The 226603-nt window shown below is 71.4% G+C and carries 216 protein-coding genes, 3 tRNA genes, 1 other RNA gene and 2 pseudogenes (2 of these 222 cut by a window edge); 87 read left to right on the plus strand and 135 right to left on the minus strand.

Translation table 11 applies throughout. The features are described 5' to 3' along the window. The 4 genes from BLT36_RS15935 to BLT36_RS15950 all read right to left on the minus strand — a co-directional run. Window positions 1–307, minus strand: partial view of a flagellar motor switch protein FliM gene (locus BLT36_RS15935; protein WP_092096664.1) — the 5' portion only. Its footprint begins 572 nt before the window's first position; only the first 307 of its 879 coding nucleotides appear in the window; the start codon lies at window positions 305–307; its stop codon lies off the left edge, out of view. Window positions 308–375: 68 nt separating this feature from the next. Continuing rightward, a complete protein-coding gene (locus BLT36_RS15940; protein ID WP_092096666.1) occupies window positions 376–1305 on the minus strand; it encodes an OmpA/MotB family protein in 930 nt (309 codons plus the stop codon). 2 nt (window positions 1306–1307) lie between these two features. After that, a complete protein-coding gene (locus BLT36_RS15945) occupies window positions 1308–2150 on the minus strand; it encodes a motility protein A (RefSeq protein ID WP_092096667.1) in 843 nt (280 codons plus the stop codon). A 1-nt stretch (window position 2151) separates the two neighbouring features. Next, the gene (locus BLT36_RS15950; RefSeq protein ID WP_092096669.1) at window positions 2152–2454 is read right to left on the minus strand and encodes a flagellar FlbD family protein; all 303 of its coding nucleotides are present in this window, start codon (window positions 2452–2454) and stop codon (window positions 2152–2154) included. Between the two features lie 253 nt (window positions 2455–2707). On the opposite strand from BLT36_RS15950, the gene BLT36_RS15955 reads away from it, so the two are divergent. The 7 genes from BLT36_RS15955 to BLT36_RS15985 all read left to right on the plus strand — a co-directional run bounded on the left by BLT36_RS15955 (window position 2708) and on the right by BLT36_RS15985 (window position 10178). Beyond that, the gene (locus BLT36_RS15955) at window positions 2708–3565 is read left to right on the plus strand and encodes a DUF4397 domain-containing protein (protein WP_092096671.1); all 858 of its coding nucleotides are present in this window, start codon (window positions 2708–2710) and stop codon (window positions 3563–3565) included. Between the two features lie 14 nt (window positions 3566–3579). After that, a complete protein-coding gene (locus tag BLT36_RS15960) occupies window positions 3580–4218 on the plus strand; it encodes a class F sortase (protein ID WP_254787704.1) in 639 nt (212 codons plus the stop codon). A gap of 88 nt (window positions 4219–4306) precedes the next feature. Continuing rightward, window positions 4307–4852, plus strand: coding sequence for an RNA polymerase sigma factor (locus BLT36_RS15965; protein ID WP_254787705.1), 546 nt, complete (start codon window positions 4307–4309; stop codon window positions 4850–4852). Beyond that, the gene (locus BLT36_RS15970) at window positions 4849–5658 is read left to right on the plus strand and encodes an anti-sigma factor (RefSeq protein WP_092096674.1); all 810 of its coding nucleotides are present in this window, start codon (window positions 4849–4851) and stop codon (window positions 5656–5658) included. The genes BLT36_RS15965 and BLT36_RS15970 overlap by 4 nt, the downstream gene beginning before the upstream one ends. 103 nt (window positions 5659–5761) lie before the next feature. After that, window positions 5762–7330 carry a helix-turn-helix domain-containing protein gene (locus BLT36_RS15975; RefSeq protein ID WP_175529688.1) on the plus strand — a complete coding sequence of 523 codons (1569 nt, stop codon included), beginning with the start codon at window positions 5762–5764 and terminating at the stop codon, window positions 7328–7330. Between the two features lie 383 nt (window positions 7331–7713). After that, window positions 7714–9294 carry a Na+/H+ antiporter gene (locus tag BLT36_RS15980; protein ID WP_092097270.1) on the plus strand — a complete coding sequence of 527 codons (1581 nt, stop codon included), beginning with the start codon at window positions 7714–7716 and terminating at the stop codon, window positions 9292–9294. A gap of 134 nt (window positions 9295–9428) precedes the next feature. Then, a complete protein-coding gene (locus BLT36_RS15985) occupies window positions 9429–10178 on the plus strand; it encodes an ABC transporter permease (protein WP_092096676.1) in 750 nt (249 codons plus the stop codon). 66 nt (window positions 10179–10244) lie between these two features. Here BLT36_RS15985 and BLT36_RS15990 read toward each other — a convergent pair whose 3' ends face one another. The 4 genes from BLT36_RS15990 to BLT36_RS19135 all read right to left on the minus strand — a co-directional run bounded on the left by BLT36_RS15990 (window position 10245) and on the right by BLT36_RS19135 (window position 13654). After that, complete coding sequence (locus BLT36_RS15990) at window positions 10245–10442, minus strand: hypothetical protein (RefSeq protein WP_092096677.1); 198 nt, start codon at window positions 10440–10442, stop codon at window positions 10245–10247. A gap of 463 nt (window positions 10443–10905) precedes the next feature. Next, window positions 10906–12081 (minus strand): flagellar hook protein FlgE, encoded by a 1176-nt coding sequence (locus BLT36_RS16000; RefSeq protein WP_092096681.1) that lies wholly within the window; start codon window positions 12079–12081, stop codon window positions 10906–10908. Between the two features lie 73 nt (window positions 12082–12154). Beyond that, window positions 12155–12589, minus strand: coding sequence for a flagellar hook assembly protein FlgD (locus BLT36_RS16005; RefSeq protein WP_092096682.1), 435 nt, complete (start codon window positions 12587–12589; stop codon window positions 12155–12157). A gap of 42 nt (window positions 12590–12631) precedes the next feature. Further along, complete coding sequence (locus BLT36_RS19135) at window positions 12632–13654, minus strand: flagellar hook-length control protein FliK (protein WP_139166492.1); 1023 nt, start codon at window positions 13652–13654, stop codon at window positions 12632–12634. A 10-nt stretch (window positions 13655–13664) separates the two neighbouring features. Between BLT36_RS19135 and BLT36_RS19140 the strand changes: the two genes are divergently transcribed. Beyond that, window positions 13665–14018 (plus strand): hypothetical protein, encoded by a 354-nt coding sequence (locus tag BLT36_RS19140; RefSeq protein WP_139166493.1) that lies wholly within the window; start codon window positions 13665–13667, stop codon window positions 14016–14018. A 226-nt stretch (window positions 14019–14244) separates the two neighbouring features. Here BLT36_RS19140 and BLT36_RS16015 read toward each other — a convergent pair whose 3' ends face one another. The 14 genes from BLT36_RS16015 to BLT36_RS16080 form a co-directional block, all read right to left on the minus strand. Next, on the minus strand, window positions 14245–14979 hold the full coding sequence (locus tag BLT36_RS16015; RefSeq protein ID WP_092096685.1) for a C40 family peptidase: 735 nt from the start codon (window positions 14977–14979) through the stop codon (window positions 14245–14247). Further along, on the minus strand, window positions 14976–15407 hold the full coding sequence (locus tag BLT36_RS16020; protein ID WP_092096687.1) for a flagellar FliJ family protein: 432 nt from the start codon (window positions 15405–15407) through the stop codon (window positions 14976–14978). The genes BLT36_RS16015 and BLT36_RS16020 overlap by 4 nt, the downstream gene beginning before the upstream one ends. Next, window positions 15407–16738 carry a FliI/YscN family ATPase gene (locus BLT36_RS16025; protein WP_092096688.1) on the minus strand — a complete coding sequence of 444 codons (1332 nt, stop codon included), beginning with the start codon at window positions 16736–16738 and terminating at the stop codon, window positions 15407–15409. Before BLT36_RS16025 ends, BLT36_RS16020 begins: the two co-directional genes overlap by 1 nt. After that, window positions 16735–17379: a FliH/SctL family protein gene (locus BLT36_RS16030; protein ID WP_092096690.1), complete on the minus strand. Its 645-nt coding sequence runs from the start codon at window positions 17377–17379 to the stop codon at window positions 16735–16737. The genes BLT36_RS16025 and BLT36_RS16030 overlap by 4 nt, the downstream gene beginning before the upstream one ends. Continuing rightward, complete coding sequence (fliG, locus tag BLT36_RS16035; protein ID WP_302847124.1) at window positions 17372–18427, minus strand: flagellar motor switch protein FliG; 1056 nt, start codon at window positions 18425–18427, stop codon at window positions 17372–17374. Before fliG ends, BLT36_RS16030 begins: the two co-directional genes overlap by 8 nt. Before the next feature lie 5 nt (window positions 18428–18432). Continuing rightward, window positions 18433–20115 (minus strand): flagellar basal-body MS-ring/collar protein FliF, encoded by a 1683-nt coding sequence (fliF, locus tag BLT36_RS16040; RefSeq protein ID WP_092096693.1) that lies wholly within the window; start codon window positions 20113–20115, stop codon window positions 18433–18435. Then, a complete protein-coding gene (gene fliE, locus BLT36_RS16045; protein ID WP_092096694.1) occupies window positions 20115–20453 on the minus strand; it encodes a flagellar hook-basal body complex protein FliE in 339 nt (112 codons plus the stop codon). Before fliE ends, fliF begins: the two co-directional genes overlap by 1 nt. Continuing rightward, the gene (locus tag BLT36_RS16050; RefSeq protein ID WP_092096696.1) at window positions 20453–20848 is read right to left on the minus strand and encodes a flagellar basal body rod protein FlgC; all 396 of its coding nucleotides are present in this window, start codon (window positions 20846–20848) and stop codon (window positions 20453–20455) included. Before BLT36_RS16050 ends, fliE begins: the two co-directional genes overlap by 1 nt. Next, on the minus strand, window positions 20845–21189 hold the full coding sequence (locus BLT36_RS16055) for a flagellar basal body rod protein FlgB (protein WP_092096697.1): 345 nt from the start codon (window positions 21187–21189) through the stop codon (window positions 20845–20847). Before BLT36_RS16055 ends, BLT36_RS16050 begins: the two co-directional genes overlap by 4 nt. Before the next feature lie 452 nt (window positions 21190–21641). Next, complete coding sequence (locus tag BLT36_RS16060; RefSeq protein ID WP_139166494.1) at window positions 21642–21962, minus strand: hypothetical protein; 321 nt, start codon at window positions 21960–21962, stop codon at window positions 21642–21644. Beyond that, complete coding sequence (gene fliS, locus BLT36_RS16065) at window positions 21952–22428, minus strand: flagellar export chaperone FliS (protein ID WP_092096700.1); 477 nt, start codon at window positions 22426–22428, stop codon at window positions 21952–21954. Before fliS ends, BLT36_RS16060 begins: the two co-directional genes overlap by 11 nt. An 11-nt stretch (window positions 22429–22439) precedes the next feature. Continuing rightward, complete coding sequence (gene fliD, locus BLT36_RS16070; RefSeq protein WP_092096702.1) at window positions 22440–23837, minus strand: flagellar filament capping protein FliD; 1398 nt, start codon at window positions 23835–23837, stop codon at window positions 22440–22442. Between the two features lie 98 nt (window positions 23838–23935). After that, window positions 23936–24781 (minus strand): flagellin N-terminal helical domain-containing protein, encoded by an 846-nt coding sequence (locus tag BLT36_RS16075; protein ID WP_217638325.1) that lies wholly within the window; start codon window positions 24779–24781, stop codon window positions 23936–23938. A gap of 118 nt (window positions 24782–24899) precedes the next feature. Further along, a complete protein-coding gene (locus BLT36_RS16080) occupies window positions 24900–25715 on the minus strand; it encodes a sigma-70 family RNA polymerase sigma factor (RefSeq protein WP_092097272.1) in 816 nt (271 codons plus the stop codon). Window positions 25716–26146: 431 nt separating this feature from the next. Here BLT36_RS16080 and BLT36_RS16085 point away from each other — a divergent pair, with 431 nt between their 5' ends. The 6 genes from BLT36_RS16085 (at window position 26147) to BLT36_RS16110 (ending at window position 31567) form a co-directional block, all read left to right on the plus strand. Next, window positions 26147–26632, plus strand: coding sequence for a flagellar protein FlgN (locus BLT36_RS16085; RefSeq protein ID WP_092096705.1), 486 nt, complete (start codon window positions 26147–26149; stop codon window positions 26630–26632). A 4-nt stretch (window positions 26633–26636) separates the two neighbouring features. After that, a complete protein-coding gene (gene flgK, locus BLT36_RS16090) occupies window positions 26637–28058 on the plus strand; it encodes a flagellar hook-associated protein FlgK (protein ID WP_092096707.1) in 1422 nt (473 codons plus the stop codon). A gap of 2 nt (window positions 28059–28060) precedes the next feature. Beyond that, the gene (gene flgL / locus BLT36_RS16095) at window positions 28061–28942 is read left to right on the plus strand and encodes a flagellar hook-associated protein FlgL (RefSeq protein WP_092096708.1); all 882 of its coding nucleotides are present in this window, start codon (window positions 28061–28063) and stop codon (window positions 28940–28942) included. After that, window positions 28939–29307 carry a flagellar assembly protein FliW gene (gene fliW, locus BLT36_RS16100; RefSeq protein WP_092096709.1) on the plus strand — a complete coding sequence of 123 codons (369 nt, stop codon included), beginning with the start codon at window positions 28939–28941 and terminating at the stop codon, window positions 29305–29307. The genes flgL and fliW overlap by 4 nt, the downstream gene beginning before the upstream one ends. A 637-nt stretch (window positions 29308–29944) precedes the next feature. Then, the gene (locus BLT36_RS16105; RefSeq protein ID WP_139166495.1) at window positions 29945–30556 is read left to right on the plus strand and encodes a hypothetical protein; all 612 of its coding nucleotides are present in this window, start codon (window positions 29945–29947) and stop codon (window positions 30554–30556) included. 69 nt (window positions 30557–30625) lie between these two features. Beyond that, window positions 30626–31567 (plus strand): hypothetical protein, encoded by a 942-nt coding sequence (locus BLT36_RS16110; RefSeq protein ID WP_175529690.1) that lies wholly within the window; start codon window positions 30626–30628, stop codon window positions 31565–31567. Between the two features lie 70 nt (window positions 31568–31637). Here the strand turns inward: BLT36_RS16110 and BLT36_RS16115 are convergent, their stop codons facing one another. After that, window positions 31638–32606, minus strand: a complete 969-nt coding sequence (locus BLT36_RS16115) for a beta-ketoacyl-ACP synthase 3 (RefSeq protein ID WP_092096712.1) — start codon at window positions 32604–32606, stop codon at window positions 31638–31640. Between the two features lie 135 nt (window positions 32607–32741). Next, a complete protein-coding gene (locus BLT36_RS16120; RefSeq protein WP_092096714.1) occupies window positions 32742–33134 on the minus strand; it encodes a ChaB family protein in 393 nt (130 codons plus the stop codon). Window positions 33135–33279: 145 nt separating this feature from the next. Between BLT36_RS16120 and BLT36_RS16125 the strand changes: the two genes are divergently transcribed. After that, window positions 33280–34251 (plus strand): aldo/keto reductase, encoded by a 972-nt coding sequence (locus BLT36_RS16125; protein WP_092096716.1) that lies wholly within the window; start codon window positions 33280–33282, stop codon window positions 34249–34251. A 120-nt stretch (window positions 34252–34371) separates the two neighbouring features. Here BLT36_RS16125 and BLT36_RS16130 read toward each other — a convergent pair whose 3' ends face one another. Then, the gene (locus BLT36_RS16130) at window positions 34372–35028 is read right to left on the minus strand and encodes a tyrosine-protein phosphatase (RefSeq protein ID WP_175529691.1); all 657 of its coding nucleotides are present in this window, start codon (window positions 35026–35028) and stop codon (window positions 34372–34374) included. Between the two features lie 319 nt (window positions 35029–35347). Here BLT36_RS16130 and BLT36_RS18475 point away from each other — a divergent pair, with 319 nt between their 5' ends. Then, a complete protein-coding gene (locus tag BLT36_RS18475; RefSeq protein ID WP_139166496.1) occupies window positions 35348–35548 on the plus strand; it encodes a hypothetical protein in 201 nt (66 codons plus the stop codon). Between the two features lie 3 nt (window positions 35549–35551). Here BLT36_RS18475 and BLT36_RS16135 read toward each other — a convergent pair whose 3' ends face one another. The 7 genes from BLT36_RS16135 to zapE form a co-directional block, all read right to left on the minus strand. Further along, window positions 35552–36346: a hypothetical protein gene (locus BLT36_RS16135; protein WP_139166497.1), complete on the minus strand. Its 795-nt coding sequence runs from the start codon at window positions 36344–36346 to the stop codon at window positions 35552–35554. Window positions 36347–36390: 44 nt separating this feature from the next. Beyond that, a complete protein-coding gene (locus BLT36_RS16140) occupies window positions 36391–38526 on the minus strand; it encodes a DNA/RNA non-specific endonuclease (RefSeq protein WP_092096720.1) in 2136 nt (711 codons plus the stop codon). Beyond that, window positions 38523–38882: a DUF6507 family protein gene (locus BLT36_RS16145; protein WP_092096722.1), complete on the minus strand. Its 360-nt coding sequence runs from the start codon at window positions 38880–38882 to the stop codon at window positions 38523–38525. The genes BLT36_RS16140 and BLT36_RS16145 overlap by 4 nt, the downstream gene beginning before the upstream one ends. A gap of 30 nt (window positions 38883–38912) precedes the next feature. Next, a complete protein-coding gene (locus tag BLT36_RS16150; protein WP_092096724.1) occupies window positions 38913–39287 on the minus strand; it encodes a hypothetical protein in 375 nt (124 codons plus the stop codon). Beyond that, window positions 39284–40318: a DUF6177 family protein gene (locus BLT36_RS16155; protein WP_092096725.1), complete on the minus strand. Its 1035-nt coding sequence runs from the start codon at window positions 40316–40318 to the stop codon at window positions 39284–39286. The genes BLT36_RS16150 and BLT36_RS16155 overlap by 4 nt, the downstream gene beginning before the upstream one ends. A gap of 170 nt (window positions 40319–40488) precedes the next feature. After that, window positions 40489–41763 (minus strand): ammonium transporter, encoded by a 1275-nt coding sequence (locus BLT36_RS16160; RefSeq protein ID WP_092097275.1) that lies wholly within the window; start codon window positions 41761–41763, stop codon window positions 40489–40491. Between the two features lie 346 nt (window positions 41764–42109). Next, complete coding sequence (zapE, locus tag BLT36_RS16165; protein ID WP_092097276.1) at window positions 42110–43060, minus strand: cell division protein ZapE; 951 nt, start codon at window positions 43058–43060, stop codon at window positions 42110–42112. Between the two features lie 202 nt (window positions 43061–43262). Between zapE and BLT36_RS16170 the strand changes: the two genes are divergently transcribed. Together BLT36_RS16170 and BLT36_RS16175 are read left to right on the plus strand one after the other, a co-directional pair. Beyond that, window positions 43263–44168, plus strand: coding sequence for a sulfurtransferase (locus BLT36_RS16170; RefSeq protein WP_092096727.1), 906 nt, complete (start codon window positions 43263–43265; stop codon window positions 44166–44168). Next, entirely contained in the window at window positions 44165–44635 is a 471-nt protein-coding gene (locus BLT36_RS16175) for a SufE family protein (protein WP_092096728.1), read from the plus strand. Before BLT36_RS16170 ends, BLT36_RS16175 begins: the two co-directional genes overlap by 4 nt. Before the next feature lie 71 nt (window positions 44636–44706). Here the strand turns inward: BLT36_RS16175 and BLT36_RS16180 are convergent, their stop codons facing one another. After that, window positions 44707–45930, minus strand: a complete 1224-nt coding sequence (locus tag BLT36_RS16180) for an alpha/beta fold hydrolase (protein ID WP_175529692.1) — start codon at window positions 45928–45930, stop codon at window positions 44707–44709. 23 nt (window positions 45931–45953) lie between these two features. Here BLT36_RS16180 and BLT36_RS16185 point away from each other — a divergent pair, with 23 nt between their 5' ends. The 4 genes from BLT36_RS16185 to BLT36_RS16200 all read left to right on the plus strand — a co-directional run bounded on the left by BLT36_RS16185 (window position 45954) and on the right by BLT36_RS16200 (window position 51291). Beyond that, on the plus strand, window positions 45954–46538 hold the full coding sequence (locus BLT36_RS16185) for a DUF3000 domain-containing protein (protein WP_092096732.1): 585 nt from the start codon (window positions 45954–45956) through the stop codon (window positions 46536–46538). Between the two features lie 82 nt (window positions 46539–46620). Next, complete coding sequence (locus tag BLT36_RS16190) at window positions 46621–47811, plus strand: HRDC domain-containing protein (protein WP_254787737.1); 1191 nt, start codon at window positions 46621–46623, stop codon at window positions 47809–47811. Between the two features lie 106 nt (window positions 47812–47917). After that, window positions 47918–49150, plus strand: coding sequence for a thiolase family protein (locus BLT36_RS16195; RefSeq protein ID WP_175529693.1), 1233 nt, complete (start codon window positions 47918–47920; stop codon window positions 49148–49150). 2 nt (window positions 49151–49152) lie between these two features. Then, window positions 49153–51291, plus strand: a complete 2139-nt coding sequence (locus tag BLT36_RS16200) for a 3-hydroxyacyl-CoA dehydrogenase NAD-binding domain-containing protein (protein WP_092096736.1) — start codon at window positions 49153–49155, stop codon at window positions 51289–51291. A 188-nt stretch (window positions 51292–51479) separates the two neighbouring features. On the opposite strand, the gene dxs is transcribed toward BLT36_RS16200, so the two are convergent. The 5 genes from dxs to dut form a co-directional block, all read right to left on the minus strand. Beyond that, window positions 51480–53423 carry a 1-deoxy-D-xylulose-5-phosphate synthase gene (gene dxs, locus BLT36_RS16205; protein ID WP_092096738.1) on the minus strand — a complete coding sequence of 648 codons (1944 nt, stop codon included), beginning with the start codon at window positions 53421–53423 and terminating at the stop codon, window positions 51480–51482. A gap of 132 nt (window positions 53424–53555) precedes the next feature. Beyond that, window positions 53556–56372 carry an aconitate hydratase AcnA gene (acnA, locus tag BLT36_RS16210; protein ID WP_092096739.1) on the minus strand — a complete coding sequence of 939 codons (2817 nt, stop codon included), beginning with the start codon at window positions 56370–56372 and terminating at the stop codon, window positions 53556–53558. Window positions 56373–56500: 128 nt separating this feature from the next. Further along, window positions 56501–57256 carry a DUF3159 domain-containing protein gene (locus tag BLT36_RS16215; RefSeq protein ID WP_092096741.1) on the minus strand — a complete coding sequence of 252 codons (756 nt, stop codon included), beginning with the start codon at window positions 57254–57256 and terminating at the stop codon, window positions 56501–56503. A gap of 13 nt (window positions 57257–57269) precedes the next feature. After that, on the minus strand, window positions 57270–57992 hold the full coding sequence (locus BLT36_RS16220) for a DUF3710 domain-containing protein (protein ID WP_254787709.1): 723 nt from the start codon (window positions 57990–57992) through the stop codon (window positions 57270–57272). Continuing rightward, window positions 57989–58480 (minus strand): dUTP diphosphatase, encoded by a 492-nt coding sequence (dut, locus tag BLT36_RS16225; RefSeq protein ID WP_092096743.1) that lies wholly within the window; start codon window positions 58478–58480, stop codon window positions 57989–57991. Before dut ends, BLT36_RS16220 begins: the two co-directional genes overlap by 4 nt. Window positions 58481–58545: 65 nt before the next feature. Here dut and BLT36_RS16230 point away from each other — a divergent pair, with 65 nt between their 5' ends. Continuing rightward, a complete protein-coding gene (locus BLT36_RS16230; RefSeq protein ID WP_092096744.1) occupies window positions 58546–58977 on the plus strand; it encodes a DUF3093 domain-containing protein in 432 nt (143 codons plus the stop codon). A 170-nt stretch (window positions 58978–59147) separates the two neighbouring features. On the opposite strand, the gene BLT36_RS16235 is transcribed toward BLT36_RS16230, so the two are convergent. After that, a complete protein-coding gene (locus BLT36_RS16235) occupies window positions 59148–59447 on the minus strand; it encodes a DUF4193 domain-containing protein (RefSeq protein WP_031263038.1) in 300 nt (99 codons plus the stop codon). 273 nt (window positions 59448–59720) lie between these two features. Here BLT36_RS16235 and sepH point away from each other — a divergent pair, with 273 nt between their 5' ends. Further along, a complete protein-coding gene (gene sepH, locus BLT36_RS16240) occupies window positions 59721–60740 on the plus strand; it encodes a septation protein SepH (RefSeq protein WP_175529694.1) in 1020 nt (339 codons plus the stop codon). A gap of 61 nt (window positions 60741–60801) precedes the next feature. On the opposite strand, the gene BLT36_RS16245 is transcribed toward sepH, so the two are convergent. Further along, window positions 60802–61968 carry an alkaline phosphatase family protein gene (locus BLT36_RS16245; RefSeq protein ID WP_092096747.1) on the minus strand — a complete coding sequence of 389 codons (1167 nt, stop codon included), beginning with the start codon at window positions 61966–61968 and terminating at the stop codon, window positions 60802–60804. Window positions 61969–61994: 26 nt separating this feature from the next. Here BLT36_RS16245 and BLT36_RS16250 point away from each other — a divergent pair, with 26 nt between their 5' ends. Further along, a complete protein-coding gene (locus BLT36_RS16250) occupies window positions 61995–64481 on the plus strand; it encodes a DNA gyrase/topoisomerase IV subunit A (protein ID WP_092096749.1) in 2487 nt (828 codons plus the stop codon). A gap of 550 nt (window positions 64482–65031) precedes the next feature. Here the strand turns inward: BLT36_RS16250 and BLT36_RS16255 are convergent. Further along, on the minus strand, window positions 65032–67158 hold the full coding sequence (locus tag BLT36_RS16255) for a DNA gyrase/topoisomerase IV subunit B (protein WP_092096750.1): 2127 nt from the start codon (window positions 67156–67158) through the stop codon (window positions 65032–65034). Window positions 67159–67327: 169 nt separating this feature from the next. Between BLT36_RS16255 and BLT36_RS16260 the strand changes: the two genes are divergently transcribed. Beyond that, complete coding sequence (locus tag BLT36_RS16260; protein WP_092096752.1) at window positions 67328–67552, plus strand: DUF7455 domain-containing protein; 225 nt, start codon at window positions 67328–67330, stop codon at window positions 67550–67552. Between the two features lie 100 nt (window positions 67553–67652). On the opposite strand, the gene BLT36_RS16265 is transcribed toward BLT36_RS16260, so the two are convergent. From BLT36_RS16265 to BLT36_RS16285, 5 genes are all read right to left on the minus strand, one after another. Then, window positions 67653–68426 (minus strand): type 1 glutamine amidotransferase, encoded by a 774-nt coding sequence (locus BLT36_RS16265; RefSeq protein ID WP_092096754.1) that lies wholly within the window; start codon window positions 68424–68426, stop codon window positions 67653–67655. After that, window positions 68423–69682 carry a MurT ligase domain-containing protein gene (locus tag BLT36_RS16270; protein ID WP_092096755.1) on the minus strand — a complete coding sequence of 420 codons (1260 nt, stop codon included), beginning with the start codon at window positions 69680–69682 and terminating at the stop codon, window positions 68423–68425. Before BLT36_RS16270 ends, BLT36_RS16265 begins: the two co-directional genes overlap by 4 nt. 6 nt (window positions 69683–69688) lie before the next feature. Beyond that, window positions 69689–70957: an RNA polymerase sigma factor gene (locus BLT36_RS16275; protein WP_092096757.1), complete on the minus strand. Its 1269-nt coding sequence runs from the start codon at window positions 70955–70957 to the stop codon at window positions 69689–69691. A 192-nt stretch (window positions 70958–71149) separates the two neighbouring features. Then, window positions 71150–72475: an MFS transporter gene (locus tag BLT36_RS16280; RefSeq protein ID WP_092096758.1), complete on the minus strand. Its 1326-nt coding sequence runs from the start codon at window positions 72473–72475 to the stop codon at window positions 71150–71152. A 141-nt stretch (window positions 72476–72616) separates the two neighbouring features. After that, window positions 72617–73549, minus strand: coding sequence for a proteasome assembly chaperone family protein (locus BLT36_RS16285; protein ID WP_092096760.1), 933 nt, complete (start codon window positions 73547–73549; stop codon window positions 72617–72619). A 75-nt stretch (window positions 73550–73624) separates the two neighbouring features. Between BLT36_RS16285 and BLT36_RS16290 the strand changes: the two genes are divergently transcribed. The 3 genes from BLT36_RS16290 (at window position 73625) to sucB (ending at window position 78201) form a co-directional block, all read left to right on the plus strand. Then, on the plus strand, window positions 73625–75106 hold the full coding sequence (locus tag BLT36_RS16290; RefSeq protein WP_092096761.1) for a leucyl aminopeptidase: 1482 nt from the start codon (window positions 73625–73627) through the stop codon (window positions 75104–75106). A 154-nt stretch (window positions 75107–75260) separates the two neighbouring features. Further along, window positions 75261–76634 carry a dihydrolipoyl dehydrogenase gene (lpdA, locus tag BLT36_RS16295; protein ID WP_092096763.1) on the plus strand — a complete coding sequence of 458 codons (1374 nt, stop codon included), beginning with the start codon at window positions 75261–75263 and terminating at the stop codon, window positions 76632–76634. A gap of 49 nt (window positions 76635–76683) precedes the next feature. Then, window positions 76684–78201: a 2-oxoglutarate dehydrogenase, E2 component, dihydrolipoamide succinyltransferase gene (gene sucB / locus BLT36_RS16300; RefSeq protein WP_092096764.1), complete on the plus strand. Its 1518-nt coding sequence runs from the start codon at window positions 76684–76686 to the stop codon at window positions 78199–78201. A 159-nt stretch (window positions 78202–78360) separates the two neighbouring features. Here sucB and BLT36_RS16305 read toward each other — a convergent pair whose 3' ends face one another. Next, window positions 78361–79221, minus strand: a complete 861-nt coding sequence (locus BLT36_RS16305) for a hypothetical protein (protein WP_139166498.1) — start codon at window positions 79219–79221, stop codon at window positions 78361–78363. 127 nt (window positions 79222–79348) lie between these two features. Between BLT36_RS16305 and BLT36_RS16310 the strand changes: the two genes are divergently transcribed. Beyond that, complete coding sequence (locus BLT36_RS16310; protein ID WP_092096768.1) at window positions 79349–80077, plus strand: DUF4191 family protein; 729 nt, start codon at window positions 79349–79351, stop codon at window positions 80075–80077. A gap of 511 nt (window positions 80078–80588) precedes the next feature. On the opposite strand, the gene BLT36_RS16315 is transcribed toward BLT36_RS16310, so the two are convergent. Then, a complete protein-coding gene (locus tag BLT36_RS16315) occupies window positions 80589–81044 on the minus strand; it encodes an RDD family protein (protein WP_092096769.1) in 456 nt (151 codons plus the stop codon). A 178-nt stretch (window positions 81045–81222) separates the two neighbouring features. Here BLT36_RS16315 and glnA (BLT36_RS16320) point away from each other — a divergent pair, with 178 nt between their 5' ends. After that, window positions 81223–82647: a type I glutamate--ammonia ligase gene (gene glnA, locus BLT36_RS16320; RefSeq protein WP_071291904.1), complete on the plus strand. Its 1425-nt coding sequence runs from the start codon at window positions 81223–81225 to the stop codon at window positions 82645–82647. Window positions 82648–83030: 383 nt separating this feature from the next. Here the strand turns inward: glnA (BLT36_RS16320) and BLT36_RS16325 are convergent, their stop codons facing one another. The 6 genes from BLT36_RS16325 to BLT36_RS16355 form a co-directional block, all read right to left on the minus strand. After that, window positions 83031–84461, minus strand: a complete 1431-nt coding sequence (locus BLT36_RS16325) for a UDP-glucose dehydrogenase family protein (protein WP_092096771.1) — start codon at window positions 84459–84461, stop codon at window positions 83031–83033. Next, complete coding sequence (locus BLT36_RS18845; protein ID WP_175529695.1) at window positions 84458–86035, minus strand: glycoside hydrolase family 26 protein; 1578 nt, start codon at window positions 86033–86035, stop codon at window positions 84458–84460. The genes BLT36_RS16325 and BLT36_RS18845 overlap by 4 nt, the downstream gene beginning before the upstream one ends. Continuing rightward, a complete protein-coding gene (locus BLT36_RS16340) occupies window positions 86028–87656 on the minus strand; it encodes a glycosyltransferase family 2 protein (RefSeq protein ID WP_092096775.1) in 1629 nt (542 codons plus the stop codon). Before BLT36_RS16340 ends, BLT36_RS18845 begins: the two co-directional genes overlap by 8 nt. 504 nt (window positions 87657–88160) lie before the next feature. Further along, window positions 88161–91154, minus strand: a complete 2994-nt coding sequence (locus BLT36_RS16345; protein ID WP_092096776.1) for a bifunctional [glutamine synthetase] adenylyltransferase/[glutamine synthetase]-adenylyl-L-tyrosine phosphorylase — start codon at window positions 91152–91154, stop codon at window positions 88161–88163. A 27-nt stretch (window positions 91155–91181) separates the two neighbouring features. After that, window positions 91182–92519, minus strand: coding sequence for a type I glutamate--ammonia ligase (gene glnA / locus BLT36_RS16350; RefSeq protein WP_092096778.1), 1338 nt, complete (start codon window positions 92517–92519; stop codon window positions 91182–91184). 49 nt (window positions 92520–92568) lie between these two features. Further along, entirely contained in the window at window positions 92569–92748 is a 180-nt protein-coding gene (locus tag BLT36_RS16355) for an SPOR domain-containing protein (protein ID WP_092096779.1), read from the minus strand. Window positions 92749–93091: 343 nt separating this feature from the next. Between BLT36_RS16355 and map the strand changes: the two genes are divergently transcribed. From map to rnpB, 3 genes are all read left to right on the plus strand, one after another. Further along, complete coding sequence (gene map, locus BLT36_RS16360; RefSeq protein WP_092096781.1) at window positions 93092–93955, plus strand: type I methionyl aminopeptidase; 864 nt, start codon at window positions 93092–93094, stop codon at window positions 93953–93955. Window positions 93956–94014: 59 nt separating this feature from the next. Beyond that, window positions 94015–94764, plus strand: a complete 750-nt coding sequence (gene ppgK / locus BLT36_RS16365) for a polyphosphate--glucose phosphotransferase (protein ID WP_092096782.1) — start codon at window positions 94015–94017, stop codon at window positions 94762–94764. A gap of 123 nt (window positions 94765–94887) precedes the next feature. Further along, an RNA gene (gene rnpB, locus BLT36_RS16370) (RNase P RNA component class A) lies at window positions 94888–95248 on the plus strand. Window positions 95249–95570: 322 nt separating this feature from the next. Here rnpB and BLT36_RS16375 read toward each other — a convergent pair. From BLT36_RS16375 to BLT36_RS16415, 9 genes are all read right to left on the minus strand, one after another. Continuing rightward, window positions 95571–96305, minus strand: coding sequence for a zinc ribbon domain-containing protein (locus BLT36_RS16375; protein WP_092096784.1), 735 nt, complete (start codon window positions 96303–96305; stop codon window positions 95571–95573). 2 nt (window positions 96306–96307) lie between these two features. Continuing rightward, window positions 96308–97153: a Nif3-like dinuclear metal center hexameric protein gene (locus BLT36_RS16380; RefSeq protein ID WP_092096785.1), complete on the minus strand. Its 846-nt coding sequence runs from the start codon at window positions 97151–97153 to the stop codon at window positions 96308–96310. A 75-nt stretch (window positions 97154–97228) separates the two neighbouring features. Next, window positions 97229–98335: a hypothetical protein gene (locus BLT36_RS16385; RefSeq protein ID WP_092096787.1), complete on the minus strand. Its 1107-nt coding sequence runs from the start codon at window positions 98333–98335 to the stop codon at window positions 97229–97231. Window positions 98336–98450: 115 nt separating this feature from the next. After that, window positions 98451–99023, minus strand: a complete 573-nt coding sequence (locus BLT36_RS16390) for an RBBP9/YdeN family alpha/beta hydrolase (RefSeq protein ID WP_217638326.1) — start codon at window positions 99021–99023, stop codon at window positions 98451–98453. 97 nt (window positions 99024–99120) lie between these two features. Beyond that, window positions 99121–100080, minus strand: a complete 960-nt coding sequence (locus BLT36_RS16395; RefSeq protein ID WP_139166499.1) for a helix-turn-helix transcriptional regulator — start codon at window positions 100078–100080, stop codon at window positions 99121–99123. A gap of 133 nt (window positions 100081–100213) precedes the next feature. Further along, complete coding sequence (locus BLT36_RS16400; protein ID WP_092096790.1) at window positions 100214–100627, minus strand: ATP-binding protein; 414 nt, start codon at window positions 100625–100627, stop codon at window positions 100214–100216. Continuing rightward, entirely contained in the window at window positions 100624–100962 is a 339-nt protein-coding gene (locus tag BLT36_RS16405; RefSeq protein ID WP_092096792.1) for an STAS domain-containing protein, read from the minus strand. The genes BLT36_RS16400 and BLT36_RS16405 overlap by 4 nt, the downstream gene beginning before the upstream one ends. Window positions 100963–101011: 49 nt before the next feature. Next, on the minus strand, window positions 101012–102229 hold the full coding sequence (locus BLT36_RS16410; RefSeq protein WP_254787710.1) for a multidrug effflux MFS transporter: 1218 nt from the start codon (window positions 102227–102229) through the stop codon (window positions 101012–101014). Window positions 102230–102416: 187 nt separating this feature from the next. Then, complete coding sequence (locus BLT36_RS16415) at window positions 102417–105071, minus strand: phosphoenolpyruvate carboxylase (RefSeq protein WP_092096795.1); 2655 nt, start codon at window positions 105069–105071, stop codon at window positions 102417–102419. A gap of 382 nt (window positions 105072–105453) precedes the next feature. Between BLT36_RS16415 and BLT36_RS16420 the strand changes: the two are divergent. Beyond that, a pseudogene (locus BLT36_RS16420) lies at window positions 105454–107070 on the plus strand (BCCT family transporter). 187 nt (window positions 107071–107257) lie between these two features. On the opposite strand, the gene BLT36_RS16425 reads toward BLT36_RS16420, so the two are convergent. Next, on the minus strand, window positions 107258–107935 hold the full coding sequence (locus BLT36_RS16425) for a biliverdin-producing heme oxygenase (protein ID WP_092096796.1): 678 nt from the start codon (window positions 107933–107935) through the stop codon (window positions 107258–107260). A gap of 58 nt (window positions 107936–107993) precedes the next feature. Between BLT36_RS16425 and BLT36_RS16430 the strand changes: the two genes are divergently transcribed. Continuing rightward, on the plus strand, window positions 107994–108839 hold the full coding sequence (locus tag BLT36_RS16430) for a siderophore-interacting protein (protein ID WP_092096798.1): 846 nt from the start codon (window positions 107994–107996) through the stop codon (window positions 108837–108839). Window positions 108840–108911: 72 nt separating this feature from the next. Further along, on the plus strand, window positions 108912–109481 hold the full coding sequence (locus BLT36_RS16435; protein ID WP_092096799.1) for a GIY-YIG nuclease family protein: 570 nt from the start codon (window positions 108912–108914) through the stop codon (window positions 109479–109481). 338 nt (window positions 109482–109819) lie between these two features. On the opposite strand, the gene BLT36_RS16440 is transcribed toward BLT36_RS16435, so the two are convergent. The 4 genes from BLT36_RS16440 to BLT36_RS16455 form a co-directional block, all read right to left on the minus strand. Continuing rightward, complete coding sequence (locus BLT36_RS16440; RefSeq protein WP_092096801.1) at window positions 109820–110788, minus strand: hypothetical protein; 969 nt, start codon at window positions 110786–110788, stop codon at window positions 109820–109822. A gap of 112 nt (window positions 110789–110900) precedes the next feature. Next, a complete protein-coding gene (locus tag BLT36_RS16445; protein ID WP_092097280.1) occupies window positions 110901–111569 on the minus strand; it encodes an RES family NAD+ phosphorylase in 669 nt (222 codons plus the stop codon). Next, on the minus strand, window positions 111566–112132 hold the full coding sequence (locus tag BLT36_RS16450) for a hypothetical protein (RefSeq protein ID WP_092096802.1): 567 nt from the start codon (window positions 112130–112132) through the stop codon (window positions 111566–111568). Before BLT36_RS16450 ends, BLT36_RS16445 begins: the two co-directional genes overlap by 4 nt. Window positions 112133–112221: 89 nt before the next feature. Continuing rightward, window positions 112222–112473, minus strand: coding sequence for a DUF4287 domain-containing protein (locus BLT36_RS16455; RefSeq protein ID WP_092096804.1), 252 nt, complete (start codon window positions 112471–112473; stop codon window positions 112222–112224). A gap of 212 nt (window positions 112474–112685) precedes the next feature. On the opposite strand from BLT36_RS16455, the gene BLT36_RS16460 reads away from it, so the two are divergent. Genes BLT36_RS16460 through BLT36_RS16470 form a run of 3 tightly spaced genes read left to right on the plus strand, consistent with a single transcriptional unit; the run spans window position 112686 to window position 115649 of the window. After that, entirely contained in the window at window positions 112686–113822 is a 1137-nt protein-coding gene (locus BLT36_RS16460; RefSeq protein WP_092096806.1) for an amino acid ABC transporter permease, read from the plus strand. Further along, window positions 113819–114592, plus strand: a complete 774-nt coding sequence (locus tag BLT36_RS16465; RefSeq protein ID WP_092096808.1) for an amino acid ABC transporter ATP-binding protein — start codon at window positions 113819–113821, stop codon at window positions 114590–114592. The genes BLT36_RS16460 and BLT36_RS16465 overlap by 4 nt, the downstream gene beginning before the upstream one ends. 37 nt (window positions 114593–114629) lie before the next feature. Next, window positions 114630–115649 carry a transporter substrate-binding domain-containing protein gene (locus tag BLT36_RS16470; protein ID WP_092096809.1) on the plus strand — a complete coding sequence of 340 codons (1020 nt, stop codon included), beginning with the start codon at window positions 114630–114632 and terminating at the stop codon, window positions 115647–115649. 590 nt (window positions 115650–116239) lie between these two features. Here the strand turns inward: BLT36_RS16470 and BLT36_RS16475 are convergent. The 12 genes from BLT36_RS16475 to BLT36_RS16530 form a co-directional block, all read right to left on the minus strand. Beyond that, complete coding sequence (locus BLT36_RS16475; RefSeq protein WP_092096811.1) at window positions 116240–117463, minus strand: LLM class flavin-dependent oxidoreductase; 1224 nt, start codon at window positions 117461–117463, stop codon at window positions 116240–116242. After that, the gene (locus BLT36_RS16480) at window positions 117460–119082 is read right to left on the minus strand and encodes an ABC transporter substrate-binding protein (RefSeq protein WP_092096812.1); all 1623 of its coding nucleotides are present in this window, start codon (window positions 119080–119082) and stop codon (window positions 117460–117462) included. The genes BLT36_RS16475 and BLT36_RS16480 overlap by 4 nt, the downstream gene beginning before the upstream one ends. After that, entirely contained in the window at window positions 119079–120716 is a 1638-nt protein-coding gene (locus BLT36_RS16485; protein ID WP_092096814.1) for a dipeptide ABC transporter ATP-binding protein, read from the minus strand. Before BLT36_RS16485 ends, BLT36_RS16480 begins: the two co-directional genes overlap by 4 nt. Then, on the minus strand, window positions 120713–121603 hold the full coding sequence (locus BLT36_RS16490; protein WP_092096815.1) for an ABC transporter permease: 891 nt from the start codon (window positions 121601–121603) through the stop codon (window positions 120713–120715). Before BLT36_RS16490 ends, BLT36_RS16485 begins: the two co-directional genes overlap by 4 nt. Then, complete coding sequence (locus BLT36_RS16495) at window positions 121600–122664, minus strand: ABC transporter permease (RefSeq protein WP_092096817.1); 1065 nt, start codon at window positions 122662–122664, stop codon at window positions 121600–121602. Before BLT36_RS16495 ends, BLT36_RS16490 begins: the two co-directional genes overlap by 4 nt. Then, complete coding sequence (locus BLT36_RS16500) at window positions 122661–123689, minus strand: LLM class flavin-dependent oxidoreductase (protein WP_092096818.1); 1029 nt, start codon at window positions 123687–123689, stop codon at window positions 122661–122663. The genes BLT36_RS16495 and BLT36_RS16500 overlap by 4 nt, the downstream gene beginning before the upstream one ends. Next, window positions 123686–125056 (minus strand): NtaA/DmoA family FMN-dependent monooxygenase, encoded by a 1371-nt coding sequence (locus tag BLT36_RS16505; protein WP_092096820.1) that lies wholly within the window; start codon window positions 125054–125056, stop codon window positions 123686–123688. The genes BLT36_RS16500 and BLT36_RS16505 overlap by 4 nt, the downstream gene beginning before the upstream one ends. Then, complete coding sequence (locus tag BLT36_RS16510; protein ID WP_092096821.1) at window positions 125053–126282, minus strand: LLM class flavin-dependent oxidoreductase; 1230 nt, start codon at window positions 126280–126282, stop codon at window positions 125053–125055. The genes BLT36_RS16505 and BLT36_RS16510 overlap by 4 nt, the downstream gene beginning before the upstream one ends. A 12-nt stretch (window positions 126283–126294) precedes the next feature. Beyond that, on the minus strand, window positions 126295–126732 hold the full coding sequence (locus BLT36_RS16515; RefSeq protein WP_092096823.1) for a carboxymuconolactone decarboxylase family protein: 438 nt from the start codon (window positions 126730–126732) through the stop codon (window positions 126295–126297). A gap of 210 nt (window positions 126733–126942) precedes the next feature. Next, window positions 126943–128226 carry an LLM class flavin-dependent oxidoreductase gene (locus BLT36_RS16520; protein ID WP_217638327.1) on the minus strand — a complete coding sequence of 428 codons (1284 nt, stop codon included), beginning with the start codon at window positions 128224–128226 and terminating at the stop codon, window positions 126943–126945. After that, complete coding sequence (locus BLT36_RS16525; RefSeq protein WP_092096824.1) at window positions 128223–129074, minus strand: LLM class oxidoreductase; 852 nt, start codon at window positions 129072–129074, stop codon at window positions 128223–128225. Before BLT36_RS16525 ends, BLT36_RS16520 begins: the two co-directional genes overlap by 4 nt. Before the next feature lie 141 nt (window positions 129075–129215). Continuing rightward, on the minus strand, window positions 129216–130469 hold the full coding sequence (locus BLT36_RS16530) for an acyl-CoA dehydrogenase family protein (RefSeq protein ID WP_092096826.1): 1254 nt from the start codon (window positions 130467–130469) through the stop codon (window positions 129216–129218). Between the two features lie 134 nt (window positions 130470–130603). On the opposite strand from BLT36_RS16530, the gene BLT36_RS16535 reads away from it, so the two are divergent. Further along, on the plus strand, window positions 130604–131170 hold the full coding sequence (locus BLT36_RS16535; protein ID WP_092096827.1) for a histidine phosphatase family protein: 567 nt from the start codon (window positions 130604–130606) through the stop codon (window positions 131168–131170). A gap of 106 nt (window positions 131171–131276) precedes the next feature. Here the strand turns inward: BLT36_RS16535 and BLT36_RS16540 are convergent, their stop codons facing one another. Then, window positions 131277–132086, minus strand: a complete 810-nt coding sequence (locus BLT36_RS16540; protein WP_092096829.1) for a DUF1684 domain-containing protein — start codon at window positions 132084–132086, stop codon at window positions 131277–131279. A gap of 77 nt (window positions 132087–132163) precedes the next feature. Continuing rightward, window positions 132164–133396, minus strand: a complete 1233-nt coding sequence (locus BLT36_RS16545; protein ID WP_175529696.1) for an ROK family transcriptional regulator — start codon at window positions 133394–133396, stop codon at window positions 132164–132166. A gap of 156 nt (window positions 133397–133552) precedes the next feature. On the opposite strand from BLT36_RS16545, the gene BLT36_RS16550 reads away from it, so the two are divergent. The 5 genes from BLT36_RS16550 to BLT36_RS16570 all read left to right on the plus strand — a co-directional run bounded on the left by BLT36_RS16550 (window position 133553) and on the right by BLT36_RS16570 (window position 139075). Continuing rightward, entirely contained in the window at window positions 133553–134557 is a 1005-nt protein-coding gene (locus BLT36_RS16550; RefSeq protein WP_254787711.1) for a carbohydrate ABC transporter permease, read from the plus strand. A 4-nt stretch (window positions 134558–134561) separates the two neighbouring features. After that, window positions 134562–135500 (plus strand): carbohydrate ABC transporter permease, encoded by a 939-nt coding sequence (locus tag BLT36_RS16555; RefSeq protein ID WP_092096832.1) that lies wholly within the window; start codon window positions 134562–134564, stop codon window positions 135498–135500. Further along, window positions 135497–136888, plus strand: a complete 1392-nt coding sequence (locus BLT36_RS16560; RefSeq protein WP_092096833.1) for an ABC transporter substrate-binding protein — start codon at window positions 135497–135499, stop codon at window positions 136886–136888. The genes BLT36_RS16555 and BLT36_RS16560 overlap by 4 nt, the downstream gene beginning before the upstream one ends. Window positions 136889–136949: 61 nt before the next feature. Continuing rightward, a complete protein-coding gene (locus BLT36_RS16565) occupies window positions 136950–137990 on the plus strand; it encodes a Gfo/Idh/MocA family protein (protein ID WP_092096835.1) in 1041 nt (346 codons plus the stop codon). Window positions 137991–138052: 62 nt separating this feature from the next. Then, window positions 138053–139075, plus strand: coding sequence for a Gfo/Idh/MocA family protein (locus BLT36_RS16570; RefSeq protein ID WP_092096836.1), 1023 nt, complete (start codon window positions 138053–138055; stop codon window positions 139073–139075). Between the two features lie 89 nt (window positions 139076–139164). Here BLT36_RS16570 and BLT36_RS16575 read toward each other — a convergent pair whose 3' ends face one another. Both BLT36_RS16575 and BLT36_RS16580 read right to left on the minus strand, forming a co-directional pair. Beyond that, window positions 139165–140193, minus strand: a complete 1029-nt coding sequence (locus tag BLT36_RS16575) for an SLAC1 family transporter (protein ID WP_092096838.1) — start codon at window positions 140191–140193, stop codon at window positions 139165–139167. Between the two features lie 128 nt (window positions 140194–140321). Beyond that, window positions 140322–141281 (minus strand): SDR family NAD(P)-dependent oxidoreductase, encoded by a 960-nt coding sequence (locus BLT36_RS16580; RefSeq protein ID WP_175529697.1) that lies wholly within the window; start codon window positions 141279–141281, stop codon window positions 140322–140324. 85 nt (window positions 141282–141366) lie between these two features. Here BLT36_RS16580 and BLT36_RS18480 point away from each other — a divergent pair, with 85 nt between their 5' ends. From BLT36_RS18480 to BLT36_RS16595, 4 genes are all read left to right on the plus strand, one after another. After that, window positions 141367–142437, plus strand: a complete 1071-nt coding sequence (locus tag BLT36_RS18480) for an HD domain-containing protein (protein WP_175529698.1) — start codon at window positions 141367–141369, stop codon at window positions 142435–142437. A 90-nt stretch (window positions 142438–142527) separates the two neighbouring features. Then, window positions 142528–142788, plus strand: a complete 261-nt coding sequence (locus BLT36_RS16585; protein ID WP_092096841.1) for a hypothetical protein — start codon at window positions 142528–142530, stop codon at window positions 142786–142788. Window positions 142789–142848: 60 nt separating this feature from the next. Continuing rightward, on the plus strand, window positions 142849–144159 hold the full coding sequence (locus BLT36_RS16590; RefSeq protein WP_092096842.1) for a PP2C family protein-serine/threonine phosphatase: 1311 nt from the start codon (window positions 142849–142851) through the stop codon (window positions 144157–144159). 93 nt (window positions 144160–144252) lie between these two features. Then, window positions 144253–145116: a glycoside hydrolase family 16 protein gene (locus BLT36_RS16595; RefSeq protein WP_092096844.1), complete on the plus strand. Its 864-nt coding sequence runs from the start codon at window positions 144253–144255 to the stop codon at window positions 145114–145116. 3 nt (window positions 145117–145119) lie between these two features. Here BLT36_RS16595 and BLT36_RS16600 read toward each other — a convergent pair whose 3' ends face one another. Beyond that, the gene (locus BLT36_RS16600; RefSeq protein WP_139166503.1) at window positions 145120–145338 is read right to left on the minus strand and encodes a hypothetical protein; all 219 of its coding nucleotides are present in this window, start codon (window positions 145336–145338) and stop codon (window positions 145120–145122) included. Window positions 145339–145367: 29 nt separating this feature from the next. After that, window positions 145368–145703, minus strand: a complete 336-nt coding sequence (locus BLT36_RS16605; RefSeq protein WP_092096847.1) for a DUF3140 domain-containing protein — start codon at window positions 145701–145703, stop codon at window positions 145368–145370. 141 nt (window positions 145704–145844) lie between these two features. Here BLT36_RS16605 and BLT36_RS18850 point away from each other — a divergent pair, with 141 nt between their 5' ends. Then, the gene (locus tag BLT36_RS18850; protein WP_175529699.1) at window positions 145845–145982 is read left to right on the plus strand and encodes a hypothetical protein; all 138 of its coding nucleotides are present in this window, start codon (window positions 145845–145847) and stop codon (window positions 145980–145982) included. A gap of 181 nt (window positions 145983–146163) precedes the next feature. Then, entirely contained in the window at window positions 146164–147111 is a 948-nt protein-coding gene (locus tag BLT36_RS16615) for a methyltransferase family protein (RefSeq protein ID WP_092096850.1), read from the plus strand. Here the strand turns inward: BLT36_RS16615 and BLT36_RS16620 are convergent. Further along, complete coding sequence (locus BLT36_RS16620; protein WP_368086385.1) at window positions 147092–147604, minus strand: VOC family protein; 513 nt, start codon at window positions 147602–147604, stop codon at window positions 147092–147094. The genes BLT36_RS16615 and BLT36_RS16620 overlap by 20 nt on opposite strands. A 364-nt stretch (window positions 147605–147968) precedes the next feature. Between BLT36_RS16620 and BLT36_RS16625 the strand changes: the two genes are divergently transcribed. The 5 genes from BLT36_RS16625 to BLT36_RS16645 all read left to right on the plus strand — a co-directional run bounded on the left by BLT36_RS16625 (window position 147969) and on the right by BLT36_RS16645 (window position 154210). After that, window positions 147969–149222 carry an ice-binding family protein gene (locus BLT36_RS16625; protein WP_092096851.1) on the plus strand — a complete coding sequence of 418 codons (1254 nt, stop codon included), beginning with the start codon at window positions 147969–147971 and terminating at the stop codon, window positions 149220–149222. Window positions 149223–149329: 107 nt separating this feature from the next. Continuing rightward, complete coding sequence (locus BLT36_RS16630; RefSeq protein ID WP_092096853.1) at window positions 149330–149986, plus strand: isochorismatase family protein; 657 nt, start codon at window positions 149330–149332, stop codon at window positions 149984–149986. Window positions 149987–150079: 93 nt separating this feature from the next. After that, entirely contained in the window at window positions 150080–152542 is a 2463-nt protein-coding gene (locus BLT36_RS16635; protein ID WP_092096854.1) for an excinuclease ABC subunit UvrA, read from the plus strand. A gap of 24 nt (window positions 152543–152566) precedes the next feature. Continuing rightward, window positions 152567–153214 carry a DedA family protein gene (locus BLT36_RS16640; protein ID WP_092096856.1) on the plus strand — a complete coding sequence of 216 codons (648 nt, stop codon included), beginning with the start codon at window positions 152567–152569 and terminating at the stop codon, window positions 153212–153214. Between the two features lie 183 nt (window positions 153215–153397). Further along, complete coding sequence (locus tag BLT36_RS16645; protein WP_092096857.1) at window positions 153398–154210, plus strand: COG4705 family protein; 813 nt, start codon at window positions 153398–153400, stop codon at window positions 154208–154210. A 22-nt stretch (window positions 154211–154232) separates the two neighbouring features. Here the strand turns inward: BLT36_RS16645 and BLT36_RS16650 are convergent, their stop codons facing one another. Beyond that, window positions 154233–155282, minus strand: a complete 1050-nt coding sequence (locus BLT36_RS16650; protein WP_092096859.1) for a sensor histidine kinase — start codon at window positions 155280–155282, stop codon at window positions 154233–154235. Then, the gene (locus BLT36_RS16655) at window positions 155279–155941 is read right to left on the minus strand and encodes a response regulator transcription factor (RefSeq protein WP_092096860.1); all 663 of its coding nucleotides are present in this window, start codon (window positions 155939–155941) and stop codon (window positions 155279–155281) included. Before BLT36_RS16655 ends, BLT36_RS16650 begins: the two co-directional genes overlap by 4 nt. 96 nt (window positions 155942–156037) lie before the next feature. On the opposite strand from BLT36_RS16655, the gene BLT36_RS16660 reads away from it, so the two are divergent. Then, a complete protein-coding gene (locus BLT36_RS16660) occupies window positions 156038–156799 on the plus strand; it encodes a COG4705 family protein (RefSeq protein ID WP_175529700.1) in 762 nt (253 codons plus the stop codon). Window positions 156800–156862: 63 nt separating this feature from the next. On the opposite strand, the gene BLT36_RS16665 is transcribed toward BLT36_RS16660, so the two are convergent. The 6 genes from BLT36_RS16665 to BLT36_RS16690 all read right to left on the minus strand — a co-directional run bounded on the left by BLT36_RS16665 (window position 156863) and on the right by BLT36_RS16690 (window position 162528). Further along, complete coding sequence (locus BLT36_RS16665) at window positions 156863–157621, minus strand: FAD:protein FMN transferase (protein ID WP_254787712.1); 759 nt, start codon at window positions 157619–157621, stop codon at window positions 156863–156865. Next, window positions 157618–158142 carry an FMN-binding protein gene (locus BLT36_RS16670; protein ID WP_092096863.1) on the minus strand — a complete coding sequence of 175 codons (525 nt, stop codon included), beginning with the start codon at window positions 158140–158142 and terminating at the stop codon, window positions 157618–157620. The genes BLT36_RS16665 and BLT36_RS16670 overlap by 4 nt, the downstream gene beginning before the upstream one ends. Then, window positions 158139–159593 carry a ferredoxin reductase family protein gene (locus BLT36_RS16675; RefSeq protein ID WP_092097289.1) on the minus strand — a complete coding sequence of 485 codons (1455 nt, stop codon included), beginning with the start codon at window positions 159591–159593 and terminating at the stop codon, window positions 158139–158141. Before BLT36_RS16675 ends, BLT36_RS16670 begins: the two co-directional genes overlap by 4 nt. Window positions 159594–159718: 125 nt before the next feature. Beyond that, window positions 159719–161083 carry a sensor histidine kinase gene (locus BLT36_RS16680; protein WP_092096865.1) on the minus strand — a complete coding sequence of 455 codons (1365 nt, stop codon included), beginning with the start codon at window positions 161081–161083 and terminating at the stop codon, window positions 159719–159721. Next, window positions 161080–161763 (minus strand): response regulator transcription factor, encoded by a 684-nt coding sequence (locus tag BLT36_RS16685; protein WP_092096866.1) that lies wholly within the window; start codon window positions 161761–161763, stop codon window positions 161080–161082. Before BLT36_RS16685 ends, BLT36_RS16680 begins: the two co-directional genes overlap by 4 nt. Before the next feature lie 33 nt (window positions 161764–161796). Then, window positions 161797–162528 (minus strand): VIT1/CCC1 transporter family protein, encoded by a 732-nt coding sequence (locus BLT36_RS16690; protein WP_092096868.1) that lies wholly within the window; start codon window positions 162526–162528, stop codon window positions 161797–161799. 96 nt (window positions 162529–162624) lie between these two features. On the opposite strand from BLT36_RS16690, the gene BLT36_RS16695 reads away from it, so the two are divergent. Continuing rightward, on the plus strand, window positions 162625–163071 hold the full coding sequence (locus tag BLT36_RS16695) for a hypothetical protein (protein WP_139166504.1): 447 nt from the start codon (window positions 162625–162627) through the stop codon (window positions 163069–163071). 109 nt (window positions 163072–163180) lie between these two features. On the opposite strand, the gene BLT36_RS16700 is transcribed toward BLT36_RS16695, so the two are convergent. After that, window positions 163181–163765 carry a TetR/AcrR family transcriptional regulator gene (locus tag BLT36_RS16700; protein WP_092096872.1) on the minus strand — a complete coding sequence of 195 codons (585 nt, stop codon included), beginning with the start codon at window positions 163763–163765 and terminating at the stop codon, window positions 163181–163183. Window positions 163766–163816: 51 nt separating this feature from the next. Here BLT36_RS16700 and BLT36_RS16705 point away from each other — a divergent pair, with 51 nt between their 5' ends. Together BLT36_RS16705 and BLT36_RS16710 are read left to right on the plus strand one after the other, a co-directional pair. After that, window positions 163817–164728 (plus strand): alpha/beta fold hydrolase, encoded by a 912-nt coding sequence (locus BLT36_RS16705; protein WP_217638328.1) that lies wholly within the window; start codon window positions 163817–163819, stop codon window positions 164726–164728. A 98-nt stretch (window positions 164729–164826) separates the two neighbouring features. After that, a complete protein-coding gene (locus BLT36_RS16710; protein ID WP_092096875.1) occupies window positions 164827–165588 on the plus strand; it encodes an SDR family NAD(P)-dependent oxidoreductase in 762 nt (253 codons plus the stop codon). 90 nt (window positions 165589–165678) lie between these two features. On the opposite strand, the gene BLT36_RS16715 is transcribed toward BLT36_RS16710, so the two are convergent. Genes BLT36_RS16715 through BLT36_RS16725 form a run of 3 tightly spaced genes read right to left on the minus strand, consistent with a single transcriptional unit; the run spans window position 165679 to window position 168137 of the window. After that, on the minus strand, window positions 165679–166026 hold the full coding sequence (locus BLT36_RS16715) for a cupin domain-containing protein (RefSeq protein WP_092096876.1): 348 nt from the start codon (window positions 166024–166026) through the stop codon (window positions 165679–165681). Next, window positions 166023–166898, minus strand: coding sequence for a class II glutamine amidotransferase (locus tag BLT36_RS16720; protein ID WP_092096878.1), 876 nt, complete (start codon window positions 166896–166898; stop codon window positions 166023–166025). The genes BLT36_RS16715 and BLT36_RS16720 overlap by 4 nt, the downstream gene beginning before the upstream one ends. 36 nt (window positions 166899–166934) lie before the next feature. Further along, window positions 166935–168137: an epoxide hydrolase family protein gene (locus BLT36_RS16725; protein ID WP_092096879.1), complete on the minus strand. Its 1203-nt coding sequence runs from the start codon at window positions 168135–168137 to the stop codon at window positions 166935–166937. Window positions 168138–168241: 104 nt separating this feature from the next. Between BLT36_RS16725 and BLT36_RS16730 the strand changes: the two genes are divergently transcribed. Beyond that, window positions 168242–168841 carry a TetR/AcrR family transcriptional regulator gene (locus BLT36_RS16730; protein ID WP_092097290.1) on the plus strand — a complete coding sequence of 200 codons (600 nt, stop codon included), beginning with the start codon at window positions 168242–168244 and terminating at the stop codon, window positions 168839–168841. Window positions 168842–168925: 84 nt separating this feature from the next. Here the strand turns inward: BLT36_RS16730 and BLT36_RS16735 are convergent, their stop codons facing one another. Then, a complete protein-coding gene (locus BLT36_RS16735) occupies window positions 168926–169210 on the minus strand; it encodes a hypothetical protein (protein ID WP_092096881.1) in 285 nt (94 codons plus the stop codon). Window positions 169211–169407: 197 nt separating this feature from the next. On the opposite strand from BLT36_RS16735, the gene BLT36_RS16740 reads away from it, so the two are divergent. The 3 genes from BLT36_RS16740 to BLT36_RS16750 all read left to right on the plus strand — a co-directional run bounded on the left by BLT36_RS16740 (window position 169408) and on the right by BLT36_RS16750 (window position 171412). Beyond that, window positions 169408–170394, plus strand: coding sequence for a TerC family protein (locus BLT36_RS16740; RefSeq protein ID WP_092096883.1), 987 nt, complete (start codon window positions 169408–169410; stop codon window positions 170392–170394). 36 nt (window positions 170395–170430) lie between these two features. Continuing rightward, window positions 170431–170503, plus strand: a tRNA-Val gene (locus BLT36_RS16745). A gap of 249 nt (window positions 170504–170752) precedes the next feature. Next, a complete protein-coding gene (locus BLT36_RS16750; RefSeq protein ID WP_092096884.1) occupies window positions 170753–171412 on the plus strand; it encodes a hypothetical protein in 660 nt (219 codons plus the stop codon). A 261-nt stretch (window positions 171413–171673) separates the two neighbouring features. On the opposite strand, the gene BLT36_RS16755 is transcribed toward BLT36_RS16750, so the two are convergent. Continuing rightward, window positions 171674–172657, minus strand: coding sequence for an aldo/keto reductase (locus BLT36_RS16755; protein ID WP_092096886.1), 984 nt, complete (start codon window positions 172655–172657; stop codon window positions 171674–171676). Between the two features lie 89 nt (window positions 172658–172746). Here BLT36_RS16755 and BLT36_RS16760 point away from each other — a divergent pair, with 89 nt between their 5' ends. Next, window positions 172747–173151, plus strand: coding sequence for a MerR family transcriptional regulator (locus BLT36_RS16760; protein ID WP_092096887.1), 405 nt, complete (start codon window positions 172747–172749; stop codon window positions 173149–173151). Window positions 173152–173652: 501 nt separating this feature from the next. On the opposite strand, the gene BLT36_RS16765 is transcribed toward BLT36_RS16760, so the two are convergent. After that, window positions 173653–174138, minus strand: coding sequence for a GNAT family N-acetyltransferase (locus BLT36_RS16765; RefSeq protein ID WP_092096889.1), 486 nt, complete (start codon window positions 174136–174138; stop codon window positions 173653–173655). Between the two features lie 165 nt (window positions 174139–174303). Between BLT36_RS16765 and BLT36_RS16770 the strand changes: the two genes are divergently transcribed. Continuing rightward, window positions 174304–174558, plus strand: a complete 255-nt coding sequence (locus BLT36_RS16770; RefSeq protein WP_092096890.1) for a hypothetical protein — start codon at window positions 174304–174306, stop codon at window positions 174556–174558. 370 nt (window positions 174559–174928) lie between these two features. On the opposite strand, the gene BLT36_RS16775 is transcribed toward BLT36_RS16770, so the two are convergent. Further along, a complete protein-coding gene (locus tag BLT36_RS16775; protein WP_139166505.1) occupies window positions 174929–175564 on the minus strand; it encodes a hypothetical protein in 636 nt (211 codons plus the stop codon). Window positions 175565–175752: 188 nt separating this feature from the next. On the opposite strand from BLT36_RS16775, the gene BLT36_RS16780 reads away from it, so the two are divergent. Next, window positions 175753–176280, plus strand: coding sequence for a hypothetical protein (locus tag BLT36_RS16780; RefSeq protein WP_139166506.1), 528 nt, complete (start codon window positions 175753–175755; stop codon window positions 176278–176280). Window positions 176281–176429: 149 nt separating this feature from the next. Here the strand turns inward: BLT36_RS16780 and BLT36_RS16785 are convergent, their stop codons facing one another. Further along, window positions 176430–176966, minus strand: a complete 537-nt coding sequence (locus BLT36_RS16785; protein WP_092096895.1) for a glyoxalase superfamily protein — start codon at window positions 176964–176966, stop codon at window positions 176430–176432. A gap of 99 nt (window positions 176967–177065) precedes the next feature. On the opposite strand from BLT36_RS16785, the gene BLT36_RS16790 reads away from it, so the two are divergent. After that, a complete protein-coding gene (locus BLT36_RS16790) occupies window positions 177066–177278 on the plus strand; it encodes a hypothetical protein (protein WP_092096896.1) in 213 nt (70 codons plus the stop codon). 61 nt (window positions 177279–177339) lie between these two features. After that, the gene (locus BLT36_RS16795; RefSeq protein ID WP_092096897.1) at window positions 177340–177564 is read left to right on the plus strand and encodes a cold-shock protein; all 225 of its coding nucleotides are present in this window, start codon (window positions 177340–177342) and stop codon (window positions 177562–177564) included. Between the two features lie 102 nt (window positions 177565–177666). Here BLT36_RS16795 and BLT36_RS16800 read toward each other — a convergent pair whose 3' ends face one another. The 5 genes and pseudogenes from BLT36_RS16800 to BLT36_RS18920 form a co-directional block, all read right to left on the minus strand. Continuing rightward, window positions 177667–178143, minus strand: a complete 477-nt coding sequence (locus tag BLT36_RS16800) for a GNAT family N-acetyltransferase (protein WP_092096899.1) — start codon at window positions 178141–178143, stop codon at window positions 177667–177669. Window positions 178144–178328: 185 nt separating this feature from the next. Next, the gene (locus BLT36_RS16805; protein WP_092096900.1) at window positions 178329–178796 is read right to left on the minus strand and encodes a bleomycin resistance protein; all 468 of its coding nucleotides are present in this window, start codon (window positions 178794–178796) and stop codon (window positions 178329–178331) included. A gap of 115 nt (window positions 178797–178911) precedes the next feature. Beyond that, on the minus strand, window positions 178912–179883 hold the full coding sequence (locus tag BLT36_RS16810; RefSeq protein WP_254787713.1) for a diacylglycerol/lipid kinase family protein: 972 nt from the start codon (window positions 179881–179883) through the stop codon (window positions 178912–178914). Between the two features lie 79 nt (window positions 179884–179962). Next, a pseudogene (locus BLT36_RS16815) lies at window positions 179963–180981 on the minus strand (fatty acid desaturase). 452 nt (window positions 180982–181433) lie between these two features. Further along, a complete protein-coding gene (locus BLT36_RS18920; RefSeq protein ID WP_092096902.1) occupies window positions 181434–181667 on the minus strand; it encodes a PLDc N-terminal domain-containing protein in 234 nt (77 codons plus the stop codon). A 296-nt stretch (window positions 181668–181963) separates the two neighbouring features. On the opposite strand from BLT36_RS18920, the gene BLT36_RS16825 reads away from it, so the two are divergent. From BLT36_RS16825 to BLT36_RS16860, 8 genes are all read left to right on the plus strand, one after another. Beyond that, window positions 181964–182491 carry a hypothetical protein gene (locus BLT36_RS16825; protein WP_139166507.1) on the plus strand — a complete coding sequence of 176 codons (528 nt, stop codon included), beginning with the start codon at window positions 181964–181966 and terminating at the stop codon, window positions 182489–182491. A gap of 36 nt (window positions 182492–182527) precedes the next feature. Further along, a complete protein-coding gene (locus tag BLT36_RS16830; RefSeq protein WP_092096905.1) occupies window positions 182528–183508 on the plus strand; it encodes an aldo/keto reductase in 981 nt (326 codons plus the stop codon). Then, a complete protein-coding gene (locus BLT36_RS16835; RefSeq protein ID WP_092096906.1) occupies window positions 183502–184065 on the plus strand; it encodes a hypothetical protein in 564 nt (187 codons plus the stop codon). Before BLT36_RS16830 ends, BLT36_RS16835 begins: the two co-directional genes overlap by 7 nt. 96 nt (window positions 184066–184161) lie before the next feature. Next, a complete protein-coding gene (locus tag BLT36_RS16840) occupies window positions 184162–184539 on the plus strand; it encodes a holo-ACP synthase (protein ID WP_092096908.1) in 378 nt (125 codons plus the stop codon). A gap of 119 nt (window positions 184540–184658) precedes the next feature. Further along, window positions 184659–184946, plus strand: coding sequence for an acyl carrier protein (locus BLT36_RS16845; protein ID WP_092096909.1), 288 nt, complete (start codon window positions 184659–184661; stop codon window positions 184944–184946). An 8-nt stretch (window positions 184947–184954) separates the two neighbouring features. Continuing rightward, window positions 184955–186199 carry an acyl-CoA dehydrogenase family protein gene (locus tag BLT36_RS16850; protein WP_092097293.1) on the plus strand — a complete coding sequence of 415 codons (1245 nt, stop codon included), beginning with the start codon at window positions 184955–184957 and terminating at the stop codon, window positions 186197–186199. Next, on the plus strand, window positions 186196–187203 hold the full coding sequence (locus BLT36_RS16855) for an amino acid--[acyl-carrier-protein] ligase (RefSeq protein WP_217638329.1): 1008 nt from the start codon (window positions 186196–186198) through the stop codon (window positions 187201–187203). Before BLT36_RS16850 ends, BLT36_RS16855 begins: the two co-directional genes overlap by 4 nt. After that, window positions 187200–188786 (plus strand): alpha/beta hydrolase, encoded by a 1587-nt coding sequence (locus tag BLT36_RS16860; protein ID WP_175529702.1) that lies wholly within the window; start codon window positions 187200–187202, stop codon window positions 188784–188786. Before BLT36_RS16855 ends, BLT36_RS16860 begins: the two co-directional genes overlap by 4 nt. A gap of 25 nt (window positions 188787–188811) precedes the next feature. On the opposite strand, the gene BLT36_RS16865 is transcribed toward BLT36_RS16860, so the two are convergent. Further along, on the minus strand, window positions 188812–189738 hold the full coding sequence (locus BLT36_RS16865; protein ID WP_175529703.1) for an alpha/beta fold hydrolase: 927 nt from the start codon (window positions 189736–189738) through the stop codon (window positions 188812–188814). Between the two features lie 62 nt (window positions 189739–189800). Further along, window positions 189801–190289 carry a peroxiredoxin gene (locus BLT36_RS16870; protein ID WP_092096914.1) on the minus strand — a complete coding sequence of 163 codons (489 nt, stop codon included), beginning with the start codon at window positions 190287–190289 and terminating at the stop codon, window positions 189801–189803. 247 nt (window positions 190290–190536) lie between these two features. On the opposite strand from BLT36_RS16870, the gene aceE reads away from it, so the two are divergent. The 6 genes from aceE to BLT36_RS16900 all read left to right on the plus strand — a co-directional run bounded on the left by aceE (window position 190537) and on the right by BLT36_RS16900 (window position 198304). After that, window positions 190537–193281 (plus strand): pyruvate dehydrogenase (acetyl-transferring), homodimeric type, encoded by a 2745-nt coding sequence (gene aceE / locus BLT36_RS16875; RefSeq protein WP_092096915.1) that lies wholly within the window; start codon window positions 190537–190539, stop codon window positions 193279–193281. A gap of 4 nt (window positions 193282–193285) precedes the next feature. Beyond that, window positions 193286–194512 carry a PucR family transcriptional regulator gene (locus tag BLT36_RS16880; protein ID WP_092096917.1) on the plus strand — a complete coding sequence of 409 codons (1227 nt, stop codon included), beginning with the start codon at window positions 193286–193288 and terminating at the stop codon, window positions 194510–194512. 157 nt (window positions 194513–194669) lie between these two features. Next, window positions 194670–195611 carry an ACP S-malonyltransferase gene (locus tag BLT36_RS16885; RefSeq protein WP_092096918.1) on the plus strand — a complete coding sequence of 314 codons (942 nt, stop codon included), beginning with the start codon at window positions 194670–194672 and terminating at the stop codon, window positions 195609–195611. Next, on the plus strand, window positions 195608–196612 hold the full coding sequence (locus tag BLT36_RS16890) for a beta-ketoacyl-ACP synthase III (protein WP_092096920.1): 1005 nt from the start codon (window positions 195608–195610) through the stop codon (window positions 196610–196612). Before BLT36_RS16885 ends, BLT36_RS16890 begins: the two co-directional genes overlap by 4 nt. A gap of 112 nt (window positions 196613–196724) precedes the next feature. Then, window positions 196725–196973 (plus strand): acyl carrier protein, encoded by a 249-nt coding sequence (locus BLT36_RS16895; RefSeq protein WP_058741348.1) that lies wholly within the window; start codon window positions 196725–196727, stop codon window positions 196971–196973. 86 nt (window positions 196974–197059) lie between these two features. Next, complete coding sequence (locus BLT36_RS16900; protein WP_092096921.1) at window positions 197060–198304, plus strand: beta-ketoacyl-[acyl-carrier-protein] synthase family protein; 1245 nt, start codon at window positions 197060–197062, stop codon at window positions 198302–198304. Between the two features lie 281 nt (window positions 198305–198585). Here BLT36_RS16900 and BLT36_RS16905 read toward each other — a convergent pair whose 3' ends face one another. The 6 genes from BLT36_RS16905 to BLT36_RS16930 all read right to left on the minus strand — a co-directional run bounded on the left by BLT36_RS16905 (window position 198586) and on the right by BLT36_RS16930 (window position 203619). After that, the gene (locus BLT36_RS16905; RefSeq protein WP_092097296.1) at window positions 198586–199065 is read right to left on the minus strand and encodes a DUF3145 domain-containing protein; all 480 of its coding nucleotides are present in this window, start codon (window positions 199063–199065) and stop codon (window positions 198586–198588) included. A gap of 179 nt (window positions 199066–199244) precedes the next feature. Beyond that, complete coding sequence (locus BLT36_RS16910) at window positions 199245–200060, minus strand: DUF1684 domain-containing protein (protein ID WP_092096923.1); 816 nt, start codon at window positions 200058–200060, stop codon at window positions 199245–199247. Continuing rightward, window positions 200057–201190 carry an AI-2E family transporter gene (locus tag BLT36_RS16915; protein ID WP_254787714.1) on the minus strand — a complete coding sequence of 378 codons (1134 nt, stop codon included), beginning with the start codon at window positions 201188–201190 and terminating at the stop codon, window positions 200057–200059. Before BLT36_RS16915 ends, BLT36_RS16910 begins: the two co-directional genes overlap by 4 nt. Before the next feature lies 1 nt (window position 201191). Then, a tRNA-Ile gene (locus BLT36_RS16920) sits at window positions 201192–201266 on the minus strand. Window positions 201267–201279: 13 nt separating this feature from the next. Then, window positions 201280–202491 carry a glycosyltransferase gene (locus BLT36_RS16925; RefSeq protein WP_092096924.1) on the minus strand — a complete coding sequence of 404 codons (1212 nt, stop codon included), beginning with the start codon at window positions 202489–202491 and terminating at the stop codon, window positions 201280–201282. A gap of 213 nt (window positions 202492–202704) precedes the next feature. Continuing rightward, window positions 202705–203619 carry a DMT family transporter gene (locus BLT36_RS16930; protein ID WP_175529704.1) on the minus strand — a complete coding sequence of 305 codons (915 nt, stop codon included), beginning with the start codon at window positions 203617–203619 and terminating at the stop codon, window positions 202705–202707. Between the two features lie 39 nt (window positions 203620–203658). On the opposite strand from BLT36_RS16930, the gene def reads away from it, so the two are divergent. Continuing rightward, a complete protein-coding gene (gene def / locus BLT36_RS16935) occupies window positions 203659–204234 on the plus strand; it encodes a peptide deformylase (RefSeq protein WP_092096926.1) in 576 nt (191 codons plus the stop codon). Between the two features lie 50 nt (window positions 204235–204284). Here the strand turns inward: def and BLT36_RS16940 are convergent, their stop codons facing one another. The 11 genes from BLT36_RS16940 to dusB form a co-directional block, all read right to left on the minus strand. Beyond that, window positions 204285–204773 (minus strand): hypothetical protein, encoded by a 489-nt coding sequence (locus BLT36_RS16940; protein WP_092096927.1) that lies wholly within the window; start codon window positions 204771–204773, stop codon window positions 204285–204287. 204 nt (window positions 204774–204977) lie between these two features. Further along, window positions 204978–205050, minus strand: a tRNA-Asn gene (locus tag BLT36_RS16945). A 100-nt stretch (window positions 205051–205150) separates the two neighbouring features. Then, window positions 205151–206092, minus strand: coding sequence for a D-isomer specific 2-hydroxyacid dehydrogenase family protein (locus BLT36_RS16950; RefSeq protein WP_254787738.1), 942 nt, complete (start codon window positions 206090–206092; stop codon window positions 205151–205153). 173 nt (window positions 206093–206265) lie between these two features. After that, window positions 206266–207198: an ATP-binding cassette domain-containing protein gene (locus BLT36_RS16960; RefSeq protein ID WP_092096929.1), complete on the minus strand. Its 933-nt coding sequence runs from the start codon at window positions 207196–207198 to the stop codon at window positions 206266–206268. A 145-nt stretch (window positions 207199–207343) separates the two neighbouring features. Beyond that, window positions 207344–209062 carry an ABC transporter ATP-binding protein gene (locus BLT36_RS16965; RefSeq protein WP_254787715.1) on the minus strand — a complete coding sequence of 573 codons (1719 nt, stop codon included), beginning with the start codon at window positions 209060–209062 and terminating at the stop codon, window positions 207344–207346. Beyond that, on the minus strand, window positions 209059–210075 hold the full coding sequence (locus tag BLT36_RS16970; protein WP_092096930.1) for an ABC transporter permease: 1017 nt from the start codon (window positions 210073–210075) through the stop codon (window positions 209059–209061). The genes BLT36_RS16965 and BLT36_RS16970 overlap by 4 nt, the downstream gene beginning before the upstream one ends. Window positions 210076–210077: 2 nt before the next feature. After that, a complete protein-coding gene (locus BLT36_RS16975) occupies window positions 210078–211151 on the minus strand; it encodes an ABC transporter permease (RefSeq protein WP_092097304.1) in 1074 nt (357 codons plus the stop codon). Window positions 211152–211268: 117 nt separating this feature from the next. Further along, on the minus strand, window positions 211269–212885 hold the full coding sequence (locus tag BLT36_RS16980) for an ABC transporter substrate-binding protein (RefSeq protein ID WP_092096932.1): 1617 nt from the start codon (window positions 212883–212885) through the stop codon (window positions 211269–211271). 632 nt (window positions 212886–213517) lie between these two features. After that, the gene (dnaG, locus tag BLT36_RS16985) at window positions 213518–215449 is read right to left on the minus strand and encodes a DNA primase (RefSeq protein ID WP_092096933.1); all 1932 of its coding nucleotides are present in this window, start codon (window positions 215447–215449) and stop codon (window positions 213518–213520) included. Window positions 215450–215511: 62 nt separating this feature from the next. Continuing rightward, on the minus strand, window positions 215512–216807 hold the full coding sequence (locus BLT36_RS16990) for a deoxyguanosinetriphosphate triphosphohydrolase (protein WP_092096935.1): 1296 nt from the start codon (window positions 216805–216807) through the stop codon (window positions 215512–215514). Further along, a complete protein-coding gene (gene dusB / locus BLT36_RS16995) occupies window positions 216804–217958 on the minus strand; it encodes a tRNA dihydrouridine synthase DusB (RefSeq protein WP_092096936.1) in 1155 nt (384 codons plus the stop codon). Before dusB ends, BLT36_RS16990 begins: the two co-directional genes overlap by 4 nt. A 47-nt stretch (window positions 217959–218005) precedes the next feature. Here dusB and BLT36_RS17000 point away from each other — a divergent pair, with 47 nt between their 5' ends. Next, the gene (locus BLT36_RS17000; RefSeq protein ID WP_092096938.1) at window positions 218006–218488 is read left to right on the plus strand and encodes an aminoacyl-tRNA deacylase; all 483 of its coding nucleotides are present in this window, start codon (window positions 218006–218008) and stop codon (window positions 218486–218488) included. Window positions 218489–218523: 35 nt separating this feature from the next. On the opposite strand, the gene BLT36_RS17005 is transcribed toward BLT36_RS17000, so the two are convergent. From BLT36_RS17005 to BLT36_RS17020, 4 genes are all read right to left on the minus strand, one after another. Further along, on the minus strand, window positions 218524–218778 hold the full coding sequence (locus BLT36_RS17005; protein ID WP_092096939.1) for a hypothetical protein: 255 nt from the start codon (window positions 218776–218778) through the stop codon (window positions 218524–218526). Beyond that, on the minus strand, window positions 218775–219509 hold the full coding sequence (locus BLT36_RS17010) for a DsbA family oxidoreductase (protein WP_092096941.1): 735 nt from the start codon (window positions 219507–219509) through the stop codon (window positions 218775–218777). The genes BLT36_RS17005 and BLT36_RS17010 overlap by 4 nt, the downstream gene beginning before the upstream one ends. 144 nt (window positions 219510–219653) lie before the next feature. Then, the gene (locus tag BLT36_RS17015; RefSeq protein WP_092096943.1) at window positions 219654–221039 is read right to left on the minus strand and encodes a glycine--tRNA ligase; all 1386 of its coding nucleotides are present in this window, start codon (window positions 221037–221039) and stop codon (window positions 219654–219656) included. A 96-nt stretch (window positions 221040–221135) separates the two neighbouring features. Next, window positions 221136–222230: an aminotransferase class V-fold PLP-dependent enzyme gene (locus BLT36_RS17020; RefSeq protein ID WP_092096944.1), complete on the minus strand. Its 1095-nt coding sequence runs from the start codon at window positions 222228–222230 to the stop codon at window positions 221136–221138. 71 nt (window positions 222231–222301) lie between these two features. On the opposite strand from BLT36_RS17020, the gene BLT36_RS17025 reads away from it, so the two are divergent. Then, on the plus strand, window positions 222302–223234 hold the full coding sequence (locus BLT36_RS17025) for a LysR family transcriptional regulator (RefSeq protein WP_092096946.1): 933 nt from the start codon (window positions 222302–222304) through the stop codon (window positions 223232–223234). A gap of 44 nt (window positions 223235–223278) precedes the next feature. Here the strand turns inward: BLT36_RS17025 and BLT36_RS17030 are convergent, their stop codons facing one another. The 3 genes from BLT36_RS17030 to leuA form a co-directional block, all read right to left on the minus strand. After that, window positions 223279–224076 (minus strand): isoprenyl transferase, encoded by a 798-nt coding sequence (locus BLT36_RS17030; protein WP_092096947.1) that lies wholly within the window; start codon window positions 224074–224076, stop codon window positions 223279–223281. After that, window positions 224073–224918 carry a DNA repair protein RecO gene (recO, locus tag BLT36_RS17035; RefSeq protein WP_092096949.1) on the minus strand — a complete coding sequence of 282 codons (846 nt, stop codon included), beginning with the start codon at window positions 224916–224918 and terminating at the stop codon, window positions 224073–224075. Before recO ends, BLT36_RS17030 begins: the two co-directional genes overlap by 4 nt. Before the next feature lie 216 nt (window positions 224919–225134). Beyond that, on the minus strand, window positions 225135–226603 hold the 3' portion of the coding sequence (leuA, locus tag BLT36_RS17040; RefSeq protein ID WP_092096950.1) for a 2-isopropylmalate synthase. 307 nt of this gene lie beyond the right edge of the window; 1469 of the gene's 1776 nt are visible here — the last part of the coding sequence; the start codon falls outside the window, past its right edge; it ends in the stop codon at window positions 225135–225137.

Raw genomic sequence — 226603 nt, forward strand, 5'->3', positions numbered from 1 at the left:
CGTGCGAGACCCAGGTGAGCGCGGCGTCGAGCGGGACCTGCAGCACGCCCTTCGGGAGGACGTCGACGATGGGCAGCAGGACCATGCCGGTGAGCGCGGGCAGCGAGGCGGCGTACTCGTCGTACGTCGTCATCTGGACCTGCTCGCACGTGACCTGGCTCACGGCGCGGACCTTGGCCGTCAGCTGCGTCCCCCACTGGCGGGCGAAGGTCTCGAAGGCGAGCTCGAGGACCCGGGCGTGCTCGCGGGCGAGCGTCGACGGGCGCGCGAAGTCGTACACCTCGGGCGCTGGAAGGGTCTCGGTCACGGGTGCGTCTATCGGTCCGCCGTGGAGCACCCGTCAGTGCTGTGCCCCGTTCTGGGGCGGTGGCGCGCTCAGCCGGCTCGTGCCCCGTCCTGTGCCTTCGCGAGGGCCGGCATCAGCGCGCTGACGTCCTGGTCCTGGTTCGACAGCACCACGATGTCGACGCGGCGGTTCAGGGTGAGGTCGGCGTCCGTGCCGCCCTTCGCGAGGGGACGGCTGGAACCGAACCCGACGCTCTGGATGTGGTCCGCCGGCATCCCGCCCCGCTCGACGAGGTCTCGCAGCACCCCGGTCGCCCGTGCCGAGCTGAGCTCCCAGTTCGTCGCGTACGGCGCCGTCGAGTTCCGCTGGTCCGCGTGGCCCTCGACGCTGACCTCGTGGTCCGCCGTCTTCAGGACCGGGGCGATGGCGTCCATGATCCGCTTCGCCTGGTCGGACAGGTCGGCGCTGTTGGTCGTGAAGTACGTCTCGCTGCCGACGAGCCGGACGGTCAGGCCGCGGGCGTCGACGGTGAACTGGACGTTCGACGTCTGCCCGGCCTTGTCGAGGTTGCCCTTGATGGCCGCCTCGATCGCCTTGAGGTCGTCGAGCTCCTTCTGGGCCGCCGCCACGTCGGCCTTCGTCGCGGTGACCGGCACCACGGTCGACGCCGGGTCGACGTTCGTGTCCTTCACGCCGGACGAGGCGGTGGAGTGGTCCGCCTGCGACTTGTCCGTCGAGTAGCCCGAGCCGTCCTTCACCTGGTCCTTCGTCACGACCGTGCCGGACGCGGTGTCGACCTTCTGCGACTTCACCTCGCCGAACCCGGTGGCGAGTGAGTTCTTCAGCTGGATGTACTTCTGCTGGTCCACCGTCGACATCGCGAAGAGCACCAGGAACATGCACATCAGCACGGTGATCATGTCCATGTAGGACGCCATCCAGCGCTCGTCGGGGTGCTCGGCCTCGTCGTGGCCGCCCTTCTTCCGGCCGCGACCGCGTCCGCGGGGGTTGCCGCTCATCGTCAGGCCGCCAGCTGCTGGTCGTCGGCGCCGGCGTCGGAGCCCTTGCCGCTCTTGCCGCTCTTGCCCTTGCCCTTGCCCGTGGCGCCGTCGACGCGGGCCGCGGGCGGCACCATCGCCTTGAGGCGCTCGCCGAGGAGGCGCGGCTGGCTGCCGGCCTGCACCGCCAGGAGGCCCTCCATGAGGAGCGTCTGCCGGTCCGACTCGAGCTGCGCGAGCTTCCGGAGCTTGCCACCGATGGGCAGCCAGAGGAAGTTCGCGGTGAGGAGGCCCCACAGCGTCGCGACGAACGCGCTCGCGATGAGCGGGCCGAGCTCGTCCGGCTTGCCGAGGTTCGCCAGCACGTGGGTCAGCGAGACCACGGTGCCGATGATGCCGACGGTCGGGGCGAAGCCGCCGAGGCCCATGAAGAACGAGCTCGCGCTCCGCACCGGGGCCGCGTTCGACTCGATCTCGTCCTCGAGCAGGATCCGGAGCTCGTCACCGTCGGTGCCGTCCGCGATGTTCTGCAGCGCCTTCTTCATGAACGGGTCGTCGTGCTTGTCGGCCTCCTGCTCGAGCGCCAGCAGCCCGTTCGAACGGGCGGTCTCGGCGAGGCCGACGACGTCGTCGATGACCGACTGCGGCGGGGTGACCTTGCCGGTGAACGCCTTCGGCACCGCCTTGAAGCTGGCGATGGCGTCCTTCAGCGTGGTGCTCGCGATGCCGCAGCCGATGGTGGCGCCGAAGACGAGCAGCATCGGCGCGGGCAGGAACAGCCCCGCGAGCTCGACGTGCTCCATCTCGACCATGCCGAACAGGGCACCGAAGGCGAGAAGGATCCCGATGATCGTCGCGATGTCCATCTCAGCGACCCCCGTCCTGCGCACGCGGCGGGTGGATCGGGGCGACGGCCGCGAGGGTCGGCTGCGGGCCGGTCGCGCTCCGTCCGGAGGAGTCGGTGCCGTAGGCCTCGGTGCCGTACGCCATGCCCACGATGCGGGCGCGGTACGCGGCGATCAGGTCGATGACCTCGGCCATGGACTCGCGCACGATGTACTTCGCGCCGTCGACCATGATGAGGGTCGTGTCCGGCGTCTCCTGGATGCGCTCCACGAGGTCCGGGTTCACAGCGAATCCGCTGCCGTTCAGTCGTGTGACGACGATCATGGCCCGTCCTGGTTCTCGATCGTCCCGCCGCCGTCCGTGGGGCGGGATGCGGCCCGTCCGTGGGCCTGCACGAGGGTCTATCGGCGCATCGCGCACCGCCGTTAGGAGCCGGCGCGACCGGGGCCACGCCGGTGCTCGTGGAACTTCTTCACGGTCGGTGCATCCGATCGGGGTGTCCGGCCGGTAGTGGGGGTACGACGTCGATGCTGACGCCGTCCCGCACCGGCCCGCTCGGGCCAGAAGGAGACCCACCATGCGCAAGACACTCGCCACCGGCCTGAGCGCCGGTGTCCTGCTCGCCGCAGCCGCGGCCGTGATGCCCGCCGCTGCGGCGACGGCTGCCACGGGCGACGCGACGCTCTCGGTCCTGCACGCCGTGCCGGCCGTCACCGTCGACGTGTACCTGGACGGCAAGCGGGCCCTCGACGACTTCAAGCCGGGCACCCTCGCCGGACCGATGATGGTCCCGGCCGGCGCGCACCAGCTCGCGATCACGGCCTCCGACGCGACGGACGCGTCGAAGCCGATCATCGGCCCGGTGGACGTCACCCTCGACGCCGGCGCGAACTACACCGCCGTCGCCCACGACAAGACGGACGGTTCCCCGACCGCCACGCTCTTCACCAACGACACGTCCGCGACCCCCGCGGGTCAGGGCCGCCTCATCGTCCGCCACGTCGCCGCCGCACCCGCCGTCGACGTCCTCGCGGGCGGCAAGGCCGTCGTCTCGAACCTGTCCAACCCGAACGAGAAGGCCCTCGTCCTGCCGGCGGGCACCGTCTCCGCAGCGGTCGCGGCGACCGGCACGACCACCCCGGTCATCGGCCCGGCCGACGTCCCGGTGAAGGCCGGCACCGACACGATCGTCTACGCCTGGGGCAGCCTGAACGACAAGACGCTGGCGCTCGCGACGCAGTCCATCGCGAACCTCGGCGGGAGCCCGAACGGCGTGCCCGCCGGCAACGCGGGCCTCGTCGCGACGAACCGTCCGGACACCGCACCGCTCATCGGCGGTGCCGCGGCCATCGCAGCAGCCGTGGCGATCGGGGCCGTGACGCTCCGTCGCCGCCACCTGGCAGTCGCCGCGAGCAAGCAGGACTCGGGCCGCTGAACACGGCCCGAACGGTGCGGTCCGTCGCGGCGACCCTGGTCGTCGCCGCGGCGGCCGCCGCCGTCCTGACCGGGTGCTCGCCGGCCGGGCCCCCCACCCCCGGCGGGCACCCCTCCCTCGCCCCCAGCAGCACCCCCACACCGGTCCCGTCGGCGTTCTCGACGGCGGTACCGCAGAGCGCCGCCACCGTACAACCTGCCCCCGCGGTGGCGGCGCCCACCCGGATCGCGGTCGACTGGGCCGGGGTCACGGCGACCGTCCGGCCCGAGGGCGTCGACGACCAGGGCGCCATGGCCCTGCCGCCGGACCCCCGGGTCGCGGGCTGGTACCGGTTCGGTGCCGCACCGTCCTCGACGGAGGGCACGGTCGTCATCGCCGCCCACGTGGACGCGGTCGGCTACGGGGTCGGTCCGTTCGCCCACCTGCAGGACGTCCCCACCGGCACCGCCGTCACCATCACCGACGCGGACGGCGCCGAGACCCGGTGGCGGATCGACTCCGTGACACTGCTCGAGAAGCGGGGCCTGCCCTGGGCCTCCGTGTTCCGGACCGACGGCGACCGGCGGCTCGTGCTCGTCACCTGCGGCGGCGCCTTCGACAGCAGCACCCACCACTACGAGAGCAACCTCGTCATCACCGCTGCTCCCGCGTGAGGAGACCGGGAGGACCATGCACGGAACGGCGAGCGGGCCCGTACGATCGGACCGTGGTCGACGAGGACCGCACCAGCGACAGGACGACGTGACGACCACCCTCCCGGACGACAGCGAGCTCTCCGACGCGTTCAGCGCCGGAGGCGAGCGGGTGCTGCGTCTCGTGTACGACCGGTGGTCCTCGCTGGTCTACTCCCTCGCACTCCGGGCCCTGTCCGACCCGGCCGCCGCCGAGGACGTCACCCAGCAGGTCTTCGTGAAGGCCTGGCAACGGAGCGCCAGCTACGACCCCGCCCGCGCACCCCTCGGCGCCTGGCTCGTCGGCATCACCCGCAACTGCATCGCCGACGCCCTCGCCGACCGCCGCCGGCACGCGAGCGCGGCCGACCCGGACGTCGTCGAGGAGACCACCCCGGCACCGGAGCCGTCGTTCGACCTGGCCGAACGAGCGCTCGTCGCCGGGGAACTCGACCGGCTGGAAGAGGTCCCCCGGCGCGTCATGCGACTGGCGTTCTACGACGACCTCAGCCATCGTGAGATCGCGGAACGGCTCGACCTGCCCCTCGGCACCGTCAAGAGCCACATCCATCGAAGTCTGGCTCGGCTCCGAACACGTCTGGAGGTGATCGAATGAAGCACGTCGACGACGAGACGCTGGCGATGCTCGCGGTCTCCGACGAGGTGGCGGAGGACGACGTCGCCGAACACCTCGCATCCTGTGCGGCCTGCCGCGCCGAGGTCGCGGCGATCCAGCGCGTCGCCGCGGTCACCCGGTCGTCCTCGGGCGTCGAGCTGACGAGCCCGCCCGAGCGGGTCTGGGACCGGATCGCCGCCACGATCGCGGCGGCACCCGACCCCGTCGTCGCGCCGTCGGCTGTCGACGACTCCGCTGCCGTCGACGAGCCCGCTGCTGTCGACGAGCCCGCTGCCGTCGACCCCGCCGCGGGCCGCGCGCACGCCGTCTCCCGTCGGCGACCGCGTCGTCGTCGCGTCGTGGCCATCGTGCTGTCCGGGGTCGGCGTGCTCGCCGTCCTGCTCGGCATCGGCGTCGTCTCGGGCGTCGTCCCCGGTCTCCCGAGCGGCGGTTCCGAGACGGTCCTCGCCTCCACCGCCCTCGACGCGCTGCCCGCCTGGAAGGGGTCGAGCGGCACCGCTGAGCTCGAGCGCGACCGCGACGGCCGGCTCACCCTCGTCGTCGACCTGCGGAGCGGCGACGACCAGCCCGGGGCCGGTGGCCTGCGCGAGGTCTGGATGATGCGCTCCGACCTCAAGGGCCTGGTGAGCGTCGGGTTCCTCGACGGCGACCGCGGGCGCTTCACGGTCCCGTCCGGCATGGACACCGCGCGGTTCCCGGTCGTCGACGTGTCGGCCGAGGCCGATGACGGCAACCCGGCACACTCGGGCGACTCGATCGTGCGCGGCCGCCTCTCGCCGAGCTGATCCGTCCCCCGAATTCTTAGATACGACGTATTCAGGCTGGAAAGAGGGTGAATCGGGGCCGAAGCGCCCTCGCTTTATCTCACGACCGTGTTAGCGTGACGCCATGTCCGACACCACCACCGTCGTCTCGCCCGCCGTCACCGCCACGTCGGCACCCCTCCGCGAGGTCGGCGCCCTGATCCGGGGCGCACGCAAGGGCCGCAGCATGACCCAGGCCCAGCTCGCCGAACGCGTCGGCACCAGCCAGAGCGCGATCAACCGCATCGAGCAGGGCGGCCAGAACCTCTCCCTCGAGATGCTCACGCGCATCAGCGACGCCCTCGACCAGCAGATCGTCTCCATCGGCGGCGCCCCGCAGCGTGCCCACCTCCGCGTGCAGGGCGGCCGGAAGCTGAGCGGCTCCATCGCCGTGAACTCGAGCAAGAACGCCGCCGTCGCACTGCTCTGCGCGTCGCTCCTCAACCGCGGCGTCACCCGCCTGCACAAGGTCGCCCGGATCGTCGAGGTCGACCGCATCATCGACGTGCTCCGCAGCCTCGGCGCGCGGGTCACCTGGTCAGAGGACGGCGAGACCCTCGAGATCGTCGCCCCCGACGACCTGCGTCTCGACGCGATCGACGCCGACGCCGCCCGTCGCACCCGCAGCGTCCTGATGTTCCTCGGCCCGCTCAGCGGCCGGTACGAGTCCTTCCGCCTCCCCTACGCCGGCGGCTGCGACCTCGGTACCCGCACCGTCGAACCGCACCTCATCGCGCTGCGCCCGTTCGGCGTCGACGTCGAGGCGACCTCCGGCTGGTACGAGGTCGACGTGGCGAACACCGCCGTGCCGACGAAGTCGGTCGTGCTCACCGAGCGCGGCGACACCGTGACCGAGAACGCGATCCTCGCCGCCGCCGCCCGCGACGGCGAGACGGTCATCCGGAACGCCAGCCCCAACTACATGGTGCAGGACCTCTGCTTCTTCCTCGAGCTGCTCGGGGTCCGCATCGAGGGGATCGGCACCACCACGCTCCGCATCACCGGCAAGAGCCGCATCGACGAGGTCGTGGACTACTGGCCGAGCGAGGACCCGGTCGAGGCGATGAGCCTCCTCACCGCCGGCATCGTCACCGCGTCCACGCTGACCGTCACCCGCGCGCCGATCGAGTTCCTCGAGATCGAGCTCGCGACCCTCGCCGAGATGGGCCTGCGCTTCGACGTCTCCGAGGAGTACGCCGCCGCCAATGGTCGGACCCGCCTCGTCGACATCACCGTGCACCCGTCCGAGCTGCACGCTCCGATCGACAAGATCCACGCGATGCCGTTCCCCGGGCTCAACATCGACAACCTGCCGTTCTTCGTCGTCATCGCCGCCATGGCCGAGGGCACCACGCTCGTCCACGACTGGGTGTACGAGGGCCGGGCGATCCACCTGCTCGACCTCACCCGGCTCGGCGCCAGCGTCACGCTCCGCGACCCGCACCGCCTCGACGTCACCGGGCCGACGCACTTCTCCGGCGCCGAGGTGAGCTGCCCGCCGGCGCTCCGTCCCGCGGTCGTCATCCTGCTGGCGATGCTCGCGGCGAAGGGCGAGAGCGTCCTCCGCAACGTCGGCATCATCGCCCGCGGGTACGAGCAGCTGCAGGAGCGCCTGAACTCGCTCGGCGCGTCCATCGAGACGTTCCACGACTGAGCGTCGCCCCGGCAGCCGCCACCGGTCCCGGGTGGGCGCCGAGCGGGCAGTGTTCGTCACGCTCGGCGCCCCCGGGCGGCGCGTCCCGCCCGCTCGATGGAACACATGCGGCGCGTCGTGCGCTCTGGACGCGCCCCCTGGCGGCCCTGAAGGCGCGGTGCGAGCCCGCGCCGCGCCTCCAGTCCGACATGATCTCGCTCCGACCCGCCGTCCCGAGCGAGCAAAATACGTCACGTTCGATGCCCACGGGCGGCGCGTTCCGCCCGTAGGGAGACACGCGCGCGGCGCGTCCCGCCCGTTCGTGAACCCCGCGGGATGCGACCCCGCACGCGCCCCCAGCCCCCAGCGGGTTGACTGGGACGTCGGTCGAACGAGGAGTGCGTGTGCTGGGACCTGAACTGGTGGTCGTGCTCGGCCTCGCCATCGCCCTGACCGCGGGCATCGCCGACCGGATCCGCGTCGCACCACCCGTGCTGCTCCTCGTCTTCGGCGCCGCGCTGGCCTTCGTTCCCCAGTTCGCCCACGTGCAGCTCCCTGCCGACGCCGTGCTCCTGCTGTTCCTCCCGGCGCTCCTCTACTGGGAGAGCCTCACCACGTCGCTCCGCGAGATCCGGAAGAACCTCCGCGGCATCGTCCTGATGGGCACGCTGCTCGTCGTCGTCACGGCCGGAGCGGTCGCGGTCCTCCTGCACCTGCTCGGGATGCCCTGGGGTCCCGCCTGGGTGCTCGGGGCCGCGGTCGCGCCGACGGACGCCACGGCCGTCGGGGTGCTCACGAAGATGCTCCCGCGGCGGAACGTCACGGTGCTCCGCGCCGAGAGCCTGGTCAACGACGGCACCACCCTCGTGGTCTACGGCATCGCGGTCGCCGTCACCGTCGGCACGCAGGAGCTCACGTTCTGGAACGTCTCCGGGATGCTCGTCCTGTCGTACCTCGGCGGTGTCGCCGCAGGGCTCGCCGCCGCCTGGATCGGCACCCTCGTGCTCCGCCGCGTGGACACGGTCGTCCTCGAGAACATGGTCACGCTCCTCGTCCCGTTCGCCGCGTTCCTCGCGGCCGAGGCGATCGGCGCGTCCGGGGTCCTCGCCGTCGTCGCCGCGGGCATCGTCGTGAGCCAGGTCGCCCCGAAGCTGGACCGTGCCGAGACCCGCCAGCAGGTGCGCTCGTTCTGGTCCTTCCTGACCTTCCTGCTCAACGGATCGCTCTTCGTCCTCGTCGGCATCGAGGCGATGGTCGCCGCCCGCGCCCTCGACGCGTCCGAGCTCCTCCGCGCAGCCGGGATCATCGCCGCCGTGGCCATCGCGCTCGTCATCGTGCGCTTCGCGTTCCTCAACGCTGCCGGCGGCACGGTCTGGCTCGTGACCCGGAGGACCGGTGGCGAGCCGCGCGAGGGTCACCGGGACCGCCTCGTCAGCGGCTTCGCCGGGTTCCGCGGCGCCGTCTCGCTCGCGATGGCCGTCGCCGTGCCGCGGACGCTGGAGTCCGGCGCAGCGTTCCCGGACCGCGACCTCATCGTCTTCGTCACCGCAGGCGTCGTCATCGTCACCATCGTCGGGCAGGCCCTCGTGCTGCCGGCCGTCCTCCGTCGGGCGGCGCTCCCCGAGGACGAGTCCGTCGGTGAGGAGCGCCGCTTCGCCGAGCGCACCGCGATCGAGGAGGCGCTCGACGCGCTCCCCCGGCTGGCCCGCCAGGCCGGCGCCGACAAGGCCACCGTCGCCCGCCTCCGCAAGGACTACGAGGCGCACCTCGACGTCATCCAGGCGCGCGAGGAGGAGGACGAGGACCACCCGGCACTGCAGCGGCACGACACCGCCGTCGCGCTCGAGCTCGCACTCGTCCGCCACAAGGCGGCGACGCTCCTGCGCCTCCGCGACGCCGACGAGATCGACGACCTCGTGCTGCGGCAGATCCGCAGCGGCTACGACGCCGAGGAAGCGCGCCTGAACGGGTCCGCACCCGTCTGACGGCGGCTCCCGTCCGACGGTGGTGACCGATCGACGGCCTGGAGGCGCGGGGCGGCGCCGCCACGCGCCTCCCGGCCGTCACGCCCACCCGCACCACGTGCACCCGACCTGCCCGCGCATGGCAGGCTCGACTCGTGATCGATGCGAGCACCGTCCTGTGGACCCTCGTCGGTGTGGTGGCGCTCGTCGCCCTCGCGACGGCGGCCCTCCTCGTCACCCGCGCACCGTCCCCATGGGCGCCCGCGCTGGCCGTCCTGCGCGGGACCGTGCAGCTCGCCGTCATCAGCCTCGTCCTGAGCGGCATCATCCGCGACCCGCTCTGGATCGCCGTCGCCCTCGTCGTCATGTTCACCGTCGCCACCGTCACCGCGGCACGCCGGCTCGGCACGCTCCGGTCACGGTTCCTGCCGGTCGCCCTCGCGATGGCCATCGGGGTCGTCGGCGCGCTCGGGGTCGTCTTCCTCACCGGTGCGATCGCGTTCACGCCCCGCTACGTCCTGGCGATCGGCGGCATCGTCGTCGGCAACGCGATGACGAGCGCCACCCTCGCCGGCCGCCGGTTCGTCGAACTCGTCGACGACCGGTGGGACGACGTCGAGGGGTGGCTCGCGCTCGGGGCGACACCGCGGCAGTCGACGGCGGACATCGTCCGGCGGGCCGTGCACGCGGCCATGGTGCCGAGCACGGACCAGACGCGGACCACCGGGCTCGTCACGCTGCCGGGGGCGTTCGTCGGCGCGGTGTTCGGCGGGATCTCACCGCTCGAGGCCGGGCGGTTCCAGATCGTGGTCCTCGCGGCGATCATCGCGGCCGGGGCGCTCGTCGCGACGTCGCTGACGCGGATGCTCGCGCCGGTGCGGACGCGGCCGGTGCCGGCGGCGTGAGGGCGGCGGTGGCCGCGGGACGACCCTCGAGCTGTCGTCCCGTACGCCACCCCGCTCGGAAGGCGGTCAGATCGTGTCGGCGTCAGCCTCAGCGTCAGCGTCGTCGAGCGGCACCGGCCGGTCGTCGTCCGGCAGGAGCTCGTCGTCGGCGTCGTCCACCACGGGGAGGTCGTCCGGGTCGTGCACCACGGGCTCCGGTTCGTAGTCGGTGTCCTGCGCCTCGCGGAAGTCGTCCGGGGTCAGGTCGTCCTTCGGATCGCTCATGGCCGCGAGGGTACCCCTGACCCGGTGAGACGGAACCGGACGTCCCGGACAGCACGTGCGACCTCCGCGTGCGCATCCGTCGGCTGGTTGTGCCCGCTCGGGACGAGTCGGTGATCCAGGAGCCTCGTGCAGTGCTCCTCGTGCTGCCGCCGCGTCCGGGGGTACAGCGCCGGGTCCTCGGTCGGATCGAGCACGATCGTCGGCACGTCCACCGACGGGAGCTGTGCGAGGAACCGCTCGTCCGCCTCGTACTCGGGCGCGCCCGGCGCGAGTCCGAAGCGGTGCCGGTACGAGTGGAGCACGACCTCGACGAAGTCCGGGTTGTCGGAGGTGCCACGGGCCAGACGGGGCCCGAGGCCCGCTGCCCGCGAGCCGCGGTCCGGAACGCACGACCGGCGACCGGGACGCGACAGGGGCGCCCCCGCATCGCGGGAACGCCCCTGATCAGGAACCGGAGACCGTCCTACCGCTTCAGGTTCGTCAGCTCCTGCAGGACCTCGTCCGAGGTGGTGATGATGCGGGCGTTCGCCTGGAAGCCGCGCTGCGCCACGATGAGGTTCGTGAACTCCTGCGACAGGTCGACGTTCGACATCTCGAGCGTGCCGGAGGCGAGCTGTCCGACGCCGGGCGAGCCGGGGGCGCCGACGGTGGCGTTGCCCGAGTTCGCGGTGGCGCGGTAGCCGGACGCGCCGGTCTTCTCGAGGCCGGCCGGGTTGGCGAACGTCGCGAGGGCGACGCGGCCGATCGCGAGCGAGGCACCGTTCGAGAAGGTGCCGACGACGGTGCCGTCCTTCGAGATCGAGTACCCCTGCAGGGATCCGGCCTCGTGGCCGTTCTGCGACGCGATCGACGCGGAGTTCAGCGACGCGAACCCGGTGAGCTCGGACATGTCGACGGTGATCCCGCCGACGGCGACGGTTCCGCCGGCGGTGAGCTTGCCGTTCGCCCCGAAGGTGAGCGACGACGTCGCCGAGGTCCCCTGGCCGTCCGTCGCCGCGACGTCCCAACCCGCTGCGGTGCGGGTGTAGGCGAGCGACATCGTGTGCTTCGCGCCGGACGCGTCGTACACGGTGGCGTCGCGGGTGAGGGTGGTGCCGACGGCGGTCTCGGACGGCAGGTTCCCGGTGACGCCGGCGGTGGTGGTGCGGACCGCGGGGGCGGCGGCGTCGAGCGGCAGGACGATGTCCGACAGGGCACCGTTCTCGTTGACGACGCCGTTCGTGGCCGGGTAGCCCTGCACGATCTTGCCGTCGGACGAGACGAGGCGACCGTCGGCGTCGAAGTCGAATGCGCCGGCGCGGGTGTACACGGTGTCGTTGCCGAGGCGGGTGACGAAGAACCCGTCGCCGGAGATCATCAGGTCGGTCGCCTTGCCGGTGGCCTGGGCGGAGCCCTGCGCGAAGTTGGTGGAGACGCCGGCGACCTGCACGCCGAGGCCGATCTGCGCCGGGTTGGTGCCGCCGATGCCGGTCTGCGGTCCGCCGGCACCCTGGGTCATCTGCGACAGGGTGTCCTGGAAGACCGTCGACGAGGCCTTGAAGCCGACCGTGTTGACGTTGGCGATGTTGTTGCCGGTGACGTCGAGCATCTGCTGGTGGGAGCGGAGGCCGGAGATGCCGGAGTAGAGCGAGCGGAGCATGGTGCGTCCTTTCGGAGAGGCAGGAAGAGCGAGGAAGAAGGAGAGGGGAAGAGCGAGGAAGGAGCCGAGCGCGTCAGGGGACGGTCGTGATGCCGGAGATCACGTCGAGGTCGACCTCCTTGCCGTTCACCGTCACGGTCGGCACGCTGTGCGCGTACGACACGGCCGAGGCGGTGCCCGTGACGGCGGTGCCGGTCGCGGCGTCGGTGTAGCTGACCTGCTTCCCGACGAGGTTGGCGGCGGCGATCCGCATCTGCAGCGAGAAGTTCTCGTTCGCCGTCGTGGTCTGGTTGGTGATCTGCTCCATCATCGCGAGCTGCGTCTGCTGGCTGATCATCTGGTTGGTGTCCATCGGCGAGGACGGGTCCTGGTTCTGCAGCTGCGTGACGAGCAGCTTCATGAAGACCTGCGAGTCCATCGTCTGCGACCCGGACTTCGGTGCGTTCGCGGCGATGGCCGCTGCCTGCGCAGCCTGGTCCACGCTGCCGGTGATGCCGTCGATCGGCATGGTCGTTCCCTTCGGTGATCGCCTGGGGCGAGCTGTCGTCGCTCAGGCGAGGACGTCGAGTCCGGCGGTGCGGACGGTGGGCGTGTGGGCGGTGCCGGGTGCACGCGGGGTGAGCCGCGCCTCCAGGCCGGGGTCGACGCGTGGAGCCGCCGGGGCGGGCCGGTCGTCGTGGCCGGAGCGGGTGTCCGGCTGGTTCTGGGAGGACAGGTCGAGCGTCGTCGACAGGCCGGTGCCGGCCGCGTCGCGGCGGAGGTCGGGCAGCACCTGCCGCACTGCGTCGCGCCCCGCGTCGGAGGCGGCGAACAGCTCGACGTGCATGCCGTGCGCGGTGACGTGGGCCCGGACCGTGACGGGTCCGAGCGCGTCCGGCGTGAGCTGGACGGTCACGACGTGCTCGCCGGGACCCGCCTGCGCGAGCGTGAACACGGGTCGGCTGAGCTGCTGGGTGAGCGGTGCCGGTGCGTTCGCGGTGGCCGCTCCGGAGGGGGTCGCCGGCGCGACCGTGGACGTCGTGGGGAGCACGAACGGCGTCTCGCCGCCGCGCGGTGCGGTGACGGCCTGGAGGCCCGGATCACCCTGGCCGGACTGCCCCGCCTCGTTCCCGTGGCCGGGCTGGGTGCTGCTCCCCCGGATCGCCTCCGGCGTCGGGACCGCGGTGGTGGCGGCCGTGGTGGGAGCGGTGGCGGGGGGCGCGGCGGAGGTGGGAGCGGCGGCGACGATCGTGGCGGACTCGGCGCGGGTGCCGGCGGTGGCTGTGGCGGTGGCGGTCCCCGCGGCGGCGGTCCCCGCGGTGGCTGTGGCGGTGGCGGTCCCCGCGGTCGTAGTGGCGCTCCCCGGGGTCGCGCCGACGACGACGGGGCTCGTCGTCACGGCGGCGGTGCCGGTAGCCGCGGTGGCGGTCGCCCGAGCGGTCGTCGCGGTGCCCGGGGTCGTCGGGTTTATCGGGGTCGCGGGCGCCGACGGTGCGACGGTCCCGTTCACTGCGGTCGTGCCCGGTGCGACGTGCGCGGTGGTCGGGCTGGTGGCGTTCGGGGTCGCCGCGGTGCCCGTTCCTGCGGGTGCCACGAGCGCCCCGGTGACCACCGCAACAGTCGAAGTCGACCCGGTCCCCGAGCCCGTGCTCGTGCTCGTGTTGGTGCTCGTCGGAGCGGCGTCGGCGACCGTCGGTGTACCCGTGGTCGAGCCTGCGACGGCAGCGGTCAGCGTGCTCGGGGCGGGAGCGGTTTCCGCTGCCGGAGCCGGCACCGTGGGCACGACCGGCAGCGCGACCGCTGCCGGGAGCGGCACCGGCGCATCCGAGGCGGCCGTCGGCGCTGCCGCGTCCGTGGCGACCGTCGGTGCTGCCGAGCCCGCCTCGGCGTCCCCGGTGCCTCCGGCGGCGCCCCCGGCGGCGCCCCCACTCTCCGCACCCCCACGCGCACCTCGGTGAGATCGCACTTCGGCGGCCCGACCGGCCCCGGTTCCCGCCCGAACTGCGATCTCAGCGTCGCGGCGGTCGCGGGTGCGGGGGTCAGCGTCGCGGCGGTCGGCGTCGGGCGTGGTGGCGGCGACGAAGGCAGCGCCGAACGAGTCGGCGCTCCCGGTGGCGCGTGCGGCGGGCTTCGGTCCCGAGGCTCCCGGGGCGGCCGCGGGGCCCGGTGTGGCGATCGTCATGCTCATGCTGCGCTCCCGGAGTTCATCAGCGACAGGAGTGCCGCGGTCTGCAGATCGGTCCGACCCGCGCCCGACGCTGCGGCCGTCGCGGTGGTCGCCGACGCCTGGGCCGGGACGATGCGCCGGATGGTCGCGATGTCGGAGTCCTTGTACCAGTTGTCGACGATCCGGACGTCCTTGCCCGGGCGCGGCGCGTGCAGGACCTTGCCGTCGCCGACGTAGATGACGACGTGCCCCTCGCCCTTCGGGATGATGAGGTCACCCGGCTGCGCGTCCTTCAGGGAACCGACCGCGACGCCCATCTTCGCCTGGTCAGGCACGACCCGGGGCATGGTCACCCCGAGGTCCTTGAACACCGTCTGCACGAGTCCGGAGCAGTCCATCCCCGACGTGGTCGTGCCGCCGAAGACGTACGGCACGCCGAGGTACTTCTTCGCGTCCGCGACGACGTCCGAGCCGGTGGCACCACTGCCGGTCGCGAGGGTGCCCGACCCGGCGTCGACCGAGGTGGCCGTCGACACCGGTGTGCCCGCGGCAGTTCCGGTGCCGGTCGCGGTGGCGAGGGCGTCGGCGAACGCGCTCGAGGACGAGGCGTCGGTCGCGGCGGACGATCCCGCCGAGGACGACGAGGACGCCGCGGACGCCGCGGACGCCACCGTGGCGGTCGTCCCGGTACGCAGGGCGTCGATTTGGTTCCGGATCTCGGAGATCCGCGAGAGCACGGCGTCCACGCTCATCGGGCACCACCTTCCGTGCGGCGCCTGGCCGCGATCTCGTCGAGGGCGTTCTGCTCGGTGCGGAGCTCCTCGGCGGTCTGCTGTTCCACGTGCTGGGCCTCGAGCTTCTCGAGGCCCAGGGCCGAGCGGCGTGCGCCGTTGTAGGTGTCCTGCGCCTGGTCCGCGTCGGCCCGTCGGTTCCGGACGACGGCGTCGAGCTCCTCGAGCATCCCCCGGGTCGCGGCGCGCGCGGCGGCCACGGCGCTGAGGGTCGCGGCGTCCTGGATCGGCTGCGACCCCTCGGTGTCGGCCAGGTTCCGGCGCGCGGCGATCCGGGCGTCCGCGGCGTCCCGCACCCGCTCGTTCGCGGTGGCGAGGGCGGCGGCGGCACGGTCCTGTTCGGCGTGCCGGAGGCGGAGGAGTCCGGCGAGCGGGAAGCGGCGGGCCATCAGGCAGCACCCCCGAGGACCTGCACGAGGGCGTCGAGCGCACGCCAGGAGGACGCGGCGGTGGCGCGCTCGTCCATGCCCTGTCGGAGGAACCGGTCGATGGCGTCCTGGTGGTCGACGGCGGCGTCCACGAGCGGGTTCGTGCCGCGCTGGTAGGCGCCGACGTCGAGCAGGTCCTGGGCGGCCTTGCGGGCGGCCATGACCTTCCGGAGCGTCGTCGCGGCACCGCGCTGCGACGACGTCGTGACCTTCGACGCGACGCGGGAGATCGAGCCGAGCGCGTCGACGGACGGGAAGTGCCCGGTGACGGCGAGCTTCCGGTCGAGCACGACGTGCCCGTCGAGGATGCTCCGGGCGGCGTCGGCGATCGGCTCGTTGTGGTCGTCGCCGTCGACGAGCACCGTGTAGATCCCGGTGATGCTGCCGACCCGGTCGGTCCCGGCACGTTCGAGCAGCCCGGCGAGCACCGAGAACGTCGACGGCGGGTAGCCCCGGGTGGCCGGCGGTTCGCCGACGGAGAGGCCGATCTCACGCTGGGCCATCGCAACGCGGGTCAGCGAGTCCATCATCAGCACGACGTCCTGGCCGGCGTCGCGGAACGACTCGGCGATCCGGGTCGCGACGAACGCGGCACGGAGGCGCATCAGCGCCGGCTCGTCGGACGTCGAGACGACGACGATCGAGCGGGCGAGGCCCTCGGGCCCGAGGTCGTCCTCGAGGAACTCGCGCACCTCGCGGCCGCGCTCCCCCACCAGGGCGATCACGTTGACGGCGGCGTCGCTCCCCCGCGCCACCATCGACAGCAGTGAGGACTTCCCGACACCGGAGCCGGCGAACAGGCCCATGCGCTGCCCGCGGCCGACGGTGGTGAGGGTGTCGAGCACCCGGACCCCGAGCTGCAGGGGCATGTCGATGCGGGTGCGCGCCATCGCGTTCGGCGTCTCGTGGTCGAGCGGCACCCAGTCGTCGGCGTCGAGCGGGCCGCGGTCGTCGATCGGCCGCCCGAGCCCGTCGAGCACCCGTCCGAACAGGCCGGTGCCGGTCGGCACGAGCACGGGGCGACCGGTGGGCCGCGCGGGCGTGCCGGCGGTCACGCCCGTCAGGCGCCCGAGCGGCATGCAGCGGACGCCGGTCACGTCGGTGGCGACGACCTCGACCGCGGTCTGCGGACCGTCGTCGGCCCCGACCGTGACGACCTCGCCCACACGGGCGTCGAGGCCGGCGATCGTGAGGCCGAGTCCCACGGCGCTCGTGATGACGCCGACACGCTGCGGAGCAGCCTGCCGGAGGGCGTCGTCGAGCCCGCGGGGGCGCAGGAGCGTGGCGGTCACGAGGCGACCCCCAGCGCGGTCCGCGCGCGGTCGAGCGCCGTGTCGATGCGGGCGTCGAGCATGCCGTCCGGCAGGTCGACGACGGCGTCCCCGTCGCGGAGCGACGGGTCGGCGACGACCGGCACGGGCAGGTCGAGGCCCGCGACCCGGGCCGCGTCGGCGACGCTCAGGCGGATCGCGGTGGCGAGGGTCCGGTCGATGGTGGCGAGTGCGCGCTCGACGGTCGCCTCCGCGCCGGACGCACCCCGCGCCTCCAGGCCGTCGGTGGGTGCGGCAGTCTGCCTGGAGGCGCGGATCGCGTACCCGACGACGGCTTCGGCCAGGTCGATGGCGGCGGCCGCGACGGACTGCTCCGCGGCGTCCAGGACCGGCGTCACCTGCGAGAGCATCGCGTTCGTCGCGGCGTCGAGCACCGCGATGCGGCGGGCGGTGTCGGCCCGCATCGACGCGATCTGCGCGGTGTGCTCGGCCTCGAGCCGGGCGCGGAGCGCGTCGGTCTCGGCCTGCGCGGCGCGGAGACCGGCGGCGTACCCGGCGGCGTGCCCGCGGACGTCGGCGCTGGCGGCGCGGTCGCGGCCGGCCGCGTCCCCGATGACGGGGAACGCGACGCGCTGGACGGTCGGGGTCGCGGTGTCAGTCAACGAGCTCGTCCTCCTCGGCACGGTGGACGGTAATGACGCCCTGGGCCTCGAGCTCGCGGACGGAGCGGACCACCTCGGCGCGCGCCTCCTCGACCTGCGAGACCCGGACGGGGCCCATGGCCTGCAGCTCGTCGTCGAGGAGCTCGCGGTTGCGCTCCGAGACGTTCGCACGGATGGTCTCGACGACCGGTGCCGCGGCGCCCTTCATGGCGGTCGCGAGGAGCTTCGAGTCGATGCCGCGGAGCACCTGCTGGATGTCGCGCGACTCGAGCTTGACGATGTCCTCGAACGTGAGCATCCGCGAGCGGATGTCCTCGGCGAGCTCGGGGTCGCGCGCCTCGAGGCCGTCGAGCACGGCCTTCTCGGTCGCGACGTCGGAGCGGTTGATGATCTCGACGAGGGGCTGGATGCCGCCGACGACCTCGATGCTCTCGCGCGGCGACACGACGGCACCGGCGCGCTGGCGGAGGACGCCGGCGACGATCCCGACGGCCTCGGGCGTGGCGGTGCCCATCGTCGCGAACGCCTGCGCGACGTCGGTGCGGACGCGCTCGTCGACGCCCGCGAGCACGGCACTGGCCTGGGCGGGCCCCAGGTGCGCGAGCACGAGGGCGATGGTCTGCGGGAGTTCGCCCTCGAGGAGCGTGATGACCTGACCGGGTTCGGCGTCGTCGAGGAAGTCGAACGACTGCCCGGCGAGGTTCGAGGCGAGGCGGTCCATCACGCCGGCGGCGCGCTCGGCCCCGAACGAGGCCTCGAGCAGCCCGAGGGCGGTGTCCTTGCCGCCGCGCTTCTGCCGGCGACCGCTGAGGGTCATCCGGTGGAACTCGGTGAGGGTGCGGTCGACGACGGTGTCCTCGACGCGGCGCATCCGAACGATCTCGGCGGAGATCTCCTCGGCCTCGATCTCGGTGAACTGCTTCATCACCTCGGCGGCGCGCTCGGTCTCCATCTGCATGAGGATGAGCGCGACCTTCTGCGCGCCGCTCAGCGGACGGTCGTTCGCACCGCCGGTCGCTCCGGTCCCGCCGCCGGCGCCCGGCACCAGGACGCTCACACCGGTGCCCGGTCGTCGAGGAGCCCGCGGAGGAGCTCGGCCGTGCGCTTCGGGTCCCGCTCGGCGAGGGCGGAGATCTCCTGGCGCCGGCGCTCGGCGCTGATCTCCTCGGTGGTGAGGATCTCGGTCGGCGCGTCGTCGTGCGGGATGCTCGGGAGCGCCACGGTCGGGGCGTCCCCGGCCGACAGGGTGCCCCGGTCGTCCGCACCGTCGACGGCGAGCGGCAGCTGGAAGGTCTCTCCCGCGAAGGCGTCGAGCTCGCCGAGGTCGACAGCCTCGCGCTCCTGCTTCCGACCGCGGCGGACCAGGAAGACCATGACCGCGATGAGGGCGAGCAGGGCGCCGAGGACGATGCCGGCGGTGCGGATCGCCGACCACAGGGCCGCCTGCTGGTCGGCCTTCTCCTGCGCCGCGAGGGCCTTGTCCGCCCGGTCGGCGGCAGTCGTGTCGAAGTCCATCATCGCGACGCGGACCTGGTCGCCCCGGGCCGTGTCGACACCGGCCGCCGCGGACACCAGGTCGTTGATGCTCTGCAGGTTGGCGTTCTGCACGGCGCTGGCCTTCGAGTTGAGCGCGACCGAGATCGTCTGGCGGTCGAGGCCGCCCGCCGGGAGCTGCGTCGTCTCGGTGGTGTGGTCGACGGCGTTGTTCTTCGTCGCCGATTCGTTCTTGTAGCCGTCGTCGGCGGAGCCCGAGGTGCTGCCGCTCGCCGTGCCGTTCGGCACCGCGATGTTGTCCGGGCCGAGCACGCCGGTGGCGCCCTTGCCGCCCGCGCCGGAACCGGCGCCGTACTGCTCGGTGGTCGACGACTCGTTGAGTGCGACCGGGCCCGTCGTCGGCGTCGTGTACGACTCGGACGTGCGGGTGCCGGAGTTCTGGTTCATCGTGCCGGCCACCACGACGGTGGCGTTGCCGGCGCCGAGCGTGGTGTCGAGGAGGTCCTGGATCTTCTTGCTCGTCGCGGCGTCGTAGTCGGCGGCCTGGTCGGTGCCGCTGCCGGTCGCGCCGGTGCCGACGGCCGAGAGGGTCTGGCCCTTCGAGTCGACGACCGAGACGTCGGTCGGCTGCATGCCCTCGACAGCTGCGCTCGTCAGGTGCACGATCGCCTGGACCTGGTCGGTGGAGAGTTCGGCGCCGTTCTTCGTGGCGACGAACACCGACGCCGTCGGGTCCTTCTCCTTCGAGACGAACACGGTCTTCTCCGGGATCGCCAGCTGCACCGTCGCGGTCTGCACGCCGTCCATCGCGCTGATGGTCTTGGCGAGCTCGCCCTCCATCGCGCGCTTGTACGTCACGTCCTGCTGGAACTCGGAGCTCGTCACGCCCATCTTGTCGAGCAGCGAGTAGCCGCCCTCGTTCGACGACGGAAGGCCGTTCGACGCCGCCTTGAGCCGCTCCGAGTACACCTGCGCCTGCGGCACGAGGATCGTCGCGCCGCCGTCGGTCAGCTGGTAGGGCACACCGTCGGTCTGCAGCTGGTCCGTGATCGAGCTCGCGTCCGTGGCGGCGAGGCCGGTGAACAGCGGCGCGTACGACGCCTTGCCGAGCCAGCTCGCGAGGGCGATGCCGCCGAGCACGAGCGCAGCGATGACGAGGATCGCGATGGTCCGCTGGGCGGCGCTGAACCCCTTGACGTAGGCGGCGAGACGTCCGAAGAGGTCCTTGACGGCGACGGGCATCAGGCCTGCATCCTCATGATCTCGTTGAAGGCGTCGACGCCCTTGTTGCGGACGGCGGAGACGAGTTCGAGCGTGACCTGCGCGCGGGTGGCGGCGATCGTGGCGTCGTGGATGTCGTCGAGGTTGCCGGTGACGGCCTTGAGCGCGAGGGTCTTCGAATCGCCCTGCAGCTGCTGCAGCCCGTCCACGGCGTTGCCGAGGGACGCGGCGAAGCCGGTGCCGTCCGTGCCGGTCGCACTCGTCGCACTCGTCCCGACGTCGCTCGACGTCCCGGACACCGAGGTGATCGCGTTCGTCATCGCGTTGGTGGTCACACCGTTGACGGCGTCGATGGGCATCAGTTCTTCCCGATCTGCAGTGCCGCCTCGTAGGCGGTCTTGGCACGGTCGACCACGGCGGCGTTCGCCTGGTAGCCGCGCTGGGCCATGATGAGGTCCGCCATCTGCGTCCCGAGGTCGATGTCCGGCATCCGGACGTAGCCTTCGGCGTTCGCGAGCGGGTTGTCCGGGTCGTAGGTGACCCGGCCGGCGGCGCTGCCGAACGCGGCGCCCTTGACGTACGCACCGGAGACGCCGTTGCCCTCCTGGACCTCGACGTAGCGGGCCTGGAAGGCGGTGTCGTCCATCGACTTCACCGTGTTCGCGTTGGCGATGTTGTCGGAGACCGCGTCGAGCCACTTGCGGTGCACGGTCATGCCGGTGCTCGCGATGCCGATCGCGTCGAAGGTCGTCACGAGCTGGTCCGCATCGCCGCACGGACGCTGGTGAGCTCGGAGTTCATCGCCTGCGTGGCGAACTGGTACCGGAGCACGGTGTCGACGTTGGAGAGCGTCTCCTCGTCGAGGTTGACGTTGTTGCCGTTGGTGTTCGTCGGCTCGAGGCTCCGCGCGATCGTCGGCGCGGTGCTGCCGTTCCCGTCGACGATCGACTTCGCGAGGGCGTCCTCGAACTGGACCTTCTCGGCGTGGTAGTTCGGCGTGTTGATGTTCGCGACGTTGTTCGCGATCACGCGCTGGCGCATGGAGAGACCGTCGAGCGCGCTCTGCAGCGCTGCTGACGTCACGGAATCGAACACGGCGGATCGTCCCCTCGTGGCGCGACATCGTGCGTCGATGTCGCCGATTGGCGGTGGCCGATCCGTGGCCGAACTGGTGAGCGATCCGTGCTCAGGTGGTGCTGTCGGCCGGGGCGTGGGGCACGTTAGGCGTCGCCCCGAACGGGGGGCGGGTGCGGGGTGGAGCGGGCGCGGTGGAGGCGGGGAGCGGGTGGGGCGGCGGCGGTGCGCGGTCGCCGGGGGTGCCGCTCGGTCGTTCCTGGGTGCCGCCGTCGAAACATGTACACGCATCCGGTGCGTCCGCATTGTTCGACAAACCACGAGTCGATCGACGGGTGCTTCGTCGAAACATGTACACGCATCCGGTGCATGCGCATTGTTCGACAAACCACGAGTCGATCGCCGGGTGTTTTGTCGAAAGATGCGCGGGCAAGAACCGACCGGAAGGGCCCGGCGCAACGCCCCGTCGCGCGTCAGGCGGACGCGTCGAGGTACACGGACCCCCGGGGCTCCCGCGTCGCGTCGACCGCACGGAGCGCCCCCATCTGCGACGCCACCGAGCGACGGCTCGCCTCGAGCGCCGCCAGAGCGTCCCGCTGCGCGGCCAGCAGCCTGGAGGCGCGCCCCACCAGCTCGCGCGGGATCGGACCCAGCCCCGCCGGCTCCGACCACCCGGCCACGGCACCGGGATCGGCCGTCTGCCCGGCCGCGTCCTGCTCCAGGGAGGTGAGCACGGCCTCCCAGGCGGCGCTCCCGTCAGCCTGCGACGGCGACCCGGCCTGCTCAGGCGACACCGAGCGCACCGCCCGTCGGCTGCTGCCCCACGGTGGTCGCCGGCAGCGCCGCAGCGGCCTCGTGCCAGGACTGTCGGAGCGGCTCGAGGATGCGGATGCAGTCCCGGGTCGCCTGCACGTCACGGTGCACGTTCGCGGTGATGAGCGACGTCGAGGCGTAGTTGTAGATCGCGAGGAGGCCCTCGCCACCGTCCCACACGTCGATGCGCAGCGTGGAGGACAGCTCGCCGACGATGGCCTGGGCGTGCAGGAGTTGCTCGCGGGCCGCCTCCCAGTCCGACGAGGTCTGGGCGGCCTCGGCACGGTGCAGGTCGAGCAGCAGCCGGTCGTACAGCATCGTGACGAGCTGGGCCGGGGTCGCAGAGAGCACGGCCTCGTTCGTGTACTGCGCGCGACGCTGGTCGGTGACCGTGCGGGGCTGCGCGGCCTGCCGGAAGGCGGCGGCCTGGAAGTCGAAGGCGTTCACGGTGGTTCCCGTCAGCTCGAGGTCGAGGCGAGCTGGCTCGCGAGCCAGCTCGACTGGGACTGGAGTTTGCTGAGGCTGGTCTCGAGCGAGGCGTAGAGCGTCTGCAGTGACGCGCGACGAGCGGCGAGTCGGTCGGTCCAGCTGTCGATCTGGGTGTTGAGGTCCTTCGCGACGGACTGCTGCCCGGTGATCGACGTGGTGATCGAGCCGTCGTACTTGTCCGACGCGGCGGTTGCGGCGGCGCCGACGTTGCCCGCGATGCCGGAGAGCATCGCCTGCGTGCCCTCGGGGTCGGTGGCGAGGGCCTTCTGGAAGGCGTCGGCGTCGAAGGTGAAGTCGCCGTCCTTCGTGATGACGATGCCGATGGAGGACGGCGACTTGCCGTTCACCGGCGCCGACATCGTGCTCGACAGCCGCTGGGTGACGTCCCGCGTCGTCGAGTCGCCCATCAGGACGCCGGCCGTGGTGCTCGTGGTCCCCGTGGTCGGGCTCGTGGTGCTGGTGACCGCGGTGTTGCTCGAGTAGTAGGCGGTGACCGCGTTCATCGCGTCCACCAACCCCGACGCCACGGCCTGCGCCTTGGTCGTGTCCTGCGTGACGCCGACCGTGACCGGGTCCGTCGAGGCCTTCGACACGGTGACGCTCAGGCCGGGGACGAGGTCGGTGAAGGTGTTCGTGGTGCTCGTCACGGTCTGCTCGGCGGCGGTCCCGGCCCAGAGCGTGACGCTGGCGTCCTTCGCCTCGGACACCGTGGCGGCGCCGACCTCGGTGAGGACGTTCGTGGCGGTGCCGGCGGTGACCTCGTCGGCGGTCCCCCGGTACACCTGGAACGCGCCGGCTGCTCCGGTCTTCGCCGAGGTGAGCTGCAGCCGGTAGAGCTTCGTGCCGTCCGCATCGGTGCCCGCGGCGACCTTCGTGGCGGTGACGCCGGCGGCGGACTTGTTGATCGTGGACACGGTGTCGTCGAGCGAGCCCGAGGCCGGCGTGACGGTCGTCGTCGTGCCGTCGGCCCCGACGAGGGTGATCGGCTGGGCGTCCGCCGACCAGGTCGACATCGCCGCGGTCACGCCGACCTGCGCGGAGGCGGTCGACCCGACCGTGAAGGTGATCGACCCCGCGGCCGCGTTCGCCCCGGTGACGGCGGTGACGCCGGACGACGAGCTCGTCGCGGTGAAGACGTCGAGCGAGGTGGCCTTCGCGGCGTCCTTCGCCTTGGCGGCGAGGGTCTGCACCAGCCCGTTGATCGTCTGCAGTGACGAGATGAACGAGTTGGTGCTGGTGAGCTTGTTCTTGAGGAGCGTCTGCGGGACGCCCTCGACACTCATCAGCGAGTTGATGAGGTCGGTCGTCTTGAGGCCGCTGACGAGCCCGTCGATCGCGAGGCTGCTGGCCGATGACACGGACGACATCGAGGGCTCCCTGCCGTCGGAGGTGGTTGTGGTCGGATGCGGGCGACGCCGCCGCCCGGGAGACCTGAACGATCCCGGACGGCGGCGTCAGGTGGTGCTTAGCGCAGGAGCGAGAGCACACCCTGCGTGCTCTGGTTCGCCTGCGCGAGCATCGACGTGCCGGCCTGGCTGAGGATGTTGTCGCGCGTGTACTTGACCATCTCCTCCGCCATGTCGACGTCGGTGATGCGCGAACCGGCAGCGGTGAGGTTCTCCTTGGCCACGTTCGTCACGTTGATGGCGTGGTCGAAGCGGTTCTGGATCGCACCGATGTTGGAGCGAGCGGTCGACACGTTCTTGATCTGCGTGTCGATCGCGGTGATCGCGGCCTGCGCGTCGGTGGCGTTGTCGAAGGTCAGCGCGCTGACCGCCGTCGCGACGGTGGCGACGTTCGCACCCGACAGGTCGACGTTGATCTGGCTGGACGCGCCCGCGTTCGCGCCGACCTGGAACACCAGCTTGCCGTCGCCCGCTGCGCCGGCAGTGCCGTCGAGCAGGTTGATGCCGTTGAAGTTCGTGGACTGCGAGATGCGGGTGAGCTCCTTGGACAGCTCGCCGACCTCGGTGGAGATCGCCGTGCGGGAGTCCGCGTTGTTGGAGTCGTTGCCAGCCTGGACGGCCAGGTCACGCATGCGCTGGAGGATCGAGTGGGTCTCGGTGAGGCCACCTTCAGCGGTCTGCACGACGGAGATGCCGTCCTGTGCGTTGCGGGCGGCGACCGTGAGGCCACCGACCTGGGACTTCAGCCCCTCGGAGATCGACAGACCGGCCGCGTCGTCGGCAGCACGGTTGATGCGGAGACCCGACGAGAGCTTCTCGAGGGACTTCGACAGGTCGTTCTGCGTCGAGTTGAGGTTCCGGTACGTGTTGAGTGCCGAGAGGTTGGTGTTGATGGACATACCCATGGTGGTTTCCTCCGTGAATGTGGGTCGTGCGTCTGCCCGTCCGTGGGCTGACATGGATGACTCTCGGCCGGTCGACCGGAGTCGTTAGGGGATCGACGGAAAAACCTCCGTCGACGGCTCAGCTCGCCGCCACCGCCGGGGTGGTGGCGTCGTGCACGGCCCGCGCGACGCCGGCTGCGGCGTTCGCGGCGACCCGCGCCAGGTAGGCGCTCCGGCGCGCGGCGGTGGTGCGCGAAGCCGGCTCGACGACCGTCTCCTCGTCCCCGTAGTGCGCGGCGAGGCCGTCGCGGAGCAGGCGCATCGCCTCGGAGCGCTGCTGCGACACGGCGGAGTGGGTGATCCCCAGCTCGGCGGCGACCTCGGTCACGGACCGGTCCCCGAAGTAGACGTTCTCGACGATGTGGCGCATCCGCTCCGGGAGGGCCTCGACGGCGGCGCGGAGGTAGCGGCGCTTCTCCGCCTCGAGCAGGTCCTCGCCCGGGAGCGGCACGTCGGCGGCGAGCGTGTCGTGCACCGTCTCGTCGAGCGCGGTCACGGTGCGGGCGGCGTCGGTCATCGCGTCGGTGGCGGTCTGACGGTCGACGCCCATCGCGTCGGCGATCTCCTGCACGCCGACCCGGCGGCCGAGCTTGGCGGACAGTGCTTCCTGGGTGGCGAGCGTCTCGCGGATGCGCTTCCGGGTCCCGCGGGACGCCCAGTCGGCGGAGCGCATGTCGTCGGCGATCGCGCCGTTGATCCGGGTGCGGGCGTAGGCGCCGAACGGGACGCCGAGGTCGGGGTCGAACGCCTCGGCAGCGGCGACGAGTGCGAGCGACCCGACGGCGGCGAGGTCGTCGCGGTCGAGGTGCGTCGCCCGTGCACGGACGTCGGCGACGATGTACCCCACGAGCGGGAGGTGCTCGACGATCATCGCGTTGCGTTCGTTGCGGTCCATGCTGATCCCCTGGTCGTCCGACATGCTGACCCGTCCGTGGGCGCGGCGAACGCCGGCCTCGGATGGCCGGTGTCTACGCCGAAGAACCACCCGGGTCCCTCCGGATGGTGCGTTCCGCGCCCCTGTGACGCGGTTGCGGGTCCGGGTCGAGCCGGTCTCGCGCTGCGGTTCGAATGTATCGGCTGGCAAAGCGCTGAACAGCTGCTCATCCGTCCCCAGTGCGGGGGTCCAAGCCGCGTTTTCCGGTCGGCATTTGGGGGGACACGGGGTCGGGAACGGTCGTTCTTGTCCCCCGTCTTGGGTCATTGCCTGGAGGCGCGGCTCCTGGCCGGTGGGCGCAGCCGCTGGTCCCGCACTTACGTCCGGCAACGACGGGCCGATAGGACCCGGTGTCCGCAGGATGACCGACACACCCACCACGGGAGGAGCTGATGAGCGTGAACGACCTGTCCGCAGTGCTCTGGCGCGAACGCGAACTGCTCGAGCTGCTCACCTTCAAGCTCGAGGAGGAACAGCTGCTGCTCGCCGCCGGACGCTCCCGCTGGGTGTCGCACGCCAGCCGCGAGGTCGAGCAGGTGCTCGAACGCCTCCGCAGCACCGGCCTCGAACGCGCCGCGTCGAGCGCCGAGGTCGCCGAGGAGTGGGGCGTGCCCGCCGACGCTCCCCTGCGCGAGGTCGTCGCTGCCGCACCGAACGGCCCCTGGGGCGAGATCCTCACCGCGCACCTCACCGCGATGGTCGAGCTGACCACGCAGATCGGCGCGCTCCGCGACCAGAACGACCGGTTCCTCCGCACCGCCGCCCAGGCGACCGAGGAGACGCTCGCCGGGTCCGTCACCGGCGCGGCCACCTACGACGCCAGCGGCTCCTCGGGCACAGGCCAGGACGGCGCCCGACTCTTCGAGGGGACCCTGTAGCACCGTGGTCAGCACCTTCGGATCCCTCGCCACCGCGTACTCCGGCCTGAGCGCCGCCCGCGCCGGCATCGACATCACCGGGCAGAACATCGCGAACGCCGGCACCGCCGGGTACACGAGGCAGCGTGTGACGCAGTCCTCGATCCCCGCCGCCCAGACCGGGTTCATGCGCGGCACCGCGGCCCTCGCCGGTCAGGGCGTGTCGGTGGACGGCATCGCCCGTCTCGCCTCCCTCACGCTCGACGCCGGCGTCCGTGTCGCCGCCGGTTCCTCGGCGTACGCCGACGCCCGCGCCACCGCACTCTCCGCCCTCGAGACCGGGCTGAACGAGCCCGGCGACGACGGCCTCGCCGCGAAGCTCGACGCGTTCTGGTCCTCGTGGAGCGAACTCTCGTCGCACCCGGACGACCCGGGCGCTGCGAGTGCCGTGATCGGCGCCGCGAAGACCCTCGCGAGCACGTTGGCGTCCGGCTCGAAAGCCGTCGACGCCCAGTGGTCGAGCACCCGGAGCACCGTCGCCGGGCAGGTCGGCCAGCTCAACGACGCGGCGTCCCAGGTCGCCGCGCTGAACGGCCGGATCCGCACCGCGCTCGCCTCCGGCGGGAACGCGAACGAGCTGATGGACCAGCGCGACCAGCTGACGCAGCAGATCGCCTCGCTCGCCGGCGGGACGGTCCGCTCGAACTCCGACGGCACCGTCGACGTGCTCATCGGCGGCAACGCCCTCGTGCAGGGCACCGACGCCCGCACCGTCGCGCTCGGCGGCGGCGAACGCCTCGCCGACGGCGCCCCGGTCACCCTGACCTGGACCTCCGGCACGGCCGGCGCGGTCGCGCTCTCCGGCGGGTCGATCGGCGGCGCGATCTCGCTCCTCGCCCCGGCCACCGCGAACGGCACCGGCGGCGCGTTCGCCGAGGCCTCGGCGTCCTACGACCAGGTCGCGACGAAGCTCGCCACCGCGGTGAACGCCGTGCACGCCACCGGCACCACGCCCTCCGGCACCACCGGGAACGCCTTCTTCGCCCTCGCGGCCGGCGTCCCCGCCGCCCAGGGCCTCAGCGTCGTCCCGACCGACGGCAGCGGCCTCGCGACGCGGAACGCGTCGGGGCAGCTCGACGACTCGTTCACGGACGCGCTCTCGCGGCTCGGCGCGGCGCCCGACGGTGCCGACCGCGCCTGGTCGGCCTTCGTGGCGGGGGTGGGCACCGCCTCCAGGTCCGCTGCGTCGGAATCGACGCTCACCGGACTCGCACTGACCAACGCGACCGCGCAGCAGCAGTCGAGCGCCGGTGTCGACCTCGACGAGGAGAACGTGAACCTGCTGAGCTACCAGCACGCGTACCAGGGCGCGGCGCGCGTCCTGACCGCCGTCGACGAGATGCTCGACACACTCATCAACCGCGTCGGACTCGTGGGGAGGGGCTGATCGTGATCACCCGTGTGACCACCCAGATGTCGATGGCGGCAGCGTCCGCACGACTGCAGGCCGGCGCGGCGAAGGTCGCGCAGCTCACCGAGCAGGCCACCACACTGCAGAACATCCAGCGGCCCTCCGACGACCCGGTCGGCACCGCGTCCTCGATGCAGGTGCGCAAGGAGCAGGCCGCAGCGGCCCAGTACACGCGGAACGCGAACGACGCCGTCGGCTGGCTCGCCACGACCGACAGCGCCCTGTCCAGCGTCTACTCGGTGCTCAACAGCGTGCGCGACCTCACCGTGCAGGCAGCGAACAGCGGCACGATGAGCGACACCGACCGGGACGCCTTCATCACCCAGTTCCAGTCGCTGAAGTCCGACCTCGAAGCACGAGCGAACACCACCTACGGCTCCCGCTCGGTGTTCGCCGGCTCCGCCACCTCCGGCGCCCCGTACGACCCCGCGACCGGCTGGTCCGCGTCCGGCACCGACGTCAACCGCCGCATCGGCGACGGCACCACCGTCCGGGTCGACACCTCCGGCGAGGCAGTGTTCGGCTCGGGCAGCACCTCCGTGTTCGGCATGATCGACTCCATCGTCAGCGACCTGCAGAACGGAGTGGACGTGAACGCGAAGATCGGCGACGTCGACGCGGCGCTCACCACCGTCCGCGGAGCACAGTCCGACGTCGGTGTCCGCCACGCCACCGCACTCGCCGCGCAGGACTCGCTGAAGACCGCCAGCGTCTCGCTCGAGAACCGCCGTGCCGGCATCGAGGACAAGGACCTCGCGAAGGCCGTCCTCGACCTGCAGGTGCAGCAGACCAACTACCAGGCAGCCCTCGCCGTCACCGCGAAGGTCCTGCAGCCGACCCTGATGGACTACCTCCGATGAGCATCGACCTGACCTTCGCCGTCCCGCCGTTCGGCCTGTCCCCCGCCGATTCGTTCCGCCTGACGCCGGTCGCCGGCGCAGAGGGCCTGTTCACGCTGGTGGGCGCGGACGAGCGGTTGTTCGTGCTCGACGCAGCCGTGCACCTGCCGTCGTACGCCCCGGAGCTGACGGACGAGCAGGCCGCAGGGCTGTCGCTGACCTCGCCGGACGAGGCGATGCTGCTCGTCGTCGCGAACCCCGGGGCGTCGGGCACGACGGTGAACCTGCTCGCGCCGATCGTCGTGAACGCGCGGACCTCGGTGGGCGCCCAGCTCATCCTGGAGGACCAGGACCTGCCGCTGCGGGCGGAGCTCGCCCGGCGCTGAGGCGGCCCGTCCGTCCGGGCCGCGGCGTGGCTGCCCCCCTACCCCTACCGACTCGTCCGTCCGGGCGGGCGCGGCGACGTCGAAACTTGCACACGCATACTTCGACATCCCACCAGTCGATCGACTGGTGCTTCGTCGATCGATGCACACGCAGTCGTTTCCCGTGCATCAATCGACATCCCACGAGTCGATCGGCGAGTGCTTTGTCGAATGATGCCTGCGCATCGAGCGACAGCATCCCTCCACAGCCGCAACGGACAACGCGCTTCTCCACGGAATCGTCCGGAGGCCCCCGCCGGAGGCTGCTCCCCGCGACGCTGGAGAAGTGAGCAGAGCAGACGACGTCCAACTGATCCGCACCTCGGGACTCCCCGGTGCCGAACGGCGAGTGCTGGAACGCGCCGTGCACCGAGGTGAACTCGAACGGATCCGACCCGGAGTCCTCGTCGTCCCTGGCGCGCTGGCCGCTCTCCATCCCGGCGAACGGCACCGAGTCCTCATCCGTGCTGCCGCAACCAGGCTGCGGCCCCACGACGTCCTGTCCCACGAGTCCGCGTGCGCGTCGCTCGGCCTTCCCTACGTCGGTTCCTGGCCGACCAAGGTGCATGTGTCGGACCCGACCACCACACACACGCGCGTGACCGCGTGGTTCGTGCGTCACGGTGTCGCTGACCGTCCTCCCGAAACGATCCGGAGCGCGCTCGGGCCGCTCGTCACCACAGCGGTTCGTGCTGCGGTCGACATCGCTGCGAGTCGCACGCTCGTCGCCGTCCTCCCCGTGATCGACCACGTCCTGCGAGCCGGCTCCGCGACGCCCGAGTACCTGGCCGACGAGTCGAAGCGCCTCCGGAAGGGAGAGTTGAAGGCGACTGCGGCGCTCGCCATGGGGTCGGCACTCTCGGGGTCTCCGGCGGAATCGATCTGCCGCGTGCGCTTCCGACAGCTGCGCACGCCCGAGCCCGTCCAGCAGCACGCGTTCGCTCGGCACGGTGAACGCACCGCGACGGTGGACTTCTGGTTCCCCGACCAGGGCGTCGTCGTCGAGGTTGACGGCCGCGCCAAGTACGAGGACGCCGCGATGCTCGACAGACGCACCACAGCCGATGCGCATTGGCAGGAGAAGCGCCGCGAGGACTTCATCCGTTCGTTCCCCGAGGTCCGAGCCGTCGTCCGGCTGAGCTGGTCCGACCTGATGGACCCCGATCGGATCCGCGCGGCACTGGTCCGGGCAGGCATCCCGTGTCGTTGACCGCCGCCGTGCCGCCGCGGGGGACGTGGACCAACCAGCCTCCCATCCGAGCGGCGTACCTTCGTCCCCATGGCCCGAGAGCAGAAGGACCAGGCGATCGTGCCGATGCCGGTCGGTCCTGTCACGTCCCGATCCGAAGAAACCCGCACGCCCGCGCAGCAGCAGCCGACGGGCTGGGTGAAGATGCTCGACCGCGTGCTCAGCGTGCAGCGCCCCGTGGTGGTCGCGCACGTCCGCAGTCTCCGACGTCGACACCCGGACGCGTCGCCGGCCGAGATCATCCAGATCCTCGAGCGGCAGTACCTCACGGCCGTGACGACCGGTGGCGCTGCGGTGGGTGCGAGCGCTGTGATCCCGGGCGTCGGGATGGCTGCGGCGCTCGGCCTGAGCGGTGCGGAGACGGTCGGGTTCCTCGAGACGACCGCCCTGTTCGCGCAGTCGGTGACCGAGGTGCACGGCATCGCCCTCGACGACCCCGAGCGCGCCCGCACGCTGGTGATGGCGATGATCCTCGGCAGCCCGGGCACGCAGCTCATCAACCAGCTCGCGGGTCAGGTCGCCGGTGGGCAGGTCCGGACGGCGTTCTGGGGCGAGATGGTGACGTCCTCACTCCCGAAGCAGGTGGTGAACGGCATCGGCGGGCAGGTGCGCGACCAGTTCGTCCGGCGGTTCGCAGCTCGGCAGGGGACGACGATCGTCGGCCGTGCGCTCCCCTTCGGGATCGGAGCAGCGGTGGGGGGCCTCGGCAACCACGCGCTCGGCCGGAAGGTGATCCAGTCGTCGCGCACGGGGTTCGGGCTGCCGCCGGCGCACTTCCCGATCGTGCTGGAACCGAAGCAGCGCGAACCGAAGCAGCGCGAACCGAAGCAGCGCGAACCGAAGACCCGCGAACCGAAGACCCGCGAACCGAAGGAACGTCGGTCGCTCCCCTGGCGGCGCACCGGACGAGAAGACCTCTGGGCGGAGACCGATCAGCCCGGGCAGACCGGCGAGGCCGACCCGCGTCCGTAGCGCGACCACAACGCGGACAGGAGGCGCGGTGCCAGCTGGCACCGCGCCTCCGGTCCGTCGGCAACGCGCGTCAGCGAGCCCGCACCGGGGTCGTGATCACCTGCCCGGCATGGGCGAACCCGCCGCCGAAACCGAAGAGCAGCGCCGGGACGCCCTCGGGGAGCTCGCCCCGCTGCCAGGCCTTCGACAGACCGAGCGGCACGCTCGCGGCCGAGGTGTTCCCCGACTCGACGACGTCCCGGACGACGTACTTCGACGACCCTCCGAGGGCCGTGACCAGGGGCTCGATGATCCGCAGGTTGGCCTGGTGGAACGCGAACACCTCGATGTCGTCGAGGGTGAGACCCGCTGCGGCGACAGCGGCGCGAGCGTGGTCGGCCGCCTCGGTGATGGCCCAGCGGTAGATCGAGCGGCCCTCCTGGGTGAAGCGCTCGGGGTCGCCGGAGACGAGGACGGCCTCTTCGAGGTGCGGGACGCTCCCCCACGACACCGGGCCGATCTCCGCGGTGTCCGAGACACCGAGGACTGCTGCGCCGGCGCCGTCACCGACGAGCACGCACGTGGAGCGGTCGGACCAGTCGACGATGCCGGACAGGATCTCCGAGCCGATCACCACGGCGATGTCGGTCGAACCGACGCGGATCGCCTGGTCCGCGAGGGCGACGCCGTACTCGAAGCCACTGCATGCGGTGTTGATGTCGATGGGGGCGACCTGGCTGCCGAGTCCGAGGGCCGCGGCGACTCGGCCCGCGGTGTACGGAGCGCGGTCTCGGTGCGTGGTGGATGCCACGATCACGAGGCCGACCTCCCCGGGCGAGACGCCGGCGTCCGCGATGGCGTTCCGGGCTGCCTCGATCGCCATCGACGTGACGGTGTCGTCCGGTCCGGCGATCCGGCGTGTCTCGATGCCGGTGCGGGTGCGGATCCACTCGTCGTTCGTGTCGACCATGGTCGAGAGCTCGTCGTTGGTGAGGACGCGGGACGGCTGGTGGTGCCCGAACCCGAGGATCCGGCTGCCACGAAGTGCTGGGGTGTTCATCTCCGGCACGTTACCCCTCCGGGGAACCGGCGCATGCCCGGCACGGCATGCAGCGCAGGACGACAACCGGCACCAGCACCGGCACCTGCACCAGCACCAGCAGCACCACCGCCCCCGGCGAAGCCCCGCACGCCGCTACGACCGCGCCTTCGCCGTCGACCGGTCGTTCGCCTTCTTGATGGCCTGCACGAGCTCGTCCTTGTCCATCTTCGAGCGACCGCTGATGTCGAGGCGCTTCGCGATGTCCATGAGGTGCGCCTTCGAGGCGTTCGCGTCCACGCCGCCCTCGGTCGGCCCAGAGCCACGGGACCCCGCGGCGCCGGAGTCGGACGGACCGGAGGCCTCCTTCTCCTCCCAGTGGTCGCCGACCTTCTCGTACTCGTGCTTGACCGCAGCGAACGCCGTCCGGTGCGCGCGCTCTCCGGGTCCGTACGACTCGTTCGCCGAGTCGAGGGCCTTCTCGAAGATCTCCTGCGCGTGTTTCGGGGATCGCTGCAGGGTGCCGGGGATCTCGTCCTTCGCGGGCATGGTCGCTCCTTCCGATTCGCTTCCCTTCCTGCGTACGCCGACCCGGCTGGACCGTCTCTCCTCAGAGCCCTGTGGAGAACCCGGCGCTGTCCACGGGTACTCGCAGGGCCTGCCACACCCGAGCCCGATCGCGTAGACCAGACCCATGGACTACACACACCTCGGACGGACAGGGTTGTCGGTGTCACGAGCAGTGCTCGGCACGATGAACTTCGGACCGGAGACCAGCGAGGACGACTCGCACGCGATCATGGACCGGGCGCACGAGCTCGGCGTGAACTTCTTCGACACCGCCAACGGCTACGGCGGCTCGGTGGGCAAGGGTGCCACCGAGGAGATCATCGGCCGCTGGTTCGCCAAGGGCGGCGGACGTCGCGAGAAGACCGTCCTCGCGACGAAGGTCTACGGCGACATGATCGACTGGCCGAACGGCGGCAAGCTCAGCGCCTACAACATCCGCCAGGCGCTCGACGCCAGTCTGCAGCGCCTCCAGACCGATCACATCGACCTCTACCAGATGCACCACGTCGACCGGGCGACCCCGTGGGACGAGATCTGGCAGGCCATGGAGATCGCGGTGGCGCAGGGGAAGGTCCTCTACGTCGGCTCGTCGAACTTCGCCGGGTGGCACATCGCCCAGGCGCAGGAAGCGGCGAAGCACCGCAACTTCCTCGGCCTCGTCAGCGAGCAGTCGATCTACAACCTCGTCGTCCGTGACGTCGAGCGCGAGGTCCTCCCCGCAGCACGCCACTACGGCCTCGGCGTGATCCCGTGGTCGCCGCTCCAGGGCGGCCTGCTCGGCGGCATCATCGAGAAGTCCGAGCAGGGTTCCCGTCGTCTCAGTGGCCGCAGCGCCGAGTACGTCGACGCGCACCGCGACCAGCTCCAGTCGTACGAGTCCTTCGCCAAGGAGCTCGGGCACACCCCGGGCGAGCTCGCCCTCGCGTGGCTGCTGCACCAGCCCGGCGTCACCGCGCCGATCACCGGCCCGCGCACCATGGAGCAGTGGGAGTCCGCGGTCCGCGCCGTCGACATCCGCCTCGACCAGCGTGCGCTCGACCGGCTCGACGAGATCTTCCCAGGGCACAAGACCTCGCCGGAGGACTACGCCTGGTGACGTCGCCAACGGGACCAGCGGGTCGCTGAGGCGACCTTCTGCCGGGAGGCGCGGTGCGGGTCGGACCCGCACCGCGCCTCCAGTCCATCGGTCACGTCGAGAACGTGACCCGCGTCGCGATCAGAGCGCCGCGATCTCAGCATCCTGCAGGCCGATGGCCCGCAGGTAGCCGTCGACGCTCCCCCAGCGGCGTTCGACGTGCTCGATGACCGTCGTCATGATCTCCGGCACGCACCGCTGCGCGGTCGCGGTGGCCTCTGGGTCGGTGCTCGCGGCGCGCTCCCGTGCGAACCGGTCCGCGAGCCCGGCGGCACTCGCGGCGTAGTCCTCACCGACCGCGTCGATGCCGTCGCCCCAGTGCCGCGCGAGGAGAGCACTGACGATCCCGGTGCGGTCCTTGCCGGCGGAGCAGCACACGAGCACGTCGCCGTCGGTGGCCGCGACCGCGCGCAGGGCCTCGGCGATCCCCGTGCGGTGCCGCGCGAGCCAGTCGATGTACTGGTCCTCGAGTTCGACGGCGTCCGCTGCCGACTCGATCTCGGCCGCTGGGTCGAACAGCGGGACCGAGCGGTACGCCGTGGTCGTTGCGAGAGGATGCGGCACGGCATCGGTCTCGTCGACGCGGCGGAGGTCGATCACCACGGAGAGCCCGGCCGGGTAGGCGTCGGGCCCGACCGGCTCGGTGTTCGCGCGGTACACGGTCCGGTGGTGGTCGGCCTGGAGGGCGGTACCTCCGACGGGGCGGAGGTTGCTGAGGATGCTCGTCGTCGAGTTCACGCCTCCATCCTGCCGCGCGCGCACGCAGGCAGCCGCTACGGGTGGTAGCTCACCCCCGTCCAGCGCCCGCCGAAGTCCGTCCGGAGCGCGCCCAGGAGTTCCGGGACGGGGTCCCACCCTCCGGCAGCTCCTGTTTCATCGCACTTCCTGTCAGCCGGTCGATCTCCACCATCATCGCGCTCCGGCAAATGTCGGATACGCGGTCTTCACAGCGCCGTAGAGCTCGATTGCAGGCGTGGGACGCTGCACGGGCCGACCGTCGAAAGTTGAAAGCGTGCCGTTGAGCTGCTGAGTATTGGCGACCTCGACGAAAGACGTCATGACAGGTCGCCCAACCCTCACCAAGCGTTCGCGTCGTCAGCGCAACTCCTTCATTCTGCGCATCGAAGTCAGCTTCGATCACCCCCATGAATCGGCCTCCGTGTCAAGACTGGAGATTCGGCGGCGCTGGAACGCCGAACCGCTGTTCGATCACTTGCTCGAAAGTGGCGGTGATCCTGAAGACCCGCTGTTTGGGTGATGATCAGGACGTTGACTGCGCGTTGAGGAGTTCTTGGCTGGCCAGAGCTACGAGCGGACGTGTCAAGGCTTCGACGTTTCCCCGGAGTACCTCGTCGTGGTCGAGCGCGGCGCTCGTTGGCTCCGCCGTTTCCGCAGTCGAGCCCGCCCGGAACTCGATGAGTCCACCCTCGGACGCCTCACGACAGAGACGCAAGACCTGCCCGACTCGCGTTGAGCCGATGAGTTCGCTGGAGACCACCTCAGCAACCTGATCGGCTTCCACCGCGACGCCCTCGTCATCACTGCTGGCTTGGATGGCATCGCGGATCATGTCCCGAACGATCGTCCAGTTCTCGCTACTCGCCAACGGCGCGAGAGCTGGTTGCCAGGCATCCACGAAACGAAGCGGGTTGGCTGCGAGTCGCTGGACGAGCCACTCCGGCGTGGTCATGGCATCCCGCGGATACTTCTTCAGATCTTCGCGAAGCTGCGTGGTCTCCACGCGCTCAGATTGGACGATGTTGCCATCCAGGTCGACCTGGACCGGCCAATGCGGCTCAGCGTCCCAGTCGAAGTCGAACCGGTAGGCTCCCGAGCTCTCGAGCTGGAGGCGCCCCGTGAACCAAGCGCCGTGGCCTGCGTCCGACATGAAGGCTCGAAGATCCTTCCAGGCCTGCCACTCTGCCAGGTCAGCGGGAGGACCGAACGTCGTTCCGCTCTCGGTGAGTACCGCCCGCTGAAGGCGCGACGAGACACCAACGTTCACAAAGACTGAAGTCGCGCGCCTCCACCCACTCGGCATCCGATCGTAGGTCAAGATCGCAAGGCGATTCTGCAAGTCCTGCAGGTCTCCCACTGAGTTCAACTTTTCAGTCTCCCGGCCCGGGTCGACGTCTCGAAGGAGACGGGATTTTCGATGATCACTTGCTGCAGACTGTCTGCGCCCTCGCGTCCCCAGCTGATCAAGAATACCGAACCCCGTTCCGATGTGCCATCAAACTGGATTTCGCGTTTGAGATACACCGGGGTGGAGGGATCTTCGCGGAGCAGTCGACTGATGTCGTTCTCGACCCTCCGAACGTCGCCGAGATTGACAGCCCGTCCGTGCTCTGGCGTCAGATTGACTCCGAACGGAGATCCCCCGTGCTTCGCAGACACGATGTGACCTCCGTGGTCTTCCGGAAGTCGATCGGCACCGCCCGCGTACCGTTGCTCGCCCCCGTCACGAACGCGCTCTGACAGCGGGTACGAGCGATCGATCAGGGCCTCCGACGTCGCAGGGCGGCCACGGTCGTCCGTGTAGTAAACCGCTCGGCGGTCCGTCAGCTCGTAACGGGTGTTCGGCTGCAGATTCTCACGCTTGAGCGACGGATCGTCGTGCGCAACCCGCAAGACCGACTGGTCGTGGTCCGCCGGGACTCGCTGCCAATAGGCTTCACCGCTGCTCCGGGGCTCCTCCCCTACCGATGGCGAGCCATCGCCAGGACCGGAGGAGTGACTCCGGTCGATCGTTCCGGTGTTCGACTCAGCGCCCGACGACGACTCGGCGCGGTGCGCCCCATCCACGTGATCCGCCACCGAGTGCAACCAGTGCGACCCCGGCTCGGGATGCCCGACCTCGATGTGCGGCCGCCCGACCCCGAACCCGAACCCGTCCGGCGTGGCCACCGCGTGCTCGACGCTGACCTTCACGGTCGGGATCTTGTCCCCGAGCCACCGCAGCGCGTTCGCGAACCCACCCCGGCTCCCCGCGAGCAGGTCCGACGCCCCGGACAGCGCCTTGCCCGACAGGCTTCCGAGTGCGTCCCCGACCCGCACCATCGCGGTCCCGGCGGTGGCGAGCTTCGACCCGAACGCTGCGAGCTTGGACCCGTCCGCACCGAGCACGGCGAGCCGCGAGCCGAGCGCAGCGACCTTCGCCCCGGCGCCGACCTCGCCGGCACCGGGGATGAAGAGCGTCCCGATGTTGAACGCGGCGCCGCCGGCAGCGTGCGCCGGGTCGTCGCGCCAGTCCTCCGGGGATCCGACGAAGCCCTCGACGAGGGTCTTCTGCTGGTCCAGGATGCTCCGCGCGGTGTCGCTGACGACGTCCGGCAGGATGCCCTTCGGGAGCGCACCGGCGATCAGCAGCGGCGGGCTGCCCATCAGTGCGATGAGCCCGAGCGACTCCGCGAAGCCCTTCCAGGACTGCGCTGCCCAGTCACCGTCGCCCCACCCGCCGGTCTGCGAGTTGTAGCCGACCAGGCCACCGAGACCGTCGAGCGTCCCGTGCAGCGCGTCGTCCATCCCGGAGCTGAAGGACTCCGAGCAGGACTGGTCGCCGCGTCCGGTGCTCCCCCACGGCATCGGTTGATTCGCCTTGACCGCTGCGGTGTAGTCGACGGCCTGCACCTCGGCCAGGCACATGTCGGTACGGAGCCCGTTGATGGCATTGACGCACTCGGCGGAGGCGGCGGAGAGCTTCGTCTCCTGCTCGGCGACCTTGGTGAGCAGGTCGTTGTTCTCGTCGACGTACGGCGTGTACTCGTCCCAGCGCAGGTGGGCGTCGTCGAACTGCTGCCCGAAGTTCTGGACCAGGCCGACGATGCCCTGGTTCGCCGGGTGCTCGGGATCCCACGGTCCGACGGTCTTGCCCTTGAGTGCCTTCGCGACGAAGGTCTCCGCCTCGGCCTTGAGCTCGACGAGCCGCTTCGCGATCGGTGCCACCGCCGTGGCGTAGTGGCTGAGGTGCGTGGACACCTTCTGCAGGGTCGCCGCGAGCGACGCGGTGTCCGTCTCGACCCCGTCCATCACGGTCAGCAGCTCGGCGGAGTCGGGGGTGGTGTAGCTGCCGCCGAGCTTCGCCCAGGCCGTCTTCACCGCGGACCCACGCGTCTGCACGTCGGTCGCCGAGGTCGAGAACGCCGTGCCGGCGCTATCGACCTGCTCCGCCTTGATGTTCGCGCCGGGGATCGCGGCCGGGTCGATCAGGCCGTCGGCCCGACACTGGCCCGTCACTGGTCACCACCCAGGTCGACACCGGAGAAGTCGCCGGTCCTGGAGGCACGGATCGCGTTGGCCTGTGCCGTCGCGGCCATCTCCTCGTCACCGTGGTAGTAGGCGAGGGTCGCGTTGGCAGCGCCGGCGAGGCCGGCGGTGATGTGGTTGCTGACACGGGTCAGGAGCGCCGAGTGGCTCTCGATGAGCGCAGCGACCGCTCCGGCGACCGCCTGGTCGTCGCCGACCGCGGAGGTGAGCGCGGCGTGCGCGTCGGCGAGGCCGTCGAACGCGGTGGACAGGCTCGTCGCGGCGCTCTCGGTGTCGGTGAGCGCGGTCTGCACACCCGCGGGCTCGATCTGCCACCCGTTCCCCATCGTTCCCCCTGGTCGTCCCGTTCGACTCGGTCAGTGTCCTGCTGCGGCGCGGGACACTGCCGTTCCCCCGGCGGCGTCCGCAGTGTTCCGCACGATCTGCTCGGCCGTCCCCCGGAACGGGGGTTGCGCGGCCGCGTGGATCTCGGTCCACCATAGCCGTTCGTCGCCCTCGGGCAGCGGGCGGGGCAATGGTCGCCCGAGCAGCCGTTCGGCGTCGACGGTGCTCTCGAGCCGTCGGGACTGGAAGAGCGTGAGGAGCACGACGCCGCCCGCGTCGACGAGCTGCAGCGCATCGCCGTCCCAGAGCTGCCGGACGCCGATGTCCGGGTCCACCTCGGCGGCACCGCTCAGGACGGCCACGGCATCGACGTGCTGACCGGACAGGATCACCCACTCGGCGCTCATGCGCGCGCCCCGGCCCCGAGCAACTCGACGACCCGCGGCCCGAGCGCGTTGCCGAGCTCGGCGAGCCGACGCCAGCGCGCCTCCACCTCGGCACCGCCGGTCAGCCCGGGCTGCGGCGGGGTGAAGTCGAGGACGAGGGACGGCACGCGCGGCGGCCCGACGACCATCGCTCCCGGCGGCAGGGCGGCCGGATCGATGCTGAGGTCGCGCAACGCGGCGGCGCCGACGATCGCGCCCAGGGGCACGGGCATGCCGATCTGACGCGCGGAGAGGGTCGTGTCCGGGTGGCCGGCCGACCGCCAGGCGGTCCCCAGCAGCACTCGCTGGCGACGCGCGAGTTCCGCGAGCACGCGCTCGGGTGAGGCAGCGTCAGGGACTTGCACCGCGCCTCCAGGCAGAGCCAACCGTGTCTCCTCCGTGACGCCCGTGGCGGACCGCTCGACCCGGATCTGGACCGCGGCCACGCCGCTCTCGACCGGAGCGGTCGCGACCAGTCGGGTCGGGCGCGGAGCACGCCGACGGGCGAAGTCGGTGACGGCGGCGACGCTCCAGGCGATCGTCACGGGCTCGACCGTGCCCCAGCCGGACGGCGTCGTGCCCGCGAGGCCCTCAAGCAGCAGCTCGGCGGTCCGACCGATGCCGGTCTGCTCGGTGGCCGGGTGGTGGACGGAGACGACGACCTCGGTCCAAGGCACCTCGTCGGCGCCGAGCCGTGTCGACCGGGGCGACGCCTGCGGCGAGAGCATGGCGGTCGCGACGTCGTCCGCCGTGGTGGGCGATCCGGCGGCGCGGTAGCGGTCGCCCTCGCGTACGATCCAGGCGCTGCCGGTGCGGCGGAGCATGGCGAGCATCGCGGTGGTGATGCGGCTCGTCGGCGGGGTGAGCAGCACGAACGCGAGACCGGCGGCGCGGGTGTCGAGCACGAGACCCGTGCGCGCGGAGGAGAGTTCGACCACGGCGGCATCGGTCTCGCTGACCACGAAGCCTGGTCCGATGGCGTCGACGAGCGGGTGCGCGAGGGTGTCGTCCACGCGGGAACCCTACCGGGCGGGGACCTGTCTGACTCGGAACGACAACTCCGATGTCGTACGACGTCGGAGTCGTCGTTCCGAGTCCGCCCGGCCCCACAGCGCCCACACACGACGACGGGCCCCGCGCTGCTGTGTGCGCGGGGCCCGTCGTCGTGCGGAAGGTGCAGGTGCTACCGGACGTCGACCGGGGTGCGGTCGGCCTCCTCGTAGAGGACGTAGCCCTCTTCGCCGTGGACGGCCGTGTCGATGCCCGCGACCTCGTCCTCGGTCTTGACGCGGAAGCCCATCGTCTTCTCGATGACGAACCCGATGATGAAGGCGAGGACGAACGAGTACGCACCGACGGCGCCGGCGGCCGCGGCCTGCTTGCCGAGCTGCGCGAACGAGCTGGAGTAGATCAGACCGGTCTCGTTGGCGAAGAATCCGAGGTACAGCGTGCCGAAGATGCCGCCGACCAGGTGGACACCCACGACGTCGAGCGAGTCGTCGAAGCCGAGCTTGTACTTGAGGTCGATCGCGAAGCAGCAGACGATGCCTGCGAGGAAGCCGAGCAGGATGCCCCAGCCCGGGGTCAGGTTCGCGCAGGCCGGGGTGATCGCGACGAGACCGGCGACGGCCCCCGAGGCGGCACCGACCGACGTGGCTTTGCCGTCCTTGAGCTTCTCGACGAGCAGCCAACCGAGGACAGCCGCGGCGGGAGCGGCGAGCGTGTTGATCCAGGCGAGGGCGGCGACGCCGTTCGCCGCGCCGGACGACCCGGCGTTGAACCCGAACCAGCCGAACCAGAGGATCGCGGCACCGAGGAGCACGAACGGCGGGTTGTGCGGCTTGTGCGCTCCCTTGGCGAACCCGACGCGCTTGCCGAGCACCAGGGCGAGGGCGAGACCTGCGGCACCGGCGTTGATGTGCACTGCGGTGCCACCGGCGAAGTCGATCACGCCCCAGGTCGCGGCCCAGCCGGAGGTGAGGTTGAAGACCCACGAGGCGACCGGGAAGTAGACGACCGTGACCCAGATGCCCGCGAAGACCATCCAGGCGCCGAACTTGGCGCGGTCGGCGATCGCGCCGGAGATCAGCGCCACGGTGATGATCGCGAAGGTCGCCTGGAAGCCGACGAAGGCGAGGTCCGGGTAGGTCGCGGCGAGCTTCGTCGCCTGCGACTGCTCGAACGCCTGGCCGAGGCCGATCTGGTTCCAGTCGATGCTGAAGAACCCGACGATGCCGCTCACCGCCGTGTGCGGGCCGGTGTTGGCGAATGCGATCGCGTAACCGAACAGCACCCAGAGGACGCCGACGATCGCGATCGCCCCGAAGGACATCATCATCATGCTGATGACGGACTTCGCCTTGACGAGTCCGCCGTAGAAGAACGCCAGGCCCGGTGTCATGAACAGCACGAGTGCCGCCATGATCAACAGGAAGCCGGTTTGGCCCTGATCAAGCATCATTCACCTCTCGATTGCACCTGCGGCTCTTGGACCGCTTCGGGTGTGACGAGTCTGGCGAGGTGAGGTTTCACGAGGGAGCACGAAGTGTTTCGCGGGTGTAACGCGAGGGCCCGCTGTGTAAACGTCGTGTTTCGTCCGGCGGACAGTCCCCTGGACGGGGGCCACGAGTCGCGGCAGTCCGTCCGGACGGTTCCCGACAGGCGTCGCGCATCGCGCTCTGGTGGCGACCGGCGACGGGCCTGGAGGCGCGGCGCAGGCCAGCCACGGGCCTCCAGTCCGGCTGCGGAGCCGGGTGCACGCAACGCGCCGACGACCGGAATGCGCCCCGCGGGCGCGCCGCGCGTCAGGCGCGGGACAGTGCGACCACGCGACTCGCCGCGCGGAGGTACTTCTTCCGGTACCCGCCGCCGAGCATCGACTCGGGGTACACCTGGTCGAGCGGCGTGCCGGAGGCGACGATCCGCACCTGCCCGTCGTACAGCCGGTCGACGAGGGCGACCCAGCGGAGCGCGTCGGTCTGGTCGGTGAACGGCTGCACGTCCGTGAGCCCGACGGCGTCGAGGTCCTCGACCAGCGCGACGTACTTCGACGGGTGCACCGATCCGAGGTGGTCGACGACGGAGCGGAAGTCGTCGAGCGTGACGGCGCCCTCCGGCAGCGACCCGGGGACGTCGGTCACGACACGGGCGGACTCGTCGACCGCACGGCGACGGTAGTCGAGGCCGTCGATGCGGAGCGTGTCGAACCGGTCGGACATCGCCTGGATCTCGCGGAGGAAGTCCTGCGCCGCGAAGCGTCCCTCGCCGAGCGCCCCGGGCGGCGTGTTCGACGTCGCCGCGAACCGGGTGCCGCTCTCGGACAGCTCCTTGATGAGGCGCGTCATCACCATGGTGTCGCCCGGGTCGTCGAGCTCGAACTCGTCGATGCAGACGAGCGCGGTCCCGCGCAGCAGGTCGATGGTGCCCTGGAACCCGAGCGCGCCGACGAGCGCGGTGTACTCGATGAAGGTGCCGAACGTCTTGCGCCCGGAGGCCGCGTGGTATGCCGCGGCGAGCAGGTGGGTCTTGCCGACGCCGAACCCGCCGTCGAGGTAGACGCCCGACTTCGCGGTCGTGTCCGCAGCGGGCTTGCGGCGCCCGAAGAGGCCGCGGCGCGGGGCCTCGGCCGGCGACGAGGCCACGAAGGCCTCGACCGTGTCGCGCACCTCGGCCTGCGACGGGTAGTCGGGGTCCGGCCGGTACGAGGCGAACGACGCGTCCGCGAACTGGGGCGGCGGGACCAGCGCCGCAGCCATCTGCTGCGGGGTCACCTGCGGGTCACGGTCGACGAGACGGGCTGGTTGTGGCAACTGCGGGACCCTCCGGGAAGCATGTCGTGCGGTGTCACGTTGCAGGAGGCGACGGCACGTCCGCGTACCGTTGCCCAGAGGCACCGACCACCGATCCTAGTCCGGTGCCGTCACGACGATCCGTCGCCAGTACACAGGAGGTACCCCGATGACCGCACCGGTCGACCAGTCCGAGAAGTTCACCGCCTACGCGCACCCCGAGCGCCTCGTCTCGACGGAGTGGCTGCAGGAACAGCTGGACGCCGGCACGCCCGACCTGGTGGTCGTCGAGTCCGACGAGGACGTCCTGCTGTACGAGACCGGGCACATCCCCGGCGCGGTGAAGATCGACTGGCACACCGACCTCAACGACCCGGTCCTGCGCGACTACATCGACGGTGAGGCGTTCGCGGAGCTCCTCGGCAGCGAGGGCATCGGCCGCGAGACCACCGTGGTCATCTACGGCGACAAGAACAACTGGTGGGCCGCCTACACGCTCTGGGTCTTCTCGCTCTTCGGCCACGAGGACGTCCGCCTGCTCGACGGCGGCCGCGCGAAGTGGATCGCCGAGGACCGTGCGCTCACCACCGACGCCACCGAGGTCACGCCGGTCGAGTACCCGATCGTGGACCGGATCGACACCGAGATCCGCGCGTACAAGGACGACGTCCTGGCGCACCTCGGCAAGCCCCTCATCGACGTGCGGAGCCCCGCCGAGTACGACGGCTCGCGCACCACGGCCCCGGACTACCCGGAGGAGGGTGCCCTCCGTGGTGGCCACGTCCCCACGGCCGTGAACATCCCCTGGGCCACCGCCGCGGCCCCCGACGGCACCTTCAAGTCCCGCGAGGAACTCGACGCGATCTACCGCGACGGCGCGGGCATCGGTGACGCCGACGAGGTCATCGCGTACTGCCGCATCGGCGAGCGGTCGAGCCACACCTGGTTCGTCCTGCAGCACCTGCTCGGCTACGAGAACGTCAGGAACTACGACGGCTCCTGGACCGAGTGGGGCAGCGCCGTCCGCGTCCCGATCGCGCAGGGAGCCGAGCCGGGTACGCTGCCGAACCGATGAGCGACACCACCGACCAGCACGACACGACCGCACTCCCCGAGGCGCTCGCGGAGATCCGCGACGACTTCCTCGAGCTCTCCCAGCAGGACCGGCTGCAGCTCCTCCTCGAGTTCTCGAACGAGCTGCCGGCGCTGCCTGAGCGGCTGCAGGGCCACGAGGACGAGCTCGAACGCGTCGAGGAGTGCCAGTCTCCCGTGTTCATCACCGTCACGGTGGGCGAGGACGGCGACGCCCCCGACGTCGTCCGGATGCACGCCACGGCCCCGCGCGAGGCGCCGACCACGCGCGGCTTCGCCTCGATCCTCGCGCAGGGGCTCTCCGGCCTCACCGCCGCACAGGTGCTCGCCGTCCCGGCGGACTACCCGCTGACGCTCGGGCTGTCCGAGGCGGTCAGCCCGCTGCGGATCCGCGGCATGGTCGGGATGCTCGGCCGGGTGCAGCGGCAGGTCGCGGCCGCGGTCGCGTAGACGCGACCACAGGACGGCCTGGAGGCGCGGTGCCAGCTGGCACCGCGCCTCCAGGCAGTCCTGTCCTGCGTCTACCGCGCGCTGGTCGCGTCGTCCCGCTGGACCACCTCGGTGAGCCACGCGAGGATGCGCGCGTCGAACCAGTCGGCGTCGTAGTTCCAGAGCTTGGTGTGCCGGGCGGTCGTCTGCACCTCGAGCCGGACGAGGTCCGGCCGCGCCTCGGCGAGCCGGTGCGACGCGGAGGACGGGACGAACCCGTCGTCGTCGCTGTGCAGCAGCAGGATCGGGACGGCGAGCTCGTCGGCGCGCGCGACCATGTCGAGTTCGCGGAGGTCGACCGGGTGGTGCAGCCCGGTCGCGCGGTGCAGGACCGGGGTGCGGAGCAGCCGCTGCGCCACCTTGCGGACCGGCCGCGGCAGCCGGAGGAGCTGGCTCTGCGACTTGAGGACCGCGTGCCAGTCGACCACGGGCGACTCGAGCACCACACCGTGCACCAGGTGGGCGAACCGCGAGCGGACCAGGGTCTGCAGCACGACCGCCCCGCCCATCGACCAGCCCATCAGGACGACGCTCGTCGCGCCCTGCCCGGAGACCCAGCGCAGCACGGCGTCGATGTCCTCCCACTCGGTGCTGCCGAGGCCGTAGCGGCCGTCGACACTGCGCGGGGCGACACCGTCGTTCCGCCACGAGGCGAGGACGACCGAGTAGCCGGCGGCGCGGAAGACCGGGACGGCGCGGATGGTCTCGGCGCGGGTGACGCCACGGCCGTGCACGAGGACGGCCCACGGCGCGGCGGGATCGTCCGCTCGGACCACCCACGCCGGGGCCGGACCGTTCGGGGTGGAGACGTCGACATCCTCCACCGGGACGTCGAGCTCGCCGGGGGTGAGGTAGAACCAGCCGCCCCACCGACCGCGGCGGGCGGCGGTGGGGTCACCGGCGTCGATCGCGATGATGCGGCGCGTGACGGTGGTGTCGGTCGTGCCGAGGACCTCACCGATGCGCATGTGGCCGGTGCCCGCGCCGAACCAGAGGCTGTAGCGACCCTGCAGCTCGGTGTCCGCGGTGCGCTCGAGCGTGACCGTCATCCGGGTCGGGTCGACGGCGTGGATCGGCACCCGTTCGGTGCGCTTCCGGTCCGGGGTGACGACCGCACGTGCGACTGCGGCGACGAAGCCGCCGATCACGGCGGTGGTGACCGCAGCCGCTGCGATCCCCGCCCCGAGGGCGACCAACCCGGCCGATCGTGCGGTGCCCTGGACGACGTCCTCGGCGGGTCGCGCGGATCGGGACATGGTCCGGAGCCTAGTCTGCATTCGTGTCCGAAACCCGAGAGCCCGACGCCTTCGCGCGGCTCCGTGCGTTCGTGGCGTCGGGCGGCACCCGCGCCGAGACGACGATCACCGAGATCCCCTCCCCGTCGCGCATCGCCCCCTTCTCGATCGCCCTCGCGGCGGACGTCTCCGGGGCCGTGCACGGCATGGACTCCGACCTGGGGACCGGGCGCTTCATCGCGCTGTACGACCCCGAAGAACCCGAGGGCTGGGGCGGCGCGTTCCGCATCGTCACCTTCGCCCAGGCGCCGCTCGAACCCGAGATCGGCGTCGACGAGTTCGTCGCGGACGTGACGTGGAGCTGGCTCGTCGACGCCCTCGCGGCGCACGGGGCGACCCACGACCACGCCTCGGGCACGGCGACGAAGATCATCTCCCGCGGCTACGGCGACCTCTCGGCGCAGGGCGACGGCGCGCAGCTCGAGCTTCGGGCATCGTGGACCCCGCGCGGCGAGGACCTCACCGCACACGTCGAGGCCTGGGAGGAGATCGTGGCGATGCTCGCCGGACTCCCGCCCGCGTCGGACGGCGTGACCCTGTTGGCCCCGAGGAGGCTTGCACGTGACTGACCCCGCCGCTTCGGCTGCGTCCCCGGCTGCTTCGGCTGCTGCAGCGGCTGCGTCTCCGGCCTTCGAGGCGTCGCACGAGGCCGTGAAGGTGATCGAGACGCGCGACGACTACCTCGCTGCCGTCGCCGCGATCGCCGCCGGGCACGGACCGGTCGCCGTCGACGCCGAGCGCGCCAGCGGCTACCGGTACTCCCAGCGCGCCTACCTCATCCAGGTGTTCCGCCGTGGCGCGGGCGCCTTCCTGTTCGACCCGATCCCGATCGGCGACTTCAGCGAGCTGCAGGACGCGATCGTCGACGAGGAGTGGCTCTTCCACGCCGCGTCGCAGGACCTGCCGTGCCTGCAGGAGGTCGGCCTCGTCCCGACCCGCATCTTCGACACCGAGCTCGGCGCCCGCATCGCCGGGTTCCCCCGGGTCGGCCTCGGCGCCGTCGTCGAGCAGCTGCTCGGCATCACCCTCGCGAAGGCGCACTCCGCAGCCGACTGGTCGACCCGTCCGCTCCCGCAGTCCTGGCTGGTCTACGCCTCGCTCGACGTCGAGCTGCTCCCCGACCTCCGGGACGCCCTCGCGGCGAAGCTCGACGAGGCCGGCAAGACCCGGATCGCCGAAGAGGAGTTCGACGCGGTGCTGCACCGAGCGCCGAAGCCGCCGCGCGCCGAGCCGTGGCGCCGCCTGTCCGGCATGCACGCGCTCCGCGGCACCCGGGCACTGGCGATCGCCCGGTCGCTGTGGACCGCGCGGGACGAGTACGCCCGGACGACCGACATCGCACCGGGTCGGACGATCCCGGACTCCGCGATCGTGGCCGCTGCCGCTGCCGCACCGGCCTCGAAGGGCGAGCTGAGCGGGGTGAAGGCCTTCACCGGCCGTGCCAGCCGCTCCGAGCTCGACCGCTGGTGGGCCGCGGTGGAAGCGGGCCGGACCACCGAGGACCTCCCGAAGCTCCGCGGGACCGGCGAGCCGACGCTCCCGCCGCCCCGCGCCTGGGCAGACCGCAACCCCGCCGCCGACCGTCGGTACAAGGCCGCGCGCGCGGCCGTCGTGGCGCGTGCCGAGGAGCTCGACCTGCCCGTGGAGAACCTCCTCACGCCGGACACGCTGCGGGTCGTCTCGTGGGAGCCGCCGACCCCGATCGCGACCGAGACGGTGGGCGCTGCGCTCGCGTCGCACGACGCCCGCCCGTGGCAGGTCGAGGAGACGGCGTCGATCATCGCGCACGCCTTTGTCGAGGCTGCACAGCCGCCTGCTGCTGAGAGCAACACGGAGTCGTAGGAACGGCCCAACGGGCATGCGTCCGCACAGGCTCGGGGCATAGCGTCGACCCTGGATGCCGGGCACGCCCCGGCCGGTCGGGGCGGAACGTGCCCCGGCGTGATCGATGAGGATCTGGAGGCCCAGATTGCCAAAGGCAGCAGACGTCGTCTTCGTTGACGGCGTTCGGACACCGTTCGGACGAGCCGGGGAGAAGGGGGTGTTCTGGAAGACCCGCGCCGATGACCTCGCGGTGCACGCGATGCGCGGACTCCTCGACCGGAACGCCTCGCTGGACGGGGCCGCGGTCGACGACGTCGCCGTGGCCGCGACCACGCAGCAGGGCGACCAGGGGCTGACGCTAGGACGGACCGTGGGCATGCTCGCGGGCCTCCCGAAGACCGTTCCCGGGTACGCGATCGACCGGATGTGCGCCGGTGCCATGACGAGTGTCACCACGCTCGCCGGCGCCATCGCCTTCGGCGCGGCCGACGTCGCCATCGCCGGTGGTGTCGAGCACATGGGCCGGCACCCGATGGGCTTCAACGCGGACCCGAACCCCCGCTTCGTCGCGGAGCGCCTCGTCAACGGGGACGCACTCGTGATGGGCAAGACCGCGGAGCGCCTGCACGACCGCTTCCCCGCGATCACGAAGGACCGCACCGACGCGTACGCCGTCCAGTCGCAGCAGCGGTACGCCGCCGCGTGGGCAGCCGGCAAGCTGCAGCCCGACCTGGTGCCGGTCGAGGTCAACAAGGGCGAGGGCTGGGACATCGTGTCCAGCGACGAGCCGCCCCGGCCCGAGACCACCCTCGAGGGACTGGCCGCCCTGAAGACGCCGTTCCGGCCGCACGGCCGGATCACCGCCGGCAACGCGGCGGGCCTCAACGACGGCGCCACGATGAGCCTGCTGGCGTCGGCCGACGCAGCCAAGGAGCACGGCCTGCCGACGAAGATGCGCATGGTGTCGTTCGCGTTCGCGGGCGTCGACCCCGAGGTGATGGGCATCGGCCCCGTCCCCGCCACCGACAAGGCGCTCGCCAAGGCCGGGCTGTCGATCGACGACATCGGGCTGTTCGAGATCAACGAGGCGTTCGCCGTCCAGGTCCTCGCCTTCCTCGACAACTACGGCATCGCGCAGGACTCCACGAACGTGAACGCCTGGGGCGGCGCGATCGCGGTCGGGCACCCGCTCGCCTCGAGCGGCGTCCGACTCATGACGCAGCTCGCGGCGCAGTTCGCCGAGCGCCCGGACGTCCGCTACGGCATCACCACGATGTGCATCGGCCTCGGCCAGGGCGGCACCGTGATCTGGGAGAACCCCTCGTTCAGCAAGTCCGCGGCACGGAAGGCGGCCTGAGCATGACCATCGTCGACAACGACCGGCTCCTCGCGATGAGCGAGGACGAGGTCGTCACCCACTCGTACGTCAAGCACGTGGCACTGCCCTCGGGTGGCACCCTCGCGCTCATCACGCTCGACAACGGCAAGGACTACAAGCGGCCGAGCACCCTCGGTCCGCGCACCCTGCACGAGCTGTCCGGCGTCCTGGACACCCTGAAGACCGAGGCGTCCGCCGGCACCGTCCAGGCCGTCGCGATCACCGGCAAGGAGTACTGCTTCGCCGCCGGGGCCGACCTGTCCCAGGCTGCGTCGGTGCCCTCCCGCGACGTCGCGCACGACCTCGCCGCACTCGGCCACGCCACGCTCCGGAAGCTCTCCGACCTCGGTGTCCCGTCGTTCGCGTTCATCAACGGGATCGCGCTCGGCGGCGGGCTCGAGATCGGGCTGCACTGCACGTACCGCGTGTTCTCGTCCGCCGCACAGGGCATCGGGCTCCCCGAGGTCTTCCTCGGCATCATCCCCGGCTGGGGCGGGGCGACGCTGCTCCCCCGCCTGATCGGCCCCGAGAAGGCGCTCCGCGTCATCGTCGAGAACCCGCTGAAGAACAACCGCCTGATGGACGGCCCGTCCGCGGTCGAGCTCGGCATCGGCGACGCCCTCATCCCGTCCGTGACCTTCCTGCCCTCCGCCGTGGCGTGGGCGGACGGCGTGGTCAGCGGCCGGACGAAGGTGGTCCGGAAGAACGAGCCGGGCATGATCGAGAAGGCCGCCTGGGGCACCGTCGTGAAGGTCGCCCGCGGGCAGGTCGCCGCGAAGATCGGCACGGTACCGAAGTCGCCGTTCCGCGCGCTCGACCTCGTCGCATCGGCGAAGTCCGGGTCGCTCGACGACCGCTTCGCCGACGAGGACGAGGCCCTCGCCGACCTGCTCTCCGGCGACCAGTTCGCCGCGTCGATGTACGCGTTCGACCTGGTGCAGAAGCGCGCCAAGCGTCCCGTCGGCGCCCCCGAGGGCGTCGAGCCGAAGAAGATCACGAAGGTCGGGGTCCTCGGCGCCGGGCTGATGGCGTCGCAGTTCGCGCTGCTCTTCGCCCGCCGCCTCGGGGTCCCCGTCGTCATCACCGACGTCGACCAGTCCCGCGTCGACGCCGGCGTGGAACGGATCCGTGGCGAGGTCGCGAAGCTGCTCGACAAGGGCCGCGTCTCCCCCGACGACGCGAACCGCATCACCGCTCTGGTGAGCGGATCGGTCTCCTACGACGCGTTCGCGGACGCCGACTGGGTGATCGAGGCCGTCTTCGAGGAGATGTCCGTCAAGCAGGAGGTCTTCCGGAAGATCGAGCAGGTCATCTCGCCGGACGCCATCCTCGCGACGAACACCTCGTCGCTGTCCGTCTCCGAGATGGGTTCGGTGCTGTCCGACCCGTCGCGCCTCGTCGGGTTCCACTTCTTCAACCCCGTCGCGGTGATGCCGCTGCTCGAGGTCGTGCGCACCGCCGATACCTCCGACGAGACGGTCGCGACGGCACTGTCGGTCGCGAAGACCCTCAAGAAGACGGCGATCGTCACCGCGGACCAGCCGGGTTTCGTCGTGAACCGCGTGCTCGCCCGGGTGCTCGGCGAGGCGATGCGCGGCGTCGAAGAGGGCACCTCGTTCGACGTCGTCGCGCAGGGAGCCGCACCGCTCGGGCTCCCGATGTCGCCGTTCGAGCTGCTCGAACTCGTCGGGCTGCCGGTCGGCGCGCACGTGCTCGACTCGCACCACGCTGCGTGGCCGGAGCGCTTCTACCCCGGTGACGGGCTGAAGAAGATCGCCGAGTACGGGCACATCCTGACCCGCGACAAGAAGGGCAACGCGACCGGGTACGACCCCGCCGCCGTGAAGCTCGTCGCGCCCGCCAAGAAGGACGCCGCACCGGTCGACGCTGCCGAGATGCAGCGCCGCTTCGAGGACGCCCTCGCCGACGAGCTGCACCGCATGCTCGCCGACGGTGTCGTCCAGCACGTCGAGGAGATCGACCTCGGACTCATCCTCGGCGCGGGCTACCCGTTCCAGGCCGGTGGGATCAGCCCGTACCTCGACCGGTCGGGGGCCTCGGAGCGTGTCTTCGGTGGCGCCTTCCACGATCCCGCGATCGTCGGCCCCGCTTCCCGCTGAGCCCCGCCCGCCCGGTCCCTCCCGGTCGGTCCCCGCCCGCCCGGTCCCGCACAACCAAAGTCACCCCGAACCACGGCTTCCCGTGGTTCGGGGTGACTTTCGTTGTGCGAAGTACGGTCGAACCACACCACACCACACCGCACCGCACACCACACCGGCCGGCGGCCCACACCGGCGGCACCCCGCGCTCAGCGCTCGGCGGACTCCGTCTGGCGCGTGTTCGACCGCGCCGGCTTCGCCTGGGGCAGCTTCGTCCCGACCACCTGGTCGATGACGTCGCGCGCGATCGCCTGCGCGGTGAGCCCGACGTCGGCGAGGATCTGGGAGCGCGACGCGTGGTCGATGAACTCGTCCGGCAGTCCGAGTTCGTTCACCCCGGTGTCGACCCCGGCCGCTCGCAGGTCCTGCCGCAGCCGCGTGCCGACGCCACCGACCCGGACGCCGTCCTCGATCGTGATGACGAGCCGGTGGTCCCGCGAGAGGTCGATGAGCGACGACGGGATCGGCACCACCCAGCGCGGGTCCACGACGGTGACGCCGATGCCCTGCGCCTCGAGCAGCGCCGCGGCCTCGAGGGCCAACGGCACCATCGACCCGACGGCGACGAAGAGCACGTCCTCGACGTCGTCCGCGGCGGCGTGCAGCACGTCCACACCGTCGGCGAGACGACGGACCGCGGGGATGTCCGGTCCGACCTGGCCCTTCGACCAGCGCAGCACGGTCGGGGCGTCGTCGACGGCCACGGCCTCCCGGAACTCCTCGCGCAGCGTCACGGCGTCACGGGGTGCCGCGATGCGGATGCCCGGCACGACCTGCAGGAGCGCGAGGTCCCACATGCCGTGGTGCGACGGCCCGTCGGGTCCGGTGATGCCCGCACGGTCGAGGACGAAGGTGACGCCGGCCCGGTGCAGTGCGACGTCCATGAGGACCTGGTCGAACGCGCGGTTCAGGAACGTCGCGTAGAGCGCCACGACGGGGTGCAGTCCCCCGTAGGCGAGTCCGGCGGCGGTCGTGACGGCGTGCTGTTCGGCGATGCCGACGTCGTACACGCGCTCCGGGTGCTGCTCCTGGAACAGGTGCAGGCCGGTGGGCCGGAGCATCGCTGCCGTGATGGCCACGACCCTCGGATCGGCAGCGCCCACCTCCGCCAGCGTGGACGCGAACACCGAGGTCCACGACGGACCGGACGAGACGTCGAGCGACTCGCCGGTCTCGGGGTCGATGTGCCCGACGGCGTGGAACTGGTCGGCCTGGTCGCGGAGGGCCGGCTCGAAGCCGTGGCCCTTCTCGGTGATGGCGTGCACGATCGTCGGCGCGCCGTACTCCTTCGCCTGACGGAGCGCGGCTTCCATCGCCTTCTCGTCGTGGCCGTTGACCGGCCCGATGTACTTGATGTCGAGGTTCGAGTACAGCGCCTCGTTGTTCGTGAACCGCGACAGGAAGCCGTGCAGGCCGCCGCGCATCCCCCGGTAGATGGCACGCCCCGGAGCGCCGAAGCGTCCGGCCACGGCACGGGTCGTCTCGTACAGCGCGCGGTACTCGCGACGCGTCCGGACGGAGCTGAGGAAGCGGGCCATGCCGCCGATCGTCGGCGCGTAGGAGCGTCCGTTGTCGTTGACGACGATGACGAGACGCCGGTCGTTGCCGTCCGAGATGTTGTTGAGCGCCTCCCACGTCATGCCGCCCGTGAGCGCACCGTCACCGACGACGGCGACCACCGTGCGGTCGACCTGACCGGTCTGGACGAACGCGCGCGAGATGCCGTCCGCCCAGGACAGCGACGAGGACGCGTGCGAGGACTCGACGATGTCGTGCTCCGACTCGCGCCGCTGCGGGTAGCCGGCGAGGCCCCCGCGCTCACGGAGCCGCGAGAAGTCCTGCCGTCCGGTGACGAGCTTGTGCACGTACGACTGGTGTCCGGTGTCGAACACGAACGCGTCGTGCGGCGAGTCGAACACGCGGTGCATGGCGAGCGTGAGCTCGACCACTCCGAGGTTCGGGCCGAGGTGGCCGCCGGTCTTCGCGACCTCGGCGACGAGGAAGCGCCGGATCTCGGCGGCGAGTCCGGTCATCTGCGCGTCGGAGAGACGCTTCAGGTCGCGCGGCGACGAGATGCTGCTGAGCAGGCTCACGGGCGCTCCTTTCGTGGGGCTGTCGGCCCACCATATCCGCGCTGGGACACAACGGACTGGAGGCGCGGTGCCAGCTGGCACCGCGCCTCCCGTCCGTCACGTGGTCGCGTCAGCGACCGCCGCGCGCGTCGTTCAGACGAGCGACCGCAGCACGTACTGCAGGATGCCGCCGTTGCGGTAGTAGTCCGCCTCACCCGGGGTGTCGATCCGGACGACCGCGTCGAACTCGATCGTCTGCTTCCCCGCCGGCGAGTGCTCGCTCGGCTCGGCCGTGACGTGCACGGTCTTCGGGGTACGACCCTCGTTCAGCTCGGTCAGGCCGGAGATCGAGACGACCTCGGTGCCGTCGAGCCCGAGGGTCTCGACCGACTCGCCCGCCGGGAACTGCAGCGGGACCACGCCCATGCCGATGAGGTTCGAGCGGTGGATGCGCTCGAAGCTCTCGGTGATGACCGCCTTCACGCCGAGGAGGTTCGTGCCCTTCGCCGCCCAGTCACGCGACGAGCCGGAGCCGTACTCCTTGCCACCGAAGATGACGAGCGGGATGCCCTGCTCCTGGTAGTGCTGCGACGCGTCGTAGATGAACGACTGCGCACCGTCCGGCGTGGTGAAGTCGCGGGTGTAGCCGCCCTCCACACCGTCGAGGAGCTGGTTGCGGAGCCGGATGTTCGCGAACGTGCCGCGGATCATGACCTCGTGGTTGCCGCGACGCGAGCCGTAGGAGTTGAAGTCCTTGCGGTCCACGCCGTGCTCGGCGAGGTACTGCCCGGCGGGGCTGTCGGCCTTGATCGAACCGGCCGGCGAGATGTGGTCGGTCGTGACCGAGTCGCCGAGCTTCGCCAGCACCCGGGCGCCGGAGATGTCCGACACCGCGTCGGGCTGCATCGTCATGCCCTCGAAGTACGGGGGCTTCCGCACGTAGGTCGACTGCTCGTCCCACTCGAAGGTGTCGCCCGTCGGGGTCGGCAGGTTCTTCCAGCGGTCGTCGCCCTCGAACACGGAGCCGTACTCGTGGGTGAACATCTCGGTGTCGATCGAGGTGTCGATGACCTGCTGGACCTCGACCGCGTCTGGCCAGATGTCCTGCAGGAAGACGTCGTTGCCGTCCTGGTCCTTGCCGAGGGAGTCCTTGTCGAAGTCGAAGTGCATCGACCCGGCGAGGGCGTACGCGATGACGAGCGGCGGGGACGCCAGGTAGTTCATCTTCACGTCGGGGTTGATGCGACCCTCGAAGTTGCGGTTGCCCGAGAGCACCGCGGTGACGGCGAGGTCGTTGTCCTGCACGGCCTGCGAGATCTCGTCGGGCAGCGGGCCCGAGTTGCCGATGCAGGTGGTGCAGCCGTAGCCGACCGTGTAGAAGCCGAGGTCCTCGAGGTAGGTGGTGAGACCGGCCTTCTCGTAGTAGTCGGTGACGACCTTCGACCCCGGCGCGAGCGTGGTCTTGACCCACGGCTTCGCCTTGAGGCCCTTCTTCGCGGCGTTCCGGGCGAGGATGCCGGCGGCCATCATGACCGACGGGTTCGACGTGTTCGTGCACGAGGTGATCGCGGCGATCGCGACGGCGCCGTGGTCGATCGTGAACGGGTCGGCCCCGTCCATGTTGACCTTCGTCGGGGCCGAGGCCGTCGACGGGGCGCTGGACACGAAGTCGTGGTGGTGGGTGCTGATGTCGCCCGTGGTGGAGCCGGCGGCGATCGGGTCGGAGGCCGGGAAGGTCTCCTCGACGGCGTCGTCCAGGTCGGTCTGGCCGGCGGGCTCGGTGTAGTTGGCGAGGTCGACCTCGAACTGGGTCTTCGCCTTCGACAGCTCGATGCGGTCCTGCGGCCGCTTCGGGCCGGAGATGGACGGGACGACCGTCGACAGGTCGAGCTCCATGTACTCGGAGTAGTTCGGCTCGACGGACGGGTCGTGCCAGAGACCCTGGGTCTTGGCGTACGCCTCGACCAGGGCGATCTGCGCGTCGTCGCGACCGGTCAGGCGGAGGTAGTCGAGCGTGACGTCGTCGACCGGGAACATCGCCGCCGTGGAGCCGAACTCCGGCGACATGTTGCCGATGGTGGCGCGGTTCGCGAGCGGGACCTCACCGACGCCCTCGCCGTAGAACTCGACGAACTTGCCGACGACGCCGTGCTTGCGGAGCTCCTGCGTGATGGTGAGCACCACGTCGGTCGCGGTGACGCCGGCCGGGATCGACCCGGACAGCTTGAAGCCGACGACCTTCGGGATGAGCATCGACACCGGCTGGCCGAGCATCGCTGCCTCGGCCTCGATGCCGCCGACACCCCAGCCGAGCACGCCGAGCCCGTTCACCATGGTGGTGTGCGAGTCGGTGCCGACGAGGGTGTCCGGGTAGGCGTAGGTCTCGCCGTCGAAGTCACGCGTGTAGGTGACCTTCGCCAGGTACTCGATGTTGACCTGGTGCACGATGCCGGTTCCGGGCGGGACGACCTTGAAGTCCTCGAACGCGGTCTGGCCCCAGCGGAGGAACTGGTAGCGCTCACCGTTCCGCTCGTACTCGAGGTCGGTGTTGCGCTGCAGTGCGTCCTCGCGACCGAAGAGGTCGGCGATGACCGAGTGGTCGATGACCATCTCGGCCGGCGACAGCGGGTTGATCTTGTTCGGGTCGCCGCCGATGTCGGCCATCGCCTCGCGCATGGTGGCGAGGTCGACGATGCACGGCACGCCCGTGAAGTCCTGCATGACGACGCGCGCCGGCGAGAACTGGATCTCGGTGTCCGGCTCGGCGTCGGGCCGCCACGAACCGAGTGCGCGGATCTGCGCCTCGGTCACGTTCTTGCCGTCCTCGGTGCGGAGGAGGTTCTCGAGCAGCACCTTCAGGCTGTACGGGAGCTTCTCGTGCCCGGGCACCGTGTCGATCCGGTGGATCGCGTAGTCGACACCCCCAACCGAGAGTGTGTCCTTCGAGCCGAAGCTGTTGACTGCAGCCACTGTGCCGCCTCCCTACTGATCGGTGTGCCCCCATCCTGCTGGGACGCCGAACGTCCCACCAGCAAGGCAAACCTAATCCCGTGCACGGCGGAGCGTCCGCGGGAAATTGTCTCGATGTCGAGACAACTCTACACCGCGGCGGCGTCGCCCTCGCGCTTGAACACGGTCCGGACGAGCAGCCAGGTCACCCAGAGCAGCGCCGCGTAGAGCGGCACGCCGGTGATCAGCTTGATGCCGGCGAGCAGTTCGACCTGTGCCGTCAGGTAGAGCGGGACCTCGATCAGCAGGCGGATCGCGAACAGCCCCACCCAGAGCCAGGTCGCGACGGTCAGGACGCGCCGCTTCGCCGGGTCGGCCCGCCAGTCCTGGTGCGAGCCGTCCTCGTTCGGCGGCAGCAGGAACCCGACGATGAGCCCGATGAGGGGCTGCCGGATCGCCAGGGTGACGAGGAGTCCGACGAGCCAGACGGCGTTGATCACGATCCCGGGGATGAAGTTGCTCTCCGCGCGGCCCGTGATGAGGGCGAGCCCGGCCGAGATCGCCACGCCGAGGATCCCGGCGAGGGACATCACCAGCGACTGCCGCTGCAGCAGCCGGAGCACCACGAACACGACGCCGATCGCCACCGGGATCAGGACGCTCGGGACGAGTTCCTTCGTGATCGCGTAGACGACGAGGAACGCGAGGCCGGGCAGCACCGACTCGGCGAGCCCGCGCACCCCGCCGATCGCGGCGACGAGCGCGTGCCCGGAGGGCGCCTCACCGGGCGCGACCTTGCCGAGCCCGGTGTTCTGGACCGCGGCCCGGAACTGGTCGGAGAACGACGGCATCGCGTCGTCGGACGCGGCCGTCTCGGGACGGGAGGTGTCGTCGTGGTCCGGCACCGTGCCTCCAGGCTCAGATGGCCGACTGCGTCGACTTCGGCATGTGCAGCGGGATGAGGTCGCGGGGCGGCATCGGCGTGGTCCCGCGGACCACCACGACACTGCGGAACAGGTCCTCGATCTCGGCCGCGTCCTCGGGCCGCTCGGCCGCCTTGCCGGCGATCACGCCGCGGAGGAACCAGCGCGGACCGTCGACGCCGATGAAACGCGCGGGGCGTGCACCGTCGGTGACGCCCGAGCCGTCGGTGACGACCGGCACCTGAGCGTGCAGCTCCGGACCGAACGGACCGTCGACCTCGGTGACGACGCCGCCCTGGCGCTCGATCTGCTCGGCGATCTGGGCGCGGATCTCGTGCCACAGCCCGGTCGAGCGCGGCGCCGCGAACGGCTGGACCTGCAGCGTCGACTCGTCGTAGTCGAGCCCGACCGCGACGACGCGCTGCGAGCCCTCCTCGACCTCGAGCCGGAGGTGCAGACCCTCACGCGGGAGGACCTTCACGCCGCCGAGGTCGACGTACGGGCGGACCAGGTTCGCCTCGGTCTCGTCGTGCGGGCCGTTCTCGGCACGGTCAACGGGGCCGGACTTGTCGGTCGGTGCGACCGCGTCCACCTCGTCGAGGTCCGCGTCGGCGTCCGTCGCGATGTCCACCTCGGGGGTCGTCTCGGCGACCTCGGCACCGTCGGCGACGGCGTCAGCCACCTCGACCTCGTCACGCTTGCGTCGGCCGAACTTCATGCGCGCGTTCCTTCCTGAGCATTGTCGGCGGTGCCGCTGACGGCACCGCTCCGGTCACCGTAGCCCGACGAGCCGAACCCGCCCTGGCCGCGGACGCTGTCGGGCAGTTCGTCGACGCGGGTGAACGTGACGCGCGGGACCGGCATGACGATCACCTGGGCGATCCGGTCGCCCACGTGGACCTCGTGCGGTGCGGACTGGTCGGTGTTGAGCAGCGCGACCTTGATCTCGCCGCGGTAGCCGGAGTCGACGGTGCCGGGCGAGTTCACGATCGTGATGCCGTGCTTGGCCGCAAGACCGCTGCGCGGGACGACGAACGCGGCGTACCCCTCGGGCAGCGCGATGCGGAGGCCCGTGCCCACCAGGCGGCGTTCGCCGGGCTGCAGGACGAACGCCTCGGTCGAGACGAGGTCGGCTCCGGCATCACCGGGGTGGGCGTAGCCGGGAGCGTTCTCCCCGGTCCAGAGCACGTCGACTGGTTCGGTCACGTGACGAGGGTAGTGCAGACCGTGACCGTTCCGTGACCTGGCCCGAGTCGTGGTCGAATGGACCCGTGACCCTGTACCGCGAACGACTGTGGGCTCCGCCCGCCCTGTACCTGGCGACCGCGCTCGTCATCCCCGCCAGCCTCCTCGTGTTCCTGCCGATCAGCGTCCTGGCCGGGGTGCTCGTCGCCGCCGGGATGTACCTCGGTGTGCTCGTCCTGCTCTGGGCGCTCGCCCCGACCATCGAGGTCACCGAGACCGAGTTCCGCGCCGGGCGAGCGCACCTGCCGCGCACGCTCGTCGGCGAGGTGTCCGGCTACGAGGGGGCCGAGGCCACCACGCAGCGCGGCCCGCAGCTCGACGCGCGCGCCTGGACGCTCTTCCGTGGCTACGTGCGCGGGGTGGTCAAGGTCGAGGTGGACGACCCGGCGGACCCCACGCCCTACTGGCTCGTGAGCGTCCGGAACCCCTCGGCCGTGGTCGCCGCGTTGCGGTCCTGAGTCGCTCCGTCGACGGCCTGGAGGCGCGGGGCGGCTCCGTCCCGCCCCTCCGGCCCCGGCACGCGATCGTCCGGAACACGAACGGCCCGCCACCTCTGCAGGTGGCGGGCCGTTCGTCGTTCGTGCGTTCCCGAGAACGCGTTCGTCCCGTACCGGAACGCGCTGGCCCCTTACAGGGCTGCGCACTCCGCGCAGACCGGGCCGAGCTTCGACTCGTGGTCGAGCTGCGACCGGTGCTTCACGAGGAAGCACTCGACGCAGGTGAACTCGTCGACCTGGGGCGGGAGCACGACGACGTCGAGGTCGACGTCGCTGAGGTCCTGTCCGGCGAGCTCGAAGCTGCCGGGGTTGTCGGAATCATCGTCGACGACCCCCGACATCTTGTCGGGAACGCGCTCCTTGAGGGCCTCGATCGACTCAGAATCAGAGTTGTCGTCGGTCTTCCGGGGGGCGTCGTAATCGGTGGCCATGCCCATCCATTTCTCGTATCGAGAGGTCGTCGCCGGTGATCGGCGGCGACAGTTTGCACCACGGCTCGCCAGAGCGCAAACCGAAGTCTCCGGCGGGTCGTTCTGGCGCTGCAACCCGTCACCCGTCGCGGCTATTCCCCGCGACCGGAAACGTTCTCCGGGGAGTCCACGGCACGCCCGTGCGCCTCCGTCGGATCACCCCGCGGCGGTTGCATACTCCTCGGGGACGACGCACACCGTACGCGACGCTCGGAAGGCGGAACCATGCAAGACGTGAGAGTCATCGGAGTGGAGTCCGGGGCACTCCTCCTCGCAACCGACGGCGGCACCGAGTTCCGGCTGCCCGTGACCTCGTCGCTGCCGGGGCAGGTCCGGCAGGCGAACCCCGAGTCCGGTCCGCACAAGCGGGTCTCCCCCAAGGACGTGCAGGCCCGGATCCGCGGCGGAGCAGACGCCGCCGAGGTCGCCGCCGCGCTCGACGTCGACGTCGAGTACGTCCGCCGCTTCGAGGGCCCCGTCCTGGCCGAGCGTGCGTTCATCCTCGACGCCGCCCACCGCGTCCCGGTCACGCCGGTCGACGACGAGTCCCCCGACACCTTCGGCGAGGCGATCACCGCGAAGCTCGAGGCCGGCGAGGCCACGGCAGTCTCGTGGGCCTCGTGGAAGCACGTCGAGAGCGGCTGGCAGGTGCGCGTGCACTACACGGCCGCCGAGGTCGAGCACGACGCCCAGTGGCGCTTCGACCCGAAGACCTCCACGCTGACGCCGGACAACGGCGACGCGCACCGTCTGTCGCACACCGAGGACGAGGGCATCGCACCCCGCCTCCGTGCCGTCGAGTTCGACCAGCAGGACACCGACGGCACCCGCTTCGACTCCGGTGCCTTCCGGGTCGACGAGCCGGACGAGGACGTCACGAACCCCGAGGTCCAGGAACGCCCGCTCCGTGCACCGCTCCCCCGCATCGGCGTCGCCTCGGTCGAGGAACGCGCGCCGGGCAACGAGACCGCCGACCTCCTCGAGGCACTGCGCCGCCGTCGTGGCGAGCGTGAGGCCGCGTCGTTCGGCGAGCAGCAGGAGCAGCCGCGCGGCACCTCGATCAGCGTCGTGGACATCCCCCTGCAGGGCTTCGACGACGACTCCGCCCAGGCCGAGCAGCAGCAGGACGCACGCCCCACCTCCGCACCCGAGGCCGAGTCCGGTCGCCAGGAGCGGAAGAAGCGGAACCGCCGCTCGATGCCGAGCTGGGACGAGATCGTCTTCGGCACCCGTCCGGACGACGACCCGGCCTGATCGGATCCGGCGGGCCCGACGGGGCCCGGCGGCCTGACCGAACCGCGCGACTGACCGGGCGCTACTGCGCGAACGCCCCGGCCAGTCGGAGCGGGACCATCGTCTCCTCGTCCGTCATCGCGCCGTGCTGTCCGATCATCCGCTTCGGCTGCTCGCCGTCGCGGAGGGACCGGTCGTCGTTGAACGCCCACGACCCGCGCGCCACCAGCACGACGTCGCCGATGCGCGGGACGACCTCGTCCGACACCCGACCGAACCAGCCGGCCGCGATCGCCTCGTCACGGCTGGCGACGTACGCCTTCTTGCCGTAGCGCGCACGGAAGGCCCCGACGAGGCCCCGGACGTCGGTCCCGGGGGCGACGGTCAGCTGACGGCAGCGCGGGTCCCCGGCGACCCCGACGACGTCCGCCAGCAGGAGCGGGTCGATGGCGATGTTCGCGTGGTCCGGCACGTCCAGGACGCCGTGGTCCGCCGTGACGAGGACCCCCACGTCGGCCGCGGAGGCGCCGTCGAGCCGGGTGAGCTCGCCGTCGAGCAGTTCGAGCGCGGCCGTCCAGCGGTCCGACTGCCAGCCGGACTTGTGCCCGATCGAGTCGAGCTCCGGCACGTACAGGTACACGAGGGACCGTCCCGAGGCCGTCTCCGCCAGCGCGGCGTCGACCCGCTGCGGGATCGAGTCCGCCGAGACGTACCGGGCGCCGCCCAGGACGTTCGCCGTCATGCCCGACGACCGGTACCGCGCCGGGCCGACCACGACCGGGTCCACCCCGAGCGCCGCGGCCTGCGTGAAGAGCGTCGTCGCGAGGAACCAGTCCGCCGGGACCTCGGTGTCCCAGCCGCCGAGCAGGTTCATGACCTGCTCCGTGTCCGGGTTCCAGCCGCTGTACCCGACGACGCCGTGCGTGCCGGGCGACCGGCCGGTCGTCAGGGTGCTCAGCGCGGCCGCCGTCGTCGTGGGGAAGCCGCTGCGGAGGCGCTTGGCGGTGCCGCTGCCCTTCGCACCCGTCAGCCAGCGCGCGTGGCCCGCACGGGCCGCCAGTGCGCCGGCCCCCAGGCCGTCGACCAGCACGACGATCGCGGAACGGGCGGGACGGAGGGTGATCCGCGCCTCCAGTCCGGTGGTGCGCAACCACGCGTCGTCCGCAGCCCCGAGCGCGACGAGGCAACTCGGGAAGACGTCGGCGAGGTTCGCGGTGGCGTCGGGGGCCGTCGGTACGCTTGTTCCCATCTCCCCCAGTGTCCCAGAAAGGTGCCATGGCACGCACGGAAGCAGTCGGCCTGCCCGACGGTGAACGCATCGAGGACGTCGACGTCTCGGAGGAGATGCAGGGCTCCTTCCTCGAGTACGCGTACTCCGTCATCTACTCACGGGCACTCCCGGACGCACGCGACGGTCTGAAGCCGGTCCAGCGGCGCATCCTCTACCAGATGTCGGAGATGGGGCTGCGGCCCGATCGGGGCCACGTCAAGAGCGCCCGCGTCACCGGCGAGGTGATGGGCAAGCTGCACCCGCACGGCGACGGCGCGATCTACGACGCACTCGTGCGCATGGCGCAGCCGTTCACGATGCGGGTGCCGCTCGTCGACGGGCACGGCAACTTCGGCTCCCTCGACGACGGCCCCGCCGCCGCGCGGTACACCGAGGCGCGCCTGGCCGAGCCGTCGATGGCCATGACCGAAGGCCTCGGCGAGGACGTCGTCGACTTCGTCCCGAACTACGACAACCAGATCATGCAGCCCGGCGTGCTGCCCGCGGCGTTCCCGAACCTGCTCGTCAACGGCGCGTCGGGCATCGCGGTCGGCATGGCGACGAACATGGCGCCGCACAACCTCGGCGAGGTGGTCGAGGCCGCGAAGCACCTGCTCATGAACCCCGATGCCTCGCTCGAGGAGCTCATGGAGTTCGTGCCCGGACCGGACCTGCCCTCCGGCGGCACGATCGTCGGGCTCTCCGGGGTGCGCGACGCCTACGCCAGCGGTCGCGGCTCGTTCCGCACCCGGGCGAAGGTCGCCGTCGAGAACCTCACCCCGCGCAAGATGGGACTCGTCGTCACCGAGCTGCCGTACCTGGTCGGCCCCGAGCGCGTGATCGAGAAGATCAAGGACGGTGTCCAGGCGAAGAAGCTCGTCGGCATCTCCGACGTCAACGACCTGACCGACCGCAACCACGGGCTCCGGCTCGTGATCGGCATCAAGTCCGGGTTCAACCCGACCGCCGTACTCGAGCAGCTCTACAAGCACACCCCGCTCGAGGACGGCTTCGGCATCAACAACGTCGCCCTGGTCGGCGGGTCGCCCCGCACCCTCGGGCTGCGCGAGCTGCTCGACGTCTACGTGCAGCACCGGCTGTCGGTCGTCACCCGGCGGTCTGAGTACCGGCTGGCGCGGCGCCGCGAGCGGCTGCACCTCGTCGAGGGACTCCTCATCGCGATCCTCGACATCGACGAGGTCATCCAGGTCATCCGCACGTCGGACGACTCCGAGGCCGCCCGCAACCGGCTGCGGGACGTGTTCGACCTGTCCGAGGTGCAGGCCGAGTACATCCTCGAACTGCGCCTCCGCCGCCTGACGAAGTTCTCGCGGATGGAGCTCGAGGCCGAACGCGACCAGCTGCTCGCCGACATCGCCGCGCTCGAGGAACTGCTCGGGTCCGACGAACGGCTCCGTGCCCAGGTCGCGCTCGAGCTCACCGAGGTGTCCGACAGGTTCGCCACCCCGCGCCGCACCCTCCTCACCGAGGCCGACGCACCGGTCCGCGGCGGTCGGAAGGCCGCCGTCGACCCGGAGTCGCTGCAGATCGCGGACGCCCCGTGCCGCGTGCTGCTCTCGACCACCGGGCGCCTGGTGCGGGTGGACATCCCCACGTCGGACCTCGGCATCGTCCGGGTACCGAAGCGGTCCAAGCACGACGCCGTCCGCTCCACCGTGGTGTCCACGGTGCGCGGACAGGTCGGCGCGCTCACCTCGACCGGACGCGTGCTGCGGTTCTCGCCGGTCGACGTGCCCGCAGTCCCACCGGCCTCGGTCCGGCTCGACGCCGGCGTCCGGGTCACCGAGTACCTCGGCATCCCGCGCGGCGAGGTCGTCGTCGCGCTCGTGGACCTGTCCCCCGCGGCACCGGACTCCCTCGCGATCGGCACCGCGCAGGGGATCGTGAAGCGCGTGACCACGGGAGCCTGGCCGGACAAGGACGAGATGGTCGCCATCGGGTTGAAGCCCGGTGACTCGATCGTCGGTGCGACCCAGGCGCCGGAGTCCGACGACCTCGTGTTCATCACCTCGAACGCGCAGTTGCTCCGGTTCGGGGCGTCCGCCGTCCGGCCCCAGGGGCTCCCCGCGGGCGGTGTCGCCGGCGTGGCCCTGGCCGCCGGGGCGTCGGTGATCTGGTTCGGCTCCGTCGCGCCGTCCGACGACGCCGTGGTGGCCACCGTGTCGACGTCGTCCTCAGCGCTGCCGGGCACCGACACCGGACGCGCCAAGGTCTCCGCGCTGTCCGAGTTCCCGGCGAAGGGCCGTGCGACCCAGGGGGTCCGGGCGCACGCGTTCCTCAAGGGCGAGGACGGGCTCACCGTGGCGTGGGCCGGCATCGCGCCGCCGCACGCGGTCGGGACGGACGGGTCGGCGCGGACGCTGCCGGACTGGCTCTCGAAGCGCGACGGCTCGGGAGCGCCCCTCGACGCGGTGATCGGCACGATCGGCGGGAGTGCTGCGGCGCTCGACGGGACGGCCGGCGAGGCGTAGGCGCGCGGCGCCGGCGCGGCGCGCTCCGGCGTCGTGCTCCGGCGTCGTGCTCCGGCGCCCGCTCCGGCCACGTGCTCCGGCGTCCTTTCGCGAAAGCGACAGTGTCCCGCGAACAGTTCGTGGGGCACTGTCGCGTTGGCGGTACAGACCCCACACGGTGGCGTCACGGTGTCGCTTCGGCGGCACCGAGACTCGGCCTGAGCGACATCGTTCGCGGTCCGGCACCCGAGATCGGTCGCCCAACGCGAGACTCGCTGGCCGGGAGGCGCGGGCCAGCCACATCCGGAGCGCTCGGTCCGCCAGCGCGGAAGCGACAGAAGTCCGCCAACAGTTCGCGCCACGGTGTCGCTTCGGCGGCACGGATCGCGCACGGTCGCGCCACGGTGGCGCTTCGGCGGGACGGACCACGCACGGTGGCGGCGCGGTGTCGCTTCGGCGGCAGCGAGACTCGGGCTGAGCGACCGAACTCGGAGCACGCAGCCCGAGACAAGTCGCTGACCGCGAGACTCGGGCCACCCGCTCGCCGCGAGACGCGGGCCGGCCGCGCGCGCTACGCGTCGATGCGGTCGCGGTCGAGCCCCTCACCCGCGAGGATGAACTCCTTGCGCGGCGCCACGTCGTTGCCCATCAGCAGCTCGAAGACCTTCGCGGCGCTCTCGGCATCGGGCACCTTCACCCGCCGCAGCGTCCGGTGCGCCCGGTCCATCGTGGTCTCCGCGAGCTGGTCGGCGTCCATCTCGCCGAGGCCCTTGTACCGCTGGATCGGCTCCTGGTACTTCTTGCCCGACTTCTCGAGCTTCTTCAGGACCGCCTGGAGCTCTTGCTCCGAGTAGGTGTACAGCGTGTCGTTCGGCTTGCCACGGTTGATGACGACGACCCGGTGCAGCGGCGGGACCGCGGCGAACACCCGGCCCTCCTCGATCATCGGCCGCATGTACCGGAAGAACAGGGTCAGCAGCAGCGTACGGATGTGGGCACCGTCGACGTCGGCGTCCGACATGATGATGATCTTGCCGTAGCGGGCTTGCTCGATGTCGAACGTGCGGCCGGACCCGGCGCCGACGACCTGGATGATCGAGGCGCACTCGGCGTTCGAGAGCATGTCCGACACGGACGCCTTCTGCACGTTGAGGATCTTGCCGCGGATCGGCAGCAGCGCCTGGTACTCGCTGTTGCGCGCGAGCTTCGCGGTGCCGAGCGCGGAGTCGCCCTCGACGATGAAGAGCTCCGTGCCGTCGGTGTCCTGTGAGCGGCAGTCCGCGAGCTTGGTCGGCAGCGAGGAGTTCTCGAGCGCGTTCTTGCGGCGCTGGGTCTCCTTGTGCGCGCGGGCCGAGATGCGGGTCTTCATCTCGGCGACGACCTTCTCGAGCAGGGTCGCTGCCTGGGCCTTCTCGGTGCGCTGCGTCGAGGTGAGGATCTCGGTGAGGCGCTTCGACACCACCTGGTCGACGATCTTCCGGACCGCCGGGGTCCCGAGGATCTCCTTCGTCTGTCCCTCGAACTGCGGCTCGGGCAGTCGGACGGTGAGCACGGCGGTCATGCCGGCGAGCACGTCGTCCTTCTCGAGCTTGTCCTGTCCGACCTTGAGCTTGCGGGCGTTCGCCTCGACCTGGGCGCGGACGGCCTTGATCACGCCGGACTCGAACCCTGCCTGGTGTGTGCCGCCCTTGGGCGTCGCGATGATGTTGACGAAGCTGCGGAACACGGTCTCGTAGCCGCTGCCCCAGCGGAGCGCGAGGTCGACCTCGCATTCGCGGTCGACGGACGTGGACACCATGTGGCCCTTGTCGTCGAGCATCGGGACGGTCTCGGTGAACGTGCCGGTGCCCTGGATGCGCCAGACGTCGGTGACGGCGGAGTCGACGGCGAGGTGTTCGACGAACTCGCCGATGCCGCCCTCGTACCGGAAGCGCTCGACCACGGGACCGGCGGCGACCGGAGTGCCGGTGGCCTCGGCGCGGTCGGCCGCGGCCTGGATCGACGCGGGGCGGGCATCGGTGATGGTGAGGCCGAGCCCGGGGACGAGGAACGCGGTCTGGCGTGCACGGCTCACGAGGTCGCTCGTGCTGAACTTCGCGTCGGCGGTGAAGATCTGCCGGTCCGCCCAGTACCGGATCCGCGAGCCGGTGACGCCCTTCTTGACCTTGCCCACGACGCGGAGCTCGCTGCCCGAGGTGAACGGCGAGAACGGCGCGTCCGGACCGATGCCCTTCGCGTCGTCGAACACGCCCGGCTCGCCGCGGTGGAACGACATCGCGTAGGTCTTGCCGCCGCGGTCGACCTCGACGTCGAGACGCTCGGACAGGGCGTTCACGACGGAGGCACCGACGCCGTGCAGGCCACCCGAGGCAGCGTACGAACCGGACCCGAACTTGCCGCCGGCGTGGAGCTTCGTGAAGACGACCTCGACCCCGGTCAGTCCGGTCTTCGGTTCCACGTCGACGGGGATGCCGCGCGCGGTGTCCCGGACTTCGACCGAGCCGTCCGCGTGGAGCACGACGCCGATCTCGTCACCGTGTCCGGCAAGCGCTTCGTCGACCGAGTTGTCGATGATCTCCCACAGACAGTGCATGAGGCCCCGGGAGTCCGTCGACCCGATGTACATGCCCGGGCGCTTCCGGACCGCCTCGAGCCCTTCGAGGACGGAGAGATGGCGTGCGGAGTAGTCGGAGCTCACCTTCCGATGCTAGCGAGCACCGCCGACACCACCCGCCGGACACTCGGACTGGGGGCAGCCGATCCGCGCTGAGCGAAATGGACCACTGACAATGCATGACTCTCAGGCATCACGTGTTGAAATAGGTGGACCAACCCGGCACCACCTGCGATCCGTGAGGAGCACAGCAATGACCCAGACCGTGCAGGACCTCTCCATCGACGAAATCGGCAGCAACCAGCTCACCGCTGCTGACCGCTGCGACAGCTGCGGGGCGCAGGCCTACATCCGAGCCACCATGGCTTCCGGCGAGCTGTTCTTCTGCGCCCACCACGGAGCAGAGTTCAAGGACAAGCTCGCGGCGACCGCCATCGAGTGGCACGACGAGAGCAGCCGACTCTACGAGTCGAAGTAGACCGACCAACAGCGAGACGGGAGGCGCGGTGCCAGCTGGCACCGCGCCTCCCGTCTTGCTGTCGGTCGCGACCGACATCCGCGGCGCGACCCGACGAGCGTCAGGCGATCCGCTTGAACGCCTTGTCGACGTAGCGGTCGACGGTGGCCCGCGCTTCGCGCGCGTACCGGTCGATGCTCGCGGTGCGCTCCGGGTCCGGCGCGTACTCGCGGCCGAGCCGCGCGGTGGCCGCGGCGAGGACGCCGTCGGTGAGCTGCGGGTTGAGCGGCAGGATCGGACCCTGCGTGTGCGTGCCGAACGAGTTCCCGACGATCGCACCCTCGACCGGAGCACCGGCCTGGTTGCCACCGCCGGACACGACGTCGGCGAACGGCTGGACGCCGGCGCCGAGTTCGATCGTCGTGGCGTGGTCCTCGAAGCCCGCGAGACGCGTGGGCGCCCCGGGCAGGAGCGGGTAGCGGGTGTCGAGGACGAAGTAGTTCACGCGACGCTCTGCGCCTCGGACGGCACGGGCGTCGAACACCCCGAAGCCGGACACGGCCGAACCCTCGGTGGGGACGACCTCGTTCGTGGCCAGGTCGAACCCGCCGCCGACCGCGACGACCGGCACACCGGCGGCCGCGAACTCGCGGAGGGGTGCCCCGATCCGGGCCACGTCGGCACCGAGTGACCGCATCGCGCTGAGCGGTCCGTTGCCGATGACCACGACGTCGGCCGCGGTGGGCAGGGTGTCGCCGGGCGCGTACTCGAGCACCTCGGTGTCGATGTCCGCAGCGGCAGCGCGGCGGACGAGTGCCGCGACGTTGCCGCGGTCGCCCGACACACCCATCTGCCGGGGGTAGACGTGCAGGATGGTCAGCCGTTCGGCCGTCATGCGGTCTTCTCCATGTCCGGGTGGCCGAGGGCCTTGCGGGCGATCATCATGATCTCGTAGTTGACGATGAAGTTCTTCGTGCCGCGGGTCGTGGCGCCGAGCTGCTCCATGTGCTTGATCGCCGCTTCGACGTCGGGCTCGACGCGTCCGATGCGGACACCGGCGTGCTCGAGCGCGATCGCGATCTGCCACGCCTTGTCACCGGAGACGACGTCCACGTGGTCGAGCTTCGAGAAGTCGATGTCGTAGATCCACGAGATGTCCGGCGTGCCCTCGTCGATCGCCATGAGGACCTGCTCGGGGTGGTCCGGCAGCGCGTCGAGGTTGAGCTGGAGGCTGGCGGCGTTCTTGAACATCGTGAACTCGGCGGACTCGCCCGCGATGGGCAGCCGCTCACCGCGGCCGTACGCCGGCTTCATCGTGCCGAAGGCCTTCGTGACGGCGTCGGCGCGGAACTGCGCACCGAGCGCGGCACTGGCCGTCGCCGTGGCGGCAGCCGCGTCGACCGCGTAGTGCAGGCCGCGCGCGGGCAGGCGCACCGGGATCTCGGCACCGGCGAACCGGATCGTCGCACCGTCGCCGGTGTGGGCGACGACCTCGGCGTCGGCCGCGGTCTGCGTGCGCGCTCCCCCGCCGAACGAGTCCGCGTTCTGCAGGCCGTTCGGGGCCGCGGCGATGACCTCGTCGCTCGCGCCGAAGCGGAGGACGTGCTGCCCGTCGACCGCGGTGTACGCGTCGAGGAACTGGTCGTCGTGGTTCGTGATGACGTTCGCGGTCGACAGTGCCGCCGTGTCGAGCATCATCGTGGCCACGCGCTCGGTCTCGAAGAACCGGTAGAGCTGGTCGACCTGCACGTTGAGCATCGTCACCGTGGACGGCGACAGGATGCCGGCGAGCTCGACCGCGAAGGCCTCGTCGACCTCGAGGATGCCGATGTCGGCCTTGAGTCGGCCGGTCAGCGACACCTCGGACAGCAACGCCGACGCGATGCCCTGCGGCAGGTTCGCACCGGACGGGTTCGTGAAGACCCGCAGCCCGTGGGCCCGGACGATGTCCGAGATCATGTGCGTCGTCGTCGACTTGCCGTTCGAGCCGAGCACGAAGACGACGCCGTTCGGGAACTGCTTCGTCACGTGCTGCAGGAAGTCCGGCACGAGCTTCAGGACGATGAACCCCGGGTAGGCGGACCCGCCGCCCCGCGCACGAGCGAGGGCACGGAGGATCCGCCCGATCAGGATCGGGATGAAGAAGCGCATGCCGGCTTACTCGAGGTAGTCGCGCAGCGACTGCGACCGCGACGGGTGGCGGAGCTTCGCCATCGTCTTGGACTCGATCTGACGGATGCGCTCACGCGTCACGCCGAACGTGTCACCGATCTGGTCGAGGGTCTTCGGCTGGCCGTCACCCAGGCCGAAGCGCATGCGGATGACGCCCGCCTCGCGCTCGGACAGGGAGTCGAGCAGGCTCTCGAGCTGCTTCTGCAGCATCGTGAAGCCCACCGCGTCGGCCGGCACGACCGCCTCGGTGTCCTCGATGAGGTCACCGAACTCCGAGTCGCCGTCCTCGCCCAGGGGCGTGTGCAGCGAGATCGGCTCGCGGCCGTACTTCTGCACCTCGACGACCTTCTCCGGGGTCATGTCGAGCTCGCGGGCGAGCTCTTCCGGAGTGGGTTCGCGACCGAGGTCCTGCAGCATCTGGCGCTGCACGCGGGCCAGCTTGTTGATGACCTCGACCATGTGGACCGGGATGCGGATGGTGCGCGCCTGGTCGGCCATGGCGCGGGTGATCGCCTGACGGATCCACCACGTCGCGTACGTCGAGAACTTGAAGCCCTTGGTGTAGTCGAACTTCTCGACCGCACGGATCAGACCGAGGTTGCCCTCTTGGATGAGGTCCAGGAACTGCATGCCGCGGCCGGTGTAGCGCTTCGCGAGCGAGACGACCAGGCGGAGGTTCGCGCCGAGCAGGTGCGACTTCGCACGCTGACCGTCACGGGCGACCCAGCGGAGCTCGCGCTCTTCCGGCTTGGAGAGCCCGGTCGAGTGCTGCAGCTTGTCCTCGGCGAACAGGCCGGCCTCGATGCGCATCGCGAGCTCGACCTCCTGCTCGGCGTTGAGGAGGGCGACCTTGCCGATCTGCTTGAGGTAGTCCTTCACCGGGTCGGCGGTCGCACCCGTGATGGTGGTCGAGTACACCGGCGCTTCGTCGTCGTCCGACTGGGAGATGACGAGCGCACCGGCGGCCACCGCTGCGGCGGCGTCGGGCTTGGTGTCCTTCTCGTCCGTCTCGGTGTCGTCAGCGGCGTCGACGTCGGCCTCGGCGACCGGGGTCTCCTCGTCGAGGTCCTCGTCGTCGGCCTTCTTCTTCGCCTTCGGGGCAGCCTTCTTCGGGGCGGCCTTCTTGGCGGTGGTCTTGGTGGTGGCGCGCTTCTTCGGCGCGGCCGTCCCCTCGGTCTCCGCGGCGTCGTCCGCCGTGGTGCCCTCGGGCTCGGTGTCCTTCGTGGGATCGATCGTCGTGCTCCGGGCAGCCATGCGATCACCTCTCTCGTCGTGCCACGTTCGTGGGGTCGTGGCCTCCCTCGCCACCCAGGGCCTGCGCCGCGGTCTCCCGTGTCGTCAGGTCCTACCGTTCCGGGCAGCACTAGGACCCATGTCAAGTCCCCCGGTTTCTGCGGCGCTCTGGAGAGCACCGAGACACAGGAGGCCCGAACGGGTCCGACCTCATTATTGCACGCTCCGCTTCCGCAGGCGCGCAACCAGTGCAACCCACAGCGGACCCACCCGTATTCCGTCCTGGGCGTGGATCTCACGGCGTGTCCGGCGCCGTGCGTGGAGCAGCATCACGACGCCGATCCCGATCACGACGTACTGCACGGTGAGGGCGAGCCGGAAGTTCGCCCAGGCGAACACGGTCTGCCCGGTGGCGTCGGACGCGATGTCGAGGACCGTGCCGATGAGGAACATCATCACGAAGGCCGCCAGGAACCCGCCGACGTTCACGACCCCGTTCGCGGAGCCGAGCGAGCCGACCGGGTTGAACGAGCGCGCGAAGTCGAACCCGATGAGGGAACCCGGACCGCCGATGCCCATCACGAGGACGAGGACGACCAGGAGCCAGGTCGGCGGGTGGTCCGGCCAGAGAAGGATCGCCGTCCAGACCACCGCCAGTGCGAACACGATGCCGAGCACGATGTTCGACCGGCGGAACGGGAACCGGGCGCAGAGGATGCCGAGCACCGGACCGACGACGAAGCCGGTGACGACGATGACGGTGAGGAAGCCGGCGGCCTCGGACGACGAGTACCCCAGCCCGCGCAGCATCGGCACCCCCCACAGCAGCGAGAACACCGTGCCGGAGGACTGCGTCACGTAGTGCGACCAGAACCCGAGCTGCGTGCCCGGACGGCGGAGCGCGTGCCCGAAGGTCTGGAAGGCGGCGCCCCAGGTGTGCGGGAGCGGTAGCGAGATGGTGTCGGTGCGGACGTGCACGGGGCCGTTCTTCACGAAGACGAACGCCAGCACGAGCCCGACGGCACTGGCGGCAGCGGCCACGCCGAACGCCGGCGTCCAGCCCGCGGTGTGCAGCAGGACGGCGAACGGGAACGCGGACAGGATCTGCCCGATCTGCCCGAGGTTGCCGGTCCACTGCGAGATCTGCGGCAGGATCCGCCCGCTGAACCACATCGGCACGAGGCGGATCACCGAGATGAAGGTCATCGCGTCGCCCGCGCCGACGAGCACCCGTCCGGCGATGGCCGGGCCGATCGTGGGTGACACGGCCACGACGGCCTGTCCGACCACCAGCAGCGCGGCGCCGAGCAGCACGAGCTTGCGCGGACCCACCCGGTCGAGGGCGATGCCCACCGGGATCTGCAGCCCCGCGTAGACGGCGATCTGCACGACCGCGAGGGTCGACAGGACCGCTGCCGAGACCGCGAACCGGTCCTGCGCGTCGACGCCGGAGACCCCCAGCGACGACCGCTGCACCACGGCGAGGACGTACGCGAGCACCGCGACGCCCCAGATGAGGAAAGCGCGCCGTGAGTTCACCCGACAAGGCTAGCGGGGGCGGCACCGCCGCCGGATCAGGCTGTGGAGAACGCGACCGGTGTGCACAGGCGGGTCGCGCCTCCAGGCGGTCGCCAGCAGGTCGGACGGGAGGCGCGGCGCGTCCCCGCCACGCGTCTGCGGTCAGTCCGTGGTCGCGTCGCCGTCCGGTCGGCGGTCCGCCAGGAACCGCTCGAGCTCCGCCGCGATCGCGTCCGCGGTCGGGACCTGCCCGTCGACGCCGGTGAGCGGCGAGGCGATGGGGTTGCCCTCCATGTACGTGTCGTGGCGCTCCTCGAGGACGCCGACCAGGCGCTGCAGCTCCTCGTTGCCGGCGACCTGCTCGTCGACGCGCGTGCGGAACTCGCGCCCCTCTTCACGGAGGGCGTCGGACGGGAAGATGAGGCCAGTCGCCGACGAGATGCCGGACAGCGCGGCGACGGCCGCGTCCGGGAACTCGGTGTCCGAGAGGTAGTGCGGGACGAGCAGCACGAGCCCGGTGACCTGCTTGCCGAGCTCGGACAGCCGGTACTCGACGAGGTGCAGGACGTTCGCGGGCGCCTGCGTCTCCGGCTTCCAGACGCTCATCTGCTCGACGAGGTCCGCGCGCGTGCCGGAGACCGTGAGGCTGATCGGGCGGGTGTGCGGGACCGGCATCGGGATCGACTGCACCCAGGTCGTGTCGGCGACCTGGAGCTCGTCGGCGAGGTCGGTGACGGCACGGACGAACCGGTTCCACTGGAAGTCGGGCTCGTACCCGGAGAGGAAGAGGAAGGGCTGCCCGAGCTCGTCGCGCACCAGGTGCAGCGCGAGCCGGGGCGGTTCGACGGCGGCGATGTGGTCGTGCTCGAAGGTGATCACCGGACGCCGCGCACGCCAGTCGAGCAGCACGTCGGGGTCGAACTCGGCGACGAGCTCCGTCTCGAGGTCCTCGAGCACTGCAGACGTCACCTGGGCCACGGCGGACCCCGCGTCGGCGAAGCCGGTCAGGCCGGCGATCAGGTGCAGCCCCGCAGGGACGGTCGGCGCGCCCTCGGCGAAGGTGTAGAGCTCCTCGGGGTGGTTCACCGTCCCCATGCTAGGCGGGGCACCGCGGTCCCCCGTGCGCGACCACCACGCCGACAGCGAACAGGTGCTGGATAGGGTTGGCGCATGGTCCGACCGACGCTCTCCACCACGACTTCCGCCCCCGACACCGTCACCGCCGACGTCCTCGTCGTCGGCGTCCGACCCGGAACGGACGGCGGCCCAGCGAGCCTCGCGCCGAGCGCAGCCGGGGCCGTCGACGCCCTGGCCGACCTCGACCTGGCCGCGATCGGCGTCACCGGCGCGAAGGACCAGCTCGTCCGTCTGCCCGGGACCGGCGTGGCCGCCACCGGCATCGCGCTCGTCGGACTCGGCAGTGCCACCGGCGCCGCCGCGATCCGTTCCGCCGCGGGCAGCGCCGTCCGCCAGCTCCCCACCGTGTCGTCGATCGCGCTCGCGCTGCCGACCGACTCGGCCGAACTCGTCGAGGCCGCACTCGAGGGGGCGGCCCTCGGCGCGTACTCGTTCACCCGGCACAAGGGCACCGGCACGACCGGCCCCACGCGGGGCGACCAGGCCGTGTCGGTCGTCGCGCCCGCATCGGTCGCGGACGACGCGACGGTCCGTCCGGCGATCGTCGCCGACGCCGCGACCCTCGTGCGCGACCTCGTGAACACCGCCGCGGGCGACCTCGGACCGTCGGACGTCGCGGACGTCGCGTCCTCGTTCACCGACGACCTGCCGCTCACCGTCGAGGTGCTCGACGAGACCGCGCTCGAGGAGCAGGGCTTCGGCGGCATCGCCGGCGTCGGCCGCGGCTCCGTTCGCCCGCCGCGCCTCGTCGTCGTGCGCTACGCACCGGAGGGCGCCGAGAAGCACCTCGCGCTCGTCGGCAAGGGCATCACGTTCGACTCGGGCGGCCTCTCGCTGAAGCCCGCCGGCTCGATGCTCGGCATGAAGACCGACATGACCGGTGCCGCGACCGTCCTCGCCGCGACCGTCGCCGCCGCGCGACTCGGACTCGACGTCCGCGTGACGGCCTGGCTCTGCCTCGCCGAGAACATGCCGTCCGGTTCGGCGACGCGCCCCGGCGACGTGCTCACGCTGAAGAACGGCAAGACGGTGGAGGTGACGAACACCGACGCCGAGGGACGCCTCGTGCTCGGTGACGGCATGGCCGCCGCGTCGCTCGAGGAGCCCGACGCCATCGTCGACGTCGCCACGCTCACCGGCGCACAGGTCGTCGCGCTCGGTGACCGCACCACCGGCCTGATGGGCAGCGACGACCTCGTCGCCCGCGTCCGTGCCGTCGCCGAGGCACAGGCCGAGCCGATCTGGCCGATGCCGCTCCCCGAGGAGCTCGACGCCCGGCTCACCAGCGAGGTCGCCGACATGGTGAACGCCACGGTCGGCAACCCGGCGGGCGGGATGCTGCTCGCGGGCAAGTTCCTGGAGCGCTTCGTCGGCGAGGGCATCCCCTGGGCGCACCTCGACATCGCCGGTCCGTCGGAGAACAAGGGCGGCGGCTACGGGTGGCTCGGCAAGGGCGCCACCGGCGTGATGGTCCGGACGCTCATCGCACTCGCAGAAGAGCTCCAGGCCAAGTAGTAGGTTTGGGTGCGGTGGGGCAGCGCGTTCGACGTGCCCCCACCGCAAACCAACGGGACGGGACCGGAACCATGCGGTCCGACCGTCGGACGCCGCCGCCGCGGTGTCCAGTGGGGTCCGATCGGCCCCGACACGCACGAGGGAGTTGCACCAGGTGACGGAACAGACTTACGACGTCGTGGTCCTCGGTGGCGGCAGTGGTGGCTACGCTGCTGCGCTCCGGGCCGCCGAGCTCGGGATGAGCGTCGCGCTCATCGAGGGAGACAAGCTCGGGGGGACGTGCCTGCACCGCGGCTGCATCCCGACCAAGGCGCTGCTGCACGCGGCCGAGATCGCCGACGGCACCCGTGACGCCGAGAAGTACGGCGTCATCGCCGAGTTCGCCGGCGTGGAGGTCCCGAAGGTCATCGAGTACCAGCAGGGCGTCATCAACTCCAAGTACAAGGGCCTGCAGGGCCTCATCAAGGCCCGCGGCATCACCGTCGTCGAAGGCTGGGGTCGTCTCACCTCGCAGAACACCGTGCAGGTCGGCGAGCAGACCGTGACGGGCAAGAACATCGTCCTGGCGACGGGTTCCTACTCGAAGTCGCTCCCCGGGCTCGAGATCGGTGGTCGGGTGATCACCTCCGAGACCGCGCTCCGCATGGACTACGTCCCGAACAAGGTCGTCATCCTCGGCGGCGGCGTGATCGGCGTCGAGTTCGCCAGCGTCTGGAAGTCCTTCGGCGCCGAGGTCACCATCGTCGAGGCGCTCCCGCACCTGGTCCCCGCCGAGGACGAGTCGATGTCGAAGCAGCTCGAGCGTGCGTTCCGCAAGCGCGGCATCCAGTTCTCGCTCGGTGTCCGCTTCCAGGGCGTCGAGCAGCACGAGAACGGCGTCGTCGTCACCCTCGAGGACGGCAAGACCTTCGACGGCGACATCCTGCTCGTCGCGGTCGGCCGTGGCCCCGTCACGCAGAACGTCGGCTACGACGAGGTCGGCGTCGCGATGGACCGCGGGTACGTCACCACGAACGAGCGCCTCGCGACGAACGTCCCGAACGTGTACGCCGTCGGCGACATCGTCCCCGGCCTGCAGCTCGCGCACCGCGGCTTCCAGCAGGGCATCTTCGTCGCCGAGGAGATCGCCGGTCTCAACCCGGTGGTCATCGAGGACAAGAACATCCCGAAGATCACGTACTCCGACCCCGAAGTCGCTTCGGTCGGTCTCTCGCAGGCCAAGGCCGAGGCCGAGTACGGCGCCGACAAGGTGGACTCGTACGAGTACAACCTCGCCGGCAACGGCAAGAGCCACATCATCGGCACCGCGGGTTCGGTCAAGGTCGTCCGCGTCGTCGACGGTCCGGTCGTGGGCGTCAGCATGATCGGCGCCCGGGTCGGCGAGCTCATCGGCGAGGCACAGCTCGCCGTGAACTGGGAGGCCTACCCAGAGGACATCGCTCCGCTCATCCACGCACACCCGACGCAGAACGAAGCGCTCGGCGAGGCGTTCCTGCACCTCGCGGGCAAGCCGCTGCACGCCCTGTGAACACCATGACCACCACCACGAACCACCCCTGCGAAGAGGAGTCCACCCGATGAGCGAATCCGTCAACCTCCCGGCGCTCGGCGAGAGCGTCACCGAGGGCACGGTGACCCGATGGCTGAAGAACGTCGGTGACCGGGTCGAGGTCGACGAGCCGCTGCTCGAGGTCTCGACCGACAAGGTCGACACCGAGATCCCGTCGCCGATCGCCGGCGTCGTGGAGGAGATCCTCGTGCAGGAGGACGAGACCGTCGAGGTCGGGACCGCGCTGGTGAAGATCGGCGACGGTTCGGGTTCGGGTTCGTCCGACGGCGGCTCCGACGAGTCCTCGAACGAGGCCGCGGCCGACGCCGAGGAGCCCGAGGCCGCGCCGAGCACCGAGCAGGAGTCCGAGACCCCCGCTCCGGAGCCGACCGAGCCCGAGCCGGCCCCCGCCGGTCAGACGCAGCCCGCCGCGCCCCAGGCCCCGGCGGCACCGCCCGCCCCGGCCCCGGTCCCCCAGGCTGCTCCGGTCCCGCCGCCCGCCGCTGCTCCCCCGGCCGCCGTCCCGGCTCCGGCCGCGGCGCCCGCACCGGCCGCTGCTCCGGCGCCGGCCGCCTCCGGTGGTTCGACCCCGAGCGCCTCCGTGCCCAACCCGACGCAGGACGCCTCGGCCTCCGGCTACGTCACACCGCTCGTGCGCAAGCTCGCGAACGAGCAGGGCGTCGACCTGTCGACCGTCACCGGCTCCGGTGTCGGCGGACGCATCCGCAAGGAGGACGTCCTCGCGGCTGCTGAGGCCGCCGCCAAGGCCCCGGCCGCCGGTGGTACGTCCGCTGCAGCTCCGTCCGGTCCCTTCGTCGCCGAGGTCTCGCCGCTGCGTGGCACCCGCGAGAAGATGACCCGCCTCCGCAAGGTCGTCGCCGAGCGCGCCGTGCAGTCGATGACCTCGACCGCGCAGCTCACCAGCGTCGTCGAGGTCGACGTGACGAAGGTCGCGCAGTTCCGCGATGCGCACAAGGCGGAGTTCCTCGAGAAGACCGGCTCGAAGCTCTCCTTCATGCCCTTCTTCGCGCTGGCGGCGTCCGAGGCGCTGAAGGCACACCCGAAAATCAACTCGACGGTGGAGGGCGAGGAGATCGTCTACCCGGAGACCGAGAACGTCTCCATCGCGGTGGACACCGAGCGCGGCCTGCTCACCCCGGTGATCAAGGACGCTGCGTCGCTCAACCTGACGCAGTTCTCGCAGTCGATCGCCGACCTCGCCGAGCGCACCCGCAACAACCAGCTGAAGCCGGACGAGCTCGCAGGTGGCACGTTCACGCTCACCAACACCGGTTCGCGTGGCGCGCTGTTCGACACCCCCGTGGTGTTCCTGCCGCAGTCGGCGATCCTCGGGACGGGCATCGTCACGAAGCGTCCCGCGGTCGTGAAGGTCGACGGCCAGGAGGCGATCGCGATCCGTTCGTTCGTCTACCTCGCGCTGTCGTACGACCACCGGATCATCGACGGTGCCGACGCGTCGCGGTACCTCGTCGCGGTGAAGAACCGCCTCGAGGAGGGCAACTTCGGCCCGAACCTCGGGTACTGATCGCAGCACCTGCCTGACGGAACGGCCCTGGTCCCCTGTGGACCGGGGCCGTTCCGCGTTGGTGCTGCTCCGGCCGGGCGTGCTGCTCCGGCCGTGCGTGCTGCTCCGGCCGTGCGTGCTGCTCCGGCCCGTTCGTGCTGCTCCGGCCCGTTCGGCTTCCTACGACAGGGCGAAGACGGCTGCGGCGGTGAGTCCTGCCGCCACGACTCCCCCGACGAGCGCTCGGCGGAGCGGCAGGCGGCGGCCGGACCCGAGCGGCACGCCGTGCTCGACGACGTCACGGAGGATGCTCGTGACCGTCCGGTCCGGGGTCGGCGTGACCGCGGGGAGGCCCAGGAGCAGGTCGTGCGGCTGCGGCTCCCACCGGATCGGGCGCGGCGCGGCGGCAGCTCGGACGACGGCGAGTGCGGTTCGGACGATGTCGACGTCACCGTCGAGAGCGTCTGCCAGCGCCACGTCGACGGATGGGCGGACCGGATCCCGTTCGTCCGTCCGCTCCCACACCATGCGCGCCGCGAGGAGCAGGATCCGGGAGCCGTCCTGGTCGGAGCGACGGTGTCCGTCCGGGTGCCCGCCTAGTGCGTTGCCCGAACGCGGTACGGCGGCCGGCGTGCTCGGCGTGCTCGGCGTGCTCGGCGTGCTCGGCGCCAGGATGACGGCTCCGGGAGGTCGGTCGCAGAGCAGGACGGCACCGGCGTCGTCCACGAGCACGTCGTCGAGCCCGGCCGTGCCGATCGCCACGGCGCCCGAGCGCCCCGCCGCAGCGAGTTCGAGCAGTGGCACGGTCAGGGTCACCGCGACACCGGTCGTCGGCGTGCCGAGTGTGTCGAGCGCCGCGCTCAGGGAAGTGCCCGCCGGGCGGATGACGTCCACGGCGAGACGTCCGTCCGACAGCCGTCCGACAGCGCCGATCGGCGCGAGGTGGCGGCCGGGCGCGGTCGCGCGGTCGGCCGCCCATGCGAGGAGCGACCGCTCGTCGTCGGACGCGCACCAGCGGATCCGATCCGTGACCATCTGCATGCGGAACAGGATCGCGTGCGGTGCGTCGCGCCTCCCGACTGGTGCACGGAACTGTGGAGAACCGTGTTCGCCCACAGCCTGGAACTCTGCGGTCCTGAGCTGGCGGCGAAAGCCGTATCCTGGGTGCATGGCACGCAGCACTCCTCAAGGTACGACGGCGAAGGAGCCGGGTCGTCTCAAGCAGATGTACCAGGTCTTCACGATGACCCGTCGGGCGGACCCGAGTTCCGTCTGGTGGTTCGCGCTCGCGTTCGTGGTCCCCGTGGTCCTCGGCGTCCTCCTCGCACTGCTGCTGCCAGGACAGAACTGGCTCGCGGTGATCCTCTGGATCGTCGCCGGTGTGCTGCTCGGTGTGCTGCTGTTCCTCATCGTCCTCGGGCGCCTCGCCGAGCGCGCCGCGTACTCGCAGATCGAGGGGCAGCCCGGTGCCGTCGGTGCCGTGCTGTCGAACTCGCTCCGTCGCCAGTGGCGCTCGAGCGAGATGCCGGTCGCCGTGCACGGTCGCTCGCAGGCAGCCGTCTACCGTGCGGTCGGTACGCCGGGGGTCGTCCTCATCACCGAGGGCCAGCGCGGCAACCTCACCCGTCAGGTCGACGAGGAACGTCGCAAGGTGCAGCGCATCGTGCCGAACGTTCCCGTGCACGTCGTCCACGTGGGCACCGGCAAGGAAAGCGACGGGAAGGACGCGGTGACGCTGCACAAGCTCCCCCGCGCCATGAACAAGTTCAAGAAGGCCCTCAACCGCAACGAGGTGCTGGCGGTCGCGAACCGTCTCGACTCGCTGACGCAGAGCCCGGCAGCCTCGATCCCGAAGGGCATGGACCCGATGCGGGCGCGTGCCGGTCGGCCGCGCTGAGCCTCCCTCATCGCCGAACGCCCTCGACCGTGCCAGGTCGGGGGCGTTCTGCGTTGCGGCGGCACGGCTTCGGTGCCGGATCCGTGATGGGGCGGCGGCTCGCACGGTGCGGGCGTCGTCACCCGGTGCGGGTTCGGTCGCCCGGTGCGGGCGTCGTCACTCGGTGCGGGTTCGGTCGCCCGGTGTGGGGTTCTGGCGTCGCACGGGGCCGGCAACCCCGCACGGGGTGGCGACGGCGGCACGGTGCCGGTCGGCTGGTCGGGCGGGTGCGGGCCTGCGGACGCGATTCGTCGGTCCATCCGTTGCGCACGCGCGGCAGCGACACCGTCGACGTCGTACAACATCGGATTCGTCGCAACCGCGCGCCTGCACTCGTTGCACACGCGCGGCAACGACACCGTCGACGTCGTACGACATCGGATTCGTCGTTCGGGGTCAGCCCAGCCCAACGCCCGGCCCGACCCGAGCGGGACAGAGCCCAGCCCGAGCGCCCGCCGCGCCTCGCCCGGCGTCAGCGCCGGACGAGCACCGTCCCGGCGATCCGGTCGTGCGCCCCGCGGCTGTCGCGGTCGATGATGAGCGCCGGCACCACCAGGCAGAGCAGCAGCGTCCGGACGACGGGCCGCCAGATGCCGACGTACCCGCCGCGCATCGGAACGACCCGGAGACCGACGCAGATGTGCCCGAACGACCCCGACAGCAGGCAGATGAACAGGATCTGCAGCGCGGCGAAGATGGCGATCTGGATCCACGAGTGGGCGATGTCGCCGGACCCGTTCACCGGCGACCACACGCCGGTGACGTAGGCGACGAGGTCGGCCAACGCTCCGTCGATGAGGAGCGCGACGACCCGGCGACCGATCCGTCCGACACTCCGTGGGCCCTCTTCGGGCAGACCGAGGTCCTTACCGGGCCAGCCGTCCGGGTGGGCGGACGACGCGGAGGACGGAGTGGTGCTGCGGGCCATGCCCTCAAGCGTAGGCGACCCGACCGATCGGGACCGACCCCACCGACGCGGCCCGACCCACCGCGACGTAACACGCACGAAACAAAGCAGTCACGTCCGGGAAACTCGGTGTCAATAGCCTCGTCGGAGGGTGCACCCGTGCACCTCCACATCCCCAACCCCCAGGAGATCGACACACATGTTCAGCGATTCCTCCGAGGTCCTGGCCTTCATCAAGGACACGGACGTCAAGTTCCTCGACATCCGATTCACCGACCTGCCCGGTGTGCAGCAGCACTTCAACATCCCGGCATCCACGGTCGACGAGGACTTCTTCTCGGTCGGTCAGCTCTTCGACGGCTCCTCGATCCGCGGCTTCGCGTCGATCCACGAGTCCGACATGCAGCTCATCCCTGACGTGACCACCGCGTACATCGACCAGTTCCGCGCCGAGCGCACGCTGATCATGATCTTCGACATCTACAACCCGCGGAACGGCGAGATCTACGGCCGTGACCCGCGCCAGGTCGCCAAGAAGGCGGAAAAGTACCTCGCGTCGACGGGCATCGCGGACACCGCGTTCTTCGCCCCCGAGGCCGAGTTCTACATCTTCGACGACGTCCGCTACTCGGTCACACAGAACCAGTCGTTCTACTCGGTCGACTCCGAGGAGGGCGCCTGGAACACCGGCCGCGAGGAAGAGGGGGGCAACCTCGCCAACAAGACCCCGTACAAGGGCGGCTACTTCCCGGTGTCCCCGGTCGACAAGACCGCTGACCTCCGCGACGACATCACCCTCAAGCTGATCGAGGCGGGCTTCGAGCTCGAGCGCTCGCACCACGAGGTGGGCACCGGCGGCCAGCAGGAGATCAACTACAAGTTCGACACGATGGTCCACGCCGCGGACGACATCCTGAAGTTCAAGTACATCGTCAAGAACACGGCTGACCAGTGGGGCAAGGTCGCCACGTTCATGCCGAAGCCGCTCTTCGGCGACAACGGCTCGGGCATGCACACGCACCAGTCGCTCTGGTCGGACGGCAAGCCGCTCTTCTACGACGAGAACGGCTACGGCGGTCTCTCGGACCTCGCGCGCTGGTACATCGGCGGCATCCTCAAGCACGCCTCGGCGCTGCTCGCCTTCACCAACCCGTCGATCAACTCGTACCACCGTCTGGTGAAGGGCTTCGAGGCTCCGGTCAACCTGGTCTACTCGGCCGGCAACCGCTCGGCTGCGATCCGCATCCCGATCACGGGCACGAACCCGAAGGCCAAGCGCATCGAGTTCCGCGCGCCGGACGCCTCGGGCAACCCGTACCTCGCCTTCGCCGCGCAGCTGATGGCGGGCCTCGACGGCATCCAGAACCGCATCGAGCCGCACGAGCCGGTCGACAAGGACCTCTACGAGCTCCCCCCGGAGGAGGCCAAGGGCATCCCCCAGGTCCCCGGCTCGCTCGACGAGGCCCTCGACGCGCTCGAGGCGGACCACGAGTTCCTCACGAAGGGCAACGTCTTCACCGAGGACCTCATCCAGACCTGGATCGACTACAAGCGCGAGAACGAGATCCTCCCGCTGGCCCAGCGCCCGCACCCGTTCGAGTACGAGCTGTACTTCGGCGTCTGAGTCGCACTCGGCACCATGAAGGGCCCCGCACCGGTTCACCGGTGCGGGGCCCTTCCGCGTGGCCAGGGCGACTTGCCGCTGCCCGAGACTCGGGCTGGGCGACAGTACTCGCGCGGTTCAGCACGAGAACGGTCGCTGACGCCGAGTCTCGACGCAGCCGGGGCGAGTCTCGCGGGGACGGCTGGCCGGCCCCGGCGGGGCGGGCTGCGGCAGCTGCGGTGGACGTGACTGCCTGGAGGCGCGGTGCCGGCCCGCCGGGTGGACACCGCGCCTCCAGGCGGTCGCGACGCACGTTCCTTCCCATCGCACCCGCGGTACCAAGCAAGCACACGAAAGCGGGGCCCGCGCCGCCCCCGGCACGGACCCCGCTTCGCGAACGGCGACTAGCGCGCGGTGGCCACCGCGTCGTTCGTCCCCGCGGCGACGCTCACGGGTGCACCCGTGACCGGAGTGGGCCGTCCCAGGGAACGGACGGTCCAACCCGACTTGACCCAGTCCTGGACCGGGAGGCAGTTGCGCGCGTCGATGACCACGCGGCGGCCGACGATCCCCGCGAGTGCGGCGGGGTCGGCCTCGACGATCTCGTCCCACTCGGTGAGGACGAGGACGACGTCGGCGTCCTCGATCGCGTCCTCCATCGACGTCGCGTAGGTGAGCGTCGGGAAGGAGCGGCGGGCGGTCTCCATCGCCTCCGGGTCCCACAGGGTGACCTGGGCGCCCCGGAGGTGCAGCGCAGCGGCGACGTTGAGGGCCGGCGAGTCGCGGACGTCGTCGGTGAGGGGCTTGAACGCGGCCCCGACGACGGCGACGCGGCGGTTCAGCACGGAGCCGTCGAGCGCGTCGATCGTCATGTCGATGACGCGTTCGCGCTGCCCCATGTTGATCTCGTCGACCTGCTGCATGAGTCCGACGACACGGCCGGCGCCGAGTTCGTTGGCGCGGTGCATGAGCGCACGGATGTCCTTCGGCAGGCAGCCGCCGCCGAAGCCGAGGCCGGCGTTCAGGAACTTCCGGCCGATGCGGGCGTCGTGCCCGAGGGCGTCCGCCAGCGTCGACACGTCGGCACCGGTGATCGCGCACATCTCGGAGATCGCGTTGATGAACGAGATCTTCGTGGCGAGGAACGCGTTCGCGCTGACCTTGACGAGTTCGGCGGTGGCGAGGTCGGTCGTGATGACCGGGGTGCCCTCGGCGATGGGTGCGGCGTAGACCTCGCGGATCACCGCGTCGGCGGCCGGGGACGCGCCGCCCCACACGAGGCGGTCCGGGTGCAGGGTGTCGTCGACGGCCTTGCCCTCGCGGAGGAACTCGGGGTTCCAGATCAGCTCCGCGTCGATGCCGGCCGGGGCGAACTCGCGGATGATGCCGCGGAGCCTCGACGCGGTGCCGACCGGGACGGTCGACTTGCCGACGATGAGGCCCGGGTGGGTGAGGTTCTCGGCGACACCGCGGGTGGCGCTCTCGACGTAGGAGAGGTTCGCGGCGTGCGACCCGGCGCGCTGCGGGGTGCCGACGCAGACGAAGTGGACGTCCGCTGCGGCGACCGCCTCGGCGATGTCCGCCGTGAACCGGAGCTTGCCGCTGGCGACGTGCTTCGTGATGAGCTCCGGCAGGCCGGGCTCGTAGAAGGGGACCTCGCCGGCGGACAGCGCGGCGAGCTTCGCCGGGTCGACGTCCACGCCGATGGTCTCGAAGCCCATCTCTGCCATGGCGGCCGCGTGGGTGGCACCGAGGTAGCCGGTGCCGATGACGCTGATGACGGGAGCGGGACGGACGTCGGTGGAGTCGGCGCCGGTCTTCTTCTGAGCGGTCATTGCTTGACCTCCTGCAGGTCGTAGTCGATGTCGGTGCGCTTGATGCCGTCGGCGAAGGCCTGGAGGCTGTCCGATCGGGAGTCGAGGCGCCAGTCGTTGGTGGTGCGGGTGCCGTCCACGATCGTGGTCGCGGTCTCGCTGAAGTAGGCGAAGCCGATGATGTCCTTGTTCGCGGGGTCCGCCAGGGCGTCGAACAGCGAGTCGATCCACTGGGACTTCTGGCTGTTCGAGACGCTGCCCCCGGTCTCGGTGGCACCGATCTCGTTGAGGACGATCCCCTTGCCCGGTGCGACCTGCCGGATCTGGGCGAGCGTCGCGCCGAAGGTGTTCTCGAAGGTCGGCTGCTCGGTGGCGTCACGGTAGTAGCCGCTCATGCCGACCCAGTCGACGTACTGCGCGCCCGGGTAGTAGTTCTGCATGTACTCGAGCGTCTGGTACTTCGTGTTGCCGAGCTTGTCGATGCGCGACGGTGACCAGTCCCAGATGGCGTACTGGTTCGCGCCGTTGTCCTGGAAGACCTGCCAGACGTGCTGCCACATCGCCTTGTACGAGCCGGCGGCGTTCTGCTGCTTCGAGGATTCGGACCAGTTGTACCACTGGCCGTTCATCTCGTGGTCGAGGCGGATGACGAGCGGCATCCCGTTGCTCGTGAGGGCCTGGGCGTACTTCGTCAGGTAGGCGTCGAACTTGCCGGAGATGATGTCCTGGTTCGTGTAGCCCTCGATGTACGGCTGGTCGTTGCCGGTCTTCGCGGGCAGCGACTCCCAGGTCATCATCGGGAGGCGGCCGTTGGCCCAGGAGCGCTGGACGGCGTTCGCGTTGAAGTCCTGGTCGAAGCCCTGGAAGAAGCCGACCATGTTCGTGGCCTTGCCGACCTCCTGGGAGACCTGGTCGTACTCGGACCAGTTGAAGGGCGACTGCGCCGTGTAGAGGCCGTACCAGCGGGACTGCTGGGCGAGGATCTGGGCCTTCGTCGGCGTGCTGATCGGGTCGGTGCCGTCCGGGTCCTTCGACGGGCCCGAGTTCGGGTTCGTCGCCGGCGCGCCGGAGCCACTGCCGTTGCCGGAGCCCGAACCGTTGCCGGAGCCCGAACCGTTGCCGGAACCCGAGCCCGAGCCGTTCCCCGAGCCCGAGCCGCCACCGGACGAGGTGGAGCCGGCCGCCTTCGCGCCGGAACCCGAGCCGCCGGAGGAGGCCGTGCCTCCAGACCCGCTCGTCGCCGCACCGAGCTCGGACTGGAGCGACGCGATCTGCCCCTTGAGCTGACTGATCTGGTCGGCCCGCGAACCGGCCTGCGCCGACGTCGAGTCGAGCTTGCCCTCGAGCGCCCAGATCTCCTTCTGAGCGGCGGTGAGCTTCGACTGCAGCTCGGCGGCGGAGATCTTCTTCTTGGGTGGGGTGACGCCGAGCGCCTGGTGGACCGCGGTGGAGACCGTGCCGGACGGGGAGACCCAGACGTTCCAGGTGATCAGGCCGAGGATGATGACGATCGCGGTGGCGCCGACTGCGGTGAGCCGGGCGTGCTTGCTGGACTGGGCCCACCAGGCACCTGAGGAGCGGATGAGGTCAGACAATGAGGAAGGCCTCCAGGACGAAGATCGCGATGCCGATGACGTACGGGATCGCGGCGTACGGGTTGTACCGACGGACGCGGGCGGGGGCGGGTGCCGCGGCCGGTCGTGCGGCGGGCTGCGCGGCAGCTGACGCGTGGGCGGTCGACCGGCGGGTGGCGAGCACCGTCGCGGTGGAGCCGGTGGCGGTGTCCGGGCCGAAGAGCTCGTCGAACGCGCGGTCGACGGCCTGCTGGTCGGCGGCCGCTCCGTTCGGCGTGGGCTGACCGGTCGACGCCGCGGCGTACCCCGCCGTCGGCGCCGCGTCGATCGGGCTCACCGGGGTCTGGGTACCCACGGGCGACGGCTGGACGGCGCCGGGGTCCTCCTCCATCGGTCCGCCGGCGTACGCCCCGGCACGGGTCCCCCAGCCGGACGCGTGCGCCAGGCGGAAGAAGCCGAGGAGCCGGATCGGCATCAGGAAGAACGTCGACACGATGATGAACATCGGCAGGCGGAAGAAGTCGCTCGGCTTCTCGGCGAGGTGCCGCATCTGGCGGATCGCCATGCTGAGCACCGACGAGACGACCATCAGCGCGGCGACGTAGACGAAGCCGGTGGAGAAGCCGTACTGCTGGAGGATCCCCTGGTACAGGTTCTCGCCCTGCCCGGTGAGGCCGCGGTAGATCCAGCCGGCGATCACGCCGAACAGCATGAACGGCAGGATGATGTCGGTCAGGAAGAACAGCGCGAGGATCGGCGCGTGACCGAGCATCCACGGGAGCATCCGCAGCGTGTTGTACTGCGAGCCGCGGGCCCAGCGGAGCTGCTGCTTGAAGAGCTTCTTCACCTGGAGCGGGGCGTCCGTGTAGACCAGCGACGTGTACTGGTAGACGGTCCGGTACCCCTCCTTGAGCGTGAGGTTCGTGAGCGTCCGGTCGTCGGACACCTCGAGGAACACGTTCATGAACTTCTCGTGCATGAAGCGGTCCATGACGCGCATCAGGATGTCGCGGCGGAAGGCGATCGTGCGGCCCGGCAGGCAGCCGATCTGCCCGAGCACGCTCTGCGCGGGCATCGAGTAGAGCGCCCGCGAGTTCTCCAGCCAGTCCGCCCAGCGGGTGATCCAGCTGCGCTCCGGCTCGAGGATGCGCTGCCGGGTGGTGACACCGCCGACGGAGGCGTCGGCGAAGGGCTTGAGGAGTTCCTCGAGCGCGCCGGGCGTCCACACCGTGTCCGAGTCGACGAGCACGGTGATGTCCCCGTTGGACATCTCGGTGCCGACCTTGACGGCGTTGCGCTTGCCCGGGATGGGCGTGTGGGTCCAGCGGACGAGGGGGGCGAACTCGTCGCAGACCGCTTCGAGGGCCTCGTTGCGGGCGCCGTTGATGACGACGATGATCTCGCCGGGACCCTGCTCGACCATGCGGCCGATCACGTCACGGAAGAGGTCGAGTGGCTCGTCCACCACGGGGACGACGACACTCGTCGTCCCGGTGTACGTGCCGGTGAAGGGGCGGTACCGGGCGGACAGCACGACCTTGAGCAACCAGAGCAGCCAGATCACCGCGGAGTACACGGCGAAGAGGTAGAACTCGGGGTGCCCGTCGACCATCTGCCGGATCTGCAGAATGAAGGTGAACATCGATCCCTGCTTCAACGTTCGGGGTGGAGATTCCGCGCCATCGGGAAATCGGGGGTCGGTTCGGGTGACCCCATTGATGCAGAAACGTGATGGCACCCGCAACGCGGCCCCCGTCCGGGGGCGTTTCGGGGAGGTTACGGGGTACAGACTGGTCCCCCTCTCGCGGGCACCGACTTGTCCGCACTGCTGCTGACAGCACTCCTGCGGACAGCATCCGTCGGCCAACGCGGGTGGGCACCGCCGTTCGAGGGCCTGGAGGCACGGATCACGTGTCCGTGAAAGCCCCGGTCACAGCGGTGTTCCCGGGTGCGGCGGGGCGCGGCTGCCACGCCGCGTCATCCACCGCGAGCACAGTTGGTCACAGCTCGGTAACGAGTGATCGTCGATTCGAGCAAGGGGTACAGGGTGACCGGGAACGGGGGACGCCGCAGGTTACGGGGAATTCACTTCCGAGGACGTGTCAACTCACTGCGAAACACGTCGGTCCGGGCGTGTCGCCGGTCGTCAGGCGCCGTAGAACTCGCGCTCGAACACCTGGCGCGCACGGCGCGTGACGCCGAGGTAGTCGTCCTCGAGCCGGGACGCCGACCCGGGCGGGTACTCCATCAGCCGGGCGATCCCCTCGAGCTGGACACGGTCGACCGGCAGCACGTCCGTCGTCTTGCCGGACCACAGCACCAGGGCGCTTCGCGTCCGTGAGGCGAACCGCCAGGCGGCTCCCAGGCGCTCCGCGTCCTCGGCACCGACGAGCCCGGCCGCCACCGCGGCGTCGAGCGCCTCGAGCGTGGACGTCGTCCGGAGCCCGGGGATCGTCAGCGCGTGCTGGAGCTGCAGGAGCTGGACGAACCACTCGACGTCACTGAGGGACCCGCGACCGAGCTTGAGGTGGCGGGCCGGGTCGGCTCCGCGTGGGAGCCGCTCCGACTCGACGCGGGCCTTGATGCGGCGGACCTCGCGGACCTGCAGGTCGTCGATGTGCTCCGGGTACCGGGTGCGGTCGGCGAGGTGCTCGAAGTCACGGAGGAGCTGCGCGTCCCCCACGGCGCCACGGGCACGGAGGAGCGCCTGGGCCTCCCACGTCAGCGACCAGCGGGCGTAGTAGGCGTCGTACGAGTCGAGGGTGCGGACCACGGGGCCGTTCTTGCCCTCCGGCCGGAGGTCGATGTCGAGGTCGAACGGGTGGATCGCATCGTCGGTGAGCCGGGAGAGCTCACGGACGATCGTCTGCGCCGCCCGGGACGCCTGCTCGGACGGCAGGTCCGCCGGAGCCCGGTAGACGTAGAGGACGTCGGCGTCGGAGCCGAAACCGAGCTCGCGGCCGCCGTACCGCCCCATCGCGATGACCCCGAACTCGAGGCCGGCCGGGGCGTCGCGGCGCGCGAGGGCCACGGCTCCCGCGAGCGTCGCCTCGGTGACGTCGCTCAGGGCCGGGCCGAGGGCGTCGACGTCGAGGTGCCCGAGGACCGCCGCCATGCCGAGCCGGAGCGTCTCACGGCGCCGGGCGGACCGGACGAGGGCGGCTGCTCCCGCGACGTCGTCCCCGTGGCGTGCCGTGACGGCGGTGACCTCGGCGAGCAGCGACTCGATCGGGCGGGGGCGCAGCAGCGTCTCGGGTTCGTCGAGCCAGGCGACGGCCTCGGGGAAGCGTTCGAGCAGCCCGGACAGGAACGCCGACTCGGACAGCACCGTGGTGAGCGAGTGCGCTGCGCCGGACGAGTCGCGGAGCATGCGGAGGAACCAGCTCGACTCCCCCAGGGTGTCACTGAGCCGGCGGAAGGCCAGCAGCGCTCGGTCGGGAGCCGGTCCCTCGGCCATCCAGCGCAAGAGGACGGGCAGCAGGTTCCGCTGGATCGCCGCACGCCGGCTGGTGCCCTGGGTCAGCGCCCGGATGTGGCTGAGGGCTCCCGCCGGGTCGACGAAGCCGATCGCCTCGAGCCGGTCGACGGCCTGGTCGTTCGTGAGGACGATGTCCCCGTCGCTCGCCGCCACCGCGGACAGCAGCGGCCGGTAGAACAGTCGCTCGTGCAGCCCGCGGACCTCGAGCTTCACGGCACGCCAGCGCGTCTCGAGTGCGGACGCCGACCGCGCGAGTCCACTCGACCGCGCGAGGATCCGCAGCTCTTCCTCGTCCGACGGCATCAGGTGTGTGCGCTGCAGCCGCCGGAGCTGGATGCGGTGCTCGAGCACCCGCAGCAGCGCGTAGTCGGGCCCGAAGCGGGCGGTCTCCGGCCGACCCACGTACCCCGCCGCGGTGAGGGCGTCCATCGCCTCGAGGGTCGACCGCACACGGACGGACTCGTCATCGCGGCCGTGCACGAGCTGGAGCAGCTGCACCGTGAACTCGACGTCCCGCAGGCCACCCGGTCCGAGCTTCAGCTGCCGGTCCACCTCGCCGTCCGGGATGTTCTCGGTGACCCGCTCCCGCATCCGCTGGACCGACTCGACGAAGCCCGGGCGGGTGGCGGAGTTCCACACGAACCCGGCCACCGCGTCGGCGTAGCGCTCCCCGAGGTCCATCGACCCGGCGATCGGGCGCGCCTTGAGCAGCGCCTGGAACTCCCACTGCTTCGCCCAGCGCTCGTAGTACGCCACGTGCGAGTCGAGCGTGCGGACGAGGGCGCCGTCCTTGCCCTCGGGACGGAGGTTCGCGTCGACCTCCCACAGCGCCGGCTCGGCCGCGAGGTCGGTGATGGCGTGCGTGGCCGCGATCGCCAGGCGGGTGGCGATGAGGACGGCGCGGTCGGTGCCGACGCCGGTCGCCGGTGCGTCCGGGTCGGTTTCGGGTCCGTCGACGAGCGTGGGTTCGGTGACGAAGATGACGTCGACGTCGCTGACGTAGTTGAGCTCGCGCGCGCCGGCCTTGCCCATCGCGATGACCGCGAGCGGCGTCGCGGCGACGTCGGCCTCGGGGAACGGGACCTCGCGACGGGCGATCGACACCGCCGCCTCGAGCGCGGCACCCGCCAGGTCGGCGAGGCCCGCGGCCACGGCGGGGAACGCGTCGGTCGGCGAGACGCCCAGCACGTCGAACAGGGCGATCTGCGCGAGGTGGCGCCGGTAGCGGACCCGGAGCCGGAGCCGGGCGTCCTCACCCACCGCGCCGTCGATCGCCGTGAGCAGTGACTCGGTGTACCGCTCCTGCGACCACGGCTCGGTCACGGGTCCGAGCAGCAGCGCGATCTCGGCCGGCCGACGGTGCAGGAACTCACCGAGGCCGACCGACGCCCCGAGCAGCCGCACCAGGCGCTCGGTCGCCGCCTCGTCGGCGAGCACCGGACGGAGTTCGTCCGGCGCTCGCTCGAGCAGCCGCTCGAGCGCGCGGAGTGCGCCGTCCGGATCGGCCGTGGACTCCCACAACCCCGGCACGTCGCTGACCGGGACCCGGAGGTCGGGGCCGAACCGTGCCTCCAGGTCGGCGATCCGCTGCAGGCTCTCCGACAGCTCCGCGAAGCCCAACCGGGCCAGCTCGGAACGCGACGTCGTCGTCCTGCTCGTCATGCGGGTGCGGTGCTCGGGGGTCGCTGCCTAGAGCGCGCCGAGGTTCGTGTCGAGCTCGAACGGCGTGACCTGGTCGCGGTAGCGCTTCCACTCCTGCCGCTTGTTGAGCAACACGAAGTTGAAGACCTGCTCGCCGAGGGTCTCGGCCACCAGCTCGGAGTCCTCCATCAGGCTCAGGGCGTGGTCGAGGCTGGCCGGGAGCTGGCTGTACCCGAGCGCGCGGCGCTCCGAGTCGGTCAGGCTCCAGACGTTGTCCTCGGCCTCGGGCGGGAGCTCGTAGCCCTCCTCGATGCCCTTGAGGCCCGCCGCCAGCAGCAGCGAGTACGCGAGGTACGGGTTCGCCGCCGAGTCGATGCCGCGGTACTCGATGCGGGAGGACTGGCCCTTGTTCGGCTTGTACAGCGGCACGCGCACCAGGGCGGAACGGTTGTTGTGGCCCCACGTCACGAAGGACGGGGCCTCGTCGCCGCCCCAGAGGCGCTTGTACGAGTTCACGAACTGGTTCGTGACCGCCGTGATCTCCGGTGCGTGCTTGAGGACACCCGCGATGAAGTGCTTCGCGGTGTCGGAGAGCTGGTACTGGCCGCCGGCCTCGTAGAAGGCGTTCTGGTCGCCCTCGAACAGCGACACGTGCGTGTGCATGCCGGAGCCCGGCTGCCCGGAGATCGGCTTCGGCATGAAGGTCGCGTAGACGCCCTGCTCGATCGCCACCTCCTTGACCACCGTGCGGAAGGTCATGATGTTGTCCGCCATCGTCAGGGCGTCGGCGTAGCGGAGGTCGATCTCGTTCTGCCCCGGGCCGGCCTCGTGGTGGCTGAACTCCACCGAGATGCCGAGGTCTTCGAGCATGCGGACCGACCGGCGGCGGAAGTCGTGCGCGCTGCCACCGGGGACGTTGTCGAAGTACCCGGCCTGGTCGACGGGCTGCGGGCCGCCGTCCTTCCAGTCGCGGCTCTTCAGCAGGTAGAACTCGATCTCGGGGTGCGTGTAGAACGTGAAGCCACGCTCGCTCGCCCGGGCCAGCGTGCGCTTGAGCACGTTGCGCGGGTCGGCGACGGCGGGCTGCCCGTCCGGCGTCGTGATGTCGCAGAACATCCGCGCGGTCGGGTCGATCTCACCGCGCCACGGCAGGATCTGGAACGTCGAGGGGTCCGGGTGGGCCAGCACGTCGGCCTCGTACGACCGGGTCAGTCCCTCGATCGCGGAGCCGTCGAACCCGATGCCCTCGGCGAACGCACCCTCGACCTCGGCCGGGGCGATCGCCACCGACTTCAGCGTCCCGATGACGTCCGTGAACCAGAGTCGGATGAACTTGATGCCCCGCTCCTCGATGGTGCGGAGCACGAAGTCCGTCTGCTTGTCCATGCACGCCCTTTCCGTGTGCTTCCGGCCGGTCGACGGCCGTCCGTACAGCCTATTGGTCCTGGTCGTCCCAACGCTCGTTGTTCGCCTTGATCCGGTCCAGGGCGTGTTGCGCTTCCTCGCGGGTGTCGAACGGGCCGATGCGGTCGCGCTGCGGGGACTGCGGGCCCTGCTCCACGGCGTGCGTCTTCTCGTTGAACCACCACTGGGACTCGATGCGTTCGTCGCTCATGCCGCCACCGTACCCACGTGACCGCAGGTGCGGTGGGTGGCCGCCGGTGCGGCGGGTGGCCGCCGGTGCGGCCGCCGCGCCGAGACTCGGGCTGGGCGACAGTTCTCGCGGCTCCGGCCGCGAGAACTGTCGCCCACGCCGAGACTCGGCGAGGCCGTGGCGAGGCCGCGGCGAGGCCGCGGCGAGACTCGGTCGAGCGGACCGACGGGGCGCGCCCCGCGCGCATGGTGACCGCCTGGAGGTGCGGTGCCGGCCCGGCGGACCGGCACCGGGCCTCCAGGCGGGCACGTCGCACCCCCGCACCCGCGTCGCGGGATCCGCGCACCTGGCTAGAGTGGTGCGCATGCCCCGGGACGAACACGGACACCTGACCGCCGGCCGCATCTCCCCGCAGCGGCACGTCCCGAAGGACATCGAGCGTCCGGAGTACGTCGGCAAGGCGGAACCGCACGAGCACGGCCTCGGCGACACGTACACGCCGGACGAGGTCGAGCGCATCCGGGTCGCCGGCCGCATCGCCTCCCAGGCCATCGACGCCGTGGGCGAGGCGATCCGACCGGGCGTCACCACCGACGAGCTCGACCGCATCGGCCACGAGTTCGTCGTCGCGCACGGCGCGTACCCCTCCACCCTCGGCTACCGCGGGTACCCGAAGTCGCTCTGCTCGAGCCTCAACGAGGTCATCTGCCACGGGATCCCGGACGACACCGTCCTGCAGGAGGGCGACCTCGTCAACATCGACATCACCGCCTACAAGGACGGGATGCACGGCGACACGAACCGGACGTTCATCGTCGGCCAGGCGTCGCAGGAGGTCACCGACCTCGTCGACCGCACGCGCACCGCGATGGAACGCGGCATCAAGGCCGTCGCCCCCGGCCGCCAGGTCAACGTCATCGGCCGCGCCATCGAGGCCTACGCGAAGCGCTTCGGCTACGGCGTCGTCCGCGACTACACCGGGCACGGTGTCGGTCGGGCGTTCCACTCCGGGCTGATCATCCCGCACTACGACGCCCCGCGCTTCGACGACGTCATCGAGCCCGGCATGGTGTTCACCATCGAGCCGATGCTCACCCTCGGCGGGATCGACGCGGACATCTGGGACGACGACTGGACCGTGTCCACGCGCGACAAGTCCTGGACCGCCCAGTTCGAACACACCCTCGTCGTCACCGAGCGCGGCGCCGAGCTCCTCACCGTCTCCTGACGATCCCGTCTTCCGTCCACGCACCGTCACCGCACCGTCCACCCCTGAAAGGCACACACATGACCTCCCTCGCAGTCGGCGTCGACATCGGCGGTACGGGCATCAAGGGCGCGATCGTCGACGTCACCACTGGTGAACTCACGACCGACCGGATCAAGAAGGCCACCCCCGAGGGCGGGAAGCCGCACGACATCGTCGCGGTCGCCGCCTCCATCCTCGACGAGCTCTCCCCCGCCGCCGACGTCCCGGTGGGCGTCTGCTTCCCGGCGATCGTCCGCGACGGCAAGACCATGTCGGCCGCCAACGTCTCCAAGAAGTGGATCGGCTTCGAGGCCGAGGCCCTCTTCGAGAAGGAGCTCGGCCGCTCCATCCACTTCGTCAACGACGCCGACGCCGCCGGGTTCGCCGAGCAGCAGTTCGGCGCCGCGAAGGGCAAGGACGGCCTCGTCATCGTCACGACGCTCGGCACCGGCATCGGCACCGCGCTCATCAACGACGGCGTGCTCATCGTGAACTCCGAGCTCGGCCACCTCGAGATCGACGGACACGACGCCGAGTCGCGGGCGTCGTTCGCCGCGAAGGAGCGGGACGACCTGTCCTGGAAGCACTGGGCGAAGCGCCTGCAGACCTACTACTCCACGCTCGAGGCGCTGCTCTCCCCCGAGCTGTTCGTCGTCGGCGGCGGTGTGTCGAAGCAGTACGAGGAGTTCCTGCCGCTGCTCGACCTGCAGGCGGACATCATCCCGGCGACGCTCCGCAACAACGCCGGCATCATCGGCGCCGCGACCCTGGCCGCGCGGAGCGCCTGAGCCGTCCCGGCGCCTGTGCCGGTGCCGGTGACGGTGACGGTGACGGTGACGGTGCGGTGCCGGTGCCGGTGCGGGTGCCGGTGCCGGTGCCGGTGCCGGTGCCGGTAGACTCGGCGACGCGAATGGGTCGGTGAGACGGTCGCGTCACTCCCCCGGGAGTGCCGAGGAACGTCCGGGCTCCACAGAGCAGGGCGGTGGGTAACACCCACCCGGAGCAATCCGCGAGACAGTGCCACAGAGAACAGACCGCCGGCGGCGACGTCGGTAAGGGTGAAACGGTGGTGTAAGAGACCACCAGGGGTCCGGGTGACCGGATCTGCTCGGTAAACCTCGCCCGGAGCAAGGTCAGACAGAGGACGCTGAGGCTGCTCGCCGAGTCCTCGGGTAGACCGCTGGAGGCCGACGGCAACGTCGGTCCGAGAGAGATGGCCGTCACCGCGGCGCAGGCCGCGGGACAGAACCCGGCGTACGGCCGGCCCATTCGCACCCCACGCGCCCGCGCCGCGCCGCCCGCGCCCGCGCGTGCCGCCCGTGGGCGCGCCGCGCCGCGCAAGTTCCGCACGCGGTGCGAGGTTCGCCGCCTGGTGCGGCGCTGCAGCCCCGCACGGGCCGAGCAACCGCGCACGGGCTGACGAAGCACGCACCGTGCGATGCGCGGCCACCGGCAGGGCGCACCCCGGGACGGCGCGGCCACCGGCAGGGCGCACCCCGTCACGGCGCGGCCACCGGCCGGGCGCACCCCGGGAGGACGGCCTGGAGGCGCGGTGCCAGCCGGCACCGCGCCTCCAGGCCGTCGTGGGTCGCGTCTAGAGCCCGGACTCCGCCGTCCGCACCAGGATCGCGTCGCTGTCGGGGCAGAGCACGACGTCGTCGGGAGCCGCTCGGCGGATGTCCTGGAGGTCCGAGTTGGTGAGCGTCACGCCGGAGGCGGTCGAGACGCCGCCCTGGAGGAGCGACGCGCCGAAGCCGTACCGCGCACGCTGCCGGTCGTAGAGCGCGAGGAGGTCGGCGGGGACCTTCGCGGCGACGCTCGCGCGGCTCTGCACCGCGGACTCGCGGTCGGCCTCGAGCCGGGCGATCTCGGCGTCGCGCTCGGCGACGAGCCCCGAACGGGCAGCGTCGACGTCGGCGAGCTCGGCTTCGATGTCGCCGACCCGGGCGCGGCGGACGTCGAGGACCTCCATCACCTCGAGCTCGGCGGTCTCGAGGTCACCGATGCGGCGCTGCAGGGAGTCGAGCTCGCTCTGCAGTCCCGCGGCGTCCTTCGAGCTGGAGACGTGCTGCAGCATCGTGGTGTCGCGCTCGACCCGGGCGTTCGCGGTGGCGGTGTCGGACTCGAGGCGGGCGAGCTCGCGCTCGGCGTCCTCGACCTCGCCGGTGGCCGCGGCCAGCGCGGCGCGGAGCCCGGCGGCCTTCGTGCTGAGCTCGGTGAGCCGGTCGCCCTTCTGCAGGGCGGTGATGCGGTGTGCGATCCGGGTGACGTCGTTGTCGAGTCGCTGGACGTCGAGGAGGATGACCTGGTCCTCGGGTGCTGCCTTCATGGTCAGACTCCTTCAGTCTCGGTGGTGGGTTCGGCGGCCGGCAGGACGGCGAAGTCCCACGGGTCGGTGCGGAGGTCGCTGACGGTGACCCGGACGCCGGCGGCGCTGCGGAGCTGCTCGGCGGCGACGTCCAGCCAGAGCCACTCGGTCGCCCAGTGCGACGTGTCGATGAGGGTCGGGCCGCCGCCGAGCAGCGCCTGCTCGCGGAACTCGGACGCCGGGTGGTGGCGGAGGTCGCTCGTGACGTAGACGTCGGCGCCGAGGACAGCGGGGTGACCGAGGTAGGCGTCGCCGGCGCCGGCGCAGAGTGCGACGGTCCGGATCGGCTGGTCGAAGTCGCCGGAGACGCGGACGCCGGTGGCGGTACCGGGCAGCAGGTCGACGAGTGCCCGGGCGAGTGCGCCGAGGGTGGTCGGTTCGGCGAGGGCGCCGACGCGGCCGATGCCGGTCGACGGTTCGGCGCCGGGCTCGAGCGGCCGCTGGTCGGTGAGGCCCAGCCGGTCGGCGAGCACGGCCGAGGTGCCGGTCGTCACGACGTCGGCGTTCGTGTGGGCGGCGACGAGGGCCGTCCCGCCACGCACGAGGGTCGCGAGCACGCTGCCCTTGTACGTGGTCTCGGCGATGGTCGTCACGCCGCGGAGGAGCAGCGGGTGGTGCGTGAGGAGCAGGTCCGCACCGAGCTCCACCGCCTCGGCAGCGGTGGCGGGCACGGCGTCGACGGCGAGGTGCACGTGCTCGACGGTCTGGGCGGGGTCGCCGGCGACGAGGCCGACGGAATCCCACGACTCGGTGCCTGCGGCGGGCCACAGGTCCTCGATCACGGCCTGGAGTTCGCGGAGCGTCGGCATCCCGTCAGTCTACCGAGCGGACCGGGCCGTCAGCGGCGCCTGTGGACGGATCGCAGCGCCGGGTCCGCCGGTGGATCAGCGACGACCGAACGCGCGGAGGATGGTGGCGACAAGCCGCGACCACCAGCCCGCCGAGGACCCGGAGGTGGCGTGGGCGCCGGTCGTGGCGGCGGCCTGGCCGTCGGTCTGTTCCTCCGACGGCTCGGCCGGCACCGCGACCGCTTCGGGCAGCACCACGGGGGTGCTCGCCGTCGCGCCGGTGTGCGCGGTGAGCGCCGCGGCGAACGCGGCGCGGTCGATCACGGTCGGCCCGGTGGCGGGCTGGATGAGCGGCGTGGGACGGGTGTTCGCGGACACCGGCGAGACGACCGGGAGGGACAGCACCGGCTGGGCGGGTCCGACCGGTTCCGGGATGGTCGCCGTCCCGGGCGCGTCGATCGCGTCGACGAGATCGGTCGCGTCCACGAGGGCGGGTGCGGCGACGGCTGGGGCAGCGGCGACCGGCGCCGCGACCGGCGGCGTCACGAGCGCCGGCGTGGACGCAGCGACGTGCGCAGGGGTCGTGCGGTGCACGGGTGCCACGGGGACGCTGCCGGTGGCGGCGCGCCGGGCGGCGGACCGCTCGCGTCGGTCCGCCTCGAGGGCGGCGTCGGCGAGCAGGTCGGCGAAGACGGTGTGGGCGAAGCCGCGAGCGGCCTCGAGCTCGGGGTCACTGATGCCGGCGACCGTGGCCTCCCACGCGGCGAGGCGCGCGAGGTCCTCGTCGCGGCGGCGGACCTCGTCCTCGAGGATGACGATGCGCTCGATGGCGGTGCGTCCGGTCGAGGCCGACACCTCGACGGCGAGGTCCTCGATGCGGAGGGCGATCCGCTCCGGCGGCTCCGGGAAGGACGGCGCACAGACGGCGGCGTGCCGTGCTCGGTCGCGCGGGCGACGGAACGCGGTCTCGGTGGCACGGTCGGTCACCGCGTCGCGGTCGGCCTCCGGCTCGGTGACGGTCGTGGCGATCTCGACGGCGGCGTCCGACGCTGCGTCCGGTCGCTGCACGGGGCCGGTGACCGGCGGGACCACGAGGTCCGCCAGGTACGGGGCGCGCGTCGCCGGGGCGTCACGGAGCCACTCCTCGAGCTCGCGACCGAAGGGGTCGACGAGGGGGGTGCGTGCACCGGACTGCGATTCCATGATCGGAGGATAAATATCGCAACGCTCATTTCCGTGGACATCCGCGGTGTGTCGCTGCAGTGCCTGCCATATCGCCCGAACGTGAACGGCGTGTCGGCGCCGGGAGCCCCGGTGGTCAGAGCCGGTGCTCGAAGTCCCTGAGGAGCTCCCGGCCCGCACCCCAGCGGCCGATGCCGCTGGCGACGTTGACGTGTCCGAGCGCACCGACCCGCACGACCTCGGCGCCGAGGGTCTCTCCGAAGCCGATCGCCCGCTCGGCCGAGCAGTACGGGTCGTCGTCGCTCACCACGAGACGCACCGGCGTCGTGGTGCGGGAACCGGGCTCGGTGAACCCCGCGGCGGCGGCCGGGAAGTCCGGGGCGGCCGGGTCCGGCGGCGCGACGAGGAAGGCTCCGGCGATCGGTGGGCGGCCGACGTCCCGCAGCCAGCCGGCGACCGCGAGCACGCCGAGGCTGTGCGCGACGAGCACCGGCGGCTCGTCGAGGGCGGCGACGGCGCGGGTGATCGCCGCGTGCCAGTCGGTGGGCTCGGGGTCGCTCCACGATCCGGGCTCGATCCGGACGGCCGAGCCCGGGTCAGCAGCTTCCCGCTCCGCCTGCCACAGCGACTGCCAGTGGTCCGGGTCGGAGTTCCAGATCCCGGGGACGATCACCCACGGTCGCGGGCGGGTCAGGTGCGGTCGGTCCACGCCGGAAGCGTACCGGGAGCCCGGCAGGGTCGCGGCTCCGTGACACGTCAGCGCGTCAGCGCTGCACCGAGACGGGTCAGCGCTGCACCGAGACGCGTCAGCGCTGCAGCGTGTCGCGCGGGTACTCGCCGAACCGCGTGGCGTAGGCAGCGGAGAAGCGTCCGAGGTGGGCGAACCCCCACCGCATCGCAACCGACGCGACGGTCAGCTCGCCCGGGGCCGCCCGCCGGAGTTCGTCGCGCACGCGGTCGAGCCGGACACCGCGCAGCATCGCGTTCGGCGCCGACCCCACCTGCCGCTGGAACGCCTGCTGCAGGCCGCGCACGCTCAGCCCGACGTGTTCGGCGACGTCGGTGGTCGTGATCGGCGTGTGCGCGAACGCGTGGATGTACTCGACCGCCGCGCGGACCCGGCCGGTGGCACCCTGGGGCACCGCGACGTCCGGCGCGAGGGCGGTGTGCGGGAACGTCCGGAGGAGCGCGACCGCGGTGTCGCGCGCGGTCTCGGCGAGGACCAGCGGCGAGACCGGTGCGCTGCCGAGGACCGTGGCGGCAGCACGCTGCACCTGTGCGTTCCACCCGCGCAGGTCTGCGCGCCGCGGCGGCTGGGTGTGGTCGAACACGAGCGGGGCCGGGGCGGTGCCGTGCTGCTCGGCGGCGATGCCCTCGAGGTAGGCCCGGTCGAACTGCACCAGGCTCTGCCGGACGTCCTGCAGGTCGAAGGCGAACGGTCGCCCGGTCGGGAACGTCATCGGGGTGCCCGGCGCGAACGCCACCTCGTCACGCCCGACGTCGACCCGTCCGCCCCCGTCAGCGAGCCACATCACGACGTACTCGTCGCGCGACTCGATCTCGCCCTCCATGCGGGCGTCGAACCGCGTCGACCGGAACGACATCGTGTCGTCGCCGACGACCCGGAACCGGTAGCTGAACGGCCGTTCGGTGCGTGACGCCCGGAAGCCGGCGCCCTCGTAGGCGTCCTGGTACATGCCGATCGCCGCCTCGAGGTCGGCCCCGGACGTCTCGAAGCGGATCCTGGGGTCGGGCTCGACGTTCATCGACTGGATCGTCACACGGCGGCTCCCACCACAGGGGGCCGAGCGGAGCCCCTTGCGGGTAACGGCTCACCGGGTGCGTTTAGCGGATGAACTGACACACCCTCGTGGGGCGTCGTCCGGAACACGTCTCGGGTCAGTGCCGCCCGCGCCGCACGGTCCACCGGTTGTGGTCACCGACCCGCTCGTAGTGCAGGTCGTCCACGACCATCTGGACGAGCGCCAGCCCGCGCCCGCTCTCGGCGAGGGCGTCCGGCAGCCGGGCCGCCGACGGGTCGACCGGCACCGGGACGCCGTCGTCGACGAGGTTCGCCTCCACCGCGTCCGCTCCGACGTCGAGCCGGAGCGTGCACGAGACACCGGCACCGTCGGCACCGTGCTCGATGACGTTCGAGGCGAGTTCGACGAGCGCGAGTTCGAGTGCCATCCGGTCCTCGGCGGACACCGTGGGCTCGGTGCCCCACACGTGCTCGAGGAACGTGTGGACTGCCGTCACATCGTCCGGCGGACACGACAGGTCGAGGCTGTGCCCACCCACCGCGGTGCTCATCCCCAGTCGGTCACCGCAGCGTCCCCGTCCGGGTACGTGCGGAGGATCTTGTCCATGTTGGAGAGCTTCAGCACCATCTCGACCTGGTCGGAGGGTGCCGCGATGCGCAGGTCTCCGCCGGACTGCCGAGCGGTCTTCAAGCAGCCGACGAGGGCGCCGAGGCCGGACGAGTCCATGAACTCGACACCGGACAGTTCGACGACGACGTGGGAACGCCCGTCGTCGACGACCCGGGCGACCGTCTCGCGGAAGGTCGGCGCGGACACCATGTTGAGGCGGCCGCTGCACTCGAGCACGGCGACGTCTGGGTCCGCCTCGTGTACGACGATGTCCATGTCGGTGCCTCCTCAGGTCGGCGCGGGGTGCACCATGCAACCTACCGGGTCAGGCGGTGGGTGGCCGCTCACCCCGCCGCGTCGCGACGACCTGCACCACCACGGCCGCCGCCATCAGCACCGCCATCACCAGGCCCATCGCCACCGCGGTCCCCCCGAGCGCCCCGGCCAGCGGCGTCCCGAGCCCGCCGAGGCCGAACGTCAACCCGCCCTGCAGCGCCGCGGCCGTCCCCGGGTGCGCCGACCCGACGTGCTGCGTCCGCGTCATGGCCGCCGGCAGCACGAACCCCCACGCCGCGGTGACGACGGCGAGCGAGCACCAGACCGGCACCGCCCCGAGCCCGAGCAGCGCCGATCCGAGGACGCCGATCGCGCCGAGCGTCCCGAGCGCGAGCCCGAACGAGAGCAGCGCGTCCTCGGAGAACCGCCCCACGACGCGGCGGAACACGAGGGTCGTCACGATCATCATCGAGGCGTTCGTGGCGAACACGAGCGTGTACAGGCCCTCGGAGAACCCGAACTCGGACTGGAACACGAACGAGCTCGTCGCGATGTAGGCGAAGAACCCGATCGTCGAGAGCACCCCGGTCAGCACGTACAGCCGGAAGCGCGGGATCGCCATGAGCTGCCGGATGCGCTGCCAGTTCGCGCCGAAGCCCACACCGCCGCGGGACGCCGCCGGCAGGGTCTCGTGGAACCGCACGACGACGGCGGCGAAGAACACCGCGCCGAGGACGGCGAGCACGACGAACATGATCCGCCAGGTGCCGACCGTCAGGACCGCTCCCCCGGCCAGCGGCGCGACCACGGGACCGATCGCGTTGATCGCGGCGAGGGTGCCGAACACCTTCGCCATCCGCGGTCCGTCGGTCACGTCGGACACCATGGCCCGTCCGGCGACGGCTCCGGCGGCACCGGCGAGCCCCTGGAACACCCGGGCGACGACGAGCGTCACGACGTCGGGCGCGAGCGCGCAGCCCACCGACGCCAGCGCGAACACCGCCGTCCCGACGAGCATGAGCGGACGCCGCCCGATGCCGTCGCTCACGGGCCCGGCGAGCAGCTGCCCGACCGCGAACGCGACGAGGAACGCCGTCAGCGACAGCTGGACCGCGCCGGGTGTCGTCCCGAGGTCGCGCGCGATCGCGGGCAACGCGGGGATGTACATGTCGGTCGCGAACGGCGAGACCCCGACGATCAGCGCGAGCGGCACGATCGGCGGCAGGGTCGTCCGGATGGTCGGGTTCCGCGTGCGCTCCGTCGTCACCCGCGCGACGATACGCGCCCACGAATCGATTCGACAAGCGTCCGACGCGACCAGGACACCGGACTGGAGGCGCGTGGCGGCCCCGCCACGCGCCTCCAGGCCGCCGACCGGTCGCGTCCGGGACGCAACGCACGACGGGCGTGGTGCGGCACTGCCGCGACCACGCCCGTCTCCGTGCGCTGCCGGATCAGCCGGTGTTCTGCAGACCGGCGGCGATCCCGTTCACGGTGAGGAGGAGCAGGCGGTGGTCGCCGTCCGTCGGGTCCGTGCTGCCCGTGGTCCGGATGGCCCGGAGCGCGCGGAGCTGCAGGTGCGACAGGGCGTCGACGTAGGGGCTGCGGAGGCGGACGGCGCGGGCGAGCACCGGCCGGTCCTCGAGCACGTCGCTGCCGCCGGAGATGCGGAGCACCCACTCACGGGTGCGGATCATCTCGTCGAGCACCTTCGCGGCGAGGTCGTCGCGGTCGGCGAGCTCGAGGTACCGGCGCGCGATCTGCTCGTCGGTCTTCGCCAGCGACATCTCGACGTTCTTGAGCATCGCGCCGAACAGCGGCCACTCTACGGAGGCGGTGCGGAGGAGTTCCACGTCACCCACGGCCTCGAGCGCCGACCCGAGCCCGTACCAACCGGCGAGGTTGATGCGTGCCTGGGTCCACGAGAACACCCACGGGATCGCCCGGAGGTCCTCCAGCGACTCCACCGAGAGCCCGCGGCGGGCCGGACGGGAACCGAGCGGCAGGAGACCGATCTCCTCCATCGGCGTGACCCGGGCGAACCACGGCGCGAACCCGTCGGCCTTCACGAGGTCGTAGAACGCCTGCCGCGACTCGTCGTCGAGGCGCTGCGCGAGCTCGGCGAACCGTCCGGCGGCGACGGCGGTGCGCTCCTCGTTCGACGGCGACGACGCGAACAGCGTGGCCGAGGCCATCTGCTCGAGGTGTCGCGCGGCGATGTCCTTGTCGCCGTACTGGGCGAAGATGACCTCGCCCTGCTCGGTGAGCTTCAGCCGACCGTCGATCGACCCCGGCGGCTGCGCGAGCACGGCCTCGTTCGCCGGTCCGCCACCCCGGCCGAGCGAGCCGCCACGGCCGTGGAACAGCGTCAGCTCGACGTCGTTGTCCCTCGCCCAGTCGGCGATCCGCGCCTGGGCGTCGTACAGGGCGAGGTTCGCCGACACCGGACCGACGTCCTTCGACGAGTCCGAGTAACCGAGCATGACCTCGAGCCGCCGCCCGGTCACCGCGAGGCGTCGCTGGAACGCCTCGGTCCGGACGGCCTCGTCGAGGATGTCGACGCTGGCGTGCAGGTCGGCGAAGGTCTCGAAGAGCGGGATCACGTCGAGCACCGGTGCGGCCTCGACGGACCCGAGGGCCGCGACCGCGAGCTCGTGCACGTTCGCCAGGTCCGCTGCGGACTGGGTGAACGACACGATGTAGCGGCTCGCCGCCCGGGTGCCGTAGCGGGACTGCAGCGAGGCGATCGTCCGGAAGACGGACAGCACCTCTTCCGTCATCTCGCTCAGCTCGCCGCCCGCGCGGATCTCGGCGAGGGCGTTGCGGTGCACCTGCGAGTGCTGCCGGACCTCGAGCTCCGCCAGGTGGAACCCGAAGGTCTCGACCTGCCAGACGAGGTTCTGCAGCTCGCCGTTCGCCGGACGCGTGGCACCGGCGGCGACGAGCGACGCCTGGATGGTGCGGAGGTCGGACAGGAGCTCGTCCGGCCCGCCGTAGGCCAGCTCGGACTGACCCTGGCGCGTGGCGTCGATGCGTGCGGCGACGAACAGCAGGGCACGTCGGTGCGTCTCGTTCGGGGCGCGGACGCCGATGCGCTCGGCGATCCCCGGGTCGAGCGACTCCTGCGCGGCCACGAGCGCGGTGAGGCCGGCGTCGGCCGGGGTCTCGCTCGCGTCGAGCGTCAGGGTGCTGCCGATGCGGGTCGCGGCGCGGGCGAGCCCGAGGAGGACGTGCTCCGCCGCGATCTCGGCGGCCTGTCGGGTGACGTCCGCCGTCACGTGCGGGTTGCCGTCGCGGTCGCCGCCGATCCACGTGCCGAAGCGGACGAAGGCGGGCGCGGTGACCGGGGTGCGTCCGGCCTCGTCGCCCTGCAGCCGGTCGTCGAGCAGGCGGTACACCTGCGGCACGATCTCGAACAGGGTCTGGTCGAACACGCTCATCGCCGTGCGGACCTCGTCGAGCGGGGTCGGCCGGGTCGTGCGGAGCGGCGAGGTGCGGAGGAGGGTCGTGATCTCCTCGAGCAGCCGTCGCTCGTTCTCGGCCAGGGCGGTCGTGTTCGTGGTGCGGTCGCGCTCGTCGATGAGGTCCGTGATCCGGCGGACCGCCGTGGTCACCGCTCGGCGGCGGGCCTCGGTCGGGTGGGCGGTCAGGACCGGGTGGAAGCGGAGCTCGCGCAGCCGCTTGGCCGCCTCGTCGGCGCCGACCTGCTCGACGAGCGAGGCGTAGGTGGCCGGGAACGAGTCCCCCGCGACACCGCCGTCGTCGCCGCGGAAGCGCAGCACGCGGACGCGGTGGTGCTCCTCGGCGAGGTTCGTCAGGTGGAAGTACGTCGTGAACGCCTGTGCGACGGCCTCGGCACGCTCGGCCGACATCGCCGCCACGATCGCCTCGGCGCGCGCGGCACCCTCGGCCTCGCCGCCCTCGTACGCGTCGATGACCGCGGCCCGCAGGCTCTCGACGTCGTGCAGCAGGTCGTCGCCGCCGGTCTCACGCAGCACCCGCCCGAGCAGGTTGCCGAGGTACCGCACGTCCGAGCGCAGGTCGCTGTCGACCGCGCCGCTGACGTCGTCCCGCGCGCGCCCGTGGCGCGTCGATCCGTCGATCGTCATGTGGTCCTTTCCGGGTCGTCCGGGAGGCTCGTCCCGGGTCCCAGCAGCGTATCGGCCCGTCGAGACGGGTGACGACAACCGTCCGGACGGATCGGTGAGCGGTGTACCTCGCACCCGGGCGGAGACCGGGCTGCGTTCGTAGACTCCCGGCAGGGGTGCGCAGCGCCCGTACGTGGAGGCAGCCATGAGCGAGACCGACGGAGCGAACGCGGCCGAGGAAGCGAACGCGGCCGAGGGGCAGGACGCGGTGCGCGGGCCGAACGCGGCGGGCGGGCCGGACGCGCCCGACCCGGCCACCCGGCGGACCGGGGCCGACGACGCGGGGCGGGTCGCGCCTCCCGGCCCGGACCGGACCGCACCGACGACCGCCGCCCCGCCCCCGGTGAAGCGGTGGGTCTTCTGGCCGGCAGCCGGCATCGTGTTGGCGTTCGTGGTCGTCGCACTCATCGCCCCCCGCAGGACCGAGGCCGTCTTCGCCACCGTGCAGGCCGCGATCGTGCGGGACTTCGGCTGGTACTACGTGATCGTCGCGGCGGGCTTCGTCGTGTTCGCGGTCTGGATCGGCTTCAGCCGCTTCGGCGACATCGTGCTCGGGCAGGACGACGAGAAGCCGGAGTTCTCGACGACGTCGTGGCTCGCGCTGCTGTTCGCCGCCGGCATGGGCATCGGACTCGTGTTCTACGGCGTCGCCGAACCCCTCAGCCACTTCGCCGCACCGCGCCCGGGCGTCACGGGGAACCAGGACGAGCTCGCACAGCAGGCTCTGACGCAGACGTTCCTGCACTGGGGCCTGCACGCGTGGGCGATCTACGTCGTCGTCGGCCTCGCGCTCGCCTACGCCATCCACCGGCGGTCACGGCCGGTGTCGATCCGGTGGGCGCTCGAACCCCTGCTCGGTGGACGGGTGGTCGGCGGGTGGGGCAACCTCATCGACGTCCTCGCCCTGATCGGCACGCTGTTCGGCGTCGCGACGTCGCTCGGCCTCGGCGTGCTGCAGATCGGCTCGGGCCTCGAGTACACCGGCATCGCGGAGAACACCCGCGGGCTGCAGATCGGACTCATCGTCGTCGTCAGCCTCATCGCGATCGCGTCGCTCCTCAGCGGTGTCGGCAAGGGCATGAAGATCCTGTCCAACATCAACCTCGCGCTCGCTGCCCTGCTCCTCGTGTTCGTGCTGTTCGTCGGGCCGACACAGTTCCTCCTGGGCGAGTTCGTGCAGTCCATCGGCCAGTACGTGCAGGGGTTCGTCGGGCTCGCCTTCGACACCAGCGCCTTCGCGGGCAAGGCCGGCCAGGAGTGGCAGGGCGCCTGGACGACGTTCTACTAGGGCTGGTGGATGTCCTGGGCACCGTTCGTCGGCATCTTCATCGCCCGGATCTCCCGCGGACGCACCGTCCGGCAGTTCGTGCTCGGCGTCCTGTTCGTGCCGACGCTCCTCACGTTCCTCTGGTTCGCGATCATGGGCGGCACCGCTTTGTACGACCAGCTGCACGGCAGCGGCGACCTGATCGGGCAGGGCGGCAGCGTCGCCGTCGAGCAGGTGCTGTTCCAGCTGCTCGGGAGCATGCCGGCCGGGTCCGTCCTCGTCATCGGGGCGATCATCCTGATCGGGGTGTTCTTCGTGACCTCGGCGGACTCGGGCGCGCTCGTGATGGGCATGATCGCGACCGGCGGCCAGCTCGAGCCGAAGAACTGGATCCGGGTCTTCTTCGCCGGGGTCACCGCCCTCGTCGCGGTGGCGCTGCTGCTCGCCGGAGGACTGAACGCGCTGAAGACGGCGGCGATCACGACCGCCCTGCCGTTCAGCATCGTGATGGTGCTGATGTGCTGGTCGACGGTGATCGCCTTCACCCGGGAGCGGCGGGCGTACGCGCGGGCCGAGCGGCGGGCGCTCATGGCCGACCTGGCGGAGTTCTACCAGCAGGAGGTGGTGGACCCGGCGGAGCGGGCGCCCAGGACCGGGCCGATCCAGAAGCTGGCGCGGCGGATCCGGCGCTGAGCGCGCGCGCGGCGGGGCGCGGTGCGCGGGGCGGGGCGCGGCGCGGTGCGCGCGGCGGGGCGCACGGTGCCGCCTCCGTCACCCCGTGCCGGGTTGACGGCGCCGTGCGGCGCTGCGGCACCGCACCGGGCGCCGAACCCGTCACGGAGTTGCCGAACCCGCACGGTGCGCCGCGCGATCTCGGCGGTCAGCGAGCGGCGGGCCGTGCGACCTCGGCCGCCGGACCCCGCCGCGCGTCGAGCTGCGCGAGCAAGCCGTCGTCGAGCGCCCGGGCCAGTTCGACCTCGGCGATGACGCGCTCCCGCTCCTCGGCGGACCACGGCGCGGCATCGAGTTGCGCCCGGTACGTGCTCTCGAACGCGGCCGGGTCGGCGACCTGGTCGAAGATGTAGAACAGGATGCCGTTCGTGTCGAAACCGAACTGCTCGGCGAGCACCCGTCCGGTCAGTTCGCCGCCGGACAGGTCGCCGAGGTACCGCGTGTAGTGGTGCGCGACGAAGCCGCCCGGCCACGTGGCGGCGACCTCGTTGAGCCGTCGGACGTACGCCGTGGTCGCCGGCAGCGGGCACACCAGCTCCGACCAGTCCGGCCCGATCAGGTACTCGAGGTCGGCGCGGATCGCGGGCAGCCGGGTCAGCTGCGAGGTGACGAACGGGGCCACGACGGGATTGTCCGCCATCCGGTCGGCCGCCCGCTCAAGGGCGTCGTACACGAACGAGTACTGCCCGAGCAGGTCGGCGTAGTCGGCGACGTCGCAGCCACCGGACCGCAGGTCGGCGATGAAGTCGTTCCCGGCCGGGGACCCGGCGGACCGGGCCGCGCGGCGTCGCAGCAGCTCCGAGAACGGGATGACGGTCGTGGTCATGAGGTAAGGCTAACCTCAGTCAGGTGAACGTCAAGCACCCGAGAGGAAGCTCGCAGCGATGAGCTCGAAACCCAAGCGCCCCCAGCACGTCTTCGTCGTCGACCGGTCGGAGCGCCTCTCCCCCCACATGGTCCGCGTCCACCTGGGCGGTCCCGCGTTCGACGGCTTCGTCGCAGCTGCCGACCCGGAGCGCCTCGACGCGACGGACAAGTACGTGAAGCTCCTCCTCGCGAAGCCGTCGCTCGGGCTGACGCCGCCGTACGACCTCGAGGCGCTGCGCGAGACCCTCCCGAAGGACGACCGGCCCGCCCGCCGCACCTACACCGTGCGTTCGGTCGACCACACGGCGAAGACGATCGCGGTCGACTTCGTCGTGCACGGCGACGACGGCCTCGCCGGCCCGTGGGCAGCATCCGCGCAGCCCGGCGACCTCCTCGCACTCTCCGGCCCGGGCGGCGGCTACTCGCCGTCCACCGACCCGGCCGTCACGCACGTGCTGCTCGGTGACGACAGCTCACTCCCGGCGATCTCCGCCGCCCTGGAGGCCATGCCCGACTCCGCCACCGGCGTCGCCCTCGTCGAGGTGGCCGGCCCCGACGACGAACTGCCCGTCCGCCACCCGGCCGGGGTCGACCTGCGGTGGCTGCACCGCGACGCCGCCGGCGCCGAGCCGGGCACGCTCCTGCTGGAGACGGCCCGTCAGCTGCCCCGTGCCTCCCGGCCCGTCCAGGTCTTCGCGCACGGCGAGCGGACCGCGATGAAGGCGATCCGTCGGCTGCTGCAGGACGACTGGGGACTCGAGAAGTCGGACATGTCGCTGTCCGCGTACTGGGCGCTCGGCCGTGCCGAGGACCGGTTCCAGGAGGAGAAGCGCGAACCCATCGGCGTCATCTTCACCGAGTGACGCGCGCTCGGCGCGTTCCGTCCGGACCTGGAGGCACGTGGCACGTCAGTGGCTGCGGCTAGCGTTCCGGACATGGTCGCCTCCTCGTGCTGCGTGCCCGGTTGCGCAGCGGATGTCGCGTCGGCCGCGCCCGCGGGTGTGCCGCTCTGCGCCGGCCACGTGACGCTGGTGGCGGACGCCGCGGCGGAGCACCTCGGCGTCGAGGACGTCCTGCCGGGCCCGTGTCCGATGTGCGGGTCACGGATCGGCGTGCGCTTCCCCACCGGCATCGTCTGCGCGGTGTGCGAGTGGCGGTACGGCGAGGTCCCCGACGCCGACCTCGCTCCTCCGCGCGTCGACGTCGTCTACTACCTGCGGATGCGCGACGACTTCGGCGACCGGATCAAGATCGGCACGACGACGAACCCGCGCCAGCGACTCGCGGCGATCCCGCAACAGGAGCTCCTCGGGTTCGAGCGGGGCGACCGGACGCTCGAGCGGCGGCGGCACGCGCAGTTCGCGGCGACGAGGTACGCGGGGACCGAGTGGTTCCGGGTGACGCCGGAGCTGCTCGAGCACGTGGGCGTCGTGGCCGCGGGTGTGAGCGACCCGTGGGAGCTGCACGCCCGGTGGCGGAGCGAGGCGCTGGCGCTGCGCGGCTGACGCGGCGGGGCGCGGCCTGCGGCGGCCGGCGGACTTCGCGCAACGCAAGTCCTTCCGAACCACCGAAACCCGCGGTTCGGACGGACTTCGGCTGTGCGGTGCACCGTGGCGGCGGCTGGCGCGGCCTGCGGCGGCGGCGGGCGGCCGCGGCGGCGGGCTGCGGCCGGCGCGGCGGCGGGCGGCGGACTTCGCGCAACGCAAGTCCTTCCGAACCACCGAAACGCGCGGTTCGGACGTCCTTCGGTTGTGCGGTGCACCGCGGCGCGCTGGCGGGCGGTGCACCGCGGCGCGCCGGCAGGGGGCGCACCGACGGACCGGGACGTCAGCGGCCGTCCGGGTCAGCGGGCGTACGCGTCGACGAACAGCGCGCCGCGGATCTCGCGCAGCGTGTCGGTCAGGCGCGCGATGGTCTTGCCGGAGATGCCGGACACCTCGAGGTCGTACGGACCGAGGGCCTGCAGCCGCCCGGTCCGGATGCGGACGACCTCCCACCCGACGGCCCGCACTGCGCGGTCCTTCCGGCGGTCGGTCTCTTGCCGGGGCCCGACGTGCTCGAGGCCGTGCCGACCGGTGGAGTCGTACTCGATGGCGACGCGGAGCTCGGGCAGGATGATGTCCGGCCACGCCTCCACGTGGTCGAAGAACGGCTTGTCGAGGCGGATCGCGGAGTGGTCGAACGTGAACTCGAAGCGTTCGGCGAGGGCGGCTCGGAGCTCGGCCTCGACCGCGGAGGCCGTCGCCGGGGCACAGCGGCTCGGGAACGACTCCCCCGACGGCAGCCGCGGGGTCTTCGGGCAGATCGACCGGGGAACGGACGGCTTCGGTCGTCGGGGTGCGCCGGGTTCGGGGCGACGCGGCCGGGCGCGGGTGGAGGCCACCGCTCCGGCCGGAGTGCCCCGCGACGGCGCTGCCGGCAGGGTCTGCCGCCCGGTGGACCGCACGACCCGCTGCGGCACCGGGACCGCGGCCGGCCAGTCCTCGGGCAGGACGGGCCACCGCTGGGGCTGGGCCTGCACCGCGCACTCGGGGCACCAGACGGACCTGCGGCGCTCACGTCCGGGCCGGGAGCGCTGCTCGGCAGGCGTCGCGACGAACACGTGCCCCACGTCGCACTCCCACGTGAGGAGCACCTCGGCCGCGGGCGGGACCTGGCTCAGCACGACGCCGTGGTTCCAATCCGGGTGGTACTGCCGGATGAGCACCGGGTACGGAGCCCACTCGGCGCGGAACTCCCCCACGGCGTACGGGACCGCCACACCGCGCGACCACTGCCGGCGGCGCCACCACGCGTCGACGGGTTCAGCCACACGGCCACGCTAAGCACGGCCACCGACACACGGCGCGCACGGCCACCGACACACGGCGCGAGCGTCGTTCGCACCACCCGCGATCCGGACCGATCGCAGTCCCCCTTCTTCGTCAGTCGGCGGGCGGCACCGCGAACGTGAACCGCTCCGGCCCGGCCTCGGAGCCGTCGTCGAGCACCCGGATACCGGACTCGCGGCACGCGGTCACCCCGTCGCGGTGCACCCGCTCGGGCCGGGGCCGCTTCGGCACCCCGGCCGCGCCGAACACCGCCCACGCGTTCGCGGCGGCGGCGCTCGTGAACCGGGTGCTGTACCGGACGCCGGCGAACCCCGCGGCGTCGAATGCGCGTGCCCAGGCCTGCGGCACCCGGTAGTCCCCCATCGTCTGGAGCTCGGCGCCGACGCCGAAGCGGACGGCGGCCGGGTGCGTGACGTCGGCGAAGCGCCGGCCGCGGGACGCCCGGGCGGCCACGACGACCATCTCGCGCGCCCGGGAGGCGAACACGGTGTTGGTGGTGAGCACGTGGTGCGCCAGCCGCTCGCGCACGGCGACCTCGACCGCGTCGGCCCAGTAGCAGGTGCCCCGCGGGACAGCGAGGTCGAAGCGTCCGCCGTCCACTCCGTCGGCGTCCGGCTCGGTGCTGGCGAACCACCAGGCACCGCGGTCGTGCCGCTTCGCGCGGTAGAAGGTGGTGCCGCGGGATTCTTCCGCGGGGAACCCGGCGAGGTCGAGGTCGTCGCGCGGCGGACGTTGAGCGACCTCGTTCCGACTCGGCGTCACGCGTCCGCTGCCCACGCGTGGGCGGCACGGCGCGCTGCCGCGAGGACCTGCTCGTCGCGGCCGTCGCGGAGCGCCTGGGCAGCGGTGGTGCCGCCGAACTCGTCGGCCTCGGTGTTGAGCCACAGGGCGCTGCCCCACGGGTCGATGCGGTCCGGATCGATGAGCGCCAGCACCTGCCGGAGGTTCGGGAGCGGCGCGCCGGAGACCCCGAACTGGAACGACGGGAACACCAGGCTGCCGTCGCCGATCTTCAGCCCGATGAGGTCGCGCTTGGCCACCGCCTTGCTGAGCGCCTGGCGGGTGACCCCGCGCCAGGCCGCCAGGGTCGGGGTGTCGTAGAAGGGCCCGATCAAGGCGTCCGCCTCGTGCTTCACGGCGGGGAGGGCCGCGACCATCCGGTCGGCGAGCAGCTCGACGTCGGCGCCGGACTGGAGTGCGCCGTCCGCCCGCCCGCCGAGGATCCGGCCGCGGAGCGCCTCGATGAGTGCCCGCTCGGTGGGGCTCAGCTCGGTGCGTCCCGTTCCGCGATCGTGCTCGGTGCGAGCCCGTTCGGTCGTCGCCATGATCGGCCTCCTGTCAACCGTGTCAACCCATTCTCGCGCATCAGCGACAACCGCGTCAACCGTCGACGACGTCGAGTGCGCGTCGACTGTCAGCCCTCGAGCGCCCGGCGGGCGTAGGCGACGAGGGCGTTGGCGTGCCCGTGTCCGAGGCCGTGCTCAGCCTTGAGCCACGCCACGACCTCCATGTGCGGGTGCCCGTCGAGACGGTCGACCACCATGTCGAGCCACTCCTGCACCGGACGTCCGTACGTCTTCTCGATGCTCGGGAAGTACGACGCGGGCCCCTTCGCCTTGCTGCCGTCCGCCGCCGGCTCCGGCGCGGTCACACGATGTGCGGTCATGGGCGTCACGATAGCGCCCGGCGACCACCCGCAACAGCGTCACGACACCGCCCGGCGACCACCCGCAACAGCGTCACGACACCGCCCGGCGACCACCCGCAACCGCGTCACGGAGCGTCATCGACCGCGCTCCCGTGACGCCGTGTTCCGCCCTGTGCCGCACTGTTGCGCACCCCGTTGTCGCCCGCGCCGACGGCTCCTACCGTCGCCCCATGACCGAGATCACCGAGGTGTCCCGACGCGACGCGACCAGCGTCGACGGCGTGGGCGACGTGCACGACGCTCGCCGCGCCTCCAGGCCGGACGACGCGACCATCGACGCGGCCGGACGCGCCGCGCTCGACCGCCCCGTCGTCCCGCTGCGCCACCCGCTGCGGTGGATCGCCGCCGCGCTCGTGCTGGTGGTCCTGCTGAACTTCGTCGAGACGCTGTTCACGAACGAGCAGTGGGGCTGGCCCGCGGTCGGGAAGTGGCTGTTCAGCCCGGCCATCCTGACCGGCCTGCAGCTGACGCTCGTCGCGACGGCCCTCAGCGCCGTCATCAGTTTCACGGGCGGCATCGTCGTCGCGATCGCCCGGCTGTCCCGGAACCCGGTGCTGTCCGGGCTGGCGTGGGGGTACGTGTGGCTGTTCCGCTCGGTCCCGCTCATCCTCGTGCTCGTCTTCCTCTACAACCTCGGGTCGCTCTACCCGACGATCGGCGTCGGCATCCCCTTCGGCCCGCAGTTCGAGGTGCCGACCGCGAACGTCCTCGGCGACCTCGCGATCGGCGTCATCGGCCTGAGCCTCAGTGAGATCGCGTACGCCTCCGAGATCGTCCGCGCCGGAGTCCTCGCCGTCGACCACGGCCAGCACGAGGCAGCGCAGGCCCTCGGGCTCCCCCGCCGCCGCCAGTTCGTGCGGGTCATCCTGCCGCAGGCGCTCCGCTCCATCGTGCCGGCGTTCGTGAACCAGGTGGTCGGGTTGCTGAAGGCCTCGTCGCTGCTGTTCTACGTGTCGCTGCTCGACCTGTTCGGCGTGGTGCAGAACCTGTCGAGCACGTACCCGACGGACATCATCCCGCTCCTCGTCGTCGCGACGATCTGGTACCTCGCGCTCACCAGCGCGGTGTCCGTGGTGCAGTACTACGTCGAGCGGTGGACCGCCCGCGGGTCGGTGCGGTCGCTCCCGCCGACGCCGTTGCAGCGACTGCGGGCTGCGGTGCGGCGGGGCACGTCGGGTGGTGCGCGTGGCGCGTCGGTCGGCGCGCAGGGCGGGCCTGGAGGCGCGGGTCGTCTCGACCAGGCCGCCTCGGCCGCGCGGTCGGTCGCGTCCGGCACCTCCACCTCGAACGACAGGGCTATCTCATGAGCGCCGCCATCGGCATCCACGGGGCCGTCAAGGCCTTCGGCACGAACGTCGTCATCGACGGCGTCGACCTCTCCCTCCCGGCCGGCAGCGTCACCGCGATCCTCGGCCCGTCCGGGTCCGGCAAGTCCACGCTGCTCCGGGCGATCAACCACCTCGAACCGCTCGACCGCGGCGTCGTGACCGTCGGGGGCGAGACCATCGGCGTCCGGATCCGATCCGGACGCGACGGTGTCCCCCGGTACAAGGAGCTGCCGGAACGGCTCATCCTGCGGCAGCGCTCCCGGATCGGGTTCGTGTTCCAGCACTTCAACCTGTTCCCGCACCTGACGGCGCTGGACAACGTGGCCGAGGGGCCGATCGCCGCGGGGGTCGACCGTGCGACGGCTCGTTCGCGCGCCCGTGTCCTGCTCGACCGGGTCGGCCTCGGCGACCGTGCCGACACCCGTCCCCGGCAGCTCTCCGGCGGGCAACAGCAGCGCGTGGCGATCGCCCGGGCGCTGGCGCTCGAACCGTCCGTGGTGCTCCTCGACGAGCCCACCTCGGCGCTCGACCCGGAGCTCGTCGGCGAGGTCCTCGGCGTGATCCGCTCCCTCGCCGACTCCGGTACGACGCTCGTCATCGTCACCCACGAGGTCGCCTTCGCCCGCGAGGTCGCCGACCACGTCGTGTTCCTCGACCACGGGCGCGTCGTCGAGCAGGGGCCGCCCGCCCAGCTCATCGACGACCCGCAGCACCCCCGCACGCAGGACTTCCTGTCCCGCGTCCGCTGACTCCCCGCACACTCTGCCCCCACACCACAGGAGAACCATGTCCACGATCACCTCGTCCCGCTGGCGGAACCGCGCCGGCGTCCTCGTGCTCGCCGCCGGCGTCGTCGTCGCCCTCGCCGGCTGCTCCGCGAACGCCTCCGCCGACACGTCCGGTGCCGCTGCTGACGGCAGGGTCACGATCGGTGCGCACTCGAACGGTGCCGCGACCGAGACCTCGGTCCGCGTCAGCCCGGACGCGAAGCTGCACGACGCGCTGCCCGCCTCCGTGCAGGACTCGGGCAAGCTCACCATCGGCGTCGGCGCCCTGCCGTCCGGGTTCCCGCCCCTCGCCTTCACCGGGGACGACCAGAAGACCCTGACCGGCTCGGAGCCCGACCTCGGTCGCCTCGTCGCCGCGAAGCTCGGGCTGGACCCGGATGTGCAGAACGCCACGTGGGACAACCTCTTCGTCGGCATCGACAGCGGCAAGTACGACGTCGGCTTCTCGAACATCACCGTCACCGAGCAGCGCAAGGAGAAGTACGACTTCGCGTCCTACCGGCAGGACAACCTGGCGTTCCAGGTGCTCGCCGACGCGTCGTGGACCTTCGACGGGGACCCGTCCGTCCTCGCCGGCAAGACCCTGTCCGTGAGCTCCGGCACCAACCAGGAGAAGATCCTGCTCGAGTGGCAGAAGGAACTGCAGGCGAAGGGGAAGGACTTCTCGATCAAGTACTACCCGGACGGCAACGCCATCAAGCTCGCGCTCGACTCCGGCAAGATCGACGGCTACTTCGGCCCGAACCCGACGATCGCCTACCAGAACACGCAGAGCAAGGGCACCGCGAAGGAGACGAAGACCGCGGGCACGTACTCCGGCGCCGGATCGTCGTTGCAGGGGCTGATCGCGGCGACGACCAAGAAGGGCAGCGGGATCGCGAAGCCCGTCGAGGAGGCCATCAACGAGCTCATCGACGACGGCACCTACGCGAAGTGGCTCACGGCGTACAACCTGTCGAACGAGGCCGTGCAGCAGTCCGAGCTGAACCCGGAGGGGCTGCCGCTCGACGCGAGCTGACGCCCGGCTCCGATGCCGACACCCCCGTGGCCGTGCTGGTCGCGGGGGTGTCGTGTGTGGGTGCGGGGCCGGGGCGGGGGCCGGGGCGGGGCGGGGGACGTCCGACCCCGAACGACGACACCGCAGTCGTACGACATCGGCCGTGTCGCTCGTTGCACGCGCAGACACTTGCGCACGCGTGACAACGACAGCGCCGCAGTCGTACGACATCGGCGGAGTCGCTCGTTGCACGCGCAACGATCGACACCGCACCAGTCGATCGCCTCGTGGGACGTCGGAACATGCACACGCACCCGATGCGTGCGCAACGAGCGACACCGCACCAGTCGATCGCCTCGTGGGACGTCGCTGCGTGCGTGTGCATGTTGCGACAACGCCGCAGTCGTACGACATCGACCGCGTCGTCCCTTGCACGCGCTGACACTTGCGCCCGCGCAACAACGACAACGACAACGCCGCAGTCGCACGACCTCTACGGTGTCGTCCCCTGCACGCGCGGGCACTTGCGCACGCGCGGAAACGACAACGCCGACGTCGTACGACGTCGGCGTTGTCGTTCGGAGTGGGCAGCGCCGAACGCTCCCCGCGGCTCAGGCCACCACGCCAGCCGGCGCAGGTACCCGCACCCGCGCCCGCGCCGCCCACTCCGCGGCGAGCAACTCGTAGGACCGCACCCGGGCCGAGTGGTCGTGCGTGATCGTCGTGATGAGCAACTCGTCCGCTCCCGTCACGCGCTCGAGGGTCTCGAGCTGGTCGGCGACGTGGCCGGCCTCCCCGACGAACCGGGTCGCCAGCCGATCCGCGACGGACGCGGCATCGCCGGACGACAGCGGGTGCTCCCGTGCCCACGCGGGTGTCGGGTACTCGATCGCCCCCACGCCGGAGCGGATCGAGTGCACCCACTGCCCGTAGCCGAGGGCGAGCTCGGAAGCCTCCGCAGCACTCCGGCCGACGACCACGTCCGCGGAGACGATGACGTGCGGGGCGTCGAGGACTCCCGGTCGGAACGCCTCGCGGTACGCCTCCACCGAGGCCAGGACCGTGCCGGGCGACGTGTGGTAGTTCGCGCCGTAGGGCAGCCCGAGTGCTCCGGCGGCCCAGGCACTCGCACCCCCGGTGGACCCGTGGATCCACAGCTCCACCGGTGCCCCGGTGGCGGGGGGTGCCTCGACGACGGCACCGTCCCGCGTCCAGGTGCCGGCGAACAGCGCCCGGATGAGCGACAGCTCCCCCTCGAACCGGTCGACATCGCCCGGCACCCGGCCGAGCAACTCGCCCTGCAGCGCGAACCGGCTGCGCGGGGCGATCCGGAACTCGAACGGTGCCGGGATGAGCAGCCCGTCGACCACCTCGTCCTCGCGCGGCGCGAGCGACTGCGGCTTGGAGGCACCGGGTGCAGAGGCACCGGGTGCAGGGGCACCGGCTGCCCGGGCACCGGATGCCCGGGCACCGGATGCCCGGGCACCGGGCGCCGGCGCCCCGGACCGCCCGAGCCCGAGGTCGATGCGCGGCCCGTACAGCGCGGCGAGCGTGCCGAACGTCTCGGCGATCTGCAGTCCCCGCACGTTGCCGACGAGGGTGGCGGCGCTCCCGACCCGGATGGTCGAGGTCGCCGCCGCCACGGCACCGATCACGATGTTCGGCGCACTGCCGGCGACACCGGGGTTGAGGTGGTGCTCGGCGAGCCAGTAGCGGGCGTACCCGGTCTGCTCGGCGACGCGGGCCAAGTCGAGCGTGTTCGCCAGCGCCGCCGCGGTGGTCGACCCCGACGACACGGGCACCAGGTCGAGCACCGAGAGCGGGACGGCGGTCACGACGCGTCCTTCCACGCCCCGGTGAGCTGGTCGAGTCGGGTGTCCGCACCGAACGCGATGCCGTGCACGTCCTTGTCGGTGGCGATGATGCTCGTCAGCTCGTGCACGGGGACGAAGTCGACCTGCGAGGCGATGCGCTCCTGGATCGACGCGAAGGTGGCGGATCGATCGGTGGCGGAGGACTGCGAGAGTTCCTTGGTGAAGAGCGCGTCGAGGGTGCTGTCGGCGGCGCCGATGGACTGCGCGCCCGCGCTGGAGAACTTCGAGCGGAGCACGTCACCGTCGGCACGCGAACTGTTGTCCCACGCCAGGTCCCAGTCGCCGCTGGTCAGGGTGGCGAGGTACTGCGGCACGGTCCCGCTCTCGAGGGTCAGGCCGACGCCGACCTTCTTCAGCTCCTGCTGGATGAGTTCGAGCGAGGTCTGGTTCGGCCCGAAGTTCGTGATCCAGATGAGCTTGAGCTGCAGCTTCGTGCCGTCCTTCGACCGGATCCCGTCCGAGCCCTTCTTCCACCCGGCGGCGTCCAGGGCGGACGCAGCGGCGGTCGGGTCGTGGTCGAGAGAAGAAGACGTGTCGACGTACCCGGGCGTGGTCGACCCGAGCACCGAGGTCGCGACCTTGAACAGGTCGTTCAGGGACGTGTCCCGGACGGTCTTCGGGTCGACGGCCTGCGCGATCGCCTTGCGGACGACGAGGTCGGACACGAGCGGGCGCTTCTGGTTGAACGTGAGACCGAACACCTGTCCGGGGTTCGCCCGGGTGACGAGTTCGTACTGGGACTGCAGGGTGTCGACGTCGCTCGGCTGCACGCTGCTGATCGCGTCGAGCTGGCCGGACTGCAGGCTGCCGGTACGGACGCTGGCCTCCGGGACGACCTGGAAGGTGACCTTCGACAGGTGCGCCGCCCCGGAGTCGCCGCGCGCCGCTGGACCCCAGTCGTAGCCCTTCCGCTTCGTCAGGACGGTCGATGTGTTCTTCGTGTACGAGCTGAGGGTGAACGGCCCGGACCCGATGACCGCTCGGCCGTCGGCGCGGTCCTCGAACGGCGTCTCGGTCGTCTTCGGCGCCACGATGCCGAGCGCGACGGAGGCGGTGGCGTTCGGGAAGGCGGCGTTCGGGGTGGTGAAGTCGACCTCGACGGTGTCGTCGTCGACCACCTTCGTCTCGCGGTACCCGGAGAAGTACGCCGCGGCGGTGCTCGACGCCCCGGCCTTCGCGATGTCGTCGAAGGTGTCCTTCACGGCCGTCGCGTCGAGCTTCGAGCCGTCGGAGAACGTCACGCCGGAGCGCAGGTCGAAGGTGAACGCGGTGGCGTCGCTGTTCGCGGAGTACTTCGTCGCGAGCCACGGCTTGAGCGACCCGTCGGACGGGTCCTGCCAGAGCAGCGAGTCGACGAGCTGACGGGTGATCGCCAGGGTGTCGTTGCCGGCGCCGGTGCCGGTCGGGTTGAGCGTGATCGGGTCGTTCGCGATCGCGTAGGTCAGTGATCCGCCGTCGACGGGACGCGACGACGACGACGATGCCGAGGTGCCCGATGAGCAGCCGGCCATCACCAGGGCCGCCGCGGTGCCGACCGCGATCGCGGCCACCAGACGGTACGGGGTGCGGTGGGTGGTCATGGTGCTCCTTCGATAGTGGATGCGCGCCGGGACCGCCCCGGGATCGCGTCGAGCAGTGCCCGCGTGTAGTCGTGCTGCGGGTGGTGCAGGACCTGCGCGACGTCGCCGTGCTCGACGACGCGTCCGCCCCGGAGGACGGACACCTCGTGGGCGATGCGACGGACGACGGCGAGGTCGTGCGAGATGAAGAGGTACGAGACGCCGAGGGTCGATTGGAGTGCGGCGAGCAGGTCGAGGATCTGCGCCTGCACCGACACGTCGAGTGCCGACACCGGTTCGTCGAGCACGACGAACGACGGGTCGAGGGCGAGGGCGCGGGCGATCGCGACCCGCTGCCGCTGGCCGCCGGACAGCTCCGCGGGACGCCGCGTCAGCGTCGTGGCCGGCAGGGCGACGAGGTCGAGCAGCTCGTCGGCGCGTGCCCTCCGCGACCGGCGGGTGCCGACGCCGAACGCCGCGAGCGGGTCGGCGATGATCGACCCGACCGTCAGCCGCGGGTGCAGCGCCGCGTACGGGTTCTGCTGCACGATCTGCGCGTGCCGCCGGTAGGCCCGGAGCGCGGCGCCGCGGGCACCGCCCACGTCGACGCCGTCGAACCGCACGGTGCCGTGGTCGGGTCGCTCCAGGCCGAGCACGAGACGAGCGGTGGTCGACTTCCCGGATCCGGACTCCCCCACGAGCGCCAGCGTGCGGCCGCGGGGGACGGTCACGTCCACCCCGTCGACGGCGGTGACGCGGTCGAAGGACTTCTGCAGTCCGGTCGCGACGACGAGCGGGTCGCCGTGGTCGGCCTGGAGGCGCGGCTCGGCCCGGTCCTGGGTGGTCACGTCGTCGAGACCGGGAGCGGCGGCGATGAGTGCGCGCGTGTACGGCTCGCGGGGGTGCTCGAGCACCTCGGCCGGCGTGCCCTGCTCGACGATCCGCCCCTCGGACATGACGACGATGCGGTCGGCGCGGTCGGCCGCGACACCGAGGTCGTGCGTGATGAAGAGGACGCTCGTGCCGCGCTCGGCGACGAGCCGGTCCAGGTGGTCGAGGATGGTCCGCTGCACCGTGACGTCGAGCGCGCTCGTCGGCTCGTCGGCGACGAGGAGCTCCGGGTCGCCGATCAGCGCGATGGCGATGAGCACGCGCTGCCGCATGCCGCCGGAGAGCTCGTGCGGGTACTGCGTCGCGCGGAGCTCCGGCCGGTCGATGCCGGCGCGCCTGAGCTCCTCGACGGCCCGATCGGCGGCCTCGGCGCGGGTGGCGAGCCCGTGGATGCGGAGGACCTCCGCGACCTGGGTGCCGATCCGCGTCACGGGGTTGAGCGAGACCGTCGGGTCCTGCGGGACGAAGCCGATCCGGACGCCGCGCACCGAGCGCACCTCGGCGTCGGTCGCGGTGACCAGGTCGAGGTCCCCGGAACCGGTGGCGGCCCCGGAGAGCCGCACCGTGCCTCCAGTCAGGTCCGCTGCTGCGGGCAGGAGCCGGAGGACCGCGTGCGCCGTCGTCGACTTGCCCGAGCCGGACTCGCCGACGATCGCGACGCGCTCACCGCGACCGATCTCGAGCGAGACGCCGTGCAGGGCCGTTCGCCGGGTACGGCCCCGGCCGTACGCGACGGTGAGGTCCTGGATGCTGAGGAGGCTCATCGGACGGCCCGCCGTTCGGTGTCGAGCGCTCGTGCGATGCGGTTGCCGGCGAGGACGGTGACGGCGATCACGAGACCGGGGATGGTGGTGAGCCACCACGAGGTGGCGATGAAGTCGCGACCGGTGGAGACCAGCGATCCCCACTCGGGTGCCGGTGGCTGCGCGCCGTAGCCGAGGAAGCTCAGGCTGGAGACGGCGAGGATCGCGGTGCCGAACTCGAGCGCGGCGAGGACGAGGACCGGGCCGGCGGCGTTCGGCAGGACGTGCACGAGGAGCACCCGCCACCAGCGGTTCCCGTTCGCCGACGCCGCCTCGACGTAGGCGGCGGTGCGGACCCGGACGACCTCGGAGCGCATGATCCGGGCGATCGTGGCGATGCTCGCGACGCCGACGGCCACCGCCACGTTGCCGGTTCCGAAGCCGAGCACGGTGACGATCGTCAGCGACAGCAGCAGGCTCGGGATCGCGAGGAGGACGTCGGCGACGCGCATGAGCACGGTGTCGACGACCCCGCCGACGAACCCGGCGACGAGGCCGACGAGCGAGCCGCCGACGAGGCCGATGACGATCGCGAGGATCGCTGCCTGCAGGGTGAGCGCGGTGCCGTGCACGACGCGGGCGTACAGGTCGCGGCCGAGCTGGTCGGTGCCGAACCAGTGCGCGGCACCGGGGGCGGTGAGCTTCGCCGCGGGGTCGGCGGCGAGCGGGTCGTGCTGGGTGAGGACACCCGGGAACACGGCGGCGAGGACGACGAGGGCGAGCCAGACGACCGCGATGGTCAGGGTCGGCCGGGCGGCGAGGGCGCGGAGCGCGGTGCCGCTGCCGGCGATCCGCTCGGTGACGAGCGGCGCGGGCCGGCCGATCGCGAGCTGCGTGGTCTCGGTCATGCGGGGACCGCCTTCGAGTCGGTGCCGGAACGGGAAGCGTCGGGGGCCGCGCTGTCGCCGGGCGTGGCGTCGGGGGCCGCTCCGCCGCCGCCGGGCGTGTTGCCGTCCGCTTCGCGGAGCTTCCGGCGGCTGCCGGCCAGGACGACGCGCGGGTCGAGCAGCGGGTAGACGAGGTCGACGACGAGGTTCGCGACGACGAAGACCGCCGCGGCGACGAGCACGATGCCCTGCACGACGGGGATGTCCTGCCCCTGCACGGCGGTCGCGGTGACCCGCCCGAGGCCCGGGCGTGAGAAGACGGTCTCGGTGACGACGGTGCCGGAGAACAGCTGCCCGACGATGAGCCCGGTGACGGTGAGCGCCGGCAGCGCGGCGTTCTTCAGCGCGTGCCGGAGCTGCACTCGCCAGCGGCTCGCGCCCTTGGCGTACGCGGTGTCGACGTACGGCTCGCGGAGGGTCTGCACCAGCGACTTCGACAGCAGCTGCGCGATCGTCGCCCCGGTCGGCAGGGCGAGCGTGACGGCCGGCAGGACGACGGACGCCGGGCCCGCGCCGCCGAACGCCGGGAACACGTGCAAGCCGAACGAGAACCACTGCACCAGGAGCAGGGCGAACCAGAAGCCCGGGACGGCCACGCCGACCGGGGGCAGCTGCAGGAGGAACTGACCGAGGGCACGGTTCCGGGTCCACGTCGCCAGCACCGCCAGTCCCCCGCCGAACACGATCGCGAGCAGCAGGCCCGCGACGGCGATCTGCGCGGTGGGACCGACGGCCTCGCCGATGACGTCCGTGACCGGACGGCCGACGCCGATCGAGCGGCCGAGGTCACCGGTCAGCAGCGCACCGAGGTGCTGGACGTACTGCACGAGCACCGGCTGGTCGAGGCCGTACTGGTGGCGGAGGGCGTCGAGCTGCGCCGCGGTGACGTCAGTGGCGTCCGGGCCGAGCATGATGCGGGCGGGGTCGCTCGGCAGCACGTAGAGGACGAAGAACGAGATCGTCCACGCGGCCCAGAGCACGAGGACGGCCTGGCCGATACGGGCGAGCACGTAGCGGGTCACACGGGCACCGCCTCGTGGTGCCGCTGGGCGACCCACCCCAGCTCGGGCGCCACCTTCGCGACCACATCGGCGACGATCTGCTCGTACTCCTCGCCGGCGAACTCGTACGGCAGCTCGACCCGGAACTCGTCGACCTCGGCGAGCGTGGCGTCGTGCACGAGCTGCTCGACGATCTGCTCGGCGGGCCCGACCAGGTCGGCGGAGAACAGCGTCCGGCGCGGTCCCTGCGGTCCGGCCTGCCGGGCGAGCCGCGACTCGTACCAGGTCCGGTAGCGCTCCCGGGAGACGCGGTCGGCCGAGTCGGTCGGCACGACGCACCGGCCCCAGGCGACGCGGGGTCGTCGGTCGGCGGGCAGGGCCGCACGGTACGCGGCGAGCTGGTTCCGCTGGGCCGTGCCGTAGTCGTCGGTGCCCTCGCCCGAGGTGAGGTTCCCGATGAGCAGGTTGAGCCCGGCACTGCCCGCGAACGCCGCCGACCGGAGCGAGCCGCCGCCGTACCAGACCCGGTCCACGAGGCCCGGCGCGTACGGCTGCAGCCGGGGCCGTTGGACGTTCCCCGGACTCTGGATGACGGTGTCCGCGTCGCCGAGGAACGTGCCCCGGAGGTTGTCGACGAACCGGGTCACGCGGCCGTACCCGCGGTCGAACGAGCGCCAGTCCCCGTCGAAGACCAGGTCGCCGAGGACGTCCTCGTGCGGCGCGCTCGCGGACAGGCCGACCTGGACCCGTCCGTGCGACAGGACGTCGGCGAGCGAGAAGTCCTCGGCGAGCCGGAACGGGCTCTCCCAGCCGATCGGCACGACCGCGACACCGAGCTCGATGCGGCTCGTCCGCTGCGAGGCTGCGGCGAGGAACACCGCCGCCGACCCGATGCCGTGCTCCAGGTGGCGGTGCCGGACCCAGGCGCCGTCGACGCCGAGGCGTTCGGCGGTCGCGAAGAGGTCGAGGGTCGCCTCGAGACCGTCCGCTGGGGCGTCGTCCTCGAAGTTGCCGGGCACGAGGATCGCGAGGCTCGAGACCGTCATGCGAGGACCCCTGCGGTGCGGGCCGAGCGGATCGTCCCCGGCAGCCCGAGGGTCTCCCGCAGCGTCGCGCCCTCGTCGTACGACTCCCGGTACACGCCGCGCTCCTGCAGCAGCGGGACGACGGTGTCGACGAACTCGTCGAGTCCGTACGGGTTGGTGTGCGGGACGACCACGAAGCCGTCGGTGGCCCGCTCCTGGACGTACCGGTCGATCTCCGCTGCGATGTGCTCGGGCGTCCCGACGAAGCCGCCGCGCGTCGACACCTCGATGACGAGGTCGCGGATGGAGAGCCGCTCGGCGGCGGCCCGGTCCCGCCACGACTGCACGAGGGCCGGGACGTCCCGGACGTGCCGGGCACGGCCGCGGGTGATCGCGGCACCGTCCAGGTCGGGCTCCACCTCGGGCAGCGGACCGTCCACGTCGTACCCGGACAGGTCGCGGTTCCAGACCTGCTCGAGGAACGCGATCGCCGTCGCCGGGCTGACCTGGGCTCGCCGGATGGCCCGTGCGTGCTCGTCGGCCTCGTCGGGGGTGTCGCCGAGGACGAACGTCGCACCGGGGAGGATGTGCAGCTCGTCCTTCGACCGGCCGAACCGTGCGAGCCGCGCGGTGATGTCGTCGTAGTAGGTGCGGGCGTCGCCGAACTCGGTGTGCAGGGAGAAGATCACCTCGGCGTGCGCGGCGGCGAGGTCGCGGCCCTCGTCGGAGTCGCCGGCCTGCACCACCACGGGGTGCCCCTGCGGGCTGCGCGGCACCGGGAAGGTGCCGGTCACGTCGAACTGCGGGCCGTGGTGGTCGACGTCGCGGATGCGGGAGCGGTCCGCGAAGACCCCGGACGCGCCGTCCGCCACGACCGCGTCCTGCTCCCACGAGTCCCACAGCTCCCGGGAGAGTTCGATGAACTCCGCGGCCCGGGTGTACCGGTCGGCGTGGTCGAGGAAGCCGCCGCGGCGGAAGTTCGCACCGTGGAAGGCGTCCGAGCTCGTCACGACGTTCCACCCGGCACGGCCGTCCGTGAGGTGGTCGAGCGTGGCGAGCTGCTTCGCGAGTTCCACCGGCTCGTTGAACGTGGTCTGCAGGGTGCCGACCAGCCCGATGTGGTCGGTGACCCCGGCCAGGGCGGCCAGGATCGCGAGGGTGTTGGGCCGCCCGACGACGTCGAGGTCGTGGATGCGGCCCTTCTGCTCGCGGAGCCGCAGCCCCTCGGCGAGGAACAGGTAGTCGAAGCGGCCCCGCTCGGCGTTCCGGGCGAAGTGCTCGAACGACGAGAACGCGATCTGGCTCTCGGCCCGGTCGTCGCTCCACACGGTCGTGTTGTTGACGCCGGGGAAGTGCGCGGCGAGGTGGACCTGGCGCTTGGTGCTCATGCTGATGCCTCCTGGGCGACCGGGGACGTGCCGGCCGACTGACGGACGTACCGGCTGACGGCGGGTGCGATGCCGAGCCGCGTGCGCAGGTCGGCGGTGGGACGGGATGCGACGTCGGCGCGGAGCCCCGCGGTGACGAGCGCCGGGACGAGCTGCCGGGCGATCGCGGTGGAGTCCACCGGGATGCGCAGCGGTCGCAGCCGGACCCCGGCGTACCCGGAGTCCCGCAGGTCCCCGATCCGCTCCACCAGGTCGGCGACGGTGGTGGCGAGGACCGAGGTGTCCGAGCCCGACCCGACCGCGTACGGCGTCCCGGCAGCAGCGTCGAGCGCCGCGAGCTCGTCGGCGGCGGCAGCCGCGGACGACCCGATGAGCACCGCGAGGTCGGCGAGGACCGGACGACGGGTCTCGGACCCGGCCGCCTGCTCGGCGTCGCGGACGAGCGCGAGCGCACCACGCGCCTCCAGGCCGTCGAAACCGGGTGTGACGAGCACGACGTCCGCCGCGTCGACCGCGAACCGCGCCGCGTCGGCGCGGTGCGCCAGCGCGAAGACCGGTGGCCGACCCTGCGGCGACCGCGGCACGATCGACGCTCCGTGCACCGACACGTGCTGCCCGACGAAGGAGGCGTTGTGGATGCGGTCGCGGTCGATGAAGCGGCCGGTCGTGACGTCGCGGATGATCGCGTCGTCGTCCCAGCTGTCCCAGAGGCGGGAGACGACCTCGGCGACCTCGCGCGCCTCGTCGAAGAGCGCCGCCGCGTCGTCGCCGCCGGGGCGGCGGCCGAAGAGCGCCGCCTCACGGGTCGTCGGGCTCACCTGGACCCGCCATCCGGCTCGCCCGAGCGAGACGTGGTCGAGGGTCTGGAGGCCCGTGGCGACGTGGAAGGGTTCGGTGTGCGTCACCGAGACGGTCGGCACCAGACCGACGGCGCGGGTCGCGGGTGCGACCGCGTTCGCGACGAGGAGGGCATCGAGGCGGCCGACGACGGTGCGGGTGTCGAGGTCGCCCGACTGGTCCACGGGGCCCGCGGTGAAGGAGTCCTCGATGGTGACGGCGTCGACGCCGAGGCGGTCCTGTTCGACGACGACGTCGCGCCAGTGCCGGAGGCTCGTGAGGCGGGCGGCGGTGGGGCCGCCGGTGCGGGCGGTGCCGGCGGTGCGCCAGGCTGCCGGGTGCCAGCCGGCGCCCTGCAGGGCGGTGACGAGGGTGATGCGGTCGGGCATGACGGCTGCTCCCTAGTGGGTGTGCGCGGGGTGGGCGGGTGCGCCGGCCGGTGCGGCGGCGTCGGATGCGGTGGCGCCTGCTGCGGCGGCGCCTGCTGCGGCGCCGGCCGGTGCGGCGGCGTCGGCGCCGAACTTGAAGCCGAGTCGGCCGTGGGCGAACCCGCCACCGGCCCGGATGGCCGTCGCGACCCAGGCCGCCTCGGCGAGCTCCGCCTCGTTCGCTCCGGCCGTGACCGCGCGCTGGCTGTGGCCGTCGATGCAGTAGACGCACTGCGTGGTGATGCCGACGGCGAGGGCGATGAGCTCCCGGTACTTCAGCGGGATCTCCCGCCCCTCGGCCTGGAACACCGACTCGTCGAACTGGACGAAGGCCTTCAGGATGTCCGGGGTCTGCTGCTTGTAGACCTTCGTGAAGGTCTTGTCCTGCTCGCGGTCGAGGTAGTCGGTCATGGGGGCGACGCTACGGCCGGGAGGGGCTGCCGGCGACGGGTGTTGCAGAGCGTGAACCGGGGTTGCGTCGTGTGACACGGGACGCGCTCGACCGGCCGGCGGACGCGTCACACGGCGTCACGCCGGCCGGTCCGTCCGCTCCGTCCGCTCCGTCCGCTCCGTCCGCTCCGTCCGGTGCGACGGGCGCCGCGCGCCGCGCGCCGCGCGCGCTCAGGCCGGGCGTCGGCGCGCGGCGAACCGGCCCCGCAGCGTGACGTCCTCGTACTCGCGGTGGAACACCCCGCGATCCTGGAGGATCGGGACGAGCTCGTCGACGACCGTCTCGAGCCCCCGCGGGAACTCGTCGATCATCAGGTTGAACCCGTCGGCCGCACCCGTCCGGTACCACTCCTCGACGGTGTCGGCGGCCTGCTCCGGCGTTCCGACCACGATGCGCGCGCCGTACCCGCCGAAGCCCCGGAGCACCTCCCGCAGGGACGTGTTGTGCGCGCGCACCCACCGCACGACGGTCTCGTGGTACCCGAGCGACGGCCCGTAGGTGACCGGGTCGACCTCGCGGTCGAGGATCGCCGCGGGGATCGGCGCCGCCGGGTCGAGTCCGGTCAGGTCGGCGTCGAGGTGCGTCCCGAGCGCCCGGAGCGCGTACCCGTCCGGCGCGAGGGCCTCGAGCTCGTCGAACCGTCGCTGCGCCTCGGCCTCGGTGCTGCCGAGCACGAGCGACAGCCCAGGCACGATCGCCACGTCGGCGGGATCGCGGCCGTACGTCGCCGCCGCGCGCTTCACGGCCCGGTAGTGCTCGCGCGCCGGCTCCGGCGTGAGCTCGACGGCGAAGACGCCCTCGGCGACCCGTGCGGCCAGGTCCCGCCCGTGCGGCGAACCGCCGGCCTGGAACACCACCGGGTGCCCCTGCGCCGACGGCGGGACGGCGATCGCACCGCGGAACTCGTCGGTGAACTCGCCGTGGTGCTCGACCGGCTCCCCCGTCGCGGCGGACCGCCAGAGCGCCCGCACGAGGTCGACGACCTCGCCGGCGCGGGCGTACCGCTCCGGACGGTCGGGGTTCGTCGCGACGCCGAAGTTCGCGGAGACCGAGCGGTCGTACGTCGTGACCGCGTTCCAGGCCACCCTGCCGCCGGACACCGTGTCGAGCGACAGCAGCCGTTCCGCGAGTTCCACGGGGTCGTTGTACGTCGTCGACGCGGTACCGACCAGGCCGAGGTGCGTGGTCGCGTCGGCGACGGCGCCGAGGGCGACGAACGGTTCGAGCATCCCGTAGGCGCGGACGTTCGGGTCACTGAAGGACGGGTGGTCGGCGAGGAACACCATGTCGAGCTGGCCCCGCTCGGCGATCCGCCCGAGGTCGCCCCAGAACCCGGCGGTCAGCAGGTCGGTGGGCTGGACGTCCTGCGTCCGCCACGCGGCCGGGCGCTGGCCGAACCCCTGCAGGTTGACGCCGAGGATCAGGCCCGCGTCGCGGCCGGGCGCGGTCGTCACGCCGACACCGTCGTCGGCACGGACGTCGGCGCGGTCGCGGGCCCAGGCACGGGCGCGGGCGCAGGCGCGCGCAGCCCCAGGAGCGCGCGGAGCGTCGGGCGCTCGGTCCCCGGTGGCGCGTCGGCAGGCTGCCTGGAGGCGCGGTGCGGCTCCCACGCTCCGGCATCCGCCGGCAGCGGTGCGAGCGGGTACGCCGGCCCGCCGAGCACGAGGTCGGCCCCGACCGGGGACGCGCCGGCCTGGTCGGTCCTCGCGGCCGCCACGTCGTGCCAGAGCGCGAGGACCGGCTCGCCCTGCCGGCTGGAGGGCGTCGTGAGCGGCCCACGGACCCGGTAGCCGTCCGGACCGCCGTCGTGGTCGAGCGGCCGGATCCGGCCGGTGTCGGCGAACCGGCCCGTCTCGCGGTCGCCGACGATGCTGTCGAGCGGCCAGGTACGCCAGAGTCCGCGGACGACCCCGGCGAACTCGATCGGATCGTGCCGCGCCCCGGTGACCGGCAGCCCGTGGTCGCGTGCACCGACGATGAGCCCGACCCGGGCGTCGAGCACGTGGTCGAGCGAGAGGACGCGTCGGGCCACGTTGTACGGGTGCTCGCGGGTGGGTGCCACGGCGAGCAGCAGGCCGTGCGTCGGCAGCGCCCGGCCGAGGGCGATCGCCGCGCTCGACGGGTCGAGTCGGTGTCCACGGCCGCGCTCGGGGTCGAACCGGTCGGTGCCGATCGCGAGGACCCGCGCCCCGGAGGCTTCGACCCGCTCGGCGAGCCGGGCGATGCCACCGGGCTGGACGACGGCGGCGACGAGCTCGGCGTCCGACACGGCGACGATCGTCGGTGCGGGTGTCCTGGTCACGGTGGTCCTCCCGGAGCGTCCTGGACCGGCCCGCCACCTCCGCCTCCCCAGCGGCCGTGGCGGGCCGGTACGCTCGACCGTACGGTGCACCGCGCGCCGTGCGGGTGGAGGTGTCGCACGGTTGCGTCGCGTGACGGACCGTTACGCGCGGTCGAGTGGGCTGGTGCCGTTGACGAGCAGGTCCCCCACCAGCCGGCGCTTGTGCACCCGCGGGTTGTGCGACGCCAGGGTCCGCGCGTTCCGCCAGTGCCGGTCGAGCCCGAGGGAGCGGAACGTGCCGGAGGACCCGAGGGCGTCGAACACCAGCGTCGTCGCGTCGAGCACCGCGTCGGTGACGACCGTCTGTGCCTGCGCGACCGCGGTCCAGCTCGCCTCGAGGGCGGCCCGGAGCACGGGGTCGGCCTGCCCGCCCGCCACCGGAAGCACGGGGTCCGACTCCGTGCCGGATCCTGCCCGGAGCGCGGTGTGCCGGTCCACCGCCGTGTCGACCGGGCCGAGGCTCGCGGTGAAGGCGGCGTCGGCGGCGTAGACGCGTGCGGCGACGGTGCCGATGGTGGCGAGCAACTCGGGGTCGCGGGTCGGGTCGGCGGTCGTGCCGTTGTGGTGCCCTCGTGCCCGCGAACGAAGCGCCTCGATGCCCTCGCGGAGGGCCGCGCGCCCGATCCCGACGAGGATCGCGTGCATCACCGTCTGGTAGTACTGCTCCTGGTACGGGTACCGCGTGGCGTAGGGCAGCACCCGTTCGTCGGGCACGTGCACGTCGGCGTACGCGACGCTCCCGCTGCCCGTAATCCGCTGCCCGAAGCCGTCCCAGTCGTCCCCGATCCGGACGCCCGGGTCGTGGGCGTCGACCAGGGCGACGAACCGCGCACCCGAGTCGTCGAGCGCGAGCACGGTGACCCACCGGGCGTAGATGCTGCCCGTCGAGTAGAACTTCCGGCCGGTCACTCGCCACCCGCCGTCCGGGTCCGGGGTGATCCGCGTCGTGATGTCCGCCCCGGAGGGGTTCGGCGACTCGCTCCAGCCGCCACCGACGAACTCGCCGCCGCCCAGGCGCTGGACGATGTCCCGGTCGAACGCGGTGCCCTCGGCGTGCACCCGGTCCTCGATGAACGAGAAGTGGTTCCGCCACACGTGCGCCAGGTTCGGGTCGACCTCGGCGATCTCCGCGATCGCTCGGAACACGTCCGAGAGTCGGGCCCCGACGCCACCCCACGCGACCGGGGTCCGCCACCTGGCGAACCCGGCGTCCACCAGCCAGCCGAGCTGCTCCGTCGCGAGGCGTTCCTCCCGCTCACGCTGCCGGGCATCGGCGCCGATCCGCTCGATGACGGGGCGGAGCGGGGCGATCAGCTCCTCGTAGCGGTCGTCCGCCGGGACAGCACTCGGGCACATGGCGGCACGCTACTGCAGCCCCGACGACGGGCGGCGGGGCGGACGCAACCCCGGGCAACGGGACGCAACCGGGCGTCACACTCCGATGCGAACGGCGAGTGCGGCAGCGCGGCCCGGTCTGCCAGGATCAGCGGATGCTCTCGTACTTCCTGACCCACGCCGAGGTCGTCGTGGAGCCCGCGGCACCGATCGAGTCGTGGGGGTTGTCCGTCGACGGCCGAGCGCGGGCGGCTGCGGCGCACGAGGTCGCCTGGCACCCCGGTGTCCGGCGGATCGTGTCGAGCACCGAGCGGAAGGCCGTCGAGACCGCCGAGGCCCTCGGCGCCGCCGTCGTTGTCGTCCCGGGTGTCGACGTCGAGCTCGGTGAGATCGACCGCAGCGCCACGGGCTACCTCCCGCTCGACGAGTTCGAGGACGTCGTCGGGAGGTTCTTCGCCGAGCCGGAGCGCTCGGTCCGGGGCTGGGAGCGTGCCGTCGACGCGCAGGACCGGATCGTCCGAGCGGTCCGGCGACTGTCCCGGGAGGCAGGGGGTGCCGTCACGGTCGTCTCGCACGGGGCGGTCGGGGCGCTGCTGCTCGCCGACCTCCAGGGGGTGCCGATCTCCCGTGCCCTGGACCAGCCGGGCATGGGGTGCGTCTTCGCCTTCGACCCGGAAGTGTGGCGCGCGACGTCCGGCTGGACCCGCGTGCCACTCCGCTGAGCGACCGCATCGTGGCCTCGTGCGACATCATCGACGTCGTGCGACTGCGACGGTGTCGTTCCGGATCGGACATGCGGAGCCCGACCGGGCCGGGCCCCGGCGGCGGTCAGGCGGGCAGGCGCTCCCCCGCCTCGACGGCCACGTCCAGTCGGTTCTCCGCCGGCGGCAGCGGGCACGTCGCGTGCTCCGTGTAGGCGCACGGCAGGTTCGTCGCCCGGTTGAAGTCGATCCTGGTGGCGCCCGACGCGTCCGGCGCCGGGATGTCCAGACTCCGGTTCGCCGCGTACGTGGTGACCCCGCTCGTCCGGTCGGTGAAGAGCACGTGCAACCCGTCGCCGTGCCCGTTGAACGCGAGCAGCGCCCGCGGCCCGTCCAGGTCGAACGTCAGCACGCCCGGCGCCTGGTACACGTGCTGCAGGCCGTCGACGACCGAGCCGACGGTGACCTCGCGCGGCGTCTCGAACGGCTCGAAGTGGGCGTCGACGACGAAGTGCTCGGACGGCTCGTACGAGGGCGTCCCGGTGTACGACACCAGCGTCGGGTTCGAGGGGCGCCGGGGCCGGATGACGTCGCTGCCGCCGCGCCGGGCGACCTCGATGACGACCGTCTCGTCGCCGTCCTGCCACACCACGTTCGTGCTCGACCGTTCCGGCAGTGGGCCGAACCGGTGCGTGCCGGAGACCCGGGCTCCGTCGACCTCGATCGACTCGCCGTCGTCGAGCGCCACGACCGGGCCGTCCGCCGAGGTCGACCACGCACCGGGAGCGTCGTCGAACCGCTCCGGCGTCGGCGTCAGCCACCGGATGCTCGTGATCGCGAGGAACCCGTGCTCGCTCGCCCGGGCCTGCTCGTGGGCGTCGTGCCACGCGGCCCAGTCGGCAGCGAAGGAGGATGCGGTCGGCGTCGTCGTGCTCATCCCACGACGGTACGTCGTCGGGCTGCGCTTCCGCGATGCCGATCGTCTCCGGGCGTCACGGGATCAGCGGCGCGCAGTCACCAGGGGTGGGCGATGCTGCGGGCGCGAGGGCTCCGGACCCGAGCTCCCGGAACGGTCGCCGGGACAGGGGTGGTGGGGACCGCCGGAGCTGCGTCGAGCGCCGTCGCGAGCACCGCGCAGGCCGCCCCGCGTGCCACGGCTGCTTCGCCGTGGGTGGTCGTCTCGACGGCGACCCGCGACCCCTCGGGAAGACGACCGGTGAGTCCGGCCCGGACCGCGTCGAGGAACACCGTTCCGCCGGCGATCGCGGCGCTGCCACCGATGACGACGTCGGTGACGTCGAGGAGCTCGACGACGTGGGCGAGTGCGGTGCCGAGGGCTGTTCCGCCGGCCGCGACGAGCGAGCGGCCGGCATCCGAGGCGCACAGGGCCTCGTAGGCCGCCCGCACCGCCGCCGGACGGTCGATCGCGATCCCAGGCGGCAGCACGCCGGCGCCGATGGCTCGCTCGACCTGCTGCAGCGGCTGGCACGCCTCCCACACCGCCGTCCACCGCCCGTGCGCGTGCACCGGCATCCCGCCGAACTCGCCGGCGTTCCCGGTCGCACCCCGCACGACCGAACCCCCGGCGACGACGGCGGCGCTGATGCCGTGCCCGAGCGTCACGCTCACGAGCCCGGTGGTGTCCGTGGTCGTCCACGCCTCGCCGAGGCCCGCCGCGACACCGTCCTTCTCGAGGAGCACCGGCATCCCCGTCCGGCGACGCACTTCGTCGGCGAGGGGCAGGCCACCCCACCCGGGGAGCTGGACCGGCGCAGCGAGCGTCTGGTGCAACGGGTCGAGCGGTCCTGGTGCGGCGATGCCGATCCCGAGGAGACGGTCGCGGACGGCCGGTGCCGCAGCCGTGTGCTCGGCGAGCGGCGTCGCGACGAGCCGTTCCGTGACCGCGACCATGGCGTCCACGATCTCGACGGGACCACGGAGCGGACCGGTGTCGACGTGCTCGGTGGCGCGGACGGTACCGGCGAGGTCGACCAGCACCGCCACCACCCGCGCCGGGTCGAGGTGCAGTCCGACGGCGTACCGCGCGTCGGCGGCGATGCGCAGCACGCGATGGGGATCGCTCGCGAGCACACGGTCCTCGCGGACGAGGCCCTGCGACAGCAGCCGGGCGGCGATGTTCGACACCGTCTGCGCGGTGAGCCCGGTGGCACCGGCCACGGCGGCTCGGGTGACCGGGCCCCGCCGCCGCACGACGTCGAGGACGAGCGCACGGTTGAGCGTTCCCACCCGGGCGTTGTTCGTTCCGCGCTGCAACACGGGTTGTGCCGGTCGTTGACGGGACTGCTCCATGGTCCCTAGCATCGCAGCAACTCGATTTAATCGATCAATTCGATTGAATCGAACTCGGCCACATCGGGGTGGCCACGACGCGAAGGGACGCTCGTGACGACGACGACACGATCCGGAACCGAAGCACGACCGATCCGCCAGGAAGCCGCCGCGGCGCGCTCGGCACGGCAACGACGACGACGGGAGAAACACCCCTGGACCGTCGCCGAGAAGCGCCGGCTCCGCGTCGGCCTCGCCTTCATCTCGCCGTGGATCATCGGCGTCCTCGTCTTCATCGGCTACCCGCTCGTGTACTCGTTCGCGATCAGCCTCACCCGGTACTCCGGCATGAACGCCATCACCTGGGTCGGGTTCGGCAACTACATCGCGGCGTTCATCGACCCCCTCGTGCACACCGCCGTCGGCAACACCCTGTTCTTCGCCGTGATCGCCGTGCCGGTCGGGATCGTCGTGGCGATCGTCATCGCGATGGCGATGAACCAGGACGTCCGTGAGATCAGCTGGTACCGGACCGCGCTGTACATCCCGTCCCTCATCCCCACGTTCGCGCTGGCGTTCATCTTCGTGGTGCTCGTCAACCCGCAGACCGGGCTCGTGAACCAGGTCATGAAACTGGTCGGCATCCCCGCGACGAACCTGCTCGGCGACCCCACGACGGCGAAGCTCGTCATCGTCGCGCTCGCGCAGATGGGTGCGGGCAACGCAGCCCTGATCTTCCTCGCCGGGCTGCGCGGGATCCCGAAGACCCTGTACGAGGCGGCCCGCGTCGACGGCGCCGGACCGGTCCGGCAGTTCTTCGCACTGACGCTGCCACTGCTCTCCCCCGTCATCCTGTTCAACCTCATCACCGGGATCAGCAACGGCCTGCAGGTCTTCACGGAGGCGTACGTCATCTCGTCCGGCACCGGCGGCCTCGGCAGTCCGGACAACGGGACGCTCTTCTACATGCTCTACCTCTACAAGAACGCGTTCAGCTACGCGCAGCTCGGCTTCGCGAGTGCGATGGCAGTGCTGCTGTTCCTGGCCGGGATGCTGCTGTCGGGCCTCGTGTACTGGCTCTCGAAGCGGTTCGTGAACTACGACGTGACCGGAGAGTGACGCGATGAGCCTGCACACGAAGTCCGCCCCCACCGTCACGGCCTCGGTGGAGACCGTCCGTCCAAACCGTCGTCGTGACCGCCGCGGCGAGCGCTCCCGCAACGCCGACGGTTCGGTCCGTTCGCCGCTGTCGTCCGTCATGGCGCGCGTGGTGCTCGTCGGGATGAGCCTGCTGTTCCTCGTGCCGATCTACTGGATGGTCATCTCGGCGCTGAAGGGGAACACCGAGCTGGGTGCGTTCCCGCCCACGTGGTTCCCGCACTGGCTGGACTGGTCGAACTTCGGTGAAGCGGTGAACGCGATGCCGTTCTTCACGTTCTTCCGGAACACGCTGGTCATCACGGTCTGCGTGACGGTGTTCTCGATGGTGTCGAACCTCGTCATCGCCTACGGGTTCGCGTGTCTCGAGTGGCGTGGCCGTGACCGCTTGTTCTACGTCGTCCTGGCGACGCTGTTCATCCCGTTCCCGGTGACCCTGATCCCGATGTTCGACCTGTACGCCCGGCTGGGGTGGATCAACACGTTCCTGCCGTTGATCGTGCCGAGCCTGTTCGGGTCGGCCTTCTACGTGTTCCTGTTGCGGCAGTTCCTGCTGCAGATCCCGAAGGACCTGCTCAACGCCGCGCGGATGGACGGTGCGTCCGAGTGGGGCATCCTGTGGCGGATCGTGTTCCCGCAGGCACGCGCGGCCCTCGTCACCGTGGGCATCTTCGCGGCGGTGGGCGCGTGGAACGACTTCCTCGGTCCCCTCATCTACCTGCAGGACCAGAACGTGCAGACACTGTCGATCGGTCTGCAGGTGTTCCGCCTCAACAACTCGCAGGACTTCCAGTTCAACCAGCTGATGGCGGCGTCGGTGCTGATCATCCTGCCGTTGGTGGTCCTGTTCTTCGTCTTCCAGCGGAGCTTCCTCCGCGGTGTGCAGATCGGGAGCTTCAAGTGAGCAGCGCATTCGACCGTCGTACGTTCCTCCGCGGTGCCGCCGCGACCGGTGGGGCCGGAGCGCTCGCGTTGCTCGCGGCGTCCTGCGCGTCGGACTCGGGGGCGCGCAGCAACCCGAACGAGGTGACGATCTGGGGTGTCACGGGAACGTTCGTGCCGTTCCAGACGAAGGTGATCAAGCAGTTCACGGCGCTCCACCCGGACATCGACGTGAAGGTGAACGTCGTGCCGTCGCAGGGCACCGGTGACGCGACGAGCATCATCACGGCGGTCCGCGGTGGGACTGCACCGGACCTGTGGCTCCTCGACCGGTTCAGTGCGGCGCAGTACGCGGCCATCGGTCTCATCGAGCCGATCGACGATCTGATCGAGGAGTTCGAGGACCAGTCGAAGGAGGAGTTCCTGGCGCAGTGGCTCGGCTTCACCATCGGTGAGGTCACGTACGAGGGGAAGACGTACGGGCTCCCGCACGACACCGACGCCCGGGGGATGTTCGTGAACCGGAAGATGCTCAAGGGTGCCGGCATCGATCCGGACGAGTTCGACTGGGAGCACAACGGCCCGGCGACGTTCGACCGGGTGTGGGAGGTCAGCGAGCGGCTGACGAAGAAGTCCGGCGGCAACTACACCCACATGGGTCTGCTGCCCTGGTACGGCGAGGGCTGGCCGTTCACGTGGGGTCTCGGTCTCGGCGCCTCGTACTTCGACCAGCAGGATTCCCGGATGACGATGGACTCGAAGAGCGTCCGGAGCATCTTCGAGTTCTACGAGGACTGGGCGGGCCGGTACGGCTACAAGGCCGCCGACACCTTCATCGCGACGTACGAGCCGACCGGGCACCCGCCGGGGCAGACCGCGTTCATGGCCGACCGGATGGCGTTCATGGTGAGCGTCCCGTCGACGATCCAGGGGTTCGACAACTTCGGGCCGAAGGACCTCGACTGGGGTGTCTCGTACCTGCCGACGCAGCAGGCGGGCGACGACAAGTACACGTGGTCCGGCGGCTTCGCGCTCTGCATGCCGAAGGGGTCGAAGAAGAACCGCGCCGTGTGGGAGCTGATGAAGTACTTCACCAGCAAGCGCGGCCAGGAGACCTACATGGTGCCGGCGACCAGCGTGCCGTCGAACATCGCTGCGCTGCAGGACCCGAAGGGGTCGGCGAAGTCGATCCGGTTCTTCGTCGAGTCGATGAGCGCGTCCACCTGCCGTCCGCCGCTGCCCGTGGGTGGTGCCTGGTGGGACTCCCTCGCCGACGCTCGGTCGAGCGTCCTGCTCGGCAGCGCCAGCCCGCAGGAGGCCGTCGAGCGGGCGCAGGCCCGGGTCGACCCGATGATGCAGACCTACTCGCCGTTCACGCTCCCGAACGACTACGACAAGGTCCGGATCTGACGCCGAGCGACCAGGAGCAGCACGACCACCAGCACCAGCACCAGCACCAGGAAAGGCCACCATGCCCAGCACTCCCCTCCGCGTCGCCGTCGTCGGCTTCTGGCACGTCCACGCCGGCGACTACGCGCGCCAGGTCGTCGAGCACCCGGACACGGAGCTCGTGGCCGTCTGGGACGACGACCCCGAGCGCGGTCGCGAGGGAGCCGACCGGTTCGGCGTCCCGTTCACCGACGACCTCGACGCGCTGCTCGCACGCGACGACGTCGACGCCGTGACGATCACGACGTCGACCGACGTGCACCTCGACGTCATCGGCCGCGCCGCCCGCGCGGGCAAGCACGTCTTCACCGAGAAGCTCCTCGCTCCCACCGTCAAGGAGTGCGAGGAGCTCGTCGCCGCCTGCGCATCGGCCGGTGTCGCGCTGGTGGTCTCCCTCCCGCGGCTGTACCACGGGTACACGGCGGCGATCCGACGCGAGATCGAGGAGGGTCGACTCGGAGAGGTCAACACCGCCCGGGTGCGACTGTCGCACGACGGCGCCCTCGCACCGTGGCTCCCCGAACGCTTCTTCGACCCGCAGACCGCGGTCGGCGGGGCCCTCACCGACCTCGGCTGCCATCCCGTCTACCTGACGCAGCTGTTCCTCGGCGCCGAACCGGACACCGTCGAGGCGGTGTACCGATCGGTCACCGGCCGGGCGGTCGAGGACCACGCGGTCGTCACCGTCGGCTACCCGTCCCAGGCCATCGGGGTCATCGAGGCGGGCTTCGTCGCGGGGACCCCGTTCACGATCGACGTCGCCGGGACCGGCGGCTGGCTCGCCTACTCCGACGCGGACGGCCGCCTCACCGCCGGCGGGACCGCCTACGGCGACGGCGTGGTCGATCTGCCGATCCCGGAGGACGGGCAGGACGCCTTCGGACAGTGGGTCGACCACATCCACGCGGGGACGCGCGCCGACGAGAACGTGGCCCGCGCCGTCGACCTCACCCGGCTCGTCGTGGCCGCCAACGCGGCAGCACGCGAGCACACCCCCGCCAACGCGGCAGCACGCCAGCACACCCCTGCCAACGCGGCAGCACGCGAGCACACCCCCGCCTGAACACCGCACCGACCACCAGCACGCCCCACCATCAGCACGCCCCACCATCAGGAGTCCTCACCATGCCCACTGACACCATCCGCGTCGGCCTCATCGGCGGCGGCGGGATCGCCACCGTCCACATCGCCGGGTACGCACAGCACCCGGACCTGATCCGCATCACCGCCGTCGCCGACGCAGTGCCGTCGACCGCCGAGGCACGTGGCACCGAGCTCGGCGTCCCCGCGTTCACGGACTACCGCGACCTGCTGGCACGCGACGATGTCGACGCGGTCGACATCTGCCTGCCGCACCACCTGCACCGCGACGCCATCGTCGCCGCAGCCCGCGCCGGCAAGCACGTGCTGTGCGAGAAGCCGCTCTGCCTGAGCCCGGACGAGGCCCGCGACGTCCAGGCCGCCGTCACCGAGGCCGGCATCACGCTCATGTGCGCCCACAACCAGCTGTTCATGCCGGCGGTCGCCAAGGCGAAGGACCTCATCGACTCCGGCACGCTCGGCACGGTCTACGAGGTGCGGACCACGGACAGCTTCCGCAACGACTTCGACCCGTCGAACATGGGCTGGCGGGCGCACGCTGCGCAGAGCGGCGGCGGCGAGCTCATCGACACCGGCTACCACCCGAGCTACCTGCTGATGCACCTGGCCGGCGGGGTGCCGGTGCAGGCGACGGCGATGCTGTCGACCCACCGTCTCGACTTCATGGAGGGCGAGGACTCGGCCCAGGCGCTGTTCCGGTTCGACAACGGCGCGGTCGGGCAGCTCGTGACCAGCTGGGCGTACGAGCCTGCGGCCGGGACGGAGCGGTTCAGCGCGGTCGGGTCGCTCGGCTCGCTCACGAGCGACGGCACCACCCTCCGGTGGGACCTGCTCGACGGGACCAGCGAGACCGTCACCTTCGAGGACGTCGACACCTTCGCTGCGGAGATCGAGGCGTTCGGCCGGTGCCTCCGAGACGGCGCCCGCCCGATCCACACGGAGCGCGAGGGCATCGCGGTGCTCGGGATGATCCTCGCGGCCTACGAGGGTGCGCGTAGCGGCACGATCGCGCCGGTCCTGTCCGTCGACCAGGCGGTCGCCGCCTGACCGGCGCGGCCATGCGGCACTCGACCTGACCAGGCCTGGAGGCGCGACACGCGTCGGACGCACACCGCGCCTCCAGGCCGGGGTCGGCTTCAGACCGTCCGGGTCGCGCCCGTCACCGGGCCCGGCTCCGCGTCCTCGTCGTCGGCGGCCTGCAGGACGTCCTCGGCCTGCCGGAGGAGGTGGTGCACGGCGAGCCCGATCGACCGGCCGCCGACGACCGCGACGAGCAAGCAGAGGAGCGCGAGGACGGCGGCCGTCGGGATCCACGCCCAGGGCAGCGCGAGCACCCGGAGCCAGTCGATGAGTGCGGTGGCGACGGCCGCGGCGGGGAACACGAACGACCAGAAGCCGAGCGAGAACGACAGTCGGACGTAGCGCGGCAGCAGTGCGAGCTGGACGAGGAAGAGCAGCGCGCCGAGGCCCGCGACAGCCTGCACGGGCAGCGTCACGGCGTCGCCGGTGAGCGCGAACAGCGACACGGTGGCGACGGCGGGCGGTGCGACGAGGATCGCCATCGTCGGGACGAGCGGTCCGGGCAGCGTCGGCCGGAACGACAGCCGGAGCAGGAGCAGCCCGGTCATCACGCCCCAGAAGAACACGCCGACGCCGAAGCAGGACCAGGACAGCCACGTCGCGCCGACCTCGTGCGTGGCGACGGAGCCGACCAGGGCCGCGGCGACGGTCGGCAACAGGTAGCCGCCGTGCACGGACTCGAGCGCGAGCCGACCCTCGACCCACGTCGCGAGGAGCCAGGCGGCGAACCCCGCGGCGACGGCCACGGCGAGGAGGACGACGGCCTCGCCGCCGACCGGCCAGAACCGGGCGAGGTCGACACCGAGCAGCATCGCGGTCGCGGGCACGAGCGCGGCGAGCGGGCCCTGCGCCGGGTGGCGGAGCTGGTCGACGAGCCGTTCGCGCCGCCGCACCCGGACGCCGCGCAGGACGTGGGCGCCGAGCATCCACACCCAGGCGACGGCGGCGACCGCCCAGAACACATGCGGGAGGAACGGCGGCAGGTCGAGCACGGGGACCGCGTACGACCAGGTCTCGGCGGAACCGGCGAGGCCGAACGGGACGGCGAGGGTGTTGAGCGGGAGGCGCGTGGTGGGACGTGGCATGGCGGTCCCATTGTCCCGGGTCCGCGCGGCTGCGTCGCGCGAGCGCGAACCCGCTCAGCCGGCGGGGTGGTCGCGACCGACCAGCGGCCTGGAGGCGCGGGGCGGGGCCGCAACGCGCCTCCAGGCCGTCAACGGCGTCGGTTCAGGACGACCGCAGCGACCGCGGCCGCCGCCCCGGCCCACACGAGGGGGCGCGTGACGCGCCGTCGCTTCGCGACCCAGCCGCCGTTCGTCGCGTTGCCCACGTCGGCGGGCGCGAGCAGGTTGCCGTCGGTCGGCGCACCCTTCCCCCGCAGGGCGAACGTCTCGACCATCGGCTTCGTGATCTTGTGGAACAGGCCCGGGAACACGTACTGCAGCGGCACGAGCGACGCCTGGATCCGTCCGACGAACCGGTAGCGCTTCGGGTGCAGCGCCGCGGTGACGACGGCGCGGCCGGCCCGCTCCACGGACACCGTCGGCGGCAGCGGGTGCGAGTTCTTCCCGGTGTAGTTGGCGCCGTTCTGGTAGATCGGGGTGTCGATGGTCGAGGGCAGCAGCGCGGTGAAGCGGATGCCGGTGCCGGCAAACTCGTCGCCGAGCGTGTCGACGAGCCCGAGCGCCGCGTGCTTGCTCGTGACGTACGCCGACTGGTACGGCGCGGACAGCAGCGACTGGATCGAACCGACCAGCACGTAGGTGCCCTTGCCCCGCTGCTGCCAGTGCGGCAGGAGGGCCTTCACGGCGTTGACGTGCCCGTACAGGTTCGTGTCGACGACCCGCTTGAAGGAGTCGACGGGAGTCTGGTCGAAGAGCCCGTAGACGAAGAGCCCGGCGTTGCCGACGAAGACGTCGATCCGGCCGAACCGGGTCGTGGTCGTGGCGACGAGGTCGTTCACCTGGTGCTCGTCCGCGATGTCCGTGGGGATCGCGACGGCCTCGGCACCGAGGGCGCGGCACTCGGCGGCGGCGGCCTCGAGGCTGTCGTGGCTGCGCGCGGCGAGCACGAGCGTCGCGCCCTGCCGGGCGAACTCGTGCGCGGCGGCCCTCCCGATGCCGCTCGATGCTCCGGTGACGACGACGATCTTCCCGCGGAACCGATGAGTCATGGCGTCGTTGCTACGCGGACGACCTCCGTCGCCGTCCAGGTCCGCGTACCCCTGTAGCGTCGGGGTGGACGACGAGGAGCGAACGGTGCACGGGGACGCAGTGGACACGATGGGGATCGACGGTGTCTGGTTCGATCCGCTCTGGCGGGTCGAGGTGCAGCTCACCCCGCTCGAACGGCGGCTGCTCGAGACGTGGCCGGTCCGGCGGCTCGCGTTCATCGCCCACGCCGGGGCCGCCTCGATCACGACGACGCAGTCGTACTCGCGGCTGGAGCACTCGCTGGGGGTGCTGGCGCTCGTCGCCCACTTCGCCCCCGACGACCACCTCGCCCGCGCCACCGCGCTGCTGCACGACGTCGGGCACCTGCCGTTCAGCCACAGTCTCGAGGGACTCGGCGGGCTCGAGCACCACGGCCTGGGGCGACGGGCGATCCGGTCGCTGGCGGCGGAGGTGGACGGGGACGACGGGGTCGATCCGCTCGACGCGCTCGACGCGTTCGACGGCGAGGCGGTCATCGCGCTCGACGAGGGCGCCGAGCCGTCCGTGCTGACCCCGCGAGCCGGCGGGCTGAAGCTCGACCACCTCGACTCGTTCCTCCGCAGCGGACAGGCACACGGTCGGACGACGACGCCCCCGCACGAGCTGCTCCGCCGGCTCCGGCTGGTGGACGGCACGGTCGACGCCGACGCGGACGACGCCCTCGAGCTCGCCGACCTGGCCGTCCGCGAGGCCCTCGCACAGCGCTCGGCCGCCAACCTCGTCCCGGTGACCGTCCTGCGCGACCTGGTGGCCCGGCTCCTCGGCGACGGTGCCCTGTCCTCCGGGGAGTTGACGGGGATGACCGACGACACGCTCTGGGGCAGGCTCCTCACCGAACCGGCGACCGCGGCCGACGCCGAGCTTCTGCGACGTCGCCCCCAGGCATGGCGGATGGTCCCCTCGGCCGGAGCACCGGGTCGGGCGGCGGCGGGCGGTGCGGCGGCGGGCGGTGCGGCGGCGGGCGGTGCGGTGGCGGGCGCTGCTGCGCTGCGGCACGTCGTCCGGCGGAGCTACCTCGACCTGCCGACGATCGACGGGCGGCCGATGCGTGACGAGCGTGTCGCCGACCTCGGGAGGGCGCTGCCGATCGACGTGGTGGTGGAGCGCGCGGGCTGAGCGCTGCCCCGGCCAACCGCGGGCCACGTGGGAGTGTCCGCACGTCGAAGCCGTTCGTGCGCCCGCGCGCTCCGAGTGCGACGATGGAGCATGCGCAAGGACGACCTCACCGTCGACGAGGCAACGGTCATCGCCGAACACGCCCGGGACGGCGTACTCGAGCTCGACGACCCCGAGGTGCGGAAGGTCGTCGACCAGGCGAACCGGGTGCTCGTCCGGGCCCAGATGTGGGGCGAGGAGCGGAGCCCGAAACTCCGTCGCCGCCGCCGTCTCATCGCGATCGGCGCCCTCGTGATGGTGCTCGTCTGGGTCGCCGGGCTGCTCGTGCCGCTCGCGGTCCGCTTCGGCTGACCGCGGCGCACCCGGAAGCCGCGGTTGCCCAGGGGCCGCGGACCGAGTTGAATCGGGACGATGACCAGCACGGCCGGCCCGACCGCGACGACCGCGACCTGGACAGTGACGACCCGGGACGACACCGGTCCGATCGTGCTCAGCGGGCTCCGGACGTCTTGGGCACCCCTCGCGAAGCAGTCCGTGGTCGCGGCGCTCGTCGTCGCCGCAGCGGTGAGCAGCACGCTCCTGCCCTGGCTGACCGTCACCGACGCGCCCCGGATGTGGACCGGCGTCGGCATCGCGGTGATCGGGATCGTCCTCGCCGCGCTGATGGCCCGCTGGCCGGCGCTCGCCCGCGCGGAACTCGTCGTCCCCGCGATCGACTTCGTCGCGATCGGACTGCTCCGCTACGGCACCGGCGACACCCGCTCGGTCTTCCTGGCGGTCGTCGTCCTCCCCGTGATCTGGATCGCCGCGTGGCCGGGCCGACGGCACGTCGTCTACCCGCTCGTCGGGACCTGCGTCACGCTCCTGCTGCCCTACGTCCTGCAACTGACCGAGCCCCGACCCTCCGAACTCGTCCGCCTGGCGTTCGCCGTGATCGTCTACGGCGCGACCGCCGCCGTCACGAACGAGCTGTCCCGTCACGCCGGCATCCGGCTCGACGATGCCCAGCGCCGCCGCCGCGTCGCGGAGAGTGAGATCGACCGCGCCGCCATCGTCCAGCAGTCGCTCCTGCCCACGTCGACCGCCGGCCTGCCCCGCGAGCTCCGTGCCCTCGGCGTGTGCATCCCCGCGCGGAGCGTCGGCGGTGACTTCTACGACTGGTTCCCGACCCCCGGAGGCGCTGCCTTCACCCTGGGCGACGTGATGGGCAAGGGCGTCGGGGCGGGCATGATCGCCGCCGCGGTGCGCTCGGTGATCCGCAGCACGGTCGACGAGGCGGACCCCGCGATCGCCGTCCGTCGGGCAGCCGCGGGGCTCGCGAGCGGGTCGTCCGACCTCACCAGCGGGCAGTTCACGACCTGCTTCCACGTCCGTGTCGACACCGACGGGCACGCCCGCTGGGTCGATGCCGGGCACGGGCTGACGCTCCTCCGCACGACGGACGGCGCTGTGCGTCCACTCCGCTCGGGGCACCTGCCGATCGGGGTCGGGTCGAGCTGGACGAGTGAGACGACGGACCTGGCGCCCGGCGACGCGATCGTCAGCGTGAGCGACGGCGTGCTCGACCTGTTCGGCGGGGACCTCGACTCGCTCGACCGCTTCGAAGCCTGGGTCGCTGCGCGGCCCGACCCCCAGCAGCTGGTCGACGGCATCGCCGAGCTGGCGCACGATGGTGAGCACCCGGACGACGTCACGATGCTCTGCATCGCGTACCGCCCCTGACGAACGACGAACGACGCACCACGCACCACGCACCACGCACCACGCACGACGCACGACCAGCAGTCCCGCCCGGAACACACCCAGGAGGCACCGATGGACGACCACCTCGACCGACGACGGTTCGTGTCACTCGGCCTCGCCGGAGCAGCGACCGCTGCGCTCGGCACCGCGAGTGCGCTGAGCGGCGCGGGCGCCGACGCAGCACGTGCCGCGACCGGCGCCACCGCCGCTCCCTCGGCCGTGCTCCTCGCCGCGGACGAGTTCGACGGCCCCGCCGGTTCGGCCCCGAACCCGGCGATCTGGCGGTTCGACCTCGGCGGCAACGGTTGGGGCAACGCCGAACTCGAGACCTACACCGACTCCCGCAGGAACTCGGCGCTCGACGGCAGGGGCAACCTCGTCATCACGGCCCGACGCGAGGCGGATGGGTCGTACTCGTCCGCTCGTCTGAAGTCCGAGGGCACCTACTCGGCGCAGTACGGGCGCGTCGAGGCGCGCATCCGGATCCCGCGCGGGCAGGGCATCTGGCCGGCCTTCTGGATGCTCGGCGCCGACATCGGCCAGGTCGGCTGGCCCGCGTGCGGCGAGATCGACGTCATGGAGAACGTCGGGTACGAGCCCGCCGTCGTGCACGGAACGGTGCACGGGCCCGGCTACTCGGGCGCGCAGGGCATCTCGGCGGCGTACACGAACCCGAGCGGTGCCGCGTTCGCCGACGACTTCCACGTCTACGGGGTCGACTGGCGGCCGGACTCCGTCACCTGGACGGTTGACGGAGTCGCCTACCGCACCGTCACCCGGGCCGACGTCGGGTCGAACCCGTGGGTGTTCGACAAGCCGTTCTTCGTCGTGCTGAACGTCGCTGTGGGCGGTTCGTGGCCCGGCTCCCCCGACGCGTCGACCCGGTTCCCGCAGCAGATGACGGTGGACTGGCTCCGGGTGTACCAGAACGCGTGACGCTCAGGACCGGCTGCGGTCGTTCCGTGCGATGAGCCAGAGGTACGTGCTGTGGCCGACGAGGGCCAGCCCGAAGAAGACCGCTCCGACGGCGTAGACCCGGTCGAGCTTGCCCTGCCCGATGACGAGCATCACGATGCAGAAGACCACGGCGACGGCGAGCACGCCGACCTGCACCGTCGACCAGATCCGTCGGAAGCGCGGCATGCCCGTCTCGTTCACGTGGCCATTCTGCCCGACGGCAGCTGCGGTCAGTGCTTCTCGGGGTCGTGGCCCCAGTTCATGAGCGACCAGCGCCACGGGGTGTCGTGCACGTCGCCGTCCGGTCGCTGCTCGGAGTGGCGGGCGACGTAGCCGACGACCTTCCGCATGTGGGCGTAGTCGGCGTCGGTGTGGTCGCTCTGCTTCTGCTCGAGGATCCGGACGATGTGCCGTCCGCTCTCGTGTCCGGTGGACTCGCCGCCGCCGGACGGTTTCTGCCCGACCTGCTTCGACTCGTCGGTGTCGAGCCAGTGCCGGAGCTGGGACGCGGTCATGTTCACCGCGTCGGCGAAGTCCTTGCGGGTCTGCTGCTCGTCGTCGCTCATGCCCCGAGCGAACCCCGGACACCTGGACGGCGGCGCAGGAGGCGGACCGTCCCTGGTCCCCGGCCCGCGGATGGCAACGTTCCGGGAATGGAACGACGCCCGCGCGTGTCGAACTCATCACCGAACGCGAAGGAGCACACCATGAGCCTCGACCTCCACGAGAGTGCCGGCATCGACGACGAGCGCACCTGCCTGCCGAAGCCGGTGCTGGCGAGTCTGCACGACGACACGACGCCGTCCTTCGGACGCTGGCTGGGCCAGATCAACAGTCACGGCTGACTGCTCAACAGTCACGGCTGACTGCTCAACAGTCACGGCTGACTGCTCAACAGTCACGGCTGATCTGGTCGTTCCTGTTTTCTGCCTGGAGGCGCGGTGCCAGCTGGCACCGCGCCTCCAGTCTGTCCTGGGCCGGGCCGGATTCGTTTCCGTGCGCGCCGCGCACTGCTACGGTGCACCCATGTCCTGGGGTCGGCTGTACTTCGCGGTGCAGGCCCTCGGCGGGGCGGCCTGGTGGATCGCGGTCTTCTCGATCCCTGCCGTCCGGACCGCGACGCTCGGGTCGCTCGACCCGGTCCTCGTCGCCGCGTTCGACGTGCCGCTGTTCGTGCTCGGGTCCGCGCTCGCGGCTGCCGGTGTGCGGATCGCCGCCGCCGTCGCCACGGTGTGGACCGTTCTCGTGATGGTGGGTCTCGCAGCGTGGGCGACCGTCACCACCGAGGCCGGCGTCGGTGTCCTCGTCATGATCGTGGCCGCCGTCGGATCGGCGCTCGCGCTGACGCTGGTGCTGCTCGGGAGGATCCCGACGGAGTGGGTGACCTTCGGCCCGCTGGCGTTCCGGACGGCGGACCCGGACGCGCCGCGGCGACGCAACGTCCTCGCGACCGTGCTGCAGATCGTGGTCTTCTGGGGGCTGTTCCTCGGGGTGATCCCGCTCGTCGTCGCGTTCGCCGAGCACCGCTGGCGGCTCCACCCACCGCTTCCCGACGCGCTGGTCACCGCCTCGGTCGTGGCCGGTGCGGTGGCGCTCGTCGCGGCCAGCGCCCTCGGGATCGCGTCGGCTGCGGCCATGGCGACGCAGGGAAAGGGCACGCCGCTGCCCTCGGCGATGCCGAACCGCCTCGTCGTCGCCGGGCCGTACCGGTCGGTCCGGAACCCGATGGCACTCGCCGGCATCGCCCAGGGGGTCGCCGTCGGGTTGCTGCTCTCGTCGTGGATGGTCGTCGTGTACGCGCTCGCCGGCTCGATCGTCTGGAACTGCATCGTCCGCCCGCTCGAGGAAGCCGACCTCGAGCACCGGTTCGGCGACGACTTCCGGCGCTACGCCGACCGAGTCCGGTGTTGGGTCCCGCGGTGGCCGATCGCGGCGAGCGCCCCGGCCGACGCGATCAGCCCGCCGCGCCGCTGACGTCCGACGCGCTGCCGACCGGTCCGCTGTCGGCCGGGCCGCTGATGTTCACGAGCCAGGCCACGCCGAAGCGGTCGGTGAGCATGCCGAAGACGTCGCCCCACGGCGCCTTCGTGAGCGGCTCGATGATGGTGGCGCCCTCGGCGAGGCCGTTCCAGTAGCGGGTGAGCGCTTCTTCGTCATCGCCACTGAGGGACACCGAGATGTTGCTGACGTCGGGGCCCTCCATGCCCGCGGGTGCGTCGGAGACCATGAGGACGAGGCCGTTCTCCGCCAGGAGCTGGCCGTGCATGAGCTTGTCGGCGTCGGCGGGGTCCTGGGCCATGCCGGCCTCGCCGAAGGTGGTGAGGGTTGCCTCGCCGCCGAAGACCGAGTGGTAGAAGCCGAGGGCGTCGCGCGCCTGCGTGCGGAACCCGATGTACGGGTTGAGGGTGACGGTCATGGTGCGCTCCTCCGCGTCGTGCGCGGACGCCGTCGTCCGTGCCTGGTCCATGGTCCCACGGTGCGGTCTCCGCGGCCCCGTACGGTGCCGGATCCGAGCGGGCCTGGAGGCGCGCGGCGGGCTGGCACCGTTCCTCCAGGCCGTCGTCGCGATCGCGAGCCCTGTCGACTGACTGTCAGCTTTCATCCGATCGGAGGATGTGGCGGACGGGACGCCACGGCATCGTGGGGTGCGTGCGGGGAGTCCGGTCGTCCGTGACCGCGGTCGTGGGGGCCGCGGTCGCGGCGAGCCGGGCGGACAATACGCGCTGATCAGGCCGGAAACGGTCGATCAGGGCGCATACTTCGAAGACCGGAGATCATGCTGGCGTCGTCGACGCTCGCGTCGTGCCTCTCCCGCTCAGACAGGTGCCTTCATGGCCACGTCCCCGTTCCTCCGCTCTGTGATGACGGGATGTGCCGCGATCGGCCTCGCCGCGTCCGTGATCCTGCTCTCCACCACCCCCGCATCCGCTGCGACCGTGATCAACGGTCCCGTCGACCTGGGCACCGCCGCGACCTACGGTGTCCTCGGTGCCAGCGCGGTGACGAACACCGGCCCGACGGTCGTCAACGGCGACCTCGGCGTCTCCCCCGGGACCTCGATCACCGGCTTCGGTCCGGCGGACGGCATCGTGAACGGCACCGTCCACCAGACCGACGCCGCCGCCGCTCAGGCACAGCGCGACACGACGACGGCGTACGACGTCGCCGCCGGACTCACGCCGACGCGCACCGGCATCACCGAACTCAACGGACTCTCCCTGACCCCGGGCGTCTACTCCGGCGGCGCACTCTCGCTGGCGAACACCGGAGCACTGACCCTGGCGGGCAGCGCGAACTCGGTGTGGGTGTTCCAGGCCGCGTCCACCCTGACGATCGGGTCCGGCACCCGCATCACGATCACCGGTGGCGCGAGCTCCTGCAACGTCTTCTGGCAGGTCGGCAGTTCGGCCACCGTGGGGACGGGCGCGCAGTTCCAGGGCACGGTCCTCGCGCAGCAGTCCGTGACCGCGACCACCGGGGCGACCGTCGTCGGTCGGCTCCTCGCCCGCACCGGCGCCGTGACGCTGGACACGAACACGATCACCGCGTCGTCCGGGTGCCCGACGCCGGGGACACCCTCCGAGACGACGGCGCCGACGATCACGTCGGGCACACCGCCGACCGCGACCGCCGGTACCCCGTACTCGTACACGGTGACCGCGACCGGAACGCCAGCGCCGACCTACACCGCCGTCGGACTGCCCGCCGGCCTCACGCTGAACGGCACGACCGGGGTCGTCTCAGGGACCCCGACCGCGCCGGGGACGTCGCGGGTGACGATCACCGCGTCGAACGGCACGTCACCGAACGCCACCACGGTCGTGACCATCACGGTCCGGCCGACAGCGCCCGCCTCGACGCCGCCCAGCGCCGCGCCGACCACCCCCGCGGGGAACTCGACAGCGGTCGCCGTCGGCTCCGGGAGCGGATCGGGCGGTGAGCTGGCCTTCACGGGCTCCGACCCGACCGTCCCGCTCGGCATCGCCGGTGCGCTGCTCGCCGCCGGGATCGCGCTCACCGTCGTCGTCCGACAGTCGGGGCCGGCACGGCACCGTCAGGTGCGCGCGGCGAACCGGCGTCGGTAGCCAGTTCCGTCGGGGGGCGGGCAGGATCGGGGTGTCCGTCCCCGTGACTGCCCGTCTCCGTGGCTGCCCGTCTCCGTGGCTGCCCGTCCCGCACCCCAGGAGCACTCGTGACCACCACCGCTCGCGCCCTCGTCGTCATCGACGTCCAACAGGAGTACTTCGACGGCCCGCTGACCGTCCAGTACCCGCCCGTCACCGACTCGCTGGCGCAGATCACCACCGCCATCGACGCCGCGACCGCTGACGGCACCCCCGTCGTCGTCGTCCAGCACACCTCGGGCACACCGGCACCGGTGTTCGACCCGACCACCGAACGCTTCGCGCTGCACCCGGAGATCGAGCAGCGGCGGACCGACTCGTGGCACGCCGTCACGAAGGAGTACTCCTCCGTGTTCGCCCACACCGACCTCGTGGACTGGCTGCGGGAACGCGACATCGGGACCGTGACCCTCGTCGGGTACATGACGAACAACTGCGTCATCGCGTCCGCGGCGGACGCCGAAGCCCGGGGCATCGCTGTCGAGGTGCTCTCCGACGCGACCGGCGCGATCAGCATCGGGAACGACGCCGGGGCCGTCGACGCCGAGACCGTGCACCGGACACTCATGACCGTGCTGCACTCGAACCTCGCTGCCGTCGCGACGACGGCCTCGTGGACCGCGGCGCTCCACGCGGGCGAGGCGCTCCCCCAAGGCGACCTGCCGAGCTCGGCGACGGCGGGGGCGGAACGGTTCCCGGGAGGGTCGGCCGGGACGGGCGGCTGACCGGCGGCTGGCGGCCGGCTGGCGGGCGGCGTCCGCGCCTCGGACTCGCCGTCCGCGGTCCGGCGTCCAGCCGCCCCGCCTAGCATCGTGAGGATGCCTGCTCCCGCACGTCCTTCCCCGCGCACGCCGAGCACCCCACCCTCGCCGGACGGCTTCATCCGGGTCCGGGGCGCGCACGAGAACAACCTCCGCGGGGTCGACGTGGACATCCCGCGGGACCGCATCGTCGCGTTCACCGGCGTCTCGGGGTCCGGCAAGACCTCACTCGCCTTCGGCACCGTCTTCGCCGAGGCACAGCGCCGCTTCCTCGAGTCCGTCGCCCCGTACGCCAGGCGCCTCATCGCCCAGGGGTCGACGCCGCACGTCGACTCGATCACCGGGCTCCCACCGGCCGTCGCGCTCCAGCAACGCCGCGGCGCGCCGAGCACCCGGTCCACGGTCGGCACGCTGACGACCCTGTCGAACTCGATGCGCATGCTGTTCTCCCGCGCCGGGACCTACCCGTCCGGAGCCGACCGGCTCGAGTCCGACTCGTTCTCGCCGAACACGGTCGCCGGGGCGTGCCCGCGGTGCCACGGGCTCGGCACCGCCCACGAGGTCACCGAGACATCCGCCGTGCACGACGACTCCCTCAGCATCCGGGACGGCGCGATCACCGCGTGGCCCGGCGCCTGGCAGGGGAAGAACCTCCGCGACGTCACCGCGGTCCTCGGCTACGACATCGAACGGCCGTGGCGCGAGCTCCCCCGAGCGGACCGCGACTGGCTGCTCTTCACCGAGGAACAGCCGGTCGTCGAGGTGCACCCGAAGCGGGACCGTGTGGCGAAGCCCTACAAGGGACGGTTCTGGAGCGCCCGGCAGTACATCCTGCACACGCTCGCCGACTCCCAGAGCGAGACGCAGCGGACCAAGGCGATGCAGTTCGTCGAGTCCGGCCCGTGCGGGCTGTGCCACGGCACGGGCCTCACACGTGCCGCGCTCGCGGTGACCATCGGCGGGCACTCGATCGCCGCGTTGAACGGGCTCCCGCTGACGGCGCTCGCCGACGTGCTGCGGCCGATCGCCGCGATCACGGACGCCGGTGCCGCGACGTCACGGGCGTCCTCCGGCGAGCACACCGAGGTCGCCGTCGCCATCAGCCGTGACCTGCTGACCCGTGTCGAGGTGCTCACCGGGCTCGGACTCGGGTACCTCTCGCTCGACCGGGCGACCCCGACCCTCTCCCCCGGCGAGACGCAGCGGCTCCGCATCGCGACGCAGCTCCGGTCGGGGCTGTTCGGCGTCGTCTACGTGCTCGACGAACCGAGCGCCGGGCTGCACCCCGCCGACGCCGAGTCGCTGATGGAGGTGCTCGAGGACCTGCGCGCCGGCGGCAACAGCGTCTTCGTCGTGGAGCACGACATGCGCATCGTCCGACGGGCGGACTGGATCGTGGACGTCGGTCCGGGTGCCGGTGCCGGCGGCGGCACGGTGCTCTACAGCGGCCCCGTCGACGGGCTCGCCGAGGCCGACGAGTCGGTGACCCGGCGGTACCTCGACCCGGGCGCGCGCACCGTCGCCGCACCGGAACGCCGGCTCCCGGTCGGGACGCTCGAACTCCGCGACGTCACACGGCACAACCTCCGGGGGCTCGACGTCGACGTCCCGCTCGGAGTCCTCACCGCGGTGACCGGTGTGAGCGGGTCGGGCAAGTCCTCCCTGGTCGGCGGCGTCCTGCCGGAGGTCGCGGCGACGCACCCGCTCGTCGACCGCGTGGTGCAGGTCGACCAGAAGCCGATCGGCCGCACGCCCCGGTCCAACCTCGCCACGTACACCGGTCTCTTCGACGCCGTCCGCGCAGCGTTCGCGGCGACCGACGACGCCCGTGCCCGCGGGTGGAGCGCCGGTCGGTTCTCGTTCAACGTCGCCGGCGGCCGCTGCGACGTGTGCCAGGGCGAGGGATCCGTGTCCGTCGAGCTCCTGTTCCTGCCGGGCAGCTGGGCGCCGTGCCCGGAGTGCCACGGGACCCGGTACACGGCCGAGACCCTCGAGGTCCGGTGGAACGGTGCCACGATCGCCGACGTCCTCGGCATGACCGTCGACGAGGCCGCGCCGTTCCTCGACGCCGTCCCGCCGGCGTCCCGCGCGCTCGAGGTCCTCCGACAGGTCGGGCTCGGGTACCTCCGACTCGGCCAACCCGCACCCGAGCTCTCCGGCGGCGAGGCCCAGCGGATCAAGCTGGCGACCGAGCTGCAGCGAGCGCGCAACGGACACACGCTGTACCTGCTCGACGAGCCGACCACCGGGCTCCACCCCGCCGACGCCGAGCTGCTCACCGAACAGCTCGCCCGGCTGACCGACGCCCGGAACACCGTCGTCGTGGTCGAACACGCGATGGACGTCGTCGCGCAGGCGGACCACGTCATCGACATGGGGCCGGGCGGCGGCGACGCCGGCGGGCAGGTCGTCGCCGCGGGCACCCCGGACCAGGTCGCGGCGTCGCCGGACAGTCGGACGGCGCCGTTCCTCCGAGCGGCACTCGCCGGCTCGGCCGCGCCGATTCTTGGACGTTCCTGATCCCCGCCCGCCGAGGATCGTCCGATGCACACGATAGTCCCCGCCGTGGTCCCGATCTTCGACGCCACTTCGCTGCTCCACACGTTCGGCCCATGGGTCCTGCTCGGCATCGGGTTGGTGGTCTTCGTCGAGTCCGGTGTCCTCTTCCCGTTCCTGCCCGGCGACTCCCTCCTCGTCACCGCGGCGATCCTGTCGAGCGCGCTCGGGATCACGCCCTGGCAGATCATCCTGGTCGGTGTCGTCGCAGCGTTCCTCGGCGACCAGGTGGGGTTCTGGCTCGGTCGGCGCGTGGGACGACGGCTGTTCCGTGACGACGCACGTGTCCTGAGGACATCCCGCCTGCAGGAAGCAGAGGCGTTCTTCGCGAGGTACGGCGCACTCGCGCTCGTGCTCGGTCGGTTCGTCCCGATCGTCCGCACCTACGTCCCGCTCGCGGCCGGTACCGCCGACCTGCGCTGGCGCCGCTTCACGCTCTGGAACCTCGTCGGTGGAATCGCCTGGGTGGTCGGCATGACGGTGGTCGGCGTGCTCCTGGGCGGCATCCCGTTCGTCGCACACAACATCGACGTCCTCAGCGTGGTGATCGTCGTCGTCTCGGTGCTCCCCGTCGTCATCGGCGCGCTCCGCGCGCGTCGAACGCGCCCGACCCCGCGCTCGGGTGAGCGGGTCTGACACCGGACCAGGTGGCGGACTGGAGGCACGGTGCAGGGCCGCCACGCGCCTCCAGTCCGACGGGTGCCCCGGCCACGTGCCGTCCTGCCCCAGCTCCGGTTTCTGAGCGGATTCTGGAACCCTCGTCCGTACGGTCGTGCCGCGCTCCGACCGGAGCGTGTCGACCGACCACGGAGGCATCCCATGCCACGCTCGATCCCCGCGCCCACCGGCGTCCTGTTCCGTTCGCGCAACAAGGTCCCGGACCCGACCGCGTCGTTCTGGATCATCAAGGTGCTCGCCACGACCGTCGGTGAGACCGCGGCCGACCTGATGAGCGACACCCTCGGATTCGGCCTCCCGCTCACCACGGTGGTGATGGCCGCCGTGCTCGTCGCCTTCCTCGTCGCGCAGTTCCGTGGCCGCGCCTACCGACCGTCGGTCTACTGGGTCACGGTGGTGCTCATCAGCATCGTCGGCACCTGCATCACCGACAACCTCACCGACGGGCTCGGCGTGCCGCTGTGGGCGAGCACCGTGGTGTTCGCGGCAGCCCTCACCGCGGTGTTCGCCATCTGGTACCGCGTCGAGGGGACGCTGTCGATCCACCGGGTCGACACCTTCCGCCGCGAGGTCTTCTACTGGCTGGCGATCCTGTTCACCTTCGCGCTGGGCACGGCCGCCGGCGACCTCATCGGAGAGCAGACGGGCCTCGGCTACCTGCCGGCGCTGCTCCTCTTCGCCGGGGGCATCGCCCTCGTCTCGCTGCTGTTCTTCGGGTTCCGGGTGAACGGCGTGGTGTGCTTCTGGGCCGCCTACGTCCTGACCCGCCCGCTCGGTGCCTCCCTCGGCGACCTGCTGTCGCAACCGACCGGTGACGGTGGGCTGGGCTTCGGGACGATCGCCACGAGCGTCCTCTTCCTCGCGGCGATCGTCGCGATCGTCAGTGTGGTCGCGGTCAGGCTGCGCCGACGCTCGACCACGCGGACGCTCGGTGAGGACGCGATGGCGGCGTGAGTCGGACGGACCGGCCGCGCGGTCAGCTCGCGGCCGGTCCGCTCGCGTCGGACGCGCCCCCGTCGTGCCGGCCCGGGGTGGACCCGTTCGCGCTCGGCGCGTCCGCACGCGGGAGGGTCAGCACGAACGTCGTGCCGTCCGGGCCGGTCGCGCCGACCCGGACCGCCCCGCCGTGCCGCAGCACGACCTCACGGACGAGTGCGAGGCCGATGCCGTAGCTCGCGCGCCTCGTCCCCCTGCCGGCCGAGTGACTGCCGTGTGCGAAGCGGTCGAAGACCCGCGCCGGGTCGATGCCCCGGATCCCGTCGCCCTGGTCCTGCACGGAGAGTTCGACGGTGGTGCTCGCGGCGTGGACCGACACCGACACCACCGAACCCGCCGGCGCGTGACCGACCGCGTTGTCGAGCAGCGCGACGATGCACCGACGGAGTGCGGTGGACGGCACGGCGACCGAGACCTCGACCCGGTCGTACTCGATCCGGACGTCGCGCTCGTCAGCGAGGACGCCCAGGTCACGGGCCGCCCGCACCACCTCGGGGAGCAGGGCAGACTCGAGCCGTTCGCCGTCGGGCTCCAAGGCGGCGACGCGGAGGAGGTCGTCGACGATGGCTGCGAGCGAACGGGTGTCCTCACGCAGCGCCGCGACGACGGCCGCGTTCTCGTCGTCCGGTCGGATGCGGCGCTGCAGCTGCTGGACGCGCGCACTCATCACCGTGAGCGGTGTCCGCAACTCGTGACTCGCGTCGGCGACGAAGGTCCGCTGGAGTCGGAGCGCGTCGCCCAGCGGCACCACTGCGCGTCGGGCGATCAGCCACGTCGCGGCGCCGGCCAGCACCACGGCTCCCGCGCCGATCACCGCGAGCGCGGCGAGCAGCTCGTCGCGGTCCACGAATATCCTGGTGGTGTCGGTGGCGTGCCGTTCGGCTTCCTCACCGGCACTCGACTGCCAGAGCACGTACGCGAACACCAGTCCGATGATGACCACCACGAGTCCGGCGGAGACCGCGGCGACCTGCCAGCCGATCCGCACCGCCGACCGGTGCACCGCGAGCTCGTCGGGATCGCGGCTCACGGGGAACCGATCCGGTACCCGACGCCGCGGATCGTCGTGATGAGTTCGCGGTCCGTCTTCCGCCGGATGTAGTGCACGTAGGTGTCGACGGTGCCCTCCAGTTCGCTCTCGCCGAAGACGCTCGACAGGATGTGGGCACGCGAGAAGGCGGTCGTCGGGGACTTCGCCAGGAGTTCGAGCAGCGCGTTCTCGCGGTCGGTGAGCTGGATGCGGCCGGAGTACGGCGAGTACACCGTCGCGGTGTCGGGGTAGAAGGTCCACCCGCCGATCGGCAGGGGGTCTCCCTCGGAGGTGTAGTCGCGGGTCAGGGCGCGGAGCCGTGCGGAGAGTTCGTCGAACTCGAACGGCTTCACCAGGTAGTCGTTCGCGCCGGCGTCGAGGCCGGACACACGGTCGTCGAGGGCGCCGAGCGCCGTGAGCATGAGCACCGGGGTCGCGTCCCGCCGCCGACGCAGCGCGGCGACGTACTCGGCGCCGTCGATGCCCGGCAGGCGGCGGTCGACGACCATCACCGCGAACGACCGTTCAGCTGCGGTCGCGAGCGCCTCCTCGCCGGAGGTCACGAGCGTCACCTCCCAGTCGTCGCCGAGCACCTCGGCGACGAGCGGTCCGAGCCGCGGGTCGTCCTCCACGAGCAACAGCCGGTCGTCCTTCCTCAACGGTCTCCCTCCGAGGCGCCGTGACGGCGCTCGTTCCCAGCGTGGCACAGTGCGATTCTCAGAGGATCCTCCGAGCCGTGCGGCGAGCCTCGAAGCGTGCGTGTGAACAAGGTCCCGGTCCCCTCTCCGTCGTTCTGGTTCGTGAAGGTCCTCACCACCGGCTTCGGTGAGGCGCTGTCCGACTTCCTGGTCCGCCGGTTCGATCCGGTGGACACCGTGCTCACCACGGCGGTGGTCTTCATCGCGGTGCTCGCCGTGCAGGTCGCCAGCCCGCGGTTCTCGCCGTGGCGGTACTGGGCGGCCGTGGTGATGGTCGCGGTGTTCGGCACGATGGTGGCGGACGCGGCGCACGTCGCCGTCGGGGTGCCGTACGCGTTGTCCGCGCTCGTGTTCGCGGTGGTGCTCGCCGCGGTCTTCGTCGGGTGGCGGACCACGGCGGGGTCGCTCGACGTCCACGGCATCGACTCCCTGTCGCGCGAGCTCTGGTACTGGGCGGCGGTGATCGCGACCTTCGCGCTCGGGACGGCGACGGGCGACCTCGTCGCGTCGGTGACCCGGTTCGGGTTCCTGGCGGGGGGCTGCTGCTTCCTCGCGGCGGTGCTGGTCACCGTGGCGCTCCGCCGTTCCCGCGTGCTGGGTCCCGTCGTGGCGTTCTGGACGGCGTACGTCCTCACCCGTCCGCTCGGTGCGTCCGTGGCCGACTGGGTCGCGGTCGCTCCGGGTCGGGGTGGGCTCGGGGCGGGGACCGGCCTGGTGTCGGCGGTCGTCGGCATCGCCATCGTCGTGTCCGTCTCGACGCTCACGAACCGGCAGCGCCGCCGGGAGCACGCGGAACGGATCGCGATCGTGGGGTCCTGAATCGCTGGTCCGACCGGGGCGGCCGTTGCGTCGCGAGGTGCTCCGGTCCGGACGGTCGATCGCTCACGCTGCGGGCGAGGCGGATCCGGCGCGGACCACGCCGGTGGCCCCCGGGGTCGCCCACACCCGACCGTCCACACCGAATGCGAGGACGTCGACGGTCCCCTCGCCGGTGATCCGCCGGAGGTCCTCCTCGTCACCCGCGACCACGGCCGTGGCGAGCACGTCCGCGGTGACGACGTCGTCGGCGATGACGGTGGCCTGCCGGAACGTCGGTGCCACGCGTCTCCAGACGTGCTCCCCGCGCTCCGCGGTACCGGACGTCGCCACGGCACGGCGGTCGTCGAGCCGGACGACCCCGACGACGACGTCGCGCTGGTCCGGGTCGACGATCCCCACGCTCCACGGATCGGCGCCGTGCCGGCCGCGGACGAGGACGTCGCCGCCGGCGTTGAGCATCCAGGCGGGGTCCTCGTCCCCGGGCGCGACAGCAGCGTCGAGCACAGCTCCGGCGTCCCGGATCGCGAGCGCCTTCACCACACCGGACAGGTCGATGACGCCGTCCGGCCGGTGCGGTGTGAACGCACCGCCCGTCCGGTCCCGCCACTGCAGCGCGAGGGCGTACACGGCGCGGACCTCGTCCGGGCTGTCCGCGAGCCGGAGCGACCCCGCCGCGATCCGGCTGAGCACGGACGCCGGGTCGTACAGGCTGTACCGGTGGTCGTAGCCCGCGAACACCGCGCGGACCGTCGACGCAGTGGCAGTGGATGCCCCGCGGACACTCACGACGGTCCCCATGGTCTCGAACGTGGTGACGCTCACAGCCCGGCCTTGTCGATCGCCGACTGGAGCGACGTCGTGTACCCCTCGCTCGTGTACGTCGCACCGCTGACCGCCTGGATAGTCGCCGACTGCGCCTGCAGGGCCTCCTGCCGGAGGATCGGCGCGGCCTGCTGGCTGATCTGCACGGACCGGCCGTCCCGGTCGGTGAGCTGGAGGGCGGTGACGTCGGTGATCTTCCCGTCCGCCACGACGATCTGCACCTGGACGGGGCCGAACTGTGTCTGGGTCGTGGCCCCGGCGAAGGTCCCGGAGACCGACGACGATGACCCGGAACCGGACGTCGATCCCGACGACGACCCGGAACCGGACGTCGATCCCGACGACGACGATGACCCGGTCGACCCAGCCGACCCGGCCGACCCGGCCGACGACCCGGCCACCGATGACCCGCTCGTCGTTCCCGACTGCGCCGTGACCGCCGGCTGCCCGCCGAGCTGCCACCCGATCACCAGGACCGCAGCCGACGTCACGACGCCCCCGGCGATGACCCGTGCCCTCATGACTCGAACCGTTCCTGGTGGATCTGGTGCTCGGGCACCCCGGCGAGCCGGGCCTCGCGCACGACGAGGTCGGACCACGCCCGTGGGCCGCACACGTACAGGTCGGACTCCAGCAGTCGCGGGAACACCGAGCGGAGCGTGACACCGCGCCGCAGGTCGTCTTCGGTCATCCAGCTCTCGCCCGACCGTGCCCGGTGCCCCACCATCGCGTACAGCCGGCTGCCCGTGGCCTCGGCGAGCGCCGCGGTCTCCTGCCAGAGGTACTGCTGGCTGGTGTCCGAGCCGCGCAGCAGCACGGTCGCCTCGCCCGGTCGGAGGTCGGTGTCCTCGAGGAGTGCGCGGACGGGTGTGATGCCGATGCCGGAGGCGACGAGCGCCAGGAAGGGTGCGGTGCGCGCCTGGCTGGTGAACAGCCCGTACGGTCCCTCGAGGGAGACGGTGGTCCCGGGGGTGATCCGGCCGAGTCGGGCGGATCCGGCGCCGAGGTCGCGGACGGTGATACGTGCGCGGTCCCGCCCGGGTACCGCGGAGAACGACACGGGGTGCGCGTGCCACCAGGTCTTCGTGGTCCAGAACCGCCACACCCCGTACTGGCCGCCGCGGGTCCCGAGTGCGTCGAGGTCGCGGCCGGCGAGGTGGATGGACACCACGCCCGGTGCGATCGGTTCGACGGCGACGACGCGGATCCGGTGTCGGAGGGTCACGACGATCGGCAGCACGATCCGGTACAGGGCGATGAGCCCGAGCGCCACGATGTACAGGGTGACCCAGTACACGCGCTGCCAGGTCCCGTTCGCCAGGACGCTGCCGACGCTGAGCATGTGCGGGAGTGCCACGAGCACGGCGGCGTAGCTGAGGAGGTGGATGACGTGCCACGTCTCGTAGGGCAGGCGACGTCGGACCGCGACGAGGGACGACACCACCACCGCGACGAAGAGTCCGAGCCCGAGGTACGCCAGCGGCATGTCCGGCGTCGAGAAGAGGGCGATGGTCTCGGCGATGGGCCCGCTGCCCGACGATGCGGAGTACCCGAGTGTCAGCAGCAGTCCGTGTGCGAGCAGGAGGTACAGCACCGGCTTGCCGAGCGACCGGTGCACGGCGATGGCGTTGTCCTGGCCGAACACCCGGTCGATGAGCGGGACCCGCGCGGCGAGGACGAGCATCACCAGGACGAGGTCGGTGCCGATCAGCCCGGCGACGATGCCGGCGGCGGTCAGCCAGCCGCCGACCCCGGACACGCTGTGCGACCCGGGCGTGACGAGCCACAGCGTGACGGCCATCGCCGCGGACGCCCAGGCGAGGATCCCGAGGAGGTCCACCGCGGCCGCGCGTCGGCGTCCGGCTCGACGACGCCGGTGGGCAGCGACCTCGAGCGGTTCGGCCGGGGCGGCGGTGCCGGGGAACGGGCCCGTGACGGGCGGTGTCGACGTGGGGCGAGCGGTGTCGATCATCGTCTCGGTCCTCTCCAGCTGGGTGTCGGGTGACACACAGCATCGGCATCGGTCCTATGCAGGAACCCGGAACGAGCGGTGTCGTTCGTTCGAGACTTCGAGTGTTGCCGTCTGGTGCTCGTGGATCAGCGTTCCGGCAGTCGCACCACGGCGACGGCGCCACCGTCCGCGCCGTTCTCGAGGGTTGCCGATCCGCCGGCCCGTTCCGCGGTGGCGCGGACCAGCGCCAGGCCGAGCCCGCTGCCACCGAGGACGGACGTGCGCGACGCGTCGGCCCGGGTGAAGCGGTCGAACGCGCGCGGCAGGAAGTCCGCCGCGACGCCGTGTCCGTCGTCGACCACGCGGAGCTCGAGCGTCCGCTCCGCGTCCTGCGCGAGTGCCACCCGGACGACCCCGCCCGCGTCGCCGGCGGCGATCGCGTTCGCGACGAGGTTGTCGACGACCCGTGCGAACGCGGTCGTGGCCACCGCGTACTCCGACGATCCCGACGGGACGTCCACACTGAAGTCGATGTCCCGGTCCGCGGCACCGCCGAGTGCCCGTGCCCGGTCGATCGACCCCATGAGTTCGGTGACGAGGTCGGCGGCCGAGGTGGCCGGGGGCGCGTCCACCTCCTCGATGCGGCTGAGCTCGAGCAGGCTGTTCGCGAGCGCGACGAGCCGCCCCGCGTCGGTCTCGGCGGCTCGGAGCTCACGCTCGAGGGCCGGAGCATCGCCCGCCGACCGGTGCGCGAGTTCGAGTCGTGCGGTGAGGGCGGCGAGCGGGGTCCGGAGCTCGTGGCTGGCGTCGGAGACCATCCGTCGCTCGCGGGCGGCGTTCGCACGCTGCCGGTCGATGAACGCGTTCAGCGTGCGGGCGAGGTCCGCGAGTTCGTCGTCGGACGCACCGACGGGCAGGTGGCCGCTCGCCGCGCCGGCGCTCAGGGCCTCCGCGGTGCTCCGCATCCGGGCGACCGGGCGGAGGGCGAGGGTCGAGAGGAGCCAGGCCGTACCCGCGAACGCGACGAGCGCCAGCAGCGTTCCGACCACCAGCGACCGGTCGACCCGTGCGAGCGTCTCCTCGCCGGCACGGCCGTCGTGCGCGGCCCACACGACGGACGTTCCCGTGCGGGTCTCGACCGGTGTGCCGACGACGGTGAACACCCGGTGGCCCTCGTGCAGCCGCAGCGTGACGACGTCGTCCGGGGTGGTCGCGGGCAGGGCGTCCCGCACGTCTTCCGGGAGGGAGTCGATGACCCACCCCCCGGACGGGTCGCTGATGCCGACGAGCACGTCCTCCGCGGGACGGTCCGGCGGCTCGTCGGGGTTGTGCCGCAGGTCGGACACGAACGGAGCGGCGTCTCCGGCAGCGAGCGACCGGTCCGACGCCAGGGTCGCCCGTTCGATCTGCACGTGCAGCACGACGGCGACGCCCGCCAGGACCACGGCGCCGATCAGGAAGCTGCCGAGGGTGATGCGCGCCCGGATCGAGAGGCGGCGGAACGCCCTCACGGCGTCGGCACCACTTCGAGCGCGTAGCCGACCCCGCGCACCGTCCGGATCGCCACGTCGGCCGCCGACGCCTGCAGCTTCTTCCGGACGTAGCTGACGTACTGGTCCACGATCGTCGGGTCGAAGTGCTCGGCGCTCCCCCAGACCTCGTCCAGCACCTCGGCGCGGGTCCTCGGTTCCGGGGCGCCCTGGATGAGGAAGCGCAGCAGGGAGAACTCCTTCACACTCAACGGCAGGTCCTTCCCGCCGACCGAGGCACGGACCGCCACCGTGTCGAGCCGGACGCGACCGGCCTCCACCACGGTCGACCCGCCCGCCGCTCGACGGCGGAGCTGCGCACGGATCCGGGCGTTCAGCTCCGCGATCGCGAACGGCTTCGTCAGGTAGTCGTCGGCACCCGAGTCGAGCCCGAAGACCCGGTCGTCGACGGCATCGCGCGCGGTCACGAGGATCACCGGGAAGTCCTCACCCATCTCGCGGAGCCGCCGGCACACCTCGAAGCCGCTCATCTCGGGCAGCATCACGTCGATCGCCGCGGCGTCGAACGACCGCGACCGCGCCTCGACGAGGGCCGCCACACCGTCCGTGACGACCGTCACGTCGTGCCCCTCACCGACGAGGCCCCGCTCCACGAGCGCCCCCATGGACGGGTCGTCCTCCACCACCAGGATGTTCGCCACGTCAGTCCGCTCCCACGCCCGCCCGCGACCCGCTCAGACCAGACCACTGGTGCCGAGGACCGAACCGATCGCGAACGTCGCGGCGAGCGCGAGCGCACCACCCACCACGACCCGGACCGTGGCGCGGGGCACCGAGCCCCCGCCGATCCGCGCACCGGTCGCCCCAGTCAGCGCGAGCGCGACGAGGACGACCACGAACGTGACCGGCACCCGGACCCCGGCCGGCGGCAGCAGGATCGCGAGCAGGGGCAGCAGCGCCCCGATCGAGAACGCCGCGGCCGAGGCGAACGCGGCGTTCCACGGACTCACGACCTCGGTCTCGTCGATGCCGAGCTCGGTCGACAGGTGCGCAGCGAGGGCGTCCTCGGCGGTGAGCTCCGCCGCCACCCGCTCGGCGGTGACCCGCTCGAGGCCCTTCGCCTGCCACAGCTGCGTCAGCTCCTCGAGCTCCGCGTCCGGGTCCTCGGCGAGTTCCCGGCGCTCCTGGTCGATCAACGAGCGCTGACTGTCCCGCTGGCTGCTGACCGACACGTACTCACCGAGCGCCATCGACACGGCACCACCGACCAGTGCGGCGACGCCGGCGGTCGCGATCGCCGGCACCGACGCGGACGCCCCGGCCACACCGACGACGATCGACGCGGTCGAGACGATCCCGTCGTTCGCGCCGAGGACGCCCGCGCGCAACCAGTTGAGCCGTCCCGCGAGCCCGCCCTGGTGGGGTTCGTCGGGGTGCGTCGGGAGGACGGAGGTCGAATCGGACATGGGACCAGCAAACCAGCACGGAGCGGTCCCATCGTGTGAGGTTTCGAACGATCGGCATGCGGCGTGGCGGGCCCGGTGCTGGTTAGCCTCCTCGGCATGTCCGCTTCCTCCACACGGTCCGACCTCCGACGCACGGCCACGACCGAGCAGTCCGGCCCGCGACGGCTCTTCGCCGCCCTCGTCGGCCTGACCGTCCTCTTCGTGTTCCTGCAGTCCCTCACCGCCGGCGAGTTCATCTCGGACGGGCTCAGCGGTGCGGCGAAGCACACCTGGACCGACGTCCACGGGTTCGTCGCCTACCCGATCATGGTCTGCGCGCTCGCCGCGTCCGTCGTCGGCTTCGCGCGGCTCCGCGCGTCGCGGGAGGCCGCGGCGTGGGCTGGCGCGCTCTTCGCGCTGAGCGTCCTGCAGTGGCTGCTCGGCCACTGCATCACGACCCTCGGCTGGGACTGGGTCACCCCGTGGCACGTCGTGCTGGCGTTCGTCGTCTACGGCGTCGCCGTCTGGCTGCTGGTGCGCGCGGTCGCGATGCTGCGCGGCTGACGTCGCGATCGGTCGACGGCCTGGAGGCGCGGTGCCAGCTGGCACCGCGCCTCCAGGCCGCACCGACCCGCCCCCACTGCCACCGTCACTTGTCCCAGGCCGGCACCGGTCACTCCGCGACCGCGTGTGCGAGACCCTCGACGGAGACCGCGACCACGGACTCGAGATCGGCTGTGCTGGCCCCGCCCCGGCTCATGACGGCGAGGGACTGGTTGACCGCAGCGACCTGGAGCGCGAACGTCTCCGCGACCGAGGCAGGCATCCCGCTGGCCCGCAGGGCGCTCCCGACGCGGTGCCGCTGGCGACCGAGGGCGCCGACGGCGTGCGCTGCGACGTCCGGTGTGAGGGTCGGGACCGCCATCACGGACTGGGCGATCAGGCATCCGTCCGGCACGTCGGGATCGGCGATGCGGGCCAGGGTGACGTCGAAGAACGCCCGGACCACGGCGACCGGATCCGGGGCCGCGCCGGACAGGGCCGCGTCGTACCGGTCGCCGTACCTGGCCGCGTACCGGTCGAGGCACCGGAGGAAGAGCGCGTCCTTCCCGCCGAACGACGAGTAGAGCGAACTCCGGTTCAGGCCGGTGACCCGCGACAGGTCGTCGATCGACGTGTCGGCGTACCCGGCCCGCCAGAACTGGGTCATCGCGGCGTCGAGCACACGCTCCACGTCGAACTGCTTCTTGCCGGCCATGCATCGATCCTATCTTGAACTGAACGGTTCAGGATGTGTACCGTTCCCCTCGTGACCGTCTCCCAGAACATCCCCGTCCACGATCTCCCCCTGCACGACCTCGCCGGGTTCACCCACCGGTGGGTCGACGTGGACGGGACCCGCCTGCACGCCGTCGACGGCGGCCGACCCGATGGCCCGACCATCGTCCTCCTCGCCGGGTTCCCCCAGACCTGGTGGGCGTGGAGCGAGGTGATGCCGCGACTCGCCGCCGACCTCCACGTCATCGCGGTCGACCTGCCCGGCCAGGGCCACTCCGACCGACCGACGAGCAGCTACGACACCGCCACGGTCGGCGGCCTCGTCCATCGCGCCGTCCAGTCGCTCGGGGTCCGGACGTACTGGCTCGCCGGGCACGACATCGGTGCGTGGGTGGCGTTCTCCCTCGCGCTCGCGCACCAGGACCACCTCCACGGTGTCGCCCTGCTGGACGCGGGGATCCCCGGCATCACGCTCCCCGAGAGCACCCCGACCGACCCGGACCGGGCGTGGAAGACCTGGCACTTCGCCTTCCACCTCGTCCCCGACCTGCCCGAAGCACTCCTGAGCGGGCGTGAGCGCGAGTACGTCAGCTGGTTCCTCCGGGTGAAGGCACGCACCCCCGACGTGTTCGACGACGCCGACGTGGAGCACTACGCAGCCGCACTCGCAGCCGAGGGCGGACTCACCGCGGCACTCGCGTACTACCGCGACGCCGCGGAGTCGGCACGCGCCAACCACGACGTCCTCGCCCGCGGACGCCTGACGGTGCCCGTGCTCGGGGTGTCCAGCAGCCACGGTTCGATCCCGGACATGGCGGCGTCGATCAGCCCCTGGGCGGAACACACCACCGGCGTCGTCGTGCCCGACGCCGGACACTTCATCCCCGACGAGCAACCCGACGCCGTCGCCGCGGCACTCCTCCGCTTCACGGGTGCAGCATGATCGTGCAGGGACGGTCGCTCTGGCGATCCCCGGTGGAAGACGGCCGCAGCACGAGGCGATCCGCGCCTCCCGTCCGCACCTGACCTGAAGGGCTCCCCATGCACCCCACGACCCTCGACGGATCCGTCGCCCTGGTGACCGCAGCCTCCCGCGGGATCGGACGGGCGATCGCCCTCGACCTCGCCGCACACGGCGCGGACATCGCCCTCGGGGTCCGTGACCCCGAGGGGACGGCGGCGCTCGCCGACGAGATCCGCTCACTCGGACGGCGGGTCGCCGTCGTCGGGATGGACGTGACGGACCTGCCCGGGTGCCGCACCGCGATCGACGCCGCAGTGGAGGAGCTCGGCCCGATCGACGTGCTCGTGAACAACGCCGGCGGCGGCGTCGTCGAGGACGCGATGGACGTCACCGAAGAGCACTTCGACGCGGTGTGGGCGCTCACCACGAAGTCGACGTTCTTCATCTCCCAGTACGTCGCCCGCCAGATGCGGTCCACCGGCGGCGGCTCGATCGTGAACATCGCGTCGCAGGCGGGGCTCGTCGCCCTGCCCGGGGAGTCCGCGTACTGCACGAGCAAGGCCGCGGTGATCCACCTGACGAAGTGCCTCGCGGTCGAGTGGGGGCAGTACGGCATCCGGGTGAACGCCGTCGCACCGACCTTCGTCGAGACCGACGGCACAGCGCCCGCACTCTCGGACGAGGCGTTCCGGCAGGACACGGTGGAGCGCATCGCGGCGCTGCACCGCATCGGAGCGCCGGAGGAGGTCGCGGCGGCGGTCACGTTCCTGGCCGGGCCAGGGGCGTCGCTCGTCACCGGCACGGCGCTGCCGATCGACGGTGGGTGGACGGCGCGCTGACGAGCGACAGCGGCCTGGAGGCGCGTGGCGGGCGAGCCACGCGCCTCCAGGCCGTCGTCGATGCACCATCACCCACCGTGGTCCGGCCCGTCAGCGCGTCGTCGGGCCGAGGACCGGTCCCTGGTCAGGGGTCGCTGGCGCGTCCTTGAGTTCGACGAGGATAGTGTGCGTCGGGGTCGTCCCGGTGTTGCGGCCGGAATGCTGCTGCGCGGCGAGCCAGACGGCGGTGCCGGCGGGCAGTGCGACGTCGACGCTCCGGTCACCCGAGGTGAGGCGGCGCTCGAAGCCGGTCACCGTCACGAGGACGCTGTTCGGGTGCCGGTGCGGGTGGGTCTCGTCGTCCGGCTCGTCGGTGTAGTCGAGCACGCGGACGTGCTCGTTCTCCCACAGCAGCCGGTAGTGCTGTGGGTCGGTGACGAGCGGATCGTCGGCGGTCACGGTGCTCCCGCCGGGGATCCCGGCGTCACTCCCGCCGTCGCTCCCGCGGGGGCGACGGGCCGGAACGGCACCTCGCGGGTCTCGGTGCCGATGCTGATCGCGGTGCCCGCCGGGACCTCGTGCCACAGCCCCGGCAGGGCGACCAGCGGCTCGGACACCACGACGCGCGCGTTCTCGGGCAGGTGGGAGAGCCGTTCGTTCTCCGGGTAGAGCTGCCGGACGGACCCCACGTCGGAGCTCACGAACAGGGAGTTGGCGGTCCCGGCGCTCACGTACCGCACCGCCGTCAGCGTGTGCCCGTCGGTCAGACCGATCGTCATCTGCAGTGCGTTGTCGATCCCGGCGTCGCGCGCGACCGACTCCACGAAGCCGGCCATGCGTTCGAGCCCGCCGACCGGGTCCTCCTCGAGGCCGAACGTCAGGGCGAGGAAGAACATCAGCTCGGAGTCCGTCGACCCGAGGATGCACGGGAAGAGGTCCTTGCGCACGGCCATCAGGAGCGGGCGACGGAGCCGGGCGAAGTCGGTGACGAAGCCGTTGTGCACGAAGAGCCAGTCGCCGTAGCGGAAGGGGTGGCTGTTCGTCTCCTGCACCGGCGTCCCCGTCGCTGCCCGGACGTGCGCGAGGAAGAGTCCGCTCGACACCTCGGACGCGAGTTCCCGGAGGTTCTGGTCGCCCCAGGCGGGTGCGGCGCTCCGGAACACCGTCGGTTGCTCGCGTCGGCCGTACCAGCCGAGACCGGTGCCGTCGCCGTTCGGAGCGGGTGTCTCCGGCGAGTGGAAGCGGCTCTGCTCGATCAGCGAGCGTTCCGTGTCGTAGAGCAGCTCACGCGGCTCGATCGGATCCCCGACGTACCCCAGCCACCGACACATGCGGGCCTCCCTGGCACCGTTGCCCCATGGTGCGAGTCAAGCACGATCGACGGGGGTGTGCGCATCGTGGTCGCGGTGTCGCCGCAGGGGGCGCAGGCCTGCTCGGATCTCGTCCACCAGGGTGCCCGGCTGCTCGAGCGCCGCGAAGTGCCCGCCGTGCTCCGCCTCGGCGAAGTGCACGAGGTCGGCGTAGGTGTCCTCGATCCAGCTGCGCGGCAGGCGCGGGACGTCCCGCGGGAAGACGGTCACCGCGACCGGCAGTGTGAGCTTCGGACCGGCGAAGCTGCCGGCACGGTTCTCCCAGTAAATCCGCGCCGACGACGCCGCACTGTTCGTGAACCAGTAGAGCGAGATCACGTCGAGCATGTCGTCCACTCGGAGGGCGTCCTCGGCCAGCCCGTCGTTGTCGGTCTTCGACTGAAACTTCTCGTAGATCCACGCCGCCTGACCGGCTGGTGAGTCCGCCAGCGCGATGCCGACCGTCTCGGGCTTCGTGGACTGCAGGTGGTTCGAGCCGCCGAGGACCCCGGAGTAGTACGCGAGCCCGTCGACGGCCCGCTGCTCCTCCGGGGACAACTCGTCGGGGACCTCGGCCGGGAAGGCGTACGGCGTGTTGAGGTGGAGGCCGATGAGCCCGTCGGGTTGCATCGCCCCGAGCGCCGTCGTCACGACCCCACCCCAGTCCCCGCCCTGCGCGGCCCACCGGTCGTACCCGAGTCGGCGCATCAGCTCAGCCCACGCCGACGCGATGCGCGTGACGTCCCAGCCGGTCTCGGTCGGCTTGCCGGAGAACCCGAACCCGGGAAGCGACGGCACGACGACGTCGAACGAGTCGCGGGCATCGCCACCGTGAGCCTCGGGGTCCGTGAGCGGCCCGATCATCCGGAGGAACTCCGCGATCGACCCGGGCCACCCGTGGGTGAGGACGATGGGCACGGCGCCGGGGTTCGTCGAGCGGACGTGGATGAAGTGGATGTCCACGCCGTCGATCGTGGTGAGGAACTGCGGGAACCGGTTCAGCTCTGCTTCGAAGCGGCGCCAGTCGTAGTCGTGCTGCCAGTGATCGACGAGCGCGCGCGCATGCCGGACCGGGACACCCTGGGACCAATCGTCGACGGTCTCCGGATCCGGCCACCGGGTCCTGGCGAGCCGGTCCCGCAGGTCGTCGAGGTCGGCGTCGGGGATCGAGACGGTGAACGGTCTGATGGACGCGGGGTCGTCGTGGGGTGCGACGGTCATGGTCGGGCTCCTTCGTCGGGACGGCATCTCGTTGCACACCCGTGTGCAACCGATCCGTCGCGAGCACGCTACGTCATTGCACACCGATGTGCAATGCTGTGCGTGTGCAGCCAGACTCAGCCCGCAGCCGTTCGATGGAGGAGACCCGGAGGCGGATCCTCGACGTCGCACTCGAGGCCCTCGGTCGCGACCCCGATGCGAGCATGGCGGACATCGCCGCGGCGGCGAGCGTGGTCCGGCGGACCGTGTACGGGCACTTCCCCACCCGCACGGACCTGGTCCGCACACTCGCGCAGCAGGCCGCCGACGAGATGGCGGCCGAACTCGGCGCAGCCAGCACCTCCCACGACGACCCGGCGACGGCCTGGGCCGACTTCGTCGCACGGGTGTGGCCGCTGACGCACCGCTACCGGGTGCTCCTCGCCCTCCGACGCGGCGAGTACGGCGGAGACATCCACGCCGTCCTGGAACCGGTCGACCAGGCGCTCGCCAGGCTCGTGACGCGCGGGCAGGAGGTCGGCGAGTTCGGTCGGCACCTGCCGGCGGGTCTCCTGAGCCAGCTCGCCTACGGCACCGTGTTCACCGTCGCCGACGGGCACCTCGCCGGCGAAACCGTCGACCACCGCGCCGCGGCGGTCACGAGCCTGCTCGTCCTCGGTGTGCCGGAACAGCGGGCGCGTGCGCTGGCCGACGGGGACGCGTGACGCGTCACGCGTGCTTCCGCCGGCCAGACTGCCCGCCTGGACAGCCCGGCCGGGCCGTCCACTCCGCCCACTTCGACCGCTCGGTCAGTCCTGCCGGGTCCGGACGAGTCGGACGATCCGGACGTTCCGGACGATCCGGACGATCCGGACGTTCCGGACGATCCGCCAGATCGACGCGGCGACCACCGCCGCACCCACGATGACGACGCTCCAGAACACCGCCGCCCCACCCATCGGCCCGGTGGTGCAGACGCTCTCCCCCTGACCCGGCGCCGCATCGGCACAGCTCGTCACCTGGACCAGCCCGAAGAACAGCACCACCACGATGGTCAGCACGGCGACCGTCGACCACGCGATCACTCGGTCCACCGCGCACTCCCCTCGTCGGCGCGAGCATGACGGCCCGTCACCCCGAGCACCAGTCACGATCGTGCAACGACCCGCCGCGAGCTCCCGCCCCACCGCACCTGTGTGCTCACACAACCGCGAACATCCCTGACACTTGATGGGGCTGTCCGCCGATCAGCCGCCCGACCATCCCGACCACCAGCAAAGGACCACCCCGGATGACCGACCTCCCCGTCGTGTTCGAGATCGGATCGATCGTCGCCCTCGTCGTGATCCTGCTCGCCGACCTGCTCCTCGTGGCACGCCGGCCGCACGTCCCGACGATCCGGGAGTCGGCGCTCTGGGTCGGCCTCTACGTGGGACTCGCGCTGGTCTTCGCACTGGCGATGTTCTTCTTCGCCGGCGCCGAACCGGCCGGGCAGTTCCTGGCCGGCTGGCTCACCGAGTACAGCCTGAGCATCGACAACCTGTTCGTCTTCGTCATCCTGATGGCCCGGTTCGCCGTCCCGAAGAAGATCCAGCAGGAGGTGCTCATGCTGGGCATCATCATCGCGCTGGTGCTCCGCGGCGTCTTCATCCTGCTCGGCGCCCAGCTGATCGAGGACTTCTCCTGGATCTTCTACATCTTCGGCGCGTGGCTCGTGTGGACGGCGATCCAGCAGCTCCGCGGTGAGGACGAGGACGACCAGAAGGACAGCTTCATCGTCCGAGTACTCCGGCGTCGTGTGCGCATCACCGACACGTACGACGGCATGAAGTTCCGCGTCACCGAGAACGGTGCACGCCACTTCACGCCGCTGCTGGTCGTCCTGATCGCCATCGGCACCACCGACCTGCTGTTCGCACTCGACTCGATCCCCGCGATCTTCGGCATCACCCAGAGCCCGTTCATCGTCTTCACCGCGAACGTCTTCGCACTGATGGGCCTCCGGCAGCTCTACTTCCTGCTCGGCGGACTGCTTGAGCGACTCGTCTTCCTGAAGTACGGGATCGCCTTCATCCTCGCCTTCATCGGCGTCAAGCTCGTCCTGCACGCCCTGCACGGCAACGAGCTGCCCTTCCTCAACGGCGGCGAGCACATCGAGTGGGCGCCGGAGATCCCGACCTGGGTCTCCCTCGTGGTCATCGTCGCCGCGATGGGGGTCTCCACGCTGGCCAGCGTGGTGCACCTGCGGCGGGACACTCCCGCACGCGCCGCCGACTGACCCGGTGCCCGTCACACCCCGTAGGATCGCTGGCGAGGGCCTTTAGCTCAGCTGGTAGAGCGCCACGTTTACACCGTGGATGTCGTCGGTTCGATCCCGGCAGGGCCCACCCGAGAAGACCCCCTGGTCACGCCCAGGGGTTTCTTCGTTTCCGGGTCTCGTTGGTCACCCGCGGGCTCCGGATCGGTGCCCCCGTGGTGTCCCGGCCAGCGTCGTGCGGTGCTCGCGCGGACTCCGAACCGGCGTTGCTGGATACCGCAAAGTCACTGAGGAACCATCGTGTCCGCCGCCGGTCCGGCAGTACGGTCCGGGAGCGGCCTGACCCGAGGCTGCGAGAAGCCGACCCGAAGGCACCCCGATGGCCAACCACGACAAGCGACGGCTCCGCGCCGCCGCGTTCACGAAGCACCTCCGCGAACAGCTCCGCCGCGATCCCTGGCCGGCGGCTCCCGCGCAGGGCACGCCGCTGCCCGAGCTCGGCCCGCACACCGTTCAGTACATCGGTGCACACGAAGTGCCGTGGGCGGAGGCGAGCAGAGGGGCGGGCACCGGCACCTCGATCACCCGACTCCACGGCGCGGCGAAGACGGGTGCCAAGGTCGGGATGGAGAGCCTGGAACTGTCCCTCCCCGGCTTCGGTACCGCGATCGGCTGCGAAGTCGCGCGCACCGTCGGCCCACTGTTCCTGCCCGCCGTGATGTCGGCGAATCGTGCCGTCCGCGAGGCGGAGCGAGCAGAGCGCGTCGAGCCCGAAGGGCAGGCGACCGCGGTGCTCCCGGAGTCCTGGCCCACGGTCGTCGAATTCGCCGCTGACGAGCAGCTGGAGGACACGATCATCATCCCCGTCGTCGGCGATCGCGTGCACTACAGCCGCGGTTCCGGCTACCTCGTCGGGCTGCAGGGCGTCGTCGTCGTGTCTGATGACGGAGAAGCCCTGCCGTCGGGGCTGCGGTACGTGCAGTTCGACGATGAGGAGTGGCCGACGGTCGTCGCGGTGATGGGTCTGGACCGGATGTAGCTGACGCTCCTCGACAGCAGGCTTCGTCCGCCCGCGCATCAGACGGCTGCTTCTGGAACTCACGCCCGGCAACCTTCGTCTCCCGGTGGTCGAAGCCGATCGAGTCGCCGAGACGCAGCTCCCGAGCGATCGCCGCGGCCAGGCGATCCCCCTTGCGCCGCTGCGCTTGGCCGGGCCGTGCGTCCGGCCAGCCCGTCGGACGCGATGGACGCGATGGACGCCGCGCTGTACCTGCTGGTTCTGCGGGGCGTTCCGTTCCACTCAGCCGCGGTCGCGTGCCATTCCTGCTTCGGTGTTGCGGGTACCGACGGCGACGCCGTGCGGGGATGCAGCTTCGATCCGGGCGAGGTCGCTCGTGGTGAGGACGACGTCGGCGGCGGCGACGTTTTCCTCGATCCGGGACGCCTTCGTGGTGCCGGGGATCGGGACGGTGCCGACCTGGATCAGCCACGCGAGCGCGAGCTGCGCTGTCGTGACGCCCTTCTCGTCAGCGATGCCCTTCAGCGCCGCAACGACGCGCAAGTTCGCGTTGATCGCCTCGTCTGAGAACCGGGGGAGGTTTCGCCGTGCGTCGCCCTCGGGGAGGTCGCCCTTGCGGGTGAGGGTGCCAGAGAGGAACCCGCGGCCCAGCGGCGAGAAGGGCACGAACCCGATGCCGAGCTCGAAAGCGGTGTTGAGGACGCCGTTGTGTTCGGCGTCGCGCTCGAACAGGCTGTACTCGGACTGGATCGCCGTGATCGGGAACGTCGCGTGCGCACGGCGCAGGGTCTCGGCCGAGGTCTCGGAGACTCCGATGTAGCGGGCCTTGCCGGAGGTCACGGCTTCAGCCATCGTCCCGACGGTGTCCTCGATCGGGACGCTTGGGTCTGCCCGGTGCAGGTACCAGAGGTCGACGTGGTCGGTGCCGAGGTGCCTGAGGGACCGGTCGATCGCGCGACGTGCATGCCCCGGGGAGCCGTCGAGTCCGATTGGTGTGCCGTCGTCGGTGAAGTCCGTGGCGAACTTCGAAGCGATGACGACGCGGTCCCGGTCGGCGCCGAGGACCCGGCCGAGCAGTTTCTCGTTCTCGAACGGTCCGTACGCTTCTGCGGTGTCGAACAGGGTGATCCCGAGGTCGAGGGCTCGTCGGATGGTCTCGGCGGAGCCGGTCTCGGTGGCGCCGCCGTAGAAGGCGCTCATGCCCATGCACCCGAGACCGAGGGCGGACGTGACGAGGCCCTGGGAGCCGAGAGGGATCTGCTGCATGCGTGTTCTCCGTTCGTCGCCGGGATCACCCGGACGATGATGACCCTTCACCCTGGTGTGCACACCATGTCAAGTGGGAGACTCGACCCATGCTGCTTCCGGAGGTCCACGTCGATGAGCCGGTCACGATCAGCGCTGCGGCGGAGTTGCTCGGCATCACTGTCGACACGATCCGTTACTACGAGAAGGAAGGCATCGCGCCGGCTCCTGATCGTGGGCAGGACGGGTGGCGGCGTTACGACACGGCTGGGCTGAGGTGGCTCGCCGGGACGGTGATGCTCCGCGGGACCGGCATGAGCGTGCAGGAGATGCGCGAGTACGCGTCCGCGTACAGGGCTGGCGCTGATGATGTCGCGCGGCTCGCGCTCCTCGAGCAGCACCATGCGACCGTTCTCGCTCGGCAGGCGGAGGTGCAGCGGCACCTCGCGGCGCTGGAACGGAAGATCGAGGCGTACCGCGAGACCATCGCCGCGACCGGCCGATCAGCGGCATGACCTCTCTGTCCGGTCGACCATCCTTCAACCGATGGTCGATCAGACGGAGCACGCCTCCTGCTGCTGTCGACCGATCGCCGCTCCGGGCTGAGGCAGAGTGGGTGCATGGTCAGAGCAGCGCCCAACACGATCCACTTCCATCGCAAGCACCATGAAGCGGTCATGTCTGGCGAGAAGGTCACCACCGTCCGGTGGAACGAGAACGTACCGGTGGGAGCAGCCGTGTTCGTCTTCGAGGCCAGTCCGCGCCGTAGTCGTTCATGAGGCGGTAGCGCACGCCCAGAGCATCGCACAGGCGAAGGACGATGTCGCGGAAGTGGATCGGCCACCGGAAGGGTGACCGAGGAGTGGCGTCCACAGTTCGTACATCCGACCGATGCGCATGCACGAGACCGGGGTCGCCGCATGCGTCGGAGGAGCGATCCTCGCCGGGCTCGGATTCCTCAATGTCTTGGCATGACCGACCGTCTCAGACCCTGGGGCGATCCGGTAGATGATCGGCTACCGGGCAGGACCGCCAGGTTCGGAGCGGAGGGCTTTCAGTTCGCGCATCCACGCGACTTCCCGCTCGAGCTGCCCGGTATCGGTGAAGAGGCGCACTTGCTGCGTGTCGGACAGCAAGGCTGCGAGCTCGTCCCGGTCTGCCGGACCGAATCCGAGTTTTTGCCAGAACGGCCCCGATCTGCGCGAGAAGAGCCACGCCCGCGTCGCGCCCGAGCGAGCGGCTTCTCCGAGGGCGAACCTCGCGAGACGGGTGCCGGCACCCGCGGTGCGTCGTGCGCTCGAGACTGCAACGCTCCGGATCAAGACGTCTGCTCCGTCAGCACTGGCTTCGTAGCCGGTGCTGCCGACGATCTTGCCATCGTGGTCGCGCTCTACCCACACTCGGACCGCGGTCGAGTCGAGCCCAGCGACAGTGAGGTCGGCTTCGCTGAGGAACGCGCGAAGCTCCTCGAGATCGTCGTTCGTCAGCGGCGAGCATGGCATGACTCATGCTCTCGCACCACGCCGCCCGGTCGAGGATCGGCAACCGGACGACTGAGAGAAGCCCGTCGACGCAGATCGGTCATTGATGCTCGACGGGGTAGATGCCGTGAAGCACCTCCGGCCCCATCGCGCACCGATTGGCGGTCCTCGCCTAGCCTGTTCCGCATGGACGCTTCGGGACTGCGTGCGCAGCAGATCGACCCTCGGGACGTACAAACGGAGTACGAGATCTCCGTGTACCGGGTGTACTTCGTCGACGGCGATGGGGCAACCGACGAGTACAGGGTCGAGGGTGCCGTCGACGTACGGCAGGTTCTCGCGTGGGCTGACGAGCACGCGGCAGGGCGAGGCTTTGACCTCTACGTCGAGACTGAGGGGCGCACTGGTAAGCGCCTCGATTTGCTCGCCAAGCATCAGTGACACAAGCGGGGAGGTTCCCACTTTCGTGGGTACCTCGCCGTTTGCGTGGTGTGACTTACTTCACGGAGATGAAGGCTGATGCCGCGGACCCGATGCTGAACGGGGCCAACGGCGGTGCAGCTTCACCGGAGTGTGACCCGCGGAAGTACGCGCCACGCGCGATGTGGATGCCCACACCCTCCTCTGGGACGTACCGCGCAGGGGCCGACCCACGCGTGGGTGAGTACCTTCAGGAGGGCTTGACCGACCCTGGTCGGAGAGAAGCCACCGCCTCACGGCGCGTGCTCGGTCAGCGATCCGCTTTCGGCCGGGGTGACCGCCTCGAGCTTTGGACCCATGGCTCGGAGTCGCCGGTACCGAGCGGGCTTTGTCAGCGGCCCATGCCGAGCGCGGACTCGATCCGGCTGATCGTCCGGCGCATCGCGTACTCGTCCTGCGCCGGCTGGCCGTCGGCCACCCACAGGTGGACCGCTCCGGGACCCAACGTCCTGGGTGCGAGGCGGACCACGATCCCCCATCGACATGCGACACCGCGCGGCGTGGGCTCGCTGAAAACATCGAAGCCGAGTACCTCGGAGCGCAGGGCGATCGGTGTTCCCTGCCCGTCGTTGCGCGTCGACCAGCTCGTGATGCCCGTCCGGTCGAAGCCGAGGTCGCACGGGAACCAGACGCGCAGTCTGGGGCTCCAGGCCGTGAGGTCGGCGGCCGTCGATTCTGTCGCGTGCGCGGTGACGAACACGGTGCCGGGATGGGTCTCGGCCTTCTGCTGTAAGCGCGCCCGCCGGCGGTGGTTGACCTCGGTGGTGACGCAGGCGACGCCGAACCCGAACGTGATGAGAATGCCGAGACGGAGCTCGGTGGACAGGGCCCGTCCCTCGTCGGTACCGATCAACGCCGCGAGGACGATCGTCGCGGCGGCGAAGCCGACGGTGATGGCGGCGAGGAGGATCGTCGACGGGCGCACGGCTCGACAATGCCAGAACCCGAGGTGCGGTGGAATGCTCACACCGTCACAATGAGCACTGCGTCAGCGGACTGCGAACCGTCGGGTTGACTATCACTTCCGGGCAGGGCCACACGAGTTGGGTCGTGTTCGTTGAACGACCAGCTATCGAGGTGGCCGGCCCGACTCTGGGGACAGAGTGGCCGATACGCTCCGACCATGAGCTTCAGAACGCCTTGGTCTGTGCGACGGTGAGCATCGAGTCATTCGACGTTGAACCGGTCGACCATCGCAGGTCGTTGAGGTGGTTGCTCGGTCTGGTGGCTGCTGTCACTGGTGTTCTTGCGATCATCGGGTGGCCACTGCCGGCGGCGCCGGGAAGATACGTGTCGTCCGATGCATGGGAAAGGACGACCGCCTTGATCCAAGCGTGGTGGACACACGACGGTTGGCGAATGTCGGGGGCGTCATGGTTTTGGGGCGGGGTCGCGATCGGCGCGACAACTGGCGTGATTTCGGTTCGGGCCGGGAAGGAACGGACATGGCGCAAGACGTGGCTGCTGACCGTGCTACCGGGCGGAGTCGTCGCAGCGCTGGGCCCGTTGGTCCAGGTGGTGCTGGGGATTCGGTGGTCGAACTACTCACAGAACCGCGACGCCAGCTCCGCGATCTTCGTGTACGGGATCGGACTGGCGGTAGCGTTGGGCCTTCCATTTCTCCAGGGGTGGGTGATGCGCGGCCGCGAGCAGAGCGACGGTGGCGACACGTTTCGACGTTGACCCACCGAAATCGCCGATCGAAGACGAGTCGCGGTGGTCGGATGACCGCCGCAATTCGACTCGTCCGTCCTCCAACTCGCCGGTGGTGAGTCCGCCGACGGATCGGCTGCCGGCATCGTCTTCCGCGTCCTTCATCTCCCGCTGTCGCGTCAGTGCCGGGTCCGCGAGGCCGCGTTCGGTTGCCAGAACTGGAGACGGTTGCCGAACGGATCGATGACCAGCATGGTTCTGCCCCAGTCGTCGTCGTGCAAGCCCGGCCGAGATCGCGGGTGCCGTTGGGTAAGCAATGCATCCCGGTAGGCCACCACGTCCTGGACGACGAGCATCACCGCACCTCCCGGCGTGGCATCGCCGTGGTGCTCGGTCAGGTGCAGGACCTTGCCGTCGAGCGACACCTGCGCGTACACGGGCAGATCCGGCTCGAACTGGTGCTGCCACTCCCAGTCGAACCCGAGGTAGTCGCAGTAGAAGGCCCGAGCCACGGCGTGGTCGAACACCCGGAGGACCGGAATGACATCAGCACCCCTCCGCTTCCCCGAGCTCTGGCGGCCACCGACAGCTGCCAGGGTGTTCCAGTCGCGAAACCCTGCGGCGCGGGCTGCTGCTTCGAGCACCCGTGAGTGCGGGACGTCCGTGCTCGCACTGAGTTCGCGGGCGAGCCGCTTGGCTTCTTCGATCGTGATCACGATGTTCCAATCGCGCGATGGGGCTGGGTTCCTGCGTTGCCGGGGATCGCGGAAGGATCGGAATCACCCTGAGAACGATCGTTCGTCGGTGTTCACCGTGTGCAGGGGCTGGCCACCGTAGCCGAAGCCAGGATAGCTCCGGACGAGCGGTACCGGTTCCCGATCGCGATCGCGAGCGGCTTCCTCGGTCTGCTGTTCTTCTGGTTGCTGTTCGTCGGGAACGCGGCGGAGAAGTGGATCGCTGGCTTCGGCTTTGTGGCTCTCGTCGTCTGGGTGTTCGTGTTCCGAGCGATGTTCCGCAGCGGGTACTGACCTCATCACGGTCGCGGTGACCGATCGTTCCCCGGACGGTACTCCGCGGTAGCGTCTGCTCATGCGGAGCGTCGAGGGACAGTGCGTCTGGTGGAGTGACGAAGACGGATGGGGTGCGCTCCGTTCCGATGACGTCGCATCGGACGTGTTCGTGCACTTCGCGAATCTGCGGATGGACGGGTACCACTCGCTCCAGCCCGGGAAACGGGTTCGATTCGACGTCGAGCCGTACCCGTCCGGGCAGGATGGCTACTTCTTCCGCGCGCACGACGTCACGCCGATCTGATCCGGGCGTGGACTCCGGCCGTTCCCGGACCGGGAGCCGGAACGTCGTCGGATCCGTCGGAACGGCCGGGAGGACCGCGGAGCACGGTCCTCCCGGCCGCGATCAGAGTGCTCGTGCGTAGTCGACGGTCGGGTACGGGACGAAGCCCAGGGACTCGTAGAGTGCACGTGCTGGCGCGTGGAACTCGTCACCGCCGGTACCGATGTGCACGACGGTCACTCCGAGCTGTTCGAGCCTGCTCAGGACGGTCGAGCAGAGGGCGCGCGCGACTCCGCGCCGTCGAGCGTCAGGGCGGACAGCGACCATCTCCAGCCGTCCGGACGATGTGCCCGTGGTGTTCCAGCCGACGTACCCGAGGGGCTTGCCGTCTTCTTCGGCCAGTGTGATGAACCGTCCTTCGCCGGGAGCGAGCAGCGACGGGACCTCGTGTCGGTAGTCGTCTTCCCAGTGTCCGTGGTCGTGCGCGGTCGCTTCGGGACGGAGTCGCACGAGCGAGCCGGCGAGGAGCGGTCGGAAGGTCTCGATGGTCAACTCGGTCAGCGCGGGCAGGTCGAGCGGTGTGCAATCGCGAATGTGCATGGGTGTGCTTCTCTCGTGAGCAGTCTGAAGGCTCCACGCCCGTGATCGGGGTGGAGGAGAGCGACGGCCGGGGCCGTCCCTTCAGGAGCGCGTGCGCCAGCTCGCGAAGCAGTCCATGTGGCCACGGTATCGAGTGGGACGGAGCCGGGGAAGCGTCCGCATGCCGGTCGCCGATGGCGGACCGACTACCGGACGGCCGGCCGCCGCCCCGGTGACGACTGGAACCGCACGAGGTAGCCGTCGGGGTCCTGGACGAGGAACTGCTGGACACCGACCTCGTCCTCGCCGACGCGGTACCACTTCGTCTCCGGTTCCATGAAGAGCTCGACGCCCGCGCGTCCGAGCACCTGCACCAGCGCTCCGGTGTCCGGCACGGTGATCTGGAGGTTCACTCCGCGGCCCAGCGGGCGCTCGAGTGGCCCAGTGACCCAGTTGCGACCCACGCCCGCTTGTTCGAGCATCAGGTGCGCAGAACCGAGGGCGATCGATGCGAAGCGTTCCTCGGGGCGGGAGTAGACGACCTCGAAGCCGCACAGCCCGCACCAGAACTGGATGCTCTGGTCCAGGTCGGCCACGAGCAGCTCCGGGACGAGCGAGGGGGCGGGCGAAGGGGCGAGCGAGAGGGCGGGCGAGGGGGCGTTGGCTTCCGTCACCGGACCATCGTCGCAGGCTCCGGCCCCACCGGATCTCGGCAGGCTGCGGGAACGTCACCACGTCCGGTGGAAGGAGTCCGTGCCGGAGGGAGCCGCGATCGTCGCGGGGAGCTGGTCAGCCCCGGGCTCGGGTACGCAGGGTGAGCGCGTGGTGTTCGACGGTGAGCCGAGCGGCCGTGACGGTGCCGAAGGGATCGCCATCGAGCTGGATCTGTTCCGGCGCCCCCAGCCGGAGTTCGAGGGTGCGTGCCTGCGTGTAGCCGAGCGATCGAGATGCGGGGAGGACCCGGGCGAGGAGCCGCCCGAACCGGGTTCGGGAATGGAAACGGTTGAACGTCAGTCCGTAGCCGATCTTCGTCCATCCGAACCAGCCACGTGGCCGGAACGCGACCGCGTCCAGGAGGCCGTCGTCGGGCCGGGCTGCGGGGAGGAGGAGCACGCCGGCAGTGAGTGTGCCGCAGTTGCCCACGATGATCGTGTGTGCCTGCATGGTCCGGAGCTGGCCGCCGTCGAGGCGGTACTGCACGGGGATCTGACGGTTGCCGATCACGGAGCGGGCGATGGGGTCGGAGTAGGCGACCCAGCCGAAGCGCTTCTTGACCCACGCGTTCGTGTCGGCGGCCATGCTGGCATCGAGCCCGATTCCCGTCATCACGAGGAATGCGTGGGTGGTGACCACGCCGGCATCGTCCGTGAGTGCAGCGATCCCCACGTCGATCGGCTGGTCCGAGCCGGTGAAGGCTGCTCGAACCGCCCCGGCGACGTCCGCGAGCGGCAGACCGAGGTTCCGGGCGAACAGGTTCCCGGTGCCGCTCGGGACGAGGGCGACCGGGATGCCGGAGCCGCGGAGCTCTTCGGCTGCGATACGGAGCGTGCCGTCACCACCGACGACGAGCACCACGGAGGGCGCGATGTCCCTGGCTGCCCGCGCGGCACCGCGGCCGTCGTCGCGCTGGTCGGTCTCGAACCACGCCGACGGCTCCCACCCGTTCGCCTGCTCCTCGGCGGTGACCGCTGCTCGGAGACGGTTCAGGTCGATCTTCGAGGGGTTCACCACGACGGCCGCTCGCGCTGGCGTGGTCGGCACGCTCATCGCTGCTGGTGGTGACGGGCGAGGGCGGTGGTGGTCTGCACGAGCGGTTCCTTCATCCTGGAGCGATCGAGACCTAGTTGATCCGCAACTCGGTCATCATGGGGCAGTCGAAGGGGTCGCGGGCGGCGAGTCCGACGCGGTTGAGGTACCGGACGACGATGCCGTACGAGCGCAGCAGCGTGGTCTCGGTGTAGGGCACGTCGAGGGTGTCGCAGTGGTCCCGGACGAGCAGGCGGGCCTGCTTCAACGCCGGACGCGGCATCGACGGGAACAGGTGGTGCTCGACCTGGTAGTTCAGGCCCCCCATCAGGAACGACACCCACCAGCCGCCACGGACGTTGCGGGAGGTGCGGACCTGGCGGGAGAAGAAGTCGACCTTCGCGTCGTGCGCGATCGTCGGCATGCCCTTGTGGTTCGGCGCGAACGAGGCCCCCATCATCACGCCGAAGACGGCCAGCTGCACCCGAGGAACGCGCACGCCATCCCGAACGGCAGGAACCAGAACACGACCGTCAGGTAGATCGCGAACCGCGCGACGAGGAGGACACCCTCCAGCACTCGGCCTCGCACATCGCTCCGCCCGTCGCCGCCACGCAGGACGGAGACCACGGCGTGCCGGTGCAGGTTGATTCCTTCGAGCGTCAGGAGGGGGAAGAACAACCACCCCTGGTGGCGGACCAGCCACCGCATCGGCCCCGTCGTCCGAGCGGCGTCCTCGGGGAGGAAGACGACGCCGTCCGGCGCGATGTCCGGGTCCTTGCCGACGGTGTTCGGGTTGCCGTGGTGGCGGGTGTGCTTGTTCATCCACCACGAGTAGCTGAGACCCACCAGGAACGTGCCGATGTACCGGCCGGCGCGGTCGTTCCACTTCCGCGATTCGAACACCTGGCGGTGCGCGGCCTCGTGGGAGAGGAACGCGAACTGCGTGAAGAGCACGCCGAGCGCGCCGGCGACGATGAGCTGGAACCACGAGTCACCCAGGAACGCGAACGCGACCCAGCAGCCGGCCGTCGCGAGCACGAGGCAGGAGAACAGGGTCCAGTAGAAGCCGCGTCGACGACGGAGGAGGCCAGCGTCCTTCACCTGCGCCAGGAGCGCGGAGTAGGTCGACGTGCCACCGGTCCGGGCGCCACCTGCCGAACCGGTCTTCCGGTAGGCACCGGGGATCGTGTTCTCGACGCTCACGCGGTCTCCTCCATCGGCGGGTGCTCCTTGTCACACACTTCGCGAGACGGGCGGTGTCGACCGTATCGAGCAGCAGCGCGCACGTGCAAACGTGGCACTCGCTCGTGTCTCCCTCCACGGCGTCGCACCCCGTCCCGATCCGCAACGAGGCGGACGATCCCCAGCGCCGCCGGGGGAACACCACGACCGCCACCCGCATCGCGAGCCCGTTCACCCGCGAGGACAGCGCCGACGACGTCATGACGCCCCGGGCAGATCATGGTGATGTACCACGCGGCGCCCGGCTCCCCCTCGCGCGACGCCCTCCGCCGCCTCGAGGTGCTCGAACAGTCCGAGTGACGCCCCCCGGGCACCGCCGGCTACACCGTGGGGTCCCCCGACCGGTTCAACCGGTCCGCAGCGCGACCGAGCAGCCAGTTGACCGCCCAGCCGATGACGCCGATCAGCGGCAGCAGGACGATCACCGCCGTCCACACGACCTTGACCACGGCGCTCCGGCGGCGGTCTCGCCACACCTGCACCAGGGCCAGGACCTCCACGGCCAGCACCACCAGGATCACCAGGATGTGCGCGGCACTCACGTTCTCGAGCACGTCGTCCCCCTCTCTCGTCGCGCCGGCTGCGGACCTCGGAGTCCGCGCCGCAGCGCAGGACCCGGAGTCCGCGCCCGCATGAGGACCCCAGGCTAGGAGCGTCCGGACTGCCTGCGCGTCGTCCGAGCGGACGACTTCCCGCATCCGGACGGCGACGCCGACCGCGGCCGATCCCGCGACCGGCACCGTGCGGTGCACGCGACCCCCCACCGGCCTGGAGGCACGTGGCGGCCCCGCCCCGCGCCTCCAGGCCGCCGTCCACTCGCCACCCACCCCACGCGGGTAGCGTCGTGCCCGTGAACGGTGTCGGTGTGATCGACGAGGCGGGCCGGTTCCGGCTGCTCGGCAACGGAGCGGCCGGCGCCGCCTTCGGCGTCGTCCTCGTGGTGCTCGTCGCATCGTCGTGGACGGGTGCGACCACCACGGTGCTGGTGGGGATCGGCGTGCCCGGAGCCGCAGCTGGCGCGGCGATCGGCGTCGTGCTGCAGCTGCGCTCGTGGCGGGCGGAGGGCGGCTACCGGCAGTCCGTCGTCGTCCGTGACTGGATCGCCGACGGGCGGGTCCCCGAGGACGTCCCCGCCGTGCAGTGGATCCCACTGGTGCAGGCGCAGGCGGAGCGCGAGGCAGCGGGCTGGGGGAAGATCGTGCTGAGCGTGCTGTGGACCGGCATGACCTGGTCGATGCGTGACCAGCACCCGCCGCTCATCACGACGATGCTGATCATGCTCTGGGCGGGGCTCGGGCTGTGGAGCGGGTTCTGGGTGATCCCGCGCGCGCGCGAGGCGAAGGCGCTCATGCGTCGGGGCGTCGCGACCCCGAGCTGACGACCGGCGTCGTCGGTCCTGGGTACGCTCGCCACCATGCAGAGTCGCACCCTCGGCCGTACCGGCCGCACCGTGTCCGTCGTCGGCCTCGGCACCTGGCAGTTCGGCGGTGACTGGGGTCCCGTCAGCGACGCCGACGCGAACGCCGTCATGGACGCCTCCGTCGAGTCCGGCGTCACCCTCTTCGACACCGCCGACGTCTACGGCGACGGTCGCAGCGAGCAGCTCATCGGAGCGTGGCGCGCCGCGAACCCGGACGTGCCGCTGACCATCACCACGAAGATGGGGCGCCGTGCCGACCAGGTGCCGTCGAACTACGTCGCCGCGAACTTCCGCGAGTGGGTGGACCGCTCGCGTCGGAACCTCCGCCAGGACACGCTCGACCTGATCCAGCTGCACTGCCCACCGACCCCGGTCTACGAGGACGACGCGGTCTACGACGCACTCGACGCGCTGGTCGCCGACGGCTCCGTCGCCGCGTACGGCGTCAGCGTCGAGACCGCCGACCAGGCGCTCACGGCGATCGCCCGGCCCGGCGTCGCGACCGTCCAGATCATCCTCAACGCGTTCCGGCTGAAGCCGCTCGACCGCGTCCTGCCGGCCGCCCTGGAGGCAGGGGTCGGCATCCTCGCGCGCGTCCCGCTGGCATCGGGGTTGCTGTCCGGCAAGTACACGACCCAGACGTCCTTCGCCGAGGGCGACCACCGCAACTACAACCGGCACGGCGAGGCGTTCGACCAGGGCGAGACCTTCAGCGGCGTCGACTTCGAGGACGGGGTGCAGGCCGCCCAGGCGTTCGCCGCGTCCCTGCCGGACGCCGTGTCCGTCCCCCAGGCCGCGATCGCGTGGATCACCGCGCAGCAGGGTGTGACCGCCGCCATCCCGGGCGCCCGCAATCCCGAGCAGGCGCGGTCGAACGCCGGAGCCGGCGACCTGGCGGAGATCCCGGGCCTCGACGAGACCGTCCACGAGCTCTACGACGAGTGGTTCCGCCAGAGCGTGCACGACAAGTGGTGAAGTCGTCGGTCGTCGGGCTGGCGCTGGCGGTGCTCACCGTCCTGGCGCTGCTCGTCGGCGGGACCACGCCGGCCGCCGGCACGACCCGGTCCGCTCCCCCGTGGCCGGCGCCGACGGACCTGTCCGCACGGGCGGAAGCCGCGGGACTCCGGAACGTCTGGGGCGAGCGGCTGGCGGAGCACGTCCACACCCACCTGACGATCCTCGACGGGGACGACCCGGTGACGGTCCCCGGGAACATCGGTCACTCGGACGCCCGACGCTTCGCGGCGCAGCTCCACACCCACGACACGTCGGGGATCCTGCACGTGGAGTCGCCCACCCGCCGGACGTTCACGCTCGGGGAGTTCTTCGACGAGTGGGGCGTGCCGCTCAGTGCCTGGCGTGTCGGAGGGCTCCGGGGCGAGCTGACGGTGTGGGTCGACGGGCGCCGATTCATCGGTGACCCGCGGTCGATCGCGCTGACGAACCGCCGCGAGGTCGTGCTGTCGGTGACGACGATCGGCGAGGTGCCCCACCTGCCGGCGCCGTTCGACTGGCCGCCGCAGTACCGGTGACGGCCCGCGCCCGGGCCGTGCCCGCGCTCGCGTGACCGGGCCCGCGCTCGCGCGCGCGTCAACCCTGACGCGACCCGGGCCGCGTAGCCTGCCCACATGACCACGATCCGGACGGGCACCGACCTCGCCGCCGTCGAGGACGTCATCGCCGGCATCGACGCGAACGGCGACCGCTACCTGACCCGCGTGTTCACCCAGCGCGAGCGGGCCGACGCGGGCGACGACCCGGAGCGTCTCGCAGCCCGGTTCGCCGGCAAGGAGGCGGTCCTGAAGCTCCTCCGCCCGCGCCGCTCCGACGCCGTCCCGCTCACCGACATCGCCATCGTGCACGACGCGGAGGGGGCACCCGTCGTGGAGCTCGCCGGACGCGCCGCCGAGCTCGCCGAGGCGATCGGCTGCGGCACGATCGCCGTCTCGCTCGCGCACGAACGGGGCCTCGCCACCGCGACGGCCGTCGCACTGACCGCCCGCTGACGACCATCCGGAGCCCGCCGGGCCATCCTGCGGATCCGTACAGGCAGCGAAGTGTCCGTGCGGATTCGCGCATCCGCACGGCGGTTTTCCGGGGCGTCCTCCTCCTTATGGTTGCCAGCATGGACCAGGACCCAGTCTCTGCAGCGGCCACCGTCGCACTCGCCACCCCGACGACCGAACTCGCCGTCCGGCGCGCGCTCGCCGATCACGGGCGGCTCACCGTCGACGCCATGGACGTGGCATCGATCGCCGACCTCTACGCCCTCGGGCTCACGTCGCACGCGACCGTCAACGTCATGCTCGCGGTCGAGGACGACCTCGACGTCGAGCTCCCCGACGCGGTCCTGAACCGCTCGACGTTCGCCACGATCGAGTCGATCGCCGCGGCGGCGGAGCTGGCACAGTGAGCACCCCGGTGCTCGACGCACCCGCGACCGCGTCCGCGTCGACGACCGCGTCCGGGTCCGCGCCTGCGGCCGGGCCCGACGCGGTCGGGCCCGCGACGCCCCGGAGCACCGACCGTTTCGCGGCCCGCACCGCACTCGTCGCGGACATCGCCGCGCACTTCGCCGACGAGGTCGACCGTGGGGCCAGACCGCCCCGCGAAGCGATCGCCGCGATGCGCGAGCACGGACTCCTCGCCGCAGCGGTACCGGTCGAGCTCGGCGGCGAGGGCGCGACCCTCGGCGAGCTCTCCGCGATCGCGACCGACCTCGGCCGCGCGTGCGCCGCGACGGCGATGGTCTTCGCGATGCACCAGGGCCAGGCGATGGCGCTCTGGCGGCACGGCGGTGCAGCGTTCGGCGTGACCGACCTGATCGACGCCGTCAAGGCCGGCGCGCTCGTCGCCTCGTCGACCACGGAGCGCGGCATCGGCGGCGACGCCCGTCGCAGCACGTGCGCGATCGAGCCGGACGCCGCCGGTCGGATCCGGCTCCGCAAGGAAGCGCCCGTCATCTCCTACGCGACCGAGGCCGACGCGATCCTCGTCACCGCCCGCCGCGACCCCGACGCCCCGGCCTCGGACCAGCGGCTCGTGATCTGCCTGCCCGAGGAGACGACCCTCACGCAGACCTCGACCTGGGACACCCTCGGGCTCCGCGGCACGTGCAGCAACGGCTGGACGCTCGACGCCGAGACCCACGCCGACCGGGTGCTCCGCGACGACTACGCGGCGATCTCGGCCCGCACGGTGCTGCCGGTCTCGCACGTCCTCTGGGCCTCGGTGTGGCTCGGCATCGCCGCCGACGCCGCCGACCGAGCACGCCGTGCGGTCCGAAAGCAGGCCCGCGCAAGCGTCGGACAGACCCCGCCGTCGGCCCTCCGGCTGGCCGAGCTCCTCGTCGACCTGCAGGCGCTCGCGGACACCGTCCGGCACGCGGCGCTCCGGTTCGACGCGGTGGCCGACGACCCCGAGGTCCTCGAGTCGACCGCGTTCGCCCTCGCCGCGAACGCCCTGAAGATCAACGCCTCGGAGCGGGTCACCGACCTCGTGACGAAGGCGCTGCGGATCGTCGGCATCGCCGGCTTCGCCGCAACCGGGCCGCTGAGCGTGGCCCGTCACCTCCGAGACGCACACGGCGCCGCCGTCATGGTGAGCAACGACCGTCTCCTCCAGAACGACGCTGGACTGGCACTCATGACCGGAGCGATCCTGTGACCATCACCGACCCCACCCACACCGCCACCACCGCCCACGCGGCGAGCGAGGCCACCCACGCGAGCGAGGCCGCCCACGCGAGCGAGGCCGCCGACATCGACGTCGCGCGCGCCGCGCTCCGGGCACGCCTGCTCGACGACGGGGTCCTCATCGACCTCGGCTCGCCCGGGCTATACGGCCGCACCGGGGTGTTCACGCGCGTCTACGACGCCGTCGACGCCGCCGCGGTCCGGAGCCAGGCGGACCTCGACGCCGACGTCCTCCGCTTCCCGCCGGTCGAGCCGCTCGCCGCGTTCGAGCAGACCGACTACATCGCGTCCTTCCCGGACCTCGCCGCCTCGATCTCCGGCTTCACCGGCGACGACCGCACCCACCGCGCCCTCCTCGCCGCTCGCGAGCGCGGCGAACGGTGGGAGTCGTTCCTGCAGCCGGCCGACCTCATGCTGACCCCGGCCGTCTGCCACCCGGTCTACGGCCTGGTCACCGGGACGCTGCCCGACGGCGGACGCATGTTCGACATCGTCGGCGACTCGTTCCGGCGGGAACCCTCGCTCGACCCGATGCGCCTGCAGGCCTTCCACATGCACGAGTTCGTGCACATCGGCACCCCCGCCACCGCGCAGCAGCACCGCGACGGCCGGATCCCGGTGATGCGGGAGCTCCTCGAGTCGTTCGGCCTCGAGATCGACGTCGTCCCCGCGAACGACCCCTTCTTCGGTCGGGTCGGGCAGATGCTCGCCCGCAACCAGGTCGAGCAGTCGCTCAAGTTCGAGTTCGTCACGCCGGTCTACGGCCACGACCACCCGTGGACCGCGATCAGCTCGGCGAACCTGCACGAGGACCACTTCGGCACGTCGTTCGCGATCCGCACCGCCGACGGCGAGGTCGCGCACAGCGCGTGCATCGCGTTCGGCCTCGAGCGCATCACCATCGCCCTGTTCGCTGCCCACGGCACGGACCCCGACGCCTGGCCGACGGAGGTCCTCGCGGCCCTCGGCCTGTGAGCACCCACCACGGCTGGTCGGGTCACCCCGCCCTCCGCGTCGCGCTGCAGCTCCCCGCTGCGGCGCGAGCGGGCGTCGTGATCTGCCCGCCGCTCGGGCAGGAGGGCGTCATCGCGTACCGCACGCTCCGCCTGCTGGCGGACGGCCTGGAGGCGCGTGGCGTGGCCTCGGTGCGCTACGACCCGTCCGGACGTGGAGACGCCGCGCCCGACGACGCTCCGGACGCGCAGGTGCGGTCCGCCCGGCACGCCGCAGCACTGCTGCGTTCGGCAGGCGTCGAGGCGGTCGCGTTCGTCGGGCTCGCCTCGGCCGCCCTCGTCGCGGCCGCCGCGGCCGACGACACCGACGGCCTGGTGGTGTGGGACGCCCCGGCGTCCGGCCGCGCGTGGGTGCGCGGACAGCGTGCGCTCGCCGCCATCACCATCGGGTCCGACCGCGTCGTCGACGGCGTCGAGAGCCTCGTCGGCATCGACCTCGAGCCCGCCGAGGTCACCGCACTCGCGGCCCTGGCGTTCGTGCCGCGCTCCGGGCCGACGGTCGCGCTCGTCCGGCCCGGCGCCGTCGCCCCGAAGGCCCTCGGACCGGTGCCGACGGCCGAGGTGACCGGCAGCGCCGAGCTCCTGGACGGCACGAGCATCGTCGCTCGGATCCCCGCAGCCGCGGTCGACACCGTCGTCGGGTGGATCGATGCCTGGGCACCCACGGACACGTCGGCGACGACGCTGCCCGAGCTCGCCGAGGTCCTCGACGTGGACACCCGGGTGTCCGAGCGGGTCGTGCAGCTCGGCCCCGAGGAGCTCTTCGCCGTCGAGACCGTCGCCTCCGGGCAGTCCGAGGGCGCCCCCGTCGTCGTGCTGCACAGCGGCGGCGCGGAGCACCGGGTCGGCGCGGCCGACTACCAGGTCGCCCTCGCCCGCGGTCTCGCCCGCGACGGCGCCCGGGTGATCCGGGTCGACCGGCGTGGCACCGGGGAGAGCACCGCGGTCCGCGGCGACGAACGCTCGTTCTTCTACACGCAGGAGTGGCTCGACGACCAGGCGGCCGTCGTGGCCTCGCTCGCCGTCCCGGCCGAACGGCTCGTGCTGGTCGGCATGTGCGCGGGCGCCTGGCTCGCCGGCCGTGCCGTCGACGAGTCGCCGCGCCTCGTCGTGGAGATCAGCCCGAACGACTACCGCCGCACCACGACGGTCGCCGGCACCTTCGCCGACGCAGCCCGTGCGGTGGACCAGCCGTCCGACCTCCGTCTGCGGATCCGGCGCTGGTGGAACACCCTCGTGCCGAAGCCGGTCCGTGACCGGGTGGCCCGCCGGGACCGGATGGGCGGGGTCGCCGGGCACGTCCGGCCGCTCGTCGAGCACGGCACCGACATCCTCGTCATCGCCGCACCCGAGGACGCCGAGCTGTTCGACCGTCTCGGTGGACAGCGTGCCGAACGCCGCTGGGGTGCGCCCGGTCGGACCGGGCGCCTCGAGGTGGTGCGGGTGCCGGGCGGCGACCACGCCCTGTTCTCCCCCGCGATGCGCGAGGTCGTCCTCGCCGAGGTGCGCTCGCACGTCGCGGCGGCGTTCCCCGTGCACGCCTGACCGTCAGGACGACGCGTGCTCGGCCTCAGACGAGGCCGAGCACGCGAGCGACGGCGGCCGGGTGCTCGACGTGGGCGAAGTGGCCGCAGTCGTCGAGCAGCACGGTGCGCACCTGCGGCAGGAGCCCGCGCAGCCCGTCCAGGTCGGACACCCGCGCGAACACGTCGTCGCGCCCGGCGATCGCGGTCACCGGACAGGACACGGACCGCCACCGGTCGAGGTCGTAGCCGGCGGCCGACCGCGCCGCGCCGGTGAACCCGGCCGGCCGGAGCTCGTCGACGAAGGCGTCGAGCACGCTGCGGTCGAGCCGTCGCACGTGGGTGAAGACCGGTGACGCGACGAGCGGGAGGAGGCCCGCCCGGGCGATCCCGCGCAGCATCGGGCGTGCGGCCTCGCCGGTGATCGTCAGGCCCGCACGGAGCAGGGTGAACGCGGGCAGCGTCCGGACACCGCGCCACGGGTGCCGGGCGGCGTCGGCGGTGGCGAGCGTGGTGCCGGACACCAGCGCGACCGAGCGGACCCGTCGGGGTGCGACGACCGCCAGGTGCATCGCGACGAACGCCCCCATCGAGTGTCCGACGACGTCGACGTCGTCCAGGCCGAACGTGTCGAGGACCGTGGTCAGCACGCGGACGGCATCGTCGACGTCGAGAGGCGCGTCCGGCGCCGGGGACGATCCCCATCCCGGCAGGTCGACGAGCACGAGCCCGCGGTCGAGCGCGCCGTCGGCGGCCTGCAGCAGCGGCGTCCACGTCGACCACGAGCCGGCGACGCCGTGCACGAGCAGGAGGGGATCAGGACCGGCGCGGTGGTGCACCACCGTGGGTCCCACCCCGGTCGGCACGACCGTGCGGGTCAGACGCCACCTGCCGGGGTCCGCGTCCACCGGGAAGGGGGCGTACGGCTCAGTGGTGCCGACCCGCTCGCGCGAGCCGGTCTCGATGGCGTGCACCGTGCCTCCAGGCAGTCCGTTCGTCCGTCCGACGCGCCCTGCGTCAGACGGGATTCGGAACGCTAGCCGACGGCGACGGGTGCGGCGCACGCCGCGAGGCGGTCGAGTGCCGCCTTGTACTCGGTGACGTCGCGGGCCACGCCGGGCTCGGAGAGGATCGAGGCCTTGATCCGGCCCTGCACGTCGATGACGAAGGTCGCGCGGTTCGCGAAGCCCTTCTGCTCGAGGAACACGCCGTACTCCTTGGAGACGGCGCCGTGCGGCCAGAAGTCCGCGAGCAGCTCGAAGTCGTAGCCATTCGACTCGGCGAACGACCGCAGCGTCGCCTTCGAGTCGACCGAGATGCCGATGAGCTCGACACGCTGGTCCTGGAACATCGCAATGTTGTCCTGCAGGGCGCAGAGCTCGTTCGTGCACGTGGACGAGAACGCGAGCGGGAAGAAGACGAGCGCGACCGGGCGGACACCGCGGAAGTCGCTGAGGCGGACGTGCTCACCGAACTGGTTCGGGAGTTCGAAGTCCGGCGCGAGTGAGCCGATCTCCAGTGCCATCAGTGCGTTGCTTCTTCCTCGGGCGTGGGGTGTGCCCGGTGTCCTCGTGCACGCACGGGTCGCGTGTGCACGATCGGCAATCGTACGCCGCCGTCATCCGAATGCAAGCACCCGTCCACCTGCACGTCACCATCAGGCTCCGCGTCGGCGGTGGGGCCTAGAGTGGACGAGGCCCCACCGCCGGTCGCGACCCGATCGATCGGTGGACCACCTATGTCCACCACCACGAGAACGAACGAGGTCAAGGGTGACGGTGAACGACCAGGACCCGTACAGCCACGGCAGCAGCGACCAGGACCCGGAGGAGACCGCCGAATGGCGTGAGTCCCTCGACGGGCTGGTGCAGACCCACGGTCACCAGCGTGGCCGCGAGATCATGCTGAGCCTGCTCAAGCGGTCCAAGGAACTGCACCTCGGTGTGCCGATGGTCCCGACCACGGACTACGTGAACACCATCGCGCCGGAGAACGAGCCCGAGTTCCCGGGCGACGAGGAGCTCGAGCGCCGCTACCGCCGGTGGATCCGGTGGAACGCCGCGATCACCGTGCACCGCGCGCAGCGCCCCGGCATCGCCGTCGGCGGCCACATCTCGACGTACGCGTCGAGCGCCGCCATGTACGAGGTCGGCTACAACCACTTCTTCCGCGCGCAGGACCACCCGTCCGGTGGCGACCAGGTCTTCTTCCAGGGCCACGCCTCCCCCGGCATGTACGCCCGTGCGTACATGGAAGGGCGTCTCAACGAGGACCAGCTCGACGGCTTCCGGCAGGAGAAGTCCCACGCCGCCGGCGGACTGTCGTCCTACCCGCACCCGCGCCTCATGCCGCACTTCTGGCAGTTCCCGACCGTGTCGATGGGCATCGGCCCGATCAACGCGATCTACCAGGCGCAGCAGGCCAAGTACCTGTCCAACCGCGGCATCAAGGACGCCTCCGACCAGCAGGTCTGGGCGTTCCTCGGTGACGGCGAGATGGACGAAGTCGAGTCCCGCGGTCAGCTCCAGGTCGCCGCGAACGACGGCCTCGACAACCTGAACTTCGTGATCAACTGCAACCTGCAGCGTCTCGACGGTCCGGTCCGCGGCAACGGCAAGATCATCCAGGAGCTCGAGGCGTTCTTCCGCGGTGCGGGCTGGAACGTCATCAAGGTCGTCTGGGGCCGCGAGTGGGACGACCTGCTCGCCCGCGACACCGAGGGCGCGCTCCTCAACCTGATGAACCAGACGCCGGACGGCGACTACCAGACGTACAAGGCCGAGAACGGCGCCTACGTCAGGGAGAACTTCTTCGGGCGCGACCCGAAGGCGCTCGAGCTGGTCAAGGACTACACCGACGACCAGATCTGGAACCTCAAGCGCGGCGGTCACGACTACCGCAAGGTCTACGCCGCGTTCAAGGCCGCGACCGAGCACAAGGGCCAGCCGACCGTCATCCTCGCGAAGACGGTCAAGGGCTACGGCCTCGGCCCGAGCTTCGAGGGCCGCAACGCGACCCACCAGATGAAGAAGCTCACGCTCGACAACCTCAAGCAGTTCCGCGACGAGATGCGCATCCCGATCTCCGACGCGCAGCTGGAAGAGAACCCGTACACGCCGCCGTACTACCACCCCGGTCACGACGACGAGGCGATCCAGTACATGCACGAGCGTCGTCGCGAGCTCGGCGGCTACGTGCCGGAGCGTCGCACGAAGTACACGTCGATCACCCTGCCGGACGACTCGAAGTACCAGGTCGTCAAGAAGGGCTCCGGCAAGCAGGAGATCGCCACCACCATGGCGTTCGCCCGACTGCTGAAGGACCTGCTCCGCTCCCCCGACTTCGGCGACCGCGTGGTCCCGATCATCCCGGACGAAGCGCGCACGTTCGGCATGGACGCGTACTTCCCGACGGCGAAGATCTACAACCCGAACGGCCAGCACTACACGTCGGTCGACCGTGAGCTCCTCCTCGCCTACAAGGAGAGCCCACAGGGCCAGATCATCCACGTCGGCATCAACGAGGCGGGCGCCCTGGCGGCGTTCACCGCGGTCGGGACCTCGTACTCGACGCAGGGCGAGCCGCTCATCCCGGTCTACGTCTTCTACTCGATGTTCGGGTTCCAGCGCACCGGCGACGCGATCTGGGCCGCCGGCGACCAGATGACCCGTGGGTTCATGATCGGCGCCACCGCGGGCCGTACCACGCTCACGGGCGAGGGTCTGCAGCACGCCGACGGCCACTCGCCGCTCCTCGCGACGACGAACCCGGCCGTGGTGTCCTACGACCCGGCGTACGGCTACGAGATCGGCCACATCGTCCAGGCCGGCCTCGACCGGATGTACGGCACGAACGAGGACGGCTCGCCGAAGCACGCCGACCCGAACGTCATGTACTACCTGACGGTCTACAACGAGCCGATCGTCCAGCCGGCCGAGCCGGAGGGCGTCGACGTCGACGGCATCGTCAAGGGCATGTACCTGCTGAAGCCGAGCGAGCACGACGGCCCCAAGGCGCAGCTGCTCGCGTCGGGTGTCGCCGTGCCGTGGATCCTCGAGGCGCAGCAGCTCCTCGCCGAGGACTGGGGCGTGTCGGCCGACGTGTGGAGCGTCACGAGCTGGGGCGAGCTGTACCGCGACGGTGTCGCGGCGGAGCAGCACGCGTTCCTCAACCCAAACGACGCCCCGCGCACGCCGTACGTCACCGAGCGCCTGCTCGGCACCGAGGGCCCGGTCGTCGCCGTGAGCGACTTCATGCACCTCGTGCAGGAGCAGATCCGCCCGTTCGTCCCGACCGACTACGCCACGCTCGGCGCCGACGGCTTCGGCTTCTCGGACACCCGTCCGGCCGCCCGCCGCTTCTTCCACATCGACGGCCCCTCGGTCGTCGTGCGGACGCTGCAGCAGCTGGCGCGCCAGGGCAAGGTCGACGGTGCCCTCGTGCAGCAGGCGATCGACAAGTACCGCCTGCACGACGTGACCGCCGGCACCACCGGCAGCGCGGGCGGCGAGAGCTGATCGAGTGACGACGGTCCGACCGGACTCCGAGAGCCAGGAGAGCGCGCGAGAGCGGGCGCTCTCCTGGCTCCGTCAGGTGTCCGGGGAACTCTCCACCGCGACGATCAAGCGGCTCGAGGACACGCTCCCCTGGTACAGCGAGATGCCCCCGGGCCGTCGCTCGGCCGTGGGGCTCGTGGCCCAGGCCGGCATCACGTCGTTCATCAGCTGGCTCGAGGGCACGGCGTCCACCCCGTGGATCGCCGCCGCCGACGTGTTCGGCTCGGCGCCGCGGGAACTCCTGCGCTCGGTGAGCCTGCAGCAGACGCTCCAGCTCATCCGGGTCGTCGTCACCGTGGTGGAGGAGCGCGCCAAGGACGACGAGATGCTGCAGGAGGCGATCCTCAAGTACTCGCGGGACATCGCCTTCGCCGCCGCCGACGTCTACGCCCGGGCGGCCGAGGCCCGCGGGCTGTGGGACGCCCGGCTCGAAGCGCTCGTGGTCGACTCGATCCTGTCGGGCGAGTACGACGACGAGCTGCCGTCCCGCATCGCGGCACTCGGGTGGCACGGCCACGGCGAGGTGTCCGTGCTGGTCGGCAACGCCCCGAAGCAGCTCGAGGTGGACCAGATCCGCCGGACCGCACGGCACATGGACGCGGACGTGCTCATCGGCGTGCAGGGGTCCCGCCTCGTCGTGGTGATCGGTCGTGCCACACCGCGCGACGACGTGCCCGAGGGCGAGGAGCCGGTGTCGTTCACGGCCATCGCGCAGGCCCTCGAACCGTCGTTCGGCGAGGGCCACCTCGTGCTCGGCAACGAGGTCCCCGGGGTCGTCGACGCGTCCACCAGCGCGAAGGGCGCACTCGCCGGGTTCGCCGTGGCACGGGCCTGGCGCGGGGCACCCCGTCCGGCACTCGCCGACGACCTGCTCCCCGAACGTGCCCTCGCCGGCGATCCGCTCGCCCGGTCGGCACTGGTGCAGCGGATCTACGTGCCGCTGAAGGACCAGTCGACGGAGCTCCTCCAGACGCTGTGGTGCTACCTCGACACCGGCCGCTCGCTCGAGGCCACGGCGCGCGAGCTCTTCGTGCACCCGAACACCGTCCGCTACCGGCTTCGCCGCGTCGCCGACATCATCGGGTGGGACGCCACGCACGCCCGCGACGCCCTGATCGTGCAGTCGGCGCTCATCCTCGGCGCGATGTCGGAGTCGACCGCGGGTCGCCGTCGCATCCCGCACCGTCGCTGAGCGGGACGGTCGTGCGTCAGCGCGGCGCGGTCGTGCGTCAGCGCGGCGCGGTCGTGCGTCAGCGCGGGGCCGTCGTGAGGAATCGAACAACGTCGAGCGACGATCACTGTGGCAAGTCCACACGCGTCGAACCCGGCCAGCCCTGGAGGATTGTCCGGTGATCGTCGTCGTCGCGCCCGGACAGGGCTCCCAGACCCCCGGCTTCCTCGCCCCCTGGCTCGAGGACGCCGCCGTCCGTGACCGTGTGGGGGCGTGGTCCGAGGCCATCGGCATCGACCTCGTGCAGCACGGCACCGAGTCCGACGCGGACACCATCAAGGACACCGCGATCGCGCAGCCGCTCATCGTCGCCGCCGGCCTCGTGACGGCCGACGCCCTGCTCGCCGAGGGCCGTCGCGCCCTCGTCGGCGGTGTCGCCGGCCACTCGGTCGGGGAGTTCACCGCCGCGGGTGTCGCCGGTGTCCTCGACCCGACCGACGCCGTCGCCCTCGTCGCCGAGCGCGGCCGGGCCATGGCCGACGCCGCCGCCCTCGAGCCCACCTCGATGGCCGCCGTCCTCGGTGGCGACGCCGACGAGGTCGCCCAGGCGCTCGCGACCCACGGCCTCGTCCCCGCGAACCACAACGGCGGCGGGCAGACCGTCGTCGCGGGTGCCGCCGACGCCATCGCCGCGCTCGTCGCCGAGCCGCCGACGAAGGCCCGGGTCATCCCGCTCGCCGTCGCCGGGGCGTTCCACACGCGGTACATGGCACCCGCCGTCGAGCGGGTCGCACCGGTCGCGGCCGCCGCCACGGTGCACGACCCCACGCTCCCCATCTGGACGAACGCCGACGGCTCGCGGGTCGAGGACGGTCGTCGCTTCGTCGACCTGATGGTCCAGCAGATCGCGAACCCCGTGCACTGGGACGCCGTGATGGAGTCCTTCGCGGGCGCCGGCGTCACCGGCATCATCGAGCTCGCACCCGCCGGTGCCCTCGTCGGTCTGGCGAAGCGCGGTCTCCGCGGCACGCCGACCGTCGCGATCAAGACCCCCGAGGACCTGCCGGCAGCGATCGAGCTGCTGCAGCGCGCAGACCAGGAAGCAGACGCAACCGCATGACCGACCGTCCCACCCTCGCGCAGCGGCGCGGGCACGAGTTCACGCGCATCCTCGCCTTCGGCGCAGCGCGCGGCGAGAACGTGGTGCCGAACGACGACCTCGTCGGCCCGATCGACTCGTCCGACGAGTGGATCCGCCAGCGCACCGGCATCATCACCCGGAAGCGTGCGGGCAAGGACGTCGAGGCGATCGACCTCGCCGAGGCCGCCGCGCGCGAGGCGATCGAGAAGGCCGGGATCGAGCCGTCGCAGATCGGTGTCGTGCTCGTCAGCACCGTGACGCACACCGTCGCCACGCCGTCGATGGCCTCGCTCCTCGCCGAGCGCATCGGTGCGACCCCCGCCGCTGCGTACGACATCAGCGCCGCGTGTGCCGGGTACGCGTACGGCATCGCCCAAGCCGACTCGTTCATCAAGTCCGGGCTCGCCGACCACGTGCTGGTCGTCGGGGCCGAGAAGCTCAGCGACGTCGTCGACCCGACGGACCGGTCGATCTCGTTCCTGCTCGGTGACGGTGCGGGCGCGGCCGTGATCGGCCCGAGCGACTTCCCGGGCATCGCCCCCACCATCTGGGGTTCCGACGGCTCGAAGTGGGACGCCATCGGGATGACCGCCACCTACAACGAGTGGGAGGCCGGTGCGCCGCGTCCGACCATGCGGCAGGCCGGTCAGACGGTGTTCCGCTGGGCGGTCTGGGAGATGGTCAAGGTCGCCCGTGAAGCGCTCGAGACCGCGGGCGTCACCGCGGCCGACCTCGCAGCGTTCGTGCCGCACCAGGCGAACATCCGCATCATCGACGAGTTCGCCAAGCAGCTCGGGCTGCCCGAGTCCGTGGTGATCGCCCGCGACATCACCACCACCGGCAACACCTCCGCCGCGAGCATCCCGCTCGCCACGCACCGCCTGCTCGACGAGCACCCCGAGCTGTCGGGCGGTCTCGCCCTGCAGATCGGGTTCGGCGCCGGACTCGTGTTCGGCGCGCAGGTGGTCGTCCTCCCCTAGCCCATCCCGATCGTGCTCCGGCACGATCACCCGACGAGCCTCCGGGCATGCGCGCCGCTCGTGCCCTAGGCTGGTCCACGGTCAAACGACACCCCCCTCAAGGAGAATCCCCATGGCCCTGTCCAACGAAGAAGTCCTCGCCGGCCTGGCCGAGCTGATCAACGACGAGACCGGCATCGCGACCGACACCGTCGCCGCCGACAAGTCCTTCACGGACGACCTCGACATCGACTCCATCTCGATGATGACCATCGTCGTCAACGCCGAAGAGAAGTTCGACGTCAAGATCCCCGACGAAGAGGTCAAGAACCTCAAGACCGTCGGCGACGCCGTCGACTTCATCGTCAAGGCGCAGGCCTGACGCGAGCTTCCTGAGCGCCGCGGCCCCGGCGAACCGCGGGCCGCGGCGCTCTTCTCGTTCCATCCACACGAAAGCACACGTCGTTCATGACCAACAAGACCGTCGTCGTCACCGGGATCGGTGCGATCACACCCCTCGCCGCGACCGCCCCGGAGACGTGGGAAGCGCTGCTCGCCGGCACCTCCGGCATCACCCGCATCGAGGACCCGCGCTACGCCGAGCTCGAACTCCCCGTCGAGTTCGCCGGCCAGGCGCGCCGGTTCCTCACCGACCAGCTCACCCGTCCGGAGACGAAGCGCCTCGACCCGTCGTCGCAGCTGTCGCTCGTCGCGGCGCGTGAGGCCTGGGCCGACGCCGGCATCGACGCCGAGTCCGTCGTGCCCGAGCGCCTCATCGTCGACTGGGCGACGGGCATCGGCGGCGTGAACACGCTGCTCGACGCGTGGGACACCCTGCGCGAGAAGGGCCCGCGTCGCGTCATGCCGATGACGGTCCCGATGCTCATGGCGAACGGCCCGGCCGCCGCCATCGAGATGGAGTTCGGCGCCCGTGGCGGTGCCCGCACCTACCTCTCCGCGTGCGCGTCCTCCACCGAGTCCCTCGCGGAGGCGTACCGCCACGTGGCGACCGGCGAGGCGGACATCGTCATCACCGGTGGCGCCGAGGCCGCGCTGCACCCGCTGCCCCTCGCGGCGTTCGCGGCCATGCAGGCCCTGTCGCGGCGCAACGACTCCCCCGAGACCGCCTCGCGGCCGTACGACGTGACGCGCGACGGCTTCGTGCTCGGTGACGGCGCTGCGGCGCTCATCCTCGAAACCAAGGAGCACGCCGAGGCCCGCGGCGCGAAGATCTATGCCGAGGTCGCCGGCGCCGGCATCACCTCCGACGCCTTCCACATCACCGCCCCGGACCCCGAGGGCAGCGCCGCCGCCCGCGCCGTCCTGCAGGCGCTCGAGCACGCCGGCGCCTCCCGCGAGGACGTCGTCCACGTCAACGCGCACGCCACCTCGACGCCCGTCGGGGACATCGCCGAGTACCACGCGATGCGCCGGGTCTTCGGCGACCACCTGGACAGCATCGTGGTCTCGGCCACGAAGGCGTCGACCGGGCACCTCCTCGGTGGTGCCGGTGCGATCGAGGCGGCCTTCACCGCCCTCGCCCTGCACAACCGGGTCGCGCCGCCGACGATCAACCTCACCGAGCAGGACCCGGAGATCGTCATGGACGTCGCACGTGAGCCGCGTGCGCTCCCCTCGGGCGACCTGCTCGCGGTGAGCAACTCGTTCGGCTTCGGCGGCCACAACGCCGTCGTCGCGTTCCGCAGCGTCTGATCCGCAGTCGGCCTGGAGGCCCGTCCCGCGTCTGCGGGGCGGGCCTCAGCCGTTCCCGGGGCCGGTCCGGGCGCGGAGCGCTCCCCGGGCCGAGACTCGGCCTGGGCGACACTCCTCGCGCACTGCGGCGCGAGAACTGTCGCTGCGCACGAGACTCGCGGCCACACCGCGGGGCGGCGGCGGGGCGGCGGCGGGGCGGCGGCGGGGCGGACGGGACTCGCGCCGGACGCACGAACGCCGCCCCGAAGGGCGGCGTTCGTGTCGGAGGAAGCGGGCGGGTGTCAGCCGACGCGGTGCAGCCAGACGACGGGGTTGCCCTCGGCGGCGTGGCGGAAGGGCTCGAGCTCGTCGTCCCACGCCTGCCCGAGCGCGAGTCGGAGCTCACGGTGGAGTTCGAGGGCGTTGCTGCCGGCGACCTCCATGGCGTACCGGACGCGGTCCTCGGGGACGACCATGTTGCCCGTCACGTCGGTCTGCGCGTAGAAGACGCCGAGGTCCGGCGTGTGCATCCACCGGCCTCCGTCGGAGTCGGCGGTCGGTTCCTCGGTGACCTCGTAGCGGAGGTGCTCCCAGCCGCGAAGCGCCGAGGCGATCGCAGCGCCGGTCCCGACGGTGCCGGTCCAGGTGAACTCGGTGCGACGGGCACCGTCCTGGGCGGGCTGGTCCAGCCACGAGAAGTTGACGGCACGGTTCATGGCGCGACCTGCTGCCCATTCGACATGCGGGCAGAGCGCGCGTGGTGAGGAGTGCACGTAGAGCACCCCGGTGGTCGTTCCGGTCACGATTCCTCCGATTCGTCAGGTGCGACTTCCCCATCGACCTGTGCGGAGGTTCTCGTTTCGGAACCATCGATATGCGATTGTGATGTCCGTGCGGACACGCCCATTATGCAGGCTGTTCGCCGGGAATGCCAGGCACGAGCCGGATCGAGCCGCGAACGTCAGTGGAAGACGGCGCCGGAAGTGTCGATCGGGTGCCGCTCCCCCGCCGTGATCGCCACCGGGATGCGGTTGTCCTCCGGCGGGATCGGACACGCGAACTGGTACGAGAACGCGCACGGCGGCAGGACGGCGGTGTTCCAGTCGAGCACGACGTCGGCTGCTCGGCCGGGATCGTCGACGTACAGGAAGCGGCCCATCGAGTAGGTGCTGTCCGGATCGTCCTCGGGCAGGGCGCTCGTGGCATCCTGCACGATCAGCTGCAGCCGCGCCGAGCCGCGGAAGGGTGCGGACCGGACGGCGACGAGCCGGACGGTCGTGTCGCCGAAGGCCGTCTGGATGTGCCCGGCGACCTCGAGCGGATCGCCCGCTGCGTCGACGACGGTTCCCCGCGCCTCCGGGCCCGCTCCGTCGTCCGGAACCGGCGTGTACTTGCCGGACGTCACCCATGCGTCCGACCGGTCGAAGCGCGCGATCCGTGCGAACCGGGCGATCGCGTCGGACGCCGGGTCCCAGACCCGCAGGGTCCTGCCGGAAACCGTGCCCGCACGGCCGTCGGGGAAGGCCACCGTGGAGGGGACGACGGAGTCGTCACCCGCGACGAGGACCGTGCCGTCCACCGGGACACCGTCGACGACGATGCCGTCGTCGGCCTCCGCGGTGACGGTCAGGCCTCCGGCAGCCGGGGCCCACAGTCCGGTGACCGGCCACACCGGCTGCTCGTGGTCGACGCGCTGCGCGTTCACCAGGGCCAGGGGGCCACGAGGACCCACGGCCCAGCGATCGCGAGCGGCCGCCTGGTCCCCGGACGCACTCATGCCTGCTCTTGGCGGGGGTAGATGACCTTCTGCACGATGATGATGACCGAAGCCGCGACCGGCAGGGCCACCAGCGCACCGAGCACCCCGCCGATCGTGCCACCCGCGACCGCGGCGATGACGACCAGCGCACCGGGCACCTGGACCGCGCGGGACATGATGCGGGGCGAGATCACGTACGCCTCGACCTGCATGTACACGAGGTAGTAGATCGCCGCGGCGAGGGCGGTCGCCGGCGACGCGAAGAAGCAGAGCAGCGAGATGACGATCGCCGCGGCCAGCGTCCCGACGAGCGGGATGAGCGAGCCGAGGAACGCGAACGACGCGAGCAGCACCGGGAGCGGGGCACCGATGATGAGCAGGAAGACCAGGGACAGGATGCCGTTGATGAGCGCCTGCGAGATCTGGCCGACGACGTAGCGACCGACCGCCTGCGTGATCTGCTCGCTGACGTCGATGAAGTTCTGTCGGCGCGAGGCCGGCACGAACCGGTAGGTCATCGACTTCATGCCGCGCATCGACGCGAGGAAGTAGAGCATCAGGATGATGACGATGACCGCGCCCGTGAGCCCGGACAGGATGCCGCTGCCCACCGCGAGGATGCCGCCGCCGAGGCTCAGCAGGTTGCCCGGGTTCTCGACGAACGACTGCACCGACTGCAGCGAGTGGTCGATGTCGAACGACCCGGAGAACTGCTTCGACAGGTCCTGCACCCACTCCTGCCCCGAGATGTCCTGCACGATGCCGGGGAAGTTCTGGATCAGGTTCGTCGCCTGCTGCACCAGGATCGGTACGACCGCGAAGACGACGCCGGCGAACGCGGCCAGCACACCCACCACGACGACCGTGATCGCGACCCAGCGCGGGACGATGCGCTCGAGGAAGGACACCAGCGGATCGATGCCGAGCGCCAGGAACAGCGCGACGCCGATGTAGACGAGGACCGTGCTGAGCTGGTGGACGATCGAACCGGCGACCAGGGCCACCAGCACGCCGATGCCGCCCATGAAGCCGATGCGGAAGGCGTTGACGCGCACGCCGGTACCGCCCCGGGTCACCTCGAACGTCACGTTCGGCGTGGGGCTGTGGTCGTCGTCGGGAGCGAGCTCGCGCTTCTTGGGCAGGTGCACGTAGGGCGGGCGGGACTCGAACCCGCGAATCGTTCGGTTATGAGCCGACTGCCTTGACCAGCTTGGCTACCGCCCCTCGCCGGGAGCCCTCAGGCCACCGGCTCCCCACGATACAGCGCCTCGAACGTCGCGAGCGTGCGGTTGATGTCGTGTGCCTCGATCATGGTCAGACTGCGTTCCCGCAGCGCCGTGTAGTCCTCGTCCGAGGCGGTCATCACCGCCGTGAGCTTCGCCGCCAGATCGTGGTCGTCACCCGGGGTGAAGAGGTACCCGTTGCCGTCGATGAGGTGCGGGAGAGCCATCGAGTCCGCCGCGACGACCGGCAGCCCGGAGGCCATCCCCTCGAGCGACGAGATGCTCTGGAGTTCGGCGGTCGACGGCATCGCGAAGACGGTCGCGTTCGTGAGCGCCTGCTGCTTGACCTCGTCCGACACGAAGCCGAGGAAGCGGACGCGGTCCTCGAGCCCGAGCTCCTTCGCCTGGGCGGTGAGCTTCGGGATCATCTCGCCGTCACCCACGATCGTCAGGGTCGCGCCGAGCTCGGACGGCAGCAGTGCGAGCGCCCGGACGAGGACGTCGAGGTTCTTCTCCGGGGCGACCCGGCCCACGAAGACGATGTCGTTGTTGACCGGCCGACCCTCGCGCGCCACGTAGCGGGACGCGTCGATCCCGCACGAGATCGCGAGGACGCGCTGCCCGGCGATGGCCCGGCGCAGGTAGTCGGCGGCGAGGTTCGTCGGCGTGGTGATCGCGTCGGCGAGTCGGTAGGTCTTCGCGGCGTCGCTCCACGCGATCTTCAGCGCGATGGGCAGCGTCCACTTGCCGAACGGCGTGTACTCGAGCAGGTTCTCCGGCATGAAGTGGTTCGTCGCGACGACGCGGATGCCGCGGTCGTGCGCCTCGTGCACGATGCCGCGGCCGATGACGACGTGCGACTGGATGTGCAGGACGTCAGGCTTGACGGCGTCGAGGATCGGGGCGGTCCACTTCCGGACGCTCCACGGCCAGACGAACCGGAGCCACGGGTGCAGCGGCCACTTGTAGGACTTCAGGCGGTGCACGATGAGGTCGACCCCGTGGTGCGTCTCCTCGAAGGTGCCGTAGTGGCGGCTCGACGCGGGAGCGACGATGTGGACCTCGTGCCCGCGCTCGACGAGGCCGACGGCGAGCTGCTCGGCGAAGGTGGCGGCACCGTTGACGTCCGGCGCGAAGGTGTCCGCGGCGATCATGACGCGCAACGGGCGGTGCCCGGCCGTCGCACCCGTCGGCTCGGCGGTGGCGGTGGTGGCGTCGTCTGACACGGCTGGCGTCGTCCTCTCGTGGGCGAATGCTGGTCGGTCCTGTGACGGTACCGCACCGCTTCTGGGGAGCGCGTCCGCCTCGCGGCGGACCTCGTCACACCCTGGTGTGACGAGCCGCGCCGCGCGCACCGGGTGCGCCGAGCCCACCGCGCATCCCGATCGTGCCGAGCGCAGCGAACGCAGCGGACGCGCACCGGCGGGACGTCCGGCTCCTCAGCTCCGGGACTGCGGGTGGTACTTGGCGAGCATGAACACACCCGTGATCGCGATCGCCGCCGCGACCACGAACCCTGCGACCGCGATCCACGGCGCGCCGGACGCTTCGTCGAGCACGATCACACCGATACCGACCGCGACGATCGGGTCGATGACCGTCAGCCCCGCGATCACGAGGTCGGCCGACCCCGCCGAGTAGGCGTTCTGCACGAAGTACCCGCCGAGCGACGCCGCGACCACCACACCGATGATCGCCAGCACCGTCAGCCAGTCGAACGTGCCGTTCACGAACCGGTTCAGGACCACCTTCGCCAGCGTCGCCACGAAGCCGTAGAGGATGCCGGCGCCCACGATGTAGTAGAGCGCGCTCTTGTGCTTGGCCACCACGCGGAACGACACCAGCACGAGCACCAGGACGACGGCCAGGATCACCAGGACCGTCACCAGCTGCTGCCGCGTGATCGCGCTCTCGTGGCCCACGAACGCCGCGATGCCGACGAAGATCCCGACGCCGATGATGCACGTCCACACCGATCGACGAGCCCGACGTCCCAGCGGCACACCGGAGGACCGCGAGGAGAACCACGTCGTGATCACCAGCGCGACGGCACCGAGCGGTTGCACGACGATGAGCGGCGCGAACGTGATGCTCACGAGTTGCAGCACCACGGCGATGCCGAGCATCAGCGTGCCCAGCACCCAGTAGCCGCTCGAGACCAGCCCGACGACGTGTCGGACGCTGAGGCCCTTCGACTGCTTGCCGAGCCGGGCCTCGACCCGCTGCACCCCACGACTCTGGAACTGCGCCCCCAGCGACAGGAAGACGGCGCCGACGAGCGCGACCGGGATCATCAGCGCCTGGAACGGCGTGAGGTTGCTCACGGCGTCCGGGAGCTGCAGGTCCGTCGTCACGCGTCGAGGCTATAGGACCGTGCCGGATAACCTGGGTGAATGGCCGTTCTCCCGATCCGCATCACCGGCGAACCCGTCCTGCACGAGCGTGCAGCCGAGGTCACCGCGTTCGATGACGACCTCCGCTCGCTCGTCGCCGACATGTTCGAGACCATGGACCTGGCCCCCGGGGTCGGTCTGGCCGGCCCGCAGGTCGGTGTCGGCAAGCGCCTCTTCGTGTACTCATGGACCGATGATGCCGAGGTCCTGCACCGCGGCGCAGCGGTCAACCCCGTCCTGTGGATGACGCCCCCCGTGCCGGAGTCTGTGGAGGAACTCGACGAGGACGAGGAGTCCGAGGGCTGCCTCTCCGTGCCGGGCGAACGCTTCCCGCTCCGCCGCTCCGAGGGCGTCCTGCTCCGCGCCCTGGACGAGCACGGCGAACCGTTCGAGGTCGAGGCGCACGGCTGGCTCGCCCGCATCTTCCAGCACGAGTACGACCACCTCGACGGCTACCTCTACGCCGACCGCCTCGTCCACCCCTACGCGAAGCAGGTCGCCAAGGCCGTCCGCAAGAACAGCTGGGGCGGCCCGGGCAAGTCCTGGCTGCCGGGTCGCGACCACCCCGAGGGCTGACGCGGGCACCCGACGTCGGTCGCGGTGACCATCGGGCCTGGAGGCGCGGCTCAGCTCCGCCAGGCGGCGACGGCGTCGCGCAGGTGGTCGGTCTCCGGATGGCCCGGGCAGTACTCGACCAGCCCGGCCGCGAGGTGCGCCTCGGCCGCGGTGCCGATCGTCCGGACCCACGGCCCGGTGTCCCGGACGGCACACGTGGCGGCCAGTTCCTCGAGCGTCGCGGCGCCGTCCGCGGCCTCGACGGCGGCGCGCTGCTGCGAGGACATCTCCGTGCCCGTGATGCGGTCGGCCTCGCAGTCGGTGCGCCCGTCCTCCCACACTGCGGAGTACGTCGTGTAGGTCTCGGTGCGGTCCGTCGAGCCCACGGCGCACACGAACGCGAAGACGATGGGAGCCGTGCCCGATGCCGCGACGCCGGACGTGGCCCCACTGTCGACGGACTCCTCGGGCTCGGACTCCGCCGTGGACGTGCAGCCCACGAGGCCGATCCCCGCGGCGACGAGGACGCCCGCGGCGAGGGCTCGGCGCACGGTGATCACCTGTGAACGCTAACAGCTTGGAACCGGGCCTCGGCTGCGAGCTGCGGGAAGCGGCCGGGCGGTCACGCGCTCGGGCGTCGCCCCGAGTCTCGCGCTCCGCGACACTTCTCGCGCCCCGGAGCCCGAGAACTGTCGCTCACACCGAGTCTCGCCCCGCCGCCCGCCAACGCAAAAGGCCCCCACCCGAAGGTGAGGGCCCGCCTGCTCCCCGAGTTGGACTCGAACCAACAACCTGCCGGTTAACAGCCGGCTGCTCTGCCAATTGAGCTATCGAGGATCACTGTCCGCTGGCGAATGACGTGCGAACAACGGGTAACAGCATAGCAGCACCCGGGAGCGACCCCGCGCATCGGCGCCGCATCCCGGGCGTGCCGCGCTCAGTACCCCGCGGCCGGGTCCACGACCCCCACGAACCCGGACCCCGCTCCCCCGAGGAACGCCGCGGTGTTCAGGCGCACGCGCTCGGCGAGGAGCGGCGCCACCATCTCGGGCGTGTCCGCCTGGTGCGGCGTGATGATCGCGCCGGGCTCGTCCCACAGCGGGTGACCGTCGGGGAGCGGCTCGGGGTCGGTGACGTCGAGGCCGGCTGCGGCGATCGCCCCGGTCCGCAGCGCGTCCACGAGGGCGTCCGTGTCGACGAGGCCTCCGCGGGCGATGTTCACGAGTCGAGCGGAGGGCCGCATCAGCGCGAACTGTCGCGGTCCGAACAGCTTCGACGTGCCCGAGGTCATCGCCGCAGCGATCATGACGACGTCGGCGTCCGGCAGCACGTCGTCGAGCTGGTCGGTCGTGACGGTCCGGTCGGCGCCCTCCACCGGCGACGACGAACGCCGCACGACGGTGACGGACACCTCGAACGGGGCGAGCAGCCGGAGGTACTCGAGCGCGATGCCGCCGGCACCGATCACGACCACGTTCCGGCCGTACAGCGAGACGCCCTCGGGCTCGGTCGCCCACGACCGCGCACGCGCCCGCTTCTGCAGCACCCGCAGCGTCCCCAGCGTCAGTGCGAGGGCGTGCTCGGCGACGGGCTCGGCGTACGCACCCTTGGCCGAGGTGAAGAGGACGCGGTCACCGTGCTCGGCGATGAGGTGCGCGAACGCGTCGACCCCGGCGAACGGCAGCTGCACCCAGCCGACGCCGGGTGCGGCGTCCAGGGCGTCGGACAGACCGGAGGGGTCCCGCGGGTCGAGCCAGACCAGCCCCCGGGTGTCGTCGTCGAGCGGCGCGACGGTTCCGCCGGCGTCGGTCACCGCAGCGACGTGCAGGTCCGTCGGCTCCGGCAGGATGGCCACCGGGCCGGCAGTCGGCGGCGCGATCGGCAGCGCCGCCCCGGCGTCCGTGACGACCGCCCGGTGCCCGCGAGCACCAGAGCCAGAACCGGCACCCCCGCCAGCACCGGCACCAGAACCGGCACCACCGCCAGCACCAGCACCAGCACCAGCACCACCGCCAGCACCGGCACCTCCACCGCTCGTCCCGACCACCGTGCTCACGCGTTCTCCTGCCGTTCGTTCCGAGGACCGGTCCCGGCGGGCACCGGCCGGCGGGGCGCCGAGGACCGGCGCGGGACCGCGGTCGCGGCCGGACGCCGCTTCACCGGACGCGCCGCAGTGGCGGCGAGCGTCTTGACGTAGGGGTCGACGGGGTTCTCGAGGACCTCGTCGAAGGTGCCGAGCCCGACCAGGCGGCTCTCGGCCATGATCGCCACGCGGTCGGCGAGGGCGCGGGCCTCGCGCAGGTCGCTCGACACGACGACGGCGGAGAACTGCCGGTTCCGCTGCAGTGTCGCCAGGGCCTCGAGCACCGACTGGCGGACGAGCACGTCGACGCCTCGGGCGGGTTCGTCGGCGACGAGCAGCTGCGGCTCGAGCACCAGCGCGCGGGCGAGGGCGACGCGCTGCCGCTGCCCGCTCGAGAGCTCCCACGTGTTGAGGCGCATCACACCGAGGGGCAGGTGCACGGCGTCGACCAGACGGGCGACGATGAGGCCCGCTTCCTTCCGGTCGAAGCGCCGGTCGCGGGCGTAGATCGGTTCGGCGATCGCCTCGCCGACGGTGAGGTCCGGGCTGAGCCGGTCCGCGCCGTCCTGGGGTAGGTAGCCGATGCGGCCGCTCAGTCGCTCGAGCTTCCGTGACGTCGCGCGGAGCCCGCGGGTCTTCTGCCCGAGCACGGTGAGTTCGCCGCCGACGATGTGCCGGCGGTGTGCGCCCTCACCCTCGCCGGTGGCGCCGAGCTGACCGGCGACGGCCGCGGCGAACGTCGACTTGCCGGACCCGGACTCGCCGAGCACGGCGAGGATCTCCCCCTGGCGGACGGTCAGGCTCACGCCGTCGACGGCGCGGATCGCGTCCGTCCCCCGCCCGCTCCGGTACTCGATCGACACGTCGTCTGCGACGACCGCCGGGCCGTTCACCGCGATCATGGGTCCCCTTCCACGCCGCCCCCTGGCGGCGGTTGCGACGGACCGGAGCGCACCGACCGTCGTACGTGTTGCGGTGGAGGCGACCGCCTGGAGGCGCGGCGTGCGTCGACGACGCCCGCCGCGCCTCCAGGCTGGTCACGTCGGGTCAGGACCCGGCGTTCTCCAGTTCCACAAGCGTACGCCGTCGCTCGGCCTGTTCCGCTGGGTCCGGCACCGGGAGGGAGGCCAGCAGGCGCTGCGTGTACGGGTGCTGCGGGGCGCCGAGGACCTCGGCGGTGGTGCCGGTCTCGACCAGGTCGCCGCGGTACAGCACCGCGATCCGGTCGGACAGCGCGCCGACGACGGCCAGGTCGTGGCTGATGAACAGCGACGCGAAGCCGAGGTCCTGCTGGAGCTCGAGGAACAGCTCGAGCACGCGCGCCTGCACGGACACGTCGAGCGCGCTGGTCGGTTCGTCGGCGATGAGCAGCTTCGGCCGGAGCGCGAGCGACCGGGCGAGGGACGCACGCTGGCGCTGCCCACCCGAGAGCTCGTGCGGGTACCGGTCGCCGTACGCGGCGGGGAGCTGCACCGCCTCCATCAGCTCGTCGACCTGCTTCCGGGCCGCCCGTGGCGACGAGGCCTCGCCGTGCACGATCAGCGGCTCGGCGACGCACTCGGCGATCGTCAGGAGCGGGTTGAACGAGGTCGCCGGGTCCTGGAAGACGAACCCGATGTCCTTCCGCAGCCGCTTGAAGTCGCGCTCCCGGTAGCCGAGCATCTCGGTGCCGAGCACCTGCAGCGAGCCACCGGTGACCTTCGTCAACCCGGCGATCGCCCGGCCGATGGTGGTCTTGCCCGAGCCGGACTCCCCCACCAGGCCGAGGACCTCGCCGGGACGGATCGCCAGGTCGACGCCCTTCACGGCCTTGAACGCGTGCACCCCGAGGCGCCCCGGGTACTCGATCTCGAGCCCCTTCGCCTCGACGAGCGGCTCGACCTCCGACGTGATCGCGGCACGGCGCGCGGTGCCCGTCGACGCCTCGAGCCGGGGCACCGCGGCGAGCAGGCGCTTCGTGTAGTCGGCCTGCGGCGACGCGAACAGCTCGGCGACCGGGGCCTCTTCCACGACCTCGCCCTGGTACATCACGGCGACGCGGTCGGCCAGGTCGGCCACCACGCCCATGTTGTGCGTGATGATCACGATCGCGGCGCCGAACTCGTCGCGGCAGCGGCGGAGCAGGTCGAGGATCTCCGCCTGCACCGTCACGTCGAGGGCGGTCGTCGGCTCGTCGGCGATGATCACCGACGGCTCGAGCGCCAGCGCGGACGCGATCACGACGCGCTGCTTCTGCCCGCCGGAGAACTGGTGCGGGTAGTGGTCGACCCGGGTCTCCGGGTCGGGGATGCCGACGCGGCGGAGGTAGTCGATCGCCTTCGCACGGGCCTCTTTCTTCGAGACGCCGCCGTGCGCCCGGAGGCCCTCGGCGATCTGCCACCCGACCGTGAAGACCGGGTTGAGCGCCGTCGACGGCTCCTGGAACACCATCGCGCCGGCGGTCCCCCGCAGGCTCCGGAGCTTCTGCGAGCCGACCGTCACGACGTCGGTGCCGTCGAGGAAGACCGCGCCGCCGAGCGTCGCCGTCTCCGGCATCAGGCGGAGGATGCTCCGCGCGGTGACGGACTTGCCGGAGCCGGACTCGCCGACGAGGGCGAGGACCTCGCCCGGGCGGACGTCGAGACTGACGCCCTTCACCGCGTCGACGGCACCGCCGTCGGTCGCGAAGGTGACGGTCAGGTCGTCGACGACGACGACCGGTTCCGTGGTGGTGTCGCCTGCCTGGAGGCGCGTGGCGCCGCCCGGCTGGCCGGTTGCGTCCGTCATGCGGTCGCCCCTTCCGCGCCGGTCCCGTCGCCACGCGCACGTCGCGCGTCGCGGGTGGAGACCAGCTGCTTCAGCCGCCGGCGCGCACGCAGGCGGGGATCGGAGATGTCGTTGAGGCTCTCGCCGATGAACGTCACGCCGAGCACCAGCACGACGATCGCGACACCCGGGAAGACACCGGTCCACCAGACGCCGGAGGCGACGTCGGACAGCGCGCGGCTGAGGTCGTAGCCCCACTCCGCGCCGCTCGTCGGGCCGATGCCGAACCCGAGGAAGCCGAGGCCCGCGAGCGTCAGGATCGCGTCGCTCGCGTTCAGCGTGAGGATCAGCGGCAGGGAGCGCGTCGAGTTCCGGAGGACGTGCCGCGTCATGATGCGCCACGGGTTCGTGCCCATCACCCGCGCCGACTCGACGAACGCCTCGTTCTTCAGGCGGACGGCCTCGGCGCGGACGACCCGGAAGTACTGCGGGACGTAGACCACGGTGATCGAGATCGCCGCGGCGATGATGCCGCCGGCGTAGCTCGAGTTGCCGCCGGAGATGACGATCGAGACGACGATCGCGAGGAGCAGGGACGGGAACGCGTAGATCGCGTCCGCCACCACGACGAGGATCCGGTCGAGCCAGCCGCCGATGTAGCCGGAGACCATGCCGAGGATCACGCCGATGATGATCGACACGATCACGGCGACGATGACCACGAGGACGGCCGTCCGGGCACCGAACACCACGCGGCTGAACACGTCGAAGCCGCCGACGGTCGTGCCCCAGATGTGTTCGGGACTGGGTGCACCGGTGCGCGGGAAGCTCTGCCCGTCGGCGCCCTGCAGCTGGCCGAAGCCGTACGGGGCGATGAGCGGCGCGGCGATCGCGACGATCAGGTACAGGGCGCAGATGACCACGCCGGTGATGAGCATGGCGCGCTGCCAGCCGGTGCTCTTGCGGAGCTGGACCACCACGGGCAGCCGCTTCCAGAGCGGCTCGTGCCGGTCGACGAGGGAGGTGTCAGCCATCTCTAGAACCTCACTCTCGGGTCGATCAGTGCGGCGACGACGTCGACGATGAAGTTGGTCACGGCGACGATCACCGCCAGCATCGCGACGATGCCCTGCACCGCGACGAAGTCGCGGGCGGACAGGTACTGGTTGAGTTCGAAGCCGAGCCCGCGCCACCCGAAGGTGGTCTCGGTGAGCACCGACCCACCCAGCAGCATGGCGATCTGCAGACCCATCACGGTGATGATCGGGACCAGCGCCGGACGGAACGCGTGCGTCCGGACGAGCCGCGCCTCCCGGACTCCGCGCGAGCGGGCGGCGTCGACGTACTCGGAACCGAGCGTGCCGATCATGTTGGCGCGCACCAGCCGCAGGAAGATGCCGGCCGTGAGCAGCCCGAGCGTCAACGCCGGCAGGACGGCGTGCATCAGCACGTCACCGATGACCTGCGCGTTGCCCGTGCGGAGCGCGTCGATGATGTAGATGCCCGTCGCCCCGGGGATGTTGTCGAGGACGAGCGACACCCGGGTCGATGCGCGGTCGCCGAGCGGCAACCAGCCGAGCCACACCGAGAAGACGAGCTTGAGCAGCAGACCGCCGAAGAACACCGGGGTCGCGTACGTCAGGATCGCCAGTGCGCGGAACAGGACGTCGGGCCAGCGGTCGCGCATGTAGGCGGCGAGCATGCCGAGCGGGATGCCGAGCACGAGGGCGACGATGAGCGCGTAGAACACGAGCTCGGCGGTGGCGCCGCCGTACGTGACGATGATCTCGGTGATCGGCCGGTTGTCGGTGGCCGTCGTGCCGAAGTCACCGCGGACGATCTTGCCGAGGTACTCGAAGTACTGCACGAGCACGGGTCGGTCGTAGCCGGCGGCGTGCAGGCGTTCCTGCAGCTGCGACGGCGTGAGACGACCACCGACCGAGGCGGTGATCGGGTTCCCGATGACGCGCATCAGGAAGAAGACGAGCGTCACCAGGATGAAGACCGTCGGGAAGATGAGGAGGAACCTGACGAGGACGTACCGGCCGAGTCCGCCGCCCTGCCCCGTGGCACGTCGCTGTGCCTGGGGCTTGGTGGGGTCGGTGGCCAGTTCCGAGCTCGCCTCTGGGGTGCTGAGGGTCACGGGGACGGGTGCCTTTCGGTGCCGGTCGGGACGCGGTCACGGGGGCGCTCCTCGTGGGAACGCCCCCGTGGGCCGGAACCGGTGTTACTTGGAGAGGGTTGCGTAGCGGAACTTGTACGAGGAGTCGAGGGTCAGGCCCTTGACGTCCTTGGCCGCGACCGCGACCGACTTGCCCTGCAGCAGCGGCAGCGTCGAGATCTGCGTCGCCTCACGCTCCTGGGCCTGCTCGATGAGCGTGGCGCGCTTGTCCTTGTCGGACTCCTGCTGCTCGTCGGAGATGAGGCCCTGGATGGTCGAGTCGTCGTAGTGGTTCTGCACGAAGTTCTCCTTCGTGAAGAACGGCGACAGGTAGTTGTCGGCGTCCGAGAAGTCCGGGAACCAACCGAGCTGGTACACCGGGTAGGCGTCCTTCGTGCGCTCCTGTGCGTAGGTCGTGTAGACCGTCGACTGGATGTTCACGGTGAACAGACCCGAGTTCTCGAGCTGCGTCTTGAGCTCGGCGTACTCGTCGTCCGACGTCGAACCGTAGTGGTCCGGTGCGTACTGGATGTCGAGCTGCACCTTGCCGGTGACGCCCGCCTTCGACAGCGTGCTCTTCGCCTTGTCGACGTCGGCACCGCCGTTGCCGTCGCCGTAGAGCTTCTCGAACGGCTTCGCGGCACCGGTGAGGCCGTCCGGCACCATCGAGTACAGCGGCGAGTAGGTGTCGTTGTAGACGTCCTTGGCGAGCTTCTCGCGGTCGACGACGTCGGCGACGGCCTGGCGCACGGCGAGGGCCTTCGTCTCGTCGGCGTCGGACTGCTTCGCGCCGTACGGCTGCGTGTTGAAGTTGAAGACCAGGTAGCGGATCTCACCACCGGGGCCGTCCGTGACCTTGACCTTGTCGTCCTTGCGGAGGTCGGCGATGTCGGTCGGCGTCAGCGAGCGGAAGGCGACGTCGACGTCACCCTTCTGCACGGCGAGCTTGAGGTCGGTCTCCTTGGTGTAGTAGCTGGCCGTGACCTCGTCGGTCTTCGGCTTGCCCAGGAGCCCGTCGTACTTCTTGTTCGCCTTGTACTGGATCGTGTCGTTCTCCTTGTACGAGCTGATCTCGTACTGCCCGGCGAACGCCTTGCCCTTGACGATGTCCGCTGCCGGGGTGAGCTTGTCGGCCGAGAACACCTGCTCGTCGACGATCGGGCCGGCGGGGCTGGAGAGCACCTGCGGCCAGGTCTGGTCGGCGTGGTCGAGGTGGAACACGACCGTGGTGTCGTCCGGCGTGTCGATGCTCTTGAGGTTGGCGAGCAGCGACTGCGGGCCGTTCTCGTTGTTGATCTTCAGCTCGCGGTCGAACGAGAACTTCACGTCGCTCGACGTGAGGTCGTGGCCGTTCGCGAACTGCAGCCCCTTCTTCAGGGTCACCGTGTACGTGGTGTCGTTGGTGAACTCGGCCTTGGTGGCGATGTCCGGCTTGACGTCCGGGCTGCCGACCGGGGTGTTCATGAGGAACGGGAACACCTGGTTCTGCACGGCGAACGAGCCGTTGTCGTACGAGCCCGCCGGGTCGAGCGAGGTGATCTTGTCGGTCGTCCCGATGCTGATGCCGCTCAGGGCGGTGTCGCTCACGCTGCCGCTCGCGCAGCCGGTGAGGACCAGCGCCGTCGCTGCCACTCCGGCGCCGAGCGCGATGCCGCGCTTGCCCCACTTGGTCACGGATGCCATGTCCGATGCCTCTCTTGGTGATGAATGCAAGGGTCCTGGGCCGGAGGTGGATCGTCTGTGTGCCCGGCCAGGAACGCTCATTGCTATCACCCTGTCACGGAACTCCACGAACCGAGGGCGATTTGTTTACACCGCTGTAATGCACGAGTGCGTCGCATGGCGCATCATCCGTGCACTCCTGAGCGGCGCGCCGCGCAACTTTGTTGCGCGATGCAACGCGCGCGTTCCCGCGGTTCATCGTCGGCGCCGGGCTGCGCGAGCGGGGCCCATTCGTCACGCTCGGCACCGCCGCGCGGGCTTTCCTGTCCGGTCGGCGTTCCCCCGCGGCGCGTTGCGCCCGCTCGAGCGCGGACCACAGGGCGTTCCGGCCCGCCCATCGGTCGACCGTGCGACCGCACTTCGGTGGGCATCACTGACTTCCGACCCCGCCGACGTGCGATCTCGACGGGCCTGGAGGCACGCCACACCTCCGCCACGCTCCCCGCCGGGTCCGCTGTTCGGTCCACCGCCCGGCGCGGTCCGGCGGGCACGTCCCGCGCTCGCCCGGACCGCGTGAGATCGCACTTCGGCGGGCCTCGGTCGCCCTGGAGCGCGCCGGAGTGCGATCTCGGCGGCGTGCGCGCGCGGCGCGGCTAGGAGTTGGCGGCGGCCTCGGCGTCGGCGCGGAGCCGCATCCGCTGCGCGTCGATGTCGACGAGCTGCCGCTGGATCTCGGCGCGCCGGTCGGCCTGCTCGTGCGGGTCGGCCCGCTGCAGCTGCCCGAGGAGCGACGCCTTGCGGGCGAGCAGGTCGCGCTCGACCAGCGCGACGACGATGCTCCGCGCGTAGAGGGCGAGGTCCTCGTCGGTGCGGGCCGGGATCGGCGCGAGCGCGAGCTCCTGCACGAGGCCACGGAACGGGGTGGGCACGTCCCGGAGCAGCCGGTCGAGCCAGTCCGGCGCGCCGACCGCATCGACGTTGGCGACGACGGCGTCCCGCACCACGGCGAGCATCGGCGCGGAGAACGTGGCGGCGGCGGCGAGCCCGAGGAGCGGGAGCCCGACGTGCCCGGGCTGCTGCACCATCGCCATCACGGCGTCGCGCTCCATCCGGGTGATCGGGTCGTTCGGCAGGAGCCGGAGCCCGGCGATCGGCTCGTCCGGCGGGGCGACCAGCTCGCCACCGGGGCCGGCCTGCGCGACCGGCACCGTGCCTCCGGGCCGGTCGTCGTGCCGACCCGTGGCGGACGCACGCTGTCGGGCGTTCTCGACCGCGCGACGGACCTCCGGGATGTCCATGCCGAGCCAGCCGGCGAGCTCGCGGACGTAGCCCTGGGTGAGCGAGCGGTCCCGGATGCCGGCGAGCACGGGTGCCGCCGCACGGAGCGCGCTGACGCGCCCCTCGACCGTCTCGAGGTCGTGGCCGTCGAGGGTGCGGCGGATCATGAACTCGAACATCGGACGCTTGTTGGTGACCAGGCGGCGGATGGCGTCGTCGCCGCGCTGCAGACGGAGGTCGCACGGGTCGAGCCCGCCGGGTGCGACGGCGACGTACGTCTGGGCGGCGAACCGCTGCTCCTCGGCGAACGCGCGAGAGGCGGCGCGCTGCCCGGCCTCGTCCGGGTCGAAGGTGAAGACGACCTCGCCGTTGGCGTTCGGGTCGGCACCGGCCAGGTCGCCGAGCATCGGGCGGAGCACCTTGATGTGGTCGACGCCGAACGACGTGCCGCACGTGGCGACGGCCGTGGTGATGCCGGCGAGGTGGCACGCCATCACGTCGGTGTACCCCTCGACGATGACGACCTGCTTCTGCTTCGAGATGTCACGGCGGGCGAGGTCGAGCCCGTAGAGCACCTGGCTCTTGTGGTAGATCGGGGTCTCGGGCGTGTTGAGGTACTTCGGGCCCTTGTCGTCGTCGAGCAGCCGACGCGCGCCGAAGCCGATCGTCGCCCCGGTGACGTCGCGGATCGGCCACATCAAGCGCCCACGGAACCGGTCGTACGGGGACCGGTCGCCCTGGCTGACGAGCCCGGCGGAGATGATCTCGTCGATCGTGAAGCCACGTCCGCGCAGGTGGTCCTTCAGCGCGTCGTACGACTTCGGGGCGAACCCGACACCGAAGTGCTGCGCCGCCGCCGGGTCGAACCCGCGCTCCCCCAGGAACTGGCGTGCGGGCTCGGCCGCTGCGGTCGTGAGCTGCGCGGTGTAGAACTGCAGCGCTGCCTCGTTCGCGGCGATGAGCCGGGCGCGGGTGTTGTAGTCGGTGCGGGGGCCGTCGCCCTCTTCGTAGTGGAGCGTGAAGCCGATCTTGGCGGCCATCCGCTCGACGGCTTCCTGGAAGGTCGTGTGGTCCTGCTTGATGACGAACTCGAAGACGTCGCCGTCCTCGCCGCAGCCGAAGCAGTGGTACCGACCGACCTGGGGCCGCACGTGGAACGACGGTGAACGCTCGTCGTGGAAGGGGCAGAGGCCCTTCAGCGAGCCCACCCCGGCGGACTTCAGGGTGACGTAGTCGCCGACGACGTCCGCGATGTTGACACGCGAGCGGACCTCGTCGATGTCGTTACGCGCGATCCTGCCAGCCACCCCTCGATCCTAGTTCGTGGGAGTGACAGCGGCGGACCGGTGTGGGAACCCGTGGAGCCCGGTCACACCGGGATGTGGACGGCCTCGCGCTCGCCGACCACCAGGCGCTTGTGCCACGCCAGCGCCCCCTGGTCGGTGAGGCTCGCGACCTGGTCCACGACGGCCCGGAGCCGCCCGGCGTCGTCGGTCGCCTCGCGCCAGTCGGCGGCGAACCCCGGCTCGAGATCGGCACTGCCGCTCGCCGCCAGGGCATCGAGCAGTTCGGTCAGGATCCGACGCTGTTCCTCGTACACGGGCTGCCGGTCGCCGTGCGTCATCACGAAGGCGGCGACGATGCCCTTGAGCACCGCGATCTCGCCGATGATCTCCGGCGGGGTGACCACCGAGGCCGCGAACCGCACGAGCGACCCCGACGCGTAGGACTCCCGCGTCGCGGTGGTCGCCGTCCGCGCGAAGCGTCCGATGAGCTGCGACGTGAGGTTCTTCAGCTTCGCCGCGTCCTGCCGGGACCCGTCGTACGAGGTCATCCAGAGCGGCAGCGAACGGAGACGGTCGAACGCCTCGAGCAGCTCGTCGCGGCTGAGGTCGGAGCCGACCCAGGCGTGCATGGCGGACACGATGTCGTTCTCGCCGACCCGGTCCCCCAGCGCGGCGACGTCGATGAAGCCCGCGACGACGGCGTCCTCGAAGTCGTGCACCGAGTACGCGATGTCGTCGGACAGGTCCATCACCTGCGCCTCGATGCAGCGCTGGCGACGGGGAGCCCCCGCGCGGAGCCACTCGAAGGCGTCGTGGTCGTCGTCGTAGAAGCCGAACTTCGTGCGCCCGGACGACGCCTCGGAGACGCCCTGCGCCGCCGGCCACGGGTACTTGCAGCTGGCGTCGAGCGAGGCCCTGGTCAGGTTGAGCCCGTACGGCCGCTCGCCCTCGGAACCGGAGCGCGGTCCGTAGACCTTCGGCTCCAGGCGGGTGAGGAGCCGGAGCGTCTGCGCGTTCCCCTCGAACCCGCCGATGCCGGCCGCCCAGGCGTTCACCGCGGTCTCGCCGTTGTGTCCGAACGGCGGGTGACCGATGTCGTGCGCCAGGCACGCGGTGTCGACGACGTCCGGGTCGAGCCCGAGCGAGTCCGCGAGCTCGCGGCCGACCTGCGCCACCTCGAGCGAGTGCGTCAGGCGGTTGCGGGCGAAGTCGAGCCCGGTCGTCGGGCTGAGCACCTGCGTCTTGGCGGCCAGGCGTCGGAGCGCGCTGGAGTGCAGGAGCCGGGCACGGTCGCGGGCGAAGTCGGAGCGGCGGTTGCCGTGGGTCTCGGGCAGCCAGCGTTCGGCGTCGGCCGGCCCGTACGAACTCGTGGCGCTCATCCGCCGCTGTGGTGCAGCTCGGCGGCGGCGAGGACCTTGCGGAACTCGGAGTCGACGTCGCGGCTCTCGAGCCAGCGGTCCGGCAGGGCGGTGCGCTTCGGGTGACCGGCGCGGCCGCGCGGACCCTCGGCGTCGGCGCCCGGGTACGGGGCGTCGTGGTCGAGCTGCGCGAGCAGGTCGTCGATCTCCTGCAGGCTGGACGCCATCGCGAGCCCCGAGCGGACGTCGCCGCCGATCGGGTACCCCTTGAAGTACCACGCCACGTGCTTCCGGATGTCGCGGCAGCCGTGCTCCTCGGAGCCGAAGAACTCGACGAGGAGTTCGGCGTGCCGGCGGAAGCTCACCGCGACCTCGCCGAGGGTCGGCATGTAGCGCAGCCCTTCGCCACGGAACGCCGCCGCGAGGTCGCCGAACAGCCACGGCCGACCGAGGCACCCGCGTCCGACGACGACACCGTCGGCCCCGGTCTCGTCGACCATGCGGAGCGCGTCCGCCGCCGACCAGATGTCCCCGTTGCCGAGGATCGGGATGTCGGTGACGGTCTCCTTCAGCGTGGCGATCGCCGACCAGTCGGCGTGCCCCGAGTAGTGCTCGTTCGCGGTGCGCGCGTGCAGCGACACCGCGGCGACGCCGGCGTCCCGCGCGATGCGGGCGGCGTCGAGGTAGGTGAGGTGGTCGCCGTCGATGCCCTTGCGCATCTTCACGGTCACCGGGACGTCGCCGGCGGCGCGCACGGTCTTCGTCACGAGCTCCTGGAAGAGGTCGAGCTTCCAGGGCAGCGCCGCCCCGCCGCCCTTCCGCGTGACCTTCGGCACCGGGCACCCGAAGTTCAGGTCGATGTGGTCCGCGCGGTCCTCGCCGACCAGGATCGACGCGGCCTCGGCCACGGTGTTCGGCTCGACGCCGTACAGCTGGATCGAGCGCGGCGTCTCGGACTCGTGGTGCTGGATGAGCTGCATCGACACGGGGGTCCGCTCGACCAGCGCACGCGAGGTGATCATCTCGCAGACGTACAGTCCGGCGCCGTACTCGCGGCACAGCCGGCGGTACGCCATGTTCGTGATGCCCGCCATCGGCGCGAGCACGACGGGCACGTCGACCTCGATGGGGCCGATGCGCAGGGGCTTCACTGGGGCTTGTGTGATCGTCATACCGGACCCATTCTCCCACGTCGGTGCCCGCCGGTAGCGTTCTCCCCATGACGACCGACGCCATCACCAGGTTCGACGCCGATGCAGAGGCCCGCGGCCTCCGGGTCGAGGTCGTCGAACGCCCCGCGGCGAACTCCCTGCACGAGGCCGCCGGACTCCTCGGCATCGACCCCGGGGACATCGTCAAGACCCTGGTCGTGAAGCGTCACGACGGCGACTTCGTCCTCGCGCTCGTGCCCGGCGGGCGCAGCATCGCGTGGAAGAAGCTCCGCAGCGTCGTCGGCGTCAACAAGCTGTCCATGCCCGACGCGGCGACGGCGCTCCGGGCCTCCGGGTACGAACGCGGGACCATCACGCCGATCGGTGCGACGGGCGACCTGCCGGTGTACGCCGACGAGCGGATCCTCGGCCGCCGGATCGCGCTGGGCGCCGGTCGGCAGGGTGCGAGCGCGTTCGTCGACGCCGACGACCTCGTCGCGGCGTACGGCGCGACGGTCGCCGACATCACCGACGAGGAACCGGTCCGGTAGCGACCGCAGTCGCGCTCGCGGACGGACGATCCGCGTCAGTCCGGGACCTCGCTCCAGTCGCCCTCGGCGGCGGGGACGAAGCACGAGTCACCCTCGCAGACCGGCGCGCCGCCGGGCGCGACGAGCGTGAGGAGGGCGGGTCGCGCCTCCAGAACATCGTCGGACTGGAGGCGCGGCTCGGCCGAGCCGACGAGGCGGACGTCCAGGGCGGGTCGCGACTGCGATCCGGCGAGAACATCGTCGGACTGGAGGCGCGGCTCGGCCGAGCCGACGAGGCGGACGTCCGTCACCGGGTCACCTCCGCGTCTGCTGCCGCGTCCTCGGCGGCACGCTGCTCCGCGTCCGCGAGGTCTGACGGCGTCGTCTCGCGGAGCGCGACCACCTGCGTGAGCACCTGCTCGAACGCACTCGGGTCCTGCGCGCCGGACACGCCGTACTTGCCGTCGATGACGAAGAACGGGACGCCGTTGATGCCGAACGCCTGCGCCTGGGCCTGGTCGGCGCGGACCGCTGCGAGCTGCGAGTCGTCGCGGAGCGTGGCGAGCACCTCGTCGCGGTCGAGTCCGATCTCGGCGGCGAGGGACGCCAGCGACTCGTCCTGCCCGACGTGCTCACCGCGCTCGAAGTAGGCGGCGAAGAGGCGCTCCACCATCTCGAGCTGCTTGCCCTGCTCCTTGGCGAGGTGGATGACCTGGTGCGCCTTCACCGTGTTGGTGTGGTGCATCGACTCGAAGTCGTAGTCGAGCCCGACGGAGGCGGCGATGCCGGTGACCTGGTCGAGCATCTGCTGGGCCTGCTGGACGGGCATGCCCTTGTGGCCGGAGAGGAACTCGGCCTCGGTGCCCTCGAAGTCGACGGGCGTGTCCGGGCTGAGTTCGAAGGAGTGGTACTCGACCTCGACCGGGCGGGCCGAGTCCGTCGCGGCGAAGGCGGCGACGCCGGCCTCGAACTTCCGCTTGCCGATGTAGCACCAGGGGCAGGCGATGTCCGACCAGACATCGACCTTCACAGAGTCGTTCATGCTGTCCGCAACCGCCGTCCCTCCGCGCTCATTCCCGCCGGCGACGCTCAGCCCGTCGTGCAGAACACCGGTGTTCGTCTGCCGAACCCCGACATGCGTGGGTGCGACTGACGAACACCGGTGTTTTGCGGACGAGCGCCCGGGCTACGCGCCGAGCAACCGCGCCGCGAGGTACCCCTGCAGCTGGTCGAGCGCCACACGCTCCTGCGACATCGTGTCGCGCTCCCGCACCGTGACGGCCTTGTCCTCGAGCGTGTCGAAGTCCACCGTGATGCAGAACGGCGTGCCGATCTCGTCGTGGCGACGGTAGCGACGACCGATCGCACCGGCGTCGTCGAAGTCGACGTTCCAGTACTTCCGCAGGTCGTCGGCGAGCCCGCGGGCCACCGGCGACAGCTGCTCGTTGCGGGACAGCGGCAGGACGGCGGCCTTCACCGGAGCCAGGCGCGGGTCGAGGCGCAGGACGGTGCGCTTGTCGACGCCGCCCTTCGCGTTCGGGGCCTCGTCCTCGTGGTACGCGTCGAGCAGGAACGCCATGAGTGCACGCGTCAGGCCGAAGGACGGCTCGATGACGTACGGCACGTACTTCTCGTTCGCAGCCTGGTCGAAGTAGCGGAGGTCCTTGCCGGACGACTCGATGTGGTTGTTGAGGTCGAAGTCGGTGCGGTTCGCGACGCCCATGAGTTCGCCCCACTCGGTGCCGGCGAAGCCGAAGCGGTACTCGATGTCGGCGGTCGCGTCGGAGTAGTGCGCGCGCTCCCCGTCGGGCACGTCGAAGCGGCGGAGGTTCTCCGGGTCGATGCCGAGGTCGGTGAAGAACGCGACGGAGTCGGCGATCCACTGCTCGTAGTGCTCCTGCGCTGTGGCCGGCGGGACGAAGTACTCGATCTCCATCTGCTCGAACTCGCGCGTGCGGAAGATGAAGTTGCCGGGCGTGATCTCGTTGCGGAACGCCTTGCCGACCTGACCGATGCCGAACGGGGGCTTCATGCGGCTGGTCGTGACGACCTGGGCGAAGTCGACGAAGATGCCCTGCGCCGTCTCCGGGCGGAGGAAGTTCAGGCCCTCCTCCGACTCGACCGGGCCGAGGTAGGTCTTGAGCATGCCGGAGAACTCGCGCGGCTCGGTCCACTGGCCGCGGGTGCCGCAGTTCGGGCACGCGATCTCGGCCATGCCGCCCTCGGGCGCCCGGTTCTTCTTCGCCTCGAACGCCTCGATGAGGTGGTCCTCGCGGAAGCGGTGGTGGCAGTGCAGGCACTCGACGAGCGGGTCGGTGAAGGTCGCGACGTGGCCCGAGGCCTCCCACACCTTGCGGGGCAGGATCACGGCGGAGTCGAGGCCGACCATGTCACCGCGGCCGCGGACGAACCGCTGCCACCACTGGCGCTTGATGTTCTCCTTGAGCTCGACGCCGAGGGGCCCGTAGTCCCAGGCGGAGCGGGATCCGCCGTAGATCTCCCCCGACTGGAAGACGAAGCCACGGCCCTTGGCCAGGGCGATGACGCTGTCGAGACGGGAGGACTGTGCCAAGGGGACTCCAGAGATCGCGGAGCTGGGTGCTCGGTGTGCGGGCTGACCCGGCAATGCTAGCGGCACGGGAGGCCCGCCCCACCCCCGCCGGATCCCTCACCTCCCCGACGCGCCCGGCTCCACCCCCGCCAGCGCGGTCGCGACGTCGGTCACGTCGGACACGTCGTTCCAGAGGTGGAACGCGATCCGCAGCCGTCCGGCCCGCCCCGACGCGGTGATGCCCGCGGCGGTGAGCGCACGCAGACCGGTGCCCTCGGGGTCCGCGAACGTGACGATCGCCTGCCCACCCGAGCCGTGCCCCTGCCGGGGCTCCCCCAACGCCTCGCAGAGCCGGTCTGCGAGTCCGGTGGCGTGCCTCCAGGTCGCGTGTGGGTCGAGCGAGGCCGCGTGCCGGAGCGCGGCGACGGCTCCGGGCCAGGCCTGCCAGGCCGGGGACACGTCGAACCGGCGGGCGTCGTCGGCCAGGTGCATGGCGGGTCCGTAGCAGGAAGACCAGACGTCCTCGCCCGCGTACCACCCGGCCTGCACGGGGCGGAGGCGACCGAGCGCGGTGTCGGAGAGCGTCATGAAGGCGACGCCGCGGGGCGCGCAGAGCCACTTGTACGCGTGCGTGATCGTGACGTCGAAGGGTTCGGCCGAGACGGGCAGGACCCCGACGGCCTGGGTGAGGTCGCAGAGCGTCAGGGCGCCGACCCGCCGAGCCGCGGCGACCACCGGTGCCGGGTCGGTGACCGTGCCGGTGGCGGACTGCACCGCGGACCAGGCGACGAGTGCGGTGTCGGGGCCGACCGCGCCGGCGAGCTCGTCGAGCGGGACACTCCGCACGTGCACGCCACGGTGCGCCTGCGCCAGGAAGGGGAACACGACGGAGCTGAAGTCGCCGTCCGGGACGACCACCTCGGCGCCGTCGGGCACGGCGTCGGCGACGACGGCGGCCATCACCGAGGTCTGCGAACCGGTGGCGACCCGCGCTGCCGGCACGCCGACGAGGTCCGCGAAGAGCGCGCGCCCCTCGTCGACGAGCGCACCGTAATGCGCCGGCGTGGTCTCGGCACGCGACCACGCGTCGAGGTCGGCGCGCTGCGCGGCGAGCGTGCCGAGCGACGGGAGGCCGGCGGTGCACGCCGCGAGGTACCCGCGGCCCGCGGGGAACGCGTCGGTGCAGAACGGGTCCGTGGGGATCGTGTCCATGTCCGCCAGGGTCCTCCCGCCCAGGTCATCACACCAGGGCAGGTTCGTTGTGCCACGGATAACATCGTGTGATGGACGACATCGACCCGCAGCTCCTCCGCGTGCTCCGCGCCGTCGCCGACAACGGGTCGATCTCCCGCGCCGCCACCGTCCTCGGGTCGAGCCAACCGGCCGTCAGCCAGCTGCTGACACGGGCGGAGCAGCGCCTCGGGCACGCACTCGTCCTCCGGGGTGGACGCGGTGCGACGCTCACCCACGCGGGACAGGTGCTCGCCGAACACGCCCTGCACGTGCAGCTCGCGCTGACCGCGGCGCGCGAGGACCTCGACGCCGTGGGCGGGCTCACCCGTGGCCGTGTGCGGCTCGCCGGGTTCCCGAGCGCGTCCTCGGCCCTCGTGCCCGCGGTGCTCGCCCGGCTCGCCGCGACGGCTCCCGGGGTGACGACGTCGTACGTCGAGGTCGAGCCTCCGGAGGCGCTCGATCTGCTGCGCGCCGGCGAGGTCGACGTCGCGCTCACCTTCACCTACGTCGGGGACGAGGTCGGGGCCGTCCCGGACCCGGGGCTCGTCACCCGGGCGCTCGGCCGGGATCCGCTCGCGCTGGTGACGCCGGTCGGCGCGGGCCGGCCCGTCGGCGGCGGCGGCGGCGGCTCCACCGTCGTGGACCTCGCCTCCCACCGCGACGCCCGGTGGATCGGCGGGTGCCCGCGCTGCCGTGGCCACCTGCTCGCCTCGTGCGCGAGCGCCGGGTTCACGCCGGACATCGTGCTCGAGACGGACAACGCGGCTGCTGTCGTGGGGCTCGTCGCGGCCGGACTCGGCGTCGCACTGCTCCCGCGGCTGGCACTCGCGACCGCGGTCATCCCCGCGGAGGTCGCCGTCGACCCGGTGCACGACGACCTGGCTCGCCGCGTCGAGGTCGTCGTCGCCCGCGGTGCCGACCGGGTGCCGAGCGTCCGCGCGGCACTCGACGCGGTGCGGTCCGCAGCACGTCTCCTCGAGTGACACGCCGACGGGGCTGCCGCGTGCATCGCGGCTCGGCTCCGCCGTCACGCCGTGGGCGCGTCCACCGCCCCGCCGAACCGTCGGTCACGGCGTGCGTACTGCTCGATCGCTCCCCACAGGTCGGTGCGCCGGAAGTCCGGCCAGAGCTTGTCGAGGAAGACCATCTCGGCGTAGGCGGACTGCCAGAGCATGAAGTTGGACGTCCGCTGCTCCCCCGAGCTCCGGAGGAACAGGTCCACATCGGGCTGGTCCGGCACGTACAACCGCTTCGCCAGGGTCTTCTCGGAGACCTGGCTCGGCTTCAGGCGCCCGGCAGCGACGTCCTCGGCGATGCCCTTGACCGCGTCGACGATCTCGTTCCGACCGCCGTAGTTGATGCACATCGTCAACGTGCAGACGTCGTTGTGCGCGGTCATGCGCTCGGCGATCTGCAGCTCGTCGATCACGCTCCGCCAGAGCTTGGGCCGACGGCCGGCCCACCGGATCCGGACCCCCCACGCATCGAGTTGTTCTCGGCGACGGTGCAGGACCTCCCTGTTGAAGCCCATCAGGAACCGGACCTCGTCGGGTGACCGCTTCCAGTTCTCGGTCGAGAAGGCGTACGCCGAGACGTGCTTCACCCCGATCTGCACGGCCCCGGCGACCGCTTCGAGGAGCGTCGCCTCGCCTGCTCGGTGCCCTTCGATCCGGGTGAGTCCGCGCTGGTTCGCCCACCGGCCGTTGCCGTCCATGACGATCGCCACGTGCTCCGGCACGAACTGCTTCGGGATCGCCGGAGGCTGCTCGCCCGTCCAGTCGACGGGCTTCAGCGGCTCGGACTCGGCGTACCGGCGAGGGCTCATGCGGGGGTTCCTCCGGGGGTGGTTTCGTTCGCATCCGGCGTCGAGACGGTCGGGGCTGGTGTGGCGGCGACCGCGGCCGGGACGCCGCCGGGGGTCGGTGCCACCGGAGCGGGGTGTTCGCTCCGGTCGACGTGGGGCAGGGAGCGGAGTGATCGTTCCAGGTGCCACTGGGCGTACGCCGCGACCACGCCCGAGGCTCGGGACCGCGTCCGTTCGTCCGTCGCGTCGACCGTCTTCCAGTCGCCCGCGAGCAGGGAGCCGAGCACCCGGAGGGTGTCCTGGTCGAGCCGCGGCGTGCCGGGAGGTGCGGCCCGGTCCGCGACGACGCCGCCGAGCTGCACGACGAACGCGGAGTGCGGTCCGGGCTCCCCCGTCACCGCGCAGTCGCTGAAGGACGGCGCCCACCCGGCGATGCTCATCGCGCGGAGCAGGTACGAGTCGAGCGTGGCACTCGTCACGTGCTCGCGACGGGCCAGGGAGCGCAACGCCCCGACGAGCAGCAGGTACTGCTGGAGCCCGGCGTCCGCTTCGCTGAGCCGGTCGGCGGTCTCGACCATGGCGCTGGCGGCGGTGTACGCCCCGTAGTCGGCGACGATCTGGGCGCCGTACGAGCCGAGGGACTCGGCCTGGGTGACGATGTCGAGCGAGCGGCCCTCGTAGAACTGGGCGTCGACGACCATGAAGGGCTCCAGGCGGGAGCCGAACTTCGACGCGGTCCGCCGGACGCCCTTCGCCACCGCGCGGATCTTGCCGTGCTGGCGGCTGAGCATGGTGACGATGCGGTCCGCTTCCCCGAGCTTGTGGGTGCGCAACACGACGCACTCGTCCCGGTACAGCGGCATCCCCCCAGTATCCCCCTCCGGACCGACACCGCGTGCCGCACCCGCACCCGCACCCGCACCTGGGCCCGGCCCGGGCCCGCGCCCGGGCCGGCGCCCGGCGCCCGGCGCCCGGCGCCCGGCGCCCGGCGCCCGGCGCCCGGCGCCCGGCGAGATCGCACGTCGTGCCGCCCCGGCGGCCCCGGAGCGGCAGAACGTGCGACCTCGACGACCGGGTGGCTACGCGGAGACGAGCTCCGGAGATGCCGAACCGGATGCGGCGCCGGCGCGCACCGCCCGGTTGACGGCCGACACGATCGCCTTGAGCGACGCGGTCGAGATGTCAGCGTCGATCCCGACGCCCCACAGCCGCACGCCGTCGACGTCGAGTTCGACGTACGACGCGGCCTTCGCGTCGCCGGAGGCGCTCATCGTGTGCTCCGAGTAGTCGTACAGCGTGACGTCGACACCCTGCTCACGCATCACCGAGAGGAAGGCGTCGATCGGACCGGTGCCCACGGCGTCCGCGTCGACCGAGCCCTCGTCGACGCGCATCGCGACGGCGAGCTTCGTGGTGCCGTCGAAGTCGCTCGAGGTCGCGGTCTTCGTGATCTCGTAGCGGCCCCACTTGTCCGACTCGTCGTCGGCGGGCAGGTACTCGTCGCGGAACAGGTCCCAGATCCGCTCGGAGGAGAACTCGCCACCCTCGGCGTCGGTGCGCTGCTGGACGACGCCGGAGAACTCGATCTGCAGCTTGCGGGGCAGGTCGATCGCGTGGTCGGTCTTGAGCAGGTACGCGACACCGCCCTTGCCGGACTGGGAGTTCACGCGGATGACGGCCTCGTAGGAGCGGCCGATGTCCTTCGGGTCGACCGGCAGGTACGGCACGGCCCACTCGATCTCGTCGATGGTCTTCCCCGCGGCGTCGGCCTTGGCCTGCATCGCGTCGAAGCCCTTCTTGATGGCGTCCTGGTGCGAGCCGCTGAACGCCGTGTAGACGAGGTCGCCCGCCCACGGCTGACGCTCGGGCACCGGCAGCTGGTTGCAGTACTCGACGGTGCGCTTGATCTGGTCGATGTCCGAGAAGTCGATCTCGGGGTCGATGCCCTGCGTGAACAGGTTCATGCCGAGGGCGACCAGGTCGACGTTGCCGGTGCGCTCCCCGTTGCCGAAGAGGCACCCCTCGATGCGGTCCGCACCGGCCATGTAGCCGAGCTCGGCGGCGGCGACGGCGGTGCCGCGGTCGTTGTGCGGGTGCAGCGACAGGATGACGTCCTGGCGGTGCGCGAGGTGACGGGACATCCACTCGATCGAGTCGGCGTAGACGTTCGGCGTCGCCATCTCGACCGTGGCCGGCAGGTTGATGATGACCTTGCGGTCCGGGGTGGGCTCGAAGACCTCGAGCACGGCGTTGCAGATCTGGACGGCGACCTCGAGCTCGGTGCCGGTGTACGACTCCGGCGAGTACTCGTAGAACACCTTCGTGTCGTGCTGCAGGTTCGCCTCGGCCGCCCGGCACAGCTTCGCCCCGGACACGGCGATGTCGACGACACCCTGCACGTCGGTACGGAACACGACCTCGCGCTGCACGATCGACGTGGAGTTGTAGAGGTGGACGATGGCCTGCTTCGCGCCGTCGATCGCCTCGTAGGTGCGGTTGATGAGGTGCTCGCGCGCCTGGGTCAGCACCTGGATGGTGACGTCGTCCG

Source organism: Curtobacterium sp. UNCCL20 (assembly GCF_900101675.1).
In the GTDB taxonomy this organism is placed as follows: Bacteria; Actinomycetota; Actinomycetes; order Actinomycetales; family Microbacteriaceae; genus Curtobacterium.

Excerpts from the sequence above, each read along its gene's own strand:
- BLT36_RS16345 (WP_092096776.1), bottom strand. The coding sequence starts at position 91,154 with ATGACGAGCAGGACGACGACGTCGCGTTCCGAGCTGGCCCGGTTGGGC.
- BLT36_RS16845 (WP_092096909.1), top strand. The coding sequence starts at position 184,659 with ATGGACCAGGACCCAGTCTCTGCAGCGGCCACCGTCGCACTCGCCACC.
- BLT36_RS17020 (WP_092096944.1), bottom strand. The coding sequence starts at position 222,230 with ATGGACACGATCCCCACGGACCCGTTCTGCACCGACGCGTTCCCCGCG.
- BLT36_RS15970 (WP_092096674.1), top strand. The coding sequence starts at position 4,849 with ATGAAGCACGTCGACGACGAGACGCTGGCGATGCTCGCGGTCTCCGAC.
- BLT36_RS16640 (WP_092096856.1), top strand. The coding sequence starts at position 152,567 with ATGCACACGATAGTCCCCGCCGTGGTCCCGATCTTCGACGCCACTTCG.
- BLT36_RS15975 (WP_175529688.1), top strand. The coding sequence starts at position 5,762 with ATGTCCGACACCACCACCGTCGTCTCGCCCGCCGTCACCGCCACGTCG.
- BLT36_RS16435 (WP_092096799.1), top strand. The coding sequence starts at position 108,912 with ATGGTCGCCTCCTCGTGCTGCGTGCCCGGTTGCGCAGCGGATGTCGCG.
- BLT36_RS16900 (WP_092096921.1), top strand. The coding sequence starts at position 197,060 with ATGACCAACAAGACCGTCGTCGTCACCGGGATCGGTGCGATCACACCC.
- BLT36_RS16450 (WP_092096802.1), bottom strand. The coding sequence starts at position 112,132 with ATGGCGACGACCGAACGGGCTCGCACCGAGCACGATCGCGGAACGGGA.
- BLT36_RS16260 (WP_092096752.1), top strand. The coding sequence starts at position 67,328 with ATGACCCAGACCGTGCAGGACCTCTCCATCGACGAAATCGGCAGCAAC.
- BLT36_RS17025 (WP_092096946.1), top strand. The coding sequence starts at position 222,302 with ATGGACGACATCGACCCGCAGCTCCTCCGCGTGCTCCGCGCCGTCGCC.
- BLT36_RS16305 (WP_139166498.1), bottom strand. The coding sequence starts at position 79,221 with ATGCAGATGGTCACGGATCGGATCCGCTGGTGCGCGTCCGACGACGAG.
- BLT36_RS16460 (WP_092096806.1), top strand. The coding sequence starts at position 112,686 with ATGACCGAGATCACCGAGGTGTCCCGACGCGACGCGACCAGCGTCGAC.
- BLT36_RS18475 (WP_139166496.1), top strand. The coding sequence starts at position 35,348 with ATGACAGGTCGCCCAACCCTCACCAAGCGTTCGCGTCGTCAGCGCAAC.
- BLT36_RS16555 (WP_092096832.1), top strand. The coding sequence starts at position 134,562 with ATGAGCCTGCACACGAAGTCCGCCCCCACCGTCACGGCCTCGGTGGAG.
- glnA (WP_092096778.1), bottom strand. The coding sequence starts at position 92,519 with ATGGACAAGCAGACGGACTTCGTGCTCCGCACCATCGAGGAGCGGGGC.
- BLT36_RS16575 (WP_092096838.1), bottom strand. The coding sequence starts at position 140,193 with ATGCCACGTCCCACCACGCGCCTCCCGCTCAACACCCTCGCCGTCCCG.
- BLT36_RS16710 (WP_092096875.1), top strand. The coding sequence starts at position 164,827 with ATGCACCCCACGACCCTCGACGGATCCGTCGCCCTGGTGACCGCAGCC.
- BLT36_RS16020 (WP_092096687.1), bottom strand. The coding sequence starts at position 15,407 with ATGGCCCGCCGCTTCCCGCTCGCCGGACTCCTCCGCCTCCGGCACGCC.
- fliW (WP_092096709.1), top strand. The coding sequence starts at position 28,939 with ATGAGCATCGACCTGACCTTCGCCGTCCCGCCGTTCGGCCTGTCCCCC.
- BLT36_RS16830 (WP_092096905.1), top strand. The coding sequence starts at position 182,528 with ATGCAGAGTCGCACCCTCGGCCGTACCGGCCGCACCGTGTCCGTCGTC.
- BLT36_RS17010 (WP_092096941.1), bottom strand. The coding sequence starts at position 219,509 with ATGAACGACTCTGTGAAGGTCGATGTCTGGTCGGACATCGCCTGCCCC.
- BLT36_RS16145 (WP_092096722.1), bottom strand. The coding sequence starts at position 38,882 with ATGGGGAACGGGTGGCAGATCGAGCCCGCGGGTGTGCAGACCGCGCTC.
- glnA (WP_071291904.1), top strand. The coding sequence starts at position 81,223 with ATGTTCAGCGATTCCTCCGAGGTCCTGGCCTTCATCAAGGACACGGAC.
- BLT36_RS16620 (WP_368086385.1), bottom strand. The coding sequence starts at position 147,604 with ATGGACCAGGCACGGACGACGGCGTCCGCGCACGACGCGGAGGAGCGC.
- BLT36_RS16315 (WP_092096769.1), bottom strand. The coding sequence starts at position 81,044 with ATGGCCCGCAGCACCACTCCGTCCTCCGCGTCGTCCGCCCACCCGGAC.
- BLT36_RS16515 (WP_092096823.1), bottom strand. The coding sequence starts at position 126,732 with ATGACCGACTACCTCGACCGCGAGCAGGACAAGACCTTCACGAAGGTC.
- BLT36_RS16375 (WP_092096784.1), bottom strand. The coding sequence starts at position 96,305 with ATGAAGGCAGCACCCGAGGACCAGGTCATCCTCCTCGACGTCCAGCGA.
- BLT36_RS16770 (WP_092096890.1), top strand. The coding sequence starts at position 174,304 with ATGGACGCTTCGGGACTGCGTGCGCAGCAGATCGACCCTCGGGACGTA.
- BLT36_RS16675 (WP_092097289.1), bottom strand. The coding sequence starts at position 159,593 with ATGATCGACACCGCTCGCCCCACGTCGACACCGCCCGTCACGGGCCCG.
- BLT36_RS17030 (WP_092096947.1), bottom strand. The coding sequence starts at position 224,076 with ATGAGCCCTCGCCGGTACGCCGAGTCCGAGCCGCTGAAGCCCGTCGAC.
- BLT36_RS16695 (WP_139166504.1), top strand. The coding sequence starts at position 162,625 with ATGTCCGCTTCCTCCACACGGTCCGACCTCCGACGCACGGCCACGACC.
- ppgK (WP_092096782.1), top strand. The coding sequence starts at position 94,015 with ATGACCTCCCTCGCAGTCGGCGTCGACATCGGCGGTACGGGCATCAAG.
- BLT36_RS16895 (WP_058741348.1), top strand. The coding sequence starts at position 196,725 with ATGGCCCTGTCCAACGAAGAAGTCCTCGCCGGCCTGGCCGAGCTGATC.
- BLT36_RS16245 (WP_092096747.1), bottom strand. The coding sequence starts at position 61,968 with ATGGGAACAAGCGTACCGACGGCCCCCGACGCCACCGCGAACCTCGCC.
- BLT36_RS16200 (WP_092096736.1), top strand. The coding sequence starts at position 49,153 with ATGACCATCGTCGACAACGACCGGCTCCTCGCGATGAGCGAGGACGAG.
- BLT36_RS16645 (WP_092096857.1), top strand. The coding sequence starts at position 153,398 with ATGCCACGCTCGATCCCCGCGCCCACCGGCGTCCTGTTCCGTTCGCGC.
- BLT36_RS16725 (WP_092096879.1), bottom strand. The coding sequence starts at position 168,137 with ATGACCGTCGCACCCCACGACGACCCCGCGTCCATCAGACCGTTCACC.
- BLT36_RS16690 (WP_092096868.1), bottom strand. The coding sequence starts at position 162,528 with ATGTCCGATTCGACCTCCGTCCTCCCGACGCACCCCGACGAACCCCAC.
- BLT36_RS16590 (WP_092096842.1), top strand. The coding sequence starts at position 142,849 with ATGACCAGCACGGCCGGCCCGACCGCGACGACCGCGACCTGGACAGTG.
- BLT36_RS16470 (WP_092096809.1), top strand. The coding sequence starts at position 114,630 with ATGTCCACGATCACCTCGTCCCGCTGGCGGAACCGCGCCGGCGTCCTC.
- BLT36_RS15940 (WP_092096666.1), bottom strand. The coding sequence starts at position 1,305 with ATGAGCGGCAACCCCCGCGGACGCGGTCGCGGCCGGAAGAAGGGCGGC.
- BLT36_RS16270 (WP_092096755.1), bottom strand. The coding sequence starts at position 69,682 with ATGCGCTTCTTCATCCCGATCCTGATCGGGCGGATCCTCCGTGCCCTC.
- BLT36_RS16625 (WP_092096851.1), top strand. The coding sequence starts at position 147,969 with ATGGCCACGTCCCCGTTCCTCCGCTCTGTGATGACGGGATGTGCCGCG.
- BLT36_RS16970 (WP_092096930.1), bottom strand. The coding sequence starts at position 210,075 with ATGGCTGACACCTCCCTCGTCGACCGGCACGAGCCGCTCTGGAAGCGG.
- BLT36_RS16755 (WP_092096886.1), bottom strand. The coding sequence starts at position 172,657 with ATGCAGCAGATCCCTCTCGGCTCCCAGGGCCTCGTCACGTCCGCCCTC.
- BLT36_RS16990 (WP_092096935.1), bottom strand. The coding sequence starts at position 216,807 with ATGAGCGCCACGAGTTCGTACGGGCCGGCCGACGCCGAACGCTGGCTG.
- BLT36_RS16265 (WP_092096754.1), bottom strand. The coding sequence starts at position 68,426 with ATGACGGCCGAACGGCTGACCATCCTGCACGTCTACCCCCGGCAGATG.
- BLT36_RS16160 (WP_092097275.1), bottom strand. The coding sequence starts at position 41,763 with ATGCTTGATCAGGGCCAAACCGGCTTCCTGTTGATCATGGCGGCACTC.
- BLT36_RS15955 (WP_092096671.1), top strand. The coding sequence starts at position 2,708 with ATGCGCAAGACACTCGCCACCGGCCTGAGCGCCGGTGTCCTGCTCGCC.
- BLT36_RS16570 (WP_092096836.1), top strand. The coding sequence starts at position 138,053 with ATGCCCACTGACACCATCCGCGTCGGCCTCATCGGCGGCGGCGGGATC.
- dusB (WP_092096936.1), bottom strand. The coding sequence starts at position 217,958 with ATGACGATCACACAAGCCCCAGTGAAGCCCCTGCGCATCGGCCCCATC.
- BLT36_RS16980 (WP_092096932.1), bottom strand. The coding sequence starts at position 212,885 with ATGGCATCCGTGACCAAGTGGGGCAAGCGCGGCATCGCGCTCGGCGCC.
- BLT36_RS16425 (WP_092096796.1), bottom strand. The coding sequence starts at position 107,935 with ATGACCACGACCGTCATCCCGTTCTCGGAGCTGCTGCGACGCCGCGCG.
- BLT36_RS15990 (WP_092096677.1), bottom strand. The coding sequence starts at position 10,442 with ATGAGCGATCCGAAGGACGACCTGACCCCGGACGACTTCCGCGAGGCG.
- BLT36_RS16510 (WP_092096821.1), bottom strand. The coding sequence starts at position 126,282 with ATGCCCGACCGCATCACCCTCGTCACCGCCCTGCAGGGCGCCGGCTGG.
- BLT36_RS16250 (WP_092096749.1), top strand. The coding sequence starts at position 61,995 with ATGGCACGCACGGAAGCAGTCGGCCTGCCCGACGGTGAACGCATCGAG.
- BLT36_RS16405 (WP_092096792.1), bottom strand. The coding sequence starts at position 100,962 with ATGGACATCGTCGTACACGAGGCGGACCCAGACGTCGCCGTGCTCGAG.
- BLT36_RS16290 (WP_092096761.1), top strand. The coding sequence starts at position 73,625 with ATGGTCCGACCGACGCTCTCCACCACGACTTCCGCCCCCGACACCGTC.
- BLT36_RS16605 (WP_092096847.1), bottom strand. The coding sequence starts at position 145,703 with ATGAGCGACGACGAGCAGCAGACCCGCAAGGACTTCGCCGACGCGGTG.
- sucB (WP_092096764.1), top strand. The coding sequence starts at position 76,684 with ATGAGCGAATCCGTCAACCTCCCGGCGCTCGGCGAGAGCGTCACCGAG.
- BLT36_RS16395 (WP_139166499.1), bottom strand. The coding sequence starts at position 100,080 with ATGAACGTCGAGCCCGACCCCAGGATCCGCTTCGAGACGTCCGGGGCC.
- BLT36_RS16415 (WP_092096795.1), bottom strand. The coding sequence starts at position 105,071 with ATGACGATCGACGGATCGACGCGCCACGGGCGCGCGCGGGACGACGTC.
- BLT36_RS16910 (WP_092096923.1), bottom strand. The coding sequence starts at position 200,060 with ATGAGTGCGTCCGGGGACCAGGCGGCCGCTCGCGATCGCTGGGCCGTG.
- BLT36_RS16585 (WP_092096841.1), top strand. The coding sequence starts at position 142,528 with ATGCGCAAGGACGACCTCACCGTCGACGAGGCAACGGTCATCGCCGAA.
- BLT36_RS16795 (WP_092096897.1), top strand. The coding sequence starts at position 177,340 with ATGCGGAGCGTCGAGGGACAGTGCGTCTGGTGGAGTGACGAAGACGGA.
- BLT36_RS16170 (WP_092096727.1), top strand. The coding sequence starts at position 43,263 with ATGACCGCACCGGTCGACCAGTCCGAGAAGTTCACCGCCTACGCGCAC.
- map (WP_092096781.1), top strand. The coding sequence starts at position 93,092 with ATGCCCCGGGACGAACACGGACACCTGACCGCCGGCCGCATCTCCCCG.
- BLT36_RS16490 (WP_092096815.1), bottom strand. The coding sequence starts at position 121,603 with ATGACCGAGACCACGCAGCTCGCGATCGGCCGGCCCGCGCCGCTCGTC.
- fliD (WP_092096702.1), bottom strand. The coding sequence starts at position 23,837 with ATGTCGTCCGTGTCATCGGCCAGCAGCCTCGCGATCGACGGGCTCGTC.
- BLT36_RS16115 (WP_092096712.1), bottom strand. The coding sequence starts at position 32,606 with ATGAACACCCCAGCACTTCGTGGCAGCCGGATCCTCGGGTTCGGGCAC.
- BLT36_RS16580 (WP_175529697.1), bottom strand. The coding sequence starts at position 141,281 with ATGACTCATCGGTTCCGCGGGAAGATCGTCGTCGTCACCGGAGCATCG.
- BLT36_RS16485 (WP_092096814.1), bottom strand. The coding sequence starts at position 120,716 with ATGAGCCTCCTCAGCATCCAGGACCTCACCGTCGCGTACGGCCGGGGC.
- BLT36_RS17000 (WP_092096938.1), top strand. The coding sequence starts at position 218,006 with ATGACGACCGACGCCATCACCAGGTTCGACGCCGATGCAGAGGCCCGC.
- BLT36_RS16670 (WP_092096863.1), bottom strand. The coding sequence starts at position 158,142 with ATGAGGGCACGGGTCATCGCCGGGGGCGTCGTGACGTCGGCTGCGGTC.
- BLT36_RS16615 (WP_092096850.1), top strand. The coding sequence starts at position 146,164 with ATGTCCTGGGGTCGGCTGTACTTCGCGGTGCAGGCCCTCGGCGGGGCG.
- BLT36_RS16310 (WP_092096768.1), top strand. The coding sequence starts at position 79,349 with ATGGCACGCAGCACTCCTCAAGGTACGACGGCGAAGGAGCCGGGTCGT.
- BLT36_RS16965 (WP_254787715.1), bottom strand. The coding sequence starts at position 209,062 with ATGACGGACGCAACCGGCCAGCCGGGCGGCGCCACGCGCCTCCAGGCA.
- BLT36_RS16400 (WP_092096790.1), bottom strand. The coding sequence starts at position 100,627 with ATGAGCACCGCGGTGGGTGGGCACAGCCTCGACCTGTCGTGTCCGCCG.
- BLT36_RS16150 (WP_092096724.1), bottom strand. The coding sequence starts at position 39,287 with ATGAGCGCCGAGTGGGTGATCCTGTCCGGTCAGCACGTCGATGCCGTG.
- recO (WP_092096949.1), bottom strand. The coding sequence starts at position 224,918 with ATGCCGCTGTACCGGGACGAGTGCGTCGTGTTGCGCACCCACAAGCTC.
- BLT36_RS16180 (WP_175529692.1), bottom strand. The coding sequence starts at position 45,930 with ATGTCCCGATCCGCGCGACCCGCCGAGGACGTCGTCCAGGGCACCGCA.
- BLT36_RS16540 (WP_092096829.1), bottom strand. The coding sequence starts at position 132,086 with ATGAGCACGACGACGCCGACCGCATCCTCCTTCGCTGCCGACTGGGCC.
- BLT36_RS16355 (WP_092096779.1), bottom strand. The coding sequence starts at position 92,748 with ATGAGCGACGAACGCATCGAGTCCCAGTGGTGGTTCAACGAGAAGACG.
- BLT36_RS16465 (WP_092096808.1), top strand. The coding sequence starts at position 113,819 with ATGAGCGCCGCCATCGGCATCCACGGGGCCGTCAAGGCCTTCGGCACG.
- BLT36_RS16285 (WP_092096760.1), bottom strand. The coding sequence starts at position 73,549 with ATGGGGACGGTGAACCACCCCGAGGAGCTCTACACCTTCGCCGAGGGC.
- BLT36_RS16700 (WP_092096872.1), bottom strand. The coding sequence starts at position 163,765 with ATGGCCGGCAAGAAGCAGTTCGACGTGGAGCGTGTGCTCGACGCCGCG.
- BLT36_RS16840 (WP_092096908.1), top strand. The coding sequence starts at position 184,162 with ATGACCACGATCCGGACGGGCACCGACCTCGCCGCCGTCGAGGACGTC.
- BLT36_RS16275 (WP_092096757.1), bottom strand. The coding sequence starts at position 70,957 with ATGGCTGCCCGGAGCACGACGATCGATCCCACGAAGGACACCGAGCCC.
- BLT36_RS16870 (WP_092096914.1), bottom strand. The coding sequence starts at position 190,289 with ATGGCACTGGAGATCGGCTCACTCGCGCCGGACTTCGAACTCCCGAAC.
- BLT36_RS15945 (WP_092096667.1), bottom strand. The coding sequence starts at position 2,150 with ATGGACATCGCGACGATCATCGGGATCCTTCTCGCCTTCGGTGCCCTG.
- fliF (WP_092096693.1), bottom strand. The coding sequence starts at position 20,115 with ATGCCCGTCGCCGTCAAGGACCTCTTCGGACGTCTCGCCGCCTACGTC.
- BLT36_RS16005 (WP_092096682.1), bottom strand. The coding sequence starts at position 12,589 with ATGCCGATCGACGGCATCACCGGCAGCGTGGACCAGGCTGCGCAGGCA.
- BLT36_RS16000 (WP_092096681.1), bottom strand. The coding sequence starts at position 12,081 with ATGCTCCGCTCGCTCTACTCCGGCATCTCCGGCCTCCGCTCCCACCAG.
- BLT36_RS18850 (WP_175529699.1), top strand. The coding sequence starts at position 145,845 with ATGAGCCTCGACCTCCACGAGAGTGCCGGCATCGACGACGAGCGCACC.
- BLT36_RS16480 (WP_092096812.1), bottom strand. The coding sequence starts at position 119,082 with ATGACCACCCACCGCACCCCGTACCGTCTGGTGGCCGCGATCGCGGTC.
- BLT36_RS16530 (WP_092096826.1), bottom strand. The coding sequence starts at position 130,469 with ATGTGCCCGAGTGCTGTCCCGGCGGACGACCGCTACGAGGAGCTGATC.
- BLT36_RS16380 (WP_092096785.1), bottom strand. The coding sequence starts at position 97,153 with ATGCCGACGCTCCGCGAACTCCAGGCCGTGATCGAGGACCTGTGGCCC.
- BLT36_RS16075 (WP_217638325.1), bottom strand. The coding sequence starts at position 24,781 with ATGGGTATGTCCATCAACACCAACCTCTCGGCACTCAACACGTACCGG.
- BLT36_RS16890 (WP_092096920.1), top strand. The coding sequence starts at position 195,608 with ATGACCGACCGTCCCACCCTCGCGCAGCGGCGCGGGCACGAGTTCACG.
- BLT36_RS16340 (WP_092096775.1), bottom strand. The coding sequence starts at position 87,656 with ATGTTCACCTTCATTCTGCAGATCCGGCAGATGGTCGACGGGCACCCC.
- BLT36_RS16565 (WP_092096835.1), top strand. The coding sequence starts at position 136,950 with ATGCCCAGCACTCCCCTCCGCGTCGCCGTCGTCGGCTTCTGGCACGTC.
- BLT36_RS16430 (WP_092096798.1), top strand. The coding sequence starts at position 107,994 with ATGAGCTCGAAACCCAAGCGCCCCCAGCACGTCTTCGTCGTCGACCGG.
- def (WP_092096926.1), top strand. The coding sequence starts at position 203,659 with ATGGCCGTTCTCCCGATCCGCATCACCGGCGAACCCGTCCTGCACGAG.
- BLT36_RS16085 (WP_092096705.1), top strand. The coding sequence starts at position 26,147 with ATGAGCGTGAACGACCTGTCCGCAGTGCTCTGGCGCGAACGCGAACTG.
- BLT36_RS16455 (WP_092096804.1), bottom strand. The coding sequence starts at position 112,473 with ATGACCGCACATCGTGTGACCGCGCCGGAGCCGGCGGCGGACGGCAGC.
- BLT36_RS16760 (WP_092096887.1), top strand. The coding sequence starts at position 172,747 with ATGCTGCTTCCGGAGGTCCACGTCGATGAGCCGGTCACGATCAGCGCT.
- BLT36_RS15950 (WP_092096669.1), bottom strand. The coding sequence starts at position 2,454 with ATGATCGTCGTCACACGACTGAACGGCAGCGGATTCGCTGTGAACCCG.
- BLT36_RS16080 (WP_092097272.1), bottom strand. The coding sequence starts at position 25,715 with ATGGACCGCAACGAACGCAACGCGATGATCGTCGAGCACCTCCCGCTC.
- BLT36_RS16120 (WP_092096714.1), bottom strand. The coding sequence starts at position 33,134 with ATGCCCGCGAAGGACGAGATCCCCGGCACCCTGCAGCGATCCCCGAAA.
- zapE (WP_092097276.1), bottom strand. The coding sequence starts at position 43,060 with ATGGCTGCGGCGCTGGTCCCGCCGCCCCAGTTCGCGGACGCGTCGTTC.
- BLT36_RS16195 (WP_175529693.1), top strand. The coding sequence starts at position 47,918 with ATGAGGATCTGGAGGCCCAGATTGCCAAAGGCAGCAGACGTCGTCTTC.
- BLT36_RS16635 (WP_092096854.1), top strand. The coding sequence starts at position 150,080 with ATGCCTGCTCCCGCACGTCCTTCCCCGCGCACGCCGAGCACCCCACCC.
- BLT36_RS16740 (WP_092096883.1), top strand. The coding sequence starts at position 169,408 with ATGACCGACCTCCCCGTCGTGTTCGAGATCGGATCGATCGTCGCCCTC.
- BLT36_RS16765 (WP_092096889.1), bottom strand. The coding sequence starts at position 174,138 with ATGCCATGCTCGCCGCTGACGAACGACGATCTCGAGGAGCTTCGCGCG.
- BLT36_RS16325 (WP_092096771.1), bottom strand. The coding sequence starts at position 84,461 with ATGACCGCTCAGAAGAAGACCGGCGCCGACTCCACCGACGTCCGTCCC.
- BLT36_RS16800 (WP_092096899.1), bottom strand. The coding sequence starts at position 178,143 with ATGCACATTCGCGATTGCACACCGCTCGACCTGCCCGCGCTGACCGAG.
- BLT36_RS16535 (WP_092096827.1), top strand. The coding sequence starts at position 130,604 with ATGCTCTCGTACTTCCTGACCCACGCCGAGGTCGTCGTGGAGCCCGCG.
- BLT36_RS16125 (WP_092096716.1), top strand. The coding sequence starts at position 33,280 with ATGGACTACACACACCTCGGACGGACAGGGTTGTCGGTGTCACGAGCA.
- BLT36_RS16015 (WP_092096685.1), bottom strand. The coding sequence starts at position 14,979 with ATGAGCGTGGACGCCGTGCTCTCGCGGATCTCCGAGATCCGGAACCAA.
- BLT36_RS16220 (WP_254787709.1), bottom strand. The coding sequence starts at position 57,992 with ATGAAGTTCGGCCGACGCAAGCGTGACGAGGTCGAGGTGGCTGACGCC.
- BLT36_RS16175 (WP_092096728.1), top strand. The coding sequence starts at position 44,165 with ATGAGCGACACCACCGACCAGCACGACACGACCGCACTCCCCGAGGCG.
- BLT36_RS16110 (WP_175529690.1), top strand. The coding sequence starts at position 30,626 with ATGGCCCGAGAGCAGAAGGACCAGGCGATCGTGCCGATGCCGGTCGGT.
- BLT36_RS16960 (WP_092096929.1), bottom strand. The coding sequence starts at position 207,198 with ATGATCGCGGTGAACGGCCCGGCGGTCGTCGCAGACGACGTGTCGATC.
- BLT36_RS16505 (WP_092096820.1), bottom strand. The coding sequence starts at position 125,056 with ATGAGCACCAAGCGCCAGGTCCACCTCGCCGCGCACTTCCCCGGCGTC.
- BLT36_RS16750 (WP_092096884.1), top strand. The coding sequence starts at position 170,753 with ATGGCCAACCACGACAAGCGACGGCTCCGCGCCGCCGCGTTCACGAAG.
- BLT36_RS16595 (WP_092096844.1), top strand. The coding sequence starts at position 144,253 with ATGGACGACCACCTCGACCGACGACGGTTCGTGTCACTCGGCCTCGCC.
- BLT36_RS16385 (WP_092096787.1), bottom strand. The coding sequence starts at position 98,335 with ATGGAATCGCAGTCCGGTGCACGCACCCCCCTCGTCGACCCCTTCGGT.
- BLT36_RS16500 (WP_092096818.1), bottom strand. The coding sequence starts at position 123,689 with ATGACGGTCTCGAGCCTCGCGATCCTCGTGCCCGGCAACTTCGAGGAC.
- BLT36_RS16235 (WP_031263038.1), bottom strand. The coding sequence starts at position 59,447 with ATGGCCACCGATTACGACGCCCCCCGGAAGACCGACGACAACTCTGAT.
- fliE (WP_092096694.1), bottom strand. The coding sequence starts at position 20,453 with ATGCCCATCGACGCCGTCAACGGTGTGACCACCAACGCGATGACGAAC.
- BLT36_RS16720 (WP_092096878.1), bottom strand. The coding sequence starts at position 166,898 with ATGTGTCGGTGGCTGGGGTACGTCGGGGATCCGATCGAGCCGCGTGAG.